A 202,245-nucleotide genomic window follows, 5' to 3' on the forward strand; every position below is an offset into this window, starting at 1 on the left:
GTCCCGGTCCCGGGGTGCCGGTCCCGGTGCCGGGGTGCCGAGTACTCGTGCCGGTGCCGGTGCCAGTGCCGGGGTGCCGATGCCGGTGCCGGCGCAGGGGTCGTGCTGGTGCTGGTGCTGGTGCCGGGCTCGTGCCGGTGCTGGTGCCGAGTGCTCGTGCCGGTGCCGAGTGCCGAGTGCTCGTGCCGGTGCTGGGTGCTGGTATCGGTGCCGGTCCCGGGGTGCCGGTGCCGGTGACGGGGTGCCGGTGACTGGGCGCCGAGTACTCGTACCGGGGCCGGGTGCCCGTGCCGGGGCCGGTGCCCGTGCCGGGGCCGGGTGCTCGTGCCGGTGCTGGGGCCGGGTGCTGGCCGGTGGCCGGTGCCACTGCCGGGTGCTCGGTGCCGCCGCTCACCTCGGCCCTTCCCCGAGCAGGGCCCCGCCGGGCACAGCTTGAAGGCCTGGGGCTCCGCCCCAGAGCGCGCCTCGAACGCCGGCGAGGCTGGAAATCTCTGCCCGCAGACGATCCTGCGCGCGCTCCCGCGGGGGGGGGGGGGGGGAAAAACCGTCAGTCCATGACGAACTCGCACCACACGCACTTGCCGCTCCCCCTCGGCTCCACCCCCCACACGTCCGCCAGCCGGTCCACCAGCATCAGGCCCCGCCCCGAGACCCCCGCCTCCCCCGCCTCCCGGCGCCTCGGCAGGGCGCTCGAGCGGTCTTCCACCTCCACGCGGAGGCGGCGCTGCGGGCCCTCCAGGACGCGGAGGGTCACGATCGCCGGGCCGTCCGTGTGCATCAGGGCGTTCACGATGAGCTCGTCCGCGACGAGCTCGATCTCGTCGGCCCGTTCGCGCGCGCCCCACGCGCGCACCGCCGCGCCGGTCATGTGCCGCGCGGCGACCAGCGCCTCGGGGTCGCCCGGGGCGACGTGCTGCTGCAGGCGGCCCCCGCCACCCGGGGTAGTCGGCGCGTGACGGCGCAGCAGGAGCAGCGCCATGTCGTCGTCGCCGCCGCGCTCGTCGATGGCCCCGCACAGCAGGTCCGCCAGCCGCTGCAGGTCCCCGGGGCCGCGCCGGACCAGTGAGGTCAGCAGCCGGATCCCGTCGTCGAGGTCGGCGCCGGGCTGTTCCACGAGGCCGTCCGTGCACAGCAGGAGCGTTTCTCCCGGGTCCAGCTCCACCGTGGTCACCGGGTATTCGAGCCGGCCGAACTCCACCGAGAGCCCGAGCGGCATCCCACCGCTCACCGGGAGCCGCCGGCAGTCCCCGTCCGCGGTGCGCAGCAGCGGGTCGATGTGGCCGGCCCGTACCAGCTGGAGCACACCCGTCGAGAGGTCGGCCTCCACGTACGTGCAGGTCGCGAAGCGGTCGGTGTCCAGTTCGTGCAGGAAGACGGAGGCCCTCGCCATCACCGTCCCCGGCGAGTGCCCCTCCGCCGCGTAGGCGCGCAGCACGATCCGGAGCTGGCCCATGACGGCGGCAGCGTGCGTGTCGTGGCCCTGGACGTCGCCGATGACCGCGCCGACCCGGCCGCCCGGCAGCGGGATGACGTCGTACCAGTCGCCGCCGATGTCCTGGCCCATCCGTGCGGAGCGGTAGCGGACCGCGATCTCTCCGCCCGGCACGGACGGGATCCGGCGCGGCAGCATCGCCTGCTGCAGTCCCTCCGCCAGGTCGTGCTCCTGCTCCAGCAGCATGGCCCGCTGCAGGCTCTGCGCGATGCTGCTGCCCAGCGCCACGAGCAGGTTGCGCTCGTCCTGGGTGAAGCCGTCCTTGTCCTGGTAGAGCAGGCCGATCGCGCCGATGGGCCTGGCCTGGGCGATCAGCGGCAGGTACGCGGCCGCCGAGATGTCCATGTACGAGATCTTCGCCCAGAGCCCGGGGTAGTCCTCGGCGAACTCCTGCGCCGAGTCGAGGAAGCGCGGCTGGAGCGAGCGGACGACCTCGCTCATCGGGTACTGCTCGTCGATGCGGGTGTACCGGGTGCCGGGGACGAAGCTGCCGTCGGGGCCTTCGGCGACGAGGTGGATCCGGCCGGCCTCGACCAGGCCCATCACCATGCCCATCGAGCCGAGGCGCTCCAGGCCATGGGCGTCGCCGAGGGCGTCGATGACGTCCTGGACGGTACGGGCGTGGGCGAGGGCGGCCGTGGTGGACTCCACCACCGAGGTCTGCCGGCGCCGTTCCTCGTCGAGTCCGAGCCGTTCCGCCGAGTGGCTGAGCTCCTCGGTGGCGTCCCGCACGATGCCGATGATCCGGTACGGGCGCCCGTCCGGGCCGCGCATCACGCGGCCCTGGGTGTGCGTCCAGCGCAGCCGTCCGTCGTGGCAGCGGATGCGGAAGTAGGCGCCGTAGCTGTCCACGCCGCTCTTGAGGGCGGAGGAGACCAGGGCGTCGAGCCGAGCCCCCTCGTCGGGCGGTACGCGCGGGGAGAGGGACTCGGGCCGGCCGTCGTACTCGTCCGGGGTCGTGTCGAAGACGTCCAGGGCGGCTTCGTCCATGTGCATGAGACCGGTGATCAGGTCCCAGTCGAAACTGCCCATGCGGTTGAGTGAGAGCGACCGGTCCGGGTGTGCGGGCCAGTCGTCCGGCAGCGATACGGCGGTCGGCACCGATCCACCATGACACACCCGCCGGTCAGGCGCTCTCCAGCGAGTAGCCGGGGTCCGAGGGCGGCGGCGTGAGGTTCGGGTCCCCGTTCGGGTCCCCGTTCGGGTCCCCGTTCGGGTCGCCGTTCGGGTCGCCGTTCGGGTTCCAGTACGGGTCCGTGTAGGGGTCCGCGTACGGGTCGGCGGGCGGACGGGCGAGGGGGTCGTCCGGGCCGTTCGGCGGCACCGAACCGTCGGGCTCCAGGGGAACGCCGGGCTCGGTCGGGAACTGCGGCGGCAGGTCGGACGGGCTGTCCAGGGGGCCGTCGGAAGGCGGCTGCTGCTGCGGGGGGACCGGTTTCGACGGGGCGGCCGGGTCCTGGGAGAGCGGTGGGCTCGGCGGGCAGTCAGCCGCCGGGGGCGCCGGGGTGGCGGGCGGGGAGGTCCTGGCCGCGCCGTTGCCGTCGGGGCCCGCGCACGGGTCGCCCGGGGCGGTGCCCGGCGGCGTGCCGCCGGGGCGGGTCGACGGACCGGACGGGATGCCGTCGGCGGGGTCGAACTGGGGCACCACCGGCGGGGTCCGGTCCTGGGCTCCGTCGTCCCCGTGCTTGCGTTCGAGCCAGGTGTTGTCCGCGATGTTGACGATCACCAGGCTGTTGATCACATGGACGGTGGGCTCGATGACGACGACCTGGTTCGGCTGGTAGCCGTTCCACGCGTCACCCTTGTGCACCGGGGCCCCCTTGGCGGCCCGCGGGGCACCCAGCGGGTTGCCGCACCCGCAGCGGACGCGGGGCATTCCGTGCTCGTCGACGAGGACGGCCGTGCCGGCCTGGAGGACGGACTGGTAGCCGTCGGCGCGGCCGTCGCGGAACCCGTGGTTGGTCACCCGGGTGTCGGCGCGGAGGACGACGGGAGTGAGGCCCCGCAGGAACTCGGGGAGCTTCGCCTGTTCGACGCCGGCCGCCTCGGCGAAGGCGCGGGCCTTGGGGCCGTCCTCCGTGAGGTGGCGGACCTGCTGTTCCACGTCGCAGCTGCCCAGCCGCTCGGTCCCTCCGTACAGGCCGGGGGTGTCGGCGCTGACGGTGCGGATACCGCGGCCCGTCGGATTGGGCAGCGGGGGCTGGACGGGGGCCGACTCGGCGGTGGCCGAGGAGCTGGTGAAGGGGTCGGGGCCGGCCGACGCCACGGGCTGGAGGTAGACCTCCTGGCTCTCGGGTCCGGCGTTCGCCGTGGCCTTGTCGTGTCCGCCACAGCCTGCGGCGAGCAGGCCGAGAGCGGCGAACAGGGCGGCGCCGGCCGGTGCGTGACGACGCGGCGCCTGACGAGGTGTCGGAGGTGTCGGTCCGTGCACGTGGATCTCCCTTGTCGCCCGGGTTGCTGACTCTTGTGTGACGCATGCCCGGGAGTGTCGCAACCGGAGCGCTGCTTGAACATGTTCAAGCAACCTCGTAAGGTCGTCACCGTGAGTTGAACGCGTTCAATGCGTCGGCCGCGCACATGGGGGGAGTCCAGGATGACGGTGCTGGTGAACATGATCGTCACCCTGGGCATGCTCTACGTGGTGCCCGCCGGCCTCCGCCTGATCGACCCGGCCGGACTGCGCCGGGCCGCCCGGATCTGGCCCCTGCCGGCCGCCGCCGGGGCCCTGTCCCTCTGGCTGCCGCGCGGGACGGCCGCCACGGCGCTGGCCGGACTCTATGCCGCCGCCTGCCTCGCCCTCGCGGCGCGTGCCCCGGCCCGGCTGCTGCGAAGCCGGCGCCTCCACCGCCCGTCCGAGGCCGCCGTGGCCACCGCCCTGGTCTCGCCCTCGATCGCCGGGGCCGCGCTGGTCGCCGAGCGCGCCGGGATCCGGCTCCTGGGCTTCGACCTCGACATCCTGGCCCTGACCGTTCCGCACTTCCACTTCGCCGGATTCACGGCCGCCCTGGTCGCCGGACTCGTCTGCCGAGCAGCGCGCACCGGCCCCCCGGACGGACTGTCGCGCGGGGCGGCGTACAGCGTCCCCGCCGGCACCCTGATGGTGCTGCTCGGCTACTTCGCCGACGACCGGGCCGAGCTGGTCGGCGCCGTGGTCCTGACCGCCGGCATGTGGGCCGTGGCCCTGCTGACCTGGCGGGAGATCCGGCCCGGGGTGGGCGACCGGACCACCCGGGCGCTGCTCTCGACCTCGGCGGCGGTACTTCCGGCGACCATGCTGCTCGCCCTGTGGTGGGCGGCGGGCGAGGCCACCGGCATCGTGCACCCCACCCTGACCTGGATGGCGGCCACCCACGGCCTGGGGAACGCCCTCGGCTTCGCCCTGTGCTCGCTGCTGGCCTGGCGCCGGCTGAGCTCGGACACCAACCCCGACCCCGACCCCGGACCCGGGTCCGGCCCCGGCCCACGACCCGCTCCGGGCATCCGCCCGACCGCACACCTGGAGGAGACCGCGCCATGACCCGCCTGATCAGCGACGGCCGGGAGACCGTCAGCTACCCCGACCGGGGCGCGACGGCCCGCCTGCCGCTGCCCGCCGGATATCACCACCTGCACCACCGCACCCGGGTCGGACACGGCAGGGCGGCCTTCGAGGCCGCCGGGACCGCGGTGACCACCTTCCGGGCCCACCGCACCTCGGGCATGCGGGTCCGGGCCGAGCACGGGGCCGTGCGCCCCGGCAGCCGGGTGGTCGTCGGGATAGGCCTCGGGCCGCTGCGGATCGACGCCCCGTGCGAGGTGATCTGGACGGCCTACGAGCCGGCCCGCGTGGGATTCGCCTACGGAACCCTCACCGGGCATCCGGAGTCCGGGGAGGAATCCTTCGTCGTGGAGATCGACGCCGACGGCACGGTGTGGTTCACGGTGACCGCCTTCAGCCGCCCGAGCAGCTGGTACACCCGGCTCGGGGGCCCGGTGGTCCCCTTCCTCCAGCTCCGTTACGCCCGCCGGCTGGGCCGGCACGTGCGCAGGCTGGCCGCGGACGCCTGACCCGTCCGATACTGGAGGCGATGGACTGGTTCACGGCGCCCGGCTACTGGCTGGCCCGGATGGTCTTCCAGCGGGCCCTGGCCGGCGTCTACGTCTTCGCCTTCGTCGGGGCCGCCCTGCAGTTCCGGGCCCTGATCGGGGCGCACGGCATGCTGCCCGTGCCGCGCTACGTGCGGTACGTGCCCTTCCGGCGCGCCCCCAGCCTGTTCCAACTGCGGTACTCCGACCGCCTCTTCGCCGGGTGCGCCTGGACCGGTGCCGCACTCGCCGGGGCCCTTGCCGCCGGGGCCGGGGACGAGGTGCCCCTGGCGGCGGCCATGGGGATGTGGGCCGTGCTGTGGCTGCTCTACCTCTCCATCGTGAACGTGGGGCAGACCTGGTACTCCTTCGGCTGGGAGTCGCTGCTGCTGGAGGTGGGCTTCCTCGCCGTCTTCCTCGGCAACGCGCGCGCCGGACCCCCGGTGCTGGTGCTGTGGCTGCTGCGGTGGGTGCTCTTCCGCGTGGAGTTCGGGGCCGGGCTGATCAAGATGCGCGGCGACTCCTGCTGGCGCAAGCTCACCTGCCTGTACTTCCACCACGAGACCCAGCCGATGCCGGGGCCGCTCAGCTGGTTCTTCCACCATCTGCCCAAACCACTCCACCGGGTCGAGTGCGCCGCCAACCACGTGACCCAACTGGTCGTGCCGGTCCTGCTCTTCACCCCGCAGCCGGTGGCCTCGTACGCGGCGGGGATCATCATCGCCACGCAGTTGTGGCTGGTCCTGTCGGGGAACTTCGCCTGGCTGAACTGGATCACGATCACGGTGGCGCTGGCCGCCGTGGACTTCACCGGGATCGCGGGGGCTCCCCCGGCCGCCGCCTCGCGGGAGGCGCCGCTCTGGTACGTGGTGGCCGTGTGCGCCGTCACCGCCCTGGTGCTGTTCCTCAGCCGTCACCCCGTGATCAACATGATCTCGCGCCGGCAGGTGATGAACCGCTCCTTCGACGCCCTGCATCTCGTCAACACCTACGGGGCCTTCGGCTCGGTCGGCCGGGTCCGGATGGAGGTGGCGGTCGAGGGCACGGCCGAGGGCGGCGCCCACCGGGCACCGCTGGAGGACGGCGCGTGGCGGGAGTACGGCTTCAAGGGCAAGCCGGGGGAACCGCACAGGCTGCCGCGCCAGTTCGCCCCCTACCACCTGCGCCTGGACTGGCTGATGTGGTTCGCGGCGATCTCCCCCGGCTACGCGGAGGACTGGTTCGGGGGGTTCGTGGAGCGGCTGCTGGCCGGTGACCGCGACACGCTGCGGCTGCTGCGCCACAATCCGTTCCCGGACGCCCCGCCGCGGTACGTCCGGGCGCGGCTCTACCGCTACCGCTACACGACCTGGCGGGAGCTGCGCGAGACGGGCGACTGGTGGCACCGCACGCTGGTGCGCGAGTACCTGCCGCCGACCCGCCTCGCACAGGCCGCCCGGGCGGAGCCCCGGTAGTGCGGGGCCCGGTGGCGCGGATCCCGCTGGTCCACAGCCGCGGTGGTTCAGAGGCCCAGCACGGCCGCCTCCCGCTCCGCCGATATGCCCTTCTGGGGCCGGTCCGGCCGGTGCGGGGCGACCCCGCCGAGCGACTGGAGCCATGCCCAGGTGTCGGCCACGGTCTCCTCCACGGGACGGCAGACGAGACCCGCCTCCAGCGCCTTGGTGACGTCGCCGCGGCACATGTAGTCGTGCAGCTCGCCCTCGGGAAGCCAGACGGGCAGCTCGATCCAGGGCTCGATGCCCGCCTTCTCGATGACGGCGGCGTCGGTCCAGCGCGGTTCGGCCTCCGCGCCGGTGGCGGCCACGCAGGCGTCGAGGAATCCGCCCATGGTGGTGTGGTCGGCCGGGGAGACCACGTTGAAGGCGCCGCCCAGCCCGGCCGCCCCCGCGTCGAGGGACCAGCGCGCGAGGTCGCGGACGTCGATGTACTGGAGCGGCTGTCCGGGGTGTCCGGGCGCCAGGAAGGGGCCGCCGCGGGCGATCCGGTTCAGCCACCAGGGCAGCCGGCCGACGTTCTCGTAGGGGCCGAGGATCAGCCCGGCGCGCACCAGCAGCGCACGGTCGCCGAAGGCGTCCAGGGCGGCGAGCTCACCGCCCCGCTTGTCCTCGGCGTAGGCGGTCTCCTCCGCGTCGGGCGAGCCCTCGACCACCGGCCCGTCCTCGGCGAGACCGGCCGGCGCGGGGTAGGCGTACACGGAACGGCTGGATATGTAGACGTACCCCCCGGCCCGGCCGCGCAACAGGCGGGCACTGTCCCGCACGGCGGTGGGGGCGCCGCTCCAGGTGTCGACGACGAGGTCCCACTCCCCCTCGGCGAGGGCTTCCAGACCGCCGGGGGCGGTGCGGTCCCCGCGCACGGCGATGGTGCCCGGCGGGGGCGCATGGTGTCCCCGGTGGAAGACGGTCACCTCCCAGCCCCGGGCGAGGGCGTCCTCGGTGATCGCGCGTCCGACGAATTCGGTACCACCCAGCATCAGGAGTTTCATGTTGGCAGCCTGCCCGGGCGGCGGCGGTGGCGGAACCCTTGATCGCCCTCAGCGATGACGCTCACGGCGTACGGATTCGCGGAACTCCACGGCACGCTCGGACGGTCGCGCCGCACGCCGGTCCGGGCCGGTGCGGTCCGAGCCGGTGCCATGCGGTGCGGTGCGGTCCGCTCGCGTGCGGTCCGGTCCGGCGCCGGCAAGGGCAGCGCCCCCGGCGCCACAGGGCACGGGGGCGCTTGGTGCTGCTTCGTGTCAGTCGATGCCGGGCAGAATGTGCGATTCCGCCAGATCGTCCTCGTACCCCGCCAGTCGGATCGGGGCGGATCGCGCCCACACTTCGAGGCTTCCGAGCTCGTCGGACCGGGTCTTGCGGCGCGAGGCCGGCCGCTCCAGCAACTCCGGTTCGGGCTTCGTCTTTTCAGTCACCGCGCACTCCTTCGTGTCGCGTAACCCGGCGGGCTGAACCGCGCCGGGCAGGGAGGGAATGGGTTCCGGACGCGGTGGCGCCTTTATGGAGCGCGGCCCGGATAGGGGCCGTCTTGATGCCCCAGAGTACACATATGAGCGGACCCCCGCTCGATGGAAAGGCAAAATCCGCTCCGTCCACCCAGTTTCGCCGCGAGTTCAGCAAGTCGTAGGACGGCGGGTCCCGGGCGGGTGCTCTGCTCGATGCCGGGTGTACGCGGTACTACGGAGAGGAGCGGCAGTGGCCAGGTCCGGGGTGTCGGAGTCCGAAGTCCCTTGTGTCACAAGCGTGGTGGAGCTCATGGACCTTCTGCACGCATGCCGCGGCGGCCGGGGGCTCGGCACCGCCGCCCTGCTCCGCCGCTCCCATCCCTCCGACAAGGAACTCCAGGTCGCGGGCTTGGTACAGGAGATCGGAACGCTGCTCTGTCCGGGTGACCGGGCGTTTCGCGCCGACCTCGCCGCAGCGGCGGTCCGGCCCCTCCTGGGCGAACGGGTGGCCCTGCTCGTCGCTCTCGCAGGCGATCCCGGGAGCGATCCGGCGGAGGGGAGCCGCCGGACGGGAGTGACGGAGGAGACCCGGGAGGCGGTCGCGACCCTGCGCCAGGCCCGGGACGCCGCGACGGCGGCCGGCCTCGACGCGGGGGTGCTGGAGGACTGGCAGCCCGTGCTGGAGCTGGTCGCGGCCGGGGCCTACCGGCCCGTACGGCCCGCCCGCCCGGCGCGGCCCCTGAACGTCGACGACCCCCTCGGCTCGCCGAGGGGGTCGATCGCGGGGATCCGGTGAGCCGGTCCTCCCGGAAGGCCGGGGCGGACTACCAGTTCGCGGGGGCGTAGTCCTTCAGGAAGACGCCGAACAGGTCCTCGCCCGCCTCGCCGCGCACGACCGGGTCGTAGACGCGGGCGGCGCCGTCCACCAGGTCGAGGGGAGCGTGGAAGCCCTCCTCGGCGAGGCGCAGCTTGTCGAAGTGCGGGCGCTCGTCGGTGATCCAGCCGGTGTCGACCGAGGTCATGAGGATGCGGTCGGTCTGGAACATCTCCTGGCCGCTGGTCCGCGTCACCATGTTCATGGCGGCCTTGGCGGCGTTGGTGTTCGGGTGGCCCGCGCCCTTGTAGCCGCGGCTGAAGACGCCCTCCATCGCCGAGACGTTGACCACGTACGCACGCCCGCTGGCCGCCTTGCGGGCCGCCTCGGCCATCGACGGACGCAACGCGCTGATCAGGATGAACGGCGACGTGTAGTTGCACAGCTGGGTCTCGAGCAGCTCGACCGGGGAGATCTGGTCGATGGTCTGCACCCAGGTGTTCGTCTCGACCACGTCCGGCAGCAGGCCGCCCGCGTCGATGGCGGTGCCGGCGATGTGCCGCTCCAGGCTGGCGTTGCCGGCGACCAGGGCGAGGTCGGCGACCTTCTGCGCCTCGAGCCCGCTCACGCCGACGGGGAGCGCCGCCAGACCGTCGACCGCGCCCGAGTTGAAGGCGCCGATGACGTGGTGGGCGGGGAGCTCGCCGGCCGGCAGCGGGGCGGTCTCCCCTTCGACCAGTGCCGCGTACGCGGTGGGCAGGCGGCGCACCGTCTGCGTCGCGTTGTTGATCAGGATGTCCAGCGGGCCGGCCGCGGCCACCTGGTCGGCGAGCGCCACGGCCTGGGCCGGGTCGCGCAGGTCGATGCCGACGACCTCCAGGCGGTGCAGCCAGTCCGCGGAGTCCTCCATCGCCTTGAAGCGGCGGATGGCGTCCTTGGGGAAGCGGGTGGTGATCGTGGTGTGGGCGCCGTCGCGCAGCAGCCGCAGCGCGATGTACATGCCGATCTTGGCGCGGCCGCCGGTGAGCAGCGCGCGCTTGCCGGAGAGGTCGGCGCGGGCCTCCCGCTTGGCGCGGTTCTCGAGGGCGCAGTCCGGGCAGAGCTGGTGGTAGAAGTAGTCGACCTCGACGTACCGCGTCTTGCAGATGTAACAGGAGCGCGGGCGCTGGAGTATCCCGGCGATCCGGCCGGCCTCGGTGACCGAGGAGGGCAGGATGCCCTCGGTCTCGTCGTCGATGCGCTCGGCGGAGCCGGTCGCGGTCGCCTCGGTGACGGCCTTGTCGTTGGCGGTCTTGGCGGCGCGGCGCTCCTGGCGGCGGCGCTGCTTGACCGTCCGGTAGATACCGGCGGTGGCGCGGCGTACGGTGATGGCGTCCGGGTGGTCGACGTCGATCTTGTCGAGCTCGTCGAGCACGCTGAGGCAGACGGCGAGGCGCTCGGGGTCGATGCCGGGCCCGTACGCCTGCGCGTGCTCGTTGGTTTCGTCGGTCACCGTCATGGCCGCTGCCCGTTCCTTGATCACTCGTCCGCATCCGCCTGCTGCGGAAGTCCCAAAAGGGAAACTGTACGGATCCGATGCGGCCGGAACCAAACCCGTCTCCCGCACCTCACGTACCGCGACCGGACCGTCGCCGAGCGCATCGCGCGCGGTGCTCCGCGCGCCTGCCGGCCGGGTCTGATCGAGTACTCCTGTACTACGTCCGGAGTACGACTCGTGACGTCGGGCATTGTGGACTTCATGAGTGCACTGGCGCTGTCGGTCCTGCTCTGCCTCGTGTCCGCCGTCGCGTACGCGGGTGGCGCGATCGTCCAGGAACGGGTCGCGGTGAGCACGCCGGACCGCCCCTACGCACCACTGCGCCGTGCCGCGTGGTGGGCGGCGGTGGGGCTCAACGGCCTCGGCGCCCTGCTGCACGTGGCGGCCCTCGCCTACGGTCCGCTCAGCCTCGTCCAGCCGCTCGGTGCCCTCACCATCGTCTTCGCCCTGCCGATGGCGGCCGTCCTCGTGGGGCGCCGCGCGGGTGCGGCGGCCTGGCGCGGGGCGGTGCTGGCCACGGTGGGCCTGGCCGGGCTGCTGGCCCTGACGGGCGGGAACGGGCGCGCCGAGGGGGCGCCGACGGACTCCGAGTCGGGTCTGCTGCTCATCGTGACCGCGTCGGCGGTGGCCGTGCTGTTCCTGGCGGCGCACCGGATGCACCGGACGGTGCTGCGCGCCGTGCTGCTGGCCACCGCCGCGGGAACCGCCTTCGGCATGGCCTCGGTGTTCACCAAGTCCGTGGCCGACTCCGCCCGCCTGGGGGCGCTGGGTGCGCCGGGCGGGCTGTGGCCGGAGCTCGCCGCGATCGCGGTGCTGGCGGCGGGCGGCCTGCTGCTCTCGCAGGCCGCCTACCGGGGCGCCGGCCTGACCGCGCCGCTGGCCACGGTGACCGTGGTCAATCCGGTGGTCGCGGCGACGGTCGGCATCACGCTGTTCGGCGAGGGCTTCCGCTTCGGGGCCCTGGGTACGACGGCGGCGCTGGTCAGCGCGGTGACGGCGGCCGCGGGCCTGATCCTGCTGACCACCGTGCCCCCGCACGCGCGCGGGTCAGATGTCGACCCCGTGCGAGCGGAGGTACTTGAGGGGGTCGATGTCGGAGCCGTAGCCGGCTCCCGTGCGCATCTCGAAGTGGAGGTGGGGGCCGGTGGTGTTGCCCGTCGAGCCGGAGCGGCCGATGCGCTGGCCGCCGGAGACCTGCTGGCCGGCCTTGACGCCGAGCGCGGAGAGGTGGGCGTACTGCGAGTACCTGCCGTCGGTGTGCCGGATGACGACCTGGTAGCCGTACGCCCCGGCCCAGCCGGCGGAGACGACCTGGCCGGGCCCGACGGACTTGACGGACGTACCGGTCGCCACCGGGAAGTCGACGCCCGTGTGGTAGCCGCTGGACCACGAGGATCCCGCCACGTGGTAGCGCGTGCCGATGGCGGCGTCGACGGGGGCGGTGAACCCGCCGGCGGCGGGCTGCTGCTGCGCTGACTCCGGCTTCGCGGCGGGCTTCTCGACCGGCTTCTCGGTGGGCTTCGCGGCCGCCGGCTCAACCGGTTTCACGGGTTCCGCGGTGCGCGGCGGCTTCTCGGGGTTCTGCGGCGGTGGCGCGGCCGGCGCCGGGGCGGCGGTCACGCGGAGGGTGAGGCGCTGCCCCGGGAAGATCAGGTCCGGGTTGCCGCCCACGGTGGCCCGGTTGGTCTCGTACAGCGCCTGCCAGCCGCCCTCGACGTGCTGTTCGGTGGCGATCGCGGAGAGCGAGTCGCCGGGCGCGACGACGTACGGGTTCGGCAGGACGGAGGTCCCGGTGGGGCGCGGAGCCGTGCCCTGCGCCGGGACCGACGTGGTCTGCCGGGTCTGGGTCTGGTTCTGGGTCTGGTTCTGCGTCTGCTTCTGCGGCGGCGGGGACTGCTGCGGCCTTCCCTGAGGGGTCACCGCGGGTGCCTGCCCGCCTCGGGACAGCCCGGCGGCCTTCCCGCAGTTCGGCCAGGCGCCCGGCCCCTGACCCTTCAGCACCTTCTCGGCCACCGCGATCTGCTGGTCCTTGGTGGCCAGGTCCGCGCGGGGCGCGTAGGCGGTGCCGCCGAAGGCCCGCCAGGTGCTCTGGCTGAACTGGAGGCCGCCGTAGTAACCGTTGCCGGTGTTGATGTGCCAGTTGTTCGTCGACTCGCAGGCGGCGACCTTGTTCCAGGTGTCCACCGAGGCGGCGTGCGCGGATCCGGCGCCGATGAAGGGGAGCGCGATGCCGGCTCCGCCTGCGGTGACGACGAGCGAAGCGCGGTTGATGCTGCTCGGCTGATACCGGCGGTGCCGGCCCCGTACACCCATGGGAGCCCCCATCGAAGACATCAGGAACCCCACAACCTAACCATCCGACCAGGGCATGACAAGGGGCGCAACAGGGCGCACTCCAGCGGGATTTGACCCCTCCACGACGAGTTGGAGATCCATCCGGCCCGGCACCGGGGTAGCGTCGGTGTTCCCCGCACACCGACGCACGCAGGAGCGCAACGATGAGCACGAGCACAGCCCAGATCGGCGTCACCGGGCTCGCGGTCATGGGCAGCAACCTCGCCCGCAACTTCGCCCGCAACGGCTTCACCGTGGCCGTCCACAACCGCACCGCCTCGAAGACCCGGGCCCTGGTCGAGGAGTTCGGGCACGAGGGCACCTTCGTGGCGGCCGAGTCGGCCAAGGAGTTCGTCGACGCGCTGGAGCGCCCCCGCCGCCTCGTCATCATGGTGAAGGCCGGCGACCCGACGGACGCCGTGATCCGCGAGTTCGCCCCGCTGCTGGAGGAGGGCGACGTCATCATCGACGGCGGCAACGCCCACTTCGAGGACACCCGCCGCCGCGAGAAGGAGCTGCGCGAGCAGGGCATCCACTTCGTGGGCGTGGGCATCTCGGGCGGCGAGGAGGGCGCGCTGCTCGGCCCGAGCATCATGCCCGGCGGCTCGAAGGAGTCGTACGCCTCCCTGGGCCCGCTCCTGGAGAAGATCTCCGCGAAGGCCGCCGACGGCACGCCCTGCACCTCCCACGTGGGGCCCGACGGCGCCGGACACTTCGTCAAGATGGTGCACAACGGCATCGAGTACGCCGACATGCAGCTGATCGCCGAGGCCTACCACCTGCTGCGCGAGGTGGCCGGCTACTCCCCCTCCGAGATCGCGGAGACCTTCCGCACCTGGAACCGGGGGCGCCTGGACTCGTACCTGATCGAGATCACCGCGGAGGTCCTCGCACACACGGACGCCGCGACCGGCCGTCCGTACGTGGACGTCGTGGCCGACGCCGCCGAGCAGAAGGGCACCGGTCGCTGGACCGTGCAGATCGCCTTGGACCTGGGCGTTCCGGTGTCGGGCATCGCCGAGGCGGTCTTCGCCCGCTCCGTCTCGGGCCACGCGGACCTGCGCGCGGCCTCCCGCGGGCTGCCGGGGCCGGCCGCCGCCCCGCTGTCACCCGAGGAGGCGGACGCCTTCGCGGCCCAGGTGGAACAGGCCCTGTACGCGTCGAAGATCGTCTCGTACACGCAGGGCTTCCACCAGATCCGGGCCGGCAGCGACGAGTACGGCTGGGACGTGGACCTCGGCGCGGTGGCCTCGCTGTGGCGCGGCGGCTGCATCATCCGGGCCGCGTTCCTGGACCGGATCCGGGCGGCGTACGACGCCCGGCCCGACCTGCCGAGCCTGCTGGCGGACGCGGAATTCGCGGGCGAGATCGGCGCGGCGCAGCAGGACTGGCGGGCCGTTCTGGTGGCGGCCGTGCGGCACGGCATCCCGGTGCCCGCGTTCTCCGCCTCCCTGGCGTACTACGACGCGCTGCGGGCGGAGCGGCTCCCGGCCGCGCTCACCCAGGGGCAGCGCGACTTCTTCGGGGCGCACACGTACCGGCGCACCGACCGCGCGGGCTCGTTCCACACGCTCTGGAGCGGCGACCGCTCCGAGGTCCGGACCGACTGAGCCCTCAGCTCCAGGGCCCGGGCTGCGGTACCGGCGCGGGCCCCGGCGGCGGGGGCACCGGATCCGGCTCCGGGACGGGTCCGGGCACGGGGGGCACCGGGCGCGGGATCGGCCCGGGGTCCGGGAAGGGATTGGGGTCGGGCGCCGGCTCGGGCTCCGGGACCGGCGGCTGCGTCGCTTCAGGCTTTCGTAGCATTCGCACCATACGGACCACCTTCCCGCGAAGCCGCGAGGAATGCCCCTAGGGCGCCGCCACCTGGCGCAGCCCTTCGGCCAGACCGGCGGCCGGGCTGGACAGGACGGGGATCCGCGTGGCGACGAGGTCCGCGGCCCCGGCCATGGAAACCTGGGCCAGCACGATGACGTCGGCACCGGTGACGGCGTCGGCGGCCGCCGCCACCCGTGCGAGGGAGCCGGCCACGTCGCCGGCCGCGAAGCGCTCCCAGGCCCCGTCGACCACGTGCGTACGGATCGTCACGGTCCGTACGCCCGCCTCCTCCGCCAGCAGCTCCGCCGTCGGGGCGAGGGTCGACTCGACGGTGGCAAGTACGGCGATCCGCGCACCCGCGCGCACCGCCGCGGCCGCCATGGGCCGGTCCACCCGCAGCACCGGCGCGCGGAGCACCGGAGCGAGGGATTCCGCGGTCGCCCCGATCGTGGAGCAGGTGACGAGCACGGGCGCGGGTCCGGCTACGGCTCCGGCTCCGGCTCCGGCGAGTACGTCCAGCACGGCCGTGGCCACGGCGCCGGGCCCCTCGGCTCGGGCGCGCTCCAGCAGCTCCGGAACCACCAGGTGGCGCAGGACGGCCCCCGGGTGGTGGCGGTCGCGCAGCGCGTCGAAGACGGGGACGTGTGCGGCCGAGGTGTGCAGCAGGAGCAGCCCGGGGGCCGTCGCGGCGGTCACCGCAGCTCCGAGTCCGCGGCCGGCCGCGCCCTCGCCGCCGCCACGACTCCGGCCGGCGCCTGGGGCGTCCGGTCGGGGTGTTCGGCGGCCCAGCGGGCCGCGTACGGGCAGAGCGGCACCACGGGCACCCCTTCGGCGGCTGCGATTCCGTAGAAGCTCTTCACCGGCCCCCCGGCGATGCCCCGGCCCTCGTGGTCCGGCTCGACGATGGTGTGCACCGCCACGAGCGCGTGCGGCTCGATCGCCACGACCCCCCGCTCCCGTCAGACGGCCACGGCGTGGGGGCTGCGCTCCTGGTCCGTGCCCGGCACCGGGGCGGAGGGATCCGCACCCAGCTCGATGATCCGGTTGTCCGCGTCGACGTGCACGACACGGGGCTTGAGCGCCCGCGCCTCGGCGTCCTCGACCTGCGCGTAGCTGATGAGGATGACCAGGTCCCCGGGGTGCACGAGGTGCGCGGCGGCCCCGTTGATCCCGATGACCCCGGACCCGCGCTCACCCTCGATGACGTAGGTCTCCAGCCGCGCGCCGTTGGTGATGTCCACGATGTGCACGAGCTCACCGGGCAGCAGGTCGGCCGCGTCGAGCAGATCGGCATCGACGGTCACGGAACCGACGTAGTGCAGGTCGGCCTGCGTGACGGTGGCCCGGTGGATCTTGGACTTGAACATGGTCCGAAACATGGCGATACTCCCGAAAGGTCTGCTCCCTGCCCACTTCTCGCAGGTCAAGGGCGATGCCCGGAGCCTACAACGGTTCGCATGTCCGGTCAGCTCTCCTCACGTCCGGCAGGACTCGTGCTGGACCGATTGCCGACTGTTCCAGCGCCGGCGTCGATGACGGTCAGGCCGGCCGCCCCGAGGGCGAGAATCGCCCGGCGGATGCCTCGGTCGAGGCCAGTCGATGGTCACGAACGAGGAGCGGGGGCGGCCTGGGGGCTCAGGCGCCCTGGCGTTCCTCTGATGAGCCGTTGCCGAACGTCAGCCGAGTCCGGGGACGGTGGACACCAGCAGGTCGATGAGCTTGATGCCGACGAAGGGCAGGATCAGGCCGCCGAGGCCGTAGACGCCGAGGTTGCGGCGCAGCAGGTCGTGTGCGGAGGCCGGCCTGTAGCGGACGCCGCGCAGGGCGAGCGGGATGAGGGCGACGATGATCAGCGCGTTGAAGATGATCGCCGAGGTGATGGCGGAGGTGGGGCTGCTCAGGCCCATGATGTTGAGCGCTTCGAGGCCCGGGTAGGCCGAGGCGAACATGGCCGGGATGATCGCGAAGTACTTGGCGACGTCGTTGGTGATGGAGAAGGTGGTCAGGGCTCCACGGGTGATGAGGAGCTGCTTGCCGATCTCGACGATCTCGATGAGCTTGGTGGGGTTGGAGTCCAGGTCCACCATGTTCCCGGCCTCCTTGGCGGCCGAGGTGCCCGTGTTCATCGCCACGCCGACGTCGGCCTGCGCGAGGGCGGGCGCGTCGTTGGTGCCGTCACCCGTCATCGCGACCAGCCTGCCGCCCGCCTGCTCCCGCTTGATCAGTTCGAGCTTGTCCTCGGGGGTGGCCTCGGCGAGGTATTCGTCGACGCCCGCCTCTGCGGCGATGGCGCGGGCCGTCAGCTCGTTGTCGCCGGTCACCATGACCGTACGGATCCCCATGGCGCGCAACTCCGCGAACCGCTCCCGGATGCCGTCCTTGACGACGTCCTTGAGGTGGATGATGCCGAGGACCCGCGGCCCGTCCCAGTCGTGGACCGCCACCAGCAGAGGGGTCCCACCGGATTGTGAGACCTGGGCGGACCAGGTGGCGGCCTCTGCCTGCACGGTCCCGCCGCGCATCGCCACCCAGTCCATGACCTCCCCCACCGCGCCCTTGCGGATGGCGCATCCCGCGCCGTTGTCCCAGCTCAGGTTGATCCCGCTCATCCGGGTGCGGGCGCTGAACTCGGTGAAGCGGGGGTTGCTGAGGTCCTCGGCGGCGGCCGGCTGGAGCCCGTACTGCTGGGCCAGGGCCACGACGGACCGGCCTTCCGGGGTCTCGTCGGCGAGCGACGACAGCTGGGCGGCGTCCGCGAGCTTGATGTGGTCCATGCCGGGGAGCGGGATGAAGGCGGCGGCCTCGCGGTTGCCGTGGGTGATGGTGCCGGTCTTGTCGAGGAGCAGGGTGTTGACATCGCCGGCGGCCTCGACGGCGCGGCCGCTCATCGCGATGACGTTGCGCTGGACGAGGCGGTCCATGCCCGCGATGCCGATCGCGGAGAGCAGGGCGCCGATCGTGGTGGGGATGAGGGTGACGAGGAGCGCGACCAGCACGGTCGTCGACTGGACAGCGCCTGCGTACGCGGCCATCGGCTGGATGCTGACCACGATCAGGACGAAGATGACGGTCAGGGCGGCCAGCAGGATGTTCAGCGCGACCTCGTTCGGGGTCTTCTGCCGGGACGCGCCCTCGACCAGCGCGATCATCCGGTCGATGAAGCTGTTCCCGGAGCGCGAGGTGACCCGCACGACGATCGAATCCGACAGCACGGTCGTGCCCCCGGTGACACCGGACCGGTCGCCGCCCGACTCCCGGAGCACGGGGGCCGATTCACCGGTGACGGCCGACTCGTCCACCATCGCCGCACCGTCGACCACGTCGCCGTCGGCCGGAATCAGCTCCCCCGCCTCGACGAGCACGAAGTCGAAGGGCTGGAGTTCGGCCGGGGTCACCACCTCGGTCTCGGCGCTGCGCAGGTTCGTCCCGTACGTCCAGTGCTTCAGCCGCAGCGCGACCGTGTCCGTGCGGGCCTTGCGCAGCGACTCGGCCTGGGCGCGGCCACGGCCTTCGGCGACGGCTTCGGCGAGGTTGGCGAACAGGACCGTCAGCCACAGCCAGACGCTGATCACCCAGGTGAAGACCGACGGGTGGATGAGTGCGGAGAGGGTGGTCACGGCGGATCCGACCGCGACGACGAACAGCACCGGCTTCCTGACCAGTTCGCGCGGGTGGAGCTTGGCGACGGCCTCCCGGGCCGAGGTGGCGAGGAGCTCGGGCTCCAGTACGTTCACCTGGCCGGAGCGTTTCCGGGACGGCCTGTTGACCGGGGTCCGCGGAGGGGTGCCGAGATCCGGTGGAACGTGCTGCGCGGCGGCGGGAGCATGAAGCGACCTTCTGGTGAGTTCGGCTGGGCACCCCCCCTGCCGGCGAGGTCGGGCGAGGACTGGGTGCGGGTGAGGGGTGTCGCCGCCGGGGACCGTCTCGCACGGACCCCCTCGGCCGTCGTGTGAGCAGTCGAGATCCCCGGCGGCGCAACAGGCAGGAAACTACTGCCCGTTCCGGAGAAATTCCGCATGTGGACGGGGGAATTGGCACCTTTTTGACGGCGGCGGACAGGACGCGTCAAGGCGCCGCCAAGGGCACGTCAATGTGCGTCGGAGGTGATGCGGAAGCGCAGTCGGCAGATGACGGCGTCGGTGTCGCGGCGTACCGCGTGGGCGACGACGGAGCCACGCTGGTTCTGCAGCATCCGCTGCCACAGGTGGGCGGGTTCGGTCTCCGGAATGAGGACGGTGACCTGGGCGTCAGGGTGTGCCCGCGTCAGCTCGCGCACGTACGCCGACACCGGGCGGCCGAGCGAACGCGTGTCCGAGGAGACTTCGATCAGCTCCACGCCGGGCTCCCACAGCTCCCAGTCCCGGCGCAGGGCTTCGGCCGCCTGCCGTTCCTCCGGACCGGGGTGCGTGACGGTCAGGGCGAGGACCTCGCCGCCGAGCGAGCGGGCGGCGGTGAGGGCCTGGCAGGTCAGTCGGGACAGCCCTGAGACGGGCACGACGACCAGCGAGCGGGAGCGCCGGGGCGGCTGCGGGATGCGGCCGAGTTCCAGGCGTTCGCCGATCTGCGCGTAGGCGCGGTGGATCTTCTCGAAGGCGAGGACGATCAGCGGCAGGGCGAGCACGATCAGCCAGGCTCCCTCGGTGAACCTGGTGGCGGTCACGACGATCGCCGAGACTCCGGTGAGCAGTGCGCCGAAGCCGTTGAGGGCGGCCTTGGCCTGCCGGCCCCGGGCCCGTTCGCCGTACCAGTGCCGGACCATGCCGACCTGGCAGATGGTGAAGCCGACGAAGACGCCGATGGCGAAGAGCGGGACGAGGGTGTTGGTGTCGCCTCCGGAGAACACCAGCAGGACGGCGGACACGAGGGCCAGCCACACCACGCCGTGGCGGTGTACCTGGCGGTCCGCCTTGAGGGCGAAGACGTGCGGCAGGTGGTTGTCCCGGGCCAGCAGGCCCATCAGCACCGGCAGCCCGCCGAAGGAGGTGTTCGCGGCCAGGGCCAGCAGCACCGTCGTGGCGAACTGGGCGACGTAGAAGGCAGCGTTGTGGCCGAAGGAGGCGTCCGCGAGCTGGGCGAGGACGGTGACGCCCTCGACGGGCTGGAGGTGGAAGCGGCCGATCAGGACCGACAGGCCGATCAGCATCACGCCGAGCAGGGCGCCGAGGGCCACCTCGGTGCGCTGGGCACGGCGGGCGGCCGGGGCCCGGAAGGACGGCACGGCGTTGGCGACCGCTTCGACGCCTGTCAGGGCGGAGCAGCCGGCCGCGAAGGCCTTCAGCAGCAGCAGCGCGCCGACCGTGGTGGCCCCTTCCCCCAGGGCGGGGGCGTGCCCGACGGCCGAGGCGGTTCTCACCGGCCCGTCACGGAACAGTCCGACCACGACCATGGCCAGGACCGACCCCACGAACACGGCGGTCGGTACGAGGAACGCCTTGGCGGAGTCGACGACCCCACGCAGGTTCACCGCCGTGACCAGCACCAGGACCCCGAGGCAGATCCACACCCGCTCCCCGTACAGCTCCGGGAAGGCCGAGGTCAGAGCGGCCACGCCGGCGGTCACCGAGACGGCCACGTTCAGCACGTAGTCGAGGATCAGTGAGGCCGCGGCCACCAGGCTGGTGCGTCGGCCGAGGTGTTTCCTGGCGACGGCGTACGAACCTCCGCCGTCCGGGAACGCCGCTATCACCTGCCGGTACGACGCCACCAGCACGGCGAGGAGTGCGGCGATCGCGAGCGTGACGGGGAGGGTGAACCCAAGGCCGTGGGCACCGGCTGCCGCCAGGACCAGCACGATCGACTCCGGCCCGTAGGCGACGGAGGCCAGCGCGTCGAGCGACAGCGCGGCCAGCCCTTGGAGGGCGGTCAGCCGGTGCGGGTCCGGCGCCTCGGGAGGCGTCCGTGCGCCGGGATCAGGAGGCTCCTGCGTGCCCGGCGCCTGTCCTGCCGCAGCCGTCTTTCCGCTGTGTATGGCCATCTTCGCTGTTCCTCCGATTGGACAAGGTGAGGACAGCGTCGGGACGGCATGCCCGCATGGCCCGTGCTCTTGGCGGAATCCATACGGCCGCCGCCCCACTCTTCACGCGCTCCTGACGCCGGGGCCGCGGAGTCGTATGAGGTGCGTCAAGACCTCGCCAGGGTGCATGGCTCCTGACTCGACCGGGGGCACGCTGGATGTGCGCGACACACGTCGACGGAATCAAGGGAGTACGTCTCGCAGTTGGCCGTACGTGCGCGCCGGCTCCAGACGGTCGTGGTCACCGACGCCGCGCAGCTGGCGAGTCTCCAGGGAACCGCTCGGCTGGTCGAGGACGGCAGCTCGCCGGAAGCGGTGGTCGAATACGTGCGCCGGGAGCTCGTCGGCCTGCTGGGGCTGCGCGGCTGCCGTTTCGAGTACGGCAGGCTCCTCGGAAACCGGCCGCGCCTGGAGCACGACGGCGGACTGTGGCTGCGGGGCGGCGGCGGCCGCGTCACCGGGTACGCCGACTGGCCGGACGGGGAGACCGAACTGCGGGTCGTCGGCGGCGGCCACTACTGCGGCCGCTTCCTCCTCGATCCGCTCCCGAGCCGCCCGCTGCCCCCCGAAGAGGCCCGCTTGGTGGCCCCTGGCTGCGCAGGCCGGTGCCGCCCTGGACACGGCCGGCCTGTCCCACCAGGGCTGACCGGCGGCGCACGGCCTCAGGGCCGCACACGTCAGCAGGGCGTCAAGAGTTCCCCCGCGTCCGTATGGACCCCGTCAAGGCGTCTTAACGCCGGGCTGAAGACACGGTTATCTCGTCATCGGCCATCTGGCCGATTCATTACTTCCCACTTCACTCAGGAGCTCGCGATGGCCGATCTGGCCTTCGTCGTCACCACGGTCGCGGTGTTCGCGCTGGTGGCTCTCATCGCCAAGGGGGTGACCAAGCTGTGAACGCCGAGAACATCGTCGGCCTCCTCGTGGCCGTCGCCCTGCTGGGCTACCTCGTCCTCGCCCTCGTCAAGCCGGAGAGGTTCTAGCCACCGATGAGTCCCGTTCTCGCTGGTGTGCTCCAGCTCCTCGCGCTGATCGCCGCCCTCGCGCTGGCCTACCGCCCCCTGGGCGACTACATGGCCCGCGTCTACTCCTCCGAGAAGCACTACAAGCCGGAGAAGTGGATCTACAAGGCGATCGGCGCCAACCCGTCGGCCGAGATGCGCTGGCCCGCCTACCTGCGCGGCGTCCTCGCCTTCTCCGCGGTGAGCGTCCTGTTCCTGTACGCGTTGCAGCGCCTGCAGGGCGTCCTGCCCGGCTCGCTCGGCTTCCAGGCCATCGACCCGGACCAGGCCTTCAACACGGCCGCGTCCTTCGTGGCCAACACCAACTGGCAGTCGTACTCCGGCGAGCAGGCCATGGGCCACGTCGTACAGACCGGCGGCCTGGCCGTGCAGAACTTCGTCTCCGCGGCCGTCGGCATGGCCGTCGCCGTGGCCCTCGTACGGGGCTTCGCGCGCTCCCGCACCGGTGAGCTGGGCAACTTCTGGGCCGACCTGGTGCGGGGTGTCTTCCGCGTCCTGCTGCCGCTCTCCGTGATCGGCGCGATCGTCCTCGTGGCCTGCGGCGCGATCCAGAACTTCGCCGGGATCCACGAGGTCGGTCAGTTCATGGGTGGCACGCAGCAGTGGAACGGCGGCGCGGTCGCCTCGCAGGAGGTCATCAAGGAGCTGGGTACGAACGGCGGCGGCTACTTCAACGCCAACTCCGCCCACCCCTTCGAGAACCCCACCCCCTTCTCCAACCTCTTCGAGATCTTCCTGATCCTCGTCATCCCGTTCGCGCTGACCCGCACCTTCGGCCGCATGGTCGGAAACCTGCGCCAGGGTTACGCGATCCTCGCGGCGATGGCGACGATCTGGCTCGGTTTCACCGCGCTGATGATGTGGACGGAGTTCGCGCACCACGGCCCGGTCTTCGAGGTGGCCGGCGGCGCGATGGAGGGCAAGGAGACCCGGTTCGGCGTCGGCGCCTCCGCGATCTTCTCGGTCGCCACCACGCTGACCTCGACCGGTGCGGTCAACTCCTTCCACTCCTCCTACACCGGTCTCGGCGGCGGGATCCAGCTGCTGGGCATGCAGCTCGGCGAGATCGCGCCCGGCGGTGTCGGCTCCGGCCTCTACGGCATGCTGATCATGGCGATCATCGCGGTGTTCATCGCCGGCCTGATGGTCGGCCGCACCCCCGAGTACCTGGGCAAGAAGATCGGCACCCGCGAGATCAAGTTCGCCGCCTGCTACATCCTCATCACGCCCGCCCTGGTCCTGGGCTTCACCGCCGCCGCGATGGCCATGCCGACCCCTCCGCACTCGATGCTGAACTCGGGCGCGCACGGCTTCTCGGAGGTCCTGTACGCCTACACCTCGGGCGCCAACAACAACGGCTCCGCCTTCGCAGGCCTGAACGCCGACACCCAGTGGTTCAACTCGACCATCGGCATCGCCATGCTGCTCGGCCGTTTCCTGCCCATGGTGTTCGTCCTCGCGCTGGCCGGATCGCTGGCCGAGCAGAAGCCCGTCCCCGAAACCGCGGGCACGCTGCGCACCGACAAGCCGCTCTACACGGGCCTGCTCGTCGGCACGATCCTCATCGTCACCGGACTGACCTACTTCCCCGCCCTCGCGCTGGGACCGCTCGCCGAAGGGCTCGCCTCATGAGCACCGCCACTCCGACCCGTGCTCCGCACGAGGACCTGCCCACCGGCCACAAGCCGCCGGCCGGCCGCGTTGGCGGCGGCCTGTTCGACCCCAAGCAGCTGCTGAAGTCCTTCCCGGACGCGGTGCGCAAGCTCGACCCCCGGATCATGATCAAGTCGCCGGTCATGTTCGTCGTCCTGATCGGTTCGGTGGTCACCACCGTCCTGGCGATCAAGGACCCCACGGACTGGTTCGGCTGGGCGATCACCGCCTGGCTGTGGCTGACCACGATCTTCGCCAACCTCGCCGAGGCCGTCGCCGAGGGCCGCGGCAAGGCCCAGGCCGACACCCTGCGCAAGGCCAAGACCGACTCCGTCGCCCGGCGGCTGACCAAGGACGGTACGGGCGAGGAACAGGTCCCCGGCACCGACCTCAAGATCGGCGACCTGGTGGTCTGCGAGGCGGGCGACACCATTCCCGGCGACGGCGACGTCGTCGAGGGCGTCGCCTCCGTCGACGAGTCGGCGATCACCGGCGAGTCCGCCCCGGTGATCCGTGAGTCCGGCGGTGACCGCTCGGCCGTGACCGGCGGCACGAAGGTGCTCTCCGACCGGATCGTCATCAAGATCACGACGAAGCCGGGCGAGACCTTCATCGACCGCATGATCGCCCTGGTCGAGGGCGCCGCCCGGCAGAAGACGCCGAACGAGATCGCGCTGAACATCCTGCTCGCCTCGCTGACGGTCGTCTTCCTGCTCGCGGTCGTCACACTGCAGCCGTTCGCGATCTACGCGGGAGCCGAGCAGTCGATGATCGTGCTCACGGCCCTGTTGGTCTGCCTGATCCCCACCACGATCGGCGCGCTGCTCTCCGCGATCGGCATCGCCGGTATGGACCGTCTCGTCCAGCGCAACGTCCTGGCCATGTCGGGCCGCGCCGTCGAGGCCGCGGGCGACGTGTCCACGCTGCTGCTCGACAAGACCGGCACCATCACCCTCGGCAACCGCCAGGCGTCGGAGTTCGTCCCCGTCAAGGGCACTACGGCGGCAGAGCTGGCGGACGCCGCCCAGCTGTCCTCCCTCGCGGACGAGACCCCCGAGGGCCGGTCCATCGTCGTCCTGGCGAAGGAGAAGTACGGGCTGCGCGAACGCCACCAGGGCGAGCTCGCGCACGCCGAGTGGATCGCGTTCACCGCCCAGACCCGTATGTCGGGTGTGGACGTGGACGGCAGGCAGACCCGCAAGGGCGCAGTCGGCTCGGTCATCGCCTGGGTCAAGGAGCAGGGCGGCGAGGTCTCCGACGACGCCGACCTCCTCGCGAACGAGATCTCGGAAGCCGGCGGCACACCGCTCCTCGTCGCGGTCGAGGACGAGAAGGGCGCCCGGATCCTGGGCGTCATCCACCTCAAGGACGTCGTCAAGGAGGGCATGCGGGAGCGGTTCGACGAGCTGCGCCGCATGGGCATCAAGACCGTCATGATCACGGGTGACAACCCGCTGACCGCCAAGGCCATCGCGGAAGAAGCCGGTGTGGACGACTTCCTCGCCGAGGCCACCCCCGAGGACAAGATGGCTCTCATCAAGCGGGAGCAGGCGGGCGGCAAGCTCGTCGCGATGACCGGCGACGGTACGAACGACGCCCCGGCCCTCGCGCAGGCCGACGTCGGTGTCGCGATGAACACGGGCACCTCGGCCGCAAAGGAGGCCGGGAACATGGTCGACCTGGACTCCAACCCCACCAAGCTCATCGAGATCGTCGAGATCGGCAAGCAGCTCCTCATCACCCGGGGCGCGCTCACCACCTTCTCCATCGCCAACGACGTCGCGAAGTACTTCGCGATCATCCCGGCCATGTTCGCGGTGGTCCACCCGGGCCTGGACAAGCTCAACATCATGGGCCTGTCCTCGCCGGAGTCGGCGATCCTCTCCGCGGTCATCTTCAACGCGCTGATCATCATCGCGCTCGTCCCGCTCGCCCTCAAGGGCGTGCAGTACAAGCCGACCAGCGCCGACAGGATGCTCCGCCGCAACATCGGGATCTACGGACTCGGCGGCCTCGTCGCCCCGTTCATCGGCATCAAGCTCATCGACCTGCTCATCTCCCTCATCCCCGGAATCGGCTAAGGCTATGAACAACTCTGTAGGCAACACCGCACGGTTGATCGGCGCCGGCCTGCGAGCCCTGCTCGTCCTCACGGTCATCTGCGGGGTCATCTACCCGCTCGCCGTGACGGGGATCGCCCAGGCCCTGTTCAACGACAAGGCCAACGGCTCCGAGATCAAGGACAAGAGCGGCCGGGTCGTCGGCTCCTCCCTCATCGGGCAGACCTACAACCTGCCGAAGAAGGACCCGAACGACGCCGAGGAGGCGGCGAAACCGGACCTCAAGTGGTTCCAGCCCCGCCCCTCCAACGGCCTCGGCAGCAACTCGGTCAACACCCAGTACTCGCTGATCCTCTCCGGCGCCACCAACCGCTCCGCCGACAACGGAGCCGTGAGCGGCCAGTGCACCGAGGCCGCGGAAGAGGGCACCCTCTGCGCCCAGGTCGTCGCCGCCAAGGACGCCGTCGTCGCCGACAACTCCACCGCCGGCTACCGGGTCAAGCCGGAGGACGTACCGGCCGACGCCGTCACCTCCTCCGGCTCCGGCCTCGACCCGAACATCTCCCCCGCCTACGCGAAGCTCCAGATCCACCGGGTCGCCGAGCAGAACGGGCTCGACGTCAAGCTGGTCGAGAAGCTGGTCGAGGACCACACCGAGGGTCGCACGCTCGGCTTCATGGGCGAGCCCCGCGTCAACGTCCTCGAGCTCAACACCGCCCTGAAGGCCCTGTCCAAGAGCTGAGGCCCGCATCCGCGCGGACTGCGAGCCGGCGGGGCACGGGGCTCCCCCAGCCACCGCTGGGAGGGCCCCCGGTGCGCCGCCGGCTCGCGCCGTGCCCCTGACGAACGGAAAGGCTGCACACCGATGACCCGGGTGCTGGTGGTGGAGGACGATCCTCAGCTCGTCCGCGCGCTCAAGATCAATCTCCAGGCACGCAATTTCGAGGTCGAAGAGGCTTCCGACGGCGGCTCGGCCCTGCGGCTCGCGGCCGCCCGCAAGCCGGACGTCATAGTGCTGGACCTGGGGCTGCCCGACATGGACGGCATCGACGTCATCAAGGGCGTCCGCGACTGGAGCAAGGTCCCCATCCTGGTCCTCTCCGCACGCCACACCTCGGAGGACAAGATCCGGGCCCTGGACGCGGGCGCGGACGACTACGTGACGAAGCCGTTCAGCATGGACGAGCTCCTCGCCCGCCTCCGGGCAGCCGCTCGGAGGCACGAGGCCCCGGCGGCATCTCAGCCCGACGAGGTCGCCGTGGTCACGACCGACGAGTTCACCGTTGACCTGGTCGCGAAGAAGGTGCGGCGGGGCGAGCGCACCGTACGCCTGACCCCGACCGAATGGCACCTGCTGGAGATCCTCATCACCCACCCGGGGCGTTTGATCACACAGGGCCGGCTCCTCCTGGAGGTCTGGGGACCGAGCTACGGCGATAACACCAACTACCTGCGTGTATACATGGCCCAGCTACGGCGCAAACTGGAGGCGGACCCCTCCCACCCGCGGTATCTGATCACCGAGCCCGGCATGGGCTACCGCTTCGAACCCTGATCACCCGCCCGATCCACGGCACGGCCCCCGTCGTCAGCAGAGAAGAAGAGTCGGAACATGGGACGCGGCAAGCTCCGCATCTACCTCGGCGCGGCGCCGGGCGTCGGCAAGACGTACGCAATGCTCTCCGAGGCGCACCGCCGGATCGAGCGGGGCACTGACTGCGTCGTCGGCTTCGTCGAGCACCACAAGCGCCCACGCACCGAGGTGATGCTGCACGGTCTCGAACTGATCGAGCGGCGCGAGATCGCGTACCGGGACAGCACCTTCACCGAGATGGACGTGGACGCGATCCTCGCTCGGCGCCCTGCGGTGGCGCTGGTGGACGAGCTCGCCCACACCAACGTGCCCGGCTCGCGCAACGCCAAGCGCTGGCAGGACGTGGAGGAACTGCTCCAGGCGGGCATCGACGTCGTCTCGACCGTCAACATCCAGCACCTGGAATCGCTGGGCGACGTGGTCGAGACGATCACCGGGGTCCGCCAGCGCGAGACGGTCCCCGACGAGGTGGCCCGGCGGGCCGACCAGATCGAGCTGGTCGACATGTCCCCGCAGGCCCTGCGCCGCCGCATGGCGCACGGGAACATCTACAAGCCCGACAAGGTCGACGCCGCCCTCTCCAACTACTTCCGGCCCGGCAACCTCACCGCCCTGCGCGAACTGGCCCTGCTCTGGGTGGCCGACCGCGTGGACGAGTACCTCCAGGAGTACCGGGGCGAGCACAACATCCGCTCCACCTGGCAGGCCCGCGAGCGCATCGTGGTCGGCCTCACCGGCGGCCCGGAGGGGCGCACGCTCATCCGCCGTGCCGCCCGCCTCGCCGAGAAGGGCGCGGGCGGCGAGGTCCTCGCCGTCTACATCGCGGCGAGCGACGGCCTCACCTCGGCCTCGCCCAAGGAACTCGCCGTCCAGCGCACCCTGGTCGAGGACCTCGGCGGCACCTTCCACCACGTCATAGGCGACAACATCCCCGACGCGCTCCTCGAGTTCGCCCGCGGGTGCAACGCCACCCAGATCGTGCTGGGCGTCAGCCGCCGCCGCTCGTGGCAGTCCGTGTTCAGCCCCGGCGTCAGTGCCACCGTCGCCCGCGAGTCCGGCCCCGACCTCGACGTCCACATCGTCACCCACGACGCGGCCGCCAAGGGCCGCGGGCTGCCCGTCGCCCGTGGCGCGCGGCTCGGCCGCTCCCGCCTCATCTGGGGCTGGATCACCGGCATCGCCGGCCCCGCCCTGCTCACGGTCCTGCTGAGCCAGGTCGTCCCCGAGCTCGGCCTGGCCAACGACATGCTGCTCTTCCTCACGTGCACGGTGGCCGCGGCACTGCTCGGCGGGCTGCTTCCGGCCCTGGCGTCGGCAGCCTTCGGATCCCTGCTCCTTAACTACTACTTCACCCCGCCGCTCCACGAGTTCACCATCTCCGACCCCTTGAACATCGTCGCCATCGCGATCTTCGTGGGAGTGGCCGTGTCGGTGGCCTCGGTGGTCGACCTGGCGGCCCGGCGCACCCACCAGGCGGCCCGGCTGCGCGCCGAATCCGAGATCCTCTCCTTCCTCGCGGGCAGCGTCCTGCGCGGCGAGAACTCCCTCGACGCCCTCCTCGAGCGACTGCGCGAGACCTTCGCCATGCAGTCGGTGGTCCTCCTGGAGCGCGCCGGCGAGGTCGACCCCTGGACCACGGCCGCATCCGTCGGCACCGGTCCTGTCAGCCGGCCCGAGGACGCCGACGTCGACCTGCCCATCGGCGACCACATGGCACTCGCCCTGACCGGCCGGGTCCTGCCCGCCGAGGACCGCCGCGTCCTCGGCGCGTTCGCCGCCCAGGCCGCCGTCGTCCTCGACCGCCAGCGCCTCGTCGACGAGGCCGAGAAGTCCCGCGAACTCGCCGAGGCCAACCGCATCCGCACCGCGCTGCTCGCCGCGGTCAGCCACGACCTGCGCACCCCGCTCGCCGGTATCAAGGCCTCCGTCAGCTCGCTGCGCTCCGACGACGTCGATTGGTCCGAGGACGACAAGGCCGAACTCCTCGAAGGCATCGAGGACGGCGCCGACCGGCTCGCCGCCCTGATCGGCAACCTCCTCGACATGTCGCGCCTCAACACCGGCACCGTCGTCCCGCTGATCCGCGAGACCGACCTCGACGAGGTCGTCCCCATGGCCCTGGGCGGCGTACCGGAGGACAGCGTCGAACTCGACATCCCCGAAACCCTCCCGATGATCGCCGTCGACCGCGGCCTGCTGGAGCGGGCCGTCGCCAACATCGTCGAGAACGCCGTCAAGTACAGCCCCGACGGCCAGCCCGTCAACGTCACGGCCAGCGCCCTGCACGAGCGCGTGGAGCTGCGCGTCGTCGACCGCGGCCCCGGCGTCCCGGACGAGGCCAAGGACCGGATCTTCGAACCCTTCCAGCGCCACGGCGACGCCCCACGCGGCGCCGGCGTCGGCCTCGGCCTCGCGGTCGCCCGCGGCTTCACGGAGGCCATTGGTGGCACGCTCACGGCCGAGGACACTCCCGGCGGGGGCCTCACCATGGTCATCACCCTCCCCACAGCGGGCGGCGCACCGCCGGTCACGGCGGATCTCCCGACCTCGGCGGTCACCTGAACCGGCTCGGGAACCAGCTGCGCAAAGACCGGATCGGCACGGTCACCCGCTGGGCACCAGAAGGCCGTCAAGGTCCCGTTCAGGATCTTGCCCCGGTCTTCCCGATGCGCTGGGATGGGGTCATGAACAGCGGTCCGCGCCACGACGATCGGCCACCGGATCAGGTGCAGCCGACGGCGCCCGCTGTCCGCCCGGCCCTCTGACATCGGCCGCGAAGGGCTCCGGCCGGGGTTCCGTACGCGCCCTCGCCTTCACCGCATGACCTGAGCCCTCGCCCCTGCCCCACGCCGGGGGTTTGTCCTGGCCGTCTCGTCCTCATCCTGTGACGCCGCTCATGGCACGGGGCTCACCCGGTCGTCACGGCGGGGCCCGAGTCCCGGGGTCATCGGGAACGGTCCGATCGGTTCCCCCTCCGCGGCCCGGGGCCCGGAGGCCGGGTGCCGTACGAGGGCGGCGACGATGTCGGATGCCGTCAGCAATCCGACCAGCATGCCGCCGCTGCCGAGCACCGGCAGGGCGTCGCAACCGTTCTCCGTCATGGCGAACGCTGCCTTGCGTACGCTTTCCCGCGCCCGGACCGCCACCCGCCGACGCCCCGACACCAAGGTGCCGACGTCCAGTGCCGAGAGCACGACGGCGGGCGCGGAGCACGCGACCGCGATGTCGCAGCGGTCGAGGAGTCCGGAGCACCGGCCGTCCGGCAGCAGGACGGGAAGGTGCGCGGCACCGGTCCTCTCGAGCAGCTCCCAGGCCATGAGCACGGTCTCGCGGGCGGCGATGGCCACCACGTCCGTTCGCATGACCTCCCCGACGGTCCAGGTCGTCACGGGCGCGTCGGGCCCGGCCGATGGGGGCTGCGCCCGCGTGTGTGTCGCCGATCCCATGCCAGACTCCCCTCGCCTCGTCGTGGGGTCTTGTCCCGGACATCCAGCATGGCCCTGAGCCGGGCCTCGTGCAGGTGCCGGTCGGGCCCCACAAGGGGACCAGGGGGCCCATGGCCCTCCGGCCGGCGACACCCGAAGGTGGAGGAGACGGTCGTGACGTCTGCCTCCGGCGCCACCGCCCCGGCACGCTCTGCCGCCTCGGCTACCGGCTCCGCGGCCATGTCAGGAGGGCTTGCCGTAGCCGCCTCCGCCCGGTGTCTCGATGACCAGCAGGTCGCCGGGCTGCACGGCGACGGAGTCGCATGCGGCCATTGGCGTGGTGGTGCCGTCGGCCCGCTCCACCCGGTTGGTGCCCAGCGCGCCGGGGTCACCGCCGGCCATGCCGTACGGCGGGATCCGGCGGTGACCGGACAGGGTGCTGACCGTCATGTGTTCCCGGAAGCGGATCTTGCGTACGGTGCCGTCGCCGCCCCGCCAGCGTCCCGCCCCGCCGCTGCCGGTACGAACGGAGAACTCCTGCACGAGGACGGGGAGGCGCAGTTCGAGGATTTCGGGATCGGTGAGGCGGGAGTTGGTCATGTGGGTCTGCACGGCTGACGTGCCGTCGAACCCCGGTCCGGCTCCGGACCCGGAGGCCACGGTTTCGTAGTACTGGTGCCGGTCGTTGCCGAAGGTCACGTTGTTCATGGTGCCGCTCCCCTCGGCCTGCGAGCCCAGGGCGGCGTAGAGGGCCCCGGTGATCGCCTGGGACGTCTCGACGTTCCCGGCCACTACGGCGGCGGGATGGACCGGTGCGAGCATGGACCCGGGCGGGACGATGATCCGCAGGGGCCTGAGGCAGCCGTCGTTGAGCGGGATGTCCTCGGCGAGCAGGGTACGGAAGACGTACAGCACGGCCGCGTTCACCACCGGGGTGGGCGCGTTGAAGTTGGTGCTCAACTGGGCCGATGTACCGGTGAAGTCGATCGTCGCCGACCGTTCCCTCCGGTCCACCGTCACCCGTACGGAGATCACCGCGCCGGAGTCCATCTCGTAGCGGAATTCGCCGTCGGTGAGGGTCACGACCGCTCTGCGGACGGCTTCCTCGGCGTTGTCCTGGACGTGACGCATGTACGCCCGCACCACGTCCAGCCCGAAGTGGTCGATCATCTTGCCGACCTCCTCGACGCCCTTGCGATTGGCCGCGATCTGGGCCCGCAGGTCGGCGAGGTTGGTCGCCGGCGCGCGCGACGGGTATCTCGCCCGGGCCAGGAGCGCCAGGGTCTCGGCCTCCCGCAGCCTGCCGCCCTCGACGAGCAGCCAGTTGTCGAAGAGGACGCCCTCCTCGTCGATCTCCCGGCTGTCGGCCGGCATGGACCCCGGCGTCAGACCGCCGATCTCGGCATGGTGGCCCCGTGAGGCGACGAAGAACAGGATCTCCGGGCCGGGCACTTCGCCGCGCTCGTCGAAGACCGGGGTCACCACGGTGATGTCCGGCAGGTGGGTGCCACCGTGGTACGGATCGTTGACCGCGTAGGCCTCGCCGGGCCGCATCGTCCCGGACCGGCGACGGACGACCTCCCTGACGGCGGTGCCCATGGAGCCCAGGTGCACGGGGATGTGGGGGGCGTTGGCGACCAGGTTGCCGCCGGGGTCGAACAGCGCGCAGGAGAAGTCCAGCCGTTCCTTGATGTTGACGGACTGCGCCGTCGAAGCCAGCCGTGCGCCCATCTGCTCGGCGATCGACACGAAGAGGCTGTTGAAGATCTCCAGCATGACGGGGTCGGCCTCGGTCTCCACGTCGGCCCCGGCCGGCACGGTGACGCGTTCGACGACCAGATGCCCGGTGCCGTTCACGGTGGCCCGCCAGCCGGAGTCCACGACCGTGGTCGCGTCGGTTTCGGTGATCACGGCCGGGCCGGTCACGACGGCGCCCGGGCGCAGGCGTTCCCGCTGCCGCAGGGACACCTCGCGCCACGCGCCGTCCGTGTAGAGGGGCACGGTGTCGGGGGGAACGTCGTCGTCGGCCGGGCCCCGCTCGGCGAGGTGGCTCAGGTCGGGTTGCGGGGTGAGACCCGTTGCTTCGACCGAGAGTGCTTCGACGATGACGGGGCGGTCCATGAGGAACGAGTACATCGCCCGGTGGCTCGCCTCGAAGGCCTCGGTCATGGCCGGGGCGTCGGCCAGTGCCACCGTGACCGCCGTGTCGGTGCCGTCGTAGCGCAGCCGTGCGGTCCGCGTGACCAGGATGCGTTCGGCAGGGACGTCCTCCGCGTGCAGCACGTCGCGTGCCGCGGCCTCCAGTTCGTCGGCGACCACGTGGATCCGCTGCGTGCTCGCCTCTTCCAGGGGCAGTTCGACCGACCGCTCGCGCACGGTGACGGTGTCGGCGAGACCGATGCCCAACGCGGAGAGCACCCCGGCCATGGGGGGTACGAGAACGGTGCGGATCCCCAGGGCATCGGCGACGGCGCACGCGTGCTGGCCGCCGGCCCCGCCGAAGGAGGTCAGTGCGTACCGCGTGACGTCGTGCCCCCGCTGCACGGAGATCCGCTTGACGGCGGCCGCCATGTTCGCCACCGCCACCTGCAGAAAGCCTTCGGCCACCTGCTCGGGCGATCGCCGGTCGCCGGTACGCGAGCGGATCTCCCCGGCGAGTTCGGCGAACCCCCGCCGTACGACGTGGCGGTCGATGGGCTGATGTCCGTCAGGCCCGAAGACGCTGGGGAACTGAACCGGCTGGATGCGGCCGAGCATCACGTTCGCGTCGGTCACCGTCAGCGGGCCCTGCGCGCGGTAGCACGCAGGTCCGGGGTCCGCCCCGGCGGAGTCGGGGCCGACGCGGTAGCGGCTGCCGTCGAAGTGCAGGATGGACCCGCCTCCCGCCGCGACGGTGTGGATGTCGAGCATGGGCGCCTGGAGACGGACTCCCGCCACCTGGGAGGTTGACACCCGCTCATAGGTTCCGGCGAAGTGGGACACGTCGGTGGAGGTACCGCCCATGTCGAAGCCGATGACCTTGTCGAATCCGGCCAGCTGCGACAGGCGCGCCATCCCGACGATGCCACCGGCCGGACCGGACAGGATGGCGTCCTTGCCCCGGAAGTGCCCCGCCTCGGCCAGACCGCCGTTGGACTGCATGAACATCAGCCGCACGCCTCCCGTCCGGTCCTCGACCTGCCGGACGTAGCGGCGCAGGACGGGGGAAAGACAGGCGTCGACGACCGCGGTGTCTCCCCGGGGCACCAGTTTCACGAGGGGGCTCACTTCGCTGGACAGCGAGATCTGGGGGAACCCGATGCGCTCGGCCAGCTCGCCGATCGCCCGCTCGTGCCCCGGATGCAGCGCGCTGTGCAGGCACACCACCGCGACCGCGCGGATGCCGTCGTCGTATGCGCGTCGCAGCTCGACGGCGAGGCCGTCCAGATCGGGCGGACTCAGCACCGTACCGTCACCGGTGATGCGTTCGGCGACCTCGATGACCCTCTCGTAAAGGGCCTCAGGAAGGAGGATCTGCCGGTCGAACAGGCGGGGGCGGTTCTGGTAACCGATGCGCAGGGCGTCGCGGAAGCCACGCGTGATGACCAGAGCGGTGCGCTCGCCGGTACGTTCCAGCAGGGCATTGGTGGCCACAGTGGTACCCATCCGCACGGCGTCGATCGCGGCACGGGGCATCTCCCCGCCCTGCTCCAGCCCCAGCAGCGTGCGGATCCCGGCAATGGCCGCGTCGCGATAGCGGGCCGGGTTTTCGGACAGGAGCTTGTGGGACAGGAGGCGACCGTCCGGTGTCCGGGCGACGATGTCGGTGAAGGTGCCACCCCGGTCGATCCAGAACTGCCAGCCGTGACCGGTGCCCGAAGACATCGCGCCTACTTCTTCGGGGTGAAGACGAGGAGCCGGTCGAGGAGCAGTGAGGAGAGGGCGGGGCGGGTGAGGGTGCCGGGTTGCATGTAGGCACGGGCCACGAATCGGAGGGTGCTCATGTCGACGGGCCGGTCGGTGCCGTACTGCGCGCAGAAGTCGGTGCTGGTGGGCGGGAGTGCGGTGACGTGCGGCCCGGCCGGTCCGTCGTCGCCTGCGCGGCTGAAGGTCCAGGCGTAGAGCTGGTCCGCGTGCGGCTGATCGTGGATGAAGTCGTCAGCGCTGCCCTGTAGTTCACGGTTGTTCTTGGCAGCCAGGGCCACGGCGGCCTCGGCGTCGGCGTAGAGGGTGGCGCTGGAGTAGGTCGCCTGGCCGGTGGCCGCGTGGTTCGTTCCGTACGCGACGACGAAGGAACCGTCCGGCAGACTGAAGTTCCGGGTGATCGGGTCGTCGGCGTCGTTGGAGCCGGATCTGGCCAGTTGGTGCTTGAACCTCTCCACCTGCCGGCCGGTGTCGGCCGGCGGGGAGGGATTCCCGCCGGCCGCGCCCTGGGATTCCGGGAGGGAGAGGGCACCGCGGGAGGGGGCTGGTGGCGTGGCTGCCATCGCGGTCGGTGCGACCAGGAGCAACGCGGTGGCCAGGGCCAGGAGAGCAGGACGCCGGCGCAGGGGAAACGTCGTCATGACAGACCCCTATCCGGCCCGCGTCCTCGCGCCCTGTGCACCACGCCGCAATCACCTCCTGCCCTCACTCATCCGGAACACCGCAGGAGGCGGCTGCGCGGTGCTGACGGTGTCGGCGCCGACGTGACCACCGCTCGGGTCTCGCGGTGCGCATGTCCTCCTCGACATTCCTCCCGTCCTGGGTGGCCTGCTGAGCGGGCAGGCCACCCAGGAAGCGCTCAGGCGGGCCCTGAAGCGTCGAGCTGTGCTTCCAGGGCCGCCAGCGTCCGGTAGCAGGGCAGTACCTGGGCGATGGAGGCGTTCGGCTCGCGGGCCTCGCGGATGGCGGCGACGAACTCGCGGTCCTGCAGTTCGATGCCGTCCATCGACACGTCGACCCCGCTCACGTCGATCGGCTCGTCCTTGCCGGTGACGAGGTCGTCGTAGCGGGCGATGTAGGTGCCGGTGTCGCCGATGTAGCGGAAGAAGGTGCCGAGCGGGCCGTCGTTGTTGAACGACAGGGACAGGGTGCAGATGGCGCCGTTCTGCGCGCGCAGCTGGATCGACAGGTCCATCGCGATGCCGAGTTCGGGGTGGATCGGGCCCTGGAGGGCGTTGGCCTGCACGATCGGGGAGCCGGTCTGGTAGGCGAACAGGTCGACGGTGTGCGCCGCGTGGTGCCACAGCAGGTGGTCGGTCCATGAGCGCGGCTGTCCGAGCGCGTTGAGGTTCGTGCGGCGGAAGAAGTACGTCTGCACGTCCATCTGCTGGATCCGGTAGTCCCCGGCCAGGACCCGGCGGCGCACCCACTGGTGGCTGGGGTTGAAGCGCCGGGTGTGTCCCACCATGGCGACCAGTCCGGTGCGCTGCTGGGCTTCCAGGCAGGCCTCGGCGTCGGCCAGGGAGGCGGCGAGGGGGATCTCCGTCTGGACGTGCTTGCCCGCCTCCAGGCAGGCCAGCGTCTGCTCGGCGTGCAGCGGGGTGGGCGTGGCGAGGACGACGGCGTCGATGTCGTCCATCGCCAGCACCTCGTCCAGGGAGGCGACGCCGCGGCCGACGCCCTGTTCCGCGGCGAACTTGCGGGCGGTTTCGAGGGTGCTGCTCACGACCGCGGCCACTTCGACGCCCTCGATCCGGCGCAGCGCGGCCGCGTGCTTGGCGCCGAAGGCGCCACCGCCGGCCAGGGCCACCCGGAGGGTTCGTCCGTCGCTCATGTCACTTCGCTCCTTCGGCGGGCGCCTGGGCCCGCGGGTGGTTGTCGAGTATGAGGTGGCCGACGGCGGTGTTGGACGCCGGCACGTGGTAGAAGCGGTGCTTGACCTCGATGTCGCCCGACCCGTCGACGTCGCTCATCGCCCCGCGGGCGATCAGCCACATCACCAGTTCGATGCCCTCCGAACCCGCTTCCTCGACGTACTCCAGGTGCGGCACCCGGGACAGGCCGACCGGGTCGGCGACGAGCCTGTCGAGGAAGGCGTTGTCCCACTCCCGGTTGATGAGTCCGGCGCGCGGGCCCTGGAGTTGGTGGCTCATGCCGCCGGTGCCCCACACCTGCACCTTCAGCGGCCTGTCGTACGACTCGACGGCCTTGCGCAGGGCCCGGCCGAGTGCGAAGCAGCGGGCGCCCGAGGGCACGGGGTACTGGACCACGTTGACGTGGAACGGGATCACCTTGCACGGCCACTTCTCGACGTCCCCGAACATCAGGGACAGCGGGACGGTCAGCCCGTGGTCGACGGTCATCTCGTTGGCGAGGGTGAGGTCGAAGTCGTCCCTGATGAGCGAGTGGGCGATGTGTGCGGCCAGATCGGGGTCTCCCTCGACGCCCGGGACGGGGCGGGGCCCGTACCCTTCGTCGGCGACGGGGAAGACGGCGCCGGTGCCGAGCACGAAGGTCGGGACCATCGACTGGTCGAAGGCGCTGGCGTGGTCGTTGTAGACCAGGAAGATCACGTCGGGAAGGTTCTCCCGCTCCCATCCCCTGGAGTACTCGTATCCCGCGAAGACCGGCTGCCAGTACGGCTCGTCGGTCTTGTCGTGGTCCATCGCCGCGCCGATCGCCGGGACGTGCGAGGTGAAGACCGCGCCGGTGATCGTGGCGTGCTCGGGCGGTGGTGCCGGGTCGGCGTGCGCCGCTTCGAGGACGGCGTGGTCGATGCGGTTGCCGTCGACGGGGCGGCCGCCGCGGACCATCATGTCGCGGTACTCCCGCTCGGTCATGCCGGTCATCGAGCCCGCCATCTGCTGGAACGAGAGGCCCAGCGTCGCACCCCACTTGGCGAGGAAGTAGATGTTGCCGCCCTCGCGCATCGCGGCGTTGAGGTCGCGGTCGAGCAGCGCCCGCTTCTGCTCCTCCCGCAGCGGCCACGCGTCCAGGTAGGCGCGCTCGTCGGCGAGGTAGAGGGCGCGGTTCTCCGCCGTCATCAGCGACATGCAGAACTGGTTGAGGTGGTAGCCCTTGGCGGACTGCTCGGCGTCGAAGACCGTGGTCCCCGGCACCAGTTTGTAGGTCTTGTCCAGCGACATGCCGGAACTCCGATCGTGGTGCGGGTCAGTCCGCTTGGGGCCAGTACAGACGGGTCGGGTTGTCGACGAGGAGCTTCTGCCGGAGCTCGGGCGTCGGCGCGATGTGCGGGACGAAGTCGACGAGCAGGCCATCGTCGGGCATGTGGCCGGTGAGGTTCGGGTGCGGCCAGTCGGTGCCCCACAGCACCCGGTCGGGGAACTCCTCGACGACGCGCCGCGCGAACGGAACGACATCGCGGTAGGGGCGCCGTTCGCCGTCGAGGGCGGGCGGGCCGCTCACCGACAGCCGCTCCGGGCAGGTCACCTTGCACCAGATGTCCGGCCGGGCGCGCAGGAAGTCCAGGAAGGCCTCGAACTCCGGACCGTGCGGGTCCCGGGTGACGTCGGGCCGGCCCATGTGGTCGACGACCAGCGGTACGGGGATGGAGAGGAGGAAGTCGCGCAGGTCTGCGAGGTCGGCGGCCTCGAAATAGACGACGACGTGCCATCCGTAGGGCGCGATCCGTTCGACGACGTCCCACAGGTCCTGGCGCGGAGCGGCGTCGACGAGCCGTTTGACGAAGTTGAACCGCACGCCGCGGACGCCCGCCTCGTGGAGCTCGCGCAGCTCCGGCTCCGGGATCCCGGGCCGTACGGTGGCGACCCCCCGGGCCGTGCCTCCCGAGGCGCGCAGGGCGTCGACCATCGCGCTGTTGTCGGCGCCGTGGCAGGTCGCCTGCACCACGACGTTACGGGTGACGCCCAACCGGTCGCGCAGGGCGACGAGTTGGTGTCGGGAGGCGTCGCACGGGGTGTACTTCCGCTCGGGGGCGTAGGGGAACTCCGCCCCGGGCCCGAAGACGTGGCAGTGCGCGTCGACGGCGCCCTCGGGCAGCCGGAACCGGGGCCGGCTGGGATCGGCGTACCAGTCCAGCCAGCCGGGGGTCTTCTCGTGGCTCGTCGTCATCGTCAGTCCTCGTACCGCAGCCCGAGCTCGGCCAGTGGGCCTCGCATGGCGTACATGTCCAGGCCGAGCTCGCCCGCGCGGAAGCGGGCGCGCTTGCTCTCCTCGGCCGCTTCGCGCCGGGCCGCGGCCCCGGCGACCTCGGCGGCCCGCTCACGGGGCACCACCACGACGCCGTCGCGGTCCGCCACGACCACGTCCCCGGGCCTGACCAGGGCGTTGGCGCAGACGACCGGGACGTTGACCGAGCCGAGCGTGGCCTTGACCGTGCCCTTGGCGTTGACCGCCCGGGCGAAGACGGGGAAGTCCATCTCCTCCAGGTCGGCCGCGTCGCGTACGCCGCCGTCGATGACCAGGCCCCGGCAGCCCCGGGCGCGGAAGGAGGTGGCGAGCAGGTCGCCGAAGAACCCGTCCTCGCTCTCGGTGGTACACGCCGCGACGACGACGTCCCCCTCCCTGATCTGCTCGGCGGCGACGTGGAGCATCCAGTTGTCGCCGGGTTGCAGCAGGACGGTCACCGCGGTCCCGCACAGGCGGGCGCCGGGGTAGACGGGGTTCACGTAGGGGCGCATCAGGCCGGTGCGGCCCATGGCCTCGTGGAGGGTCGCGACCCCGAACGCCGACAGTGCGGCGACGTCCTCGGGATCCGCGCGGGTGATCGAGGTGTGGACGACACCGATCTCGGTGTGTTCCATGCGTTCTCCTCCGGGAGTCAGTGGCTGGTGGCGGCGAGGCGGGCGGCGAGCCGGGGGTACACGCGCAGGGCGTTGCCCGAGTAGACGTCGGCCCGTTCGTCGTCGGTGAGGTGCGCGGTGGCCTCGACGTACCGCTTCGTGTCGTCGAAGTGGTGACCGGTGCGCGGATCGATGTCGCGGACGGCGCCGATCATCTCGCTGGCGAAGAGGACGGAGCGGCTGGGGACGACCCGGGTGAGCAGGTCGATGCCGGGCTGGTGGTACACGCAGGTGTCGAAGAAGACGTTGTCCAGCAGGGACTCGGGGTCCGGCCGGCCCAGCGCCATCGCCAGGCCTCGGAACCGGCCCCAGTGGTAGGGGACCGCTCCCCCGCCGTGCGGGATGACGAACCGCAGCGACGGGAAGTCGGCGAACAGGTCGCCCTGGACCAGCTGCATGAACGCCGTGGTGTCCGCGTTGAGGTAGTGGGCGCCGGTGGTGTGGAAGGCCGGGTTGCACGACGTACTCACGTGGATCATCGCGGGGATGTCGTACTCGGTCATCGCCTCGTAGAGCGGGTACCAGCTCCGGTCGGTCAGTGGCGGCGCGGTCCACTTGCCGCCCGACGGATCGGGGTTGAGGTTGACCGACACCGCGCCGAGCTCCTCGACCGCGCGGCGCAGCTCGGGCAGGCAGGTCGCGGGGGCGGCGCCCGGCGACTGCGGCAGCATCGCGCCCATCGCGAAACGGTCGGGGTAGAGCGTGCTGACGCGGTGGATCAGATCGTTGCAGATCCTCGCCCACACCGAGGAGACCTCGAAGTCGCCGATGTGGTGGGCCATGAAGCTGGCGCGCGGGGAGAAGACCGTCAGGTCGATGCCGCGTTCGTCCATGAGGCGCAGCTGGTTGCTCTCGACGGCGTGACGCAGGTCGTCGTCGGTGATGACCAGGTCGTCCGGATCGGGGGCATGCCCGGCGGCGCCGACCGCGGCCACCTGCCGGTCACGCCACTGCGCCAGCTGCGGCGGCGCGGTGGTGAAGTGACCGTGACAGTCGATGATCATGGGTGTCTCCTGCTGGTCGTCGGGGTCAGCCCAGGGAGCCGGCGGGCCAGCCGGTGTACTGCTCGGCGAGATAGGCGCGCCCGGCGCGGGTGCCGACCACGTTGTCGAGCTCGCCGAGCTGGCGCCGCAGGTCGAACGGCGCGCCGCCGGGCGGGGTGTGGAGCAGTCGGGTCATCCAGTGGGAGAAGTTCTGCGCCCTCCAGACCCGCTGCAGGGCGCGCGGCTGGTAGTCGTCCAGCGCGGCCTCGCCCTCGGTTCCGAGGGCCCGCACCAGGACGTCGGCGAGCACCTTCACGTCGTGCAGCGCGAGGTTGAGCCCGCGGGCGCCGGTCGGCGGCACCGTGTGCGCGGCGTCGCCCGCGAGTGCCATCGAGCCCCAGCGCATGGGCTCCTGCACGAACGAACGGAACCGCAGCACCGTCTTCTCCAGGATCGGCCCCTCTTCGAGGCGGAAGCCGTCCTCCCCGGCCACCCGGGCCTGGAGCGTCTCCCAGATCCGATCGTCCGGCCAGGCGTCGGCGGGCTCGTCGGGGTCGCACTGGAAGTACATCCGCTGAACGGTCTCGGTGCGCTGGCTGATCAGCGCGAAGCCGTGCGCGGAGTGGGCGTAGACCAGCTCGGGCGCGCTCATCGGCGCTTCGGCCATGATGCCGAACCACGCGAAGGGGTACTCCTTGCCGTAGCGCACCCGCCGGTCCTCGGGGACCAGGTTGCGGCACATGCTGCGCGATCCGTCCGCGCCGACCACGTACCGCGCCCGGATCTCGTGCCGGGCCCCGTCGGGCGCGGTGTACCGGACCCGCGGAGCGCCGGTGGTGATGTCGAGGACCTCGGTGTCCCGGACGCCGAAGTGGACCGTGCCGCCGTCGCGTTCCCGTGCGTCGGCCAGGTCGGTGAACACGTCGGTCTGCGGGTAGAGCCACACCGACTGTCCGACCAGTTCCTTGAAGTCGATGCGGTGGGGCCGGCCGTCGAACCGGATCTCCACGCCTTCGTGCTCGTGGCCCTCGCGCAGGATCCGGTCGGACACTCCGGTCTCGACCAGGTCCCGGGCCGCGTCGGCCTCGAGGATGCCGGCCCGTTGCGTCGTCTCGATCTCGCGCCGGGTGCGGGTGTCGACCACGATCGTCCCGACCCCCGCGCGCCCGAGCAGGTGCGCCAGCATCAAGCCGGCCGGGCCGGCACCGACCACGGCGACTGGAACCGAGGCAACGGTGTCGACGGCGATGTCTGTCATGGCATCTCCTGAGCAACTGCGAACGTTCCGAACACCCCGAACGTTGGCAGCCGGAGCCCCAGCCGGTCGCCGGTGTTTCCGTCAGGCGGAAGCCTGATCGAATGTCATGTCCACCAGCTGCACCGGCCGGTGACCGGTGATACGTTCGGCGACGACGAGCTCCGTGCCCTCGTGCACCGCCGACCGGGCCTTCCAGGCATCCCGGGGCGACCTCCCGGAGCCGCAGGCCGATGTGCCAGGACCCGTCCTGCGCAGGCTCCGGCACTCCCCGGTCCGCCAGTTCCACGACCACCTGGTGCGTGGTGCGTGGTGCTGAGGGTTGTGCTCATGCGGGCGGTCGCGCAGACGGCCGCAGAGTCCGTCCGCCCGCGCCCCTCACCGGCCGCCCCGCACCTCCGCCCCACACCAAGGAAACGATGTGAACCAAGAGATCTCCGGGCTTTCCTCGATGGCGACACGGCCGGTTCTGGCCGAGCTTTCCGAACACATCCGGCTCATCCACGGGATCGGGGTGCGTTTCGAGGCCGCCGGTGGAGTGGAGACCGCGCGGCGGGTGCGCGAGGGCGCCGAAGCCGACCTGCTCGTGCTCGCCGAGGGGGCGCTGGCCGAACTGGACAGGGCGGGGCACCTGCTCGCGGACACGGCACGCCCGCTGTGGGTCTCCTCGGTCGTCGCCGCCGTCCCGCAGGGAATGCCGGTTCCGGCACTCGGCTCGGAATCCGACCTGCGGGCCGCACTTCTGTCCGCGAAGAACGTCGCCTATTCCACGGGCCCCAGCGGTACGTCCCTGGTCGGTCTGATCAGCAGGCTGGGTCTCGCCGACGCGCTCGGGGACCGGCTCGTCCAGGCACCCCCCGGGGTGCCCGCCGGCAGCCTCCTGTCGTCCGGCCAGGCCGATCTGGCCTTTCAACAGCACAGCGAACTGATGGACTTGCCGGGCGTTGTCGTCATCGGTCCCCTTCCGGGCGACACCGCCATCAGCTCGGTGTTCGGCGGGGGCGTACTGGCCACCTCCACCCGGCCGCGCCTCGCCCGCGAGGTCCTCGGCCTCCTCGGCTCCGACGCGGCGTCGGGGATCGCTCGCTCCAGGGGCATGCGGGCGCTCGGAGAACGGGCGGGGTAGCGGGTAGGACGGCACGACGACCGCCCCGGCCGTAATCTCCGGCCGGGGAGGGACTTGGCCGCGCTGCCGGGTCAGCGGCCGGGCACGTCGTTCTCCACGTAATGGCTGACCCTCCGCCGGGGGTCCGGTGCGGCCGTCCCGGAAGAGGGCCGCGGAGTCGGCGTCCGTGACGGTCCCGGCCCACGGGTCATCGGGCCGCTGCTCGCCGCGGTCCCAACCGGTCTTGGCCTTCAGCCCGCCACGCACGGCGAGTTCGACGTGTCCGCGGGGGTGGCACTCGGTCGATCGTCGCCGCAAGGGCCTTCGGAGAGTCAGACTCCGAAGGCCGCGCCCCTGGCAGGCGCGTTCTCGTTCCCGGCGGGGAGCGCCGTGCGGCGCTGGGCGGGAGGTCCCATCCGTTGACACCGCCGTGGCCCTGCCGGACAGGACCTGCCACGGGGCGATGACGACCGCATCCGCGCCGACCGCGCCCATCGCTCGGCGCAGTTCGTACAGGCCGAGCCCGTCGGGGTCGCTCTCTCTGGCCGCCTGCCTGGAGTCGCCATCGGAGATCAGGACACGCAGGCCGGCGAGGGGACGGCCGACCGGGGCGGATGTCCTGTGCCCGGTACGCCCGGCGGCGTCCGGTCAGGTCGCGCCGCCCGGCGTCGCGGGAGTGGGGCGGGACGTCAGCTGTCGAAGCCGAGGCCGAGGCGGTCCAGGGTGCGCAGCCAGAGGTTGCGGCGGCCCTGGTTGAGGTCGGCCCGGGCCATGGACCACTTGGTGATGCCGATGCCGACGGACCGGACCGGCTCCGGCGGGAACGGCAGGGGCTTGCGGCGGACCATCTGCAGCTCGGTGCGCTCGGTGCGCTCGCCCGCCAAAAGGTCGAGCATCACCTCGGCGCCGAAGCGGCTGGCGCCGACTCCGAGGCCGGTGAACCCGGCGGCGTAGGAGACCTTCCCGTGGTGACTGGTGTCGAAGAACACGCAGAAGCGGGTGCTCGTGTCGATGGCGCCGCCCCAGGAGTGGGTGAACCGCACCCCTTCCAACTGCGGGAACGTCGTGAAGAAGTGACCGGCGAGGGTCGCGAAGGTCTCGGGCCGCCGGTCGTGTTCGGCGCGGACGCGGCCGCCGTAGCGGTACACGGCGTCGTACCCGCCCCACAGGATGCGGTTGTCGGCGGAGAGGCGGACGTAGTGGAACTGGTTCGCGCTGTCCGCGAAGCCCTGGCGCCGCGTCCAGCCCACGGAGGCGAGCTGCGCCTCGGTCAGCGGCTCGGTCATCAGCGCGTAGTCGTACACGGGGACGGTGTACGGGCGGTGGCGCCGGACCAGGGAGGGGTAGGCGTTGGTGGCGAGCGCGACGCGCCGGGCGGTGATCCGGCCGTAGGGGGTGCGGACGCCGATCGCGGATCCGTGCTCGTCGAGCGAGGTGGCGGGGGTGTGCTCGTGGATCCGGACACCCAGGGCGAGGCACGCGCTCTTGAGCCCCCAGGCGAGCCGGGCCGGGTTGACCATGGCGACGTCGTCCTTGTTCCACAGGCCGCCGAGGAAGGTCGGGGAGTCGATCTCCGCCCGGACGGCCCCGCCGTCGAGCAGGACCGGCTTGCCGCCATGGCGGGCCGCGGCCTCGGCCTCCTCCGCGAGGCCGGCGAGCTGGTACGGCTCGGTGGCCACGACGATGGAGCCGGTGCGCTCCCAGTCGCAGTCGATCCCGTGGCGGTGGACGGCGTCCTCGATGGCCTGGAGGTTCTCCCGGCCGAGCCGTTCCAGGAGGCCGATCTCCCCGGGCCAGCGCTGGAGGCCGTTGTGCAGGCCGTGGGTGAGGCTGGACTCGCAGAATCCCCCGTTCCGGCCGGAGGCGGCGCCGCCGGCCTCGTCCGCCTCGACGAGGACCACGTCGGCGGAGGGGTCGCGCTCCTTGGCGAGGAGTGCGGTCCACAGGCCGGTGTAGCCGCCGCCGACGACGAGGAGATCGCAGGTGGTGGCGCCCACGAGGGCGGGGGCGGCGTGCGGACGGCGGGGGTCGTCGAGCCAGAACGGGCGGGGCTCGGCGTCCCTGAGCGAGGTGAGGTGGTCCATGGGGTTCCTTCGGGTCGCGGAGGCGCCCGAGCGCACGGACCCTCCGAGGTGCCGACCATGAGACCCTTCGGCCCACAACAAGGTCAATGGTGTTGACATAAGCCCCCCCCGGGGCGCTCTACGCCTCCGCGCCCGGCTCCCAGCGGTCGAGGATCTCCTCCGCGATCCGCCGCGCCCCCGGCTCGAAACGCGCGGACAGCTCACGGAACATCGCCTCCGCGCGTGCGGCGGGCCAGTGCTCGGGCAGGTGCTCCGCCGGCAGGTGGGGGTCGCGGCGCACCAGGTCGAGCCAGTCGGTGTGCAGCAGCAGGAGGCGGCCCAGGTCGTCGCGCGCCTCGGCGGGCGCGGTACCTTCACCCCAGCGGGCCAGGAAGGACCGGTAGCCCTCGGCGATCGCGTCGACGTCGAAGGCGGTACGGAGCAGGGGCCCGGCCTCGGTGGGCGCGGCGGCCTCCCCGTGGAAGGCCCTGATACGGTCCCCGAGCCCGAGTTCATCGGCGATGGGCGCCACGTCGATGCGTCCGGGGGCGACCCACAGTCCGCTCTGCAGCGGGCCGAAGCCCGCCCAGACCAGCCGGGAGCGCAGGTCGTGCCGTTCGCGGCGCCAGGACTCGGGCAGGGAGAAGCCGACCAGGGTCCAGGTGCCGTCCCAGGCCCGGTTGACGGCGCCCGTCCGCTGGACGCGCTCCTCCCCGTCGGCGAGCACCTCGGCGGCACGGGCCGTGAGCGAGAAGTACATCCGGCGACCGCGCCGGTGCCGTTCGAGCAGGCCCCGGCCGACCATCCGCGTCAGGGTCGAGCGCACGGCGTCCTCACCCACCTCCACGCGGGCGAAGGCGTCGATCACGCTCGCCGAGGACAGGGCGGTGCCGGTGCCGAGGACGTGGATGCCGAAGAAGGTCAGCATCAGGGACTGGGGGCGGGCCGGGGCGCCGGGGGCGCCCGCGTCGGGCTCGGCTTCCGGCTGGCGCTTCGGATCGGGAGGGGTCACGGGGGACAGCGTAGGCGCGGGACCTGCCCCTCGGCACTTATGTTCGGCAGTTCATTGACCGCAGACAAAATTATGCCTAGCTTTGGCGCCGCCGGTGCGTGCCCAGGCCGCGGCTCCCCGCGTCCCGCACCCGGCTCACGGGAAGGACCCCCTCTCATGACCCACTTGGATCTCTCCGGCAAGGTGGCCGTCGTCACCGGCAGCGGCCGCGGCCTCGGCCTCGCCTACGCCCGCTCGCTCGCCGCCGCCGGCGCGGCCGTGGTGATCAACGACGTGGACGCCGACGCGGCCTACGCGGCCGTGAAGCAGATCACCGGGGCCGGCGGCCGCGCCGTCGCCGAGGTGGTGCCGGTCGGCTCCACGGAGGCCGCCGAGGCCCTGGTCGCCCGCGCGGTCGACAGCTACGGCCGGCTCGACGCCATGGTCACCAACGCCGGAGTCCTGCGGGACCGGGTGCTGTGGAAGATGACGGACGACGACTTCGACACCGTCGTCCAGGTGCACCTGCGCGGCACCTTCACCTGCGTCCGCGCCGCCGTCGAGCGGATGCGGGCCCAGGGCGAGGGCGGACGGATCGTGGTCGCCGGCTCCCCCGCCGGCCAGCGGGGCAACTTCGGCCAGACCAACTACGCCGCCGCGAAGGCAGGTATCGCCGCGATGGTGCGCACCTGGGCCATGGAGCTGGGCAGGGCCGGGATCACCGCGAACGCCGTCATCCCGGTCGCGGCGACCGCGATGACGCAGACCATCCCCGCTTTCGCCCCGCACGTCGAGGCGCTGGAGCAGGAGGGCACCGCCTTCCCCGACAGCCTCCGCAAGGGCGAGGGCTTCGGCACGCCCGAGGACGTCGCCGGGCTGATGTCCTTCCTCGCCTCGGACGCCTCCGCCGGGATCACCGGCCAGTGCATCGGCATCGGCGGCGACAAGCTCGCCCTGTGGTCGCACCCGCAGGAAGTGTCGGTCGCGTACGCCGACGGCGGCTGGAGCGCCGAAGCCATCGCGGCGGCCTGGCCGCTGACGGTGGGCCGTATCCCCCAGACCTTCGGCATCCCCGCCCCGCAGCTGTGAGGAGCACGACCGTGCTGAACCCCGACGAGCTCGTCGCCATCGACGTCCACACCCACGCGGAGGTCTCCTCGAAGGGCGGCGCCTCGCTCTCCGCCGAGCTCGACCAGGCCGCCGGCGCCTACTTCAAGGCCGAGCACCGCCACCCCACGCTGCCGGAGATCGCCGCGTACTACCGCGAACGCCGGATGGCGTGCGTGGTGTTCACCGTCGACGCGGAGTCGGCCACCGGCACCCCGCCGGTGCCGAACGAGGAGATCGCCGAGGCCGCCCTGGCCAACCCCGACGTGATCATCCCGTTCGCCGGGGTCGATCCGTACAAGGGCAAGGCAGCGGTCCGTCAGATCCGTTATCTCGTCGAGGAGTTCGGAGTACGCGGCTTCAAGTTCCACCCGAACATCCAGGCCTTCCACCCCAACGACCGGATGGCGTACCCGCTGTACGAGGCGATCGAGGAGGCCGGCGCCGTCGCGGTCTTCCACACCGGGCAGACCGGCATCGGCGCGGGCGCTCCCGGCGGCGGGGGCGTCCGGCTGAAGTACTCCAACCCCATGGACGTGGACGACATCGCAGCGGACTTCCCCGGCATGCGGATCATCCTCGCCCATCCGTCCTTCCCCTGGCAGGACGAGGCGCTCGCGGTGGCCACGCACAAGCCGCAGGTGTACATCGACCTCTCCGGGTGGTCCCCCAAGTACTTCCCGCCGCGCCTGGTCCAGTACGCCAACACCCTGCTGAAGGACAAGGTGCTCTTCGGCTCCGACTATCCGCTGCTCTCGCCCGACCGCTGGCTGGCCGACTTCGCCGAGCTCCCGATCAAGGACGAGGTCCGTCCGAAGATCCTCAAGGAGAACGCGGCGGCACTGCTCGGTCTCACCCGGACCGAGGGCTGACCGTGCGCAATCAGGGCATCGGCTCCTGGGCCGCCCGCCGCAGCCGGAAGACTCCCCGGCGCACCGCCCTCCTGTACGAGGGCCGCGCGGTCCGCTACGCCGAGCTCCACGACCGCTCGACCCGTCTCGCCCACGCCCTGCGCGACGCCGGAGTGGGGCGCGGGGACCGGGTCGCCTACCTCGGCCCCAACCATCCCGCCTATCTGGAGACGCTGTTCGCCACCGGACTGCTCGGTGCGGTCTTCGTTCCGCTCAACACCCGCCTCGCCGTGCCCGAGCTGCTGCACCAGCTGGACGACTCGGGCAGCCGGGTGCTGGTCCACGCCAGGACACCGGAGGAGCGGGTCGCCGAACTCGTGGCGGGTGCGGGGATCTCCACGCTCCTCGCCGTCGAGTCCGGACCGGGGCTGCCCTACGAGGAACTGCTCGCGACCGCGGCCGCGGAGCCGGTCGACGAGGAGGTGGGGCACGACGACGTATGCCTCATCATGTACACCTCGGGCACCACCGGCCGGTCCAAGGGCGCCGTCCTCACCCACGGCAACCTCGTCTGGAACAGCCTCAACGTGCTGGTCGACACCGACTTCGCCGGCGACGAGGTGGCCCTGGTCTCCGCGCCGCTGTTCCACACCGGCGCTCTGAACATGAGCTGTCTGCCCACCCTGCTGAAGGGGGGCACGGTCGTCCTGGAGCCCTCCTTCGACGCGGAGCGCAGCCTGCGGCTCATCCAGGAACACCGGGTGACCTGCATGTTCGGGGTGCCGACGATGTACGACGCGATCGCCGCCGCGCGCGGCTGGGCCGACGCGGACCTCTCCAGCCTGCGCACCCTGCTGTGCGGCGGCGCCCCGGTGCCGGGCCGCACGGCGCGCGCCTATCTGGACCGGGGCCTGGCCTTCGTCCAGGGGTACGGCATGACGGAGACCGCGCCGGGAGCCCTGGTCCTCGACCGGACCGACTCGCTGACGCACGCCGGTTCGGCCGGCGTGCCGCACTTCTTCACCGACGTACGGGTCCTTCGGCCGTCGGGCGAGGAGACCGCGCCCGGCGAGGAGGGCGAGGTGGTGGTCGCCGGGCCGAACGTCACTCCCGGCTACTGGAACCTGCCGGAGGCGACGGAGGCGGCGTTCCTCGACGGGGGCCGGTTCCGCTCCGGCGACGTGGCCACGGTCGACGCCGACGGCTACGTACGGCTCGTGGGCCGCCTGAAGGACATGATCATCTCGGGCGGGGAGAACGTCTACCCGGCCGAGATCGAGGACGCCCTGCTCGAACACCCCGAGGTGGCCGAGGCCGCCGTCATCGGCGTGCCCGACGCCAGGTGGGGCGAGGTCGGGCGGGCCGTCGTCGTACTGCGCACGGGATCCGCCCTCACCCCCGCGGAGCTGATCGCCCATCTGGAGGGCCGGCTCGCCCGCTACAAGATCCCCCGGAGCGTCGTCCTGGCTCCCGGACTCCCCCGCAACGCCACCGGAAAGCTGCTCAAGGACCCGATCCGGGCGCGCTACGGCACCGCCGGCTGAAACCGGTCCACCCCCATCACACTCCAGTCAAGGAGCACCACCATGTCCGTCACCGTCAACGGGATCGACGAGATCCGCAACCAGGCCGGAGCCGACCTCGGGCACAGCTCCTGGGTCGAGATCGCCCAGCCGCGGGTCGACACCTTCGCCGACGCCACCGACGACCACCAGTGGATCCATGTCGATCCGGAGCGCGCGGCCGCGGGTCCGTTCGGCGGCACCATCGCCCACGGCTACCTGACGCTCTCCCTGCTCATCCCGATGTGGAGCGAGCTGCTCGATGTCCAGGGCGTGTCGATGAAGGTCAACTACGGTCTGAACAAGGTGCGTTTCCCCGCTCCCGTGCGCGTCGGCTCGAAGATCCGCACACATGGCCGGGTGGCGTCCGTCGAGGACGTCAGGGGCGGCGTCGAGGTCGTCGCGGACCTGACCGTGGAGATCGACGGCAGCGACAAGCCGGCGTGCGTCGCCCAGGCGGTGTACCGCTTCTACGCCTGACGTACCGGAACCATCAGGGGGCGGCCGCGTGAAGCGGCCGTCCCCCGGCCCGCGTTGGGCGTGCGTCAGCCGCCGTCTCCCGCAGCCGGGTGGAGCGCCGCCACCGCGCCGAGCATCAGCTCCAGGGCGAAGGGGTATCCGCTGTCCCTCATGTCGGCGGCGAGCAGCGGGAAGGTCGCCGCGATGTTGGGGTGGGTCTGGGGCGAGAGCCTGCCGTACACCTCGTGCCAGACCTCCTCGTCCGACGCCCGGGCCGCATCCGGCAGGGCGCGTGCGGCGGCGTCCTGCGCGGCGAAGGCCAGCGCCTGGTCGACGAAGGCGTGGTAGATCCGCACGGCGAGGGCGTCCGGGAAACCCGCGGAGCGCAGGGTGCCGAGGATCGTCTCGACGGCCCGGGTCTCGTGGTGCCGCCCCGTCGTGCGGTGCGCCGTGAGGAGCGCCGCCTGGGGGTTGGACTGGTACTGGGCGTGGATGCGCAGCCCGATGGTGCGCAGGTCGGTACGCCAGTCGCCGGTGGCCGTCCAGCCCTCCTGCGCGCGGCCGATCAGCTCGTCGGAGAGGGCGAGGAGCAGGGCGTCGGTGTTGCGGAAGTAGCGGTAGAGGGCGCTGGGGTCCGCGCCGAGCGCCGCGCCGAGCCTGCGCGCCGAGAGCGCCGCCGCGCCGTGCTGCGCGACCAGGCGCAGGGCGGTGTCGATGATCAGCCGTTCCGAGAGCACGGCGCCCTGCTTGGTCGGCCGGCGGCGCCGGCGGCTGACTTCTGGAACCACTCGTTCGGACATGACCGGACCTTACGTCAACACCATTGACGTGTAAACGGTCGGCCCGCTTGCATGTCCCCGTTCCCCCCAACCGTCGCCTCTTGCACTGGAGCTCCGTATGGCCAAGGCCGATCTGGTCTTCACCCGCGGCCCCGTCTTCACCGTCGATCCGGCCCGTACCCGGGCGACCTCGCTCGCCGTCGTCGGCGACCGGATCGCGGCCGTCGGCCACGACGAGGTGCGGGAGCTGATCGGCCCCCGCACCGAGGTCGTCGACCTGACCGGGAAACTGCTGATCCCGGGGTTCCAGGACTCCCACATCCACGCCGTCTACGGCGGTACCGAGCTGGCCGAGTGCGATCTGACCGGTACGGTCGGCGTCGAGGAGTACCTGACCCGCATCCGCGCGTACGCCGACGCCCACCCGGACCACGCCTGGATCACCGGCGGCGGCTGGTCGATGGAGAGCTTCGACGGCGGGCTGCCCACCCGGCAGCTGCTCGACTCCGTGATTCCGGACCGGCCGGTGTTCCTCGTCAACCGGGACCACCACGGCGCCTGGGCCAACACGCGGGCCCTCGAACTCGCCGGGATCACGGCCGACACCCCCGATCCGGCCGACGGCCGCATCGAGCGGGAGCCGGACGGCCGCCCCAGTGGGGTGCTCCAGGAGGGAGCCACCGCACTGGTCTCCCGTCTCGTGCCCGCGGGCAGCCCCGCCGACCGGCTGGCCGGCCTGCTGCGGGCCCAGGAACTGCTGCACTCGCTCGGCATCACCGGCTGGCAGGACGCGCTGCTCGGCGTGTTCGGCGGCAAGCCCGATCCCTCGGACGCCTACGTCAGCGCCGCCCGGGACGGCTCGCTCACCGCCCGCGTGACCGGCGCGCTCTGGTGGGACCGGGACCGCGGCTCCGAGCAGATCGGGGAACTGGTCGCGCTGCGGGAGAAGCTCAGCCACGGCCGCTTCCGGGCCGGCTCCGTGAAGATCATGCAGGACGGCATCGCCGAGAACTTCACGGCCGCCATGACCTCCCCGTACCTCGACGGGTGCGGTTGTGCGACGGCCAACACCGGCCTCAGCTTCGTCGATCCCGTGGCGCTGCGCGGGTACGCGACCGAACTCGACGCGCTCGGCTTCCAGATCCACTTCCACGCCCTGGGCGACCGGGCCGTCCGCGAGGCCCTCGACGCCCTCGAAGCCGCCGTGGCCGCCAACGGCCCCCGCGGCAACCGCCACCACCTCGCACATCTCCAGGTCGTCCACCCCGAGGACCTGGCCCGCTTCGCGCGACTCGGCGCCATCGCCAACATCCAGCCGCTCTGGGCCGCGCACGAACCGCAGATGGACGCGCTGACCATCCCCTTCCTCGGCCCCGAGCGCGCCGCCTGGCAGTACCCCTTCGGCGATCTGCTGCGAGCCGGCGCCACCCTGGCGGCCGGCAGCGACTGGCCCGTCAGCAGCCCCGACCCCCTCGCGGGCATCCACGTGGCCGTCAACCGCAGGGACCCCGACGCCGACGCCGGTGACGACCGGGTCTTCCTGCCCGAACAGCGCCTCGACCTCGCGACCGCGCTGGCCGCCTACACGGCCGGCTCCGCCCATGTGAACGGCCTCGACGACGCGGGCAGCCTGCGCCCCGGCCATCTCGCCGACCTGGTCGTCCTGGATCGCGACATCTTCGCCGCGCCCCCGGAGGAGATCGCCGAGGCCAGGGTCGAGCGGACCTACGTCGGTGGCAGGCTCGTCCACTCCGCCTGAGGAGGACGCGCCTCCTCAGGCGGCCGTACCGCCCCGGGGTGCCGCACCGACGACGCCCGCACGTCGAGCCGGGTCTCCACGAGCACCCCGGCCGCCTCCCGGCGGCCGTCCTCCAGGACCGCCACGAGCAGTTCGATGCCGGCCACCGCGACCTCCTCGGGCCGCAGGCTCAGCGTCGTCACCGGCGGCTCGGTGTGCGCAGCGGTCACGTCCTCGCTCACGCAGACCAGGAGCAGGTCGCCGGGAACCCCGTAGCCCTGGCGGCGCGCCGCCTCCAGGACGAGGGGCGGGCTCGCCTCGGCCACGACGAAGAGGGCGTCGGGGCGCACCCGGTCCGGCCCCTCCGGGTCACCGGCCAGGGCGGTCTCGACCGCTCGTACGACCGGTCCGTTGCCCGGCTCCCGGGCGTACGCGACCCGCTCCGCCACGCCGTGCGCGGTGCACCAGTCGCGGTAGGCGGCGAGCACCTCCGTGTGGAACCGGGTCGTGCTGTCGGGCAGCACCATCGCGGGCCGCCGGGCCCCCTGCTCCAGGAGGTGGTCCAGGGTGCCGCACACGGCCGGTCCGGCCTCGACGTCCACCCAGTACGCGCCCGGCCGCCCCTCTGCGGAGCGGTCGGTGAACACCGGGATCCGAGCGGCGAGCAGGTCGTCGACGACCCGGTCGTCGGTGACGGGGTCGGCCACGACCACGGCGTCGAGCGGCAGGCCGGCCCACTCGCTCTGCAGGGAGCCGGCGGGCAGCAGCACCACGGCGTAGCCGCGCTTCAGCGCGGTCGCGGCCGTGGCTCCGGTGAGTCTGGCGAAGTAGGGCGATTCCAGGAAGGACCAAGGCGTCTCGGCGAGCTCCCCGACCATGTACCCGATCAGCCGGGCCCGCCCCGTGCGCAGCTGGCGCGCGGTGGCGTTGGGCCGGTAGCCCATGACGCGCGCGGTCTCGCGCGCCTTCTCCCGTACCTCGGGGGAGAGCCGTCCGGTGCCGTTGAGGGCGGCCGAGACGGTCGTCTTGGACAGTCCCGCCTCACGGGCCACGTCGATCAGCCGGACCCGCGGGGCGGGCCGCGGGGCGGCCCCGCCGTGCCCTGAAACATCGGTCATGGGGACGATGCTGCCACCCCCGTGACCTCTGCAAAACCGTTCCCGCAAAGTCTTGTGCGGGAACGTTCCCGCATCAATACTCGCTCCATCCCCCAGCGCCCGTCACTACACCCGTAAAGGGGTGGGTCTGCATGCGCATGCCCAGGACCATCACGCTTCTCGCCTGTACCGCCGCCCTCGCGGCCGCCTCCACCGCCTGCTCCGGCGCCACCACCCAGCAGTCCCCCGAGGGCGGCTACAAGATCACCGCGACCTCACCGCCCGCGCAGGGCGCTCTGGACTCCTTCACCTGGTCCCTGTACGCCGAGCCGTACACGCTCGACTACGCCCTCGCGTACGACTACCCGCCGAACACCGTGCTCGCCAACGTCTGCGAGCAGCTCCTGCGGGTCACGCCCGACATGAAGATCGAGCCCGGTCTCGCCGTCAAGTACGCGCAGCCCGATCCCCGGACGCTGGTCTACACCCTGCGGCCCGGCGTGAAGTTCCACGACGGGACGACGATGACCGCCGACGACGTGGTCGCGTCCCTCAGCCGCCACATGGCCCCGGAGACCGGATCCCCCTGGGGCTCGGCGTTCAAGAACGTCACCGCCATCGAGAAGACCGGGCCGCTGGAGGTGACGATGCGGCTCTCGCAGCCGGACGTCCTCCTGCACGAGCTCATGGCCGCCTCCCCCGGCACCGTCGAGAGCGCGGCCACCCTGGCCAAGGCCGGCAAGGACTACGGCACTCCCCGGGGCACGGTCAACTGCACCGGCCCGTTCGCCCTCGACCAGTGGGCCCAGGGCGAGAGCATCACCCTCAAGAAGAACGCCGACTACTGGGACCGTTCGCTCACCCCCAGGTCCGGCAGCGTGAAGTTCACGTTCATCGAGGACCCCGCCGCCCGTGCCAACGCGTTCCTCTCGGGCACCGCCGACGGCGGGTACATGGTGCCCTCCTCCTCCCTGGCGCAGCTGCGGGGCAGCGGCAAGGGATCGGTCCTCTTCGGCCCCAACACCGGCGCGTCGAACCTGGCCGTCCTCGACTTCCACGGGCCGCTCGGCGACCTCAAGGTCCGCAAGGCCCTGTCCATGGCGCTCGACCGGAAGAACATCGTCAAGGCCGCGGCCGGCGGCGTCGGCTTCCCCGCCAAGGCCCCCGCCGCGCGCGGCGCCTGGGCGCTGGCCCCGGAGAAGACCGCCACGCTCTACGACTCCCTGCCCGAGCCGGCGTACGACGTCAAGACCGCGAAGGAGCTCGTCCGGGAGGCGGGAGCGACCGGCCGCACGATCACCCTGGCGACCAGCACGCTCGCACCCGAGATCAGTGTCGTCGCCAACGCCGTGCAGGCCGCCGGGCGGCAGATCGGCCTCGACGTCCAGCTCAAGACCGTCGCCCCGGACGCGTACAGCAGCATCTTCGTCGACCCGAGCGCCCGCGCCGGACTCGACCTGGTCATCACCACCGGATACGACAACACACCCGACCCGCTGGAGTTCTACCAGTACCTGCGCACCGGGGACTTCGGGAACTACGGCAGCTGGTCGAACGCCGAGTACGACGCCGCCTTCGACAAGGCCAACGCGCAGCCGGATCCGGCCGAACGGGCGGACCTGACCGCCGAACTCCAGCGGATCGCGCTGCGCGAACTGCCGGTCATCCCGGTGTACGAGGCGCCCTACTCGGTCTTCCTCGGCGGTCAAGTGACCGGCGCGCCGACCGGGATCGCGCAGCTGTACTACCCGTGGGCCGCGACGATCGGGGCCGCGAAGCCATGACCCGCTACCTCGTCGGACGGCTCCTCGGCCTGGTGACGGTGCTGTTCGTGACCTCCCTCGTGGTCTTCGGCTCCATCCACCTGGCCCCCGGCGACCCGGTGTCGTTCCTGCTCCACGGCCGCCCCGCGACCCCCGAGGCGGTGGCGGCCCTGCGCTCCCAGTACCACCTGGACGATCCGCTGCCCCTGCAGTACGCGAAGTGGCTCGGCGGCGTCCTGGGCGGCGACTTCGGCCGCTCCGCACAGTTCCACCAGGACGTCACCGAGCTCATCGGCTCGCGGCTGCCCGGCACCGCCCTGCTCGTCGGGTACGCCGCCCTGCTGGTCGCCGTCCTCGGTGTGGCGGGCGGCGTCCTCGCGGCGCTGCGGCCCGGTGCGCTGGACCGCGTGGTGCTGATCGGCACCGGCGTGGCCACGGCGACCCCCTCGTTCGTCACCGCCATCGCGCTCGTGTCGCTCTTCTCGGTGCAGCTCGGCTGGTTCCCGGGGCCGGGCGGCACCCCCGTGGGCTTCTCGGACCGGCTGTACCACCTGACGCTGCCGGCCGTCGCCCTGGCGCTGACCTTCGCGGGTCTGCTCGCCCGGGTGACCCGCTCGGCGATGCTCGACGAACTCGGCCGCGAGCACGTCGAGGTGGCGCGGGCCCGCGGTGTGGCACCGGGGACGGTGGTCCGCAAGCACGTACTGCGCAACGCACTGGGTCCGGTCGTCACGGTCGGCGGCACGATGCTCGCCGGACTGCTCATCAGCACCTCGATCGTCGAGACCGCCTTCGACGTACCCGGGCTCGGTTCCCTGCTCGTGCAGTCGGTGGCGGCCAAGGACTTCGCCGTCGTCCAGGCGATCACGCTGCTCAGCGTGGCGGCCTTCGTCCTGGTCAACCTCGCCGTGGACCTGCTCGCCCCCCTCATCGACCCCCGGCTGTCCCTCCACGGGGAAGGCTCCTCATGACCCTCACCACACCCCCCGCGGCCTCCCCGGCCGGCGCGGCCCCCGCGCCGCTGCGCCGCCGGCCGGGCCTGCGCTTCCTGCGCCGGCTCGGCGGGGGCCCGCTGTTCACGGCCTCGGTGGCGGTGCTCGCCGTCCTGGTCCTGGTCGCGCTCCTCGCCCCCGTCCTGTCCCCGTACGACCCCGAGGTGCTCGACCTCTCCTCGCCGCTGGCCGGCACCACCGGCGACCACCTCCTCGGCACCGACCAGTCCGGGCGGGACGTCCTGTCCCGGCTGCTCCACGGAGCCCGCACCGGCCTGCTCGGGCCGCTGCTCGTCGTCGGGGTCTCCACCCTCCTCGGCACCCTGCTCGGCGTGGTGGCGGCCTGGCGCGGCGGCTGGGCGGACTCGGTGCTGTCCCGCTCGATGGACATGGTCTTCGCGCTGCCCGGTCTGCTGCTCGCGATCCTCCTCGTGTCCGTCGTCGGCTCCGGCATGACCGCGCCCGTGATCGCCATGGCGGTGGCCTACACCCCGTACGTGGGACGGCTGGTGCGCGGGATCGCGCGCCAGGAGAAGGCCCGCCCGTACATCGAGTCCTACCGCGTGCAGGGCTGGTCCGGCTGGAACGTCTGTCTGCGCCACCTGCTGCCGAACATCGCCCCGACCGTCTTCGCCCAGTCCGCGATGAACTTCGGGTACGCGCTGATGGACCTGGCCGCGCTCTCCTTCCTCGGCTTCGGCGTGCAACCGCCGACCGCCGACTGGGGAGCCATGATCAACGAAGGCCAGTCGGCCGTCCAGCAGGGGGCGATGCTGCCCGCCCTGGCCCCCTCGGCGTGCATCGTGCTCGCTGTGGTGGCGTTCGGCATCGTCGGCGAGGGGCTCGCCGACCGGATCGCGAGGCGGGAACGGTGAACGCCATGACCGAGAAGAACGCACCGGCCGGCGGGCCGCCCGTCCTGGAGATCGACGGGCTCGGCGTCCGCCTGGCGGGCGACCGGGCGGCCCGGCCGATCCTGGACGGGGTCAGCCTGCGGGTGCTGCCCGGCGAGACGGTGGGCCTCGTCGGCGAGTCCGGCTCCGGGAAGTCAGTGGCCTGCCGCAGCGTGCTCGGGCTGCTGCCCGCCGGCGCCCGTACCGAGGGCCGCGTCAGGGTCGCCGGCCGGGACGTGCTCACCATGAACCGGGCCGAGCGCACCGAACTGCGGACCCGGCAGGTCGCGATGGTCTTCCAGGACCCGCGCTCCTCCGTCAACCCCCTGCGCCGGATCGGCGACTTCCTCACCGAGGGACTGCGCGCCGCCGGAACCCCCGCCGCCGCGGCCACCGCCCGGGCCGAGGAACTCCTCCACGCGGTCGGCATCCGCGATCCGCGCGGCGCCCTGCGCCGCCGTCCGCACGAGTTCTCCGGCGGCATGCTCCAGCGTGTGGTCATCGCCGCGGCACTCGCCGCCGAACCCGCCCTGCTCGTGGCCGACGAGCCGACCACGGCCCTGGACGTCACGACCCAGGCGGAGATCATCGCGATCCTCACCCGGCTGCGGGCCGAGCGCGGCACGGGCCTGCTCTTCGTCACCCACGACCTCGAACTCGCCTCCGCCATCTGCGACCGCGTGTACGTGATGTACGCGGGCCGGATCGTCGAGACGCGGGCCACGGACGAGCTGTTCGAACGGCCGCGCCATCCGTACACGGCGGGGCTGCTCGCCTGCACCCCGCGCATCGAGCCGGGCTCGCCGGCCCCCCGGCCGATCCCCGGCCGCCCCGTCTCCCTCGCCGAGGCGCCACCGGGCTGTGCCTTCGCCGCGCGCTGCGTCCACGCGCTGCCGCGCTGCGCCGAGGAGACGCCCACACTTGCGCGGTACGGCGACGGGCTCGCCGCATGCCACCGCGCCGAAGAAGGGATCACACTGTGACCACCGCGACCCGGGAACTCGTCGTCGAGGGGCTGTGCAAGCGGTACGGGAACCACTCCGCCGTCGACGACGTGTCGTTCACCCTGGCGCCGGGAACCTCTCTCGCCCTCGTCGGGGAGTCCGGCAGCGGCAAGACCACGACGGTGCGCATGCTGGTCGGCCTGGAGCGCCCGGACGCCGGGACCGTACGCCTCGGCGGCCGGGACCGTTCGACGCCGGTCCGAGGGCGGGCCGAACGGCTGGCCCGGGCCCGGGAGATACAGATGGTCTTCCAGGACCCGTACCTCTCGCTGGATCCGCGGGTGACGGCCGCCGGATGCGTGGACGAGGTCCTGCGGCTGCACACGCGGCTCGACGCCGCCGGGCGCGCGGCCCGGGTCGCCGAGCTCCTGGACCAGGTCGGCCTCGGCGAACGCGAGGCCGCGGCCCTTCCGCGCCGCCTCTCCGGCGGGCAGCGCCAGCGCGTGGCCATCGCGCGTGCCCTCGCGGTGGAGCCCGGGGTCCTCGTCCTGGACGAGGCGGTCGCGGCGCTCGACGTCTCCATCCAGGCGCAGATCCTCGAACTGCTCTCCACGATCCGCCGCGAGTCCGGCATCGGCTACCTCTTCGTCACGCACGATCTGGCGGTGGTCCGGCACATCGCGGACGAGGTGCTGGTCCTCAAGGCCGGCAGGGTCGTGGAGTCGGGCCCGACCGGCCAGGTGCTGGACACGCCGCAGCACCCTTACACACGGCTGCTGCTCGACTCCGTACCCCGGCGCGGCTGGGACCCGGGGGCGGCGACGCCGGGGCGCCGGGCGCTCGGCTGACCGGCGTGGTCCGAGGCGTGCCGCGGTTCCGCCGCGGGAGCACACCGGGGGCCGCGCCGCCTCAGCGGTGCGCGGCCCCCGGCCCGCTTTCCGCAGGTCAAGGGCGGTGCCCGGGGGCCGCCGTGCTGCGCGCTGCCGACGGGCCCCAGAGGTTAGAAAATGGACTATGAGCAACTACCTGGGAGGGCTCCGGCGCCGGCTGCTCCGGTCGGCGGCGAGCCCTTCCGCTCCCCCTCGGCGCCCCGGCCCGCAAGGGCAGCGAGGGGTCGAGGAGGACGCCCCGCCCGCCAAGGGTGGGGCGCGGCGGGCGCAGCGGTTGTCCTCCCTGCTGAGTGTGCGCAGTGTGGCCGGTGAGGTGTTCCTCCTCCAGCTGGCCCTCGTGGTCCTGCTCGTCGCCGCCGTGGTCGTGGTGCTCGTGGTGCAGGGCCGCAGCGCCGCCATGAGCGATGCCCGGCACCGCACGCTCGCCGCCGCCGGGACGTTCGCCGAGTCCCCGGGGATCGCCGCCGCCCTGCGCAGCCCCCATCCCACCGCGCTCCTCCAGCCGAGCGCCGAGGCGGCCCGGAAGATCGCCGGGGTCGACGGCATCAACACGTACACGCTCGACGGGGTCACCATCACCCACAGCGACCCGCGGCAGCTCGGGAAGCACGTCGTCGGGCCCTTCTCCAAGGCGGCGGCCGGCACGTCGTTCACCGAGACGTTCAACGGGTCTCTGGGACAGTCCGTGGTCTCGGTGGTGCCCGTCAAGGACGCCCGGGGTGAGGTCATCGCCATCGTCTCGTCCCCGGTCACGGTCCAGAACGTCAAGAGCATGGTGAACCGGCAGCTGCCCGTCGTGCTCGGCAGCGCCGCCGCGGTGCTCGCGCTGTCCGCGGGCGGCACCGCCCTGGTGAGCCGCCGGCTGCTGCGCCGCACCCACGGCCTGGGGCCCGCCGAGATGACGAGGATGTACGAGCACCACGACGCGGTGCTGCACGCGGTCCGGGAGGGCGTGCTGATCGTCGGCGACGGCGGACGGCTGCTGCTGGCCAACGACGAGGCGCGGCGGCTGCTGGACCTGCCGGCGGACGCGGAGGGGCGTCCCGTCACGGGCCTGGGGCTGGAGGAGGGCGTCGCGGAGCGGCTGGCGTCGGGCCGGGCCGCGACCGACGAGGTGCACATGGCGGCCGACCGGCTGCTGGCGGTGAACATCCGGCCGACCGCCCCCTTCGGCACGACCGGGACGGTCGTGACGCTGCGGGACACCACCGAGTTGCGTGCGCTGTCCGGCCGGGCCGAGGTGGCCCGCGAGCGGCTCAAACTGCTCTACGACGCGGGGGTGCAGGTGGGGACGACGCTGAACGTGGAGCGCACGGCGCAGGAGTTGGCGGAGGTGGCGGTGCCGCGCTTCGCGGACGTGGTCACGGTCGACCTGCTGGACCCGGTGCTGCGCGGCGAGGAGCCGCCCGACGTGACCACCGAGATGCGCCGGACCGCCCGCGTCGGCCTGCGGGGCGACCACCCGCTCTACCCGGTCGGCCGGCTGATCCGGTTCGTACCGTCGAGCCCCATGGCCACCGGGCTGGCCGGGGGCCACGCCGTCCTGGAGGCGGACCTGCGCACCGCCCAGCGCTGGCGCACCCAGGACCCGGCCAACGCCCGGCGGATCCTGGACCGCGGCATCCACTCCCTGATCGCCGTACCGCTGCGCGCCCGGGGCGTCGCGCTGGGTATGGCCGGGTACTGGCGCGGACAGGACTCGCCGCCGTTCGACGAGGAGGACGTGTCCTTCGCCGAGGAGCTGACGGCCCGGGCCGCGCTGTCGGTCGACAACGCGCGGCGCTACACCCGCGAGCACGCCGTGGCCGACACCCTGCAGCGGAGCCTGCTGCCCCGGGGCGTACCGGAGCAGTCCGCCGTCGAGGTCGCGCACCGCTATCTGTCCGCCCAGGCGGGTGTGGGCGGGGACTGGTTCGACGTGATCCCGCTGCCGGGCGCCCGGGTGGCGCTGGTGGTCGGGGACGTCGTCGGTCACGGTCTGCACGCGGCCGCCACCATGGGCCGCCTGCGCACCGCCGTGTACAACTTCTCCATGCTCGACCTGCCGCCGGACGAGCTCCTGAACCATCTTGACGAGCTGGTCTCCCACATCGACACCGACGAGCAGGAGTGGCAGGGGATCACCGGGGCCACCTGCCTGTGTGCCGTCTACGACCCCGTCTCGGGGCGGGTGGCGGCCGCGACGGCCGGTCATCCGGGGCCCGCCCTGGTGCTCCCCGACGGCACGGTGTCCTTCCCCGAGGTGCCGGTCTCGCCGCCGCTGGGACTGGGCGCGGGTCTGCCCCGGGAGACCACGGAGCTGACGCTGCCCGAGGGCTCCACGCTGGCGCTCTTCACCGACGGGCTGATCGAGGGCCGCGACCGCGATCCGGACGCGGGGCTGGCCGCGCTGCGCGCCGCCCTGGCCGGACCGGCCCGCACCCCGGAGGAGACCTGCACGGTGGTGATCGACGCGGTGCTGCCCAGCCGGCCCAGTGACGACATCGCGCTGCTGGTGGCCCGCACCCGCCGGATGGACCCGGCCCGGATCGCCCGGTGGGACGTGCCGCCGGATCCCGCGGAGGTGTCGAAGGTGCGCAACGCCTGCGCCCGCCGGCTGTCGGAGTGGGGTCTCGACGACATCGCGTTCACCACGGAGCTCATCCTCAGCGAGCTGCTGACCAACGCCATCCGGTACGGGACGGAGCCGATCGGGGTGCGGCTGCTGTACGACCGCCACCTGATCTGCGAGGTCTCCGACGGGTCCAGCACCTCCCCGCACGTGCGCCGGGCCGAGGACACCGACGAGGGCGGCCGCGGCCTGTTCCTCGTGGCGCAGTTCGCCCAGCGCTGGGGCACGCGCTACACCCCTCGCGGCAAGATCATCTGGAGCGAGCAGGCCCTCCACGACGGGGCGGCGGCGATGACGGTCGGGGAGGACGCGTTGCTGGCCGGCTGGGACGACGAGCCCCTCTGAGGCCGCGGGCCGACCGCCTCCGCCGCGGGCCGCGACGGCTCCGGCCCGAGCCGGCCCGCCGGGCCTGGGAGGTTCCGCCGGGCCGGAGGGCTCCGCCCCCCGGGTGGCTCCCGGCGGGGCGGGGAGGCTTCTGGCCGGGTGGGGAGGGGCCGGGCGGGCGGGTTGTGGGGGAACGGCCGGCGGACACCGGCCGCTGGGACTGCGCCGCCCCGGCCACTGAACGTACGCTGGTTTCGACCGGTACGCGATCGCCCGCCATGGAGCCTTAGTGCCCGCACCTCGTCTCCGGACAGCAGCCGTCGCCGCCTCCCTGGCCTTCACGGCGGCGTCCCTCGGCGCCTGCGGGGACGAGTCCGTCTCCGCGCCCAGACCACCGTCGGTGGCCACCTCCGCCCCGGACGCCGGCGGCATGGCGGCGCTGACCGCGGCGGCGAAGAAGGAGGGCTCGCTCAACACGATCGCGCTGCCGGGCGACTGGGCCGGCTACGGCGCGCTCATCGACGGCTTCGAGAAGAAGTACGGGATCAAGGTCACGGTGGAGAACCCGGAGGGCTCCAGTCAGGACGAGATCAACGCCCTGAAGGAACACAGGCGCGGGGGCCTCGCACCCGACGTCGTCGACGTCGGCGACCCGTTCGCCCGGTTCGCGGCCCAGCAGGGCCTGCTCGCGCCGTACAAGGTCGCCGCGTGGGAGGACATCCCGAAGGACCAGAAGGACCGGAAGGCACGCTGGAGCAACAACTACGGCGGGTACGTCTCGATCGGCTGCGACGCCAAACGCGTCACGACCTGCCCCTCGACCTTCGACGACCTGCGCAAGCCCGAGTACAAGGGCAAGGTCGCCCTCAACGGCGACCCGACGAAGTCCGGCTCCGCCTTCGCCGGGGTGTGGGCGGCGGCCCTCGCGAACGGGGGGTCCTTCGACGACATCCAGCCCGGCATCGACTTCTTCGCCGAGCTCGCCAGGAGCGGCAACTTCATCCCGGTGGAGTCCACCCCGGCCACCATCGAGAACGGCACCACCCCGATCAGCATCGACTGGGACTTCCTGAACCTCGGGTACGCCGACGAATTCCGCGACAAGGGCGCGGACGTCGACTGGCGGACCGCGATCCCGTTCGACGGCAGCTTCGCCCAGTACTACGCCGGCGGGGTGAACAAGGACGCCCCGCACCCCGCGGCGGCGCGCCTGTGGCAGGAGTACGTCTTCAGCCCGGAGGGGCAGAACATCCGGCTGCGCGCCTACGCGCGCCCCGTGCTCATGGACGCCATGAAGGAGGACGGCACCCTCGACAGGGCAGCCGCGGAGAACCTGCCGACGGTGGAGGGCACGCCGGCGTTCCCGACGGTGGCCCAGCGGGAGAAGGCGAGGGAGACCGTCAACCGCAACTGGGACGAGGCCGTGAAGGGCTGAGCGCGTCCCGGCTGAGCGCGTCCCGGCTGGCGGGACCTCAGGTCGGGGGGGCCGCGGCCGTGCCCGCCGGCTCGGGGGCGTCGGGTGCGAGCAGCCCGTGCCGCTGGGCGAGGTAGCCGAGCTGGAACCGGCTCGTCGCGCCCAGCTGGCGCATGATGGCGGAGACATGGCGCTGGCAGGTGCGCACCGAGATGCCCAGGGCGCGGGCCGTGGCCCGGTCGTCCTCGCCCTGCACCAGGTGCTGCAGGATGGATCGTTTCGCCTGATCGGCGACGTCCTGGACGAAGGCCTTCTCGCGCGGCTTGGTGAGGTGCTCGCCCGCGGCCCACAGCAGTTCGAGCATGTCGGCGGCGAACGCGACCGGTTCGGGGCTGCGGACGAGCAGCGCGCCGCCCTTCGCGTCGTCGAGGGGCAGGACGAGCAGGGTCCGGTCGAAGACGGTGCAGCGGACCAGGCCGCCGGCCACCGTTCTGGCTTCGGCTCCGAGGTCCGCCAGTTCCGCCTCGTAGCGGACGGTCGGCGGGTCGAATCTGGCCGAGTGCTGGTACAGGGTGCGGACCCGCACTCCGCGTGCCAGCAGGTCCCGGTTGCGCTCGTGTGCGCGGCGCAGTTCGGCGGCCGGGCGGGGGCCGCCCGGCCGGGCGCCGAGCAGCTCCCGGCGGCACGCGGCGGCCTGGTGGTCGAGGATGCGCCGCAACTCGGCCGGAGATTCGATCCGTTCGAGCGGAGGTCCTTGGAGGGCGCGTCGGCGGGCGGCGTGCACGATGGCGAGCTCCGCCAGTTGCCCACGCATGTGCAGCAGGTCGAGCTGGGCGCCCTGCACCCGTTCCTCCCAGCGCTTCAGCAACTCCTCAGCCACTTCGGTGGGGTTGGCGGCCGCGAAGCAGTCGGCACCCATCTGCCGGACCAGGCCGTTGGCGAGGAGCCCTTCGAGGGCCCGCGCGAAGGCGTCGGGAGTTTCGCGGGCCAGTAATCGGCTTCTGCGCAGGGGGCCTTGTTCAGCGAGCTCACGGTAGAGGTCCATCTCCGCGGAGGTGAGCCCCCTGGGGCGGTCGCGGTCCTGCGGGCGCTGCCGTGTGACTGTTTCCATGTCGCCGCTCTCTCGTTCGCATCCGTCGCGATCGCGATGCTAGAAGAGTCCGATCCGCCACCGCGGAACCAGGAACGTGTATCGGACACGCTTCCGCCGGGCGTGGCGGAGGAGCGGCGCGGGCGCCAAATGCGCTCCTGTTGCGGGGATTTGCGGGAATCCGCGGCATCCTCCGCCGGACAGGAGCCCGCCGCGCCGTGCGCCGGGCCGCCGCCAGAAGAGGCCGGAACTTTCTGCAAGCGCTTGCTGTCGTCTTTCCGACAGTCCGCAACACGACGGTCGGACCCCGTTGGAGGCGGCGGTCGGCACCCCGATGCTGGACGGGGCGCACCGATCCCGGATGCGCCGCGCACGAAGGGCACCCCGCATGCATCGTCACGGCCGCACGGTCAGCCGTCCGCCGGATGGACCACCTCGACCCCCCGCTCCCGCAGCGCTTCGACCGCCGTGGAGTCGCCCGGGGCGTCCGTGACGACGAGGGCGATCTCCTCCATCGGGCAGATGCGGCCCAGCGCGGTGCGGCCGAGCTTGTCCGCGGTGGCCACGAGGATCACCCGCTGCGCAGCCGCCACCGCGGCGCGCTTCACCTGGACGTCGTCGAGGTTGTAGGCGGTGGCCCCCTGGACCGGGTCGACGCCGCAGCACCCCAGGACAAAGGTGTCGAAGCACAGGTCCCGGAAGGTCCGCACGGGGGTCTGGCCGTAGAAGGAGAGTTCCTCGGGGCGCACTTGGCCTCCGGGCATCACCAGCTGGACGCCGGAGTTCGCGGAGAGGGCGAAGGCGGCGTGCAGGGAGAGGGGGGTGACCGTGAACTGGCGGCCTGCCATGGCCTTGGCGACGGCCACGGCGGTGGTGCCGGTGTCGAGGGCCACGGTCTCGCCGTCGGTGAGCAGGTCGACGACGGCGCGCGCGAGCCGCTCCTTGGCCTGCACCCCGGACATGGCCCGGACCGCGTAGGGCGGCTCGACGCCGCCGGGCAGGCTGCTGACGGCGCCGCCGCGGACGCGGCGCAGCGCGCCCCGGGACTCCAGTACCTCCAGGTCCCGCCGGATGGTCATTTCGGACGCTCCCGTGGCCTGGGCCAGCTCGGCGACGGTCGCGCGGTTCTGCCGCACGAGCAGCCCCACGACGAACTTGTGCCTCTCCATCACGTTCATGTGTCTGCTTTTAGCACAGATGTGGCCGGGGGACGCCTTCAGTGAACGTTTCGCACATCTGATCTGTTGTAACGAACATTCATCCTGAGTACTCTGACCGAGTCAGTGTGCATTTTCCCCCGCCGTGAACATCACATCTGTTCGTTCGGCCAGCGACGATGAGGAGACCCATGTCCGCCACCCGTGAGGCCGACCCGCCGGACGCGGGAAGGCCGCTCCTCACCCCCGTCGCGATCACCGCCTCCTGCGTGGCGTTCGTGGTGATCGGCGCCCTGCAGGCGCTCTACGGGCCCGCGATCCCCGCCCTGCGGGAGGAGTACGGCATCAGCCCCGCCGTCGCCGGGCTCAGCCTCAGCGCCCATTTCGTCGGCGCGCTGGCGGGCGTGCTGATCTACCACCTGCTGCGGGGCCGCCTGGACAACCGGGCGCTGCTCGGCGGTTCGTACGTGCTCATGGCCGCGGGCGCGGCGGTCTTCGCCTTCTCGCCCAGCTGGACCCTGGCCCTCGCCGGGACGTTCGTCATCGGCCTGGGCTTCGGCGGCATCGACTACGGCCTCAACCAGCTCTTCGCCGTCGGCTTCGGGCGCCGCAGCACCGCCATGCTCAACCTGCTCAACGGGCACTTCGGCATCGGCGCCATCGCGGGCCCGGCCCTGATCGGCTGGCTCGGGGCGGAGAACTACCCCCAGATCTTCGTCGGGATCGGGGTCGTCAGCCTGCTGATCCTGGTCACCCTCGGCGGGGTGGCCGCCCGGGAGCCCCGGCCCGGGCCGGCCGAGGGCGCCCCGGCGGGCGGGGCCCGCGTGCTGCCGATCATCGCGGCGTTCATCGGGATCTACGTCCTGCACGTCGCCATCGAGACCGGCGTGGGCGGCTGGGAGCCCACCCACCTCGAAGCCGTCGGTTACGGCGCCGCCACCGCGGCCACGGCGACCTCCGCGTACTGGGCCGCCATGACCGTCGGCCGGTTCGTCGTCGCACCCCTCAGCCTGCGCTGGTCAGCCCCCTCGATCCTGATCGTCTGCTGCGCGGGCATGGCCGGTTTCCTGCTGCTGGCGACCGTTCCGGCGCTCGCCCCGTACGCGTACTTCGGTGTCGGCCTCATGATCGCGCCGATCTTCCCGACCTGCCTGCCCTGGCTGAACCGCGCCGTCCCCGGTGTGGCCGCGGCCGGCGCCTATGTGATCGCCGCCTCGATGATCGGCGGCGTGGCCTTCCCGCCGCTGCTGGGCGGCGTCATCGACACCATGGAGGTGAAGACGGTGCCCCTGGTGCTGTTCGTGCTCGCCGTGGTGTGCGGCGTCCTGAGCCTGTGGCTGCGACGGGGCGCCCCCGACCCCGGCGGGGTGGACGGCCCGCGCGCGTCGGGACGCAAGGATGCCGTCGCCACCCCGTGACGTGAACGACGTAAGGAACCGGAAGCATGAAAGCCGTTCTCTTCGACATGTTCGGAGTCATCGCCCGCGTCCAGTCCGCCGAATCCCGGGGCGTACTGGAACGCACGGCCGGCGGGGATCCCCGCCTCTTCTGGGAGGCGTACTGGTCCCACCGCGCCCGCTACGACCGGGGCGAGGTGGCGGGCCCCGGCTACTGGCAGCAGGTCTGCGCGCACCTGGGAGTCCCCCTGGACGACCGGCTGATCGCCGAACTGATCGCCGCCGACCTCGCGAGCTGGAGCGAGATCGACCGGAGCATGGTGGACCTCCTCGGCCTCCTCGCCGGGCGGGGGTTCGTCCTCGGCCTCCTGTCCAACATCCCCGAGGAGCTGGCCGCCCGCTTCGAGGCCACCCAGCCCTGGCTGGAGAGGTTCGCGGTCCGCGGCCTCTCCTGCCGGATCGGCGCCGCCAAGCCCGAGCCGGCCGCCTACCGGTGGTGCGTCGACGCACTCGGACTGCCGCCCGGGGAGATCCTGTTCGTCGACGACCGGGCCGACAACGTCGAGGCGGCCCGCGCACTCGGGCTCCGGGGACATCTGTTCACGTCCCCGGAGGAGCTGAAGGCCGTGCACTTCCGGCCATGACCGGCCGTGCGAGGAGATGCACATACGGAATTCCCCCCTTGTCAGAGCCTGTTGGAATGTGATCGGATGATCAAGAAGGCGCAGCCGCGAGATCCCCGTCCAGGACGGGTGAAGTATTCCGGGCCGCCGCCACCGGCATCGAGCCGCATCTCCATCCCATTCCGCACCGCGCATCCGCATTCCCGCCGGACGTGATCTTCCCTCACCGTCCACGACCGCGGTGCATTCCCGACCCGTGTGAGAGAGACCCATGGATACCAAAGACGTCACCGACCACATCTATTACCCCGTCAGCGAGTTCAAGATGGCGCGGGGTGAAGGTGTCTACCTCTACGACGAGGACGGGAACAGCTACCTCGACTGCGCTTCGGCCACGTTCAACCTGAGCCTGGGCTATTCGCACCCGGCCGTCGTCGCCGCCATGAAGGACCAGCTCGACAAGGTCGTCCACATCACCTCCTCGTACCAGAGCGACCCCGTCAACGGGCTCGTCGAGCGGCTGGTGGAGGTGTCCCCGGCCGGCCTGACCAAGGTGCACCCCAAGGTGTCGGGCGGTTCGGCCGCCAATGAGGGCGCCATCAAGATGGCCCAGTTAGCCACCGGGAAATCCGAGGTCATCACCCTGTTCCGCAGTCATGTGGGACAGACGATGATGATGACGTCGATGTCGGGGAACTCGTTCCGCCGAGAGCCTTTCCCCCATCTCTTCCCCGGCAGCCTCCAGGTGCCCGACCCGTACTGCTTCCGCTGCTTCTACGGGCAGCAGAAGGACAGTTGCGGAATGATGTGCGTGGACCGGCTGGAGGATTTCGTCGACTACGCGAGTTCCGGCCGCGTCGCCGCCGTCCTCATCGAGCCGATTTCCGGAAACGGCGGCAACATCGTGCCCCCGGACGGCTACATGCAGAAACTGCGGGCCTTCTGCGACGAGCAGAACATCGCCCTCATATTCGACGAGATCCAGACCGGCATCGGCCGCACCGGCCACATGTTCGCGGCCCAGTACTTCGACGTCGAGCCCGACGCCATCACCACCGCCAAGGGACTCGGCGGCTCGGGTGCGCAGGTCGCGGCGATCCTCACCAACGAGCGGCTCGCCGGCCTGCCGGCCAGCCACCACTCCTTCACCTACGGCGCCAACCTGCTGGCCGCCGCCGCGGCGAACGTCACCCTCGACATCGTGCGGCAGCCGGAGTTCCTCGCCAACGTCACCCGGACCGGCGACTTCATCATGGAGCGCCTCCACGACATGCAGCGCCGCTACCCGGCCATCGTGGACGTCCGCGGCGTCGGTCTCATGATCGGTTTCGAGATCGCCGAGGCGGACGGCAAGCCCGCCGTGAAGCTCACCAACCACCTGGCCGCCAAGGCCATGGACCACGGCCTGATCCTGCGCACCTCGCGCTACGGCTACGGCAACGTCCTCAAGATCCGGCCGCCGCTGATCCTCACCATGGAGCAGGCCGCGGAGATCTGCGACAAGCTGGAGAACCTCTTCCTGGCGGAGCTGGCCCGATGAAGGAGCTCCTCACCTCCCTCGGACAGCACGTCCGCTCCGAGCTGCTGGCCTACGAGGCCCACGGGCGCGAGCGCCGGGTCCACGGCGACTCGCCGGGCGGCGACGCCCAGTTCGACGTCGACGAGGTGGCCGAGAAAGCCGTACTGGACTACCTGCGCGCCCACGCCGACGTACCGACCGCCCTGTACACCGAGGACGGCTCGTACGTGGAGCTCGCGCCCGACCCGCAGGTCCTCCTCGTCGTCGACCCGATCGACGGGACCCGCCCCACCTCGGCCGGACTCGAGATGGGCATGGTGTCCATCGCGGCGGCCCCCTACGGCGACGGAGCCCCCACCCTCGCCGACGTCGACGCCGCCTGCCTGGTGGAGATCAAGAGCGGTGCGTGGCTCTACGGGGACGACAGCACGGGACTCGACAGCGGCGGCTTCGCCGCTCCCGTGCCGCGGCTGAGCCGGAACACCGACCTGACCCGCATGTTCTGGTCGATCGAGTTCAACGGCCACCCGATGGACCTGATGACCGAGGCGTACGGTCACCTCGTCGACCGGTCGGCGAACACCGGTGGCATCTTCGTCTTCAACAGCAGCACCTTCTCCATCTCCCGCATCATCACCGGGCAGCTCGACGCGTACGCCGACATCGGCAACCGCGTCCTGCGCGACCACCCGGACACGGAAGAGGCCTTCCTTCGGGTCGGCCGCGGCTCGATCCTGCACCTCTTCCCCTACGACATCGCGGCCGTGGTGTACCTGGCCCGGCTGGCCGGCGTCGTCATCACCGACGCCTACGGCGACGACCTCGGCAGCACCTCCCTGGTGGACCTCGGCCCGCTGAACCAGAAGTCCTGCATCGCCGCGGCGACGCCCGAACTCCACAAGCAGCTCCTCGAATCCATCCGCTGGGACCTCGGCCGCGCCGCCGTCGCGTCCGCGAAGGAGGCATCGTGAAGGCCCTGACGCTCACCGCCGACCGCACGCTCGCCCTGGTCGACCGCCCCAAGCCCGAGCCCCTGGCCGCCGACGACGTCGTCATCCGCGTCACCCAGAGCGGCATCTGCGGCACCGACCGCAGCGTGCTCGTCGGCAAGTTCCCCGCCGAGACCGGCGTGGTGATGGGCCACGAGGCCGTCGGCGTCGTCGACGCCACCGGCCCCGGCGTCACCCGTTTCGCGGTCGGCGACCGGGTCATCGTCAACCCCACCCTGTACTGCGGCACCTGCTCCACCTGCCTCGAAGGGCACTGGAACTTCTGCCGGCGCAAGGAGGGCACCGAGGTCGGGCTGGACTACGACGGCTCCTTCGCCGAGTTCATCCGCCTCCCCGAGCTCTTCTGCCACGCGGTTCCCGACGGCATGAGCTTCGACCGCGCCGTCGTCGTCGAACCGCTCGCCTGCGCGCTCAACAACATCGAGGCCGGCCGGCTGGCGGCGGGCGAGACCGCCGTGGTCGTCGGCGCCGGCCCGATGGGCGTCGTCACCGCCATGGCCGCCCAGCTCCACGGGGCCACCGTGCTCCTCGTCGAGCCCGACCCGGTCCGGCGGCGGCTCGCGCAGGAGGTGTTCGAGGCGCCCGAGTTCGCGGGCCGCGTCAGCCTCCACACCCCGGACGACCCCGGACTCGCCGCACGCGGCGACCTGGTCGTCGACTCCGTGGGCAACCTCCTGGAGCAGAGCATCCGCTACGCCGCCGTGCGCGGCCGGGTCGTCGTGATGGGCTTCAACAGCAACGCCTCCGCCACCGTCCGCCCGCTCACCCTCCTCCAGCGCGGGCTGCAGATCATCGGCGCCGGCGACTACAACAGCATGATCTTCCCGAAGGCCGTGGAGCTGGCCCGCCGGCTGCCGCTGGAGCGCGTGGTCACCCACCGCTTCGCCCTCGCCGACCACGAGGAGGCGTTCAAGGCCCTGGCCGCCGTCCCGGGTGCCGGGTACGCCGCGCTGAAGGTCGTCCTCGTACCTCCGTACACCGGGGCGGACGCGTGAACCCGGCCCCGCGCACCCGGCTGGCCGGCGCACTGGTCCCCGGCACGGCCCGGCCGGTCGTCGTCGGCGAGTACCCGTACTACCGGGCCGACCCCGCCAACTGGGCGTCCAACCTGCGGGAACTGCGCGCCCTGGGCGTGGACGTGGTCTCCTGCTACCTGCCGTGGCGGTTCCACGAGACCGGTGAAGGCGAAGGCCGGTCCTTCGACTTCACCGGGAAGACCGACCCGCAGCGCGACGTGGTCGGCCTGCTGGAGCTGGCGGAGCGCGCCGGGCTGGGCGTGCTCCTCAAACCCGGCCCGTTCATCCACGCCGAGGTCCAGCTCGGCGGACTGCCCGACCGGCTGTGCGGCCCGGACCACACCCCGTACCGCGGCCTCGACGGCAGCGTCCTCACCTCGCAGGGAAAGCCGCTGCCCAGCCTCCTCGACCCGGCGGTGCGGGCCGCGACGGAGGTCTGGCTGAAGGCCGTCGCCGACGAGGTCGTCGCCCCGGCCGCCGCCCCCGGCGGCCCCGTGGTCGCCCTCCAGCTCGGCAACGAGGGCACCGTCGGCGACGCCCACCTCCCCGTGGACGCGCAGGACGCCTCACCGGCCGCCCGCGAGGCCTTCGCCCGCTGGCTGGCCGGACGCGGCCTGCACGACGAGGCCGGGCGGACCGGCGAGGACGTCACCGGGTGGACCGGTGACCGGCGCCGGCTGTGGTCGCAGTGGTCCGGACACGCCATCGTCGACGTGTGGGACTGGATCTCCGGGCTCTTCCCGGCGGGCCCGGTACGGCTGGCCAACGTGCCCCTGACCGCGACCGCCGCGCCGCGCGCCGCCCTCGACGCCTGGGCGGCCCGGCAGCGCGCCGTCCAGGGCTCGGCGCACCTGACCGGGCACACCGAGTGGGTCGGCAACCCGGCCCGCGACACCGGCGCCTTCGGCTCCCACCTGACCGGGATCCTGCTCGGCGGCACCGACGTGATCGAGGCCAACTGGGGGTTCACCTGGACCGATCCGGCCTTCGCCGAGCCCGCCACCCCCGTCTTCAACGCCCTGCTGGCCCTCTTGCTGGGCTCAACGACCGTCAGCGTCTACACCGCCTGCGCCACGGGCAGCTGGGGCGCCCTGGTGGACATGGACCCCGACGGGCTGCGCTCCGAAGGCGTCGATCCGGCCCTCCACGCACCGCCGTACAGCCCCGGCGCGCCGCTCGCCGAGTCCGGCGCCCACCAGGCCAACGCGGCCGGCCTGCGCCTGCTCGCCGCGTTCCTCGACCGCTTCGGCGAGGTGCTGCTCGCCAGCACCCCGGACCACGACGCGGTGGTCCTCGTCGACCGGACCCTGCCGGAGGCGGGCGCCTGGCAGCGCACCGGCCGTACCGTCCTCGCGGAACTCGCCGACGCCGTCCACGGGGAGCTGGCCCGCTCCGGCCGGCTGATCGCCCCGGCCTGGCTGGACACGCCTCCCGGGCCGGACGGGGACGGTACGGAGCTCCCCGTCGCCGTACTGCGCGCCGGCCTCCCGGGCGGCTGCGACGGCCCCGGTGTGCTGACGCTGCCCGCCGGGGAGCCCGCGGACGGGGCGGTCGCCGCCTTCGTGGCCTCGTTCGCCGCGGCGCTGCCGGTCCCGGACGCGCCGCGCCCGGCGACGGCCCGCGGCAGGGCGCGCGTCCTGAGCCGCTCCGGGCCCGCGGGCGTCCGTATCGTCGGCGCCTTCAACCCGACCGGCGGCGAGGACCGGGTCACCGGCGACGGCTGGGCCCTGGACCTGCCCGCCGGAACCGCCGCCGTGACCGTCAGCCGCGACGGCGCACTCCTGGGCTGGCTGGCCACCCCCGAGCCGCCGTCCACCACCCCCGTCACCCTCACCTGGGGCGGCGGACAGGCCGACGCGGCACGCGTGCGGGCCTCCTGAGGACGCGGGCGGCGGAAGGACGCACCTGACAGCGCGCCTTCCGCCGCCCGCCCACAGCTGCTACGGGGCTTCGGCCCGGCCCTGCCGGTCAGTCGGTGAAGGAGCCGTGGCGGCCGGCGCCGCCCGCGAACCGGTCGGCGCCGGACCGCGTCTCGCCCGCGGTGAGCGGGACGAGGCCGTGGCGGTGTTCGGCGGCCAGGGCCTCCCGCTCCCCCAGCCCGTGCTGTTCCCGTACGGAGAGCCGGTCGTGCCGCAGGCACAGCTGCGGGAAGGCGGCGATCTCGCGGGCGAGCCGCTCCGCCGCGCCGCGGGCCTCCCCGGGCGGTACGAGACGGTTGACGAGGCCGATCCCGTGGGCCTCGGCGGCGGTCACGGGGCGGCCGGTGAGGATCAGGTCCATCGCCCGGCTCTCGCCGATCAGGCGCGGCAGCCGGACGGTACCGCCGTCGATCAGCGGGACGCCCCAGCGGCGGCAGAACACGCCGAACGTGGCGTCCTCCTCCGCCACGCGCAGGTCGCACCAGAGGGCCAGTTCGAGCCCGCCCGCCACGGCGTGGCCGCTGATCGCGGCGATCACGGGTTTGGTCAGGCTCATCCACGTGGGACCCATGGGGCCGTCGCCGTCCGCCTCCACCCGGTTGCCGCGGTCGGTGCCGACGGCCTTGAGGTCGGCACCGGCGCAGAACGTGCCGCCCTCCCCCCACAGCACGGCGACGGACGCGTCCTCGTCCGCCTCGAACTCACGGAAGGCGTCGGCGAGCAGGGCCGCCGTCGGGCCGTCGACCGCGTTGCGGACCCCGGGACGGCTCAGGATCACGGTGCGGACGGGGCCGTCGCGTTCGATCCGGACGGCAGGGGGTTCGGGGGTCGTGGCCACGGCGGAACTCCAGGGTCCGGGGATGCGGTCGGATGCGGGGCAGGGCAGGGCAGGGCAGGGCAGAGCGTGTCTACCCCCGCGCGGTCTCCTCCGCCAGCCCGGTGACCTCCTGTACGTGCCTCAGGCTCGGGGCGGCGAGTACGTCGTTCAGCCGCTGGAACGTCTGGCGCGCGGCGACCGCGTTCCAGTCGGCGGGCAGCAGTTCGGCGGGCAGGCCGGGGTCGAGGTAGGGCAGCCGGCGCCACTGGGTGAGCATCGGGACGTAGTGGCGGAAGGCCTCGGCGCCGTCGACGGCGCCCTGCTCGGCCAGCGTTCCGGCGACGGGTCCGTACGCCTCCGTGAACCCGGCGTACTGCTCCTGGATCGCCGGGAAGTCCCACCACGAGCTGACCGTGCCGGGCAGGTCGCTGAAGGCGGCGTAGTCCGCGGCGAACAGGTGCACGTAGTCGCTCAGCCCGCGCCGGACGAGCATGTCGCGGGCGTCGCCGAGGAGCCGGCCGGGGGCCAGCCACACACCCGGGGCGATGTTCCCGAAGCCGAGCCAGGTCAGCCGGGTGCGCAGCTGGTAGCGGTACGAGCGCTCGGACTCCGGGACGGAGAAGACGGCCATGGCCCAGCCGTCGCTCAGCTTCGCCGGCTCCAGGCTGCCGAAGATCCGCCGGTCGCCCTCGTCGAAGACGGGCTGTGCGGCGGGGCTGAGCCGGTAGCCGGTGGCGCCGCGGCGCTCCGGTTCCAGTACGCCCTTCTTCTTGAGGCGGGAGATCGCCGAGCGGGCCGCCGGGCCGTCGACGTCCAGTTCGGACATCAGGGTGATCAGGTCGGCGACGGAGATCCACCCGCCGAGGCGCCGCAGGAACGCTCCGTAGACCGTGTTGATCAATGAACTGGGCCGAATCGGAGTGTCCGCCATGATCGCCTTCCGTCGTGTGCGGTCGCGATCCTACCGAGCCGGGCCGTTGGGGCCCCGTCCAGGTGCCGGTACGGCTCGGCGGGCGGCGGCGCGGCGGCCGCGCCGGCGGTCAGGCGTGGGCCCCGGACAGGAGGTGGCCCGCGCCGGGGGCCACCGCCGGGAGGCCGAGGGTGCGCAGCATCTGGTGCGCCGTGCACACGGCCGCCGAGACGACGGGCTTGCCGAGGAGCTGTTCGGCCTCGTCGATGGCGCCCAGGGAGGGCATCTGCACGCAGGCGGAGAGTACGACGGCGTCGGCGTCGGCGTGGTCCAGCGCCGCGGCGAGGCCGGGGAGGCGGGCGGGGTCGTGCGCGGCGACGTCCAGGTTGTCCGGGATCTCCAGGGCGGTGTGGTCGAGGACCTCGATCCCCTCGTGGGTGAGGTAGTCGACGACGGTCTTCGTCAGGGGCCGCATGTACGGGGCGATCAGCACGATCTTCTTCGCCCCGAGGGTCCCCAGTCCGTGCACGAGCGCTCCGGCGCTGGTGACGACCGGGGCGGGGGCCCCGTTCTCCACGGTGCGCAGGTGCAGCCGCTCCTCGGAGGTGCGGTGGTAGCCGAGCCCCATGCTCATGATGGCCACCAGGCAGGCGTAGCCGAGGACGTCCACGTGCGCGTCGGAGAGTTCGACGGCGCACCGGTCGGAGTCGGCGTCCATGGCCTTCAGCTGCTCCGGGGTCACATGGGTCATGCGCATCCGGCTGGAGTGGAAGGTGAAGCGTTCGGGTGCGAGGGACTCGCGGGCCCGCAGGATGGCCGGGACCTCGGTCTCCATGGTGACGTTGGAGCTCGGCACGATCTGGCCGATGCGGTAGGTACGGGAGGACATTCTCGCTCCTCAGCGGGCGTCGACGACGGGGTTGGTCAGGGTGCCGATGCCTTCGACGGTGGCCTCGACGGTGTCGCCGGGGACGAGGAACTCCGGCGGGACCATGCCCGCTCCGACGCCGGCGGGCGATCCGGTGGCGATGACGTCGCCCGGTTCCAGGGTGACACCGGAGGAGATGTCGGCGATGAGGCGGGCGATGGGGAAGAGCATGTGCCGGGTGTTCGACTTCTGCTTGGTGACGCCGTTGACGCGCAGCGAGAGGTCGAGGTCCATCGGGTCCGGGATGTCGTCGGCGGTGACGACTTCGGGGCCGAAGGGCGCGTAGGAGTCCTGGCCCTTGGAGAAGAACCACTGGCCGGAACGGCGCTGGTCGCGGGCGCTGATGTCGTTGACGATGCTGTAGCCGAAGACGTGGCCGTACGCGTCCTCCTCGCGCACGCGGAACGCGGTGCGGCCGATGACCACGGCCAGTTCGCACTCCCAGTCCAGCTGGGCGGTGAGGCCGCCGTTGTGCAGGATCGGCTGGCCGGGGCCGGTGACGGCGGTGGCGGGCTTGCTGAAGAGCACCGGCCGCGTGGGCCTCTCCTTGTCGGTGTCCAGGCTGCGGCTGGACTCCTCCACGTGTTCGACGTAGTTCAGCCCGACGCCGATGATCTTGCCGGGGCGCAGCGGGGCGCGCAGCGACACCTCCTCGGTCCGGTGCACGGCGTCGGCGGGCCAGGCCGCCGGGCCGCCCGCGAGCAGTTCGCGCGCGGCGTCCCGGGCGGGGGCGCCGGCCCTGATGAACGACAGCAGGTCCAGCGGGAGCCGCACGCCCGCCCGGCTCGCCAGGACGGCGAGGTCGACCACGCGGTCGTCGATCCGGGCCCCGAGGCGGGGGGGTCCGTCGGGGGCGGTGTGGGTGTAGGTGACCAGTCGCATGGCTGCTCCTTGGGTTTGGGGGGAGGGAGAGGGGGTGCCCCGCCGCACCGGAGCCGGTGTCAGGGCCGGCAGGGCCTCCGGTGCGGCGGGGCGGCTCAGGCGGCGGGCTGGTGACCGCCGTTGTCCGGGTACGCCTCTTCCCGGAAGAAGCCCAGGGAGCGCATCACGGGGAAGTCGTTGAAGGAGAACAGGCAGGCGTCCTCGGACGGGTCGGGGTTGTGGTGCTCGTGCCAGGCCCAGGAGGGGACGCAGAAGATGTCGCCCTGCTTCCATGCGAAGCGCTGCCCGGCGATCACGGAGACGCCGCGCCCCTTGGCGGCGGTGTAGACGACCGAGCCGGTGTGGCGGTGCGCGAGCGTGGCCTGGCCGGGGCGCAGGAGCTGCAAGTGGGCGCCCATGGTGGGCATGACGGGCCCGCCGGTGAGGGGGTTGGTGTACTCGGCGATCACGCCGTCGTACGGAGAGCCCTCGGTGGCCTTCGCGAGCTTGCGGAGGGCTTCGTAGGTGGGCTCCCACGGGAAGGCGAGGAGCGGCGAGTACGGCCGGGTCCACTTCTCCGTGCCGTACGGGAGCAGGTTGCCGCCGTAGGTCAGGACGGAGGAGTTGATCACCTTTCCGGGGGTCTGGTACAGCTCGGGGTGGACCTCGTAGAAGCCGGCGTCCAGCGCGTTGACCAGGGGTATGTCGAGTCCGTCCTGCCAGATCACGGGGGCGTCCCCGGATTCGTTGCCGTGCTCGTGCCAGGTCCCGTTCGGCGTGATGGCGAAGTCACCCGGCGCCACCTTCAGCTTCTGCCCGTCCACGACGGTCCAGGCGCCGGTGCCCTCGTGCACGAAGCGCAGGGCGGCCGCCTGGTGCCGGTGGGCGGTCATGGCCTCGCCGGGTCCCATGATCTGCAGGCCGGTGTAGAGCAGGCCCACGGCGGCGCTGACGTCCCTGCGGCCGGGGTTGACGAGCATGACCACGCGCCGGCCGGCGTCGTCGGCCCTGACGAGCGGCAGGGCCTTGTGGACGAGCGGCCGCAGGTCCTCGTAACGCCACAGCACCGGAACCGACTCGGGCTGCGGGTACCAGGGCTCGATGTCGTTGGCGACGGTCCACAGGGCGCCCGCTTCGAGCTCGGCGAGTTCCTCGTAGTAGGCGGTGAGTTCGGGGCTCGTCGACACCCGGGCGCGGCCCGGTCGGCTGTCGTCGTACTCGGTGGTCATGAGTCCTCCTCGAGGGGGCCGAGTGCCTCGGTGGGCAGGGGTGGCGTGGTGCTGCGCGCGGTGTCGGTCGCGAAGGTCACCGGGGTGCGGGGGCGGTCGTCGACGTGGAGCCGGAAGACGTCGAAGCGGTTGTAGTGGCCGACGATGTCGTGCATCTGCTTGGGCTGGACGCAGCGGGCGAGGTCGATCTCGGCGTAGACGATGCCCTCGTCGTCGACGAGCGGTGCGGTGACGGGGCGGCCGTCGGGGCCGAAGATCCCGGAGAGGGCGCTGCGGGGGCGGGTGAACTGCGCGCGCAGTTCCTCGTCGTCCCCGGCGAGCATGTCCACGATCTCCGGGGAGACGGTGGAGCAGGCCACCACGGAGAAGACCTTGCCCTCGAAGCTGTGGGCCGCGGTGCGGACCGCGATGGCGTCGGCCATGTCGTAGTCGGCGGGGGCGACGGGCAGGGCGATGTAGCAGGACGCGTGGACGAGTTCGCCCTGCGCGAGGAGGGTGAAGCGGGCCAGGGTGTTGGTGTTCTCGCCGCAGGCCAGGGCGCCGAGCGGGCCGACGGGCGTGGGGTGCACCTTCAGCGAGCTGCCGTCGCCGCCGGTCCAGGTGAGCTTCTCGGCCCAGGTGGGCACCAGCTTGCGGTGCACGCCGAGGAGTTCCCCGTCGGGTCCGATGGTGAGCAGGGTGTTGTAGAGGACGCCGAGGCTGTACGGGCTGCGCTCGTTGACCCCGATGACGAGGACGACGCCGTGCCGGCGGGCGGCCCCGCGGAGCCGGTCGACGTGCGGGCCGGGTAGGTCGACGGCGGAACGCTGGAGGCGCTCGAACCAGGGTGAGCCCTGGACGGGGTTCATCGTCCAGTTCCAGTAGGGGTAGCCGGGGACGAACACCTCGGGGAACACGACGAGTCCGGCTCCGGCCGCGGCGGCCTCGGCGATCAGCCCGATCGCCTTGTCGACGGTGGCCGCGGGGTCGAGGTACACGGGGGCGGCCTGCACGGCCGCGGCGGTGAAGCGGGGCAGATGGTCCATCGGGTCTCCAGTCAGCGGGCGGCTGCGGCGGCGGCCGGAACGGGCGGTACCCAGCGCTGGTGCACGGGCGGCGCGGCCTCGCGGAGCAGCTGGAGCCGGGGCGGGACCCGGTCCGTACGGGCGCCCGGCGGGCGGCCGCTGCCCGCCTTCCAGGAGGCCGGCCAGGGCGCAGCCGGGCCGCTGTAGCCCTGGGCGGCCGCGGCGTGCAGGGCCCACAGGGGGTCGTGGAGGTGGGCGCGGCCCACGGCGCACAGGTCGGCCCGGCCGGCCAGGACGATCGAGTTCACGTCGTCGTAGGTGGATATGGCGCCGACGGCGATGGTGGGGACGCCGGTGGCGTTGCGGATCAGGTCCGCGTACGGGGTCTGGTAGCTGCGGCCGTACCGGGGGCGCTCGTGCGGGACGACCTCGCCGGTGGACACGTCGACCGCGTCGGCTCCGGCCTCTGCCAGGGCCCGGGCGATCTCCACCGCGTCGGCCTCACTGGTGCCGCCCTCGGCCCAGTCCGCGGCGGACATCCGGACCACGAGCGCCTTGCCCTCGGGCCAGACGGCGCGCACCGCGCGCAGCACCTCCAGGGGGAAGCGCAGCCGGCCGGCGAGGCCGCCGCCGTATCCGTCCGTACGCGTGTTGGTCAGCGGGGAGAGGAAGCCGGACATCAGGTGGCCGTGGCCGTACTGCAGTTCCAGGGCGTCGAAACCGGCGCGGTGGGCGCGTTCGGCCGCGGCCACGAAGTCGCGGGCGATGTCGTCCATGTCCTGGCGGGTCGCCTCGCGCGGAACGCCGGCGAGTTCGCTCCAGGGCAGCGGGGAGGCGGCGACGAGCGGCCACCCCGCGGCTCCGAGCGGCGCGGCCCTGCCGTCCGGCCGGGGCACGGCGGTCGCGGCGCGGCGGCCGGCGTGGGTGAGCTGGATGCCCAGGCAGGTGTCCGACTGGCCGTGGACGAATGCGGCGATCCGCCGCCAGGCGGCCTCCTGGCCGTCCGTGTACAGGCCGGGGCAGCCCGGGGTGGCGCGGCCGTCGGCGCTCACCGCCGTCATCCCGGCGAAGACCAGGGCGGCGCCGCCGAGCGCCTGGGTGCTCAGGTGGACGAGTTCGAAGTCGCCGGGGACTCCCTCCCGCGCCGTGTACAGGGCGGTGGGCGGTACGACGACGCGGTTGCGCAGGTGCAGGCCGCCCAGCCGGAACGGCCGGAACATCGGCGGCACGGCTCCGGGGACGGTGTCCGCGCCGCCGGCCCGGATGGCCGGGGGCGCGCTCAGCCCGGCGTGCCAGGAGTCGACCGCGTCGGTGAACCGCTCGTCCCGCACGCGCAGGTTGTCGTAGGTGACGCGGCGGCTGCGGGTGAGGAGGTTGAAGGCGAACTGTCTCGGGTCCTGCCCGGTGTAGCGGCCGATGTTCTCGAACCATTCGAGACTGGCCTGGGCGGCGCGCTGGGTGGATTCGACGACCGGCCGGCGTTCGCCCTCGTACGCGGTGAGCGCCGACGGCACGTCGGGGTGTTCGTGCAGGCATGCGACCAGGGCGAGCGCGTCCTCCATGGCGAGCTTGGTGCCGGAGCCGATGGAGAAGTGCGCGGTGTGGGCCGCGTCGCCGAGCAGGACGACGTTCCCGTGGCTCCAGGAGGCGTTGCGGACGGTCGTGAACCGGATCCACTTCGAGGCGTTGGGGATCAGGCGGCGGCCTTCGAGGTGGCCGGCCAGGATCTCCTCGCACCGCCGGACGCTCGCCCAGTCGCTCTCGCCGCGGCCGAACTCCCGGTCCGCGAAGGCCTCGAAGCCCGCCCGCCGCCAGTCCTCCTCCGCCATCTCGACGATGAAGGTGCTGCGCTCGCCGTCGTAGGGATAGGCGTGGACCTGGATGCTGCCGAAGTCCCCCTTCTCCACGATGAAGGTGAAGGCCTCGAAGACGCGGTCGGTGGAGAGCCACATGTAGCGGCAGTGCCGCTCGTCCAGTTCCGTCCGGAAGCTGTCCCGGTACGTCTCGCGGGCCGTGGAGCGGATCCCGTCGGCGGCGACCACCAGGTCGTAGCCGGCGGAGAGTTCCTCCACGGGCGGCGCCCCGGTCCCGTAGTGGACGGTCACCCCGAGGTCCGCGCAGCGCGTCTGCAGGATCTCCCGCAGCCGGTTGCGGTCGAGGGCGGCGAAGCCGTGGCCGCCGGAGACGTGGACCTCGCCGCCGTAGCGGACGTCGATGTCGCTCCAGCGGGCGAACTCCGCGGACATGGCTGCGAACACGGCCGGATCGGCCTGGGCGATGCCGTCGAGCGTTTCGTCGGAGAAGACGACGCCGAATCCGAACGCGTCGTCGCGGGCGTTGCGCTCCCACACCGTGATGTCCCACTCCGGGGAGAGCTGTTGGGCCAGGGCCGCGAAGTACAGCCCGCCGGGCCCCCCTCCGATGACTGCTACGCGCACGGTGTTCCTCCTGGTGGTTCCGGGCAAGAGAATATGTCGTCGATTTGGCGAGCGTCAAGGATTCGACACATCAGGTGAAGAGTTCGGGCGCCTGGGGCCCGGACTTGGTGAGGACCTCGCGGACGTCATCGGGCCAGGCCGCGGAGCCCGTGGCCCGTGCGGCCGAGTGCGCGATGACCATCCGGCCGCTCGCGGCCGCGCCCTCCCCCTCCCCCTCGCCCCGGACGGTGAAGGCGTAGTGGAGGGAGCTGGTACCGACCTCGGTGACCCTCAGTTCGGTGCGGACGGTGTCGCCGAACCACAGCCGGGCCCGGTAATCGGCCTCGAAGTGGACCCGGGGCGTGCTGCCGAAGAGGTGCGACAGCCCGAGCCTGCGCAGCAGGACGGCCTCGGCCGCCTCGACCCAGCGCACGACGGTGGAGTGGTGGTAGTGGCCGGCCGCGTCGGTGTCCTGCCACTCGACGCGCCGCTCGACGACGATGCTCGGCAGGTTCCGCACGAGGGCCTCGGGGCAGCCGGCGGCGCAGTCGTCCGCCGGGGCCGGTGCCGCGTCCGGGGCCTGCCGCCGGGCGCTCGCGGTCCCGGTCCGCCTGCCCAGCTCGGCCCGCCTGCCCAGCTCGGCCCGTCTGCGCAGCTCGGCCCGCTGGAGCTTGCCGTTGCCCGTGCGCGGGAGCTCGGTCACGAACTCGACGGCGCGCGGGTACTTGTAGGGCGCGATGGTCCGCTTCACGTGGTCCTGGAGCTCCTTGACCGAGGCTGCGTCCGGCGCGACCCCGGGGCGCAGGACCACGTACGCCTTGACGAGCATGCCGCGCTCCTCGTCCGGGGCTCCGACGACGCCGCACTCCTCGACGTGCGGATGGGAGGCGAGCGCCTTCTCGACCTCGGGGCCGGCGATGTTGTAGCCGGAGGAGACGATCATGTCGTCGCTGCGGGCCACGTACCAGAAGTAGCCGTCGGCATCGCGGACGTAGGTGTCGCCGGTGATGTTCCAGCCGTTCCTGACGTACGCGGTCTGCCGCGGGTCCTCCATGTACCGGCAGCCCGTGGGGCCGGTGACGGCGAGGAGGCCCGGCTGCCCGTCGGGGACGGGCTCGCCCTGCTCGTCGACCACACGGGCCCGGTAGCCGGGGACGGGCCTGCCCGTGGAGCCGGGGCGTATGTCGCCGTCGGAGGCCGAGATGAACACGTGGAGCATCTCGGTGGCGCCGATCCCGTCGATGATGCGCAGGCCGGTGGCCGCGTGGAACTCCTCCCACACCGCCGCCGGCAACGCCTCCCCCGCCGACACGCAGCGCCGCAGCCCGGCCAGCCGGCCCGCCTCGCCAGCCGCCATGATCGCGCGGTAGGCCGTGGGCGCGGTGAAGAGCACGGTGACCCCGTGCTCCTCCACGAGTTCGGCCAGCCGCTGCGGGGAGGCCTGCTCGACGAGCAGCGTGGAGGCACCCACCGCGAGGGGGAAGACCACCAGCCCGCCGAGCCCGAAGGTGAAGGCCAGCGGCGGGGTGCCGGTGAACACGTCGTCCCGGCGGGGCCGCAGGACGTGCCGCGAGAAGGTGTCCGCGTTGGCCAGCACGTCCCGGTGGAAGTGCAGGGTCGCCTTGGGCCGACCGGTCGTACCGGAGGTGAACGCGATCAGGGCCACGTCGTCGGCGGCGGTGGCCACGGCGGCGAACCGCCCGTCCTTGGCCGCGCAGCGCGCCACCAGATCGGCCCCGCCCGCCCCGCCGTAGGCCAGCACGGCCGGCCCGGAGTCCGCCCCGTCCACGGCGGCGGCGAGTCCGTCCAGGTAACGGTGGTCGCACACCGCGAGGGCGGGCCTGGCGATGCCGGTCAGTTCGGCGAGCTCGGCGGCCCGCAGCAACGGCATGGTGGTGACGGCCACGCAGCCGGCCTTCAGCACGCCCAGCCAAGTGGCCACCAGCCAGGGGTTGTTGGGGCCGCGCAGCAGGACCCGGTTGCCGGGCACGAGGCCGAAGTCCTCGGTGAGCACCTGCGCGACCTGGTTGACGCGGTGCAGCAGGTCGCCATAGGTCCACCGCTCGGTGGGGTCAGCAGGCAGGGCCGGTCGGGACCCCAGCGCCGGACCGCTTCGTCCAGCAGTCGCTCGGCGCAGTTGAGCCGGTCCGGGTAGCGCAACTCCGGCAGGTCGAAGTGCAGTTCGGGCCAGAGGGGGAAGGGCGGGAGCCGGTCGCGACAGAACGTGTCGACGTGCGCGGACGGGGAGAGCTCCATGGGGCGGCACCTCATCTCGGGGCAGCGGGGAGAGTGGAGCAAGTATCTCGCCAAAATTGCGACCGTCAAGAAGACGCGATATTTGATTTCGATAACGTGGCGTCATACGTATGACTACCTGCATCGCGGGGAGTCCCGGGTCGGCGGAACCGGCTCCGCCGGCCGGGGACGACGGCTTCCGGGCCGCCGCCCCCGTCCGGCGGCCGGGTCAGCCCGGCCGCAGGCCGTGGCCGTAGGGAGGAGAGCGGGTCACCCGAGTCGTTCGGCACGTCCTCGCGTCCCGCCAGGACGCTCTCCATCGAGCGGGGCAGTTCGAAGGGCAGCCGCCCCTCGGCCGAAGAGCACGTCGAGCGGCGCTCGGTCCGAGGCGCCGAAGTTCTGGAAGAGGAGACCCGCCTTCTCCTCCGGCGTCATGCGCCCGAGGAGGTCCCGCTTGCGCTCGGCGGCGCGGGGAGGCGGGGGTCTTCGCAGGGTTCCATGACGCCGTTGCCGTTGAGATCACGGAACCGCGTGCCGTCCGGAGCGGTCAGGATGCGCGGCCGGGGGGCCGGAGTGTCTGCCATCGAATGCTCCTAGAAGCTTCACTTCAAGAGTCGTAAGACTCGGAGATTACACGTGTAACCACAGAAGGAACAGAGCTGTCGGGCAGACGGGCGCGTCGGGTGGCGGATCCCGGGCCGCCGCTCAGATCTGGGGGCCGCCGATGGCCTGCTCCGTCCAGATCGTCTTGCCCGTGCCGGTGAACCGGCTGCCCCAGCGGTCGGCGAGCTGGGCGACGAGGAAGAGGCCGCGCCCGCCCTCGTCCGTCTCCCGCGCCCGGCGCAGCCGGGGCTGGGTGCTGCTGGGGTCGGAGACCTCGCAGACGAGTACCCGGTCGCGGATCAGCCGGAGCCCGACCGGTCCGCCCGCGTAGCGGATGGCGTTCGTCACGAGTTCGCTGGCGACGAGTTCCGTCACGAAGCCCAGCTCGTCCAACTCCCACTCGGACAGCTGTCGTAGCACCAGCTCACGGGCGCGGGCCACGAGCGACAGATCGGCTTCGAGCTCCCACTCGGCGACCCGGGCGGACGGGAGCGCGTGGGTGCGGGCGAGCAGCAGGGCGACGTCGTCGGCGGGTTCGCCGGGGAGCACTCCGTCGAAGACGCCCTGGCTGACCTCCTCCAGGGGCCGGGTGCGGTCGGCGCCCGCGAGCGTGGCCCGCAGCCGCTCCAGCCCCTCCTCGATGTCGCCGCCGCGGCTGCCCACGAGCCCGTTCGTGAAGAAGGCCAGCAGGCTGCCGGGCTCCACCGCGAACTCGGTGACCTCGAAGGGCACTCCGCCCACGCCGAGCGGCGGCCCCGGCGCCATGCCGACGAAGACCGGCTCTCCGGCAGGCGGCAGGAGGGCGGGGGGCGGATGTCCGGCCGTGGCGACGGTGCACCTCTTCGTCACCGGGTCGTAGACGGCGTACAGGCAGGTCGCTCCGAGGACCGCCCGCTCCGAGGGCGAGGCGCCGCTGGTGTGCTCGTCGGAGAAGCCGAGCACCAGGTCGTCGAGGTGCGTGAGCAGTTCGCCCGGGTCGAGGTCGAGGTCGGCCAGGGTCTGCACCGCGGTCCGCAGTCTCGCCATGGCCGCGGTGGCGTCGAGGCCGTGCCCGACGACGTCGCCGACGACGAACGCCACGCGCAGGGACGGCAGGGGGATCACGTCGAACCAGTCCCCGCCGACGCCCACGCCGCCGCCCGCCGGCTGGTAGATCCCGGCGGAGTCGGCGGCGGGCGTGTTGACGGCGGAGGTCGGCAGCAGGCTGCGCTGCAGGGCCACGGCCGACCGGTGCTCCTTGGTGTAGCGGCGGGCGTTGTCCACGCCGATCGCCGCCCTGGAGACGACGTCCAGGAGGAGGGCGGCGTCCTCTTCCGCGAACGCGGACGGGAGTTGGGCGCGCCAGACCGTCACGCATCCGAGGACCAGCCCCCGTGCGTAGAGCGGCACCGCCACGGAGGAGTGCGCCCCGCCGGGGATGAAGAGCGGCAGGGTCGCGGGGTCCACTCCGAGGGCCGTGCGGAGCACGGACACGTCGGAGACCAGTACGGCCAGCCCGTCCATGAAGGGAGCCATCAGGTCGTTGTCGGGGACCGGAGGGACGGCCTCCCCGACGGGCAGGAGGTCCTCCGCGGAGATCCCCGGGCTCTGCGCGGCGGCGGCCCGGCGCAGCCGGACGTCACCGCCGGAGTCGAGGTACGGCGGTTCGTCGCCGACCAGTACCGGTTCGGCGAGGTCCACGGTGGCCAGGTCGGCGAAGTCGGGGACGAGCAGGTTCACCAGGGTCTCGGCCATCCCCGTGACGTCGAGGGAGGTTCCGATGGTCGCGATCGCGGCCTGGGCCAGCGCCGCCCGGCGCCGCTCCGCGTCCCGCTCGGCGGTCTCCGCCCTGGTCGCGGCGGGGGTCAACAGCACCAGCCACCGCGCGCGGGGGACGGCGTGGTCCGCGGCCCGCACCCCGAGGCCGACCAGCTCGAACGCCGGTCCGGCACGGCGGCCGGCCGGGCCCGCGCCGGGTGGGGTCACGGGGCGCCCGTTCGGGGCCGTGGGTGATCCCCCGCCCGGGAGCAGTGCCAGCAGCGGGACGCAGACCCGGCCGGGCGTGCAGTCCAGCAGACTCGCGGCCGCTTCGGAACAGGCCACGACCACGCCCGCGTCGTCCAGCACGACCGCTGCCGTGCCGCCGGCGGGCGCCGGGGCCGGGCCCGGGCCGCCGTGCTCCGTTTCGCGCATGTCGCCTCCACGCGGCGTGACATCCAGTATCGCCCGCGAGGGGTCGCCCGGCGACCGGGCGGCCGGTGCCAAGTTCAGGGGGCGCGGCGGACGCGGGCCAGGACGAGGACGGTGTCGTCGGTCGGCGGGATGGGCAGCAGGTTCGCGAGGATGCGGTCCGCCACGGCCTCCAACGTTCCCGCTGGTCCGGCGAGTTCGGCGCGCAGGGCGTCCAGACCGGTGTCGATGTCCCGGCCGCGTGCCTCGATGAGGCCGTCGGTGTAGAGGGCGAGGGTCGCGTCGGCGGGGAGCTCGATCTCGGTCGTGCGGAAGGGGAAGCCGCCGACGCCGAGCGGTACGCCCGCGTCCGCGCCGATGGTCTCCACCGTGCCGTCGGGGCGCAGCAGCAGGGGTGGGGGGTGGCCGGCGCCGGCGATGCGGGCGTGGCCGTTCGTCGGGTCGTAGACGATGTACAGGCAGGTCGCGAGCTCGATCCCGGCCACCTGGGCGCAGGCGTCGAGCTCGGCCAGCAGCTCGGCGGGGTCGTCGACGTGTCCGGCCAGGGCGTCGGCGGTGATGCGGAGGCGGCCCATGGAGGCAGCGGCCGACACCCCGTGCCCCATCACGTCGCCCACGACGAGGGCGACCCGGCCGTCGGGCAGGCTGGTCACGTCGTACCAGTCGCCGCCGACCTCGGTGATCCGGCTTCCGGGGACGTACCGGTGCGCCACGTCCATGTGCGGTCCGGTCTCCAGGGCGCGGGGCAGCAGGGCCCGCTGGAGGGTGAGGGCGATGTCCTGGACACGGCTGTACAGGCGGGCGTTGTCCAGGCAGATCGCGGCGCGCGAGGCGAGTTCGCCGGCGAGGAGCACGTCCTCCCGGGTGAAGGCCGGCCGCTCAGCGGAGCGGCCGAACATGGCGATCCCCTGGACGGTGTCCCGGGCGATGAGCGGGGCGACGAGCACGCAGGCCACCCCGCTCTCGGCCATGATCCGGGTGCGCGACTCGGTGAGGACGGTCCGGGCCAGGAACTCGGAGTTCACCTCGGCGGAGATGGCGCGGCCGGTGCTCAGCATGTCGTGGATGACGGAGCCCGGCGGATAGCGCACCTTGCCCACCCCGCTCACGAGTTCCACGGCGGGCGGGGGAAGGATCGTCCCGGAGGCGATCCTGCGGGTGATCAGCGGCAGGTCCGGGTCGAAGTCCTCGGACTCGTCCATCCATTCCACGATCTCGACCACCGCGCCGTCGCAGAAGCCGGGCATCGACGCGTCGACCAGTTCCTGTGCCGTGAGGTTCACGTCGAGGGTGGTCCCGATGCGCGTGGAGGCCCCGTCGAGCAGGGCGAGGCGGTGGCGGCTGGCGGTGGCTTCCAGGATGGCCCGTTCCCGGTCGGTGACGTCCACCATCAGCCCGCCGACGCCGGGGCGGGAGCCGACGGCCTGGCTGAGGGGGAAGAAGCTGACCGAGCGGACCTGGTCGCGGTCCGGATGTCCTCGCGGGCGCGTTCCCACCAGGGCGCCGACGACCGGATCCCCGCCCTGGGCGACGGCGCGGAGCATGCGCTGGTACTCGCCGCCGTCGGACATGATCATGATTTCGTCCATGCGCCGGCCGAGGTGCGCCTCGATGGAGAGGCCGTCCATGTCGGCGAGCGCCTGGTTGAGGTGGACGTACCGCAGGTCCGGGTCGAGCATGACCAGGCCGATGGGGCAGTTCTCGAAGAGGGCGTCGAGGAAGGCGAGGTTGGTCTTGACCCGGTCGAGTTCGTCGCTGCGGCTCGCCAGGACCATCACCACGGAAGGGCCTCCGGCCGCAGTCACGGCGAAGGCCCGGAAGCCGCAGGGGAAGCCGCGGCCGTCCTGGTGCCGGGCCTGGAGCCTGCCCCTCCAGTAACCCTGGCTCCGGCCGCGCCGCGCCAGCCGGGTGCAGTCCTCCGAGGAGCCGTGGGTCCCGTCGGCGAAGAGGACGGCGCCGGGCTTCGCCAGGACGTCGATGGGGTCGTAGCCGAAGAGTTCCCGCGCGCCGGGCCCCCAGTGGCAGACCCGGTCGTCGTCGTCGAGGCCGAAGACGGCGACGGGCACGCGTTCGAGCAGCGTCCCCGGTTCGGACCGGAGCGGACCGTGAGCCTGCGCGCCCCCCGGCCGAGCCGATGGCACGAGACGTCCCCTTCCACCCGCTGATCTGTCCATCCATTATGCGAAGACCTCAGGAGTTGCGCGGCGGGAAGTGCGCCGGGCCGGCCCCGGCCGGCCGGCTCGGGCCGTGGTTACCGAGCGGGGCCCACGGCCGCGGCCGGCCGCCGTGCGGCGATCTCGCGCAGCTCCTCCTCCGTGAGGGCGATCCCGAACACCTCCCGCAGCGTCGCGTCCAGGGCCTCGGGGGCGATCTCCTCGGTGGTGCTCGTCCCGTCGGGGCGGGTGGTGACGAGCTTCAGGTCGTCCAGGCTGTGGTGGACGGCCGGGCTCATGCGCTGCGCGAAGAGGCGGCGCACGAAGGGGGAGCGCTCGTGCGTGCCCACGAAGTGGCTGCCGACGACGTAGTCGATCGGGTACTGGGCGGTGAGGGTGAAGGTGTGGCGGTCGATCCAGGGGGTCCGGGCACGCTCGGGGTCGTCGTCCGGTCCGGCCGGGCCGGGGGCCGTCTGGTACAGCCACCACTGGTCGATGCCGTGGGCGCCGGGCCTCCGTTCCAGCCGGTGCCGCCAGCCGTCGTACGCGACGTGGGCGCCGTCGGCGAGTTCGACCGGGCCGAGGGGACCGGCCCCGAAACCCACGTCGCACAGCCACTCGCGGTCGTCGTCGCAGGCGGTCACGGCGAGCAGGCCGTGCGTGGCGGGGAGGACCTTGGGCGCGCCGAGGCTGACCCGCCCGATCATGCCGGTGACGTGGAAACCGAGCCGTTCGGCGGCGGCGGCGAAGAGGAGGACGTGCTCGAAGCAGTAGCCGCCGCGGCGGTCGCGGACGAGGCGGGCCTCGATGGAGGGCAGGTCGAGCGGCAGGTCCCGGCCGAGGAGGGCGTGGACGTTCTCGAAGGGGATGCCGGTGGTGTGGGCGCGCTGGAGGCCGTGCAGGACGGCGACGGTGGGCTCGCGGGGGCCGTCGTACCCGATCCGGGCCAGATACGCGTCGAGGTCGAGCAGTTCGCCGGACCACCGGTCGGGCCGGTGATCGGTCGGGCTGGGGTCGGGCACGGGGAGGAAGTCCGCGGGCCGGTCCTCCGGGCGCGCCCCGGGGGCCGGGTGGTCGGTGGTGGGGGCGGCGGTCGGTGCGCCCCCGGTCTCTGCTGGCCGGATGTTCATGATCCAAGCCTGCAACCTCCACCTACCTGGAGGTCAAGCCGGAATGCGGTCCTTCCGAACACAGGCGCGGGCCGAGCCGCGAGCACAGGGCCCGGGCGGTGGACCGTACCTCGTCGTCCATGGGGCCGCCCGCGACGACGTCGAGCACGGCGAGGGCGAGGTCGGCCTCCGCGCGGGTGAGGAGGGGCAGGCGTTCGGGTTCGGCCGGGGAGTCGATCTCCTCGGCCACGATGCTGGTGTACAGGTCGTCGAGCGTCACGTCGGGGGAAACGCGCAGGCCGGAGCCTGGTCACGCGGCCCGGGCAAGACTTTGCCGCCCGATGACGATCCGGCGGGATCCGCGGGATCCGCGGGATCCGCCGAGCCGGGCCCGGGCGGCCGGCGCACGCGCACTGCTGATCTCCCGGAACTGGTGCACGCTGGTGGAATGTCCGAGCGGGACGGGCAGGCGTCGCGGCTGCGGGCCGTGGAAGAGGCCCTGGAGCGGATCGGGACGTCCTGCGACGAGCGGGAGACCTGCCGGGAGCTGGCCGCCTTCCTGGTCCGCACGCTGTGCGACGCCGCGGCGGTGGAGCTGTCCGGCAGCGGTGCGGGGCACGAGCGCGTCGCCGCGCAGGGCGCGACCGGGCTGCTGGAGGGCCCGGCCCCCACGCCGGACGAGGGGCGGCCCGTGATGCGGTCCCGGGAGGGGCACGCCGCCGGTGCGGCCGGGCACGTGGTCCGGGTGCCGCTGGCCGCCCGCGGCGAGGTCCACGGGAGGGTGCTGGCGGCCCGGGCGAACGCGGGCTTCGGGGCGGACGAGCTGGCGACGCTGCGCGTCGCGGCGCGGCTCGCGGGCATCCACATCGGACACGCCCGGCGGCTGGCGGCCGCCGAGCGGACGGCGGTCGACCTTCAGCTGGCGCTGGTGGCCGAGCCGGGCCGGCCGCACCCGAACCTGGAGATCGCCAGCCGCTACCTGCCCCTCGGCGGGCGCGCCCTCGTCGGCGGCGACTGGTTCGAAGCGGTCCGGCTGCACTTCGGCCGCACCCTGCTGGTGGTCGGGGACGTCATGGGGCACGGCCTGGACGCCGCCGTCGACATGAACGCGTACCGCGCCGTCCTGCGCGAGATCGCCGCCACCGACCTGGCCCCGCACCGGGTGCTGCGCCAGCTGGACGCGCTGTCCGCGGCGGACGGGACCCGCCGCCCCGCGACCTGTCTCGTCGTCCGGGTCGACCCGGCGCGCGGCACGGCCGTGTTCGCCAGTGCCGGGCACCTGCCGCCCGCCATGTTCACCGGCGGTGGTACGGGTGAGCTGCTGGACGTCCCCGTCGGTCCGCCGCTCGGCACCGGCGTCGGGGGGTACGAGGCCCTCGCCCGCCCGATCGGCCCCGAGCAGACCCTGCTGCTGTACACGGACGGCCTGGTGGAACGACGTGGCGAGGACATCGACGCCTCGCTGGCCCGGCTCACCGCGCTCCGCATGAGCGCGGGTGCGCGGCCCCTGGACGTGGTGGACACCGTCTGCGACGGGCTCGACGCCCTGCACGCCGAGGACGACGTCGCGGTCGTAGCCGCCCGCCCGCGCCCCCGGCAGCCCCACGACGCCGACGGCTAGGCCACCGGCAGCGGCGGCAGGGACGGCTCGTAGAGCCATGCCCTGAACAGGTCGTCCAGCGGCTCGTCCGCGTAGCGGGCCGCATGGGCGGTGAAGCCGGCCGTGGTCACCGCTCCGCCCCGGTGCACGGACGCCCAGTCGCGCAGCATGCGGAAGAAGGCGCCGTCGCCCAGGGCGACGCGGACCGCGTGCACGGCGAGGCCTCCGCGCTCGTACAGCCGGTCGTCGAACATCAGCTTGCGGCCCGGGTCGGCCAGCTTCAGGTCCTGCGGCTCCGAGGCCAGCAGCCGGTGCGCGACGGACGCCAGCTCCTGCGCGCTGCGGCCTCCGGAGCGCTCCGACCAGAGCCATTCGGCGTACTTGGCGAAGCCTTCGTTCAGCCAGATGTGCCGCCAGTCGGCGATGCTCACGCTGTTGCCGAACCACTGGTGCGCGAGCTCGTGCGCGATGAGGCGCTCCGAGCCGCGTGCCCCGTCCACGTGGTTGACGCCGAACAGGGAGAGCCCCTGGGCCTCCACCGGGACGTCGAGCTCCTCCTCGGCGACGACCACCGCGTACTCGCCGAAGGGATAGGGCCCGAAGAGTTCCCCGAAGAGCTGCATCATGGCGGGCTGCCGGGCGAAGTCCCGGGAGAACCGCGGCAGCAGGTGCGCCGGCACGTACGCGCTCTGCGGGACCCCGCCGAGTCCCGGGTCGCCGAGCAGCACCGTCTGGTACATGCCGATGGCCAGGCCGACCAGGTAGCTGGAGGTCGGCGCGGACTGCTCGTACACCCAGGTCGTCGTGCTGGCCTTCGTGGTGCGGGTGAGCAGCCGGCCGCCGGCGACCACCGTGTAGGCGGAGGGGATGTTGACCGAGATCAGGTACGAGGCCTTGTCGGCGGGCCGGTCGTTGCACGGGTACCAGGAGGGTGCGCCGACGGGCTGGCTCGCCACGAGCGCGCCGTCGGTCAGCTCCTCCCAGCCGAGGCCGCCCCAGGGGCTGCGCACGGGCTTGGGGTTGCCCGACCAGTGCACTTCCACGGTGAAGGCGGCGCCCGCGGGGACCTGCTTGGCCGGCCGGACGCGGAGCTTCCCGCCCCGGTGGGTGTAGTGCGGGGCCCGGCCGTTCACCAGGACGCGGCCTATGCGGAAGTCCGCCAGGTTCAGGTGGAACTCGGTGAGCGGCGCCCGCCCGGCGATCGCGCTGAGCCGGGCCGTCCCGGCCAGCCGGTTGGGGCCGGGCCGGTATTCCAGGGCTAGTTCGTACCGGTGCACGCGGTAACGGGCATCGCCGTTGGCCGGGAAGTACGGGTCCGCTACCGCTGTCTGCTGGCCGCTCACTGCCGGTTCCGCTCCCTGCGCTGTGCTCGTACGGCGTGCTGGTGCGGGCCGCCCGGTCAGGAGCGCCACGCCTCGATCGGATTGCCCAGCCAGCGGGTGTCGGCGGGGACCGATTCCCCGGCCATCACGAGCGATGCGGGCCCCAGCGTGCTGCGGGCCCCGACCGTGCTCCCGGGCAGGACGATGCCGCCCGGGCCCAGGGTGGCGCCCTCGCGGAGAACCACAGTATCCGTCCTCAAGATCCGGTCGTGGAAGAGGTGGGTCTGCAACACACAGCCCCGGTTCACCCCGGCCGCGTCGCCCAGCGTGACCAGGTCCGTCTCGGGCAGCCAGTAGCTCTCGCACCACACGCCCCGGCCGATCCGGGCCCCCAGGGCGCGCAGCCACAGGCCCAGCAGCGGGGTGCCGGGGACCGATCCGACCAGCCACGGCACGGCCAGCACCTCGACGAAGGTGTCGGCGAGTTCGTTGCGCCAGACGAAGCCGCTCCACAGCGGGTGCTCCCCCGTGCGGTGCCGGCCGACCAGGAGCCATTTCGCGGCCACCGAGACCAGGCAGGCGGCCAGGCCGGCGGCGAGCAGGACGGCCCCGGACAGCAGCGCGGTCCCCCACCGGCCCGGCCCGGCGGTGACCAGGGCGCAGAGCGCCGCCGCGGTGAGCACGGCCAGCGCGGCCGAGCAGAAGACCGGCACCAGGCGGCACAGTTCGACGAGTCCGCGCGCCCACAGCAGGCGTGCGGGCGGGTCGTAGGTCCGGCTCCGGTCGGCCTCGGCCGTGGAGCGGGGCAGTCTGACCGGGGGCAGGCCCAGGTAGGAGCTGCCCTTCTTGGCCTTCTTCGGGGTGGCGGACAGGACGCCGACCAGCCCGTCGTCGGGCACGGTCCGGCCGGGGGCGGTCATTCCGGAGTTGCCGAGGAAGGCGCGGCGGCCGATCTCGGAGTGTCCGATCCGCATCCAGCCGCCGCCCAGCTCGTAGGGGGCGGTCAGCGTGTCGTCGGCGAGGAAGGCGCCCTCGCCGACGGTGGTGAGGCTCGGCAGGGCGAGCACGGTGGAGACCTCCGCGCCGCGGCCGATCTTCATGCCGAGCAGCCGCAGCCACACCGGGGTGATCAGCCCCGCGTACAGCGGGAAGAGCGTCTCCCGGGACAGGTCCATCAGCTGGGTGACGGTCCAGGCCTGCCAGCCGACCCTGCTGTGCGTGGGGTGGCTTCCCGTGCGCAGGCCGAGGCTGAGCAGGCGTACGGAGACCAGCAGGAGCAGCGCGTAGGCGAATCCGTAGGCCAGCGCGCCCGGCACCACGGCGGTCAGCGCGCCCCGGGTCGCGTCGGCGAGCCCGGCGCCGGAGGGGACGAACCGGCTCGCGACGAGCAGGGCGGGCAGTGCGGCGAGCAGGGGCAGGGCGGTGAGGCCGAGGCCGGTCAGCCCGTACATGGCCCGCCAGGCAAGCCCCCGCGGGGGGCGTTCCCCGGGCCAGTTGTGCTTGGCCCGGCCCAGTTTGACGGCGGGCGCGCCGGCCCAGCGCTGGCCGGTGGGGACCTGTCCGGCGACGGCGGAACCGGGGGCCACCTCGGCCCGCTTGCCGACCCGGGCGCCGGGGAAGAGCAGGCTGCGGGTGCCGACCACGGCGCCCGCGCCGACCTTGACGGGGCCGATCACGAGGCGGTCCCCGTCCAGCCAGTACCCGGAGAGGTCCACCTCGGACTCCACGGCGCAGCCGCGGCCGAGCCTGAGCATGCCGGTCACCGGGGGCAGCGAGTGCAGGTCCACCTCGGGGCCGACCTTCGCTCCGAGCGCCCGCGAGTAACGTTCCAGCCAGGAACCGGTGAGCGACGTGGCGCCGGCGTACTCGGCGAGCCGCTCGGCCGTCCACAGCCGCAGGTGGACGCTGCCGCCGCGCGGGTGGCGTCCGGCCTTCACCCCGCGCAGCAGCAGGCGCGCGCCGCCGGCCGCGACGGCGAGCCGGCCGGGCGGGCTGAACAGCAGCACGGCTCCCGCGGCGACGAGCCACCAGGAGGCGGTCGGCGCCCACGGGTAGGGCCCGAGCAGGTGCAGTACGTTGCCCAGCGCCAGCAGCGCCACCGTCCAGCGCAGGCCGACCACGGTGAACAGCGGGAGCAGCAGCAGCGACTGCACCACTTGGGCGCGGCGCGGCACCGGGGCGACGGTGCGGGCGGCGCCGTCCTCCTGTACGGACTTCTCCAGGCGGCGGGCCAGCTTGCGCAGCACGGGCTGCTGGTAGATGTCGAGTACGGCGGCGCTCGGGTAGCGGGTGCGCAGCCTGGTGGTGAGCTGCGCGGCGGCGAGGCTGCCGCCGCCGATGGCGAAGAAGTCGTCGGTGCCGCTGGTGACGGCCACCCCGAGGGTCTCGCTCCACTGCTCGGCGAGCCAGGCCTCGGTGCCGTACAGCTGCTCGGCGGGGCCGGTGGTCTCCAGGTCGGGCAGCGGCCAGGGCAGCGCGTCGCGGTCCACCTTGCCGGACGTACGGGTGGGCAGTTCCGCGACGGGCGCGAGCAGCGGGACGAGGGCCGCGGGCAGCTCGGCGCGCAGCCGCTCCACCGCGTCGGCGCGGTCCCAGCCGTCCTGGGTGACCAGGTAGCCGACCAGCAGCTGGTTGCCGCTGCGGGCGGTGCGCACGGCCGCGGCCGCGCCGGCGACGCCGGGCAGGGCCTGGAGCGCCGCGTCCACCTCGCCGAGCTCGATGCGGCGGCCGCCGAGCTTGATCTGCTCGTCGCCCCGGCCGAGGAAGACCAGGCCCTCGGGTTCGGCCCGGACGAGGTCCCCGCTGCGGTAGGCGCGGTCCCATCCGAGGGATTCCAGCGGGGCGTACTTCTCGGCGTCCTTCTCGGGATCGAGGTAGCGGGCCAGGCCGACGCCGCCGATCACGAGCTGGCCGCTGCCGCCCATGGGCACGGGCTCGCCCGATTCGTCGACCACGACCAGTTCCCAGCCGTTCAGCGGGAGCCCGATGCGGATGGGCTCCTCGCCGGTCAGGAGCGAGGCGCAGGCGACGACGGTCGCCTCGGTGGGGCCGTACGTGTTCCAGACCTCGCGGCCCTCGGTGACGAGGCGCTGGGTCAGTTCGGGCGGGCAGGCCTCGCCGCCGAAGATCAGCAGCCGGACCTCGCCGAGGTCCTCGGGCTCCCAGAGCGCGGCCAGGGTGGGGACGGTGGAGACCACGGTGATCTCCTGCTCCACCAGCCAGGGGCCGAGGTCGGCGCCGCTGCGCACCTGGGAGCGGGGGACGGGGACCAGGCAGGCGCCGTAGCGCCAGGCCAGCCACATCTCCTCGCAGGAGGCGTCGAAGGCGACGGACAGTCCGGCCATGACGCGGTCGCCGGGGCCGATCGGCTCCTCGGTGAGGAACAGCGCGGCCTCGGCGTCCACGAAGGCGGCGGCGGAACGGTGGGTGACGGCGACGCCCTTGGGCTTGCCGGTGGATCCGGAGGTGAAGATGATCCACGCGTCGTCCTCGGGGCCGGGCCGCGCGACGATCCGGCCCCCGGCGGGACCGGTGGGACGCGTGGGACGGGTGGGAGCGCTGGTGCCTGCCGGGCCGACGACGTCGATGCGCCGTCCGGCGCCCATCACGGCCTGCACCCCGGCCTCGCCGAAGACCAGGTCGGCCCGCTCGTCCGGGTCCTCGGCGTCGACGGGGACGTACGCGGCGCCCGCCGCCAGCACCGCGAGGATCGCCACGTACAGCTCGTTGGTGCCGGACGGCACGCGGACGCCGACCCGGTCGCCGAGCCCGACCCCGGCCGCCGCGAGGGCGACCCGCAGGCGCTCGACCTCGACGGCGAGCGCGCGGTAGGTCAGCTGGGCCGTGCCGTCGTCGAGGGCGGGCTCTTCGGGGTGGTCCCGCACAGAGGCCTCGAAGATGTCCACGAGGGTGCGCTTCGGGGCGGCCGGCCCGGCGAAGAACCGGGCAGATTTGCCGGACTCCTCCCGGTTCTCCCCGTCGTTCTCCCTGTCACCGAGCGAAACGAACGCACCGCTGTGAGGTGTGGCTGCCATCGGCCCTCGCGTCTCGTTCCCGGAAACGTCCGGGTCGCCGGTGGAGACCGGGTCTGCCCGGGTTGTTCCGATCCAGCGCCAAACAGCCCGCCATTTTAGTCCGTCGTCACGGAAATCCTGGCCGAACACCTTGCGCATGGCCGGGAAAGGACGGTAATGGCCGCGGCGTACGGCGGTCAGCCGAGCGTGGGGACGGCTCCGCCCTCGGCCCGGCCGATCTCCACACCGGGCGGCCGGTCCGCCCAGTCGGCGGTGATCTCGGCGAGCCGGGCCGCGTCCGGCGGGTTGCGTCCGAGGCCGACCGCCAGGCGTGCCCCGTCCGGGAGGGTCTCGAACGGCCGCGGCCACGCCTCGGCGTCGGCCGTTCCCGCCCGCGTCAGGGCCGCCAGCAGTCCGGGAAGCCGTTCCCGTACGAGGTCCAGGTGCGCGCCGGGTCCCCCGCCCGGCCCAATGCGCACGGTCAGGACGGCCCAGGCGGCGTGCTGCCGGTGCGACGGGGGTGTGCCCGGGGCGCCGGGGGCCGGCTCCTCCCAGCGCACGTCGCCCGTGCCGAGGGCGACGGTGGCGCGGCGGCGCATCGGCTCGGCGCCGCGCCGCGAGAGCACCACGAGCTCGTCGACCCGCACCGGCGTGCTGCCCAGCCGTGCGGCGCACTCCGCGGCCAGCCGGCGCGGGTCCCGGGTCCGGCCGAGGGAGAGGTGCGGGGTGAAGCGGGGGGCGCGGCCCCGGCAGAGCGGGAAGTGCTCCACCAGGGCGCGTTCGAGCGCGGTCCAGGGGGCCGGGCCGGCCGCGGCGGGGTCCAGCCAGACGGTCGCACCGGCCCGGTGCCGGAAACTGCGCACCCCGCTGAGCCGCGCGCCGAACGGCTCGCACTCGGCCGCCGCGGCCCCCAGCGGCCCGGCGGCCGCCTCGAACTCCGACTCCGGGACGAAGCCGAAGAGGAGGTTCACGTGCGGGGGCCACCGGCGGATCTGCGGATCGTGTTCCTCGCGGATGCCCTGGATCACGGGCCACAGCTCCGCCGGGGGCAGCCAGGCCACGGCGGTCCTCGGCGTACTGCCGGCCCCGAGGACGTCCGCCGCTCCCGGCGGGTGCCGCACTACGCCGGGGGCGCGGGGGCGGGACGCGTGGTGCCGGGGAGGCAGGTCACCGCCGGGTTGAAGGTCTCGTACGTCCCGAGGGGGTTCTTCTTCCAGAGCCACAGGTGCAGGGCGTAGTGGACCGGCTGGCCGGGGAAGTTGCCGCGGTGCGGGCCCGTGAAGGGCTTGCCGAACATGGCGGGGCGGTCGTCGGCCGTGGCCGGGTCCTGGTCGCGGTCGTAGACCACCCACTGGACGCCGACGAGGCGCTTGCCCCCGTGTCCGTCGTCCTCGTAGTACAGCGCGGCGGGTCTGGCCGGGTCGACGGAGTTGTCGTAGGCGTGGTTGAAGTGCGGGTAGCCGAGTGCGCCGGCACCGCTGCGGTTGGCGACGCAGTACTTGTCCGGCACGTAGCCGGCCCGCACCGCCTCGGAGTGCCGCTGGTAGCGGGCGGTCGCCCGGTAGACGGCGGCGCGTGCCGCGGCGGCCAGGGCGGCGTCCGCGTCGGAGACGGCGGAAGCGGCGGCGGAAGCGCCGGGGGCGGCGGCGTGGGCGGCGGGTGCCGGCAGGGCGAGCGAGGCGGCTGTCGTGAGCACCAGGGCGAGGCTTCGGAGCATGCGCGGACTCCTTGGAACGCTGGCCGAACGAACGGGTCGGGTGGACTGGATGCATGTCCCCTGCCGCCCGGGCGTGCCACACCGCCGGACCGGACGGCTGACGGCCGATCGGCCGACCGCCGGGCGCGCACCCTCGCGGGCCACCGCGCACGAGGGGCCCGCGTCCCGGGCGGACAAGACCACTCGAACGGGACCGCCGACGTTTCGCCCGCCGTCCCCGCAGGGAACCGGTGTGTCGCCGAAACGCGAGTGTGACGGAAGGTGCGGAGCATGGCGCAGGAGAAGACGGCACCGGCGGGTGGCGACGGCCTCGAGGAGATCGTGGCGGCCGTGGCCGCCGGGGCTCCGGGATACCGGACGTGTCCGCATCCCGCCTACGCGGCTCTGCGCGAGCAGGCGCCGGTGTGCAGGCTGACGCCTCCGCACGGGATCGACACGTACCTCATCACCCGCTACGACGACGCCCGGGACGCCCTGTCGGACCCGCGGTTCAGCAAGGACATGCACGGCGCGCTCGACACCTACCACGCGGTGTACGGCAGCGTCTTCGACGCCCTGGACGACAACGTGCTGTTCGCCGACCCGCCCCGGCACACCCGGCTGCGGCGGAGCCTGCGGACGGCGTTCACGCCCCGCCGGGTGGAGGAGATGCGGGCGGGGATCACCGCGATCGCCGAGCGGCTCCTCGACGCGTGCGAGGGCACCGAACCGGTCGACCTGATGTCGCGGTTCGCGTTCCCGCTGCCCATCGCGGTCCTGTGCGAGCTGATCGGCATCCCCGACGGCGAACGCGCCGAGATCACCGAACAGTTCTCGATCGTGGCTCGCTCCCGGTTCGACCCCCGGCTGAAGGCCGAGCTGCTGGCGGCCGAGGAGTGGCTGCGCGGCCGCTTCTCGCGGCTGATCGCGCACACGCGCGAGCACCCTTCGGACTGCTTCCTGAGCGACCTGATCCGGGCGGAGGAGGGGCTGGACGAGACGGAGCTCCTGTCCTCCCTGTGGGTCGTCTTCTTCGCCGGGCACAAGACGACCGCGTTCCAGATCGGCAACACCGTCCTCAACCTGCTGCTGCGTCCCGATCAGCTGGAGCGGCTCCGGGCGGACCCGCTGCTGATCCCGCAGGCGGTGGAGGAGAGCGTCCGCTTCGAGGGATCGGTGGAGACGTCGACCTTCCGGTACGCGGCCGAGGACGCCGAGGTCCGGGGAACGCGGATCCCCGCGGGATCACTGGTGCAGATCGCCATCTCCTCCGCGAACCGGGACCCGGAGAAGTTCGACCGTCCGGACGTCATGGACGTGACGCGCGAGGGCCTCCAGAGCACGCACCTCGGCTTCGGCCACGGCACGCACTACTGCCTGGGCGCGCCGCTGGCCCGGCTCGAACTCGAAGTCGCGCTCTCCGCCCTCCTGCGGCGTTTCCCCGGGATGCGGCTGTGCGACGCGCAGGAGGGCGGGGCCGCGTGGATCAAGGGCCCGATGGCGGCGTTCCGGGGTCTCCAGCACCTCCGGCTCGTCCTGGGCCCGTCCCGGGTCGTGCGGGAATTCGCGTCGGTACCCGCGGCAGGAACCTGATCCAGAATCCAGACCCATACGGACGGACGGCGGACCGGTATGACCGACATTGTGAGTACCTCCGAACTGCATCTGCCGGGACCGGCGGCGGACGGGCCCGGGGCCGCGGCCGGCCACGCGGTGCAGGCGAAGATCGACATGCACCATCACTTCTGCGCGCCGGAATGGCGCGAGTGGGCCGAGCGCCACGGGCTGGTCGACCCGCGCAAGCTGCCGCCGTGGGCCCGGTTCGACGCCGAGGACTCGATCCGCTTCATGGACCGCGTGGGCATCGCGACGGCGGTGCTCAAGCCCATGCTTCCGGCGAGGTACCACTCGACGGCGCAGCTGCGCGAGGCCGTCAACATCACGCTCCTGTCCATGCTGGAGGTGGCGAACTCGCATCCCGGGCGGTTCGCCTTCTACGCCCCCCTCTTCCTGGAGGACGCCGAGGCCTCGTCCTGGGCCGTGCGCCGCGGACTGGGCCAGTTCGGGGCGGTCGGGGTGAACGTGACGGCCAACCACGCGGGCGTGTACCTCGGCGATCCCTCCTACGACCGGGTGTTCCACGAGCTGGACGACTGCGGCGCCGTGGTGGACACCCATCCGCACAACCTGCCCGGGAGCCGGCCCGGCGCGGCGGCCGTCCCCGGCATCCCGAACTTCATGTGCGACTTCCTGCTGGACACCACCCGCGCCGCCGTGAACATGATCAGCCGCAGGACGCTGGACCGCTTCCCGAACATCAAGGTGATCCTTCCGCACGCCGGCGGGTTCCTGCCGTACATCGCGCCGCGGATCGAGGCCCTGGGACGGTTCTGCGACCCGCCGGTCGACGCCGGCGCCGTCCGCGACCACCTGCGCCGCTTCTACTACGACACCGCGGGGCCGATGGCGCCGGCGGCGGCCCTCCTCGGCCATGTGCCCGCCGAACACATCCTGTTCGGCACGGACTGGCCGGCCGCCCCCGCCGACACCGTGGTGGACCTCGCGCTGCCCGCCCTCGACGCGGACCCCGCGTTCACCCCGGAGCAGCTGACCGGGGTCTACCACGACAACGCGCTAAGCCTGATCCCCCAGCTGGCGACGGTCTGAGCCGTACGTCCGCAGCAGCAGCTCCGCGGCCACCGCCGCCCCGTCGGTGCGGAACGCGCCGGCCACGGCGGCGGCCCGGGCGGCCGTCTCCGGCGTCAGGGCCGAACGCAGGGCGGCCGACAGGGACTCGAAGGTCGGCACCGGACCGTCGTGCGCCGTGCCGATGCCCAACTCGGCGACCCGGGAGGCGAAATAGGGCTGGTCGCCGCCCTGGGGCACCAGCACCTGCGGCACTCCCGCCCAGGTGGCCGTCGTCGTGGTGCCCGCACCGCCGTGGTGGATGACGGCGGCCGCCCGGCGGAACAGCGCCTGGTGGTTGACCTCGCCGACGACGAAGCAGTCGTCCTGGTCGTCGACCCGGGCCAGGCGGGCCCAGCCGCGCGAGAGGACCGCACGGCGGCCCTGCGCGCGGATCGCCTCGACGGCCGCCCCGGCGACCTCCTCCGGATCGCGCACGGGGATGCTGCCGAAGCCCACGTACACCGGTGCCGGGCCGGCGCCCAGGAAGGCCACCAGGTCCGCGGGCAGCGGGCGCTCGTCGGGCAGCACCCATGCGCCGGTCTGCAGCACGTCGAGGTCGGCCGGCTGCCGCCACGGGGCCAGCACCGGGTCCGCGGCCAGCCACGGGCGGTCGGTGAAGACGTGGTCGCGCACGTCGTCCAGCGGCGGCAGGCCGACGGACGCCCGGTGGGTGTTGACCGCCTCGCCGAACACCTCCTGCGCGTCGCGCGCGTCCCGGTCCCACAGTTCGCGGTGGTCGGTGACGTCGGCGGGCAGCGGCCTGCCCGGCCGCGGGATGGGCGGGTGGTGCGGCGACGGCAGACTCACCGGCTGGTAGCTCGCGTACACGTACGGGATGCCGAGCTTCTCGGCGGCCGACCGCACACCGGCCACGGCCGGGACGAGCCCGGTCGCCACCAGTACGTCGAAGCCCTCGGCCACGGCCGTGACGTTCTCGTGGAACGCGGCGACCAGCTCGGCCGCCCGCCGGGGCACGCCGTCGGGCGTCGGCGGGGTCTTCCCCGTGACCAGGTCCCGCACCGACGCCCCGGTCGGCACCATCTCCACACCGACCCCGGCCAGTCTCTTCGCGAACTCCTCGTCCGGCGGTGCGCACACGAGCACCTCCGCCCCGCGTTCCCGCAGCCGCACCGCGAGCCCGACGAGCGGTTCGACGCCCCCTCGCGAGTCGTACGCCGACAGCACCACGCGCATTCCGAACTCCCCCGTTCAGATCGGTAACCTGGAAGCATGCAGGGTGATTTGATCACACTGTGCCTCGCCGGCGACGTCATGCTCGGGCGAGGCGTCGACCAGATCCTTCCGCACCCGGGAGACCCGGCGCTGGCGGAGGCGTACGTCCGCGACGCCCGCTCCTACGTCGAGCTGGCGGAGGCCGCGCACGGCCCGGTCCCCCGGCCGGCCGGCTTCTCCTGGCCCTGGGGCGACGCGCTGCCGGCCATCGAGCGGGCCGCGCCCGACGCCGTGGTGCTCAACCTGGAGACCGGCGTCACGCTGAGCGACGACTTCGCGCCGGGCAAGGCCGTCCACTACCGCATGAACCCCGCCAATCTGCCCTGTCTGGCCGCCGCCCGCCCCGACGTGTGCGTCCTGGCCAACAACCACGTCCTCGACTTCGGCCGGCGCGGTCTGGCGCAGACCCTCGACGTGCTGGCCGGTGCCGGCCTCGCCGTGGCGGGGGCGGGAGCCGACGCCGAGGCGGCCCGCCGGACGGCCACCGCCCCCCTGCGGGGCGGCGGGCGGGTACTGGTCCTGGCCTTCGGTATGCCGTCCAGCGGGATCCCACCGGACTGGGCCGCCACGGCGGAGCGCAGCGGGGTCGACTACGTGGCCGAGCCGTCCGAGGAGGCGGCGGCCTCGGTGGCCGCCCGGATCCGGCGGGAGAAACGGCCCGGCGACGTCGTCGTCGCCTCGGTCCACTGGGGTTCCAACTGGGGCTACGGCGTCCCCGGCGGCCAGACGCGTTTCGCGCACGCGCTCGTCGACGGCGGGGCGGACGTGGTGCACGGGCATTCCTCGCACCATCCCCGGCCGCTGGAGCTGTACCACGGCAGGCTGATCGCCTACGGCTGCGGCGACCTGATCAACGACTACGAGGGCATCACCGGCCACGAGCGCTACCGGGACGACCTGCGGCTCCTGTACTTCCCTTCGCTCGACCCGGACGGCGGCGCCCTGCGGGCCCTGCGGATCGCCCCCTTCCGGGCCCGGAGGATGCGGCTGCGCGAGCCCCCGCCGGAGGACTGCCGGTGGCTGCGGGACCTCCTCGGCCGGATCTCCCGCGGCTTCGCCGGGCCCCTCGTCCTCGACTCGGACGGCACCCTCACCGCCCCCGCCCGCGGATGGCCGCACGGGCCCCACCGGGGGGATTCTGGAACCAGTGGGACCGGAGTGTGAGGAGGCACGTCATGACACACGCCGAGGAATGGCAGGTGGGCGTCTATCTGACCGAGGAGGACGGCACGACCAAGGCGCGGGCCGTGCTGGACAACGGGAGGACCACGATGGTCGGGCGCGGGCAGGCGCGCTGCAATCCGACGGACGTGGAGGTCCCCGCGATCGGTGACGAGCTGGCCGCGAGCCGGGCGATGCGCGACCTGGCGGGTCAGCTGATGCGTGCCGCCGACAAGGACCTGGCCGCGGTGGGCGGCGTACCCGAGCCGCCGCGCACCGGCTACGGATGGCCCGAGGACACGGGCCCGGCCAAGTAGGGGAAACGCGGCCGGGCGGGCCGCGGGCTCACCCGCGCGACAGGCGTTCGACCTTCGCCGGTCCCGGGCTCAGCGGGCCGCCCGGCGGGCCGCCACGGCGTCGGCGAACTCCGCCAGGGTGGAGTCGCCGAACTCCGCCTCGTCGACCTTCACGCCCAGCCTGTCCTCCAGGGCGATGGCCAGCTCGACCACGAGGAGCGAGTCCTCCACCAGGAGGCGCATGGGCGCGTCCGCCCGCACCTCCTCGGCCGGTACTTCGAGCGTCTCGATGAGCAGTTCAGTGATCACGTCGATGACGGATTCCTGCGCGGAAATAGTCACGGCACCTCGCATGGAAAAGGGGAAGAGGATCTCGTGGTGGAATAACTACCACGCCGGCGAATTCCCGCAAAACCCTTGGCGGGGCCGGTTGTTGACGATCCGCCACAGGAGAGAGCGAGAGACCGCGATGCCCGAAAGCCTGACCGATTTCATCGAGGCGGCCGCGGTCGAATTCCGCGTGCTGGGGAGGCTGTTCGGCGAGGCGGGCGAGACCGCGTGGGACCGGACCCTGGACTGGCTCGTCGACGAATGGTTCCGGCTGGACGTCCTGGGGCTGGAGAACGTGCCGGCCGAAGGCCCGGCGGTGCTCGTGGCGAACCATTCCGGCGCCTGGGGGCTGGACGCCTTCGTGCTGCTGAAGGTCCTCACCCGCAGCGTGCGCCGCCCCCTGCACATTCCGGCGGCCCCGCTGACTTTCCGCTTTCCGGTGCTCGGCTCGTACGCGCGCAAGAAAGGCGCCTTCCCGATCGATCCGACCCTCGGACTGGAACACCTGAACGCGGGGGAACTCGTAGGAGTGTTTCCCGAGGGAATCGCCGGTCTGGAAAAGCCGCTGCACGAGCGGTACCGGCTGCGCCCCTTCAGTCCCGGGTTCGCTGTGACCGCGGTCCGTGCGGGCGCCCCCGTCGTACCGGTGGCGATCGTCGGCGCCGAGGAGGCGTGTCCCAAGCTCGGGGAGATCCCGGCCCTGGCGCGCCTCTTCGACCTGCCGTACTTCCCCCTCACCCCGGCGTTCCCGCTGCCCTCGAAGTGGCTCATCACCATCGGCGAGCCGATCGAGCCGCCCGCGCGGCCCTCGTCGCTCGCCGAGCGCACGGCCGCGGCCCGCACCCTGTGCGCCGAGGCCCAGGCCGCCGTGCAGGGCATGCTCGACCACGAGGTCGGCCGCCGCGAGACGCCGTTCTGGTAGGTCCGGCCCCGGAGCCCGGCCCACCGGTCCCGCGGGGGGACCGGTGGAGCCGGTGGAGCCGGGCCGGGGTCCTCAGCCCGCCAGCCGCTGCGCGGCCCGCCGTACGTCGGCCGCGGCCTTCGCGCACCGGTCGGCGTGCCCGAGGAGCACCATGCGGAAGTGCTCGCCGGTCCCGTCGCCGTTCCAGCCGGTGTGGCCGGCGCAGGCCGCGAGGCTCTCCGCGTGCCGTTCCAGCCGGTCCGCGCTGGCCTGCGCCAGCGCCGCGTACGAGGCGGGCGCGTAGCCGGGGGCGGCGACCGGCAGCGCCGTCGGCAGGCCGACCGTGACCCGGGCGTCGCCGGACCGGCCCGCGCGGTCGGTCAGGGCCACGAGCAGCCCCTCCGGCTCCAGGGTGCCGGGCAGCCGGTCCGGCCCGAACCGGGGGGAGATCAGCACCGGCCGGGCCCCGGCCAGGACGGCGCGTACGGTCTCCGTCGCGACCAGCTCCGCGAAGGGAGCCCACGCGCAGCCCGCGGGGGCGGTGCACAGCGCCCCCGGCCAGGGCGCCGGGCCGTCCGCGCCCGGTCCGTGCGGCAGCAGCCCGGGGGCGCAGAGGATCTCCGTCCCGGCATCCACCGCCAGGTCGTGCCAGACGAACGGTTCCCGCACCGGGTGGACGGCGGCGGCCACGGGCGGCCAGCGGCGCAGCGCCTCCGCCACCGCCCGCTCCGGGGAGTCCGCGGCTCCCGCGGCGTACAGGGCCAGGGCCTGGAGCGCGGTGACGGAGACGGCCCCGGACACCAGGGCGAGCGCGTGCGCCACGGAGGTGACCAGAGTGTCCGCCGCCTCGGCTCCGGGCGACAGCCGGCCCGCGAGCGACTCGGGGTCCGGGTCGGTCAGGTACGGCGCGAGCCGGCGGCCCAGGGCCGCGGTCCTGGCTTCGCCGGACCGGCCGCCGACGGCGGCCGTCGCCGCGGCGAGCGCCTCGCTGAGCAGGGTGTCCTCGGCGGCCGCGGCGCCCGCCACCACCCGCCGGGCCAGGCGGAGCGTCCCGGCCCGCCAGGCCTGCCAGTCGAGGGTGCCGTCCCCGCGCCGGGCCCCCGTGATCCCGTCCACCTCCTCGCGGACCGGGGCCCGCAGTGCGTCGGCGGGCGGGGTGGCCCCGCGGGCGCGGGACGCGTCGGGGGCGGCGTGCGGGGAGAGCCCGTAGCGGCGTCCCCCGGCGTCGAGTCCGCTCGCGGCGCCCAGGGCGCCCTGCTGCTCCGCGTGCGCGAGCAGGGCCGCGGCGTCGTCGGGGCGGAGCGGCACGAGGAAGGACCCGAACGGTGTGCGCAGCCGTACGGGCCGCCCGGACCGGGTGCGCTTCAGGTGCCCGAGCAGCGCGCGGGTCATCCCCTCGTGGGTGAGCGGGTCCAGGCCCAGGGCGCGGGCGGGCGCGTCCGCCCAGGGCAGCCGCCGGGCCAGTACGGCGGCGCTGAACAGGGCGTTCTCCAGCGGCCAGGCGGCCGCGGGGCCCCGCACCGCCGTCGTGGTGCGGGCCTCGCCGTCCTCGTGGCCGTCGTGGCCGTCGTGGGTGTCGCGGGTGTCGCGGGTGTCTTCGTCGGTCATCGGTCGTTCCCTCTCCCTCGCGGTCACTTGTCGCGCAGCATGTACGGCTGGTTGCCGGTGATCTCGCCCTCGTAGGCCCCGATCAGCCCGTTGACGCGTTCCCGGTGGTGGGCCATCGGGCCGCGCAGGCTGTCGGAGTAGGCCTGCGGGGCGTGCGACAGCGGGTAGTCGTACGACTCGTCGAGCCAGGACAGTTCGATCCAGTCGGCGGGGATGTCGTTGGGCGAAGCCGGTCCGCGCCCGTCCAGCGTCGGGATCACGTCGTGCTCGTTGACGAGGCTGATCACCCGGGTGGCGTGGTCGGCGGGCCGCTTGCTGTCGATCGGGGAGCCCACCGCGATCACGTGGGTGAGGCGGTAGGTCGAGGCGAACACCGGGTCCGAGGCCAGGTTCATCGCGGTCAGTCCGCCGAGGCTGTGGCCGATGATCATCAGTTCGGATCCGGCGGGCACGCCCGCCCGTTCCACGAGGTTGCGGACGGCGCGCGTGTAGGTGGTGTCGGTGCGCAGGCAGCCGTCGAACGCGCCGATCACGTCCTGGGGCGTGCTGTTGCTGAGCAGCGCGAAGCTGGTGCCGGGCAGCAGGAGCACGTGGCGTTCGGCCCCGTCGGCGCACCGGACGCGGCGCAGCAGGGCCAGTCCGTGGTTGCCGAGGGCGCCGATGTCGTTGATGTAGCTGACGACGTCGTTGCGGGAGGTGGCGAGGACCTTGGCCAGGATGGAGTCCGGCTCGGCCCGCTCGGCCCGTCCCGGGCCGGGGTTGAGGTACTTGATCAGCGAACTCGGCAGCCCCAGGAAGGGATCGGTGGTCGGAACCCCGCCGGCGAGGGTGACCCAGGAGAAGCCGTCGTTGACCGGGTTCTCGTCGAGCAGCCCGAGCAGGGCCAGGAGCTCCATCATGACGGGGCTCACGGTGGTCAGGGCGCGGGTGATGCCCAGCCGTTCGACGAGCCCGTGCAGGGCGCGCAGTGCCTCGATCCGGTTCCCGGCGACCATCGCGTCGGTCAGGCGCCGGGCCGCCGGCGCCGCCAGGTTCGGGTGCTCGGCGGCGGCCGCGCGGATCCGGAGGGCGAAGGCGTCCACGGCCATGGCCACCTTGGCGGGCCTGCGGTACGTCACGCTCCCGGCGAACCGGGCCAGTTCACCGACGAGGCCGCCGTTCGCCCCGAACCCGAGGCCGGCCGGGCTGGTCAGCGCCCTGGCACAGGAGAAGGCGGCGCCGAGCGCCCAGGCGGGGCGGCGCAGTGCCTCCAGTCCGAGGCGCCAGCTGCCGAGGGCGCCCGTCAGCTCCGCGCCGGCCTGCCGCGCCGTCAGCGCCGCGTCCGCCAGCAGCACGGACGCGGCGATCAGCAACTCGGCATCCGCCCGCGTGGGTTCCGGCGGGACCGCGGGCTCGTGCTTCGCCGCGGGCGCCTTCGGCTTCTGCCGCTCGGGAAGGCGCCGTGCCGCTTCGTCGACCACCTGAGGGGTCACGTCCCCACCTCTCCTCCGTGCGCTGATGTCTCTTGATCGCGCACGCATGGTGGCACCGAACGGGACCCGTGGATCGCCGCGGCGGCACCGCGCACCCGGGCGCTCCCGCGCGGGGCCGGTGGCGGGGCCGCGTACCCGTGGGGCAGCGGGCTGCCCGCGGCGACGGTGGCACCCGGTGGGCGGGCGGGGGTGAGCACGCCGTCCCCGTGTTGACACGGGACGCCGGGCGGTGTCCCGATGGCCCGCGGCGACGGCCGGTGCTTCACTGGGAGGCATGCCATTCGACCACTACGGCGTACTGGCGGGGACGCTGTCGCAGCACTTCCGCGACACGCCCGACGACGAGGGAGCGTGGTTCCACGTCAACCTCAGGGTGGACGCGCCGGACGGGCGGTACCGGTGCGCCGTGGACGTGGACAGCCACGACTCGCAGACGGGTGTGCGGTGGCGTGCGTTCACGGTGGACGCCTCCGTGCTCGGGCCGGTCACCGCACTGGCGCCGGGCTATCACGAGCTGGCGCGCTCCTCCTCGTCCGGGGCGCTCGACTACCTGCGCCATCCGGCCCTGCGGGACCGCCCGGCGTGGCCCGCCTGGCTGCCCCGGGCGCTGCGGGACCTCCTCGACCGCCGGGTGCGGCCGACACGGCCCTGGCAGTCCGGTTCCAATCTCGACGCGGCCCTCGCGCTGGAACAGATCCTGGTCGTCGGACGGCCGATCCTCGTGTTCGGCAAGCCCTTCGACGCCGGCCTCGGCATGCACGACATCCACCAGAACCAGGGCGACCCGTACGGCAGCGAGTGGTGGCCCCAGAACGGCATCTGGCAGGACGGCGCGACCCTGACCGGCCGGCCCGACGGCCGCTGGGACGTGTTCCTGAACCGGTTCTCCACCCAGACGGACCACACCGACTCCGACGGGCACCCCGTCTGGGGCTGTGCCACTGTTTCCTCATGACCGAAGGTTCGGCACCGTACATGCACCCGGCGCGGGTCACCGTCCTGGGGGTTCAGACCGGCAACCCGCCCTTCCGCATCGTGGAGGTCGACGGGGAGCTCGTCGGCAGGGCGACGTCCATGACGGACGTGCTGCTGCTCGCCGCGAAGTTCGGGATCACCATCCACGACCTGGACGACCCCGACGAGGTCCGGTGGGTCGCGGGCGGCAAGTTCACCTGGAACCCGCGCTGATCCCGCGGGGCACTCAGCCCTGGCGGGCCGGGGACGCGGCCCCGGGGGCCAGCAGGCGCGGGCTGCCGCTGCCGTCCGCGGGGACGGTCCACAGGTCCGTGCTCTCGGTGGATCCCTCGGCGGGCAGGGCGTAGGCGAGGGTCCGGTCGTCGAGCCAGGCGGCCTGGTCGTCCACGCTGCGCTTCTCCGCGAGCGGCTGTTCGCGCAGCGTCCTCAGGTCCAGGACGTGTTCGCGCCACAGCGATGCCCCTCGCTGCACCCGCTTCTTGTAGGCGACGCGGGTCTCGTCCGGGGACAGGGAGGGGCATTCGACGTTCTGCGCGAGGGTGGTGACGGTCCGCCCGGAGATCGAGCCCCTGACCAGGTGGGTCTGGCCGGCGGTGGCGAGGGTGGCGTAGAAGGTGTCGTCGTCCTTGGAGAAGGTCACGCCCCAGAGGTTCACGTCACCCGCGGTGTACTTCCTGCCGTCCATGAGGACGGTGAACTTCTCCAGGTCCGGTTCGAGCTGCCAGGTGCTGGTGTCCACGATGCTGGTGCGGGTGGAGAAGAACGCGGAACCGTAGGACTCCCCCGCGACGAAGACCGTCCACGCGGCGAACCGGCCGCTGGGAGAGACCCGGGCCCGGCTGGGGGTGCCCGCGAGGGGGAAGCCGTGGCGGGTCTTCAGGTCGGCGCCGACGATCAGTGCCTGGTTGTCCTGGGCGAGGGCGCCGGGTTCGGAGCGCAGGCACACGCCGGTGCCGGCCGCGGCGTGGAAGCGCCGGCAGTTCAGGCCGGAGGCGGTGCGTTCGCCGTCGGGGCCGTCGGCCGGGACGGAGGCGAGGGTGCCGTGGTGCGGGCCCGGGGCGGTGTTGAGGAGCAGGAGCGTGCCGGGGCGGCCGAGCGTGACCTGGCCGGCAGCGACGGCGGGACCGCCCGGCCGCGGCTGGTCGGCGCGGTCGGCGGCGCGCAGCACCATGGCGGTGGCGGCTCCCCCGAGGAGCAGCACCGTCACGGCGAGGACGAGCAGGCGGCGCTTGGGAGACAGCATCATCGGGGGGTCCTCACGGGCGTCGGGGTCGTGGCGGTACGAGGCGTGCCGCGCGGGTCGCGGTCGCGGTCGCGCAGTACGAAGCCGGCGACGGTCGCGCAGCACAGCAGTCCGGCCGCGGCGGCGGCGAGCGCCTGGCCGGGGCCCCAGAGGGACCAGGCACCGCCGAAGGCCAGCGAGCAGGCGACCCGGGCCAGGGCCTGGCCGGTGCCGACGAGGGCCAGACCGGTGCCCCGCAGTTCCCCGGGGACGGTGGCGGCGACGGCGGCGGGCAGGACGCCGTCGGTGGCCGCGTAGAAGACCCCGTGCAGGGCGAGGACCAGGTAGGGCAGGGCGGGCCAGGCGGGGGCCCAGAGGAGCAGTCCGTACCCGGTCAGGAGGAGGGCGTGCCCGGTGAGGAACACGGTGCGCCGCCCGATCCGGTCGGCCAGCGCCCCGGCCGGCACGGCCAGCAGGAGGAACACCGCGGCGGTGCCGAGCGGCAGCAGCGGGAACCAGCGCTCGTCGAGGCCGGTGCGGTCCTGGAGGAGCAGGTAGACGAAGGCGTCGCTGACGGTGGTCAGGCCCAGCAGGGCGGCGCAGAACGCGAGGGCGCGCAGCCGGGGCGCGCGCAGCAACGCGAGCGCCTCACGGAGGCCGACGCCGGCGTCGCCCACCGCGGGCAGGTTCCCCGCGGTACCCCCCTCGGCCGAGCCGGACCCCGCCGGGCGGGGCTGCGCGGGGAGGGCCTGTGCGGTGCCACCCTCCGCCGGGCCGGACTTCGCCGGCGCGGCCCCCGCCGGACGGGGCTGCGCGGGGAGGGTCCCCGCGGTACCCCCCTCGGCCGAGCCGGACCCCGCCGGGCCGGACTTCGCCGGCGCGGGCCCCGCCGGACGGGGCTGCGCGGGCAGGGTCCCCGCGGTACCCCCCTCGGCCGAGCCGGACCCCGCCGGGCCGAACCCCGCCGGCGCGGCCCCCGCCGGACGGGGCTGCGCGGGCAGGATCCCCGCCGTACCCCCCTCGGCCGGGCCGGACCCCGCCGGGCGGGGCTGGGTGGGGAGGGGCTGTGCGCTGCCGCCCTCCGCCGGGCGGGCCCTCGCGGAGTGCGCCCGGGCGGCGGGGCCCTCGGGTGGGACGGCCGCCGACAGGCGGGCCCGGGCGGAGCGGGTCCCGGCCGACCCGGCGGTCTGCGCGCTCCGGCCCGGGACGAAGAGGATCAGGACGACCACGCCGAGTACGGCCACGCACGCGCTGACGCCGAAGACCGCGTCGTAGCCGCCCACCGCCGCGCTCAGGATGAAGAAGGCGGCGAGGGGGCCGAGCAGGGCCCCCGTGGTGTCCATGGCCCGGTGGACGCCGAAGGCCCGGCCCTGTTGCCCCGCGGGGGTGGACAGGGAGATCAGCGCGTCGCGCGGGGCCGTGCGCAGGCCCTTGCCGGTGCGTTCCAGCGCGAGGACCACGCCGATCGGCCCGGCGCTGTGGACAAGCAGCAGCAGCGGTTTGCACACGGCGGACAGGCCGTAGCCGAGCCCGGCGATCAGCTTGTGGTTGCGGACCCGGTCGGCGAGGTGGCCGCCGGTGAGCTGCACGAGGGCGCTGACCCCGTTGTAGACGCCGTCGAGGGCGCCGAATCCCAGGGGGCTCAGGCCGAGCCCCGCGATCAGGTAGAGCGGCAGGACCGAGGTGACCATCTCGGAGGAGATGTCGGTGATCAGGCTGACCGTGCCCAGGGCGAGCACGGCCGAGGCCACCGCGGGGGTCCGTCCGGGGCCGGGGCCCGGTGCCGCCTTCGCCCCGGCAGGGGCGGAGCGGTCCGCGAGGTACATGCTCAGGCGCTCCCCTGCCGGCTGCTCTCGTCCCGGAGCCAGGTGGAGAAGTCCCCGTCCCGGATGGCCTTGCGGGACCCCCGGCGGGCGGCGAGGGCCGCCACCACGAACACCACGACCCCGGGCAGCAGCCCCGGCCGCTCCCGCAGGACGCCGAGGAGATCCGCCCTGCCGGTACGCGCGGACGGCGCCGAGTCCGAGTCCTGTGCGCGTTCCAGTTCGGCGGAGGAGGTTGAGGCGCGGACCTTCCGTTTGATCAGGTCGGACCAGGTGCGCGGGGGCCGGACCACGACCCGGGCCGCCTCGACCACGCGCCGCTCCCCCGGCCCGAAGGCCAGCGACGCGGCCAGGTCGTCCGCCATGAGCGGCGGCAGTGCGGCGATCCGCGCGTGCCCGGCCTCGGTCACGGCGATGACCCCCCGGCCGAACAGGCCCTCGCGGACGGCCGGGAGCCGCTGCCACACCCGGTAGTACGCCCGGACCGGCCAGGCGCAGCCGGTCAGCGGGATGTCCCGGCCGGGGGCGGCGGCCAGCAGTTCCGGATTCCCGTCGAGGGCGGCCGTCAGGGCCCGTACGTCGGCGGCCCCGAGGATGACGTCGGCGTCCACGTAGAGCCGGGGGAAGCCCCGCGCGTGCTCGTCGCCGACGCGGAGTGCCGTGTGCTTGGAGGGAGTCGGGATGTCGACGACCCGGACGCGCGGGCCTCGGGCGGCGGCGACCCGCGCGGTGTCGTCCGTGCAGCCGTTGCAGACGACGACGATGTCGCCCCCGCCGGGGCCTCTGTCAGCGGTATCGGCCAGGAGCGCGTCGAGGAGCCGGCCGATGACCACGCCCTCGTTGTGGGCCGGTATCACGATGCTGGTCACCCGCGCAGTATGCACGTTCGATCAGCGGACTCGGGTGATTCCCCCAACTCTCCCCAGGCGTACGCAAGGTGGTCTAGATTGAGCGCGCTGTAGCGGTTCGGTCGCCTGGGGGAACAAGCGGCCGGTCCGGGGGGCGGAAGCACGCGGTTTACGCAGCATCGGTTGTGGGGGGCCATCGCCGTTGAGCAGGTCACGCACGGGTCGCGCAGGCGTCCGGGCTGCCCTCGACGGCTCGTCCCCCCATCACACGCGTCCCGGCCATGAGATGTCGGCGCACCGTCAGGTGTGCGCGGAGGGAAGGGGAACGCTGTGAAGGACACCGCGAGGAACGCGGGGCGGGACGCCGTCGCCGCCGGCCGGGAGCCCGGGGCCGCGTTAGGCGTCGCCGTGGTCGGCGCGGGCTACTGGGGCCCCAATCTCGTCCGCAACTTCCAGTCCAGTCCGGGGTTCCGGTTGCGCTGGCTCTGCGATCTGGACGTGGACCGGGCGCGGCAGGTGCTCGGCGCGTACTCCACCGTGCAGGCGACCGCGGACTACGCGGCGGTCCTCGCGGACCCGGAGGTCGACGCGGTCGCGGTGGCCACCCCCGCCGGGACGCACGTGGACGTCGCGCTGGCCGCCCTGCGCGCCGGCAAGCACGTGCTCGTGGAGAAGCCCCTCGCCGCCACCTACGAGGACGGGCTGCAGCTCGTACGGGAGGCCGAGGAGCGCGGTCTGACCCTGATGTGCGACCACACGTACTGCTACACGCCGGCGGTGGCCCGGATCCGCGAGATGGTCCGCTCCGGGGAACTCGGCGACATCCAGTTCGTCGACTCGGTCCGGATCAACCTGGGGCTGGTCCAGAAGGACATCGACGTCCTGTGGGACCTGGCCCCGCACGACCTGTCGGTGCTCGACTTCATCCTCCCGGACCACGTCCAGCCCGTCGCGGTCGCCGCCCACGGGGCCGACCCGATCGGGGCCGGGCAGTCCTGCGTGGCCTATCTGACGCTCCAGCTCAGCACCGGCGCCATCGCCCACGTGCACGTCAACTGGCTCTCCCCGACGAAGGTCCGCACCACGATGGTCGGCGGGTCCAAGCGCACGCTGGTCTGGGACGACCTCAACCCCTCCCAGCGGGTCGCGGTCTTCGACCGCGGGGTGGACCTGACGGCGCCGCAGGAGATCGGCGTGGACGAGCGCCGCGACATGCTCGTCTCCTACCGGACCGGGGACATGGTGGCTCCCGCGATCGGCGAGAAGGAGGCCCTGCGCAGCATGGTCGAGGAGTTCGCCGACGCGATCAGGACGGGGCGCGCTCCGCTCACCGACGGCCGGGCCGGGCTCAAGGTGCTCGACATCCTCGAAGCGGCCTCACGGAGCCTGGAATTCCGTGGCGCGGTCGTCGGACTGCGCACCGGGCGCTGACCGTCGGCCCGGCCGCGGTCGGGCCGTTCGCACGACAGACGATGAACGATTCAGTGGGGGCGGGGCGTTGAGCAGCGTACGAGACAAGAGGATTCTGGTCACCGGAGGGGCGGGGACCATCGGTTCGCACGTGGTGGACCTCCTGGTGGAGAACGGGGCGCGCGAGGTCGTCGTACTCGACAACTTCGTCCGGGGGCGCACGGCCAACCTGGCCCGTGCCCTGCCGAGCGGTGTGGTGGAACTCGTCGAGGGCGACATCCGCGACGCGGCCGCCGTGCGCAAGGCCACGGACGGCGCGGACCTGGTGTTCCACCTCGCGGCGATCCGGATCACGCAGTGCGCGGAGGAGCCGCGGCTGGCGAACGAGGTGATGGTGGACGGCACGTTCAACGTGCTGGAGGCGGCCGCCGCGGCCGGGGTGGGCAAGGTGATCGCCTCGTCCTCGGCCTCGGTCTACGGGCTGGCCGAGACCTTCCCCACCACCGAGCGCCACCACCCGTACAACAACGACACCTTCTACGGCGCGGCGAAGGCCTTCAACGAGGGGATGCTGCGCAGCTTCCACTCCATGTACGGGCTGGACTACGTCGCGCTGCGCTACTTCAACGTCTACGGGCCCCGGATGGACATCCACGGCCTGTACACGGAGGTGCTGATCCGCTGGATGGAGCGGATCGCGGCGGGCGAGCCTCCGCTGATCCTGGGCGACGGCACCCAGACCATGGACTTCGTCGACGTCAGGGACATCGCGCGCGCCAACCTGCTGGCCGCCGAGTCCGACCTGACCGACGAGGTCTTCAACATCGCGAGCTCCACCGAGACCAGTCTGCTCCAGCTCGCGCAAGGCCTGCTGGAGGCGATGGACGCGGACGGGCTGGACCCGGAGCACGGGCCGGCCCGGGCGGTGAACGGGGTGACGCGGCGGCTCGCGGACACCTCGCGGGCCCGGGAGCGCCTCGGCTTCACTCCGGAGATCGACCTGCGCACCGGCCTGCGGGACCTGGTGGAGTGGTGGCGGGCCGAGCGGGCCGCCGATGCGGCCGCCTCCGGCGCGGGTGCGGACGGGGAGGCGGGCCGATGAGCGCGCCCGACCGGATCCCCGTCATGGTGCCGTGGCTGGGCGAGGAGGAGGCGAAGGCCGCCGCGGACGCGGTGCTCTCCGGCTGGGTCGCCCAGGGTCCGCGGGTCGCGGAGTTCGAGCGGGCCTTCGCAGAGCGCGTGGGCGCCGCGCACGGCATCGCGGTGAGTTCGTGCACCACCGCGCTGCATCTGGCGCTGGTCGCGCTGCAACTGGCGCCGGGCGACGAGGTGATCGTGCCCTCGCTGTCGTTCATCGCCACCGCCAACGCGGTGCGCTACGTGGGCGCGCGGCCGGTGTTCGCGGACGTGGAGGAGGCCACCGGCAACCTCACCCCGGCCACCGTCGACGCGGTGCGCACCCCACGCACCAAGGCGGTGCTCGCCGTGCACCAGGGCGGGGTTCCGGCCGATGTGCACGCGCTGCGCGCGGCCTGCGCCGACTGGGACCTCGCGCTGGTGGAGGACGCGGCCTGCGGGATCGGCGCGACCGTCGGCGGCAAGTCCGTGGGCCACGGGGCGCTGCTGGCGGCCTGGTCCTTCCACCCGCGCAAGGTGATCACCACCGGCGAGGGCGGCATGATCACCACGGACGACGCCGAGTGGGCGCAGCGGCTGCGGCGGCTGCGCGAGCACGGGATGAACGTGTCCGCGGCGGACCGGCACGCCAGCGGCAAGCCGATCGTCGAGAGCTACCTGGAAGTCGGCTGGAACTACCGGATGACCGACATCCAGGCCGCGGTCGGCCTGGTGCAGCTCGGCAGGCTGGACGAGATCGTGGCCCGGCGCCGGGAGCTGGCCGCCCGCTACACGCGGCTGCTGGCGGAGATCCCCGGCCTCACCCCGGTCCGGGATCCGGGGTACGGCGAGGGCAACTTCCAGTCGTACTGGGTGCTGCCGGCTGCGGACTTCCCGGTCGGGCGGGACGCGTTGCTGGCGGCGCTCGCGGAGGCCGGGATCTCGGCCCGGCGCGGGATCATGGCCTCGCACCTGGAGCCGGCGTACGCGGGCCACGGCGCCGCGCCGCTGCCGGTGACCGAGCGGATCAGCCGGGACTCGCTGATCCTGCCGCTGTTCCACACCATGACGGAGGCCCAGCAGGACCGGGTGGTGGCGGTGCTCCGCGAACAGGCGGCCGGATGAGCGGCGAAGGCCCGGCCGGACGGCCGGACACCGAGGACCTGGTGATCGTCGGCGCGGGCGGGTTCGCACGGGAGACCGCGCAGGCGGTACGGGACGTGGCCGCCGCGGACCTGGCGCGGGGCCGTCCTGCGCGCTGGCGGCTCGCCGGGCACCTCGACGACGACCCTGCGCTGTCGGGGCGGGAGGTGGACGGGGTTCCGGTGCTCGGCGGCTGCGAGGAGGTGCACCGGCTGGGCGACGCCCGGGTGGTGGTCTGCGTCGGCAGTCCGCGCGACTACGCGGTGCGGGCCCGGCTGGTGCGGCGTCTGGGGCTGCCGGCACAGCGGTACGCGACGGTGGTCCACCCCACGGCGGTGGTGTCGGACAGCTCGGTGCTCGGGGTGGGCACGGTGCTGCTGGCGCACACCGTGCTGACCGCGGCCGTCCGGGTCGGATCGCACGTGGCGGTGATGCCGCAGACCGTGCTCACCCATGACGACGTGGTCGGGGACTTCGCCACGCTCGCCTCGGGGGTGCGGCTGGGCGGTGGGGTGCGGCTGGGTCGCGGCGCCTATGTGGGTGCGGGATCGCTGGTCCGCGAGTACGTACGGGTCGGCGCCTGGTCGCTGACCGGTATGGGGAGCACGGTCCTGTCGGACGTGCCGCCCGGCGAGGTGTGGGCGGGCAGCCCGGCCCGCCGGCTGCGGGCCGCGGACGGTCCGGCCCTCGACGAACTGCGGGCCGATGGGGAGGGGACCGGCCTGAGGCCGGAGACACGGATGGGGAGTCACGTCGCATGAACCAGATACCGCTCGTCGACCTGAAGGCGGCGCACGCCGAGGTCGCGGACGAAGTGCGCGCCGGGTTCGACCGGGTGCTGGCGGGCACCGCCTTCATCGGCGGTGAGGAGGTCGCCGCGTTCGAGCGCGAGTACGCGGAGTTCGCCCGGGTGCGGCACTGCGTGGGCGTCGCCAACGGCACCGACGCCCTGGAACTGGCCCTGCGGGCGAGCGGGGTGGGCGTGGGCGACGAGGTGGTGCTGCCCGCCAACACCTTCATCGCCACCGCGGGGGCCGTCGCCCGGATCGGGGCCCGCCCGGTGCTGGTCGACTGCCTGCCCGACTCGCTGCTGATGGACCCGGGGGCCGCGCTGGCCGCGGTCGGGGCGGCCACCCGTGCGGTGGTCCCGGTCCACCTGTACGGGCAGTGCGCCGACACGGCCGCCCTGGCCGCCGAGCTGCCTGCGCACGTGCGTGTCGTCGAGGACGCCGCGCAGAGCCAGGGCGCGACCCGCGAGGGCCGCTCCCCCGGCAGCGGCGGGATCGCCGCGACCAGCTTCTACCCGGGCAAGAACCTGGGCGCCTACGGGGACGCGGGCGCGGTCGTCACCGACGACGAGGAGACGGCCGCCCTGGTGCGGGCGCTGGCCAACCACGGCGGCGTCGCCAAGTACCGCCACGACGTAGCCGGGTTCAACAGCCGTCTGGACGGTCTGCAGGCCGTGGTCCTGCGGGCGAAGCTGGCCCGGTTGGCGGACGGGAACGCGGCCCGCCGGGCCGCCGCCGCCCGGTACGACGCCCTGCTGGCGGAGCTCGTGGCGGCCGGCCGGATCACCCTGCCGGTCACGGCCCCGGGCAACGTCCACGTGTGGCACCTGTACGTCGTACGGGTCGCCGGGGCGGACCGGGACGCCGTCGTCGGCAAGCTCAACGCGGAGGGCATCGGGGCGGGTGTGCACTACCCGGCCCCCGTCCACCTGACCCCCGCCTTCCGTCACCTCGGTCACGGCCGCGGCGACTTCCCCCACGCCGAACGGGCCGCGGACGGGATGCTCTCCCTTCCGCTGTTCCCGCAGATCACCGCTGCCCAACAGCAGCGGGTCGTCGACGCGCTCGCTGGCGCGCTGCGCTGACGCAAGAAGAGGTACAGATGAACAGACGGAGAAGGCAACTCCGGTACGGTCTCCTCACCGTGGTCGCCGCCCTCGTGGCCACGGTCCTGCCGCCGTCCGCGGTGGCCACCGCGGCCGACCCGTGCGGGCCGGGGAGCAACGCGATCGTGTGCGAGAACTCCAAGCCGGGCACTCCCATGTCCGACTGGTTCGCGCCCAGCGCCTACGGCGACATCAAGGGGTTCCCGGCCCAGACCAGTGTCCAGGCCGGCGAGACCGTGCAGTTCAAGATCCAGTCGCCGACCGCGTACCACGTATCGGTCTACCGGCTCGGCCACTACGGGGGCAGCGGGGCCCGCCTGATGTCCACCGCCGCCCAGGCGGCGCAGACGTATCCGGCGAACTTCGCGCAGGGCGGCAGTCCCAAGAGCTGTGCGACCAAGGCCTCCACGGGTCTGGTCGACTGCGGGAACTGGCCGGTCACCGCGTCGTGGACCGTGCCGGCGGACGCCGTCTCCGGCCTGTACATCGCCAACTTCGACCAGGCGGACGGCAACGGCGTGATGCCCTACCCGTTCGTCGTCCGCAACGACTCCAGCCACTCCGACATCGTGGTGCAGACCAGCGACCAGACCTGGCAGGCGTACAACAACTACGGCGGCCAGGACCTGTACGACGGCGCCGGGCCCGCCCCCGACGGGCGTGCGTACGAGGTCAGTTACAACCGGCCGATGGACATCGGCGGGGAGAACGGGATCTACGGCTCCGAGTACCAGATGATCGCGTGGCTGGAGCGCAACGGGTACGACGTGAGCTACATGTCCGGGATCGACGTGTCGGCCCGGGGTGCCACCCAGCTGCAGAACCACAAGGTCTTCATGTCCTCGGGACACGACGAGTACTGGACCCAGGACCAGTTCACCAACGCGCTGAACGCGCGCCGGGCCGGGGTCAACCAGACGTACTTCAGCGGCAACGAGGTCTTCTGGAAGACCCGTCTCGCCCCGAGCATCGACGGCGCGAACACCGCCAACCGGACGCTGGTCTGCTACAAGGAGACCAAGCTGTCCTTCCCGGTTCCGAACGGCGTGCCCGACCCGAGCGGGATCTGGACGGGCACCTGGATGGACCCGGCGAGCGGCACCAACGGGCGGACCTACCAGCCGCAGAACCAGCTGACGGGCTCGCTGTTCAGCGTGAACGGCTACCGCGCCGACGCGATCACCGTGCCGGGCTCGTTCGCCAGGATGCGGCTGTGGCGCAACACCACCGTCGCGGCCCTGACCCCCTCCCAGACCGCCACGTTCCCGGTCGGCACCCTCGGCTACGAATGGGACAGCGACGTGGAGGACGGCTACCGGCCGCCCGGGCAGATCGCGATGTCGTCGACCACGGTGGACATCACCGACGGCAAGCTCCGGCTCGACTACGGCAACACCTACGGCAACGGCACCGCGACGCACAGCCTGCTCGCCTTCCGCGACCAGACCTCGCACGCCCTGGTGTTCGGGGCGGGCACGGTGCAGTGGTCCTGGGGCCTGACGAACATGCCCACGGGAAATCCGGACGATGCGGTGGTCACCGAGGACAAGCGGATGCAGCAGGCCACGGTGAACCTCTTCGCCGACATGGGCGTCCAGCCGAAGTCCCTGCAGAGCAACCTGGTCGCCGCGACGGCCTCGACGGACACCGCCGGCCCCTCCGTCACGGTGACCAGCCCGGCGGTGAACGCCACCGTGCCGGCCCTCAGGCCCGTGACGATCAAGGGCACGGCGAGTGACACCGGCGGCGGGGTGGTGGCCCGCGTGGAGGTCTCCACCGACGGCGGGACCACCTGGAAGGCGACCACGGGCCTCGGCTCGTGGACGTACACGTGGACCCCCACCGTCCCCGGCGCGGCCCAGATCAAGGTCCGCGCGGTCGACGACAGCGTGAACATGGGCGCCACCACCACGGTGCCGCTGACCGTCGGTCCGCAGCAGTGTCCCTGCACCGTCTGGCCGGCCGCGACCGTGCCGGGCACGGTCAACGCCGGTGACGGCGGTGCGGTCGAGCTCGGCGTGAAGATCCGCTCGTCGGTGCCCGGTTCCATCACCGGCGTCCGCTTCTACAAGTCCCCCGCCAACACCGGCACCCACACCGGCAGCCTGTGGAGCAGCACCGGCCAACGCCTGGCCACCGGTACCTTCACCAACGAGACGGCGTCCGGCTGGCAGCAGCTGAACTTCTCCTCCCCGGTGCCGATCAAGCCCAACACCACCTACATCGCCTCCTACTTCGCACCCCACGGCGGCTATTCCCACGACACCACCTTCGCCTCGTCCGACGCCGGTCTGGCCCCGTTCACCGCGCTGAAGAGCGGCACCGACGGCGGCAACGGCGTCTACCGCTACAGCGCCACGGGCGGCTTCCCGAACAACGCGTCCTCGGGCAGCAACTACTGGGTGGACGCGGTCCTGGACACGGCCACGGCCAGTACCACGCCGCCCAGCGTCACCGGCATCTCGCCGCAGTCCGCGGCGACGGGCACGGCGATCACGGCGTCGGTGTCGGCGACCTTCAGCGGGGCCATCGACGCGGACACGCTGGTGTTCACGCTGAAGGACTCGGGGGGCAACGCGGTGCCGGGCACCAAGACGCTGCCGGCGTCGAACAGCGCCACCTTCACGCCGGCGGGCGAGCTCGCGCTCAGTACCACCTACACGGCGTCCGTGCAGGCCTCCGACCTGTGGGGCAACGCCATGGCGGCGCCGGTGACGTGGAACTTCACCACCAGCACAACACCGCCGGCGGTCAACTGCCCGTGCACGCTGTGGACCGGCACGACGACTCCGAGCACCGCCAACGTGGGTGACGACACCAACTCGGTGGAGCTGGGCACCCGCTTCCAGTCGGCGGTGGACGGCTACATCACCGGCGTCACCTTCTACAAGGGCCCGAACAACACCGGCACCCACACGGGCAGCCTCTGGTCCGCCAACGGCACGCTGCTGGCCACCGGCACCTTCGGCAGCGAGACGCTGACCGGCTGGCAGCAGCTCAAGTTCGCCACCCCGGTGCCCATCACCGCGGGGACCTCGTACGTGGCCTCCTACCACGCGCCGAACGGCAACTACTCCGTGGACGGCGGCTACTTCACGGCGGCGCACCGCTCCTACCCGCTGGTCGCCCCGGCCGACGGCTCGGGCGGGGCCAACGGCCTGTACAAGTACGGCGCCTCCTCCGCCTTCCCGACCAGCACGTTCGGCTCGGTGAACTACTGGGTCGGCCCGGTCTTCACCACCACCCCGCCCGCAGCGCTCGCCGACCCCGCCTCCACCTCGGAGGTGTCCGGCCAGTGAGCACGGTCAGCGTGGTGATCCCCTGCTACAAGTACGGCCATTTCCTGGCCGACTGCGTCAAGAGCGTCCTGGACGAACAGGAGGGCGTCGACGTCCGGGTGCTCATCATCGACGACGCCTCGCCCGACGACTCGGCGGAGGTGGCACGAGCCCTGGCGGCGAAGGACCCGCGGATCGAGGTGCGGGTCCACGAGCGGAACCGGGGCCACATCGCCACCTACAACGAGGGACTGCTGGAGTGGGCCGACGGGGACTACGTCGCCCTGCTCTCGGCGGACGACCGGCTGGTCCCCGGGGCGCTGGTGCGCGCCGCCGCCCTGCTCGACGCGCACCCGGAGGCGGGCTTCGCCTACGGCAGGCCGTTGCGGTTCCGGCACGGCGGCCCGCTTCCCGCCGCCCGCACCCGGTCCACCGGGTCGGTGGTCTACCCGGGCCACTGGTGGCTGGAGCGCCGCTTCCGGGAGGGTACGGGGTGCATCACCTCGCCCGAGGTGGTGGTACGCACGAGTCTCCAGCGCAAGGTCGGGGGCTACGACCCGGAGCTCCCGCACGCCGGTGACATCGAGATGTGGATGCGGCTCGCCGCCCACGCCGACGTCGGCTACGTCAGCGGCGCCGACCAGGCGTTCTACCGCGTCCACGGCGACAACATGTCCACCACGGACTTCGGCGGCCAGCTCGACGACCTCCGCCAGCGCCTCGTCGCCTTCGACTCGGTGCTGGAGAAGTGCGGCGGGCTGCTGCCGGACGCCGAACGGCTGTCACGGGCGGCGCGCACCCGGCTCGCCCGGTACGCGCTGCGGCGCGCCTACCGGGCGTACGACCGGGGGCGCACCGGGGTCGTACCGGTGGACGAGCTGGTGGCGTTCGCCGCCGAGTGCCTGCCCGGCGGCTACACCGGGCTCGGCGAGTACCGGGCGCTGCGGCTGCGCCGCCGGATCGGGGCGCGGGTGATGCCGTACCTCCAGCCGCTCGTGCTGTCGGCCGTCGCCGACCGGGGGCGCGAGTGGCTGTGGTGGCGTTCCTGGAAGCGCCGAGGAATCTGATGCGCCGTCTGTTCCAGTCAGCTGCTCGCCCGTCGGGAACGGCGGGCGAGCAGCTGGTCGGTCCACAGGGCCGCCGGTACTCCGGTCACCAGGGCCAGCAGCGCCAGGCCGGCCAGGCCGCGGCTCCTGGTCCCGCTCTGGGCCACGGAGTTCGGCGGCACCAGGAGGGTGATGCTCATCCGTGCCCCCTCGGGTATGCCCTGCGCGGTCTGCAGGTCCGTCAGGTGCTTCGAGTAGACCTCGATGATCTTCTTGACGGTCGCGTCCGCGGCGGCCGGCGCCGGCTTCTCCGCCTGGATCTGCAGGCTGGGGATCAGGTAGCGCGGAGTGACGCTGGTGCCGCTGTTGCGCGGGATCAGCCGGTAGGTTCCCTCGACCCCCGCCGCACGCAGTTCCTCGGTTCCGGCGCTCGACTCCAGCTGCCGCACGGCCGCGTAGGAGACGGCGGCGAGCGGCGGCTGCAGGTTGACGAGCTGGTTCGGCTGGGTGCCGGTCATCGGTGGTTTCAGTACGACGATCGCCGAGCTCAGGTAGGTCGGGCTGGGGCGCAGCACCTGGAGGGCTCCCGCGGCCGCCAGCGCCAGCGCCACGACCAGGACGTACCAGCGCCGGAGCAGCGCTCGGACCAGCTCACCAGGCGACACACGATTCCTTCCGTTCCCCACGTCGTGATCGATCCTGTCAGGACACGTGTCGGCGCGCCATCAAATCCGGTAGCTCCCAGGGGTGTTCGTGACCATCGGTGAAATCCTCGCGGTGCTCCGGCGCCGCTGGTACGTGATGGTGCCGATGGCACTGATCGGGCTGCTCGCGGCCGGCCACCTGTACCGGTCGGTGCCGGTGTCCTACCAGTCGCAGAGTTCGGTGACGCTGACCGATTCCAAGGCGGTGTCCGAGCTGGCACCCGCGTTCGGCAATCCCATCGCCAACGCGGGCGGGACGCTGGTCGTGACCGCGGACGTGCTGATCAGGTCCCTGTCGGGGGCGGACGCGGCGCGGGACCTGCGGGGTCTCGGGGTGACGGACCCGTACACGGTCTCCTTCGCCGTGAACGCCTCGGGTCCGATGCTCACGCTGTCCGTCACCGGCACCGACCGGGAGAAGGTCCTGCGGGAGACGAAGATCCTCACCGAGTTCGCCGGGGAGCAGCTGGCCGCGCTCCAGACGGCGGCGAAGGTCGCGCCCGCGTACTTCGCGCAGACCACGCTGGTGGTGCAGCCGCAGATACCGCGTCCCCAGCTCAAGACGCGCTACCAGCAGGTGCTCAGCGTCCTCATCGTCTGCACCACGGCCGGGTTCGCGCTGTCCTTCCTGACCGAGACCGTGGTGGTGGCGGTGCGCCGCAGGCGCGCGGCCGGGTCCGGCGGCACGGTGCGCGCGTGGCGTGCCCGCAGGCGGGCGCGGGGCCGTCAGCTGGACGCGGTCACGCTGCTCACCGGCTATCTGGTGCTGGCCTTCTTCATCCCCTCGAACATGACGCTGCCGGGGATGGGCGGTGTGGGCACACCGGCCAACGTGTTCGCGCTGCTGGGCCTGTTCTGGTACCTGGCGGCGTGGATGACCGGCCGGATCCGGCCCGCTCCGGGGACCCGGCTGCCCCGGGTGGTGATGTGCCTGCTGGCGGTCGCGGTGCTGGCCGCCTACCTGTCGAACGCGACCCGGGGCGCCTCGCGCAAGGAGCTCCTCGGGGCGGACCGCGGGCTGATCGGGCTGCTGGTGTGGGTGTCCCTGGTGGTGCTGGTCTCCGCGGCGGTCCAGGACCGGGCGCGGCTCGACACGCTGCTGCGCCGGGCCGTGGTGATGGCGTCGGTGGTGGCCGCCATCGGCTACTACGACTTCTTCGCCGCCACGAACATCGCCGACCAGATCACCATCCCCGGCCTCTCTTCGAGCGTCCCGCAGCTCGCCGCCATGGACCGCGGCGCCTTCACCCGGCCGCGCTCCACGACGGCGCATCCGCTGGAGTTCGGCGGGATGCTCGCGCTGCTGCTGCCGTTCGCCATCCAGCAGGCCTTCGATCCGGTGCGGGCGCATCTGAAGTGGTGGCGGCGCTGGCTGCCGGTGGTGCTGGTGGGCGGCTCGCTGCCGCTGACGGTGTCGCGGACGTCGATCATCGGTGCGTTCATCGTGGTGCTGGTGATGGTGCCGCGGTGGAAGCCGCAGCGGCGGTGGACCGCGATCGGCCTGCTGCTGGGTTCGGTGGCCTGCTTCAAGGTCATCGTCCCCGGCCTGATCGGGACCATCACCACCCTGTTCGGGTCCTTCCTGGCCAACTCCGACAGCAGCACGCAGGCCCGTACGGTCAAGTACAGCGCGATCGTGCCCTATCTGGAGGGGCGGCCGCTGTTCGGGCAGGGGCTGGGGACCTTCATCCCGGAGCTCTACTTCTTCACCGACAACCAGTACATGCTGACGCTCGCCGAGATGGGCTTCCTCGGGCTGGCCGCCCTCCTGGCCCTGTTCCTGACCGGGATCCACCAGGGCGGCGCCATCCGCCGGCTCGCCCGTGACGAGTCCGACCGGGAGCTGGGGCAGGCGTTCTTCGCCTCCGCCCTCGTCGCCCTGGTCAGCAGCGCCACCTTCGACGCCCTCAGCTTCCCGATGTTCGCGGGGATGTTCTTCCTGACGATCGCCGCGGGGGGCAGTTACCTCGGCTTCATCCGGCGCGCGGCGCCGCAGCCACCGACCCTGGAGTCCTCATGCGGTTCGACAGCCCAGCCCCCCGCCGCGCGGCCGGCGGTTCCGGTCCCGTAGCGGTCGTCGTCGTCACCTGGAACAGTGCCGCGGTGCTCCCGGAGTTCCTCTCCTCCCTGCCGGAGGCCATGACGGGGCTCGACTGGCGGCTCGTCGTCGCCGACAACGATTCGGCCGACGACACCGTGGAGGTGATCCGCTCCCTGGCCCCGGACGCGACGGTCGTGCAGACCGGGCGCAACGCCGGGTACGCGGCCGGGGTGAACGCGGCCCTCGGTGCCGCCGCCGACGGGGAGGACGGGCTCGGGGCGGCGCTCGTCTGCAATCCGGACATCCGGATGCGGCCGGGCTGCGCCAAGCTGCTCGTGGACGGGCTGGGCGCGCCCGCGGGCGACGGGGACCGGGTCGGGATCAGCGTGCCGCTGCTGTACGAGGAGGACGGCCGCACCCTCGTGCACTCGCTGCGCCGTGAGTCGAGCGTGACCCGCGCACTCGGGGAGGCCGTCATCGGCAACCGCCGGGCGGGGCGCTTCCCCCGCCTGAGCGAGCTGGTCACCGACTCCGCCGCGTACGAGCGGGCGACGCGCGCGGACTGGGCGACGGGGGCGCTGATGGCCCTCTCCGCGGACTGCATCGCCGCCTGCGGCCCGTGGGACGAGTCGTTCTTCCTCTATTCCGAGGAGACGGAGTACTGCCTGCGGGCCCGGGACCGCGGTTTCGTGACCCGGCTGGAGCCGGCGGCCTCGGCCATCCACCTCGGCGGGGACTCGCAGGTCTCACCGCGCCTGTGGACCCTGCTGACGCTGAACCGGGTACGGCTCTACGAGCGCCGGCACGGCCCGGTGGCGACGGCGGCCTTCCGGGCCGCGGTCCTGCTGCGGGAGACCTCCCGGGCCGCGCTCGGGCGCCCGGCGGCGCGTGCGGCCGCGGCCGCACTCGTCCGGCCGGGCGCCCTGCGCGCGACGCCGGGGCCCTGACCGCCGGTGGTCAGCCGCCGCGGGGGCGGCAGACCATGGCGATGAAGTCGTGCCCGACTTCCGGGAGCGCCGCGTCCTCCGCGGCGAAGCACTCCTCCAGCAGGTCCAGCGTCTGCGGCTGCTGGTCCCGGAAGTTGTGCGCGATGCCCGAGAACGCGATGTGCAGCACCGTGCCCCCGTACGGCCGTTCCTCGACGACTTCGAAGTGGCGGCGCAGGCCCGGCAGCAGCGCGGCCGCGTCGACGGCCTCCGACGGGTCGTCCAGCACCATCGACAGCCTGCTGGGGCGTACGACGCGGTGCTTGATCCGGCCGTCGGCCAGGCGCCGCCGCTCCTCGGGGAGCCGGGCCAGCAGCGCGTTCGCCGCGTCCAGCTGGGCGTCGGTCCACTGGAAGCGGGTGGGGCCGACGAACTCGTCGATCACGAACGTCCCGCCGGGCTCGATCAGCCGGGACAGCCTCGGGAGGGTCTCGCCGAGGTTGTCGAAGTGGTGGAGGGACTGCAGGCCCAGCAGCACGTCGAAGCGCTCCCCGTCGCTGGTCATCCGGTTGACGTCGGTGACCCGGAAGCGCAGCACGTCGGCGAGGCCCTCCTCGGCGGCGGTCCGGGTGGCGAAGTCGATCCGCTGCTGCGCCACGTCCACGCCCTCCAGGAGGCCGAACGCGCCGGTCCTCGCCCACAGCAGTTCGTTCCCGCCGGTGCCGCACCCGAGGGAGAGGCCGCGCAGGTCGGTGCGCGGCGCGAAGTGCTCGGCGGCCACGTACTGGGGGAACGAGGTCTCCGCGTCCCCGGTCATCAGCAGGTTCCAGCGCTTGATGACCGCCGGGATCGCCCACCACTCGGTCAGCGACGGGTCGACCTGGGACCAGTGCTGGACCACGCGCGCGCCGCCGCGCACCCGCAGCTTGGCCAGGACAGGGTCGAGTTCCAGCCGGCGCACCTTGCGCAGCAGCCGGTCCGCGTCGTGCCGGTTGATCAGGTTGTTCAGCATGCGCGCTCCGTTCGTACGGCGGTCAGCGACTTCGTGACCCCGAGCACCCGCTCGCTGAGGAGCACCGACCGGGGAAACAGGTAGCTCATTTCGGTGCGGCCCAGCAGCTCGATGTTGACCACGGCGTTCATCGCCGACTCCGGGCTGTCGGGACGGCTGTGGACCAGCGGCCAGTGCCGTACCAGCCGGGTCCTGGCGGCCAGCGGCAGGAACTGGAATCCGGGCGCGACGAAGTGTGGTTCGACCGGGAAGTAGCGGTAGGGCGTCTGGATCCAGTGCAGCGGCGCCAGTCGCTCGACGGCGGCGACGAACCGGCGGCGCTGGCTGTGGCCGCCCACGTGCTCGATGGTCGAGTTGGAGAACACCAGGTCGTAGCCGCCGTGCCCGCTCAGTTCGGCGGCTACGGCGGGGTCGGTGACGTCGGCGGTCTCCGCGGTGATCCAGTCGGGAAGTTCGGCGGGGTGTTCCTCCAGGTTGATCAGGTGGACGTGCTTGGCGCGCACGGGTGCGCGCAGCCACATCTCGGCCGTTCCGCCCAGGTCCACGACGCGCATGTTCTCGATGCCGGGGAAGCAGCGCCGGAAACGCTCCCAGCGGGCGATGCGCAGTCGTTCGCCCAGGGAGCCGGGTGCGTCGACGAACTTGTTTCGGAGGGCCCGGGATCGGGGCATCGGATCAACCACCTGTGGTCGGAGCGGAAGAGAGGCGGGCTTCAACTGGACTGCTGCCATCGGGTGTAGAAGCTCGCCGGGTTCATGAGGTAGCGGACGGTGGGGTGCGGCAGGTGGCGCACCCGGTGCCGGCGGCCGTACCGGCGGATCAGCTCCCAGTCCTCCCGGGGCAGCACCTCCGGGGTCCGGCGCAGTCGGCTGAAGTGCAGGGAGCGGTTGCGGCGGGCGACGAAGGCGTTGGTGTCCAGGAAGGCCTCGCGGGCGGCGCGGCGCCGGTCCCAGGGCACGGACAGGACGTCCTGCTCGCTGCCGTCGGGCAGGACCCGGCGCAGCGCCGTGTAGACGGCGTCGGGGCCTCCGGCGGGCTCCAGGGCCGCCAGGGCCCGTTCCAGGTGGTCGGGTTCCCACAGGTTGTCGTCGTCCAGGAAGGCCACGTACCGCGAGCGGGTGAGGCGGATGCCCACGTTGCGCACGACGCCCGCGACACCGGTGTTGCGGGCGAGGGAGACGGCGAACAGCCGTGGGTCCTCGGGAAGTTCCGGGAGTCCGGCGCCGTCGTCGACCACGATCACGACCTGGTCCCGGACGGTCTGGTCCAGGGCCGAGCGCACGGCGGCTCGCAGCTGCTCGGGGCGCCGGTGGGTGGCGATGACGGTGGCGACCAGCGCCGAGGGCGGTGCGGCCAGGACGCGGGCCAGCCGCCGGGTCTCGGCGTCCTCGGTGCGCCGCAGGCGCAGTGCGCCGGGGGCCAGCAGGACCTTGTTCCTGGTCTCGAAGAGGACCAGCCAGCCGAACATCGCCTTGAGCAGCGTCCAGGGCGCCCGCGCGAGGCCGCGCACGAGGCCGCTCACGGGGCCGGCTCGGGTTCGATCGGGCGGCCGTCGGACATCCGGTTGTTCCGCCACACGTTGCCGGGGCCGCTGTGGTTCCAGTGGGCGACCACGCCGTATCCGCCGGCGGCCGGGTGGTACTCCGTCGAGAAGACGTTGTCGGTGACCTTGATGCCGGTGGCGCCGGTGCTGCCGCCGTAGAGGGCGTAGGCGCCGCCGGCGATCCAGTTGTTGTCGACGGTGACGTTGCGGACCACGCCGGTGTCCGCGAAGAGGCCGATGCTGCCCGAGGCGCCCTCCTTGAGGCCGGTCGGGTTCAGCAGGGTGTTGTGGCGGATGATCAGCTCCCCGGTGTTGCCGCCGCCGCTGATCACCGCGTTGGTGTGCTGCCACTCGCCGCCGAGGTTGACGAACGGGACGATGTCGTGGACGTAGTTGTCGTGCAGGTTGCCCTGCCCCATGGACAGGGCGTCGCCGAACACCGAGACGTCGCACCAGCCGACCTCGATGGAGCTGCCCCCCATGTTCGACACCGCGTAGTCCACGCCGCCGTTGTCCGGGCCCTTGCCCGGCACCGCCGTGATGGTGGAGTGCAGGACCCGCAGGCCGCTGAAGCCGGGCCGCAGGTTGATGCCCCACCAGCTGTCCGAAGTGATCTTGGAGTCGATGATCGTGACGTCGTTGGCGTAGATGTCCAGCGAGCCGGTGATGTCCCAGCCCCGGATGACGAGCCCGTTCTCGCGGACGGCCAGGTAGCCGGTCTTGTGGGGCGTGAGCGGGATCCGCGGACCGGTGGTGGAGGCGTCGGGGAAGCCGCAGGCGCTGAAGGAGGCGCAGGCGGCCTTGGCGGCGGGTGCGCCGGGGGGGCTTGTGGCGGCCGCCGTCGCGGTGGGCTTCGCCGGAGGGGCGGGGGAGGCGGCCGGGCTGCCCGTCGCCGGGCCGCCCGCGGAGGGCGCGGCGGAGCCCGGTGACGCCGGGGAGCCGCTCGCGGGGCAGGTGCGGGCGGAGTCGGGGCAGTCCGGCAGCGCGGACCGGTCCGGTCCGGAGCAGGCGACGCCCGTGACCGCAAGGAGGGTCAGGAGGAGCAGTCCCGCGAGCGGGTGTCGGCTGATGCGCCGTGGCATCGGGTTCACCTCGTGTCCGGTCGGGTGGGGCGGGCCGGTGCGGACGAACGGCGCCGGCCGTGGCGGGGGCCGTGGCGGGGGCCGTCACCGTGCGGCCGGTCGCCACGGGATCGGCCGCCGCGGGACCGGCCGCCGCGCAGGAAGCCGCGGGGCCTGTCGCCGCTGTCGGTGCCGCGCAGGAAGCCGCGGCCGGCCAGTACGCACAGCGTGTAGCCGGCCAGGGCGAGCGTGCCGGCTGCCGCGAGCGCGAGGGGGCCGTCGCCGAGCAGGCGCTCCACGCCCAGGATGGTCGCGGCCATCACGGCGCCGCCGAGGAAGGGCCACGCGCACGCCTTCGCGACCCAGCCGACGCCGATGCCGCCGCGGCTGAGGGCGTACAGGAACACGGGCACCACCAGGCCGCCGGCGACCAGGACATGGGCCTGGGAGGCTCCGACGATGCCGTTCAGCCGGGCGCCGGCGAGGAGCACCGGGACCAGGGCCAGCAGCCACAGGCCCTGCACCAGGAAGAGCGACCGGCGCTGCCCGACCGCGATCAGGCAGTCGTAGGCGAGTTCGCTGCCGATGCGGATCAGGCCGAGGGCCATCAGCCAGGGGAGGGCCGGCGCGGCGGCGGTCCACTGGCTCCCGTAGATCAGCTCGATGGCCGGCGCCGCGAAGCCGGCCAGCAGGACGCACAGCGGGACGGTGCCGGTGATCACCACGCCCAGGGCGCGGCTGAAGCCCTGGGCGAGCGCCTGCGGCGACTCGGCCAGGCGGGAGAAGCCGGCGAAGGCGACCCTCCGGGCGGCCTCGGAGATGATCCGCACGGGCCAGCCGGAGATGTTGAAGGCGAGGACGTAGAAGCCGAGGGCCACGTTGCCCACCGTCGCGCCGACCAGCATGGTGTCGACGTTGACCACCGCGAGGGCCAGCAGGCTCGCCCCCGCCAGCGGAAGCCCGAACCTCAGGAGCTCCCGGGCCTGCCCGCGGTCCCAGCCGTACTTCAGGGTGCCCGGTGCGGCCAGGCAGCAGCCGATCAGCGTCACGGTGTTCCCCGCCACGGCCCCCCAGGCGAAGCTCATCGCGCCCCGGCCCGCGAAGGCCAGCAGCAGCGTCACCGAGGTGCTGACCACGAAGTTGAGTCCGTCGATGACCATCCGCTTGCCCTGGGCGAACTCACGGGTGAGGAACTGGCCGGGCACCGCGGCCACCCCGCCGATCAGCACGCACAGGCACATCACCCGCAGGACGCCAACGGCGTCCGGCGAGCCGAGCAGGCCCGCCACCGTCGGCGCGGCCGCGAACAGCGCCACGTACAGCACGCCGCTGGAGAGGGTGCTGAGGGTGAGGACGGTCGGCGCGAACCGCCGCGGGTCCCCCTCCCAGCGCACGATGGCCAGGCTCACGCCCAGCTCGTTCGCGGACAGCAGGACCAGCAGCACGGTCTGCGCGACGCCGTACACGCCCCATTCCGCGGGGCCCAGCGCGAAGCGTGCCAGCACGATGCCGGTCGCGAAGTTGCCCAGGCGCAGGACCAGGGTGTTGATCAGGCTCCACCGGGCGGCCGAACGGACCTTCCGGCCGAGGGAGGGCGCGACGGCGGCTGCGGGCGGCGGCTGGACGGGGGCTCCGCCCGGCGCACCGGTCTCACTGTCCGGTGTGCGGACGGTGTCCATGGGTCGGCTCCTCGTCGAGCGGCTCGGCGGTGGTCGGCGCGGCCATGGCGGGCGTCGGCGCCGCGGGCCGCGCGGCCGCCGGCCCGTCCTGGCCGGACCGCGCCCAGGAGGGCGGCCGCCGGATGCCGAGCGTCCGTTCCACGGCCGGTTCCTCGCTCCGGGAGGCGGGGGCGGCCGGGAGCTCCTGCGGCTCGGGGGCCTGCGCCTCCGGCCCGTCCCCCTGGTCCTCGCCGGGATCGGGGCGGTGCCTGCCGGGGCCGCGCCGCTTGCGGGCCTCCACGAAGAAGGTGGCGACCAGGCTGAGTACGAAGCCCAGCGCGCACGCCATGACGAGGAACTGGATCCGGGACTTGGTCTGGGGCTCCGGCTCCTGGGGCGGCACGATCGTGGCCATCCTGATCATGGCCTCGGGCCGCACCGTCTGCTGGGCCTGGAACTCGTCCAGCCGCTTCTGGGCGTAGGCGGTGAGGATCTGGTCCGACTTGAGGACGGCCGCCCGGTCGGTTCCGGTGACGGTCAGCCACATGAAGGGGCCGAGGGCGTTGTCGGCGATCTTCGCCTCGTGCTTGCCGGTGAGGCCCATGGCCTTCAGGTCGGCGACGGCCCCGTCGGAGTTCAGGTTCCGCGCCAGGCCGTCGGCCATACCGGTGAGCGAGGTCTGGGTGCTCAGGAAGGGGTTGCCGTCGAAGGCCTCCGTGGCCTTCTTGGAGTTCAGCAGGGTCACCGTGCTCTGCGACTGGTACTCCACGGGGACGAGGAGGTGCACGGCGGCCGCCAGCGCCGCCGTGATCACCAGCCCGGGTATCAGTACGTACCAGCGCCTGCGCATGACCCGCCAGATTTCGGCGAGATCCAAGGTCTTCCCCTTCTCTGAACTGCGTGTCTACTGCGGGACGAGGTCGGTGGGCCGGGGCCGGGTGTGCCGGCTCCCGCCCTCCAGCAGGACCTCGGCGATGCGCTCGCTCGCCCGGCCGTCCCAGAGCTCGGGGCAGCGGGGCGCGGGCGGATCGTCGAGTACCCGGTTCACGGTGGCCACGACGCGTCCGGGGTCCGTGCCCGCGAGGACGTTGGTCCCCTGCTCGACCGTGACGGGGCGCTCGGTGTTCTCCCGCAGGGTCACGCAGGGCACACCCAGCGCGGTGGTCTCCTCCTGGACGCCTCCGGAGTCGGTGAGCACCAGGCGGGCGGCGTCCTGCAGGGCGATGAAGTCGAGGTATCCGGCAGCCGGTACGAGCGTGATGCCGCCGGGTACGCCCAGTTCGGCCAGCCGCTCGGCGGCCCTCGGGTGCACGGGCAGCAGCAGCGGGCAGCGGTCCGCGATCTCGCCCAGGGCCTTGAGCAGGCCCGCCAGGGCCGCGGGGTCGTCGACGTTGGCCGGCCGGTGCAGGGTGACGAGGCCGTATCCGCCCCGGGTCAGGCCGTGGCGGTCGAGTACGTCCGAGCGCCGGGCCCGCTCCAGGTTGGCGAGGAGGGTGTCGATCATGACGTTGCCGACGACGTGGATCTGGTCCTCCCGGTAGCCCTCGGCCCGTAGGTTGGCGGCGGCGTCGGGCGAGGGGGCCAGCAGGTAGTCGCTGAGCCGGTCGGTGGCGACCCGGTTGACCTCCTCGGGCATGGACCAGTCGCGGCTGCGCAGGCCCGCTTCCACGTGGGCCAGGAGCGGGCCGGCCTTCGCCGTCACCAGGGCGCAGGCCAGCGTGGAGTTGATGTCGCCGACCACCACCACGGCGTCCGGGGCGAGTTCGTCCACCAGCGGTTCGAACGCGGCCATCACCCGGCCGGTCTGCTCGGCGTGGGTGCCGGATCCGGCGCCGAGGTACCGGTCGGGCCGGCGGATGCCGAGGTCGCGGAAGAAGACGTCGTTCATGGACTCGTCGTAGTGCTGGCCGGTGTGGACCAGGATCACCTCGGCGCCGCGGCGCTCCAGTGCGTCCATCACCGGTTTGATCTTCATGTAGTTGGGTCGCGCTCCGGCGACGCAGATGATCCGCTTCGGGCTGCCCACGGCTCAGAGCACCTCCACGTTGGGTCCCGACAGCCGGTTGCGGCAGTCCAGTACGTACGAGGCGTGCTCGCCGATCAGCTTGTAGTCGAAGGAGTCGTGGTCGGTGAGCAGGACGACGACGTCGGCGTTGGCGATCTCCTTGCGGGTGGGTTCGACGCGGACCAGCCGCGCGTCCACCGCGATGCTCTCGACCACGTGCGGGTCGGCGGCCCGCACCTTGGCGCCCATGTCGACGAGGAGCTGGGAGATCCGCACCGCGGGCGATTCGCGGGCGTCGCCGGTGTTCTTCTTGTAGGCGAGGCCGAGCAGCAGGACCCGGGAGCCGTTGACGGACCGGCGTTTGGTGTTGAGGGCGTCGATGACGCGCCGTGCCACGTATTCGGGCATGTGGCTGTTGATGTCGTTGGCGAGTTCGACGAACCGGAAGTTCTGGCCGAGTTCGCGCTGGACCCGCCAGGACAGGTACGAGGGGTCGATGGGCAGGCAGTGGCCGCCGACGCCCGGGCCGGGGGTGAACTTCATGAAGCCGAAGGGCTTGCTGGAGGCCGCTTCGATGGCCTGCCACACATCGATGTCGAGGTGCCGGGCGAACATCGCGATCTCGTTGACCAGGGCGATGTTGACGTGCCGGAAGGTGTTCTCCAGCAGTTTGGCCAGCTCGGCCTCCTTGGGGGAGCTCACCGGCACGGTGGTGTCGACGAGTTCCCCGTAGAAGGCCTCGACGGCCTTGAGCGAGGCCGCGTCGACGCCCGAGACCACCTTGGGGGTCTGCTGGAAGCCCCAGACGGTGTTGCCGGGGTCGATGCGTTCGGGGCTGTAGCCGAGGTGGAAGTCGGCGCCCGCGGCGAGCCCGGAGCCGTCCTCCAGGATCGGGGCGAACAGCTCCTCGGTGGTGCCCGGATAGGTGGTGGACTCCAGGACGACCGTGGCGCCCGGGCGCAGGAAGCGGGCCAGCGTGCGGGCCGACTCCTCGATGTAGCGCAGGTCGGGCGTGCCTTCCCGGAGGGGGGTGGGGACGGTGACGACGGCGACGTCGAAACCGCCGCAGTCCCGGGCGAGTTCGCTGGGGCGGTAGGTGCCGCGCTCCAGTGCGCGGGCGATCCGTTCGGAGGTGACGTCCTCCACGAAGGACTCACCGGCGGCGAGGCTCTTGACCCGCCGGGAGTCCACGTCGTAACCGATCACCTGGTGGCCGACCTCGGCGGCCCGGATGGCGAGCGGGAGACCGACGTATCCCTGTCCCACGACGACGACGCGCATCAGTGACTCCTGTTCGCAAGGCCGGCAGGCGGTGTGCGGCGGACGAGTTCCCGGGCCGTCATGGCGAGGAAGGCGGCGTTGGTGGTGAAGTAGCGCTTGGCGAGCCGGCGGGGCTCCTGGAGGGTGCGGTAGAACCATTCGAGCCCCATCCGCTGCCAGACCAGCGGGGCCCGCTTGGTGATGCCGGCGAGGATGTCGAAGGAGCCGCCGACGCCGTGCACGACGTGGGCGCCGGTGCGCTTTCCGTATCCGGCGGTGAAGATCTCCTTCTTGGGCGACGTCATGCCGAGGAACAGCAGCCCGGCACGGCTGCCGGCGACGGCGTCGGCGATCGACTCCTGGTCGGAGTCGTCGAAGTAGCCGTTGCGGCTGCCGGCGACGTACAGCTTCGGGAACCGCTCGGCGATCTGCCGGAGCATCCGCTCCAGCACGTCCTGCCTGGCCCCGAGCAGGTAGACGGGGATGTCCGCCACCTCGGCCGCGGCGAGCAGCCGCATGAACAGGTCGATGCCCGCGACCCGTTCGGGCAGCCGGACGCCCAGGACCCGGCCGGCCCAGACCACGGCCTGGCCGTCGGCCAGGACGAGGTCGCAGCCGGACACGGCCTCGGCGAGGAGGGGGTCGCGCCGCATGTTGACGAGCTTCGCGGCGTTGACCATGCCGATCTCGATCTGCTCGCCGCGCCGCACGGCGTCCAGACAGCGCTGGACGGTCTCGTCCATGGTCAGGGGGTCGACTCCGACCCCGAACAGGAACTGTCGTCCGGTCATCTGGGCCCCCCGAGCCAAGCGAACAGCATCCAGCCGAACTCGTACGGACGGCACTCGCGGTCCACCGCGAGTGGCCGGAAGAGCCCGTCCAGGGGTGCGAGCCGGATGCGCGGGGCGACCCGGGTGGTCAGTCCGCGGGCGGCCCGGACCGCCTTCTTCGGGTCTCCGCGGTAGACCTTGCGCCAGGTGACGCCGAGCTCCTCGCGGATCATCGGCTCGCGCGGGGTGCCGGCGGGTCCCGCGATCTCGGGGACCTCCGTCATCCAGCGCAGCCCGCGGCGGATCTCCGCGCCGAAGTCCGTCCCGCCCGCCTCGGCCAGGTCGAAGAGGGCGGTCGGGGCCATCGCGTGCTGGTGGACGCTGTAGACGGGGTAGCCCTCGACGACCGTGCCGTGCCGGGCGTCGTAGTGCCACCACCACTGCCCGCCGTCGCCCTGCAGGGCGCAGATGCGGGCGGCGCAGGCGTCGGCGGCGGCGAGGGCCTCGCCGTCCCCGTCGCTCGCGTGCAGCCGGGCCAGGGCCTGGAGCGGATACGTCTGGTCGGCGAAGCAGGCCACGTGGGACCGGTAGCCGGGCACCAGCCCCGGCGCGGTGGCGTGCGGGAAGAGCGGGCTGTCCGCGGCCCTGGCCGCGAGCAGGCGGTCGCGGGCGGCCGGAATCCGGTCCTCCACGTCCACCGCGGCGCGGGCGGCCGCGAGGGCGGAGAGCACCCAGGCCGCCTCGACCGTGTACTGCGGCCGTCCCGGCACGTCCAGCGCGGCCACCCGGTCCAGGGCGTCGGCCAGCTTGGCGTGGCCGGTCTCGGCGGCCGCCCAGGCGATGAGCGCGGCGTCGCCGAGGTTGACCACCCCGGGCAGCCGCTGCACGAGCAGTCCCGTGAACTCCTCGGCGGTGCGCCCGCCGAAGAGGGCGCGCTGGCGCTCCTCGGGCAGGAACCGGGCCCCGAGCGCGGTGATCGCCGCGTACCGGGTGCTGGTCCCCCGCTGCTCCAGCCCGCGGGAGCCGTCGGGCGACACCCTGCCCACCCGGGTGAACACGAAGGTCTCCTCCCCGGCCAGGTACATCGCGGGCAGGCCCGACTCGGCCAGTGCGAGCAGCCGCCGCGCGAGGGCGTGCAGTGCCGGGTCGTCGTGAGCCAGTGCTCCTAATCGTTTGGTGGTCATCGGGTCCCCACCCCGACTTCCCGGGTGCTCCCCGCACCCCGCATGTCCGAGCCGCAACGCTCCAACACACCTATCCCCTCTGCTCGCTCGGCGGAGGGGGATCGTGCATGACGACGTCCCGGCCCGAGGCGTCGTGCGCCGTGGCCGGAACCGTCCGGCGGCTGCGTCTGGAACCCCCCAGCGATGCCGACGGACCGGGGCACGCGGATCGGCAGTGTCCCGTCGGGCGCGTTGGCGCCGCGCCCGGACATGACACTGCCCCGGTGCCTCGTCGTGTACAACCCCCCACTGAGCATGGCCTGTTGCCTGCTCAGATCCCGTTGTGCAGGGACACGGTATGCCCACGGATGTTCGTTGATTGTGGTTTTGAGGAAATGCCGTTGCCTCAAATTGCCGACATGTCGTCAGACGGACTCGGCCAGCGCGCCGTCCTTCTCCGCGTACAGCGCGCCGGTGCGCGGGCACTCCCAGACGCCCGGCTTCCCCTCGGCCTCCACCAGGCGGACTCCGGCCTTCCCCACCCAGCCGATCCTGCGGGCCGGCACCCCGGCCACGAGCGCGAAGTCGGCCACGTCCCGGGAGACCACGGCCCCGGCCGCGACCAGGGCCCAGCGTCCGATCCGCACCCCGGCCACACAGACGGACCGGGCCCCCAGCGAGGCGCCCTCGGCCACCACCACGCCGGCGGCCTCCCAGTCGCCGTCCCGCTTGAGCCTGCCGTCGGGGTCGACGGCGCGCGGGTAGAAGTCGTTGGTGAGCACGGCCGCCGGGCCGATGAACACGCCGTCGCCGAGTACGGCCGGCTCGTAGACGAGAGCGTGGTTCTGCAGCTTGACGTGGTCGCCGATGCGTACGCCGGGCCCGACGTAGGCCCCGCGCCCCACGATGCAGCCGCGCCCGAGCCTGGCCTGCTCCCGTATCTGTGCCAGATCCCAGATGGCGGTCCCCTCGCCGACCTCGGCCGTCTCGTCGACCTGGGCGGTGGGTTGTATGCGGACGCTCACGGTGCGCTCCCCTTACGTTCGCGAGGCCTGACGGAACCACGGACCTCCGTGCGGAGCATATGCGCCGCCGCTCCACCGCACCCGTGGATCAACCCACTGTTGTACAAAGCGACTTGCGGGCTCGGTGCGGGGCCGTCCGGACCGGTGCGCGGCTCGCCCCGGCCCCGACGTAGGGTTCTTGACCAGCGGATTCACCGGACGACCGAGCAAGGCGAGGGCAGTTCATGACATACCGACGCGCGGCGCTACCGGCACTGGCCGGAGGGCTGGTGATCACGGCGCTGCTCTGGTGGGCCGGGGCGAGCGCCCAGGCGCTGCACCTGCCGGGCACCAACGGCGTGTTCGGCGCCGGGGTCTCCGCCGAGCTCGACCGCTGGCTGGTCCCGTGGGCGTACGAGCCCACCCCGGCCCTGCCGCTCGGTGAGGCCGCGCAGCCGGGCGGGGCGGGCGGCGGCTACCGCTCCCTGTACACGACGGCCGCGCAGATACGCTTCGCCGCGCTCTTCGCCTTCTTCGTACCCGGCGCGCTGCTCCTGGTGCGCCGCCTGCCGCCCGTGCAGGGCCGGACGACGGCTTCGCTGCTCGCGGTGTGGGCCTGGGGGCTGGTGGCCGGGATGCTGGCCATGGCCGTGTCGGCGCCCTGGCTGATCGCCTCCCTGGGGCACGGCAGCTACCGGTTCCTGCCCCAGCTGTCGAGCGTGATCGCCTCGGGGCGGCAGATGCCGGTGGTGGCCGCCCTGGTGGCGGCGGCGGTGACCGTGCTCGTGGCGCGCGTGGCCAAGGGGTCCGGTCCGGTGCCGCAGAACATCGTCCCCGAGCGCGCCACCCGGCTGGCCGCCACGGTCGGCACGGCGGTGATCGCGGTGTCGCTGGTCGTCCTCTCGTACCAGCCGGTCGCGGCGGAGATCCAGATGTTCTCCCCGTTCGGCGGGCTCTTCTCCGAGCCGGGGGAACTCCTGCGCCAGTGGCTCCTGCTGGGCGGCTGGGACCTCCCGGCGGCCGGGGGCGTCGGCGGCTGGCTGCTGTACCGGGCGGCCGACGTGCTGCTGCTCGCCGTGGTGTGGGTCTCGCTGCGCCGGCTGCCCGTGCTGCTCACCCGCACCACCCTGCCGGCGATGGCGCTGGGTGCGGTGGGCGCGACGGTCCTGGGCCTGCTGGCGAGCCAGCTGCTGCGGATCGCGCTGGACGGCTCGGGCGCGCCGTACGGCGTGCCGGGGCTGTTCGCCGGTCTCGGCGGCGGCATTCCCGCCGCCCTGCTCTTCGGCCTGGCGGCGGGCGCCGCGGCCACCGTGGCGCTGCGCGGGGCGGTGGGCCGCGCCGAGGCCGCGGGGGTCGCGGGCGCCCGGCCGGCCCCGTCCGGGTCCTGAGGGGACCGGGCGTCAGCCCGCGGCGGCCCGCTCCAGGACTTCCAGCACCGTGTCCCGGAAGAGCGTCGTCTTGTAGCCGGTCTGCGGCAGGGGGCGGCAGCGGGTGAGGACCGTCGCGGCCGCCTCGGCGAGGAGTCCGGGGGTGGCCTCGCGCCCGGTCAGGGCGGCCTCCACCTCCGTCAGGCGCAGCGGGACGCGGGCCACGCCACCCGCGGCCACGGCGGCGTGGGTGACCGTGGCGCCGTCGAGGACGAGCCGGGCGGTGGCTTCGACGAGGGGCCACTCGGCGTGGGCCCGGCTGATGGACCGGTGGTGGGCGGCGCGTTCGCCCGGGAGGGGGGCGGGCAGCCGGACCGCGGTGAGGACGCGGTCGGGCGGCAGCAGGTGGTCCGCCTGGAAGAGCAGGTCGCCGTCCCCGTACAGGTCGGCGACGCCGCGCGGGGATTCGCCGTGGACCTCGGCCTCGGCGTCGTAGACGAGCAGGGCCGCCGCGAGGGTGGACGGGTGCGGGGTGATGCACGGCCCGTCGCCGCTGACCACGCCGAAGTGGTGGTCGCCCTGCTGGGCGGGGCAGTCGGCGCCGCCCTTCTGGAAGCAGCTGACGTGCGGGTTGCGGTAGTACCAGCAGCGGTTGCGCTGGAGCAGGTTGCCGCCCAGGGTCCCGGCGGCGCGGATCTGCGGGGTCGCCGCGGTCCCGGCCGCGAGTGCCAGGCCGGGCCAGCCGGCGCGCACCTGCGGATCGGCGGCGAGTTCGGCAAGGGTGGTCAGGGCGCCGATCCGCAGCCCTCCGCCGGGCAGCGGGGTGCAGCCGCGCAGGCCGGCCGCGCCGCCGAGGTCGGTGAACGGGCCCGGGGAGAGGCCGCTGCGCTGCCGGGCGGTGGTGTCGGTGCCGCCGGCGCGCAGCTCGCCGCCACGGGTGCGGACGGCGGCCGACAGGTCGGTGAGGGCGGGTTCGGTGGTCACGTACCCAGTCCTTCCAGGAGCCGGTCGGGGCGGATGGGCAGGTCGTACGGGCGCCAGCCGGTGGCGTCGTGGACCGCGTTGGCCAGGCACGCCGCGGTGGGCAGGGTCGCGATCTCACCGAGGCCGACTCCGCCGCCGGGGACGTGTTCGAAGCCCTCCTCGTGGAAGTGGACGGTGATCTCGGGGGTGTCGCCGATGCCGGGGAGGCGGTAGTCCTCCAGGTTGTCGGTCAGCACCCGCCCGGTGACGGGGTCGACGCGCCGCTCCTCGAACAGCGCGTAGCCGATGCCCTGGACCACGGCGCCCTCGCACTGGTTGCGGGCCAGCATGTCTTCGTGGATGCGGCCGGCGGCGATGCCGCTCCACAGCCGCAGCGGGCGGATCCGGCCGAGCCGGGTGTCCACCTCGACCTCGGCGACCTGGACCGATCCGGTGAAGCCCCGGCCGATCGCGACACCGCCCATGGTCATGCCGAAGGGGGTCACGAAGCCGCGGTGGTCGCGGGGGCGTCTGCCGGTGGCCCGTACGCCGTGCGCCGTGTCCAGCCGGGCGGCGACGTCGCCCCCGCCGAGCGCTTCGCGCAGCCGGGCGGCGGCCTCCGCGGCGGCGGGCGCCAGGGAGGGCGTGGTGCGGCTGCCTCCGGAGGTGGGGCCGTGGGCGGTGTCGCTGGCGCCGATCTCGGCGCGCACCCGCCCCAGGGGGAGGCCGAGTTCCTCGGCCACGACCCGGCGCAGGACGCTCCGTGCGCCGGTACCGATGTCCTGTACGGCGCAGCGGGCGACGACGGCGCCGTCCTCGACGGTGAGCTCGACCTCGGTGGCGGGGTCGAGGAAGTAGAGCCAGTTGGCGGCCGCGACGCCGACGCCCCGGCGGAAGCGTCCGGTGCCGCCCCGGGGGCCGGCCCAGAACGGCAGGGCCCGGGCGAGGTCGTAGAGGGCGTGCCTCTTGGGGTTGCCGTCCCAGCGGCGGCGCAGGGCGATCGGCTCCTCGCCGAGGCGGTGGGCCATCTCGTCGACTGCTTGCTCCAGGGCCCAGCACAGCGGGGGTCCGCCCGGGCCCCGGAAGGGGGCTCCCGGCGGCCGGTTCGTGACGACGTCGAAGTCGCGGAGCCGACGCGGGGCCTTGCCGTACATGAACCGGGCCTGGGCGGCCACGGAGGCGCCGACGGAGATCCCGCCGTCGCTGTCGGCGTCCATGGCCAGCGCGCTCAGGTCGCCGGCCTCGTCCGCGACCATCGCGACCCGGATGCGGGTGCCGGGCCGGTATCCGCCGTCGGTGAGCTCCTCGTCACGGTCGAGCACCACCCGTACGGGGGCGTCGTGCAGCCGGGCCAGCTCCACCGCGGCGACCACGTCGGTGGTCAGCCCCATCTTGCAGCCGAAGCCGCCGCCCACGTGGACGGCCTTCGCCACCACCCGTTCGACGGGCACGTCCCAGCGTTCGGCGGCCTCCTCGGCGACGTGCTTGAGGGACTGTGTGGACACCTCCAGGTGGAGGGTGCCGTCGACCCACTGGGCCAGGCAGGCGTGCGGTTCGAGCGGGGTGTGGGTCTGCGCGGCGGTGGTGAACTCGCCTTCGACGACCCGTTCGGGGTTCCGGCCGCGGGCCTCGGTGATGCGGCGCACGGCCGTGGCGGGGCGCTTGCTCATGGCGGAGGGGCCGCGCAGGTTGCCGCGCCAGCGGGCGGGCAGCAGCTGGGGGGTCTCGCCTGAACCGGGCGCCCGCTTGCGGGCCGCCTTGTCCTCGTGGACCACCGGGCCCTCCCCGGCCCGGGCCCGGCGTACGTCCAGGGCCGCCGGCAGCACCTCGTAGTCGACGGTGACCCGTGCCGCGGCCTCCCGGGCCGCCGACCGGGAGGCCGCCGCGACCGCCGCGACCGGCTGGCCGACGTACCGCACCACACCGTCGGGAGGCAGCAGCGGCACGAGCGGCACGCCCCCGGCCTCCAGGGACCGTACGCGGGCGTGCGCGTGGGGGGAGCGGATGATCACCCCCTCCAGCAGGCCCTCGGGGCGCAGGTCCGTGGTGTAGCGGGCCGAGCCGTCGATCTTCGCCGGGGCCTCGGCGCGCGGTACGGCCCGCTCCTCCCCGTCGGCCGGCTCGTCGTCGTACTCGCCCGCGCAGGCCGCGGCCACGGCGCTGTGGATCCCCTCGTACGCGCCGCACCGGCACAGGTGGCCCGCCAGCGCGTCCGCCACCGCCTCGCGTCCCGGCCGGGCGGTGCCGTGCTCGGCGCGCCAGCGGTCGTGGAACGCGGCCGCCTCGACGACGAACCCCGGGGTGCAGTAGCCGCACTGGAGGGCGTCCTCGCCGGCGAAGGCGCGGGTCACGGGATGGCCGGCCAGGCCCTCGACGGTGGTGATGCGGCGGCCTTCGAGTGCGACCGCCGGGGTCAGGCAGGACACCCGGGGCTCGCCGTCGACCTGGATCGTGCAGGCTCCGCACACGCCGCCCGCGCAGACCAGTTTGGTGCCGGTCAGTCCCAGCCGTTCGCGCACCACCTCGGCGGCGGCGGGGTCGTCGTGCACGTCCACCTCGCGCCGGGCGCCGTTGACCTCGAACTCCACGAGACGTACTCCTCAGCCGTGGGGTGGCGACCGCCGGGGCCCGCGCTCACCTTCACGTCCTTGATATCCCGCTTCCGGGGGCGGCGCAGTTCGGCGCGGGCCGCCCCTTGCGCGTCACGGGCCCGGGTCGCGGTGCGTCGGGGTGCCGTCGGGCACCGTGAGCGGCACGGGCGGCCGGGGCAGGCCGGTGGCGGCGGTGGTGAGGGGGTCTTCGGCCAGGACGGTGAGGTCGGCGCGGTTTCCGGCCGCGATCCGCCCGGCCCCGTGCTCCCCGCCCGCCGTACGGCCCGCGCCGACGGTCACGCCGTGGGCACGCGGGGCCGTCTGAACGGCGGGGCCACCGGGGCGTGTCCGGTGGCCCCGCCGGGCTCTGCGCTACGGGCCGGTCAGCCCAGCAGGCCCTTCATCCGGTCGATCTCGGCGGTCTGCGAGGTGATGATCGCGTCGGCCATGGCCTTGGCCTCCGGGAAGCCCCCGTCGGCCTTCTCGGTGCGGGCCATCGCCACCGCGCCGTCGTGGTGCTTGATCATCAGCTGCATGAAGGCGGTGTCGAAGGCCTTGCCGGACGCCTTCTTCAGCTGCTCCATCTCCTCGGCCGTCATCATTCCGCCCGTACCGCCCGTACCGCCCGTGCCGTGCGCGGAGTGGTCCATGGCGCCTTCGGCGGGCACCTGCTCGCCCCAGGAGGTCAGCCACCCGGAGAGGGTCCTGATCTCCGGGTCCTGGGCCTTCTTGATCTGCTCGGCGAGCTGCTTGACCTCGGCCGACTCGGCGCGGGAGGGGGCGAGCTCCGCCATCTCCACGGCCTGCCGGTGGTGCGGGATCATCCCCTGGGCGAAGGCCGTGTCGGCGGCGTTGTGCCGCCCCTGCGCGGCGGACGCCGAAGCGGGGGCGGAGGCCGGGGCCGACGGGCTCTGGGCGCCGTGGCCGCCGTGCCCGGCGGTGTCGTCCTTGTTCGCCCCGCAGGCGGCGAGGACGAGCGAGGCGGTGGCCACCGCCACGACGGCGGCGGTACGGCGGATGAGGGAACGGTTCGTGCTCATGGTGGTGCGACTCCTTGTGCGGGATCGGGGGTGCGACGGAGCGCGGCGGCCCGTGGGGGCGGCCGGCGCGGGTCGTCCTAGATCCGCAGGAGCTGCAGTTCGGCCAGGTCGGGCGGGGCCCGTCCGCTCCGCGCCGACGCCGTGGCGACGCCGTGGGGCGCCTCGGGCGCGGACACCGCGCCGTCGCGGGCGGCGGCCGGGGCGGGCGGTGCGTACGGGGTGCCGATGCCGGTCGCCGCGCAGGTGGCGTCGGCGTGGTGCGTGTGGTCCGGTCCGCCGGCGGTGTGGGAGCAGCCCTCGGCCGCACGCGCCGCGGGCCGGTGGCCGTCATGGTGGGCCGGGGCCATGACGGGGCCGGCGGCCGTCGCGTGCGCGCGCACGGAGGCGGGCGCGGGGCCCAGACCGTGCATGGCCAGCACACCGGCCAGCACCGCGAGCACGAGCAGCACGAGGCCGCGCCCTGGCGGGCGGCGGCGCGGCGGCTGCACGCGGGAGATCATGGAGGCATCGTACGGAACCATCCGCGCCGATGCCCCACCGGGGTATCCGTTCGGGTGCCGGCTTGCGCATCGGCCCCGGAGGGAGTTGCGTGGGTTCTGTCTCCCCTGGACGGGGGTGAGCCGAGGTGTTCTTCACCGATCGCGCCGACGCGGGTCGGCGGCTGGCCGCGGCGCTGCGGCATCTGGCGACGGAGGATCCCGTCGTCCTCGGGCTGCCCCGGGGCGGGGTTCCCGTGGCCTTCGAGGTGGCGCGGGAGCTCGGCGCCCCGCTCGATGTGATCGTGGTGCGCAAGCTCGGCGTCCCCTATCACCGGGAACTGGGCTTCGGGGCCATCGGCGAGGGCGGCGTACGCATCATCAGCGAGGACATCGTCCGCCAGGCCCGGGTGGCCCGTGAGGACGTCGAGGCGGTCGAGCGGGCCGCGCAGGAGGCGCTGGGACGGCAGGCGCACCACCTGCGCGAGGGCCGGCCGCGGCTTCCCCTCACCGGACGCACCGCGATCGTCGTGGACGACGGGATCGCGACGGGTGCCACGGCCGCCGCCGCCTGCGAGGTCGTGCGCGCGCAGGGCGCCTCCCGGGTGGTGCTCGCCGCTCCGGTGGCTCCGCCGGACGCGGTGGCGTGGCTGCGGACCGAGGCGGACGAGGTGGTGTGCCTGTCGACGCCGCGCGCCTTCCGGGCCGTCGGCGAGTGGTACCAGGACTTCTCGCAGACCGCCGACGAGGAGGTCGTCGCGCTGCTCGCCGAGGCCGCCGCGGGGACCGCGCCCGCCCCACGCACCACCGGGAGCAAAGTGCCGGTGGAGGTGGAGGTCGACGCGGGCGCGCTGCGGCTGGCCGGCGACCTCGTCCTGCCGGGGGGCACCGGCGGCGCCGGAGCGGTGGTGATGTTCGCGCACGGCTCCGGCAGCAGCCGGCACAGCCCCCGCAACCGCGCGGTGGCGCACGTGCTGAACCGGGCGGGCCTGGGCACCCTGCTCTTCGACCTGCTCACGCCCGCCGAGGAGTCCGACCGGTCGAACGTATTCGCCGTCGAGCCCCTGGCCCGGCGGCTGTCGGACGCGACGCGCTGGCTGCGGAGCGGGTACGCGCCCGCGTCCGTCGGCTACTTCGGCGCCAGTACGGGAGCCGCGGCGGCACTGGTGGCCGCGGCGGACCCGGCGGCGGACATCGGCGCGGTGGTCTCCCGCGGCGGCCGCCCCGACCTGGCGGGGCCCCGCCTGGGCGAGGTACGGGCCCCCACCCTGCTCGTCGTGGGCGGCCGCGACACGACGGTGCTGGAGCTGAACCGGCAGGCGCAGGCGGAGCTGCGCTGCGAGAACCGGCTCGACGTCGTCCCGGGCGCCACGCACCTCTTCGAGGAGCCGGGAACCCTCGACGAGGCCGCGGAACTGGCGCGGGAGTGGTTCACCCGCCACCTGAGCGCATAGCGGACCCGCGCCCGGACCGAACGGCGGCGAACGCAGGCGGTCGAACGCAGGCGGTCGAACGCAGGCGGTCGAACGCCGCAAGATAACAGCCTTTGCCGGACCCGCCCGAATGTTTATCCAAGGGTGATGGTCCACGCGCGGTGGCACCACGAGTGGCCTAGCGTCCCGTGACACCCACGGAGCGAGGAGGCACTGTGCTGTCACTGCGGTGGCGATCCATCAACAGCCTGTCGGTGGCCGCGCGGCACACGATCGCGAACGGCATCGTCATCACCGCCCTTGCCGTCACACTGATGGCGCTGCTGGTGCCCGTACAGGGCTTCGGCGACCGGGCCCCGGCCGGGGCGGCGGCCGCGCTGCCGGCGGCCGACGACGACGGCGCCGGGACCATGAGCACGGCGTACGGACCGTTGACCGCCGCGGACCGGGACTTCGTCCGCAAGGTCCGGCTGGCCGGGCTGTGGGAGCTTCCCGCGGGCCGCCAGGCCCAGCAGCGCGGGACGCGCCCCGCGGTGCGCACGGCCGGGGAGCATCTCGTCGAGGGCCACACCGAGCTGGACCAGCAGGTCATCCGCGTCGGTCAGGCCCTCGGTGTCGATCTGCCCAACCAGCCCAGCACACAGCAGCAGGAATGGCTGAGCCAGTTGACGCAGGCTCAAGGGGACGCCTACGAGCGGCTGTTCGTCCAGCTCTTGCGGCGCGCGCACGGGAAGGTCTTCGCGCTGCTGGCCGGGATACGGGCGCAGACCCGCAACTCCATGGTCCGCGCCCTGGCCACATCGGCCAACACCACGGTCCTGGACCACATCACGGTCCTGGAGGAGAGCGGTCTGGTCGACTTCGACGCGCTCTCGGACGCGGCCGCGGCCCCGGCGCCGGTTCCCTCTTCCCCCGCGCTGTCCTCCCCCGCTCCTCCGATCCCATCGAGGAAGAAGTGATCGCATGAGTCGACAGGGCCATGAACGCCGCCGCCCGTCGGGCAAACTGGCGGCCTTGATCTCCGTGCTGGTGCTGGGCGCCGGCGGGGTGGCCGCCGTCGCCGGCAACGCCTCCGCGGGCCAGGACGGCGGGCGGGCGCAGCAGTTGACGTCCACGATCGACTGCCCCGACGTCGGGGAACGGCTCACCAGCGTCCCCGACCAGGCGAAGGCCGAGGTCGACGAAAGCCTCGCCGAACTGGACGGACAGGTGGCCGACGCCTACCGGCGGCTCGCCGCGGGCGAGGCGCAGGCCACGGGGAAGGGGGAAGCACAGGGCGAGGCGCTCCTCGGCGAGCTCCGCGCGAAGCGCGGCACGACCATCGGCCGGATGGCCGACGCGATCGGCCGGTCCGCGGCCCGTCCGCAGGAGCTCACGGCCCTGAGCGGGTGCCGGATGGTGAAGGCGCCCGTGGAGGACACGGCGGCCGAGGGGCCCGACTTCGCCCGCAAGAGCGGTCCGGCGCGCAGCGACTTCGTGTCCATCACCAAGGTCCGGCCCAACGTACGCACTCCCGCGCCCTCGGCGGACGCCTCCAAGGGCTCCTTCAGCTCGCGGTGCGGCCGCAACGAGAACGAGCACTTCAACCCGGACAACGTGATCGTGGCGCCGGGCGTCTCCAACGGCGCCCACCACATGCACGACTACGTCGGCAACGTGTCCACGAACGCCTTCTCCACCAACAACAGCCTCGCCGCCGCCGGCACCACCTGCGGCAACGGCGACCAGTCCAGCTACTACTGGCCGGTGCTGCGGCTGCGCGACGGGAAGGCCGAGCAGGACGCGAAGGCTCCCGGCGGCGGCCAGGACGGCAACGTCGGCACCATCCTGCGCCCCAAGCAGGTCACCATCACCTTCCAGGGCAGTCCCGTCGGCAAGGTCACGGCCATGCCCCGGTTCCTGCGGATCATCACGGGCGACGCGAAGGCCTTCACCAACGGCACGGCCAACGCCAACGCCTCGTGGAGCTGCACCGGTTTCGAGGACCGCCAGCTGAAGGACAAGTACCCGGTCTGCCCCAAGGGCAGCGACGTGGTCCGCACCTTCACCTTCCAGAGCTGCTGGGACGGGCGGAACACCGACAGCGCCAACCACCGTACGCACATGGCCTTCACGGACCGGGCCGGCCGCTGCCCGAAGGGCTTCACCGCCGTGCCGCAGCTGGTCCAGCGCATCACGTACGGCGTCGCGCCGGGCGCCCGGTTCGCCGTGGACAGCTTCCCCGAGCAACTGCACAAGCCGGTGACCGACCACGGCGACTTCATCAACGTGATGTCGCCCGGGCTGATGGCCCGGGCCGTGGACTGCGTCAACTCCGGCCGCAGCTGCCGCTGAGCCCCCGCACCGGGCGCCCCCCTCCCCTACCGCCGCGCCCGGTCCGGGAAAAGGTGCCGGCCCGAAGCCTCAGGCTTCGGGCCGGCACCGCGTTTCCCCTCCTCTGACCGGGGTGTCCTACAGGCCGTTGACCCGGGCCATCCGGCCGACGACGACGGGGGTGAAGTCGGCCGTGACCACGCGCGCCGCCCTGCGGCTGACCCGCGAGTGCTGGCGGCGCACCTGGGCCATCAGCCGGCGGCTGCGCAGGGCCATCTCCAGTTCGAACCGGGTCCGGGGGTCCCGCAGTCCGGTGCCGAACAGCTTCTCCAGCTGGCGCATGCGGTACCGGACGGTCTGGGGGTGCACGCTGAGGGCCTTGGCGGCCTCGGGCGCCCCGCCGCCTTCCAGCCACGCCAGCAGGGTCACCTCCAGCCGCTCGCTCTGGCGGGGGGTCAGGTCCGCGAGCGGGCGCAGCCAGCGCGCGGCGAGCGCGTGGGCCAGGGGTTCGTCCTGGAGCAGCAGCAGGGTGGAGAGGTGGTCGTCCACGAAGACGGTCCGGGCTTCGAGGCCGCCGCGGACGGGGGTGAGGGCGAGCAGGCGCAGCGCCCAGCGCAGAGAGGAGGCGGCATCGCGCAGGGGTACGGAGTGGCCGACGGCGGCGCAGCGGCCGCGCAGCGCGAGTTCCAGGGGGGTGCGGGCGTCCGGGTCGGCGGTCGGGACCAGGAGGCACGGACGGCCCGCGAACACGCCGGCGAGGGCGTCGTCGTGCAGGGCCGCCAGCTGCTGCGTGTCGGCGGGGGTGGCGAGCGCGATGGCCCGTACGGCCGTGGGGAGGGGCCAGTCGGCGGCCTGGGCCAGCTCGGAGAGGGAACTCTCCGATGCGGCGCGGCCGTCGGTGAGGGCGTTGAAGAGGTCGTGCCGTGCCTGGTCGGCTACGCGTCCGTGCTCCGGTTCGGGCTCGGCTTCGACGGCGGGCACGGGCACGGGCACGCGTATCGGAACGGGACCGGCCCCGGGTATGGACGCGGGCGCGGGCGCGGCCCCGTGCAGGGGTTCCGCGTCGGTGCCGGGTTCCTGGTCGGTGCCGGGTTCCTGGTCGGTGCCGGCTTCCGCGTCGGCCTCGGCCGGGTCGCGGTAGCCGAGGGTGGTAAGGAGCGCCTCCTCCACCTTCTGTCTGAGCAGTTCGTCGTCAATGGCATCGTTGTCATCGACAAGGGCGGATAGTTCCGGATTGGCATGCAGAAGTTCCTCCACTATCTCGGCCGCCAGGGCGGGGAGCTCCCGGCGCAGGACACGGGTCCACTCGCCGCGCGGGCGGGACCAGATGCGGTTCAGAAGTTCGCACATCGTTACCTCGATCGTGCCGGTGAGGTCTTGACGAAGGGGAGTCTTCCGGTCTTGTTCGATGCGCCGGAGACGCGGTGCGAGAAATTATCACGGTTGGATAAATCCTGTGGAGGTGCTGCACAGGTCCACGATGCTTCTGCACTCCGACCCCAAGACCCGTCTGTCGGCTCGGAGTTCACAGGAGAACCGGATGCCCTTGCCCCAGCCGCACCTCCCCCGCTCGCACCGGGCGCGCCGCCGACATCCCGGCGCGCTCAGCGCCGGGGCCGCCGCCCTCGTATCGGCCGTCGTGGCGGCCCGCGCGGGCGTCCTGACGCACCTCTGGGAGTTCCTCGACTTCGGGGCGGGCGTCCTTTCGCTCGTCTCGCTCACCGCCACCGTCCTGTGGGGGCTGACGGCCACCGACCGGCTGCTGCTGGGGCCGGGTGCCCGGCTGCTCGCCCAGGGGGTGCACCGCGGCCTGGCCGTGGCGGGGCTCGGCTTCCTCGCCCTGCACATCTGGGTCAAGGTGGCGCAGGGCCGTACGAGTCCGGCCGCGGCGGCGGTCCCGTTCGCGGACGGCGACCGGCCGCTGGTGATCGGGCTCGGCACACTGGCCGGCTACCTCTTCGTGGCCGTCGCGGTGTCCGGCGGGGTGCGCAGCGCCTTCGCCACCAGGAGCCGCTCGCTGTGGTGGCGGGCGCTGCACGTCGGCGCCTACCCCGCCTGGGGCGCCTGCCTGGTGCACGGGCTGAAGGCGGGCCGTCCGGCGGCCGGGTGGGTGACGGCGGCGTACGCCCTGTGCCTGGCCGGTGTGGCCGGCGTGCTCGTGCTGCGCCTCAGGTCCACGCTGCGCGGGGCGACTCCCCCGCCGATCGTCCCGCCCGTCGGCTCCCGGGAGCCCTTCGGGGGCAGGACCACGCGCAGGACGTCACCGCGCCGCACCTCGGCGCGCCGGGCGTCCGTGCGCAGGACCGTCGTCGGGCCGCCCCGGGTGGAGCAGCTCGCGGGCCGGGAGCGGTGGCGGTGAACGCCGGGCCGCGCCCGGGCCTCGGCTGTGTGGGCGCCCCCAGGCTGCTGGCCGGGCTCGACCGGGCCGCACGGCTCGACCGGGAGGCCCATCTGGCCGTGCACGGCCCGCTCCCCCGCTGCCACCCGGACGAACTCGTCACCCTCGCCGACGACATCGACCTGCGGGGCCGGGGCGGGGCCGGCTTCCCCTTCGCGCGCAAGATGCGCGCGGTCATCCGGTCGGCGCGGGGGCGCAGCGACGGCCTCACCGCAGTCGTGGTCAACGGCAGTGAGGGTGAGCCCAGTTGCCTGAAGGACACCGCACTGCTGCTGCACGCCCCGCATCTGGTGCTCGACGGCGCCCTGTTGGCCGCCGCCGCGCTGGGCGCCGAGGAGGTGGCCGTGGCCGTGACCCGGGCGGACGTGGAGCAGTCGGTGCGGGAGGCCGTCGCCGAACGGGGCCCCGCGGGGCGCCGGGTGCGCGTGGCGCGGCTGCCCGAGCGGTTCGTGACGGGCGAGGGCACGGCCCTGGTGGACGGCCTGAACGGCGGGGCGACCCTGCCGTCCGGGCAGAAGGTGCGCACCAGCGAGCGCGGCCTGGGCGGCATGCCCACCCTGCTGTCGAACACGGAGACCTTCGCCCAGCTCGCCGTCGCCGCCCGGCTCGGCGCACCCGAGTACCGGACGGCCGGCCTGCCGTCCGAGCCGGGCACCGTACTGCTGACCGTCGCCGGTACCACGGTGGTCGAGACGCCCTCCGGGACCTCGCTCCCGTACGTCCTCCAGCTGTGCGGCACCGAGCCGGGTCAGGGCGTACTGGTCGGCGGGTACCACGGGAAGTGGCTGGACCCGGTGTCCGCGCGGGCCGCGCAGGTGTCCCGGCAGTCCCTGGCCGAGCTCGGCGCGCGGCTGGGGGCGGGCGCGGTGCTGCCGCTGCCCGAGGACACCTGCCCGGCCGGGGAGGTCGCGCGCGTCGCCCGGTGGATGGCCGGGGAGTCGGCGGGCCAGTGCGGGCCCTGCGTACGCGGTCTGCCCGCGCTTGCCGACGTACTGGACGACGCGGTGCGGGGCGGGGGCCGGGCGGCCCTGGAAGCGGTGGAGGCGCGGATGCGTTCGGTGCGGGGGCGGGGTGCGTGCAGCCATCCCGACGGGACCTCGCACTTCGTGGACTCGGCGCTGTCCGCGTTCCCGGACGAGTTCCGCGACCACGCGCTCGGCAGCGGCTGCGGGCGGCGGGTGCTGGGCGCGCTGCCGCTGCCCCGGGACGAGAGCCCGGAACGGCTGGTCGTGGACTGGACCCTGTGCCGGGGCCACGGGCTGTGCGTGGACGTGCTCCCCGATGTCGTGCGGCTCGACGCGGACGGCTACCCGGCGGAGGCCTCGATGGCGGTGCCGGGGCACCTGCGGCCGAAGGCGCTGCGGGCGGTACGGCGCTGCCCCGCCCTGGCGCTGCGCATCCAGGGCTGAGCCGGTTCTTGGCGTGATCGGACAAATTCCGGCCCGAATTCACTGCCGCCACCGCTTTCCCCGTATCAATGACGAAAGCACGGAAGCGAATCCGAAGGAGCAATTCATCGTGAAACGAATCCGACAGGGGATATACGCCGGGTCGGCCGCGGCGGTTCTGCTGCTGACGGCAGGGTGCGGATCCGGGGGCGAATACGCGAGTAAACCGGGCGGGGTCAAGCCGGTGTCCGACAGCCAGAAGATCGGGAACGCGTACGGCTCGGACGCCGACGGCTACGGCAGCGGCAGCGGGAGCGGGAGCGGGAGCAACCCCGCCGGTGATCCCGGCACCGTCACGACGCGCGGGGCGGGGCAGCTGAAGCTGCGGGACATCCCGGCCGTGGGCGCGGCCGTCACCGACGGGCAGGGCCTGACGCTCTACCGGTTCGACAAGGACACGGCGAAGCCTCCCCAGTCCAACTGCGACGGGGAGTGCGCCAAGGCCTGGCCCCCCGTGCCTGCGGACGAGGCCACGGCCGGGGAGGGGATCGAGACGGGCCTGCTCGGTTCCGTGATGCGGGCCGACGGCACCCGGCAGCTGACGCTCGCCGGCTGGCCCGTGTACCGCTACGCCAAGGACACGGCGCCGGGTGAGGCGCAGGGCGAGGGCGTCGCGGGGACGTGGCACGCGCTGGGGGCCGACGGGAAGCCCGCCGGCGCCCCGGTGGCCGGGACGAAGAAGGGCGGCGCGGAGCTCTCGGTCGCGCAGAACGCCGCACTCGGCGGAATCCTCGCGGACGCGGAGGGCCGCACCCTGTACCGCTTCGACAAGGACAGCGCCTGGCCGATGAAATTCGGCTGCCTGGATTCCTGCCTGGACACCTGGAAGCCGGCGAAACCGGTCGACAAGGCGAAGATTTCGGGAATCGCCGCGGAATTGGTGGGCTCGGTGAAACGCCCGGACGGTACGGAGCAATTGACGATCGACTGCTGGCCCGTCTATTCCTTCACCGGTGACAAGCAGCCGGGAGACGTCAACGGGCAGGGGAAGCAGGGCCTCTGGTTCGCCGTGACCGACAAGGGGAAGAAGGCGAAGCCATCCGCGTAGCAGGGGCCGCGGTGTCCGCCGGTGTCGCCGCGGCGGCGGGCGTCGCGCTGCTGTGCGGCGGCTGCGGCGCGCACCCCGGGGAGGCCCCCTCGCACGCCCCCGGGCCGACTGCCACGACGGCCCCCGCCACGCCCTCCCTCTCGATGGAGGAGATCGCCGCGGCCATCGGCTGCGCCGCCGAAGTGAGCGTGGAAGCGGAGGAGTTGCGGGAGGGCAGCTGCGAGACCGGGCAGGGTGCCTACCGCATGGCCACCTTCGCCGCCGACGAGGGGCTGCGCTCCTGGCTGGCCGAGGCCCGGATCTACGGCGGCAGCTACCTGGTGGGGAACCGGTGGCTGGTCACCGCCCAGCAGGACGGCGCGCTGGCCGCCCTGCGCGAGCGCCTCGGCGGCACCCTGGACACCGGCAGCTCCCATGCCCACCACTCCTAGGAAGCCGCGGCCGCGTCGCGGACCGGGCGATCCGTCCGTGCCGCGGCCCCCGATCCGGACCGGACCCTGCTCCCCTAGACGGTCCCGTCCGCCCCGGACCGCAGCGGTCGGCGGGCCAGGACGCCGCGCTCCCGTTCCGTCAGCTGGGGCCCGTCGAGCAGGGGCCGGCGCAGGCCGCGGGCCGCCGCGACGAGGACGTCGGGGGTTCCGAGGACCGCGGCGGGCTTCTTCATGGTCATCACGTCGGTCAGCGCCCGGACCACCAGGAAGTTGCCGATCGCGGTGCGGTTCAGGCGCTGGACGTAACGGGCCGCGAGCCGGTCGCCCAGGCCGGGGGCCTTGCCGACGGCGCCCGGGTAGAAGCGGTCCTGCCCCACGGCCAGCAGCCAGCCCGCGGAGGCCGGGCCGGCGATCGCCTTCTGGGCCTGCCGGGCGAACCCCGGTGCGCCGACCGGGGTCCGCGCCGCGGTGTCGCGCAGCGCCAGCGCGCCGAGCGCCGCGGCGGACATGCCGTGCCCGTAGACCGGGTTCAGGCTGGTCGCCGCGTCGCCGAGGACGACGAACCCCGAGGGCATGGCGGCCTTCTCGTAGTGGCGCTGCCGGTTGGCGGTCCGGCCGTAGACGGCCACCTCGCCGATCGGCTCGGCGCGGGCCAGGAAGTCGGCGGCCAGCGGGTGGCGCACCCCGCGGACGAACTCCTCGAAGAGCCGCCCGTCGGCGCTCGGCTCACCACCACGGGTGCCGGAGACGCTGACGTGCCACTGGCCGTCCTCGATGGGGATGATGGAGACGACCTGGCCGGGACGGCCCTGCCTCGGGTCCGCCTGGATGTTGATGACCGGCCAGTCCGAGGCGGCGCCTTCCGGCGCCCGGTAGCGGCGGCTGGCGTAGCGCACGCCGGCGTCCACGACGGTCTCCTCGACGGCGGGACCGCCGATCCCGGCGAGCCACTCCGGTGCCCTGGAGGCGCGGCCCGTCGCATCGATCACGAGGTCCGCGCCGACGGCCTCCTCCGCCCGGGCCCCGTCGAGGAGTCGGACGCCCGTCACCCGGGACGCGTCGCCGACCAGCCCGCCGACCCTGACGCCGGTACGGATCCGTACGTTCGGGTGGGCGGCCCGCAGTCCGGTGCGCACCCCCCAGTCGACGAGATCGCGGCTGGCGCCGATCAGGTAGTGCGTCTCGGTCCAGCGCCGGAACCAGCCCGCTGGGGAGTACGCGACCATCCCGCTGGGGATCGGGATCCGGTGGGCGCCGGCCGCCAGCCAGGTGGCGGTGGTGCCGGGGAGCAGTTCCTCGATGGCGTCGGCCCCGCCGGACCACAGCATGTGGGCGTGTGCGGCCTGCGGCAGCCTCGGCCTTGGGGAGGCGGTGTCGGGAAGCACGGTGTCCCGTTCGACGACGAGGACCTCCCCCACGTGCGGCGCCAGCGCCGCGGCGGCGAGGGTGCCCGCCAGTCCGCCGCCGAGGACGACGGCCCGGAGTCCGACGGAAGGGTTATCGGTCATCGTGCACCGCTCTCCAGTACGGCCGCCTCACGGGTGGCCCGGACGACGGCGGACCGCGACAGGGCCCGGGACAGGCGCACGAGGCCGAGGGTGCTGTTGGCGGAGGCCAGCAGCGGTCCGTCCCCGGCCCGCTCCGCGGGCGGTTCGTCCCGTCCGGTCCGCCCGGCGGTGTGCCTGGTCCACATGACCACGGCGTGGGCCAGCACGGCGGCGTCCGCGATGACGGCCGCCTCCTCCTCGGACGGGGCCGTCTTCAGCGCCTCGGCCAAGGACAGTGCGCGTACTTCGGGGCTGAGGAAGGGGTGGACGCTGAGGATCCCGTCGTAGATGTCGGATTCGATCTGTGTCACCCGCACGTCGATGGGTGTCGAGATTCCGCCGGCCGGGCCGGCGATGTGGCGGGTGGCCGCCCGCAGCTCGCGCCAGGCGGGCTGCAGCTGGTGGTAGCGGCGCCACATCCCGGCGTAGTCCACCAGGCGTTGGGAGAGCAGCGGGAGCACGAAGCCGATGCCGATGAGCAGGGCGGAGACGGCGGCGATCGGCGGGGCGACCGGCCAGCTCAGCCGGTCCAGGTCGTGTCCCGTCCAGCGGGCGCCGAGTGCGGTGAACTTGAGCGCGTCGTACACCAGGTTGAGGACGTAGCCGGTGACGATGAGCACCAGTCCGGCCCGCAGCGGGCCGTGCACCATGCGCGCCCAGCGGGCGCACAGCACGGTCATCGTGACGGCGGCGGTGGTGTGCGCCACCAGGTACAGGACGATCATCTCGCGGATGTACGGCGTGTTCGCGTAGTACGTGTCGAGGTCGACCAGCCGCTCCACCGGGGCGTCGCCCAGGAGGAAGAGGGCGTTGATCGCGGCGATGACGGCGACGGTGGCCCAGTTGCAGCGGCGGGACCACCGGGCGGCCCGCTCCCCGTCCCCGGGTCCGCTGCTCCAGCGGATGATGAGCACCAGGTTGGCACCGGAGAACGCGGTCAGGACCGTGTACACGACCGGTGCGGCCGCGTTCGGAATTCCCGTGAACCGGTTGACGGCGGCGATGGACGGGACCGCGGCGGTGGCGAAGACCCCGGCGGCCGCGAAGAGCAGCACGCACACGGAACGCAGCAGCTCGTCCTTGGGGTTGCGCCACAGCGGGGGCAGCTTCAGGAACCCGGCGAGCAGCAGCAGCGCCCCCGGGACGTAGAAGACGACGCCGTTGGGATCGTCCACGCGGGTGTGTCCCCCTCCAGCCGCCGCTCCCGGCGTCGCCGGCTCCCCGCCCGGACCCACCGCCCGGACTGCGAAACCTTAGATCAGAATGACGATCGATTCCACCGCTGAAACGATCGTTTGCTCTCGACTCGTCCGCTTGGTCCGGGTAGTTCGGGAGCGCCGCGGCCGGGCCGGGCCGGCCGATGCGCGGCCGTGTGCCGCCATCGCGCTCCGCGTGTCGGCCAGTTGTCCTGATTTCGGCTCGTTCGTGAGGAGCACGAGGTCCCGCCCTCCGGGATGATTCGCCCCGCCTCCGACTGCAACAAGGTGGTGGGGCGAACGACTTCACCCACCGCACCGAAGGGAAGGAACGGCCACGTGCGCATGAAACGCCTCGCACCGCTGCTCGTCTCCGCCGCTCTCCTCGCCGCCACCGCCCCCCTCCTCTCCGCGACCGGCGCCTCCGCCGCCCCGGGGCGGGAGTCCGGGCAGCAGAAGCCCGACTGGCACCGTTGCAGTCCGGAGCAGCCGGCCTCGTACGAGTGCGCGACGCTCAAGGTCCCGCTCGATCACCGGCGTCCGCAGGGGCGCACCATCGACCTCGCGATATCCCGCGTCAAGAGCGAGAACCCCGCGAAACGGCACGGCGTCCTGCTGATCAACCCGGGCGGCCCGGGCGGCAGCGGGCTCGACATGCCGCTGATGATGGCCGAGGGGATGCCCCAGGACGTACGCGACCGGTACGACCTGATCGGCTTCGACCCGCGCGGGGTCGGCGCCAGCAGTCCGGTCTCCTGCGGACTGACCGACGCCGAGCAGACCGTCGACCGGCCCTACCACCCCGAGGGCTTCGCCTCCGAGGTGGCATGGGCACGGACGGTCGCCGAGAAGTGCCGCGAGAAGGCCGGTGACGTGCTGCCCTACATCACCACCCGCAACACGGCCCGCGACATGGACGCGATCCGCGCGGCGCTGGGCGAGCGCACGCTCTCGTACGTGGGCTACTCGTACGGGACCTACCTCGGCGCGGTGTACTCGCAGATGTTCCCGCAGCGCACCGACCGTTTCGTCCTCGACAGCGGGGTGGACCCGCAGAAGATCTGGCGGGGCATGCTCCAGGAGTGGGCCACGCAGGCCGAGCCCGCCTTCGCCCGGTGGACGCGGTGGGCGGCGGAGCGTTCGGCCGAGTACGGGCTCGGCGACAGCCCGGAGGCGGTGTCCGCCACCTTCTGGGGGCTGGTGGCGCGCGCCGACCGGGAGCCTATCGACTTCGAGGGCACGAAGGTCACGGGCGACGTCATCCGGGCCGCGCGGGCGGTGTTCTTCTACCCGGCCCAGGCCAGCCCGCTGGTCGCGGCCCTCAAGGCGGCGGCCGAGGGCCGGCCGCTCCCGGCGGGCGTCTCGGCCCAGGAGGTGAAGCAGCTGCTCACGGGCGGGCGCGGCGCCGCCGGACCGGCCGCGGACAACGGCATCTCGGTGTTCTGGTCCGTGGTCTGCGGGGACACGGGCACCTGGCCGCGCTACCCGGAGCAGTACGAGCGGGACGCGGCGAGGGACAAGGTGAAGTACCCGCTGTACGGGGACTTCTCGTCCAACATCAAGCCGTGCGCCTTCTGGAACCGGCCCGTGGAGGCCGCCACGCCGATGCGGACGCGGGCGGACGTGCTGACCGTGCAGAACGAGTGGGACTCGCAGACCCCGCTGTCGAGCGGACAGGGCCTGCACCGGGCACTGAAGGGCTCGCGGATGGTGCTGGTGGAGGGTGGTGAGGGCCACGGCGTGTACCTGGCTGACCCGAACTCCTGCGCCAACGCGCACGTGAACGCGTACCTGACCTCGGGCCGGCTGCCCGAGCGGGACGTGACCTGCCAGAACCCGGCCCCGCGGCCGCCGGCCGCTAAGGCCCGGCCCGGGTCCCCGGTTCCGTCGGGTCCGCTTCCCTTCCCCGCCGGACCCGGCCGCTTCTGACCCGGCCCGTCCCGTACGGGCCCCGCTGCGCGGCGACCCGGCCGCCGCGCAGCGGGGTCAGCAGCGCCCCGCCGAGGATCACCAGGCACAGCGCGCCTCCGCCCAGGCTGACCGCGGGGACGCCGTGGCGGGCGGCCAGTGCCGTGAGCACGGCCGCGCCGACGGGACCCGAGGCGTTGTGCACCGTCCAGAAGGCGGAGGTGACCCGGCCCAGCAGGTGGTCCGGGGTGACCTCCTGACGCAGGGTCATGGTGCAGACCCCGCCGAGGGTGGTTCCGAACATGAACAGGGCGGACAGCGCGGCGATCACGGGAACGCTCCGGCTGATCCCGATGCCCGCGACCGACACCCCGATCAGGGCCAGCGCGGCGGGCCAGCAGACACCGATGCCGAGGACCCGGCGCAGCCGGCCGGCGGCGAGGGCCGCTGCGGCGGCCCCCGCGCCGCCCGCGGCGACGACGTACCCGAGGGTGACGGAGTCCCGGCCGAGGTCCTCCTCCACGTGGAAGACCAGCAGGTCGGTGGCGCCCATGGTGACGAAGGTCAGCAGGGTCAGCTGAAGGGTCAGCGGGCGCAGCAGCGCGTGGCTCCACAGGAAGCGGAAGCCCACGACGAACATCTCCCGGAGCACCTCTCCCCCGGCCACCGGGCGCTCCCCGGACGGCTCCGCCTGCTCGGGCGGCCGGTGGAAGCTCACCCAGCGCAGGCTGACGGCGGAGACCAGGAAGGTGGCCCCGTCGACCGCGAGCGCCCAGTCGGGGCCGACCCCGGCGGCGATGAACCCGGCCGCGGCCGGCCCGAGCAGGGTCCCCAGGGCGAAGGTGCTGAACAGCCGCCCGTTGGCGGTGGTGAGGTCCTCGGGGCGCACCAGCCGGGGCACCGCCGTCACGTACGCCACGTCGAAGAGGGTCCTGAGCACGCCGACGACCGCGGTCAGTGCGTACAGCACCCAGATCCGCGGTCCCGCCTGCCAGACCAGCGGCAGCGCGCCGAGCAGCGCCGCCCGCGTCAGATCGCAGACGATCATCAGCCGGCGGCGGTCCACCCGGTCCACCACGTAACCGGCGAACAGTCCCGTGCCGATGCCGGTGGCACCGGAGACGACGGTGATCAGGCCCATCTGGACGAGGGACCCGGTGGCGTCGAGGACGAGCAGCGGCAGCGCGAGCAGCGAGATGGAGCCGCCGAGGACGGAGAGCGCCTGGCCGAGCCAGAAGACGTTGAAGTTCCTGTTCCCCCGCACACCGGGACGGTAGGGGCAGGGATCCCGGCCTGTCACCCGGTTTTGGCCGCCGACACGGGGGGACGCGCTAGGGGGGGTGTTGCGGAAGTCCTGGGCGCCGTGCGGGACTTTCGCAACACCCCCTAGCCGAGCAGCGCGTAGACGGTGGACGCGGTGGCGGCCGGCTCGTCGGAGCCGTCGGGGGTCAGGGTGATGTCGGCGAAGGCCATCCGCTTGCCGAGCTTGGTGACCCGCACCCGGATGATCACGTCGGCGCCGACGACCGGGCGCTGGAAGCTGGTCGACTGCTGGACGGTGGTCATCGGCCCGTACGCCCCGCGCGCGGCGGAGATCGCGATGACGGTGGCGGTGTCGGCCGCGGCCATCATGGCCTGCCCGGAGAGGCCGCCGCCGTCCCGGGCCAGTTCGTCGGACCAGGGCAGCCGCAGCACGGCGTGCCGCTCGCCCGTCTCCTGGACGGTGAGACCGAGGGCGAGCACCCAGGGCGCGAAGTTGTCGGCGAGGATCTTGTCTGCGTCAGCGGGGGAGAACGTCACCGGGCGATTGTGGCGGCCCGGCCGGGCCGCCACAATCCCCTTTCGGCCGTGACCGGTCAGAGCGTGGCGGCCAGTTCCGTGCCCTGGCGGATGGCCCGCTTGGCGTCGAGCTCGGCGGCCACGTCGGCCCCGCCGATCAGGTGCGCCTCGACTCCGGCCGCGCGCAGCGCCTCGTACAGGTCGCGGCGCGGCTCCTGGCCGGTGCACAGGACGACCGTGTCGGCGGGTACGAGGTGCTGCTCGTCGCCGACCGTGATGTGCAGGCCCTCGTCGTCGATGCGGTCGTACGCGGCTCCGGCGACGGACACGACGCCGCGGTGCTTCATCTCGGCGCGGTGGATCCATCCGGTGGTGGTGCCGAGGCCGGCGCCGACCTTGGTGGTCTTGCGCTGCAGCAGGTGGACCCGGCGCGGCGGCGCGGGGCGCTCGGCCTTGGTGAGACCGCCGGGCCCGGCGTACGAGGTGTCCACGCCCCAGTGGCGGAAGTAGACGTCGGGGTCCTGGGAGGCGCCCTCGCCGCTGTCGGTGAGGTACTCGGCGACGTCGAAGCCGATGCCGCCGGCGCCGACCACGGCCACGCGCTCGCCGACGGGGGCGCCGTCGCGCAGCACGTCGAGGTAGCTGACCACCTTGGGGTGGTCCACGCCCTCGATCTCCGGGGTGCGGGGGGTGACTCCGGTGGCGACGACGACCTCGTCGTAGCCCTGGAGGGTCCCGACGTCGGCGCGGGTGTTCAGCCGGACCTCGACGCCGCTCTCGGCGAGCTGGGTGCCGAAGTAGCGGATGGTCTCCTCGAACTCCTCCTTGCCCGGGACGCGACGGGCGATGTCGAGCTGGCCGCCGATGTGGCCGGAGGCCTCGAAGAGGGTGACGGTGTGGCCGCGGCCGGCGGCCGAGACGGCGCAGGCGAGACCGGCGGGCCCGGCGCCGACGACCGCGACGCGCTTCTTCAGCTTCGTCGGGGAGAGCACGAGTTCGGTCTCGTGGCAGGCGCGCGGGTTGACCAGGCAGCTGGTGATCTTGCCGCTGAAGGTGTGGTCGAGGCAGGCCTGGTTGCAGCCGATGCAGGTGTTGATGGTCTCGGGGCGGCCGGCGGCGGCCTTGGCCACGAAGTCGGCGTCGGCCAGGAAGGGCCGGGCCAGCGACACCAGGTCGGCGCGACCGTCGGCGAGGAGTTCCTCGGCGATCTCGGGGGTGTTGATGCGGTTGCTGGTCACGAGGGGGACGGACACCGCGCCCATCAGCCGCTTGGTGACCCAGGTGTAGGCGCCGCGCGGGACGGAGGTGGCGATGGTGGGGATGCGGGCCTCGTGCCAGCCGATGCCGGTGTTGATGATGGTGGCGCCGGCCGCCTCGATCTCCTTGGCGAGGCGCACGACCTCTTCGAGGGTGGAGCCGCCGGGGATCAGGTCGAGCATGGAGAGGCGGTAGATGAGGATGAAGTCCTCGCCGACGGCCGCGCGGGTGCGGCGGACGATCTCCAGCGGGAAGCGCATGCGGTTCTCGTAGGCGCCGCCCCAGCGGTCGGTGCGCTTGTTGGTCGCGGCGGCGATGAACTCGTTGATCAGGTAGCCCTCGGAGCCCATGATCTCGACGCCGTCGTATCCGGCGAGCTTGGCGAGGCGGGCGGCCCGCACGAAGTCCTCGACCGTCCGCTCGACCTCCACGTCGGTGAGCTCGTTCGGGACGAAGGGGCTGATGGGGGCCTGGATCGGGCTCGGCGCGACCAGGTCCTCGTGGTAGGCGTAGCGCCCGAAGTGCAGGATCTGCATGGCGATCCGGCCGCCCTCGGCGTGCACGGCGTCGGTGATCACCCGGTGCTCGGCGGCCTCGTCCTCGGTGGTGAGGCGGGAGCCGCCCTCGAAGGGCCGGCCCGCGTCGTTGGGCGCGATGCCGCCGGTGACGATGAGACCGGCCCCGCCGCGGGCGCGCTCGGCGTAGAAGGCGGCGAGGCGCTCGAAACCGCCCTCGTGCTCTTCGAGGCCGGTGTGCATCGATCCCATGATCACGCGGTTCGGCAGGGTGGTGAAACCGAGGTCCAGGGGGCTCAGCAGGTGCGGGTACCGGCTCTGGGAACTCATGAGGGGGCGCCTCCTCGCGCGGGGGTGATGAACCTGTTCTAGCGAGGGGCGCCCTGTTTTGCAACTAAGTGCAAAACCACAGAGGGCCCACCTCCCCCGGATTCCCCGGGAGTGCGGGCCCCGCTGTGGCGGAGTTCACGCCTCCTGCATCGCCGAGATCCGGCGGACGAGGACAACGGCCGACACCGCCGCCACGGCGTAGAGCAGATCCGCCGCGGCACCGACCACCGCCGCATCGCGCAGCCCGGCCTCGGTCATGGCGCCATGCCGTCCATCTGCCGGCCCCCGCCGTGCCCGCGACGCCGCCCTCCGCGACCGCGTCGAGGGCCACGTACCCGGTTGCCCCGGGGCGGCTGCGCGGCGGGTGTGAGGCGGGTGTGGGTACTGTCGGCCGGATGGTGGAGCAGCGGAGCATCAGGGTGAACGGGGTCCGGCTGGCCTATCAGGTGGCCGGCCCGGCGGGCGGTGACCCGGTGGTCCTGCTGCCGGCGCTGGGCGGGACCGCGGACGACTGGGCCCCCGTACGGGACGCGCTCGCGCGGGAGCGCCGGGTGTACGCCCTCGACCTGCGGGGCCACGGCCGCAGCGAGTGGCCCGGCGCGTACTCGCCGGAGCTGATGCGCGACGACGTGCTGGGCTTCCTGGACGCCCTCGGGCTCGACCGCGTCGACCTGGTCGGCCACTCGATGGGCGGTGTGGTCGCCCACCTGGTCGCGCAGCACCGCCCGTGGCGGGTGGTCCGGCTGGTGCTGGAGGACGCCCCGGCGCCGCTCCCCCGCGAGCCGGTGGCCCCGGTGCGGCCCGAGGGGGAGCTCGCCTTCGACTGGGCGATGGTGCTCGCGGTACGGCCCCGGCTGGACCGGCCCGACCCGTCCTGGCTGGAGGGCCTGTCCCGGATCACGGCCCCCACCCTGGTGGTGGCGGGCGGCCCGGACAGCCACGTCCCGCAGGAGGGCATCACCGAGCTGGTCCGCCGGATCCCGGACGCCCGGCTCACCACGATCCCGGTCGGCCACCTCGTGCACGCCGCCGCCCCCGGGGAGTTCACCGCGGCGGTCACCACCTTCCTCGCCGACGTGCCGGACGGCGAGATCGCCCGGCGCTGGCTCGCCGAGGACGGCATCACGCAGACCGGGCACGACACCTGGTACGACGCCGAGCCGCCGGCCGAGGCCCTCACCCGCGAGGACCTGTGCAACGGGCTCGGATCCATGGCCTTCACCGACGAAGCGCTCGACCTCGCGGGCAGGCTGCGGGTGGCGCTCGGGCTGATGGACCTGCTCGGTGGTCACTTCCTGGTGACCCTGCAGGTCCACTCGGCCCACCTCGGGCCCGAGGGACCGCTGCCGGCGGATCTTCTCTGGGGCGGCTACCGCCGCAGGCTCGAAGCCGTCCGGGAGTACCCGGCGATCACCGAATCGCTCTGGTCCGACTGGTTCGAGGTCTGGCAGACCTCCGAGGAGGCCTTCGCCGAGGTGCTCGGGAACGACCGCGAGCTGCTGCTTCCCGGAGCCCCGGAGCCCCTGCTGCGCCGGGCCCGCCGGGTCCTGGAGATCTCGGGACCGGCGCCGTGGCAGGCCAAGGCCGCCGTTTACGAGGCGGCGCTGCGGGTCCCGGAGCTGCACCCGGCCGTCTTCCGGGGCCTGCTGACGAGCTATCACGACGTCTACGGGCAGCTCGAACCGGGGCCCGCGCTGGACCTGCTGGACCGCCTGCGGCTCCCGGCCGGCACCGAACACCTGGCCGCCCTGCGACAGGTGCTCGCCGCGGGCCATCGCAACCACTACCGCAGCCCCGGGGCCTGGAGGCAGACGGGGCCTCCGGGATCCCGGTTGTGCGAGCCGCGTTCGAACGTCTAGGTTTCCCCGGTAACGGCGTGTAGCTCAGCAGCCAGAGCACCGACCTGCACAGTCGGAGGGCGCAGGGGCGGAACCTGCCACGCCGGCCATGGACACCAGAGACCCCCTCGTGGACCTGCCGCCCGCCGAGGTCTTCGCCCACTGCCTCACGGACGAAGGCCTCGCCGGGCTGCGCTCCCTGCTGGACAGCGGACGGTACGAGGTGCGCGCGCCCGAGGAGGCCGCGCTCCTCGTCGTGGCGTGGCTGCTGCGCGCCGGGGAGGACGCCGCGGCGGCCGGACTCGTCGAGGAGCTGTGGCCCCACGCGCACGAGGTGCGGTTCGCGCCGCGGCCCGCGGAGCTGCCCTCCCCCGGCCCGGAAGCCGTGCACCGGCGCACGGTCGGCGAGGCCGCCGCCCTGCTGGCGCGCCGGGGGCCCGACGCGGGCGTCGAGGCGCAGCGCGAGGCGCTGACCGTGTGGCGGCCGTACGAGGACGAACTGCTCGCCCACTGGCGGCGCGAGGACACCCGCGGCCCGCAATGGACCGCGGACGGTGCGGCGCTGCTGGAGCGGTACCGGTCCCTCGCGGCCGTGCACACCCGCTGCACGAAACACCGGGACCCCAAGTCGAACGCGGCGATCCTGCGCGGGGCGCTGGAGGAGGCCCTCGCGGGGCGTGTGCCCGGGCCGCGGGCGGCCGGGCTGCTGCGGCACGCGGTCGACTCGATGACCGCCAAGCGCCAGAAGCGGCGCCTCCCGTACCGCGAGCGGCCCGCGCACCACGAGCTGGCGGCGCTGGTGATGCGCCGGCTCTCCGCACACCCCGTGGACCGGGGGCTGCCGCCGGAGGCCGTCGAGGCGCTCGTCGGCCCGGTGACCGTCGAGGAGTCCCGGTACAGCGGCCTGCCGGCCGGGGCCGTGATCCCGCACCGGGTGCGCGAGATCGCCGCGGGCGTCCTCGACGCTCCCCTGGAGGTCCTGCTGGAACGCGGGGCGATCCCCTCCGCCGAGGTGCTCGCCGAGCTGGCCTCCCAGGTGATCGCGGCGTACGAGGCACAGGGCTATGCCGACGCCTCGCTGCGCAGGCTGATCGCGGCCGCCCACCGGTCCTCCCGGTCCCGGTACAGGGGCTGCTGGATCCCCGCGTACCACGTGGCCGTGTCCGAACTGCCCTGGGTCCGGGCGGTCGACCGGTGGCACCGGCACGAGCCGGCGGCGCGGGCCCGCACGGCCCTCACCCGGCTGGCCGAGACCTCGCTGGCCGCGTTCCCCGGAACCGGACTGCCCGTCCTCCTCCTGTGCGAGCTGTCCCGGATCGCGGAGCGGGCGGAGCTGCCGACGGGGCTCCTGCTGGAGCCGTTCGCCAGCGACTTCAGCGGGGCGGCCTCGCCGGGCCTGCTGGACGCGGCCCGGCACGCCGCCGAGCTGCTGCGCGGCACCGTGTACGAGCGTTACTACGGCATCGACTTCGCCGCCGTGCGGGATCTGGCGGACAGCGGCGACCTGGAGGGTTTCGCCCGCCTGTGCGCCGACCGCGCCGGCCGCCCCGTGCTCGTGCCGCAGCCGGCCCACTGGCGGGCGCGACCCGCCCTGACCGGGGACCGGGCCGTCATGGAACAGGCCCGCGTCCTCACCACGTTCAACCTCGCCACGCTGGTCCGTGAGGCGGGCGTCAGCCCCGCGCCCGGCTGGGCGGCGCTGGCCCGGGCGGCCTTCACCGAGGCGACCGCCCCCGCGGCCACCGCCAAGCGGTCCGCCCGCGCCTGGCGGCACCTGCTGTTCCACCTCTCGCTGTGCGACCGGGCCGAGCAGACCCTCGTACTGGCCTGGATCGACGTGGAGGCCGCCCGGCTCCCCGCACGCGCGGCGGCCCTGGTCGCCATGCCGCTCGCCCGGCTCCGGCTCGCGGTCTGAGCCGTCGGAACCCTCAAGCCGCGGGAGTCGCCAGGTCCCCGGGGTCCGTGTTGGCCCCGCAGAGGACGACCGCGACGCGCTTGCCGGGCGGCTCGGCTTCGGTGCGCAGGGCCGCGAGGGCGGTGGCCGCGCCCGCCTCGACCACGATCCGGTGCTCCTCCCACAGGGCGCGCCGGGCTTCGGTGATGGCGCTGTCGGGGACGAGGACCGACCGTACGTTCTCCGCGCGCGCGGCCTCCAGCGCGTCGGCCGAGACCCGGGTCGCGCCGAGGGAGTCCGCGGCGACCGAGTCCACGGCCACGTCCACGGGGCGGCCCGCCTCCAGGGCCGCGTTCAGGGCGCGGCAGTCCTCCGGCTCGGCCGCGAGCACGCGTACGCCGTGTTCGCGGGCGGCGGTGGCCACCCCGGCGAACAGTCCGCCGCCGCCGACCGCGACGACCACGGTGTCCAGGCCGGGCAGGGCGGCGCGGATCTCGTCGAGCAGGGTGCCCGCTCCGGCCGCGATCAGCGGGTGGTCGTAGGCGTGGCTGCTCAGCGCCCCGCTGGTGGCGGCGAACTCCTCGCAGGCGGCGAGGGCTTCGGAGTACCGGTCGCCCACGAGCCGGACCTCGGCGCCGTACCCGCGCAGCCGGTCCACCTTCACGCGCGGGGCGTTGGCGGGCAGGAACACGGTCGCCTTCACGCCCTGGGCGCGGGCCGCCCAGGCGCAGGCCAGGCCCGCGTTGCCGCCTGAGGCGATGGTGACGCCCGCGGCCGGGAGGGTGCCCGCGGCGGCGTGCGCGGCGAAGAAGTTGCGGGCGCCGCGGGCCTTGAAGGAGCCGGTGTGCTGCAGGTGTTCCAGCGCGTACCAGACGCCGTCCGCGGCGGGGGCGACGGCGACGGGCCGGATCGCGCCGGCGATGCGGTCCGCGGCGGCGCGTACGGCGGCGTAGTCGAGCGGCTGCGTCGGTTCCATGGTCGGTCTCCCCATCAGACGGCGGGCGGCCCGGGCCGGGCGGGCCGGGCGGCTTCGATCAGCTGGCGCAGGGCGCCGTAGTACACCTCGTGGTCGGTGAGCGGGGGCAGCACGTCGGCCACCGCGCCCGTGAGCACCGGGAACCCGTCCGGGTCGAGCGCGGCCAGGGCCGCCCGCGAGGCGGCGGTGGCGGCCGCCGGGTCGCGGTGGTCCACGAATGCGGCGCTGCCGAGGGTGAGCAGGTACATGCGGCGGTAGACGGTCATCGCCTCGGCGGGGCTCATCCCGGCGGCCACGCTGTCGGCGAGTGCCGGTTCCACGAGCCGGGCCAGCAGCCGGCGGCCGAGCCAGGGGCGGCTGCCGCGCAGCACGAGCAGGCCGGGGTGGGCGACGAGCAGCCGGTAGAGGGCGCCGAAGCGCCGCTCGGCGGCCTCGGCCCAGTCCGTTCCGGCGGGGACCTCGGGGATCTGTCCGGCCAGGTGCTCGGTGCAGAGGTCGAGGAGTCCGGCGAGGTCGGTGCAGCGGCGCTGGACGGTGGCGTGGGAGACGTCGAGCCGCTCGGCGAGGGCGCGGAAACTGAGGTGTCCGGGCCCTTGTTCGTCAATGATCCGCAGGGCGGCGACGGCGATCGCCTCGGGTGTCGCGCGGTCCAGGGCGGCTGATCTCCTCGGCATGAGATACAGCGTATCGTACGCCGTATCAGGCGCTGCGCCTCCTCCGCGTCACGGATGGCCGGGCCCGCCTCCGCCACCTCCTTCGTGTGACAGCGTTTACGGCCATATTGCTGGTCATCGGGTCATAATCCGCGACTTGCGTTGACAGCGGGTAGCCGCCTCGCTGCACTGGGCGCACGACGCCCCCACGCCAAGGAGACTCCGTGCCGCTTCGCCTGCGTGCGACGCTCCCCTGCCTGACCGCGGCCGCCCTGTTCGCCCTCGCGCTCCCGCCCGCGCCCTCGTCGGCCGCCGTGGCCGAGCCGAACGCGACCTCGGACACCCCGCTCGCGCTCACCCCTCCGATGGGCTGGAACAACTGGGCGCACTACATGTGCGACATCGACGAGGCCGAGGTGGTCGCCAACGCCGACGCGCTGGTGACCTCCGGTCTCGCCGCCAAGGGCTACGACACGGTGACCGTGGACGACTGCTGGATGACCAGGAGCCGTGACGCGAACGGCGCCCTGGTCGTGGACGCGCAGAAGTTCCCGCACGGGATGGCCTGGCTGGGCGAACACCTGCACGCCAAGGGCCTGAAGTTCGGCATCTACCAGGACGCCGGCTCGCTGACCTGCGAGAAGTACCCGGGCAGCGGTGCTCCCCAGGGCGGTGGCGCGGACCACTACGTCCAGGACGCCCGGCAGTTCGCCTCCTGGAAGGTCGACTACGTCAAGATGGACGGCTGCAACCTCTGGGTGCCCGAGGGGAAGACGAAGGAACAGGCCTACCGGGACGCCTACACCGCGGTCGCCAAGGCCCTGCGCGCCAGCGGCCGGGACATGGTCCTCTCGGCCTCCGCACCCGCCTACTTCCAGCAGGGTGAATGGGGCGGGGCGGACTGGCACAGGGTCCTCGGCTGGGTCGGCGAGACCGGACAGCTGTGGCGCGAGGGGCGGGACGTCAAGGTCTACGACGCGGCCTCGCCCGCCACCTCCCGGTGGGGTTCGGTGATGGGCAACTACGGCTACAACCGCTGGCTGGGGCGGTACGCGGGCCCCGGCAACTGGAACGACCCCGACTTCCTGATCGCGGGCGCCCCCGGCCTCACCGCGGCCGAGAGCCGCAGCCAGGTCGCGCTGTGGGCCATGATGGCGGCCCCGTTCATCCTGTCCTCCGACGTCTCCCGGCTGACCCCCGAGGGGCTCACGGCCCTCGGCAACACCCGGATGATCGCGCTGGACCAGGACCCGATGGGCCGTCAGGGCGCGGTGGTCTCCTCGAACTCCACCTTCGAGATCCTGGTCCGGCCCCTGGCGAACGGCGACCGGGCGGTGGCCGTCCTCAACCGTTCGGCGGCGACCCGGAACATCAGCGTGCCGCTCGACGAGATCGGGCTGCCCGCGTGCTCGGCCGACGCGCAGGACCTGTGGAGCGGCGACCGCCGCGAAATCGCGGACACGCTGACCGGCAGACTGGCCGGGCACGACACCGCGGTCTGGCGGCTCACCCCGCACGACCGCTGCGCCGAGGCCGTGCCCACGGGTCAGATCGTCGGTGACGGCGCCAAGTGCGCCGACGGGGCGAACACCACGGGCGTCGGGGCGGTCGTACTGGCCGCCTGTACCGGCGCCCCCGACCAGCGGTGGTTCCTCGGAGCCGACGGGGACCTGCGGCTGGCCGGCGCCTGCCTGTCGGCGGGCGCGGCCGGCCTGGTGGAGCTCGTGGACTGCGCTCCCCCGCAGGCGCAGCAGCCGACCGGCCAGAGCTGGTCGCACCGCCGCGACGGGACCCTGGTGGACGAGGCCAGCGGAACGTGCCTGACGGCCCCGGCGCCCGTGACCGTGCCGGACGCCCCCGCCGGGCGGCTGCACCTGGCTCCCTGCGGCGACCACCGGGTCGACCAGGCCTGGTCCCTGCCGGTCTGACCGCCCCAGCGAACGGATGAGCAACCCGATGTCACGAAGCGGGCGCCGCCATTCCGCCCTCGCCGTCCTGCCGGCCGCGCTGCTGCTGGCGCTGACCTGCGCGGCCCCCGCGCCCGGGGCCACCGCGTCGGGCGCGGGCGCGCCCGCGCGTGCCGGCGTACGCGACGGCGCCCGGGCGGCGGCCGCCCACCCGGGCGGTCCGGGGGCACGGGCCGTCGACGCCGCCGACGCCGCGCGGGCCTCCCTGGAACGGCTGCTGCCGCGCCACGCGGCGCAGTTCACGCTCGTGGCCGACGCGGGCGCGGCCGCCGACACCTTCACCGTCTCCGGCGGCGCGGGCGCCGTCACGGTGCGCGGCCGCACCGGCGCCGCCCTGCTCACCGGGGTCGGCTGGTACCTCCAGCACGTCGCCGGGGCCGACATCGGCTGGCCGGGCGACAGCATCGGCATGCTGCCCGACGTACTGCCGGCGGTGCCCGCGCCGGTCACGCGCAGCGCGCTCGTGCCGCACCGGTACGCGCTCAACGACACCGACGACGGGTACTCCGGCCCGTACCGCTCCTTCGAGGAGCACCGCCGGCAGATCGACCTGCTCGCCCTGCACGGGGTCAACGAGGTGTTCGTGCAGGTCGGCGCGGAGTACGCGTACTACCGGGCGCTCCAGGGCTTCGGCTACTCGGCCGAGGAGCTGCGCCGGTGGATCCCGGGCCCCGGCCACCAGAGCTGGTGGCTGCTGCAGAACCTCAGCGGTTTCGGCGGGCCGGTCTCCGACCACCTGCTGCGGGAGCGCGCCGAGCTGGGCGGCCGGCTCGCGCAGCAGCTGCGGTCGCTGGGCATGACCCCGGTACTGCCCGGCTACTTCGGCACCGTGCCGCCGGAGTTCGCCACCCGCAATCCGGGTGCGGTCACGGTGGCGCAGGGCGACTGGGCGGGCTTCGAGCGTCCCGACTGGCTGGATCCCGCCTCGCCCGTCTTCGGGAAGCTGGCGGCCGCGTACTACGCGGCGCAGCGCACGGTGTTCGGGGACAGCACGATGTACCGGATGAGCCCCCTGCACGAGGGCGGCCGGACCGGGGACGTGGACGTGAAGGCGGCGGCGGGCGCCATCCAGCGGGCCCTGCACGCCGCCCATCCGGGCGCCGTGTGGGCGGTGCTGGGCTGGCAGGACGATCCGACGGCGGAGCTGCTCGCCGGGGTGGACACCTCGAAGCTGCTGATCCTGGACGGTCTGTCCGACCGGTACAACCGTCTGGACCGGGAGACCCGCTGGGGGCGCGTCCCCTACGCGATGGGCTCCATCTACAACTTCGGCGGGCACACCACGATCGGCGCCAACACCTCGGTGTGGCTGGAGCGGTTCGACGCCTGGCGGACGAAGGGCGACAGCGCGCTCGCGGGGATCGCCTACCTCCCGGAGGGCACCGGCACCAACCCGGCGGCCTTCGACCTCTTCACCGACCTGGCCTGGGAGCCCGGGCCGATCGACCAGCGCCGCTGGTTCGCCGGGTTCGCGGCCCGCCGCTACGGCCGGCCGGACGCGGAGGCGGCCGCCGCCTGGGAGGAGCTGCGCAAGGGCCCGTACAGCACCTCGTCGGGGCTGTGGTCGGAGTCCCAGGACAGCCTGTTCACCGCCCGGCCCTCGCTGACCGCGGTCGGCGCGGCGTACTGGAGCCCCAAGTCGATGCGCTATCCGGCCGGTTCGGTCCGCAGGGCACTGGACCACCTGCTCGGGGTGGATCCGGCGCTGCGGGGTTCCAGCGCCTACCGGTTCGACCTGGTGGACACGGCCCGGCAGGCCCTCGCCAATCACTCGCGGGTGCTGCTGCCGAAGATCAAGACGGCATACGAGGCCAAGGACCTGGCGCGGTTCCGCGAACTGACCGCGCAATGGGCGGACTGCGAACGGAAGCTGGACGCGCTCGTCGGCTCCGATCCGCACTTCCTGCTCGGCGACTGGCTCGGCAGGGCCCGCTCCTGGGGGGCCGACGAGGCCGAGCGTGACCGGTACGAGTACGACGCGCGCTCGATCCTCAGCGTGTGGGGCCCGCGCGGCACGAGCGAGGGCGGCTTCCTGCACGACTACGCGAACCGTGAATGGAGCGGCCTGGTCTCGGAGTTGTACGCCGGGCGGTGGAAGGTCTATTTCGACTCGCTGGAGGAGGCGCTGGTGCGCAAGGCCGCGCCCCGGGAGATCGACTGGCACGCCTACGAGGAGGAATGGGCCCGGCGCGGCACCCGGCACCCGGACCGGCCGAGTGGGGACCCGTACCGGCTGGCGGCCGGGATCGCGGCGGCGCTGCCGGCGGCGGTATCGAACTGACCACCCTCCCGGGGGAATCCCGCTACCCGTCCGGGGTACAGGACCGCAGGCCCCCCGCCGCCCGGAACCGCCCCGGAAATCATCGGGGGCATGACCGAGACCGCACAGCAGCCGCCGACGGCCCCGCAGCCGTCGGCCCGCGACCGATTAGGCGACTGTCCGTGGCCCGACGGGGTGGTGGAACTGCGCAAGCGCCGGGAGGCGCCGGACGCCTCGGAAGCGTGGGAAGCGCTTCGGAGGGCGACGACACCGGAGGAACCGAGTGAACGCGACGCACCCCCGCCCGACGACGGGCCCTAGACCCGGCCGGCAGCCGCTGGTCGGGGCCGTCACCGGGGTGGTGGCCGCCATCGCGGGACTGGCCGTCGCACAGCTCGCGGCCGCCGCGGTCCGGCCCGAGGCCGCCCCCGTCACCGCCGTCGGCGGGGCGCTGGTCGACCTGACGCCCGTGGGCCTGCGGGAGTGGGCGATCCGGCTGTTCGGCACCTCGGACAAGGCCGTGCTGGGCATCGGCATCGTCCTCGTCCTGGCCGCGGTGGCGGCCGGCACGGGGATGCTCGCCCTGCGGAGCCTGCCCGCCGGGATCGCGGTCACGGGCGGGATCGGGGTGCTGGGGGCGGTGGCCGCCCTCAGCCGTCCGGAGTCCTCCTGGAAGGACGCGCTGCCCTCGTTGGTGGGCGCACTGGCCTCGGCCGCCGTGCTGTACCTGCTGGTCACGGTGGCGACCCGGCCCCGGCCCGCCGGGACGCCGGCCGCCGGGGCGTGGTCGCCGGACCGGCGCGGATTCGGCCGGCTGGCCGCGGCGGTCGTGGTGGTCTCGGCCGGGGTCGGGTACGCCGGCCGGCGCCTCGGCGCGTACGGCTCGTCGGGGGCGACGGCCTCCCGGGCCGATCTCGTCCTGCCGCCGCCCGCGGTGCCGGCGCCGCCGGTCCCGGCCGGGGCGCAGCTGCCCGTCCCCGGGATCTCCCCCTTCATCACGCCCGACCGGGACTTCTACCGTGTGGACACCGCGCTGGTCGTACCGCGCGTGGACGCGGACGAGTGGCGGCTGACCGTCCACGGCGACGGGGTGACCCGGCCCCTCACGCTCGGTCTGCGGGAGCTGCTGGCCCGGCCGCTCGTCGAGCACGACATCACCCTGTGCTGCGTGTCCAACGAGGTCGGGGGCCCGTACGTGGGCAACGCCCGCTGGCTCGGCGTACGCCTGGCCGACCTGCTCCGCGAGGCGGGGGTCCGGCCGCCGTCCCGGGGCGGCCCGGCGGACCAGCTGGTGGCGCGCTCGGTGGACGGGATGACGATCGGCACTCCCGTGGAGACGGTGATGGACGGCCGGGCGGCGCTGCTGGCCGTGGGGATGAACGGACAGCCGCTGCCCTTCGCGCACGGGTTCCCCGTCCGGATGGTCGTACCGGGGCTGTACGGATACGTCTCCGCCTGCAAGTGGCTGACGGAGCTGCGGCTGACCACCTTCGCCGCGTACGACGCCTACTGGGTGCGCCGGTCCTGGGCGCAGCAGGCCCCGGTCAAGACGCAGTCGCGGATCGACACCCCGCGGCCGGGCGCGCGGGTGGATCCGGGCCGGGTGGCGGTGGCCGGGGTGGCGTGGGCGCAGCACCGGGGGATCCGGCGGGTGGAGGTACGGGTGGACGGCGGCGCGTGGCAGGAGGCGCGGCTCGGCGCGGCGGACGGGGCGGACACCTGGCGGCAGTGGGTGTGGCCGTGGGAGGCGACGGCGGGCCGGCACACCCTGGAGGTCCGGGCGACGGACGGCACGGGCGCCGTCCAGACCGGGGTGCGCACGGGGACCGTGCCCGACGGGGCGACGGGGTGGCACGCGGTCGGGGTGAGCGTCGGCGCGCTCGGCGCACCGGGCGCACTGGGCGCCTCCGACGGGCGGGGGGAGCAAGGGCCGTGGAGCTGACCGGTACCCCGTTCCTCGTCACGCTGGTCGTCGTGACGGTGCTGGCCGTGCTCGCCGCGCTGCTCCTGTGGAACCGGATCCCGGGACCGGGCTGGGTGCGGTGGCCGGCGCGGCTGCTGATGATCGGGCTGTGCCAGCTCACCGCGATCTGCGTGGTGGCCACCTGGATCAACGACGGTTACGGGCTCTACTCCTCCTGGGACGACCTGCTGGGTACCGGCGCGGGTCAGGACCCCGGCTCGATGACCGGCCCGCCGGTGGGGCGTGCCACGTTCACACCGGGCGGCGACGGTACCCGGACCACGTACTTCCGGGGCGCGCACTCGAAGCTCGCCGGGCAGGTGACGGTCTGGACTCCGCCGCAGTACGGCGCGCCGGGCGCGGACCGCACGCGTTTCCCGGTGCTGATGCTGCTGCACGGCTACCCGGGCACGCCCCGCACCTGGATCGACCCAGGGAAGATGCCGGGCGCGGTGAACGAGCTGGTGGACCTGGGCGCGGCGCACCCGTTCATCCTGGTCATCCCGGAGATCTACCCGGGCGGGGTGAACACGGACTGCAGCAACATCCCCGGCCGCAGGGTCGCCGACTGGCTGGCGAAGGACGTGCCGGACCTGGTCGCGCGGAAGTTCCGTACGCTGCCCGCCCCGCGCGGGTGGGGCCTGATGGGCGTCTCCACCGGGGCGTTCTGCGCGGCCAAACTGCCGCTCCAGTACCCGAAGGCGTTCCGGGCGGGAGCCGCCCTGGACCCGGATCCGCTGACGGGGGATCCGCAGGTGCTGCCCGATCCGGTGCTGCGGGAGCGCAACAGTCCGTTGTGGCTGGTCGAGCACGCCAAGAAGGCGGACGTCGGCCTGTTCCTGGCCACCTCCGCGCAGGACAAGGACAGCCCGCCGCGGCAACTGGCGGACTTCGCCAGGGCCGCGGCGGGCAGCGGGGTCCGGGTCAAGACCCTCGTCCGGCCGGCGGGCGGGCACAACTTCCGGACCTGGAGCGGGATGTACCCGGACGCGCTGGGGTGGCTCAGCACGGAGCTCAGCCCGCCGGACCGGGGACGTACCTCTACCCGATGAGGTCCTCGACGGTGGGGACGACGACGCCGAACACGTCCCCGATGGTGACCAGGGCCGCACTCTGGAGGGCGGCGGCCGACAGGGCGGTGCCGTCGGGGGTGGTGCCGTCGGGGGCGGCCAGGGAACGGGTGGCGGTGGCCTCGGCGACGACGGTGGGGCGGTAGCCGCGGTTGAAGGCGCCCTCGGCGGTGAAGGCGACGCACATGTGGGTCATGAATCCGGCGAGCACGAGGTCCTGGCCGGCGCCCAGCCCGCGCAGGGTCTCCTCCAGGCCGGTGCCGTGGAAGGCGTTGGGGAAGCTCTTGACGACGACCGGTTCCCCGTCGGCGGGGGCGACTTCGGGGCTGATGGCGCCGAGTCCGGAGTCGATGTCGTAGCCCGCGTCGGCCACGTGGACGACCGGGATGCCCGCGGCCCGGGCGGCGGCCAGTAGCCGGGCGCCGGCCGCGAGGGCCTCCTCGGCGCCTTCGAGGGCCATGACGCCCGTGCGGTAGGTGTTCTGGAAGTCGATCAGGACGAGGGTGGTGCCGTCGAGGCGGGGCGGCCGGCTGTCGAGGCCGATCACGTCGCGCAGGGTGGTGGAAACGGGCATGGCGAAGCACTCCTTGCCGGGTGGTGAGGGAAGAAGGGGGAACGGGTGGTGGAAGGGTTCAGCCGGTGGTGCGGAAGCGGCGGCGGTAGGCCGCCGGGGTGATGCCGATCTGCTTGCGCAGCGCCCGGTGGAGGGTTTCCACCGAGCCGAGCCCGCAGGCCGCGGCGACCTCGTCCAGCGGCTGGTCGGTGTGTTCGAGCAGACGGCGGGCCGCCTCGACCCGGGCGGCCTCGACGTAGGCGGCGGGGGTGGTGCCGGTCTCCTGGCGGAACACGCGGGCGAAGTGCCTCTCGCTCAGGCACATCCGCGCCGCGAGGGCCGCCGCGGACAGGTCGCCGTCCAGCTGGTCGGCGATGAACATCCGTAGTTCGTCGATGTCCCGGCGGGAGGCGGCGGGCCGGCTCAGCGGCACCGAGAACTGGCTCTGGCCGCCCTGCCGTCTGAGGTACATCACCAGCTGCCGGGCCACCGCCAGGGCCACCTCCTCCCCCAGGTCCTCGGCGACCAGCGCCAGCGCGAGGTCCATGCAGGCGCTGATCCCGGCCCCGGTCCAGATGTTCCCGGAGCGGACGAAGATCGGATCGGGGTCGACGGTCACCTCCGGGTGGTCGCAGGCCAGTTGGGCGGCGGTCGACCAGTGGGTGGTGGCCGTCCTGCCGTCGAGCAGACCGGCCGCGGCCAGCAGGTGCGCGCCCACGCACACCGACGCCACGCGGCGGGCCGTCGGTGCGGCGGTCCTCAGCCACGCCACCACTTCCGCGTCGATCCGGGCGACCGGGCCGCCGGGGCGCAGGTCCACCGCACCGGGCACGAGGAGCGTGTCCAGTACGCCGTCGACCTCGGCGAACGACAGGTCCGCGACCAGCCGCACCCCCGCCGACGTTGCCACCACCCCGGGCGCCGGGCCCGCGAGCTGCACCCGGTAGCCCGCCCGGCCACCGGTCTCGCGGTTGGCCAGCGCGAACACCTCGGCCGGGCCGGTGACGTCGAGGAGGTCGACGTCGGGGAAGACCGCGATGACGACGCGGCGGATCGTGGACATGCACCCATCGTCACAGCCGTCCCATGGGGCGGCAATGACGGTGTTCTGTCACATCTGGACACGGCCCATCGGCTGGGCGTGCAGCACCGGGACGTCACGGCTCCGTCCCTCTGACGGCAACCCGGCCCGGCAGAGCGGCTCTTGGGCCCCTGCCGCCCCCGGAGGGGGGTGCGTATGATCTTCGCTTTCTCCCAGAGCGAAGGCAGAAGAAACCCATGTCCCCCCATAACGTCCGCCGTCGGCACGCCGGTTGGATATCCGCCGTGGCAGCCGCGGTCCTCGCGGTGCCCCTGCTCGGCTCCCCCGCCCTCGCGGCGCCCGGTGATCCGGCGACCGCGTCCTCCTTCGACCTCAAGCCCGGCCCGGACCTGAGCGCCCAGGTCGCCGATCTCAAGGCGGCCCTCCCCACGCAGGGCGTCCAGGACCTCCTCGACCAGGGCAACCGGGTCGCGAAGACGGGCGCGTCCTGCACGACCGACCCGTTCGGCACGGGCGACGACGGCAAGGTCCTGGCCCCCGCCCGCACGCTCTGCTGGGACAGCGGCGACTCCGTCACGGAGGAATGGATACCCCAGGGCATCACCGGCGTCTCCGACGCCCAGGCCGACGAGCTCTGGGGCTCCCGCAAGCCCCTGGTCACCGCCTGGTACGACAAGGCGAGCGGCGCATTGTGCTCCTCCGACCCCGGGACCTGCTACGACAAGGGCGTACGCCTGTCGTTCCTTGACCCCGAGACCGCGGTCCCCGGCAACCCCGAGGGGCGCCGCTACCGCCACGTCCTGCTGGTGGAGCCGTACTACAACTCGTACGGGAACGCCTCCTACAAGGCGGTCGACATCCATGCCGGGGGCATCGCCTGGTACAAGTACTACCTCTACGTCGCGGACACGATGAACGGCCTCCGCGTCTTCGACATGCGCTCGATCCTGGACCTCAACCACGACCAGGACGCCTCCGTGGACGACACCACGCTCGACGGCCTGAAGAGCAACGTCCGGGACGAGACGAAGATCGGCCGGCAGAGCGGCGTCTACTACAGCCACACCTACCGTTACGTGATGCCCCAGGTGGCCTCGTACAAGTTCGTCAGCGCCCAGGGCAACACGCCGTCCGCGGCGACCTGTGTCGCGACGGGCGCCCCGAAGGCGTCCTACCTCTCGGTCGACCGCAGCAACACGGCCGCTCCCGCCCTGATCATGGGCGAGTACTGCAACTCCGACGCCACGCACGTCGAGAAGGGGCGGGTCGGGGCGCTGCCCGTGGACGACGCCACGGGGCTGCTCAGGTCGGCGGGCGGGGTGGTCGGCGCCACGGAGGCCTACTACCTGCCCCGCGACCTCACCCAGGGCGCGGCCCGCTACGCCGGCATGTACTACTTCAACCGCAGCTACCTCGCCAACAGCGGCAGCCTGCGCCGCGCCACCGTCTCCGGCGGCCGTCTGGTCGACTACGGCGCCAACATCACCAACGCGGTCGGCCCCGAGGACCTGTCCTTCGAGCACGGGCAGGGCGTGCCGGGTGGCGGCACGCAGTACCTGTGGTCGCTCACCGAGCACCGCATGGACACCGCGGACCCGTCCTGCACGGACACGGGTTCCCCGTGCGGCCGGGTGGTCTACGCCCACCGGGTGGACGACGTACTGGCCCGGCCGTAGCGTGCCGGGGCGCCGGGGCCGCCGACGGTGGCGGCCCCGGCCCCCGCCACCCCGCTACCGGTCCCGGGCAGGCCGGACCGGGAGCGACCGGACGTTGTTGCTGATGAAGCTGCTCTGGTACGGGAGTTCCGAGTCGGGGACCGCGAGGTCGAGGTCGGGGAAGCGGGTGAACAGCCGCTCCAGCGCGATCGTGGCCTCCAGCCGGGCGAGCGGGGCGCCCATGCAGTAGTGGGCTCCGTGGCCGAGGGAGAGGTGGCGGGCGGCCGTGGGGCGGGTGATGTCGAAGCGGTCGGCGTCCGCGCCGTGGAAGGCCTGGTCACGGCCGGCGGCGGTGTAGCCGGCGAGCACCGGGGTGCCCTGGGGGATGACCGTGCCGTCCACGGTCACGTCCCGGGTGGGATAGCGGAAGGGGAACCAGCTGACCGGCCCGTCCCAGCGCAGGGTCTCGTCCACGACGTCCGACCAGGTCGCCTTGCCGTCCAGCACGAGGGCGAGCTGATCGCGGTGGGCGCACAGGGCGCGGACGGCGTTGACGACGAGGTTCAGGGTGGTCTCGTGACCGGCGACCAGCATCAGCCGCATCGTGCCGACGAGTTCGGCCTCGCTGAGCCGGTCGCCGTCGCCGTCCCGCGCGGCGATCAGGGCGCTGGTGAGGTCCTCACCGGGCTGCTCCCGGCGGGCCGCGGCGATCGTGCCGATCAGCGCGACGAGTTCCTGGAGGGCGGCCATCTTCTCCGCCGGGCTGATGTCGGTCGCGATGATCACCGTGTTGGTGAGGTGGTGCAGCCGGCCCCGGTGCTCCTGGTCCACGCCGAGCAGTTCGCAGATGACGTTCATGGGGAGCGGCAGCGCGAAGTGCGTGTACAGGTCGGCGACCCCGTCGGGGGCTTCGGCGGCGGCCCGGCCGAGGTCGTCGAGGAGGCCGGCGGTCAGCTCCTCGATGCGCGGCCGCAGTCGCTCCACCTGGCGCGCGGTGAAGGCCTTGCCGACCAGGGAGCGGAGCCGGCGGTGGTCGGCGTCGTCGGCCGTGTGCATGCCCTGGGCGTTGGCGAAGACGCGCAGCGGCCAGTCCGCGGGGATGGTGCCGTCGTGCAGGGCGGGGAAGTGCCGGGCGTCCTTGGCCACGTCGGGGTGGGCGAGGAACTCCTTCAGTGCCTCGTGTCCCAGGACGACCGCCCCGGGCACGCCACCGGGGAGGACGACCTCCGCCACGGCGCCCTGCTCGGCGCGCAGCCGGGCGTTGAGCGCGTGCGGGCAGCCGCCGGCGGGGTCGATGACGTGCGGGACCGGTGAAATGTGGGAGGACAAGCCGACTCTCCTGACCTGATGACCGAAACTCGCTCAACAGTGCGGGGTGGACGTCGTGTTGTACAAGTCCGTCCCTGGGGCGTTTCAGAACCAGTTGACGGTCAGCGCGAAGGACGTGCCCGCGGTGGCTCCGGTGGAGTCGGTCGCGGTGGCGGTGACCGTGACGGTGCCGGTCGCCCAGGGCCTGCCGGTGATCCGTCCGGAGCCGGGGTCGAGGGTCAGCCCCCAGGGCAGGGCGTCGACCGCGTACGTGACGGGCGCCTTGCCGCCGGTGGTTGCGAGCCGGACTGTGCAGGACTGGCTGAACTTGCACGTCTGCGGACCGGGGCCGGTGAACCGCAGGTCACCCGGGCTCGGTGTCGGCGTCGGGGTCGGGGTCGGGGTCGGGGTCGGCGTGGGGGTGGGGGTCGGGGTGGGAGTCGGTGTGGGGGTCGGGGTAGAACCGCAGCCCGGCGTGGCCTCCGGCGGGAGCGACACCCGCCAGATCCGGGTGTCGTTCTCCGAACCGACGAGCAGGTTCGCGCAGTCGGCGTACGTCACCGTCTCGCCCTGCGACTGCGCCGGCAGGGCGACGTCCGCGAGCTTGGTCCCCGCGGTGTCGTACACGGTGGCGACGTCGGCCCCGACCGGGCCTCCGCTGCGCAGGGTGTACGAGGCCCCGGTCGGCGAGAACGCGCCGTCGGTGGCGAACACCGGGCCGGGCCGGACCGCGGTGAGCGTGTTGACCTGCCCGGTCACCGGCGGCAGTGGCGCCTGGTACAGCCGGCCCGGCGCTCCCACGGTCTTGCTGGCGATGTGGATGCGGCCGGTGAGCGGGTCGGCGAGGAGGGACTCGGCGTCGTGCTTTCCGTCGGCGTAGGCGAAGCGGTAGGTCACGGGCGTCACGGTGGCGTCGGCGAGCCGGTCGGGCTCGGCGAAGGAGTGCACCACGATCTCGGCGCGGCTGCTGAAGTTGTCGCCGATGTCGCCGACCAGGATGGCCGGGCCGCCCGTGGCGTCCTTGCCCATCGCCAGCCCCTCCCAGTCCGTGTTGCCGGCCCCGGCGAGCGTGAACGTGGCCGCGAGCCGGCCGGTGGAGGTGGTGCAGTCGACGGCGAAGACCTGGTTGGTGTTGCCGCTGTCGTTGACAACGTAGAGGACGCCCGGGTGCTTGCGGCTCGCGGCGAGCCCGCTCTCTTCGGCCAGGCCGCCGGGGAGGGTGCACTTCTTCTCCGGCGCCGGGGCGCCGGCGGCGGCCGTCGCGGCGGGCGGGGCGGACGCGGACGCGGTCGCGCCGCTCGTCCAGGCGACGGCGGGCAGAACGGTGGCGAGGGCCGCGGTCGCGAGGGCGGCGCAGGCCCGGCGGGGGGTGAGGAGTGGGGACATGCCCACAATGTGACGGCACATCAGTTGCTGGTACAGGCCTGACCGCCACCCGTTCGAGCATCGTTCAATGCTGCCGCGGCATGCCTCCTCAGCGGACCGGCTCCCGTACGGGCGCCTTGCGTCCGGCGTGCGCGATGAAGGCGCGGGCCGCGCGGCTCAGCGGCCGCCGGGCGTGCGCGATGCCCACCGGGCGCAGCAGGGGCGGGGTGAAGGAGCGCACTTCGGCGCGGCTGCCGAACGCCCTTAAGACCACGTCCCGGTACCAGATCAGCGAGCCCCGCCCGTCGGTCACGCCGGTCACCCAGCCGAGCCGTTCGTCGACCTCCAGGGAGGGAACGGGCCGGACGCCCAGGCAGCTGAACATGGCCTCCATCTCGGTGCGCCGCCCGGTCCCCGGGGTGGGGAGCACCATCGGCAGTCCGTCGAGCATCCGCAGCGGCACCGGGTCCGGCAGCCGGGACCCCGCCGGCGAGATCAGCACCACCTCCCGCTCCTGGATGAAGTGGGTGGAGAGCTCCTTGTCCACGGGCAGGTCGACCAGGGCCAGCTCGGCCCGGCCCTGGTTGAGCTCCTCCACCATCGCCTCCCGGCTGTCGTACTGCTGGAGCCGGACGTCGACGGCCGGATGCCGCTCGGCGAAGGCGGCGACCAGGTCCGCGGCCAGGTCGAGGGCCAGGGTCGGGGTGGAGACGAGGCTCAGCGAGGCCCCGGCGTCCTTGCCGTGCGGGGTCCCTATGTCGTCGATGGCCTCGACCGCGTTCAGCACGGTGCGGGCCAGCCGGACGACCCGGGCCCCCTCCGGCGTGAGGTCCACCCCCCTTCCCCTGCGTGCGAGGAGTTCGACGCCCAGGTCGCGTTCCATGGCCTGGACGGCCCGGGACAGGGCGGACTGGGCAACGAAGACCGAGGCCGCGGCGCCCGTGATGGACCGGCAGTCGGCGACGGCGACGAGGTAGCGGAGCTGCGCGAGTGTGGGGGTCATGGACGGACGGTAACGGCGTGGGGCTGTACCTGTAAGGGCTCGTCAGGTGAACAAGTTCCCCGTCCCGGCGTGGCGTTCATACCTGGTTCCGCGGGTTGGCATGCCGGTCCGGCATGCCCCCGGGGACGCCGGACGGGGGCGCACGTTCCGGGGCCGGCCCTGGCCCCGGCGGGCATCATCCCAGGCCACCGCCCCGGCGGGGCCGTGACGGAGGCCCGCCGCGGGTGTCCGCGGGAGCCGCCGCACGGGCCGCCGGTGCGAAGCCGGCGATTCCGCATGCCTGTTGACAGTGCGGGGAGGCCACCGCACGATGCATCGCGGCGTGAGGGTATTTGACCACTGTTCAAGCCCGCCTTGTCGGCGGCGGGCCGCCCGGCCGATGTGTGCGAGACGCCGCACCCCCTGTTTCCGCATGCCTCCGCACCCCCGGTTCCCCGGTCCCCCGATCCCCCGGTCCTTCAGCCCGGTACTGCGCCATGTCACACAGCACTCGAAGAGGAGCGCCCGTGATCCCCCAGTCCCCGCAGTCAGCCGCCACCCGTGACCTCGTCGTCGCGGTCACCCCCTTCGAGGAGCCGCACCCGCGGATCGTGGCCGCCGCCGAGCGCGCCGGGGCTCTCGGGCTGCTCGATCTCGGCCGGGACCCGGACGCCGCGCGGCGCGGGTTCGCGGAGCTGACCCGGCGGCTCGGCGGTGGCGCGGCCCGGCGGTACGGGGTGCGGGTGCCCGCGGGCTGCCGCGTCCAGCCCGGGGAACTGCCCGCCGCGGTGGACACGGTGCTGCTCGCGGACCCCGCGTACTACACCCCGGCGGAGGTGTCCGCATGGGCCTCGGCGGCGGGGCGGCCGCGGGTCTGGGCCGAGGTCACCGGTCCGGAGGAGGCCGGGCAGGCCGTGTCGGCAGGGGTCGGCGGACTCGTCGCCAAGGGGCACGAGGCCGGTGGCCGGGTGGGCGGGACCACCACCTTCGTCCTGCTCCAGCAGCTGCTCGGGGACCCGGGCGTCACCGTGCCCGTACGGGCCCTCGGCGGCATCGGCCCGCACACGGCCGCCGCGGCCGTCGCGGGCGGAGCCGCCGGGGTGCTGCTCGACGTACAACTCGCCCTGACCACCGAGGGGGAGGCCGGGTTGCCGGCGGAAGTCGCCTCGGCGCTGCGCGCGATGGACGGCTCCGAGACCCGGCTGGAGCGCGGCCACCGGGTGTTCGCGCGGCCCGACCTGCCCCGGCCCGAGGGGCCCGTGGCCGCGCTCCTCGGCGCCCGGGACCTGCGGGCGCAGCTGCTGCCCGTGGGCCAGGACGGGGCCTCGGCGGCCCGGCTGGCCGCGCGGTTCCGGACCACCGGGGGCGTGCTCCAGGCCGTACGGGGCGCGGTCGCCGAGCACCTGGCGGCGGCCGCGCGGGCCCGGCCGCTCGCCCGGCCGTTGTCCGTCGCGCAGGGTCCGATGACCCGGGTCAGCGACCGGGCGGCCTTCGCCGGGGCGGTGGCCGACGCGGGTGGCGTCCCGTACCTGGCGCTCGCGGTGATGGAGGGCCCGGACGTTCGCCGGCTCCTGGCCGAGAGCGCCGAGCGGCTCGGGGACCTCCCCTGGGGCGTCGGCCTGCTCGGCTTCGCCCCGGCGGAACTGCGGCGCGAGCAGCTCGCCGCCGTCGCCGAGGCCCGCCCGCCGTACGCGATCATCGCCGGCGGCACTCCGGCGCAGGCGGCCCCGCTGGAGGCGGCGGGGATCCGCACGCACCTGCACGTGCCGTCGCCGGGGCTGCTGGAGCGATACCTCGCCGAGGGCGCCCGGCGGTTCGTCTTCGAGGGGCTGGAGTGCGGGGGGCACGTGGGGCCCCGGGCGTCGTTCCCGCTGTGGGAGGAGCAGATCGAGCGGCTGCTGTCCTGCCCAGAACCGGAGGCGCTGGACCTGCTGTTCGCGGGCGGCGTCCACGACGAGCGCTCCGCGGCGATGGCGGCGGCGGCCGCGGCGCCGCTGGCGGAACGGGGGGCACGGGTGGGCGTGCTGATGGGTACGGCGTACCTGTTCACGGAGGAGGCGGTGGCGGCGGGAGCGGTCGTGCCGGGCTTCCAGCGGGCGGCGCTGGACTGCGAGCGCACGGTGCTGCTGCACACCGCCCCCGGCCACGCGACGCGCTGCGCGGCCACCCCGTACGCCGACACCTTCGAGGCGGCCCGCCGCCGCCTGGCGGAGAACGGCACCGAGCCGCGCCGCGCGTGGGAGGAACTGGAGTCCCTCAACCTGGGCCGCCTCCGCCTGGCCACCAAGGGCGTCCGCCGCTCCCCTGCCGTTTCCCCTGCGGGGGGCTCAGCCGAGTCCCTTGCCGGGGGCTCGGCGGACTCCCCGGCCGGGCACTCGGCGGCCTCCGCGGCCGGAAGCTCAGCGGGCTCCCCCGCCGGGGACTCAGCGGGCTCCCCCGCCGGGGGCTCGGTGGGAAGGGGCGGGTCGGCGGGCGGCGTCGCCGTGACCCGCGTTGCCGCCCGGGGCGGGGCGGGGGGTGGTTCAGCCGCTCCGGCGTTTGAGGAGCGGGGTCCGGGGCGGAGCCCCGGCGGCGCAGCCGCGCCCACGCCTCCCGGGCGGGCGGCAAAGGCCGGGGAGCCCGTGCCGGACGGGCGCCGGCTGGAGTCCGTCCCCGAGGAAGAGCAGTACGCCGAGGGGCTGTTCATGCTCGGGCAGGCCGCCGCGCTGCGGGACGGGACCACCACCGTGGCCGCGCTGCACGCGCAGGTGACCGAGGGCGCCACGGAGCTGCTGGCACGCCGGGCCCAGGACTTCGCCGCCCCCGCAGAGCCGCCGCCAGGGGAGCCGCTCGACGTCGCCGTCGTCGGCATGGCCTGCGCCTACCCCGGCGCCCCCGATCTCGCCGCCTACTGGGCCATGGTGCTCGCCGGGACGGACGCCGTGACAGAGGTGCCGGCCGAGCGCTGGGACCCGGAGCTGTACTACGACGCCGACCCGGCCCGGGCCGGCGAGCGCACCCCGTCGCGCTGGGGAGGGTTCCTCGGCCCGGTGCCCTTCGACGCCCTCGCGCACGGCATACCGCCCGCCTCCCTCGCCGGCATCGAGCCCGTACAGCTGCTGGCCCTGGAGATCTCCGCACGGGCACTCGCGGACGCCGGGTACGGCAGGGGCCGGGAGTTCGACCGCTCCCGGACCTCGGTGGTGTTCGGGGCGGAGGCCGGCACCGAGCTGGCCGGCGCGTACGGGCTGCGCGCCCTGCACCCCGCCTACCTCGGCGAGCTGCCGCCCGCGCTGGACGAGCAGCTGCCCCGCCTCACCGAGGACTCCTTCCCGGGGATCCTCGCCAACGTGATCGCCGGGCGGGTCGCCAACCGCCTCGACCTCGGTGGCGCCAACTGCACGGTCGACGCCGCCTGCGCGTCCTCGCTCGCCGCGCTCGACCTCGCCTGCCGCCAACTACGAGACGGGGACTCGGACATGGTGCTGTGCGGCGGCGCCGACGTGCACAACGGCATCAACGACTACCTGATGTTCTCCTCCGTCCGCGCCCTGTCCCCCGGTGGCCGCTGCCGGCCCTTCGACTCGGCCGCCGACGGGATCGCCCTCGGCGAGGGCGTCGGCGCGCTCCTCCTCAAGCGGCTCGCGGACGCGGAGCGGGACGGCGACCGCGTGTACGCCGTGATCAAGGCGGTCGGCGCCTCCAGCGACGGCCGGTCGCTCGGCCTGACCGCGCCCCGCCCCGAGGGCCAGCGCCGGGCGCTGGAGCGGGCCTACGCGCGCGCCGGGGTCACCCCGGACCAGGTGGGTCTGGTCGAGGCGCACGGCACCGGGACCGTGGTCGGCGACAGCACGGAACTGGCCGTGCTCAGCGAGGTGTTCACCGCAGCCGGGGCCGGGCCGGGCTCCTGCGCGCTGGGCTCGGTGAAGTCGCAGCTCGGGCACACCAAGTGCGCGGCGGGCCTGGCCGGGCTGATCAAGGCGGCCCGGGCGGTGCACGCGGGCGTGCGGCCGCCGACCCTGCACATCGACGCCCCGAACCCCGCCTGGGAGGCGGCGAGCAGCCCCTTCTTCTTCGACGACGAGGCCCGGCCGTGGGCGGAGCCCCCGGAGCGGCGCGTGGCCGGTGTGAGCGCGTTCGGGTTCGGGGGCACCAACTACCACGCGGTGCTGACCGGTTACGCGGGCGCCGAGGAACCCCGGCACGGGCTGGAGGAATGGCCCGCCGAGGTGTTCTTCTTCCGCGGGGAGGACCGGCGCGCCGCGGGCCGGGCGATGACGCGGCTCGCCGCCCGCCTGGAGGAGAACGACGCGGCCGGCCGGCCGTGGGCGCTGCGGGACCTGGCGGCGGAGGCCGCCGCCGGCGCCGGGCCGGTCCACGTGGCGGTCGTCGCCGCGGATCCGGACGAGCTGGCGGCCCGCCTGGAGCGGGCCCGCGTATTCGCTCCGGGCCCGGGGGTCCACGTACGGCAGGAGTCCGCTCAGCCGGGGCGGGTCGCGTTCCTCTTCCCCGGGCAGGGCAGTCAACGGCCGGGCATGCTGGGCGAGTTGTTCATGGCGTTCCCGGCGCTGCGCGGGCTGCTGGACCAGGGGCCGGAGCCGGTGGTGGCGGCGGTGTTCCCGCCGGCGGCGTTCACTGCCGAGGAGCGGGCGGCGCGGCGGGCCGCGGTCACGGACACCTGGGTGGCCCAGCCGGCGCTCGGGCTGGCGGGGGCGGCCGCACACCTGCTGCTCGGCGAACTCGGCGTCCGGCCGGACTGTGTGGCCGGGCATTCCTACGGGGAGCTCGCCGCGCTGTGGGCGGCCGGGGCGTACGACACGGAGAGCCTGCTGCGGCTCAGCGCCCGGCGCGCCGAGGCGATCCTCGCGGCGGCCGGGGCGGATCCGGGGTCGATGGCGGCGGTGCCGGCGGCGCCGGAGGAGGTACGGGAGATCGCGGAGCGCGCCGGATGCGTGGTGGCGAACCACAACGCCCCCCGGCAGTGCGTGATCTCGGGCCCGGCGGAGGCCGTCGCCGCGGCCGTGTCGGCGCTGGGCGAGGCCGGACTGGCGGCCCAGCCCCTGCCCGTCGCGTGCGCGTTCCACAGCGAGGTGGTGGCGGGGGCGGCGGACGCCCTCGCGGCCGAGCTGGCGACGACGGCGGTGTCCGGGTGCGACGTCGAGGTGTGGTCGAACGCGACGGCCGCGCCGTATCCGGCCTCCGCCGATGGGGTACGGGGCCTCCTGGCGAGCCAGCTCGCCCTGCCGGTCCGGTTCGTGGAGCAGGTGGAGGCGATGTACGCCGCCGGGGTGCGGACGTTCGTGGAGGCGGGCCCCGGCCGGGTGCTGTCCGGCCTGGTCGGCCGCATCCTCGGCGAGCGCCCGCACACGGTGGTGCCGCTGGACGTGCCGGGCGAGCACGGGCTGCTCCGGCTGGTCACGGCCCTGGCGGAACTCGCGGCGGCGGGCGTGGACGTCGCCCCCGAGGCCCTGTTCCGGGGCCGCACCGCCCCCCTCCCGGACCGCGCCCCGCGCCGCCCGGGCTGGCTGGTGGACGGCCACCTGGTCCGCACGTCCGACGGCACCCCCGTCGAGGGCGGCCTCCGGCCGGCGCGCCGCGTGCCGCCGGAGGTGCCGCAGGTGCCGGGGGCGCGAGGTGCGGTGGGGGACGGCGGGGCCGCGCCGGGCGCCGAGCGGCGTGAGGAGGCGGTCCTCGCGTACCTGCGGGCCTCACGGGAACTGGTGCGGGCACAGCGGGACGTCCTGCTGGGCTACCTGGGCGCGGGAGCGGCCCCGGCGGGGTCCTACCCGTGGGGTCCCGGGGCCGCGGCCCCCGGCAGGCCCGAACTGGACGACCTGTGGGGCGGGCCGGGCCCGGATACGGCGGAGGCGGGACGAAGCGGGTGGCCGCCGGCGGCGAACGGCCGGGCGGGAGGCGGTCCGTGGCCCGACGCGGCGGCGGACGCCGGCCTGGGCACGGCCCTCGCGGAGGGCGGCACCGGCTCGGCGAGCGGCGCGGCGCACGGCGGCGGTGACCGGTCCGCCGAGAACGTCATGGACGCCGTCCTCGAGATCGTGCACGCCCGGACCGGGTACCCGCGGGACATGCTCGACCCCGAGCTGGACCTGGAGGCGGACCTCTCGATCGACTCCATCAAGCGCGTCGAGATCATCGGCGCCCTCGCCGACCGCATCGGGCTCCCTCAGGGCGCCGACGGGAACGCCGAGGACGCGGTCGGGGAACTGTCCCGGATCAAGACCCTGCGCGGGATCGTGGACTGGGTCGTCTCCCACGCGGGCGAGCCCCCGGCAGCACCGGCGGCGGCGGGGGCCGGCCCGGAACCCGATCCGGCATCCCCGTCCCCGTCCCCGTCCGCATCCCCCTCCACGTCCGCCTCGCCGTCCGCGCCCACACCCGCACCCGCGCCCGCGCCCCTGAGCCGGCTCGTCGTCACGACCGTGACCCTGGACCCGGCCGACGGGCGGCCCGCGGAACTGCGCGGCCTGCGCATCGCAGTCGTCGAGGACGGGCAGGGCGTCTCGTCGGCCCTCGGCGCGGCCCTGGCGGCGCACGGCGCGCAGGTGATCCTGCTCCCCGGGGCGGCGGAAAGCGGTGCGGCCGCGGCCGCGTGCGACGGGGTGGTCGATCTGTCCGCGCTGCGGCCCGGGGCGGAGCCCGTGCTGCCCGCCGCCTTCCCGGCCCTCCGGCATGCCCTGACGGGCGGCGTCCGGCGGCTGCTCCTCGTCACCGCCCCCGGGACCCCCGGCACCGGCCTGCACGGCTTCGCCCGCAGCGCGGCGCTGGAGTACCCCGGCACGCTGGTCCGCGCGGTGGAGGTCCAGCCCAAGGAGGACCCCGACCGCATCGCCGCGCAGCTCGTGGACGAACTGGCCGACGGGGGCGGCGCGAACGGGTGCGCCTCGTACGCCTCCGTCGGGTACACCCCCGAGGGCGTACGGGTGACCCGCCGCCCCGTGCCGGTCCGCCTCTCCGAGGGGGACCGGCAGCCGCCGCTGGGCCCCGGCTCCGTCGTCCTGCTCACCGGCGGCGCCCGCGGCATCACCGCGCGCACCGCCCTCGCGCTGGCCCGCGCCACCGGCTGCCACGTCGAGCTGATCGGCCGTACCCCCGAACCGGCGCGCGCCGAGGACGGGTTCGACCAGGCCCACGACCGGGTCGCGCTCCGCGCCGCGCTGATCGCCACCGGGCTCCGCAAGCCGGCCGAGATCGAGGCGGCCGCCTCCCGGATCCTCGCCGGGCGCGAGATACGGGCCACCCTCGCCGGACTCGCCGGGGCGGCGGCCTCCGTCCGCTACCACTGCGCGGACGTCACCGACGCGGCCGCCGTACGGGCCGTGGTGGCCGACGTACGCGCCCGGCACGGCCGACTCGACGGGATCGTGCACGGAGCCGGGATCCTGCGGGACGCCCTGCTGCGTGACAAGCAACCGGCCGACTTCGAGGCGGTGTTCGCCACCAAGGTGGCCGGCGCCGTCCACCTGGCCGCGGCGGCCGCCGAGCACGGGCCGACGCCGCCGCCCCGCTTCCTCGCCCTGTTCGGCAGCGTCGCCGGCGTGTACGGCAACCGCGGCCAGTGCGACTACGCGGCGGCCAACGACGCCCTCGACGGTCTCGCGCACACCTGGGCGGAATCCTTCCCCGGCCGGGTGCTGGCCGTGGACTGGGGTCCCTGGGCCTCGGACGCGGGCGGGATGGTCACCCCGGAACTGGAGCGCGCGTACGAACGCCGCGGGATCCCGCTGATCGCACCGGAGGCCGGCACCGCCGCCTTCCTCGCCGAGCTCGCGCACGGGAGCGACGTACAAGTGGTGCTGATGGCCGGTGCGGGCGAGGAGGGCGGCCGCGATGAGTGAGCGCGGACCGCGCCCGTCCGACGCGGCGATCGTCGGGATGGGGGCCGTCTTCCCGGGGGCCGGCGACCTGGCCGCCTACCGGCGCAATCTGCTCGCCGGTACGGACTCCATCGGCGAAGTCCCGCCCGGGCGCTGGGATCCGGAGGTGTACTACGACCCGGCCGGCGCGACCGGCCCCGTCTCCGGCGACCGGTTCTACTGCCGGCGCGGTGGCTTCGTCGACGGACTCGCCGCCTTCGACCCGACCCGGTTCGGGATCATGCCGGCCGCCGTGGAGGGGGCCGAGCCGGACCAGATGCTGGCCCTGCACGCGACGGCCGAGGCCATCGCCGACGCGGGCGGCGAGGACCGGCTGCCGGCCGACCGCTCCCGTGTCGGGGTGGTGCTGGGACGCGGTGGCTTCATGGGGGTGGCCACCGCACGCCTCGACCAACGGGTGCGCACCGCCCACCAGTTGGCCCAGACGCTGCGGGAGCTCGCGCCGGAGCTGGGCGAGCGGCGGATCGCGCAGGTGCGGTCGGCGTTCCAGGAGGCGCTGGGCCCGGAGCGGCCCGACGCCTCGATCGGGCTGGTGCCCAGCTTCACCGCCGCCCGCACCGCGAACCGCCTGGACTTCCGGGGTCCCGCCTACACCCTGGACGCCGCCTGCGCCTCCTCGCTGCTGGCCGTGGACCAGGCAGTCGGGCTGCTGGCGGCGGGTCGCTGCGACGCGGTGGTGGCGGGCGCCGTCCACCACTGCCACATCGCGACGCTGTGGAGCGTGTTCACGCAGCTGCGGGCCCTCAGCCCGAGCGAGCGGATCCGGCCCTTCGACCGCAGGGCCGACGGGACCCTGCTGTCCGAGGGCACCGGGGTGGTGCTGCTGAAACGGCTGGCGGACGCGGAACGCGACGGCGACCGCGTGTACGCGGTCATCCGCGGCACCGGCGTGGCCGGGGACGGCCGGGCGGCGAGCCTGATGAGTCCGCTCGTGGCCGGTCAGGTACGGGCGCTGGAACGGGCCTGGCGGGAGGCCGGTCTGGATCCGCGGGCGCCGGGTGCGCTGGGGCTGCTGGAGGCGCACGGCACGGGCACCCCGGTCGGGGACGCGGCCGAACTGGACACCCTTGCGCGGGTGTTCGGCCCGCCCGAGCCGGGCGCCGGGGGGCCCGGGATCGGCTTCGGGTCGGTGAAGTCGAACCTGGGGCACACCATGCAGGCCTCCGGCATGGCCGGGCTGATCAAGGCGGCCCTGGCCGTGCACGACGGGGTGCTCCCGCCGACCCTGCACCTGGAGGAGCCGCACGCGGACCTCGTACGGACCCGGATGCGGCCGGTGACGGCGGCGGAGCCGTGGGAGCGCGGGCCCGCGCCGCGCCGCGCCGGGGTCAACGCGTTCGGGTTCGGCGGGATCAACGCGCACGTGGTGCTGGAGGAGGCTCCGGGGGCGGCCCGCCCGGCGCCGCCGACGCGGCGGTTCCTGCCGCTCGCCGGCGCGGCGGTGCCGGCGGTCGCGGCGGTGCCGGTGGTCGCGGCCCCCCGCGCCCGGGAGGACGTACTCCTGCTGGCCGCCGGCGACCCGGCCGAGCTGTCCGCACTGCTGGCCGCCGGGGCCCCGGTGTCGGGGGGCACCGGGCCCTGCCGGCTGGCGGTGGTCGGGCCGACGCCGCAGCGGCTGGCGCTGGCCGCGAAGGCGGTGGCACGCGGCCGGGCCTGGCGCGGCAGGGGGGACGTGTGGTTCGCGCCGGAGCCGCTGGGCGGCCGGACGGCCTTCCTCTTCCCGGGCCTGGAGCCGGAGTTCGCGCCGGTCGTGGACGACGTGGCGCAGCGGCTGGGCGCCGTCCGGCCCGCGCTGACCCGGGGTTCCACGCTCGTCGAACGGGCCCTGGACGCGATCGCGACGGGCCGGTTCTTCGCCGGGCTCATGCCGGGTCTCGGCATCGAGGCCGACGTACTGGCCGGGCACAGCCTGGGCGAGTGGGCGGCGATGGTGGCCGCCGGCATGTACCCGAAGGAGGCGGCCGACACCTTCCTCGGCTCGCTGAAGCCGGGGGACCTGCTGGTCCCGGACCTCGTGTACGCGGCGCTGGGCTGCGGAGCGCGGCGGGCGGAGGCGGCGCTGCACGGGCTGGACCGGGTGGTGGTGACCCACGACAACTGCCCGCACCAGTCGGTGATCTGCGGCGATCCGGAGCAAGTGGACCTGGCGGTGGGGCGGTTGCGCGCCGAAGGGGTGCTCGGTCAGGAACTGCCGTTCCGTTCGGGGTTCCACACCCCGATGTGGGAACCGTATCTGGGCCAGGTGCGGGCCGCGTTCGGGCGGCTGCCGCTGACGGGCGGGGCGTTGCCCGTCTGGTCGGCGACGACCTGCGCGCCCTTCCCCTCCGACCCGGGCGCGGTGCGGGAGCTGGTGGTCCGCCACCTGCTGGAGCCGGTGCGGTTCCGTGAGCTGACCCTGCGGCTGTACGAGGAGCAGGGCGTACGGTCCTTCGTCGCACTGGGGCCGGGCAGCCTGCCGGGCTTCGTGGAGGACACCCTGCGCGACCGCCCCCACCTTTCGGTGTCCGTCTCCTCCCCCCGGCTCGGCGGCGTGGCGGCCCTGCGGCGGGCCTGCGCCGCGCTGTGGGCCGAGGGCCATGCCCCTCGCTGGGACCGCCTCTCCCCTGCCGGGAGCCTCGTGGGCGGCGCGCCGGCGCCGGTCCCTCCGGGCGGGGGTGCCCCCCACGCGCCGGGCCGCACGGCCCCGGCCCCTGCGGGCTCCGCCGGCCCGGAAACGACGGCCGGCCCGCCGGCCTCCGCGGACGCCTCGGGCCCGGCCGCCGCCCACCTCGCCCCGCACAGGGGGTCCCTCCACCGCGCCGAGGCCCCCGGTGCGGAACCCGGCCCGAGCTCAGCCCAGGACCCGGGGCCGGGGCCGGGGTCGGGCCACGGCACCGGCCCGGCGGCAAGCCACGGCACGGACCCGGGTTCAGGGCACGGCACGAGCCCGGCTCTGGGCCACGGCGCGAGCCCGGCTTCGGGCCACGGCACGGGCTCAGGCGCGGGCACTGGGGCCGGGCGCGGGGCCGGGGCGGGGGCGAACGGGGCGGGCGACGGGTCCGGCGCCCGGCGCGGGCTCGGCGTGACCCTGGACCTCGGTTCGCCGCTGGTCCGGCTCGGGGAGGAGGCGCGGGCGGCCCTGCGCGGGCTCCTGGCTCCGGCCGCACGCCGCGTACCGGCGCCCGCCGGGCCGCGTCCCGCGCTGCTGTCCGCCCTGGACGCCGTACTCGCCGACACCGGCACCGCCGCCCGGAGCGTCGCCGAGACCTGGGCGGCCGTACGGGCCCCCGGCACTCCCGCGGGGAGAACCCGCCTCCGCCTCTCCCTCGCCGCGCTGCCCTGCGTACGGGACCACTGCGTGTACCTCCAGCCCGACGGCTGGCCGGAGGACTCCGACCGGTTCCCCGTCGTGCCCATGACGACCATGCTCGAACTGGCCGCCGATGCCGCGCTCCGCCACGCCCCGCCCGGCCTCGCCGTCGTCGGCCACGAGGACGTACGGGCCCTGCGCTGGCTCGCGGTCGAGCCGGCCGTGGACGTCGAGGTCACCGTCCGGGACGCCGGCCCCGGCCGGCTGCGCGTGACCCTCGGGGAGTACGCGAGCGTCGTCGTCCTGCTGGGTGCGCGGTACGGGGCGCCCCCCGCTCCGGACCCGGCACCCCTGCGCGCTCCGCGGCCCGCCCCCGTGAGCGCCGAGGCGCTGTACCGGGACCGGTGGATGTTCCACGGTCCGCGGTTCGCCGCCGTGCACGAGGTGCGGACCGTCGGCGAGGACGGCATCCAGGGGGTCCTGCGCGCGCTCCCCGATCCGGGCGCACTGCTCGACGCCGCCGGGCAGCTGTTCGGGCACTGGATGCAGCTGCGGCTGCCGGTGGACCGCCTCGTCTTCCCGGCGACCGTGGACCGGATCCGCTTCTACGGACCCCCGCCCGCCGGGAGGGAGCTCGTCGCCGCGACGGCCCGCATCCGCGAGGTCCGCGACCTCAGCGTCCGCGGCGACCTCGAACTGCGCCGGGCCGACGCCGCGGGCGACGCCACCGGCCCGGTGTGGGCGCGGATCGAGGGGTGGACGTACCGCCGCTTCGGCGCCGACGAGCGGGTCTGGCCGATGAAGTTCACCCCGGAGGTGTGCGGCATCGGCGAGCCCCGGCCCGAGGGCTGGTGCCTGGCCCGGCGGCGCTGGACCGACCCCGCTTCGCAGGAGCTGGTGATGCGCCGCTACCTCGGGGCCGCCGAACGGGCGGTGTACGAGGGGCTGCCGCCGCGCGCGAGGGGGCCGTGGCTGCTGGGCCGGATCGCGGCCAAGGACGCCCTGCGCGGTCTGCTGTGGGACGCGGGCGCGGGACCGGTGTTCCCCGTGGAGGTCCCGGTCGGCAACGACGCGGCGGGCCGCCCCCTCGCGCTGGGAGGGCGGGCCGGCGGGTTCCGGCTGTCTATCGCCCACAAGGACCGGATCGCGGTCGCCCTCGCCCATCCGTCCCGGGCCGTCGGCATCGACGTGGAGCCGGTGACCGCCGAGCCGGACGCGCTGGTCCGCATCGCGCTCTCCCCGGACGAACTCCGCCTGGCCGAACGGCTGGCCGGGCTGCCGGCCGCCCGCGGGGGCACCGGCCTGCCGGCCGCCGTGACCGCGCTGTGGTGCGCCAAGGAGGCCGCCGCGAAGGCGGAGGGCAGCGGGCTCGGCGGCCGGCCCCGCGAGTGGCGGGTGACCGGGGACAGCGGGGACCCGGATCCCGGCGCACTGCTGGTGCTCCCGCCCGGAGGCGGCGCGTACCCGGTCCGCACCACCCTGCTCGGCCTCCCGCCCCTCGACCACGTCGTCGCCTGGACCGCCGACCCGTCGGCCCCGCTCCCCGTCCCCTTCCAGCTCACGGAGACCCGTCATGGCACCTGACATCCTCGCCGAGATCACCTCCATGCTCGTGGAGATCGTCGGCGACGAGTACCTGCTCGCGGAGGAGGTCACCATGGAGACGACCTTCAACCAGGACCTCGCGCTGGAAAGCGTCGAGTTCGTCGCCCTCGCCGAGTTGCTGCACCACCGCTACGGCGCCGATGTGGACCTGATGGGGTTCCTGGCGGAGAAGGACATGGACGCCATCCTGGCGATGTCCGTCGGTGAACTGGTCACCCACATCGGCCGGATCACCCACGCCTCCCTCGCCCGCGCGTCGGCGGCCCAGGCCGTCACCCCGGCGCCCGCCGCCACACCGGCCACCGCCGCACCGGCCACCGCCGCTCCGGCCCCGGTCCTCTCTCCGGTAACGGCCGCCGCCCGGTCGGCCTCGGCCGGCTGAGCCCGCCATGGCCGTCGTCCTCGCGGACTCGCTCCGCTTCCACGTCCAGCGGCTCCCGGCCGACGCCGCGGCCGCCGCCCCCGGCCGGCCCGTCGTGGTGTTCCTGCACGGGCTGGTCGTCGACAACCTGTCCTCCTTCTACTGCCCGCTGGCCGTGCCGGTCACCCTGGCCGGGTACGAGACCGTCCTGTACGACCTGCGCGGGCACGGCCGCACCGAGCGGCCGCCCAGCGGCTACGACAGCCGCACGGCGGTGCGCGACCTGTTCGCTCTGCTCGGCGCCCTGGACCTCGGCGGGCGACCGGTCCACCTGGTCGGCAACAGCTACGGCGGCACCCTCGCGCTGCACGCCGCCCTCGCCCGGCCCGACCTCGTCGCGGGGCTCACGCTCCTCGAACCGCCGCTCAGCGGCGGCTGGGTGGAGAACATGGTGGACACCCTGTCGGCCGCCGCGCTGAGCCTGGAGGACAGCCCGGTCCCGACCGAGCTGCACGGCCTGCGCCTGCGCAAGGCCGCGAATCTGACGGCCATCGCCGACGCCCTCCTCAACCGCACCACGCTGATCGACGACATCGCCGGAAGCCGCGCCTTCACCCCGGCCGACTACGCCCTGCTGCGCTGTCCGGTGCTGATCGTGTGCGGCGAGCACTCCGAACTCGTCCCGGGGGCACGGGAACTGGTCCGCCACGCATCGGAGGTCGCCTCGATCGAGATCCTGCCGGGCCTGGGGCACGACGTGCTGAAGGAGAGCGGCGGGACGCTGCGCAAGGCCGTCCTGGCCCATCTCGACGCGACGGCGTCCGCGGCCGGTGCGGCGGGGGCGGAGGGTGCGGCCGGTGCGGAGAGGGCGGAGGGGCACCTCGCCCCGACGGGAGCTCTGGTCCCATGAGGGTGCTCTTCACCGTCCCCCCGCTCGCCGGGCACGTCAATCCGACCGTGGCCGTCGGGGCCGAACTGGCCGCCCGGGGACACGAGGTCGCCTGGACCGGGCCGGCCTCCGCACTGACCGGGCTGCTTCCGGCCCGGGCCCGGATCCTGCCGGCCGGCGAGGGGGACGACGGCCGGGAGATCGGTGGCGCCTACGCCTGTCTGCACGAACGCTGGCGCGATCTGCGCGGGGTCGGGGCGCTGCGCTTCCTCTGGGAGGAGGCCCTCGTCCCGCTCGCCCGGGCCATGGTCCCGGGGGTGACGCGGGCGGTGCACGCCTTCGCACCGGACCTGCTGGTCGCCGACCAGCAGGCCCTGGCCGGGCCGCTGGTCGCCCGGCGGCTCGGTGTCCCGTGGGCCACCTCGGCCAGTACCTCGGCCGAACTCACCCGGCCCTTCGCCGACTTCCCGAAGGTCGGGGAGTGGGTCGCGGGGAGGATCGACGGTCTGCTCGGCGAGTTCGGGGCCGGTGGGGAGGGCTGGGACCCGCGGTTCTCGGAGCGGCTGGTGCTGGTCTTCTCGACCCCTGAACTCGTGGGCCCGACCGCGGAGTTCCCATCGCACTTCGCGTTCGTGGGGCCCGCCTTCGGGGCCCGGCCCGCCTCTCCCGGCTTCCCGTGGCAGCGGCTGGACCCGGCGCGCAAACGCGTCCTGGTGTCGCTGGGCACCCTCAACCAGGAGGCGGGGGGCCGCTTCTACCGGTCGGTGCTGGGGGCCGCCGAACGGCTGGCCGCGGAGGTCCAGCTGGTCCTGGCCGCGCCCGCCTCCCTGATCGGGGATGCGCCGCGCCACCTCCTGCTCCGGGAGCGGGTCCCGCAGCTCGAGCTGCTGCCCCATCTGGACGCGGTGGTCTGCCACGGCGGCCACAACACCGTCTGCGAGTCCCTCGCGCACGGGCTGCCGCTCGTGGTCGCCCCGATCCGGGACGACCAGCCGATCGTGGCCCGGCAGGTCGTCGAGGCGGGGGCGGGGGTCCGGGTGCGGTTCGGCAGGACCCGGGCCGAGGAATTGCGCGACGCGCTCACGGCCGTGCTGGACGACCCCGGCCCCCGCCGGGCCGCCCGGCGGATCCAGGCCTCATTCGCCGCGGCGGGCGGGGCCGCCGCCGCGGCCGACCGGTTGGAGAAACTCCCATGACACCACCCCCGCTCCCCCGGAACCCCTGGCTCCCGGCGGTGCTGCTGGCCGCGCTCGGGGCGGGCACCGTGCGCACCCGTCGACGGTTGCGGGCGGTCCACGTGCTGCCCGTGGTCCCGCCGCCGGCCGCCGCCGTGCCGCGCCCCGCGGGCTGGCGGCTGCTGACCGCCCGGGGCGTGGAGCCCGACGGGGCCACCGTCCTCGCCGCCTGTGCCCACGCCGAGCGGGAGGGGCTGCGGGTGCTGGACCTGCTGCCGGCGGACCTGCCCGCCGAGCGGGCGCTCGGGCTGCTGCGGCTGGTGGACCCGGCGCGCTACCGGGAGGACCGGCTCGGCGAGGGGCGGGGCGCCGGGTTCGCGGTGCTCGTCGCGGAGGAGGTGCTGGCCCGGGCCGGGGTGGACGCGGCCGGGCCGTACGCGACCCCCGCGGAACTCCTCGCGCTCACCCGCCGTCTGAAGGAGTACGCGGCCGACGCGACGGGGCTCGCGATAGCCCCGGCGCTGAGCTGCGGACCGGCCGGGGAGGCGGGGGGAGCCGCCCGGGCCGCCGAGCTGCGGGCGCAGGGGCTGCCGCCGGGCGCCCTGGCCGCCGCGCAGCTGGGCGGGCTGGCGCTGCTCGCGGCCTCCGTCGTGCGCCACGGCCGCTGGGGTGCGGCCGCGGCCGGGCTGTACTGCCTGCAGCCGTACCTCGCGCTCCGGGGGCCGGGCTCCCCGCTGCGCCCGGCGGACCTGGCCCGGGCCACCGCCGCCCGGCCGCTCCGCTCCCTCGGAGCCGCCCTGCGTACGGCCCCGGCGGCGGCCCGCAGCCGGGAGGGAGCGGACACCGCCCGGGCCGCCGCGTACCGGGCCGAGCTCGCCGACGGCACCGGCCGGTTCCTGGAACCCCGCCGCACCGACTGCCCGTGGTGCGGCTCGCACCGGCTGTCCGTACGGGTGCGGGTGCCGGACCTGCTCCAGGGCAAGCCCGGCCGGTTCACCCTCGAACGGTGCGGGGACTGCGGACACGTCTTCCAGAATCCCCGTCTCAGCCCGCAGGGGCTGGAGTTCTACTACCGCGACTTCTACGACGGGCGCGGAGGCGAGGGCGCCGGCACGGTCTTCGGCAGGCTGGGCGCGGCCTACCGGAGCCGGGCCGAGATGCTCCGCCCGTACGCCGTCCCCTCGTCCTGGCTGGACGTGGGCACCGGGCACGGGCACTTCTGCAACGCGGCGCGGGCGGTGTGGCCGGACACCCGCTTCGACGGGCTGGACATGGGCGAGGGGGTCCGCGGGGCGGAGCTGCGGGGGTGGGTGGAGACCGGATACCAGGGCCAGTTCCCGGAGTTCGCGCCGAAGCTGGCCGGGCAGTACGAGGTCGTCAGCATGTACCACTACCTGGAGCACACGCGGGATCCGTTCGCCGAGCTGGACGCGGCGGCCGCGGTCCTGGCCCCCGGCGGGTTCCTGGCGGTCGAGCTGCCCGATCCGCAGTCGCGGATGGCGGGGCTGCTCGGTCCGGCGTGGCTGCCGTGGTTCCAGCCGCAGCACCAGCACCTGATCCCGGCGGCGAACCTGCGGGAGGCGTTGTCCGACCGGGGGTTGACGGTCCTGGCCGAGGAGCACGGTCCGGCCCACCAGGGCAACGACTTCTTCGGGGCGGTGGCCCTGACCGCGGCCCGGCTGGCCCCGGATCCCGACCGGCCGTGGGGACCGCCGCCGGCACCGGGCGCCCGGGCCCGCGCGAAGGCCGTACGGGTGGCCGCACTGCCGTTCTTCGCGGCTGCGGCGGCCCTCGACGCCCTGCGCACGACGGCCGCCCACCTTTCGGACGGCGGCAACGCCTACCGCCTCCTGGCCCGCAAGGACACCCGATGACCCACCCCACCCCGGGACTCCCGTCCCCTTCGACCCCGCCCGCCGCCCCCGGCCCGGAACCGGCCACCGCCCGCACGGGCGGCCCCGGCGCCCCGGCGCGCACGGGCGGTCCCGCGGCCCCGGCCCGCGCGGCCCGGGGCGCCCTGGGCCCCGGCTCGGCCACCGTCCGCACGGGCGGCCCCCGGGCCCGGGGCCGCACGGAGCCCGGCCGCACGGACCCGGGCGTCGCCCGCCCGGACGATCCCGCGGCCCCGGCCCCCCTTGCTCCGGGCGCCCACGGCCCGGCCACCGCCCGTACGGGCAGGCCAGGGGCCTCGGCCGGCGCCGTTCCGGGCCCGGCCGGCACGGACAAGGGCCGAACAGCCGGCCCCGCCGGAGGCGGCCTGGCCCGGAGGGCCACCGCCGACCCCCTGTTCCGGCTCGTCGCGTACGCGCTGGAAGCCGCGCACGGGCGGCGGCCCGACGCCGTGTGGAGTGCCCCGTACGCCTTCCACCTCGGCTCGCCCGGACTGGTCGCGGCGGCCGGGTGGCCCACCGCGGCCGCCGCGGCGCCGCGTACCGACGGGCTGGTGCGGCTCAGTTCCCTCGCTCACCCCGCCGACAGCTGTGACCTGCCGCTGACCCTGGCCGGCCCGCCGCCCGACGCCCCGGCGTGGGCGGTGCGGCCGTACGCGGTGCTGCGTGCCCTGGCCCGGGCCGGTCACGGCCGCGGCGGGACCGACCTGCACGTGCAGGGCTCGCTCACGGCCGCCGCCGGGCTGGCCACGGCGGAGCCCGCGGAGTGCGCGATCGCCCTGGCGGTGGCCGACGTGCACGGCGGCCGGGGCGAGGAGCCGGACCGCGCCCACCTGGCCCGGCTGCTGGCCGACGCCCTGCCGGACGGCGACGACACGCTGCGCCGGGCGGTGCTCTTCGCCCGGGCCGGGAAGGCCCTGCTGCTGGGCCCGGAGCCGGTTCGCACGCAGCGGTACGTCGACTTCGACCCGGCCGCCTCGGGCGCGCGCCTGGTGCTGCTGGCCGTGCGCGGCGACCCGGCGGACCGGCCGGCGGAACTGGCCCGGGCCGTGGCCCGGACCCGCGCCGCCGGGGCCCTGAGCGCCTGGCAGCCCGGGCAGCGGGAGGGGCGGAGCGTGCTGGTGCTGCTGCCCGAAGCACGGCTGGCGGCGGTACGGGCCGCGGTCGCGGAGGACTTCCGCGGCCGGGGACGGCCCGTACCGCGGTTCCTGAACATCGCGGTGGCCGGACCGGCCCGGCGCGAGGAGTAGCACCACACCCGAACACCACACCCGAGCACCACACCCGAGGAGGCACCACCATGTCCACCCACTCACCCGGAACGCCCGCGAGACGCGGGGCCCGGCGCTCCGCGTTCGCGGCCGCCCTCGGCGCCCTCGGCGCCCTCGGCCTGCTGGGCGCCCTCACCGTGGCGAGTTCCGAAGCCGCCGAGAGCGGTGCGGACTCCCGCACGGGCGCCACCGCCGCGGGCCTGCCCTCGTACGACCACGTGGTCGTCGTCGTGTACGAGAACAAGCAGTACGGCGAGATCATGGGCAGCTCGAACGCCCCGTACATCAACCAGCTGGCGAACGGTGGCGCGAGCCTGACCGGGATGAAGGCGCTGACCCACCCCAGCCAGCCGAACTACTTCAACCTCTTCTCCGGCGCCACCCAGGGCATCACCGGGGACGGCTGCTACACCCCTCAGTCGATGACGGCGGCCAACCTCGGCCAGGAGCTGATCGCGGCCGGCAAGACCTTCGCGACGTACAACGAGGACCTGCCGAGCGAGGGTTCCACGGCCTGCACCAGCGGCCAGTACGCGCAGAAGCACAACCCGTGGTTCGCCTTCAAGAACGTGCCCCTCAACACCGGCAGGACCTGGACGCAGTTCCCGCAGAACGACTTCGCGGCGCTGCCGGACCTGTCGTTCGTGGTCCCCAACCAGTGCAACGACATGCACTCGTGCTCGGTGAACACGGGCGACACGTGGACGAGGAACAACCTCGACGCCTACGCGCAGTGGGCCAAGGCCAACAACAGCCTGCTGGTGCTGACCTGGGACGAGGACAACTACCTCGGCTCGAACCAGATCGCCACCGTCTTCTACGGCGCGAACGTCAGGACGGGGACGTACTCCTCCGCCTTCAACCACCACCACCTGCTGCGCACCTTCGAGGACCTCTTCGGCTCGGCGACGCACGCGGGGAACGCGGCCAACGTGCAGCCGATCAGCGAGGTGTTCACCACCGGATCCACCCCGACGCCCACGCCCACCCCGACGCCCACCCCGACCCCGACGCCCACCCCGACTCCGACCCCCACCCCCACCACGGGTGATCTGAAGCTGGCCAACCCGGGTCCCCAGACCTGCAGGTTCAACCAGTCCTGCACCGTTCAGCTCACCGCCACCGGCGGCCGGGCCCCGGTCCGTTACGCGGCCACGGGTCTGCCCCTCGGCCTGACCGTCGACGCGGGCACGGGCCGGATCAGCGGCAGGCCGTGGTCCGTCGGCACCGTCCAGATCACGGCGACGGCAACCGACTCCACGGGCGCCACCGTGACCGCCGCGTTCCCGCTCACCGTCAACTGGTTCTGAATGTCCCCGCTCGCGTTCGGCGCCCTGGACGGATCCGCCAGGGCGCCACCGCGCCGCTGCGGCTCGCGGGCGGCGGGGTCGCCGTGTCCGCGGGCGGGGGCGGCGCGTGCCGTCGTAGGGTCGGAGCATGGTCCGTACGGAGCCGGCACGGCGCATGCTCGAAGGCAGGATCGCCCTGGTGGCCGGCGCGACGCGCGGCGCGGGCCGCGGCATCGCGGTCGAGCTGGGCGCGGCGGGCGCGACGGTGTACGCGTCGGGGCGCAGTACGCGCGGGCGGCGTTCGGAGTACGACCGGCCCGAGACGATCGAGGAGACCGCGGAGCTGGTGACGGCGGCGGGCGGGGTGGGGATCCCGGTGGTCGCCGACCATCTCGTCCCGGCGGAGGTGGAGGCGCTGGTCCGGCGGATCGACGCGGAACAGGGCCGCCTGCACGTCCTGGTCAACGACATCTGGGGCGGGGAGCGGCTCTTCGAGTGGGAGAGCCCGGTATGGGAGCACAACCTGGACAACGGCCTGCGGCTGCTGCGCCTCGCGGTGGAGACCCATGCCGTGACCAGTCACTTCGCGCTGCCGCTGCTGCTGCGCGAGCGGGGCGGGCTGGTGGTGGAGATGACGGACGGCACGGCGGACTACAACGCGAGCCGCTACCGCAACTCCTTCTTCTACGACATCGCCAAGTCCTCGGTGCTGCGCATGGCGTTCGCCCTCGGGCACGAGGTCGGCCCGCGCGGGGCCACGGCGGTGGCCCTGACGCCGGGCTGGATGCGGTCGGAGATGATGCTGGACGCCTTCGGCGTGACGGAGTCGAACTGGCGCGACGCGCTCGCCGAGGTCCCGCACTTCGCCATCTCGGAGACCCCGTCGTACGTCGGCCGCGCGGTGGCCGCCCTCGCCGCCGACCCGGACGTTGCCCGCTGGAACGGCCGCTCCCTCTCCAGCGGCGGGCTGGCCGGGGTGTACGGCTTCACCGACCTCGACGGCAGCCGCCCGGACGCCTGGCGCTACCTGACCGAGGTCCAGGACCGCAACCGCCCGGCGGACACCACGGGCTACCGCTAGGGGGTGTTGCGGAAGTCCTGTGCGGTGCCCGCGGTGTCCGGTGCGTGCTCTCGGCGTGCCGGGCGAAGGTCCTCGTACTGGACGTACTCGGGGCTTCGGCCGGTGCGGCGAGAGTGCGTGCCGGGCGCCGTGGGCGCCGTGCGGGACTTTCGCAACACCCCCTAGTCTTCTGAGTCAGGAATTCCATTCAGATGTGTAGGCTTGTTGGGTGGCACGAACTGGGCGGCCGAAGGCTGAGTTGACGTTGTCGGACGAA

At 73.6% G+C, this 202,245-nt stretch carries 155 protein-coding genes, 1 tRNA gene and 3 pseudogenes; 76 read left to right on the plus strand and 83 right to left on the minus strand.

Annotated elements, in window-relative coordinates; all coding sequences use genetic code 11:
- Window positions 1-547 precede the first annotated feature (547 nt).
- Together ACZ6Y1_RS02230 and ACZ6Y1_RS02235 are read right to left on the minus strand one after the other, a co-directional pair.
- A complete protein-coding gene (locus ACZ6Y1_RS02230; RefSeq protein ID WP_469621206.1) occupies window positions 548-2,611 on the minus strand; it encodes a SpoIIE family protein phosphatase in 2,064 nt (687 codons plus the stop codon).
- Between the two features lie 7 nt (window positions 2,612-2,618).
- Window positions 2,619-3,923, minus strand: coding sequence for a DUF6777 domain-containing protein (locus tag ACZ6Y1_RS02235; protein WP_469621209.1), 1,305 nt, complete (start codon window positions 3,921-3,923; stop codon window positions 2,619-2,621).
- Between the two features lie 162 nt (window positions 3,924-4,085).
- Here ACZ6Y1_RS02235 and ACZ6Y1_RS02240 point away from each other — a divergent pair, with 162 nt between their 5' ends.
- From ACZ6Y1_RS02240 to ACZ6Y1_RS02250, 3 genes are read left to right on the plus strand one after another with little or no spacing between them, the layout of a single operon-like run.
- Complete coding sequence (locus tag ACZ6Y1_RS02240; RefSeq protein WP_469621211.1) at window positions 4,086-5,009, plus strand: YndJ family protein; 924 nt, start codon at window positions 4,086-4,088, stop codon at window positions 5,007-5,009.
- Window positions 5,006-5,539, plus strand: a complete 534-nt coding sequence (locus ACZ6Y1_RS02245; RefSeq protein WP_469621213.1) for a DUF1990 family protein — start codon at window positions 5,006-5,008, stop codon at window positions 5,537-5,539. Before ACZ6Y1_RS02240 ends, ACZ6Y1_RS02245 begins: the two co-directional genes overlap by 4 nt.
- A 20-nt stretch (window positions 5,540-5,559) precedes the next feature.
- A complete protein-coding gene (locus ACZ6Y1_RS02250) occupies window positions 5,560-7,011 on the plus strand; it encodes a lipase maturation factor family protein (protein ID WP_469621216.1) in 1,452 nt (483 codons plus the stop codon).
- A gap of 47 nt (window positions 7,012-7,058) precedes the next feature.
- On the opposite strand, the gene ACZ6Y1_RS02255 is transcribed toward ACZ6Y1_RS02250, so the two are convergent.
- On the minus strand, window positions 7,059-8,042 hold the full coding sequence (locus ACZ6Y1_RS02255; protein ID WP_469621219.1) for an NAD-dependent epimerase/dehydratase family protein: 984 nt from the start codon (window positions 8,040-8,042) through the stop codon (window positions 7,059-7,061).
- 252 nt (window positions 8,043-8,294) lie between these two features.
- Window positions 8,295-8,468 carry a hypothetical protein gene (locus ACZ6Y1_RS02260; RefSeq protein ID WP_384589656.1) on the minus strand — a complete coding sequence of 58 codons (174 nt, stop codon included), beginning with the start codon at window positions 8,466-8,468 and terminating at the stop codon, window positions 8,295-8,297.
- A gap of 340 nt (window positions 8,469-8,808) precedes the next feature.
- On the opposite strand from ACZ6Y1_RS02260, the gene ACZ6Y1_RS02265 reads away from it, so the two are divergent.
- On the plus strand, window positions 8,809-9,294 hold the full coding sequence (locus tag ACZ6Y1_RS02265; protein WP_469621223.1) for a hypothetical protein: 486 nt from the start codon (window positions 8,809-8,811) through the stop codon (window positions 9,292-9,294).
- Window positions 9,295-9,322: 28 nt separating this feature from the next.
- Here ACZ6Y1_RS02265 and ACZ6Y1_RS02270 read toward each other — a convergent pair whose 3' ends face one another.
- Window positions 9,323-10,810 (minus strand): SDR family NAD(P)-dependent oxidoreductase, encoded by a 1,488-nt coding sequence (locus ACZ6Y1_RS02270; protein ID WP_469621226.1) that lies wholly within the window; start codon window positions 10,808-10,810, stop codon window positions 9,323-9,325.
- Window positions 10,811-11,050: 240 nt separating this feature from the next.
- On the opposite strand from ACZ6Y1_RS02270, the pseudogene ACZ6Y1_RS02275 reads away from it, so the two are divergent.
- Window positions 11,051-11,875 (plus strand): annotated as a pseudogene (locus ACZ6Y1_RS02275) (DMT family transporter); the annotation flags it as partial.
- A gap of 21 nt (window positions 11,876-11,896) precedes the next feature.
- Here ACZ6Y1_RS02275 and ACZ6Y1_RS02280 read toward each other — a convergent pair.
- Window positions 11,897-13,162 (minus strand): transglycosylase family protein, encoded by a 1,266-nt coding sequence (locus ACZ6Y1_RS02280; RefSeq protein ID WP_469621229.1) that lies wholly within the window; start codon window positions 13,160-13,162, stop codon window positions 11,897-11,899.
- A gap of 185 nt (window positions 13,163-13,347) precedes the next feature.
- Between ACZ6Y1_RS02280 and gndA the strand changes: the two genes are divergently transcribed.
- A complete protein-coding gene (gene gndA / locus ACZ6Y1_RS02285) occupies window positions 13,348-14,793 on the plus strand; it encodes an NADP-dependent phosphogluconate dehydrogenase (protein ID WP_469621232.1) in 1,446 nt (481 codons plus the stop codon).
- 241 nt (window positions 14,794-15,034) lie between these two features.
- On the opposite strand, the gene ACZ6Y1_RS02290 is transcribed toward gndA, so the two are convergent.
- The 5 genes from ACZ6Y1_RS02290 to ACZ6Y1_RS02310 form a co-directional block, all read right to left on the minus strand.
- Window positions 15,035-15,697 carry an aspartate/glutamate racemase family protein gene (locus ACZ6Y1_RS02290; protein WP_469621235.1) on the minus strand — a complete coding sequence of 221 codons (663 nt, stop codon included), beginning with the start codon at window positions 15,695-15,697 and terminating at the stop codon, window positions 15,035-15,037.
- Window positions 15,694-15,945: a GNAT family N-acetyltransferase gene (locus ACZ6Y1_RS02295; RefSeq protein WP_469621238.1), complete on the minus strand. Its 252-nt coding sequence runs from the start codon at window positions 15,943-15,945 to the stop codon at window positions 15,694-15,696. Before ACZ6Y1_RS02295 ends, ACZ6Y1_RS02290 begins: the two co-directional genes overlap by 4 nt.
- Window positions 15,946-15,960: 15 nt before the next feature.
- Window positions 15,961-16,380 (minus strand): aspartate 1-decarboxylase, encoded by a 420-nt coding sequence (gene panD, locus ACZ6Y1_RS02300; RefSeq protein WP_112447214.1) that lies wholly within the window; start codon window positions 16,378-16,380, stop codon window positions 15,961-15,963.
- A gap of 297 nt (window positions 16,381-16,677) precedes the next feature.
- The gene (gene kdpB / locus ACZ6Y1_RS02305) at window positions 16,678-18,735 is read right to left on the minus strand and encodes a potassium-transporting ATPase subunit KdpB (RefSeq protein WP_469621241.1); all 2,058 of its coding nucleotides are present in this window, start codon (window positions 18,733-18,735) and stop codon (window positions 16,678-16,680) included.
- Between the two features lie 353 nt (window positions 18,736-19,088).
- The gene (locus ACZ6Y1_RS02310) at window positions 19,089-20,975 is read right to left on the minus strand and encodes an APC family permease (RefSeq protein ID WP_469621245.1); all 1,887 of its coding nucleotides are present in this window, start codon (window positions 20,973-20,975) and stop codon (window positions 19,089-19,091) included.
- Window positions 20,976-21,218: 243 nt separating this feature from the next.
- On the opposite strand from ACZ6Y1_RS02310, the gene ACZ6Y1_RS02315 reads away from it, so the two are divergent.
- The 7 genes from ACZ6Y1_RS02315 to ACZ6Y1_RS02345 all read left to right on the plus strand — a co-directional run bounded on the left by ACZ6Y1_RS02315 (window position 21,219) and on the right by ACZ6Y1_RS02345 (window position 29,905).
- Window positions 21,219-21,911 (plus strand): hypothetical protein, encoded by a 693-nt coding sequence (locus tag ACZ6Y1_RS02315; RefSeq protein ID WP_469621247.1) that lies wholly within the window; start codon window positions 21,219-21,221, stop codon window positions 21,909-21,911.
- Window positions 21,908-21,997 (plus strand): K(+)-transporting ATPase subunit F, encoded by a 90-nt coding sequence (gene kdpF, locus ACZ6Y1_RS02320; RefSeq protein ID WP_125594429.1) that lies wholly within the window; start codon window positions 21,908-21,910, stop codon window positions 21,995-21,997. The genes ACZ6Y1_RS02315 and kdpF overlap by 4 nt, the downstream gene beginning before the upstream one ends.
- 6 nt (window positions 21,998-22,003) lie before the next feature.
- Window positions 22,004-23,668, plus strand: a complete 1,665-nt coding sequence (kdpA, locus tag ACZ6Y1_RS02325) for a potassium-transporting ATPase subunit KdpA (RefSeq protein ID WP_469621249.1) — start codon at window positions 22,004-22,006, stop codon at window positions 23,666-23,668.
- Window positions 23,665-25,770: a potassium-transporting ATPase subunit KdpB gene (gene kdpB / locus ACZ6Y1_RS02330; protein WP_469621251.1), complete on the plus strand. Its 2,106-nt coding sequence runs from the start codon at window positions 23,665-23,667 to the stop codon at window positions 25,768-25,770. Before kdpA ends, kdpB (ACZ6Y1_RS02330) begins: the two co-directional genes overlap by 4 nt.
- 4 nt (window positions 25,771-25,774) lie before the next feature.
- Window positions 25,775-26,491: a potassium-transporting ATPase subunit C gene (locus tag ACZ6Y1_RS02335; protein WP_469621253.1), complete on the plus strand. Its 717-nt coding sequence runs from the start codon at window positions 25,775-25,777 to the stop codon at window positions 26,489-26,491.
- Between the two features lie 123 nt (window positions 26,492-26,614).
- Complete coding sequence (locus tag ACZ6Y1_RS02340) at window positions 26,615-27,304, plus strand: response regulator (RefSeq protein WP_469621256.1); 690 nt, start codon at window positions 26,615-26,617, stop codon at window positions 27,302-27,304.
- A 57-nt stretch (window positions 27,305-27,361) separates the two neighbouring features.
- Window positions 27,362-29,905, plus strand: coding sequence for an ATP-binding protein (locus tag ACZ6Y1_RS02345; protein ID WP_469621258.1), 2,544 nt, complete (start codon window positions 27,362-27,364; stop codon window positions 29,903-29,905).
- Between the two features lie 332 nt (window positions 29,906-30,237).
- Here ACZ6Y1_RS02345 and ACZ6Y1_RS02350 read toward each other — a convergent pair whose 3' ends face one another.
- The 9 genes from ACZ6Y1_RS02350 to ACZ6Y1_RS02390 form a co-directional block, all read right to left on the minus strand.
- On the minus strand, window positions 30,238-30,789 hold the full coding sequence (locus ACZ6Y1_RS02350) for a CBS domain-containing protein (RefSeq protein ID WP_469621261.1): 552 nt from the start codon (window positions 30,787-30,789) through the stop codon (window positions 30,238-30,240).
- Window positions 30,790-31,011: 222 nt separating this feature from the next.
- Window positions 31,012-34,632, minus strand: a complete 3,621-nt coding sequence (locus tag ACZ6Y1_RS02355) for a hydantoinase B/oxoprolinase family protein (RefSeq protein WP_469621264.1) — start codon at window positions 34,630-34,632, stop codon at window positions 31,012-31,014.
- 5 nt (window positions 34,633-34,637) lie between these two features.
- Entirely contained in the window at window positions 34,638-35,312 is a 675-nt protein-coding gene (locus ACZ6Y1_RS02360; protein WP_469621266.1) for a hypothetical protein, read from the minus strand.
- 218 nt (window positions 35,313-35,530) lie between these two features.
- Window positions 35,531-36,505, minus strand: a complete 975-nt coding sequence (locus ACZ6Y1_RS02365) for a Gfo/Idh/MocA family oxidoreductase (protein WP_469621270.1) — start codon at window positions 36,503-36,505, stop codon at window positions 35,531-35,533.
- Between the two features lies 1 nt (window position 36,506).
- Window positions 36,507-37,817 carry a protocatechuate 4,5-dioxygenase subunit alpha gene (gene ligA, locus ACZ6Y1_RS02370; RefSeq protein WP_469621273.1) on the minus strand — a complete coding sequence of 437 codons (1,311 nt, stop codon included), beginning with the start codon at window positions 37,815-37,817 and terminating at the stop codon, window positions 36,507-36,509.
- A gap of 25 nt (window positions 37,818-37,842) precedes the next feature.
- The gene (locus ACZ6Y1_RS02375; protein WP_469621276.1) at window positions 37,843-38,763 is read right to left on the minus strand and encodes an amidohydrolase family protein; all 921 of its coding nucleotides are present in this window, start codon (window positions 38,761-38,763) and stop codon (window positions 37,843-37,845) included.
- A gap of 2 nt (window positions 38,764-38,765) precedes the next feature.
- Window positions 38,766-39,455, minus strand: a complete 690-nt coding sequence (gene ligK, locus ACZ6Y1_RS02380; protein ID WP_469621279.1) for a 4-carboxy-4-hydroxy-2-oxoadipate aldolase/oxaloacetate decarboxylase — start codon at window positions 39,453-39,455, stop codon at window positions 38,766-38,768.
- A gap of 17 nt (window positions 39,456-39,472) precedes the next feature.
- The gene (locus ACZ6Y1_RS02385) at window positions 39,473-40,498 is read right to left on the minus strand and encodes an amidohydrolase family protein (protein ID WP_469621282.1); all 1,026 of its coding nucleotides are present in this window, start codon (window positions 40,496-40,498) and stop codon (window positions 39,473-39,475) included.
- A 25-nt stretch (window positions 40,499-40,523) separates the two neighbouring features.
- Complete coding sequence (locus ACZ6Y1_RS02390) at window positions 40,524-41,735, minus strand: 4-hydroxybenzoate 3-monooxygenase (RefSeq protein ID WP_469621286.1); 1,212 nt, start codon at window positions 41,733-41,735, stop codon at window positions 40,524-40,526.
- Window positions 41,736-42,153: 418 nt separating this feature from the next.
- Between ACZ6Y1_RS02390 and ACZ6Y1_RS02395 the strand changes: the two genes are divergently transcribed.
- Window positions 42,154-42,858: a substrate-binding domain-containing protein gene (locus tag ACZ6Y1_RS02395; protein ID WP_469621289.1), complete on the plus strand. Its 705-nt coding sequence runs from the start codon at window positions 42,154-42,156 to the stop codon at window positions 42,856-42,858.
- A 668-nt stretch (window positions 42,859-43,526) separates the two neighbouring features.
- Here ACZ6Y1_RS02395 and ACZ6Y1_RS02400 read toward each other — a convergent pair.
- Window positions 43,527-44,921, minus strand: a complete 1,395-nt coding sequence (locus ACZ6Y1_RS02400) for an NAD(P)/FAD-dependent oxidoreductase (RefSeq protein ID WP_469621292.1) — start codon at window positions 44,919-44,921, stop codon at window positions 43,527-43,529.
- Window positions 44,922-45,039: 118 nt separating this feature from the next.
- Window positions 45,040-45,912 (minus strand): PaaX family transcriptional regulator, encoded by an 873-nt coding sequence (locus tag ACZ6Y1_RS02405; protein ID WP_469621296.1) that lies wholly within the window; start codon window positions 45,910-45,912, stop codon window positions 45,040-45,042.
- Between the two features lie 156 nt (window positions 45,913-46,068).
- Between ACZ6Y1_RS02405 and ACZ6Y1_RS02410 the strand changes: the two genes are divergently transcribed.
- The 4 genes from ACZ6Y1_RS02410 to ACZ6Y1_RS02425 are packed head-to-tail and all read left to right on the plus strand — an operon-like array spanning window position 46,069 to window position 49,891.
- Window positions 46,069-46,980, plus strand: coding sequence for an SDR family NAD(P)-dependent oxidoreductase (locus ACZ6Y1_RS02410; protein WP_469621299.1), 912 nt, complete (start codon window positions 46,069-46,071; stop codon window positions 46,978-46,980).
- A gap of 14 nt (window positions 46,981-46,994) precedes the next feature.
- A complete protein-coding gene (locus tag ACZ6Y1_RS02415) occupies window positions 46,995-47,870 on the plus strand; it encodes an amidohydrolase family protein (RefSeq protein WP_469621736.1) in 876 nt (291 codons plus the stop codon).
- A gap of 2 nt (window positions 47,871-47,872) precedes the next feature.
- Window positions 47,873-49,393, plus strand: a complete 1,521-nt coding sequence (locus ACZ6Y1_RS02420) for an acyl-CoA synthetase (RefSeq protein ID WP_469621302.1) — start codon at window positions 47,873-47,875, stop codon at window positions 49,391-49,393.
- Window positions 49,394-49,435: 42 nt separating this feature from the next.
- Entirely contained in the window at window positions 49,436-49,891 is a 456-nt protein-coding gene (locus ACZ6Y1_RS02425) for a MaoC family dehydratase (RefSeq protein ID WP_469621305.1), read from the plus strand.
- A gap of 65 nt (window positions 49,892-49,956) precedes the next feature.
- Here the strand turns inward: ACZ6Y1_RS02425 and ACZ6Y1_RS02430 are convergent, their stop codons facing one another.
- Window positions 49,957-50,670, minus strand: coding sequence for a TetR/AcrR family transcriptional regulator (locus tag ACZ6Y1_RS02430; protein WP_469621307.1), 714 nt, complete (start codon window positions 50,668-50,670; stop codon window positions 49,957-49,959).
- Window positions 50,671-50,767: 97 nt separating this feature from the next.
- On the opposite strand from ACZ6Y1_RS02430, the gene ACZ6Y1_RS02435 reads away from it, so the two are divergent.
- Window positions 50,768-52,408: an amidohydrolase gene (locus ACZ6Y1_RS02435; protein ID WP_469621309.1), complete on the plus strand. Its 1,641-nt coding sequence runs from the start codon at window positions 50,768-50,770 to the stop codon at window positions 52,406-52,408.
- On the opposite strand, the gene ACZ6Y1_RS02440 is transcribed toward ACZ6Y1_RS02435, so the two are convergent.
- A complete protein-coding gene (locus ACZ6Y1_RS02440) occupies window positions 52,375-53,505 on the minus strand; it encodes a LacI family DNA-binding transcriptional regulator (protein ID WP_469621312.1) in 1,131 nt (376 codons plus the stop codon). The two genes, ACZ6Y1_RS02435 and ACZ6Y1_RS02440, sit on opposite strands and share 34 nt — an antisense overlap.
- Before the next feature lie 131 nt (window positions 53,506-53,636).
- Here ACZ6Y1_RS02440 and ACZ6Y1_RS02445 point away from each other — a divergent pair, with 131 nt between their 5' ends.
- From ACZ6Y1_RS02445 to ACZ6Y1_RS02475, 7 genes are all read left to right on the plus strand, one after another.
- Window positions 53,637-55,268: an ABC transporter substrate-binding protein gene (locus ACZ6Y1_RS02445; RefSeq protein ID WP_469621315.1), complete on the plus strand. Its 1,632-nt coding sequence runs from the start codon at window positions 53,637-53,639 to the stop codon at window positions 55,266-55,268.
- A complete protein-coding gene (locus ACZ6Y1_RS02450) occupies window positions 55,265-56,218 on the plus strand; it encodes an ABC transporter permease (RefSeq protein ID WP_469621317.1) in 954 nt (317 codons plus the stop codon). The genes ACZ6Y1_RS02445 and ACZ6Y1_RS02450 overlap by 4 nt, the downstream gene beginning before the upstream one ends.
- Window positions 56,215-57,114 (plus strand): ABC transporter permease, encoded by a 900-nt coding sequence (locus tag ACZ6Y1_RS02455; RefSeq protein WP_469621320.1) that lies wholly within the window; start codon window positions 56,215-56,217, stop codon window positions 57,112-57,114. Before ACZ6Y1_RS02450 ends, ACZ6Y1_RS02455 begins: the two co-directional genes overlap by 4 nt.
- 5 nt (window positions 57,115-57,119) lie before the next feature.
- The gene (locus tag ACZ6Y1_RS02460) at window positions 57,120-58,115 is read left to right on the plus strand and encodes an ABC transporter ATP-binding protein (RefSeq protein WP_469621323.1); all 996 of its coding nucleotides are present in this window, start codon (window positions 57,120-57,122) and stop codon (window positions 58,113-58,115) included.
- Entirely contained in the window at window positions 58,082-58,924 is an 843-nt protein-coding gene (locus ACZ6Y1_RS02465; RefSeq protein WP_469621326.1) for an ABC transporter ATP-binding protein, read from the plus strand. Before ACZ6Y1_RS02460 ends, ACZ6Y1_RS02465 begins: the two co-directional genes overlap by 34 nt.
- A 166-nt stretch (window positions 58,925-59,090) precedes the next feature.
- Window positions 59,091-61,922, plus strand: coding sequence for a SpoIIE family protein phosphatase (locus ACZ6Y1_RS02470; RefSeq protein WP_469621331.1), 2,832 nt, complete (start codon window positions 59,091-59,093; stop codon window positions 61,920-61,922).
- Window positions 61,923-62,190: 268 nt separating this feature from the next.
- Window positions 62,191-63,336, plus strand: a complete 1,146-nt coding sequence (locus tag ACZ6Y1_RS02475; RefSeq protein ID WP_469621336.1) for an ABC transporter substrate-binding protein — start codon at window positions 62,191-62,193, stop codon at window positions 63,334-63,336.
- A gap of 37 nt (window positions 63,337-63,373) precedes the next feature.
- On the opposite strand, the gene ACZ6Y1_RS02480 is transcribed toward ACZ6Y1_RS02475, so the two are convergent.
- Both ACZ6Y1_RS02480 and ACZ6Y1_RS02485 read right to left on the minus strand, forming a co-directional pair.
- A complete protein-coding gene (locus ACZ6Y1_RS02480) occupies window positions 63,374-64,426 on the minus strand; it encodes a helix-turn-helix transcriptional regulator (RefSeq protein WP_469621339.1) in 1,053 nt (350 codons plus the stop codon).
- A 389-nt stretch (window positions 64,427-64,815) separates the two neighbouring features.
- Window positions 64,816-65,583 (minus strand): DeoR/GlpR family DNA-binding transcription regulator, encoded by a 768-nt coding sequence (locus ACZ6Y1_RS02485; protein ID WP_469621345.1) that lies wholly within the window; start codon window positions 65,581-65,583, stop codon window positions 64,816-64,818.
- A 170-nt stretch (window positions 65,584-65,753) separates the two neighbouring features.
- On the opposite strand from ACZ6Y1_RS02485, the gene ACZ6Y1_RS02490 reads away from it, so the two are divergent.
- The 6 genes from ACZ6Y1_RS02490 (at window position 65,754) to ACZ6Y1_RS02515 (ending at window position 73,007) form a co-directional block, all read left to right on the plus strand.
- The gene (locus ACZ6Y1_RS02490) at window positions 65,754-66,980 is read left to right on the plus strand and encodes an MFS transporter (RefSeq protein WP_469621348.1); all 1,227 of its coding nucleotides are present in this window, start codon (window positions 65,754-65,756) and stop codon (window positions 66,978-66,980) included.
- 26 nt (window positions 66,981-67,006) lie between these two features.
- Window positions 67,007-67,603 (plus strand): HAD family hydrolase, encoded by a 597-nt coding sequence (locus ACZ6Y1_RS02495; RefSeq protein WP_469621352.1) that lies wholly within the window; start codon window positions 67,007-67,009, stop codon window positions 67,601-67,603.
- Window positions 67,604-67,853: 250 nt separating this feature from the next.
- Window positions 67,854-69,122, plus strand: a complete 1,269-nt coding sequence (locus ACZ6Y1_RS02500) for an aspartate aminotransferase family protein (protein ID WP_469621357.1) — start codon at window positions 67,854-67,856, stop codon at window positions 69,120-69,122.
- Window positions 69,119-70,072, plus strand: a complete 954-nt coding sequence (locus ACZ6Y1_RS02505) for an inositol monophosphatase family protein (RefSeq protein ID WP_469621360.1) — start codon at window positions 69,119-69,121, stop codon at window positions 70,070-70,072. Before ACZ6Y1_RS02500 ends, ACZ6Y1_RS02505 begins: the two co-directional genes overlap by 4 nt.
- On the plus strand, window positions 70,069-71,106 hold the full coding sequence (locus ACZ6Y1_RS02510) for a zinc-dependent alcohol dehydrogenase (protein ID WP_469621363.1): 1,038 nt from the start codon (window positions 70,069-70,071) through the stop codon (window positions 71,104-71,106). Before ACZ6Y1_RS02505 ends, ACZ6Y1_RS02510 begins: the two co-directional genes overlap by 4 nt.
- Window positions 71,103-73,007 carry a beta-galactosidase gene (locus tag ACZ6Y1_RS02515; RefSeq protein WP_469621366.1) on the plus strand — a complete coding sequence of 635 codons (1,905 nt, stop codon included), beginning with the start codon at window positions 71,103-71,105 and terminating at the stop codon, window positions 73,005-73,007. Before ACZ6Y1_RS02510 ends, ACZ6Y1_RS02515 begins: the two co-directional genes overlap by 4 nt.
- A gap of 88 nt (window positions 73,008-73,095) precedes the next feature.
- Here ACZ6Y1_RS02515 and ACZ6Y1_RS02520 read toward each other — a convergent pair whose 3' ends face one another.
- The 14 genes and pseudogenes from ACZ6Y1_RS02520 to ACZ6Y1_RS02585 form a co-directional block, all read right to left on the minus strand.
- Window positions 73,096-73,884 (minus strand): crotonase/enoyl-CoA hydratase family protein, encoded by a 789-nt coding sequence (locus ACZ6Y1_RS02520; RefSeq protein WP_469621370.1) that lies wholly within the window; start codon window positions 73,882-73,884, stop codon window positions 73,096-73,098.
- A 70-nt stretch (window positions 73,885-73,954) separates the two neighbouring features.
- On the minus strand, window positions 73,955-74,794 hold the full coding sequence (locus tag ACZ6Y1_RS02525) for a PaaX family transcriptional regulator (RefSeq protein WP_469621373.1): 840 nt from the start codon (window positions 74,792-74,794) through the stop codon (window positions 73,955-73,957).
- A 109-nt stretch (window positions 74,795-74,903) separates the two neighbouring features.
- Window positions 74,904-75,662 carry a maleate cis-trans isomerase family protein gene (locus tag ACZ6Y1_RS02530; protein ID WP_469621377.1) on the minus strand — a complete coding sequence of 253 codons (759 nt, stop codon included), beginning with the start codon at window positions 75,660-75,662 and terminating at the stop codon, window positions 74,904-74,906.
- 9 nt (window positions 75,663-75,671) lie between these two features.
- Entirely contained in the window at window positions 75,672-76,583 is a 912-nt protein-coding gene (locus ACZ6Y1_RS02535) for a fumarylacetoacetate hydrolase family protein (protein ID WP_469621380.1), read from the minus strand.
- A 95-nt stretch (window positions 76,584-76,678) separates the two neighbouring features.
- On the minus strand, window positions 76,679-77,791 hold the full coding sequence (locus ACZ6Y1_RS02540) for a cupin domain-containing protein (protein WP_469621382.1): 1,113 nt from the start codon (window positions 77,789-77,791) through the stop codon (window positions 76,679-76,681).
- Entirely contained in the window at window positions 77,788-78,816 is a 1,029-nt protein-coding gene (locus ACZ6Y1_RS02545) for a carbon-nitrogen hydrolase family protein (RefSeq protein WP_469621386.1), read from the minus strand. The genes ACZ6Y1_RS02540 and ACZ6Y1_RS02545 overlap by 4 nt, the downstream gene beginning before the upstream one ends.
- 11 nt (window positions 78,817-78,827) lie before the next feature.
- A complete protein-coding gene (locus ACZ6Y1_RS02550; RefSeq protein WP_469621389.1) occupies window positions 78,828-81,233 on the minus strand; it encodes an oxidoreductase in 2,406 nt (801 codons plus the stop codon).
- A gap of 70 nt (window positions 81,234-81,303) precedes the next feature.
- Window positions 81,304-81,732 (minus strand): acyl-CoA thioesterase, encoded by a 429-nt coding sequence (locus ACZ6Y1_RS02555; RefSeq protein ID WP_469621740.1) that lies wholly within the window; start codon window positions 81,730-81,732, stop codon window positions 81,304-81,306.
- A 129-nt stretch (window positions 81,733-81,861) separates the two neighbouring features.
- Window positions 81,862-83,468: pseudogene (locus ACZ6Y1_RS02560) on the minus strand (benzoate-CoA ligase family protein); the annotation flags it as partial.
- A 410-nt stretch (window positions 83,469-83,878) separates the two neighbouring features.
- Window positions 83,879-84,031 (minus strand): hypothetical protein, encoded by a 153-nt coding sequence (locus tag ACZ6Y1_RS02565; RefSeq protein ID WP_469621392.1) that lies wholly within the window; start codon window positions 84,029-84,031, stop codon window positions 83,879-83,881.
- Window positions 84,032-84,152: 121 nt separating this feature from the next.
- A complete protein-coding gene (locus ACZ6Y1_RS02570) occupies window positions 84,153-86,222 on the minus strand; it encodes an ATP-binding SpoIIE family protein phosphatase (RefSeq protein ID WP_469621395.1) in 2,070 nt (689 codons plus the stop codon).
- 74 nt (window positions 86,223-86,296) lie between these two features.
- Entirely contained in the window at window positions 86,297-88,360 is a 2,064-nt protein-coding gene (locus ACZ6Y1_RS02575; protein WP_469621398.1) for a SpoIIE family protein phosphatase, read from the minus strand.
- Between the two features lie 110 nt (window positions 88,361-88,470).
- Window positions 88,471-89,502 (minus strand): arylamine N-acetyltransferase family protein, encoded by a 1,032-nt coding sequence (locus ACZ6Y1_RS02580; protein WP_469621401.1) that lies wholly within the window; start codon window positions 89,500-89,502, stop codon window positions 88,471-88,473.
- A gap of 22 nt (window positions 89,503-89,524) precedes the next feature.
- Window positions 89,525-89,761, minus strand: a complete 237-nt coding sequence (locus tag ACZ6Y1_RS02585) for a hypothetical protein (protein WP_469621404.1) — start codon at window positions 89,759-89,761, stop codon at window positions 89,525-89,527.
- Between the two features lie 168 nt (window positions 89,762-89,929).
- Between ACZ6Y1_RS02585 and ACZ6Y1_RS02590 the strand changes: the two genes are divergently transcribed.
- On the plus strand, window positions 89,930-91,102 hold the full coding sequence (locus ACZ6Y1_RS02590; protein WP_469621407.1) for a PP2C family protein-serine/threonine phosphatase: 1,173 nt from the start codon (window positions 89,930-89,932) through the stop codon (window positions 91,100-91,102).
- On the opposite strand, the gene ACZ6Y1_RS02595 is transcribed toward ACZ6Y1_RS02590, so the two are convergent.
- The 4 genes from ACZ6Y1_RS02595 to ACZ6Y1_RS02610 all read right to left on the minus strand — a co-directional run bounded on the left by ACZ6Y1_RS02595 (window position 91,099) and on the right by ACZ6Y1_RS02610 (window position 98,133).
- A complete protein-coding gene (locus ACZ6Y1_RS02595) occupies window positions 91,099-92,424 on the minus strand; it encodes a M1 family metallopeptidase (protein WP_469621410.1) in 1,326 nt (441 codons plus the stop codon). The two genes, ACZ6Y1_RS02590 and ACZ6Y1_RS02595, sit on opposite strands and share 4 nt — an antisense overlap.
- Before the next feature lie 56 nt (window positions 92,425-92,480).
- Window positions 92,481-96,437: a Pls/PosA family non-ribosomal peptide synthetase gene (locus tag ACZ6Y1_RS02600; RefSeq protein ID WP_469621414.1), complete on the minus strand. Its 3,957-nt coding sequence runs from the start codon at window positions 96,435-96,437 to the stop codon at window positions 92,481-92,483.
- Between the two features lie 176 nt (window positions 96,438-96,613).
- Window positions 96,614-97,477 carry a 2'-5' RNA ligase family protein gene (locus ACZ6Y1_RS02605; protein ID WP_469621419.1) on the minus strand — a complete coding sequence of 288 codons (864 nt, stop codon included), beginning with the start codon at window positions 97,475-97,477 and terminating at the stop codon, window positions 96,614-96,616.
- Window positions 97,478-97,536: 59 nt separating this feature from the next.
- Window positions 97,537-98,133: a hypothetical protein gene (locus tag ACZ6Y1_RS02610; protein ID WP_469621422.1), complete on the minus strand. Its 597-nt coding sequence runs from the start codon at window positions 98,131-98,133 to the stop codon at window positions 97,537-97,539.
- Between the two features lie 270 nt (window positions 98,134-98,403).
- Here ACZ6Y1_RS02610 and ACZ6Y1_RS02615 point away from each other — a divergent pair, with 270 nt between their 5' ends.
- Window positions 98,404-99,705, plus strand: a complete 1,302-nt coding sequence (locus ACZ6Y1_RS02615) for a cytochrome P450 family protein (RefSeq protein ID WP_469621425.1) — start codon at window positions 98,404-98,406, stop codon at window positions 99,703-99,705.
- A 51-nt stretch (window positions 99,706-99,756) separates the two neighbouring features.
- Window positions 99,757-100,779 (plus strand): amidohydrolase family protein, encoded by a 1,023-nt coding sequence (locus ACZ6Y1_RS02620; RefSeq protein ID WP_469621429.1) that lies wholly within the window; start codon window positions 99,757-99,759, stop codon window positions 100,777-100,779.
- Here the strand turns inward: ACZ6Y1_RS02620 and ACZ6Y1_RS02625 are convergent.
- Window positions 100,747-101,994, minus strand: a complete 1,248-nt coding sequence (locus ACZ6Y1_RS02625) for a glycosyltransferase (RefSeq protein ID WP_469621432.1) — start codon at window positions 101,992-101,994, stop codon at window positions 100,747-100,749. The two genes, ACZ6Y1_RS02620 and ACZ6Y1_RS02625, sit on opposite strands and share 33 nt — an antisense overlap.
- A 36-nt stretch (window positions 101,995-102,030) precedes the next feature.
- Here ACZ6Y1_RS02625 and ACZ6Y1_RS02630 point away from each other — a divergent pair, with 36 nt between their 5' ends.
- Both ACZ6Y1_RS02630 and ACZ6Y1_RS02635 read left to right on the plus strand, forming a co-directional pair.
- The gene (locus tag ACZ6Y1_RS02630; protein WP_469621437.1) at window positions 102,031-103,197 is read left to right on the plus strand and encodes a CapA family protein; all 1,167 of its coding nucleotides are present in this window, start codon (window positions 102,031-102,033) and stop codon (window positions 103,195-103,197) included.
- An 11-nt stretch (window positions 103,198-103,208) separates the two neighbouring features.
- Window positions 103,209-103,511: a DUF1876 domain-containing protein gene (locus tag ACZ6Y1_RS02635; RefSeq protein ID WP_469621440.1), complete on the plus strand. Its 303-nt coding sequence runs from the start codon at window positions 103,209-103,211 to the stop codon at window positions 103,509-103,511.
- Window positions 103,512-103,580: 69 nt separating this feature from the next.
- On the opposite strand, the gene ACZ6Y1_RS02640 is transcribed toward ACZ6Y1_RS02635, so the two are convergent.
- On the minus strand, window positions 103,581-103,832 hold the full coding sequence (locus ACZ6Y1_RS02640; RefSeq protein WP_469621442.1) for an acyl carrier protein: 252 nt from the start codon (window positions 103,830-103,832) through the stop codon (window positions 103,581-103,583).
- A 127-nt stretch (window positions 103,833-103,959) separates the two neighbouring features.
- On the opposite strand from ACZ6Y1_RS02640, the gene ACZ6Y1_RS02645 reads away from it, so the two are divergent.
- Window positions 103,960-104,742, plus strand: coding sequence for a lysophospholipid acyltransferase family protein (locus ACZ6Y1_RS02645; protein ID WP_469621446.1), 783 nt, complete (start codon window positions 103,960-103,962; stop codon window positions 104,740-104,742).
- A 72-nt stretch (window positions 104,743-104,814) separates the two neighbouring features.
- On the opposite strand, the gene ACZ6Y1_RS02650 is transcribed toward ACZ6Y1_RS02645, so the two are convergent.
- On the minus strand, window positions 104,815-106,329 hold the full coding sequence (locus tag ACZ6Y1_RS02650) for a cytochrome P450 family protein (protein WP_469621449.1): 1,515 nt from the start codon (window positions 106,327-106,329) through the stop codon (window positions 104,815-104,817).
- A gap of 23 nt (window positions 106,330-106,352) precedes the next feature.
- Complete coding sequence (locus tag ACZ6Y1_RS02655) at window positions 106,353-107,801, minus strand: alpha/beta hydrolase family protein (RefSeq protein WP_469621452.1); 1,449 nt, start codon at window positions 107,799-107,801, stop codon at window positions 106,353-106,355.
- Window positions 107,802-108,075: 274 nt separating this feature from the next.
- Between ACZ6Y1_RS02655 and ACZ6Y1_RS02660 the strand changes: the two genes are divergently transcribed.
- Both ACZ6Y1_RS02660 and ACZ6Y1_RS02665 read left to right on the plus strand, forming a co-directional pair.
- Window positions 108,076-108,756, plus strand: a complete 681-nt coding sequence (locus ACZ6Y1_RS02660) for a DUF2278 family protein (RefSeq protein WP_469621454.1) — start codon at window positions 108,076-108,078, stop codon at window positions 108,754-108,756.
- Window positions 108,753-108,989 (plus strand): hypothetical protein, encoded by a 237-nt coding sequence (locus tag ACZ6Y1_RS02665; protein WP_469621457.1) that lies wholly within the window; start codon window positions 108,753-108,755, stop codon window positions 108,987-108,989. Before ACZ6Y1_RS02660 ends, ACZ6Y1_RS02665 begins: the two co-directional genes overlap by 4 nt.
- A gap of 13 nt (window positions 108,990-109,002) precedes the next feature.
- Here ACZ6Y1_RS02665 and ACZ6Y1_RS02670 read toward each other — a convergent pair whose 3' ends face one another.
- The 4 genes and pseudogenes from ACZ6Y1_RS02670 to ACZ6Y1_RS02685 form a co-directional block, all read right to left on the minus strand.
- Complete coding sequence (locus ACZ6Y1_RS02670) at window positions 109,003-110,016, minus strand: TolB family protein (RefSeq protein ID WP_469621743.1); 1,014 nt, start codon at window positions 110,014-110,016, stop codon at window positions 109,003-109,005.
- Window positions 110,017-110,018: 2 nt separating this feature from the next.
- Entirely contained in the window at window positions 110,019-110,675 is a 657-nt protein-coding gene (locus ACZ6Y1_RS02675) for an MFS transporter (RefSeq protein ID WP_469621746.1), read from the minus strand.
- Between the two features lie 483 nt (window positions 110,676-111,158).
- Window positions 111,159-111,824, minus strand: a pseudogene (locus tag ACZ6Y1_RS02680) (MFS transporter); the annotation flags it as partial.
- Window positions 111,825-111,826: 2 nt separating this feature from the next.
- Window positions 111,827-112,690 (minus strand): glycosyltransferase, encoded by an 864-nt coding sequence (locus ACZ6Y1_RS02685; protein ID WP_469621458.1) that lies wholly within the window; start codon window positions 112,688-112,690, stop codon window positions 111,827-111,829.
- A 309-nt stretch (window positions 112,691-112,999) separates the two neighbouring features.
- Between ACZ6Y1_RS02685 and ACZ6Y1_RS02690 the strand changes: the two genes are divergently transcribed.
- The 7 genes from ACZ6Y1_RS02690 (at window position 113,000) to ACZ6Y1_RS02720 (ending at window position 122,577) form a co-directional block, all read left to right on the plus strand.
- Window positions 113,000-114,100 (plus strand): Gfo/Idh/MocA family protein, encoded by a 1,101-nt coding sequence (locus tag ACZ6Y1_RS02690; protein WP_469621461.1) that lies wholly within the window; start codon window positions 113,000-113,002, stop codon window positions 114,098-114,100.
- A 67-nt stretch (window positions 114,101-114,167) separates the two neighbouring features.
- Window positions 114,168-115,181, plus strand: coding sequence for an SDR family NAD(P)-dependent oxidoreductase (locus ACZ6Y1_RS02695; protein ID WP_469621465.1), 1,014 nt, complete (start codon window positions 114,168-114,170; stop codon window positions 115,179-115,181).
- Window positions 115,178-116,320, plus strand: coding sequence for a DegT/DnrJ/EryC1/StrS family aminotransferase (locus ACZ6Y1_RS02700; protein ID WP_469621468.1), 1,143 nt, complete (start codon window positions 115,178-115,180; stop codon window positions 116,318-116,320). The genes ACZ6Y1_RS02695 and ACZ6Y1_RS02700 overlap by 4 nt, the downstream gene beginning before the upstream one ends.
- Window positions 116,317-117,099, plus strand: a complete 783-nt coding sequence (locus ACZ6Y1_RS02705) for a NeuD/PglB/VioB family sugar acetyltransferase (protein WP_469621471.1) — start codon at window positions 116,317-116,319, stop codon at window positions 117,097-117,099. The genes ACZ6Y1_RS02700 and ACZ6Y1_RS02705 overlap by 4 nt, the downstream gene beginning before the upstream one ends.
- Complete coding sequence (locus ACZ6Y1_RS02710; protein ID WP_469621475.1) at window positions 117,096-118,211, plus strand: DegT/DnrJ/EryC1/StrS family aminotransferase; 1,116 nt, start codon at window positions 117,096-117,098, stop codon at window positions 118,209-118,211. Before ACZ6Y1_RS02705 ends, ACZ6Y1_RS02710 begins: the two co-directional genes overlap by 4 nt.
- A gap of 17 nt (window positions 118,212-118,228) precedes the next feature.
- Window positions 118,229-121,531 carry a DUF4082 domain-containing protein gene (locus ACZ6Y1_RS02715; RefSeq protein ID WP_469621479.1) on the plus strand — a complete coding sequence of 1,101 codons (3,303 nt, stop codon included), beginning with the start codon at window positions 118,229-118,231 and terminating at the stop codon, window positions 121,529-121,531.
- A complete protein-coding gene (locus ACZ6Y1_RS02720; RefSeq protein ID WP_469621482.1) occupies window positions 121,528-122,577 on the plus strand; it encodes a glycosyltransferase family 2 protein in 1,050 nt (349 codons plus the stop codon). Before ACZ6Y1_RS02715 ends, ACZ6Y1_RS02720 begins: the two co-directional genes overlap by 4 nt.
- A 17-nt stretch (window positions 122,578-122,594) precedes the next feature.
- On the opposite strand, the gene ACZ6Y1_RS02725 is transcribed toward ACZ6Y1_RS02720, so the two are convergent.
- Complete coding sequence (locus tag ACZ6Y1_RS02725) at window positions 122,595-123,221, minus strand: hypothetical protein (RefSeq protein WP_469621485.1); 627 nt, start codon at window positions 123,219-123,221, stop codon at window positions 122,595-122,597.
- Between the two features lie 88 nt (window positions 123,222-123,309).
- Between ACZ6Y1_RS02725 and ACZ6Y1_RS02730 the strand changes: the two genes are divergently transcribed.
- On the plus strand, window positions 123,310-125,331 hold the full coding sequence (locus ACZ6Y1_RS02730; protein ID WP_469621490.1) for an O-antigen ligase family protein: 2,022 nt from the start codon (window positions 123,310-123,312) through the stop codon (window positions 125,329-125,331).
- On the plus strand, window positions 125,277-126,248 hold the full coding sequence (locus tag ACZ6Y1_RS02735) for a glycosyltransferase family 2 protein (RefSeq protein WP_469621494.1): 972 nt from the start codon (window positions 125,277-125,279) through the stop codon (window positions 126,246-126,248). Before ACZ6Y1_RS02730 ends, ACZ6Y1_RS02735 begins: the two co-directional genes overlap by 55 nt.
- Before the next feature lie 10 nt (window positions 126,249-126,258).
- Here the strand turns inward: ACZ6Y1_RS02735 and ACZ6Y1_RS02740 are convergent, their stop codons facing one another.
- The 11 genes from ACZ6Y1_RS02740 to ACZ6Y1_RS02790 all read right to left on the minus strand — a co-directional run bounded on the left by ACZ6Y1_RS02740 (window position 126,259) and on the right by ACZ6Y1_RS02790 (window position 137,724).
- The gene (locus tag ACZ6Y1_RS02740) at window positions 126,259-127,239 is read right to left on the minus strand and encodes a class I SAM-dependent methyltransferase (protein WP_469621499.1); all 981 of its coding nucleotides are present in this window, start codon (window positions 127,237-127,239) and stop codon (window positions 126,259-126,261) included.
- On the minus strand, window positions 127,233-127,910 hold the full coding sequence (locus ACZ6Y1_RS02745; RefSeq protein WP_469621502.1) for a class I SAM-dependent methyltransferase: 678 nt from the start codon (window positions 127,908-127,910) through the stop codon (window positions 127,233-127,235). Before ACZ6Y1_RS02745 ends, ACZ6Y1_RS02740 begins: the two co-directional genes overlap by 7 nt.
- Before the next feature lie 41 nt (window positions 127,911-127,951).
- The gene (locus ACZ6Y1_RS02750; RefSeq protein ID WP_469621505.1) at window positions 127,952-128,761 is read right to left on the minus strand and encodes a glycosyltransferase family 2 protein; all 810 of its coding nucleotides are present in this window, start codon (window positions 128,759-128,761) and stop codon (window positions 127,952-127,954) included.
- Window positions 128,758-129,864 (minus strand): right-handed parallel beta-helix repeat-containing protein, encoded by a 1,107-nt coding sequence (locus ACZ6Y1_RS02755; RefSeq protein WP_469621508.1) that lies wholly within the window; start codon window positions 129,862-129,864, stop codon window positions 128,758-128,760. The genes ACZ6Y1_RS02750 and ACZ6Y1_RS02755 overlap by 4 nt, the downstream gene beginning before the upstream one ends.
- Window positions 129,865-129,869: 5 nt before the next feature.
- Window positions 129,870-131,522, minus strand: a complete 1,653-nt coding sequence (locus ACZ6Y1_RS02760; protein WP_469621511.1) for an oligosaccharide flippase family protein — start codon at window positions 131,520-131,522, stop codon at window positions 129,870-129,872.
- On the minus strand, window positions 131,494-132,378 hold the full coding sequence (locus ACZ6Y1_RS02765; RefSeq protein WP_469621514.1) for a Wzz/FepE/Etk N-terminal domain-containing protein: 885 nt from the start codon (window positions 132,376-132,378) through the stop codon (window positions 131,494-131,496). The genes ACZ6Y1_RS02760 and ACZ6Y1_RS02765 overlap by 29 nt, the downstream gene beginning before the upstream one ends.
- Window positions 132,379-132,405: 27 nt before the next feature.
- Complete coding sequence (gene wecB, locus ACZ6Y1_RS02770) at window positions 132,406-133,527, minus strand: non-hydrolyzing UDP-N-acetylglucosamine 2-epimerase (RefSeq protein WP_469621517.1); 1,122 nt, start codon at window positions 133,525-133,527, stop codon at window positions 132,406-132,408.
- Between the two features lie 3 nt (window positions 133,528-133,530).
- The gene (locus tag ACZ6Y1_RS02775) at window positions 133,531-134,787 is read right to left on the minus strand and encodes a nucleotide sugar dehydrogenase (RefSeq protein WP_469621520.1); all 1,257 of its coding nucleotides are present in this window, start codon (window positions 134,785-134,787) and stop codon (window positions 133,531-133,533) included.
- Window positions 134,787-135,557 (minus strand): WecB/TagA/CpsF family glycosyltransferase, encoded by a 771-nt coding sequence (locus ACZ6Y1_RS02780; protein WP_469621523.1) that lies wholly within the window; start codon window positions 135,555-135,557, stop codon window positions 134,787-134,789. Before ACZ6Y1_RS02780 ends, ACZ6Y1_RS02775 begins: the two co-directional genes overlap by 1 nt.
- Window positions 135,554-136,720 (minus strand): hypothetical protein, encoded by a 1,167-nt coding sequence (locus ACZ6Y1_RS02785; RefSeq protein ID WP_469621527.1) that lies wholly within the window; start codon window positions 136,718-136,720, stop codon window positions 135,554-135,556. The genes ACZ6Y1_RS02780 and ACZ6Y1_RS02785 overlap by 4 nt, the downstream gene beginning before the upstream one ends.
- Window positions 136,721-137,124: 404 nt before the next feature.
- On the minus strand, window positions 137,125-137,724 hold the full coding sequence (locus ACZ6Y1_RS02790) for an acyltransferase (RefSeq protein ID WP_469621530.1): 600 nt from the start codon (window positions 137,722-137,724) through the stop codon (window positions 137,125-137,127).
- 224 nt (window positions 137,725-137,948) lie between these two features.
- Between ACZ6Y1_RS02790 and ACZ6Y1_RS02795 the strand changes: the two genes are divergently transcribed.
- Complete coding sequence (locus tag ACZ6Y1_RS02795; RefSeq protein WP_469621532.1) at window positions 137,949-139,091, plus strand: hypothetical protein; 1,143 nt, start codon at window positions 137,949-137,951, stop codon at window positions 139,089-139,091.
- 12 nt (window positions 139,092-139,103) lie between these two features.
- Here ACZ6Y1_RS02795 and ACZ6Y1_RS02800 read toward each other — a convergent pair whose 3' ends face one another.
- The 5 genes from ACZ6Y1_RS02800 to ACZ6Y1_RS02820 all read right to left on the minus strand — a co-directional run bounded on the left by ACZ6Y1_RS02800 (window position 139,104) and on the right by ACZ6Y1_RS02820 (window position 144,164).
- Entirely contained in the window at window positions 139,104-140,054 is a 951-nt protein-coding gene (locus ACZ6Y1_RS02800; protein WP_469621534.1) for an FAD binding domain-containing protein, read from the minus strand.
- Window positions 140,051-142,621, minus strand: a complete 2,571-nt coding sequence (locus ACZ6Y1_RS02805; protein WP_469621538.1) for a molybdopterin-dependent oxidoreductase — start codon at window positions 142,619-142,621, stop codon at window positions 140,051-140,053. The genes ACZ6Y1_RS02800 and ACZ6Y1_RS02805 overlap by 4 nt, the downstream gene beginning before the upstream one ends.
- 114 nt (window positions 142,622-142,735) lie before the next feature.
- Window positions 142,736-142,924: a hypothetical protein gene (locus ACZ6Y1_RS02810; protein WP_469621541.1), complete on the minus strand. Its 189-nt coding sequence runs from the start codon at window positions 142,922-142,924 to the stop codon at window positions 142,736-142,738.
- Between the two features lie 83 nt (window positions 142,925-143,007).
- Window positions 143,008-143,664: a DUF305 domain-containing protein gene (locus tag ACZ6Y1_RS02815; protein WP_469621544.1), complete on the minus strand. Its 657-nt coding sequence runs from the start codon at window positions 143,662-143,664 to the stop codon at window positions 143,008-143,010.
- Between the two features lie 77 nt (window positions 143,665-143,741).
- Window positions 143,742-144,164: a DUF6153 family protein gene (locus tag ACZ6Y1_RS02820; RefSeq protein WP_469621546.1), complete on the minus strand. Its 423-nt coding sequence runs from the start codon at window positions 144,162-144,164 to the stop codon at window positions 143,742-143,744.
- Between the two features lie 125 nt (window positions 144,165-144,289).
- On the opposite strand from ACZ6Y1_RS02820, the gene ACZ6Y1_RS02825 reads away from it, so the two are divergent.
- The 3 genes from ACZ6Y1_RS02825 (at window position 144,290) to ACZ6Y1_RS02835 (ending at window position 147,907) form a co-directional block, all read left to right on the plus strand.
- Window positions 144,290-145,594: a phosphoribosyltransferase gene (locus ACZ6Y1_RS02825; RefSeq protein WP_469621549.1), complete on the plus strand. Its 1,305-nt coding sequence runs from the start codon at window positions 144,290-144,292 to the stop codon at window positions 145,592-145,594.
- Between the two features lie 194 nt (window positions 145,595-145,788).
- Window positions 145,789-146,532: a DUF4142 domain-containing protein gene (locus ACZ6Y1_RS02830; protein WP_469621555.1), complete on the plus strand. Its 744-nt coding sequence runs from the start codon at window positions 145,789-145,791 to the stop codon at window positions 146,530-146,532.
- A 4-nt stretch (window positions 146,533-146,536) separates the two neighbouring features.
- The gene (locus ACZ6Y1_RS02835) at window positions 146,537-147,907 is read left to right on the plus strand and encodes a DUF1996 domain-containing protein (protein WP_469621558.1); all 1,371 of its coding nucleotides are present in this window, start codon (window positions 146,537-146,539) and stop codon (window positions 147,905-147,907) included.
- A 117-nt stretch (window positions 147,908-148,024) separates the two neighbouring features.
- Here ACZ6Y1_RS02835 and ACZ6Y1_RS02840 read toward each other — a convergent pair whose 3' ends face one another.
- On the minus strand, window positions 148,025-149,236 hold the full coding sequence (locus ACZ6Y1_RS02840) for a PucR family transcriptional regulator (protein WP_469621562.1): 1,212 nt from the start codon (window positions 149,234-149,236) through the stop codon (window positions 148,025-148,027).
- Window positions 149,237-149,426: 190 nt separating this feature from the next.
- Here ACZ6Y1_RS02840 and ACZ6Y1_RS02845 point away from each other — a divergent pair, with 190 nt between their 5' ends.
- The 4 genes from ACZ6Y1_RS02845 to ACZ6Y1_RS02860 all read left to right on the plus strand — a co-directional run bounded on the left by ACZ6Y1_RS02845 (window position 149,427) and on the right by ACZ6Y1_RS02860 (window position 153,211).
- Entirely contained in the window at window positions 149,427-150,245 is an 819-nt protein-coding gene (locus ACZ6Y1_RS02845; RefSeq protein ID WP_469621564.1) for a hypothetical protein, read from the plus strand.
- The gene (locus ACZ6Y1_RS02850; RefSeq protein WP_469621567.1) at window positions 150,242-151,693 is read left to right on the plus strand and encodes an NADH-ubiquinone oxidoreductase-F iron-sulfur binding region domain-containing protein; all 1,452 of its coding nucleotides are present in this window, start codon (window positions 150,242-150,244) and stop codon (window positions 151,691-151,693) included. The genes ACZ6Y1_RS02845 and ACZ6Y1_RS02850 overlap by 4 nt, the downstream gene beginning before the upstream one ends.
- A gap of 109 nt (window positions 151,694-151,802) precedes the next feature.
- Window positions 151,803-152,780: an SCO0930 family lipoprotein gene (locus ACZ6Y1_RS02855; RefSeq protein ID WP_469621571.1), complete on the plus strand. Its 978-nt coding sequence runs from the start codon at window positions 151,803-151,805 to the stop codon at window positions 152,778-152,780.
- 11 nt (window positions 152,781-152,791) lie between these two features.
- Complete coding sequence (locus tag ACZ6Y1_RS02860) at window positions 152,792-153,211, plus strand: hypothetical protein (protein ID WP_469621574.1); 420 nt, start codon at window positions 152,792-152,794, stop codon at window positions 153,209-153,211.
- 74 nt (window positions 153,212-153,285) lie between these two features.
- Here the strand turns inward: ACZ6Y1_RS02860 and ACZ6Y1_RS02865 are convergent, their stop codons facing one another.
- Together ACZ6Y1_RS02865 and ACZ6Y1_RS02870 are read right to left on the minus strand one after the other, a co-directional pair.
- Window positions 153,286-154,719, minus strand: coding sequence for an NAD(P)/FAD-dependent oxidoreductase (locus ACZ6Y1_RS02865; protein ID WP_469621577.1), 1,434 nt, complete (start codon window positions 154,717-154,719; stop codon window positions 153,286-153,288).
- Entirely contained in the window at window positions 154,716-155,933 is a 1,218-nt protein-coding gene (locus ACZ6Y1_RS02870) for an MAB_1171c family putative transporter (protein ID WP_469621581.1), read from the minus strand. The genes ACZ6Y1_RS02865 and ACZ6Y1_RS02870 overlap by 4 nt, the downstream gene beginning before the upstream one ends.
- 366 nt (window positions 155,934-156,299) lie before the next feature.
- On the opposite strand from ACZ6Y1_RS02870, the gene ACZ6Y1_RS02875 reads away from it, so the two are divergent.
- Window positions 156,300-157,883: an alpha/beta hydrolase gene (locus ACZ6Y1_RS02875; protein ID WP_469621749.1), complete on the plus strand. Its 1,584-nt coding sequence runs from the start codon at window positions 156,300-156,302 to the stop codon at window positions 157,881-157,883.
- Here ACZ6Y1_RS02875 and ACZ6Y1_RS02880 read toward each other — a convergent pair.
- From ACZ6Y1_RS02880 to ACZ6Y1_RS02895, 4 genes are all read right to left on the minus strand, one after another.
- Window positions 157,813-159,126, minus strand: coding sequence for an MFS transporter (locus tag ACZ6Y1_RS02880; RefSeq protein ID WP_469621585.1), 1,314 nt, complete (start codon window positions 159,124-159,126; stop codon window positions 157,813-157,815). The genes ACZ6Y1_RS02875 and ACZ6Y1_RS02880 overlap by 71 nt on opposite strands.
- Window positions 159,127-159,248: 122 nt before the next feature.
- Window positions 159,249-159,662, minus strand: coding sequence for a PaaI family thioesterase (locus ACZ6Y1_RS02885; RefSeq protein ID WP_469621587.1), 414 nt, complete (start codon window positions 159,660-159,662; stop codon window positions 159,249-159,251).
- Window positions 159,663-159,718: 56 nt separating this feature from the next.
- Complete coding sequence (locus ACZ6Y1_RS02890) at window positions 159,719-161,743, minus strand: oxidoreductase (RefSeq protein WP_469621590.1); 2,025 nt, start codon at window positions 161,741-161,743, stop codon at window positions 159,719-159,721.
- 135 nt (window positions 161,744-161,878) lie between these two features.
- Entirely contained in the window at window positions 161,879-162,001 is a 123-nt protein-coding gene (locus ACZ6Y1_RS02895; protein ID WP_469621594.1) for a hypothetical protein, read from the minus strand.
- 137 nt (window positions 162,002-162,138) lie between these two features.
- Between ACZ6Y1_RS02895 and ACZ6Y1_RS02900 the strand changes: the two genes are divergently transcribed.
- The 3 genes from ACZ6Y1_RS02900 to ACZ6Y1_RS02910 all read left to right on the plus strand — a co-directional run bounded on the left by ACZ6Y1_RS02900 (window position 162,139) and on the right by ACZ6Y1_RS02910 (window position 165,496).
- The gene (locus ACZ6Y1_RS02900; RefSeq protein WP_469621597.1) at window positions 162,139-163,602 is read left to right on the plus strand and encodes an alpha/beta fold hydrolase; all 1,464 of its coding nucleotides are present in this window, start codon (window positions 162,139-162,141) and stop codon (window positions 163,600-163,602) included.
- A gap of 13 nt (window positions 163,603-163,615) precedes the next feature.
- Window positions 163,616-163,691, plus strand: a tRNA-Cys gene (locus tag ACZ6Y1_RS02905).
- A complete protein-coding gene (locus ACZ6Y1_RS02910) occupies window positions 163,691-165,496 on the plus strand; it encodes a hypothetical protein (RefSeq protein WP_469621602.1) in 1,806 nt (601 codons plus the stop codon). The genes ACZ6Y1_RS02905 and ACZ6Y1_RS02910 overlap by 1 nt, the downstream gene beginning before the upstream one ends.
- A gap of 13 nt (window positions 165,497-165,509) precedes the next feature.
- Here ACZ6Y1_RS02910 and ACZ6Y1_RS02915 read toward each other — a convergent pair whose 3' ends face one another.
- The gene (locus ACZ6Y1_RS02915) at window positions 165,510-166,451 is read right to left on the minus strand and encodes a serine/threonine dehydratase (RefSeq protein ID WP_469621605.1); all 942 of its coding nucleotides are present in this window, start codon (window positions 166,449-166,451) and stop codon (window positions 165,510-165,512) included.
- 14 nt (window positions 166,452-166,465) lie between these two features.
- Entirely contained in the window at window positions 166,466-167,125 is a 660-nt protein-coding gene (locus tag ACZ6Y1_RS02920) for a TetR/AcrR family transcriptional regulator (RefSeq protein WP_469621611.1), read from the minus strand.
- A gap of 203 nt (window positions 167,126-167,328) precedes the next feature.
- Here ACZ6Y1_RS02920 and ACZ6Y1_RS02925 point away from each other — a divergent pair, with 203 nt between their 5' ends.
- From ACZ6Y1_RS02925 to ACZ6Y1_RS02945, 5 genes are all read left to right on the plus strand, one after another.
- Entirely contained in the window at window positions 167,329-169,032 is a 1,704-nt protein-coding gene (locus ACZ6Y1_RS02925) for a ricin-type beta-trefoil lectin domain protein (protein WP_469621613.1), read from the plus strand.
- Window positions 169,033-169,060: 28 nt separating this feature from the next.
- The gene (locus ACZ6Y1_RS02930; RefSeq protein WP_469621615.1) at window positions 169,061-171,352 is read left to right on the plus strand and encodes an alpha-N-acetylglucosaminidase; all 2,292 of its coding nucleotides are present in this window, start codon (window positions 169,061-169,063) and stop codon (window positions 171,350-171,352) included.
- 90 nt (window positions 171,353-171,442) lie between these two features.
- Window positions 171,443-171,652, plus strand: coding sequence for a hypothetical protein (locus tag ACZ6Y1_RS02935; RefSeq protein WP_469621617.1), 210 nt, complete (start codon window positions 171,443-171,445; stop codon window positions 171,650-171,652).
- A 16-nt stretch (window positions 171,653-171,668) separates the two neighbouring features.
- A complete protein-coding gene (locus ACZ6Y1_RS02940; protein WP_469621752.1) occupies window positions 171,669-173,273 on the plus strand; it encodes a molybdopterin-dependent oxidoreductase in 1,605 nt (534 codons plus the stop codon).
- Window positions 173,264-174,346: an alpha/beta hydrolase gene (locus tag ACZ6Y1_RS02945; RefSeq protein WP_469621619.1), complete on the plus strand. Its 1,083-nt coding sequence runs from the start codon at window positions 173,264-173,266 to the stop codon at window positions 174,344-174,346. The genes ACZ6Y1_RS02940 and ACZ6Y1_RS02945 overlap by 10 nt, the downstream gene beginning before the upstream one ends.
- Here the strand turns inward: ACZ6Y1_RS02945 and ACZ6Y1_RS02950 are convergent.
- Entirely contained in the window at window positions 174,336-174,938 is a 603-nt protein-coding gene (locus ACZ6Y1_RS02950) for an isochorismatase family protein (protein WP_469621622.1), read from the minus strand. The two genes, ACZ6Y1_RS02945 and ACZ6Y1_RS02950, sit on opposite strands and share 11 nt — an antisense overlap.
- A 58-nt stretch (window positions 174,939-174,996) precedes the next feature.
- The gene (locus ACZ6Y1_RS02955) at window positions 174,997-175,980 is read right to left on the minus strand and encodes a GlxA family transcriptional regulator (RefSeq protein ID WP_469621626.1); all 984 of its coding nucleotides are present in this window, start codon (window positions 175,978-175,980) and stop codon (window positions 174,997-174,999) included.
- Between the two features lie 263 nt (window positions 175,981-176,243).
- On the opposite strand from ACZ6Y1_RS02955, the gene ACZ6Y1_RS02960 reads away from it, so the two are divergent.
- Entirely contained in the window at window positions 176,244-177,635 is a 1,392-nt protein-coding gene (locus ACZ6Y1_RS02960; RefSeq protein ID WP_469621630.1) for a hypothetical protein, read from the plus strand.
- Window positions 177,636-177,689: 54 nt separating this feature from the next.
- Here the strand turns inward: ACZ6Y1_RS02960 and ACZ6Y1_RS02965 are convergent, their stop codons facing one another.
- The 3 genes from ACZ6Y1_RS02965 to ACZ6Y1_RS02975 form a co-directional block, all read right to left on the minus strand.
- On the minus strand, window positions 177,690-178,943 hold the full coding sequence (locus tag ACZ6Y1_RS02965) for a cytochrome P450 family protein (RefSeq protein ID WP_469621632.1): 1,254 nt from the start codon (window positions 178,941-178,943) through the stop codon (window positions 177,690-177,692).
- Between the two features lie 84 nt (window positions 178,944-179,027).
- Window positions 179,028-180,308, minus strand: coding sequence for a putative Ig domain-containing protein (locus tag ACZ6Y1_RS02970; protein ID WP_469621635.1), 1,281 nt, complete (start codon window positions 180,306-180,308; stop codon window positions 179,028-179,030).
- 88 nt (window positions 180,309-180,396) lie between these two features.
- Complete coding sequence (locus tag ACZ6Y1_RS02975) at window positions 180,397-181,290, minus strand: LysR family transcriptional regulator (RefSeq protein ID WP_469621638.1); 894 nt, start codon at window positions 181,288-181,290, stop codon at window positions 180,397-180,399.
- A gap of 506 nt (window positions 181,291-181,796) precedes the next feature.
- On the opposite strand from ACZ6Y1_RS02975, the gene ACZ6Y1_RS02980 reads away from it, so the two are divergent.
- From ACZ6Y1_RS02980 to ACZ6Y1_RS03020, 9 genes are all read left to right on the plus strand, one after another.
- Complete coding sequence (locus tag ACZ6Y1_RS02980; RefSeq protein ID WP_469621641.1) at window positions 181,797-189,101, plus strand: SDR family NAD(P)-dependent oxidoreductase; 7,305 nt, start codon at window positions 181,797-181,799, stop codon at window positions 189,099-189,101.
- The gene (locus ACZ6Y1_RS02985) at window positions 189,094-194,013 is read left to right on the plus strand and encodes a type I polyketide synthase (protein ID WP_469621644.1); all 4,920 of its coding nucleotides are present in this window, start codon (window positions 189,094-189,096) and stop codon (window positions 194,011-194,013) included. The genes ACZ6Y1_RS02980 and ACZ6Y1_RS02985 overlap by 8 nt, the downstream gene beginning before the upstream one ends.
- A complete protein-coding gene (locus ACZ6Y1_RS02990; RefSeq protein WP_469621649.1) occupies window positions 194,003-194,416 on the plus strand; it encodes an acyl carrier protein in 414 nt (137 codons plus the stop codon). The genes ACZ6Y1_RS02985 and ACZ6Y1_RS02990 overlap by 11 nt, the downstream gene beginning before the upstream one ends.
- Window positions 194,417-194,423: 7 nt before the next feature.
- Entirely contained in the window at window positions 194,424-195,305 is an 882-nt protein-coding gene (locus ACZ6Y1_RS02995; protein WP_469621652.1) for an alpha/beta fold hydrolase, read from the plus strand.
- Window positions 195,302-196,480, plus strand: coding sequence for a glycosyltransferase (locus ACZ6Y1_RS03000; RefSeq protein WP_469621655.1), 1,179 nt, complete (start codon window positions 195,302-195,304; stop codon window positions 196,478-196,480). The genes ACZ6Y1_RS02995 and ACZ6Y1_RS03000 overlap by 4 nt, the downstream gene beginning before the upstream one ends.
- Window positions 196,477-198,333, plus strand: coding sequence for a methyltransferase domain-containing protein (locus ACZ6Y1_RS03005; protein ID WP_469621658.1), 1,857 nt, complete (start codon window positions 196,477-196,479; stop codon window positions 198,331-198,333). Before ACZ6Y1_RS03000 ends, ACZ6Y1_RS03005 begins: the two co-directional genes overlap by 4 nt.
- Window positions 198,330-199,598 (plus strand): hypothetical protein, encoded by a 1,269-nt coding sequence (locus ACZ6Y1_RS03010; RefSeq protein WP_469621661.1) that lies wholly within the window; start codon window positions 198,330-198,332, stop codon window positions 199,596-199,598. Before ACZ6Y1_RS03005 ends, ACZ6Y1_RS03010 begins: the two co-directional genes overlap by 4 nt.
- Window positions 199,599-199,648: 50 nt before the next feature.
- The gene (locus ACZ6Y1_RS03015) at window positions 199,649-200,929 is read left to right on the plus strand and encodes an alkaline phosphatase family protein (protein WP_469621663.1); all 1,281 of its coding nucleotides are present in this window, start codon (window positions 199,649-199,651) and stop codon (window positions 200,927-200,929) included.
- A gap of 127 nt (window positions 200,930-201,056) precedes the next feature.
- On the plus strand, window positions 201,057-201,989 hold the full coding sequence (locus tag ACZ6Y1_RS03020; protein WP_469621667.1) for an SDR family oxidoreductase: 933 nt from the start codon (window positions 201,057-201,059) through the stop codon (window positions 201,987-201,989).
- Window positions 201,990-202,245 lie beyond the last annotated feature (256 nt).

It is taken from the genome of Streptomyces sp. NPDC053432 (genome assembly GCF_055585365.1).

Bases quoted from the DNA above. Each gene is read 5' to 3' on its own strand.
- ACZ6Y1_RS02650 (WP_469621449.1), bottom strand. From the start codon at position 106,329: ATGACCGACGAAGACACCCGCGACACCCGCGACACCCACGACGGCCAC.
- ACZ6Y1_RS02630 (WP_469621437.1), top strand. From the start codon at position 102,031: ATGCAGGGTGATTTGATCACACTGTGCCTCGCCGGCGACGTCATGCTC.
- ACZ6Y1_RS03000 (WP_469621655.1), top strand. From the start codon at position 195,302: ATGAGGGTGCTCTTCACCGTCCCCCCGCTCGCCGGGCACGTCAATCCG.
- ACZ6Y1_RS02775 (WP_469621520.1), bottom strand. From the start codon at position 134,787: ATGCGCGTCGTCGTCGTGGGACAGGGATACGTCGGTCTCCCGCTCGCC.
- ACZ6Y1_RS02340 (WP_469621256.1), top strand. From the start codon at position 26,615: ATGACCCGGGTGCTGGTGGTGGAGGACGATCCTCAGCTCGTCCGCGCG.
- ACZ6Y1_RS02865 (WP_469621577.1), bottom strand. From the start codon at position 154,719: ATGACCGATAACCCTTCCGTCGGACTCCGGGCCGTCGTCCTCGGCGGC.
- ACZ6Y1_RS02590 (WP_469621407.1), top strand. From the start codon at position 89,930: ATGTCCGAGCGGGACGGGCAGGCGTCGCGGCTGCGGGCCGTGGAAGAG.
- ACZ6Y1_RS02360 (WP_469621266.1), bottom strand. From the start codon at position 35,312: ATGACGACGTTTCCCCTGCGCCGGCGTCCTGCTCTCCTGGCCCTGGCC.
- ACZ6Y1_RS02780 (WP_469621523.1), bottom strand. From the start codon at position 135,557: ATGACCGGACGACAGTTCCTGTTCGGGGTCGGAGTCGACCCCCTGACC.
- ACZ6Y1_RS02255 (WP_469621219.1), bottom strand. From the start codon at position 8,042: ATGAAACTCCTGATGCTGGGTGGTACCGAATTCGTCGGACGCGCGATC.
- ACZ6Y1_RS02900 (WP_469621597.1), top strand. From the start codon at position 162,139: ATGGTGGAGCAGCGGAGCATCAGGGTGAACGGGGTCCGGCTGGCCTAT.
- ACZ6Y1_RS02355 (WP_469621264.1), bottom strand. From the start codon at position 34,632: ATGTCTTCGGGCACCGGTCACGGCTGGCAGTTCTGGATCGACCGGGGT.
- ACZ6Y1_RS02540 (WP_469621382.1), bottom strand. From the start codon at position 77,791: ATGACCACCGAGTACGACGACAGCCGACCGGGCCGCGCCCGGGTGTCG.
- ACZ6Y1_RS02505 (WP_469621360.1), top strand. From the start codon at position 69,119: ATGAAGGAGCTCCTCACCTCCCTCGGACAGCACGTCCGCTCCGAGCTG.
- kdpA (WP_469621249.1), top strand. From the start codon at position 22,004: ATGAGTCCCGTTCTCGCTGGTGTGCTCCAGCTCCTCGCGCTGATCGCC.
- ACZ6Y1_RS02345 (WP_469621258.1), top strand. From the start codon at position 27,362: ATGGGACGCGGCAAGCTCCGCATCTACCTCGGCGCGGCGCCGGGCGTC.
- ACZ6Y1_RS02710 (WP_469621475.1), top strand. From the start codon at position 117,096: ATGAACCAGATACCGCTCGTCGACCTGAAGGCGGCGCACGCCGAGGTC.
- ACZ6Y1_RS02985 (WP_469621644.1), top strand. From the start codon at position 189,094: ATGAGTGAGCGCGGACCGCGCCCGTCCGACGCGGCGATCGTCGGGATG.
- ACZ6Y1_RS02375 (WP_469621276.1), bottom strand. From the start codon at position 38,763: ATGACGACGAGCCACGAGAAGACCCCCGGCTGGCTGGACTGGTACGCC.
- ACZ6Y1_RS02995 (WP_469621652.1), top strand. From the start codon at position 194,424: ATGGCCGTCGTCCTCGCGGACTCGCTCCGCTTCCACGTCCAGCGGCTC.
- ACZ6Y1_RS02955 (WP_469621626.1), bottom strand. From the start codon at position 175,980: ATGTCCACGATCCGCCGCGTCGTCATCGCGGTCTTCCCCGACGTCGAC.
- ACZ6Y1_RS02310 (WP_469621245.1), bottom strand. From the start codon at position 20,975: ATGGCCATACACAGCGGAAAGACGGCTGCGGCAGGACAGGCGCCGGGC.
- ACZ6Y1_RS02635 (WP_469621440.1), top strand. From the start codon at position 103,209: ATGACACACGCCGAGGAATGGCAGGTGGGCGTCTATCTGACCGAGGAG.
- ACZ6Y1_RS02450 (WP_469621317.1), top strand. From the start codon at position 55,265: ATGACCCGCTACCTCGTCGGACGGCTCCTCGGCCTGGTGACGGTGCTG.
- ACZ6Y1_RS02445 (WP_469621315.1), top strand. From the start codon at position 53,637: ATGCGCATGCCCAGGACCATCACGCTTCTCGCCTGTACCGCCGCCCTC.
- ACZ6Y1_RS02470 (WP_469621331.1), top strand. From the start codon at position 59,091: ATGAGCAACTACCTGGGAGGGCTCCGGCGCCGGCTGCTCCGGTCGGCG.
- panD (WP_112447214.1), bottom strand. From the start codon at position 16,380: ATGTTTCGGACCATGTTCAAGTCCAAGATCCACCGGGCCACCGTCACG.
- ACZ6Y1_RS02565 (WP_469621392.1), bottom strand. From the start codon at position 84,031: ATGGCAGACACTCCGGCCCCCCGGCCGCGCATCCTGACCGCTCCGGAC.
- ACZ6Y1_RS02240 (WP_469621211.1), top strand. From the start codon at position 4,086: ATGACGGTGCTGGTGAACATGATCGTCACCCTGGGCATGCTCTACGTG.
- ACZ6Y1_RS02430 (WP_469621307.1), bottom strand. From the start codon at position 50,670: ATGTCCGAACGAGTGGTTCCAGAAGTCAGCCGCCGGCGCCGCCGGCCG.
- ACZ6Y1_RS02530 (WP_469621377.1), bottom strand. From the start codon at position 75,662: ATGTCCTCCCGTACCTACCGCATCGGCCAGATCGTGCCGAGCTCCAAC.
- ACZ6Y1_RS02755 (WP_469621508.1), bottom strand. From the start codon at position 129,864: ATGCCACGGCGCATCAGCCGACACCCGCTCGCGGGACTGCTCCTCCTG.
- ACZ6Y1_RS02745 (WP_469621502.1), bottom strand. From the start codon at position 127,910: ATGCCCCGATCCCGGGCCCTCCGAAACAAGTTCGTCGACGCACCCGGC.
- ACZ6Y1_RS02735 (WP_469621494.1), top strand. From the start codon at position 125,277: ATGCGGTTCGACAGCCCAGCCCCCCGCCGCGCGGCCGGCGGTTCCGGT.
- ACZ6Y1_RS02660 (WP_469621454.1), top strand. From the start codon at position 108,076: ATGCCATTCGACCACTACGGCGTACTGGCGGGGACGCTGTCGCAGCAC.
- ACZ6Y1_RS02875 (WP_469621749.1), top strand. From the start codon at position 156,300: ATGAAACGCCTCGCACCGCTGCTCGTCTCCGCCGCTCTCCTCGCCGCC.
- ACZ6Y1_RS03020 (WP_469621667.1), top strand. From the start codon at position 201,057: ATGGTCCGTACGGAGCCGGCACGGCGCATGCTCGAAGGCAGGATCGCC.
- kdpB (WP_469621251.1), top strand. From the start codon at position 23,665: ATGAGCACCGCCACTCCGACCCGTGCTCCGCACGAGGACCTGCCCACC.
- ACZ6Y1_RS02815 (WP_469621544.1), bottom strand. From the start codon at position 143,664: ATGAGCACGAACCGTTCCCTCATCCGCCGTACCGCCGCCGTCGTGGCG.
- ACZ6Y1_RS02990 (WP_469621649.1), top strand. From the start codon at position 194,003: ATGGCACCTGACATCCTCGCCGAGATCACCTCCATGCTCGTGGAGATC.
- ACZ6Y1_RS02950 (WP_469621622.1), bottom strand. From the start codon at position 174,938: ATGCCCGTTTCCACCACCCTGCGCGACGTGATCGGCCTCGACAGCCGG.
- ACZ6Y1_RS02610 (WP_469621422.1), bottom strand. From the start codon at position 98,133: ATGCTCCGAAGCCTCGCCCTGGTGCTCACGACAGCCGCCTCGCTCGCC.
- ACZ6Y1_RS03005 (WP_469621658.1), top strand. From the start codon at position 196,477: ATGACACCACCCCCGCTCCCCCGGAACCCCTGGCTCCCGGCGGTGCTG.
- ACZ6Y1_RS02365 (WP_469621270.1), bottom strand. From the start codon at position 36,505: ATGAGCGACGGACGAACCCTCCGGGTGGCCCTGGCCGGCGGTGGCGCC.
- ACZ6Y1_RS02265 (WP_469621223.1), top strand. From the start codon at position 8,809: ATGGACCTTCTGCACGCATGCCGCGGCGGCCGGGGGCTCGGCACCGCC.
- ACZ6Y1_RS02400 (WP_469621292.1), bottom strand. From the start codon at position 44,921: ATGGACCACCTCACCTCGCTCAGGGACGCCGAGCCCCGCCCGTTCTGG.
- ACZ6Y1_RS02970 (WP_469621635.1), bottom strand. From the start codon at position 180,308: ATGTCCCCACTCCTCACCCCCCGCCGGGCCTGCGCCGCCCTCGCGACC.
- ACZ6Y1_RS02545 (WP_469621386.1), bottom strand. From the start codon at position 78,816: ATGGACCATCTGCCCCGCTTCACCGCCGCGGCCGTGCAGGCCGCCCCC.
- ACZ6Y1_RS02820 (WP_469621546.1), bottom strand. From the start codon at position 144,164: ATGATCTCCCGCGTGCAGCCGCCGCGCCGCCGCCCGCCAGGGCGCGGC.
- ACZ6Y1_RS02350 (WP_469621261.1), bottom strand. From the start codon at position 30,789: ATGGGATCGGCGACACACACGCGGGCGCAGCCCCCATCGGCCGGGCCC.
- ACZ6Y1_RS02250 (WP_469621216.1), top strand. From the start codon at position 5,560: ATGGACTGGTTCACGGCGCCCGGCTACTGGCTGGCCCGGATGGTCTTC.
- ACZ6Y1_RS02840 (WP_469621562.1), bottom strand. From the start codon at position 149,236: ATGTGCGAACTTCTGAACCGCATCTGGTCCCGCCCGCGCGGCGAGTGG.
- ACZ6Y1_RS02525 (WP_469621373.1), bottom strand. From the start codon at position 74,794: ATGGCGGACACTCCGATTCGGCCCAGTTCATTGATCAACACGGTCTAC.
- ACZ6Y1_RS02645 (WP_469621446.1), top strand. From the start codon at position 103,960: ATGCCCGAAAGCCTGACCGATTTCATCGAGGCGGCCGCGGTCGAATTC.
- ACZ6Y1_RS02845 (WP_469621564.1), top strand. From the start codon at position 149,427: ATGCCCTTGCCCCAGCCGCACCTCCCCCGCTCGCACCGGGCGCGCCGC.
- ACZ6Y1_RS02615 (WP_469621425.1), top strand. From the start codon at position 98,404: ATGGCGCAGGAGAAGACGGCACCGGCGGGTGGCGACGGCCTCGAGGAG.
- ACZ6Y1_RS02410 (WP_469621299.1), top strand. From the start codon at position 46,069: ATGACCCACTTGGATCTCTCCGGCAAGGTGGCCGTCGTCACCGGCAGC.
- ACZ6Y1_RS02665 (WP_469621457.1), top strand. From the start codon at position 108,753: ATGACCGAAGGTTCGGCACCGTACATGCACCCGGCGCGGGTCACCGTC.
- ACZ6Y1_RS02935 (WP_469621617.1), top strand. From the start codon at position 171,443: ATGACCGAGACCGCACAGCAGCCGCCGACGGCCCCGCAGCCGTCGGCC.
- ACZ6Y1_RS02390 (WP_469621286.1), bottom strand. From the start codon at position 41,735: ATGACAGACATCGCCGTCGACACCGTTGCCTCGGTTCCAGTCGCCGTG.
- ACZ6Y1_RS02425 (WP_469621305.1), top strand. From the start codon at position 49,436: ATGTCCGTCACCGTCAACGGGATCGACGAGATCCGCAACCAGGCCGGA.
- ACZ6Y1_RS02570 (WP_469621395.1), bottom strand. From the start codon at position 86,222: ATGCGCGAAACGGAGCACGGCGGCCCGGGCCCGGCCCCGGCGCCCGCC.
- ACZ6Y1_RS02700 (WP_469621468.1), top strand. From the start codon at position 115,178: ATGAGCGCGCCCGACCGGATCCCCGTCATGGTGCCGTGGCTGGGCGAG.
- ACZ6Y1_RS02440 (WP_469621312.1), bottom strand. From the start codon at position 53,505: ATGACCGATGTTTCAGGGCACGGCGGGGCCGCCCCGCGGCCCGCCCCG.
- ACZ6Y1_RS02485 (WP_469621345.1), bottom strand. From the start codon at position 65,583: ATGAACGTGATGGAGAGGCACAAGTTCGTCGTGGGGCTGCTCGTGCGG.
- ACZ6Y1_RS02460 (WP_469621323.1), top strand. From the start codon at position 57,120: ATGACCGAGAAGAACGCACCGGCCGGCGGGCCGCCCGTCCTGGAGATC.
- ACZ6Y1_RS02785 (WP_469621527.1), bottom strand. From the start codon at position 136,720: ATGACCACCAAACGATTAGGAGCACTGGCTCACGACGACCCGGCACTG.
- ACZ6Y1_RS02270 (WP_469621226.1), bottom strand. From the start codon at position 10,810: ATGACGGTGACCGACGAAACCAACGAGCACGCGCAGGCGTACGGGCCC.
- ACZ6Y1_RS03010 (WP_469621661.1), top strand. From the start codon at position 198,330: ATGACCCACCCCACCCCGGGACTCCCGTCCCCTTCGACCCCGCCCGCC.
- ACZ6Y1_RS02910 (WP_469621602.1), top strand. From the start codon at position 163,691: ATGGACACCAGAGACCCCCTCGTGGACCTGCCGCCCGCCGAGGTCTTC.
- ACZ6Y1_RS02490 (WP_469621348.1), top strand. From the start codon at position 65,754: ATGTCCGCCACCCGTGAGGCCGACCCGCCGGACGCGGGAAGGCCGCTC.
- ACZ6Y1_RS02480 (WP_469621339.1), bottom strand. From the start codon at position 64,426: ATGGAAACAGTCACACGGCAGCGCCCGCAGGACCGCGACCGCCCCAGG.
- ACZ6Y1_RS03015 (WP_469621663.1), top strand. From the start codon at position 199,649: ATGTCCACCCACTCACCCGGAACGCCCGCGAGACGCGGGGCCCGGCGC.
- ACZ6Y1_RS02335 (WP_469621253.1), top strand. From the start codon at position 25,775: ATGAACAACTCTGTAGGCAACACCGCACGGTTGATCGGCGCCGGCCTG.
- ACZ6Y1_RS02580 (WP_469621401.1), bottom strand. From the start codon at position 89,502: ATGAACATCCGGCCAGCAGAGACCGGGGGCGCACCGACCGCCGCCCCC.
- ACZ6Y1_RS02895 (WP_469621594.1), bottom strand. From the start codon at position 162,001: ATGACCGAGGCCGGGCTGCGCGATGCGGCGGTGGTCGGTGCCGCGGCG.
- ACZ6Y1_RS02495 (WP_469621352.1), top strand. From the start codon at position 67,007: ATGAAAGCCGTTCTCTTCGACATGTTCGGAGTCATCGCCCGCGTCCAG.
- ACZ6Y1_RS02600 (WP_469621414.1), bottom strand. From the start codon at position 96,437: ATGGCAGCCACACCTCACAGCGGTGCGTTCGTTTCGCTCGGTGACAGG.
- gndA (WP_469621232.1), top strand. From the start codon at position 13,348: ATGAGCACGAGCACAGCCCAGATCGGCGTCACCGGGCTCGCGGTCATG.
- ACZ6Y1_RS02915 (WP_469621605.1), bottom strand. From the start codon at position 166,451: ATGGAACCGACGCAGCCGCTCGACTACGCCGCCGTACGCGCCGCCGCG.
- ACZ6Y1_RS02385 (WP_469621282.1), bottom strand. From the start codon at position 40,498: ATGATCATCGACTGTCACGGTCACTTCACCACCGCGCCGCCGCAGCTG.
- ACZ6Y1_RS02760 (WP_469621511.1), bottom strand. From the start codon at position 131,522: ATGGACACCGTCCGCACACCGGACAGTGAGACCGGTGCGCCGGGCGGA.
- ACZ6Y1_RS02455 (WP_469621320.1), top strand. From the start codon at position 56,215: ATGACCCTCACCACACCCCCCGCGGCCTCCCCGGCCGGCGCGGCCCCC.
- ACZ6Y1_RS02500 (WP_469621357.1), top strand. From the start codon at position 67,854: ATGGATACCAAAGACGTCACCGACCACATCTATTACCCCGTCAGCGAG.
- ACZ6Y1_RS02920 (WP_469621611.1), bottom strand. From the start codon at position 167,125: ATGCCGAGGAGATCAGCCGCCCTGGACCGCGCGACACCCGAGGCGATC.
- ACZ6Y1_RS02245 (WP_469621213.1), top strand. From the start codon at position 5,006: ATGACCCGCCTGATCAGCGACGGCCGGGAGACCGTCAGCTACCCCGAC.
- ACZ6Y1_RS02535 (WP_469621380.1), bottom strand. From the start codon at position 76,583: ATGCGACTGGTCACCTACACCCACACCGCCCCCGACGGACCCCCCCGC.
- ACZ6Y1_RS02705 (WP_469621471.1), top strand. From the start codon at position 116,317: ATGAGCGGCGAAGGCCCGGCCGGACGGCCGGACACCGAGGACCTGGTG.
- ACZ6Y1_RS02625 (WP_469621432.1), bottom strand. From the start codon at position 101,994: ATGCGCGTGGTGCTGTCGGCGTACGACTCGCGAGGGGGCGTCGAACCG.
- ACZ6Y1_RS02715 (WP_469621479.1), top strand. From the start codon at position 118,229: ATGAACAGACGGAGAAGGCAACTCCGGTACGGTCTCCTCACCGTGGTC.
- ligA (WP_469621273.1), bottom strand. From the start codon at position 37,817: ATGTCGCTGGACAAGACCTACAAACTGGTGCCGGGGACCACGGTCTTC.
- ACZ6Y1_RS02835 (WP_469621558.1), top strand. From the start codon at position 146,537: ATGAGTCGACAGGGCCATGAACGCCGCCGCCCGTCGGGCAAACTGGCG.
- ligK (WP_469621279.1), bottom strand. From the start codon at position 39,455: ATGGAACACACCGAGATCGGTGTCGTCCACACCTCGATCACCCGCGCG.
- ACZ6Y1_RS02740 (WP_469621499.1), bottom strand. From the start codon at position 127,239: ATGCTGAACAACCTGATCAACCGGCACGACGCGGACCGGCTGCTGCGC.
- ACZ6Y1_RS02435 (WP_469621309.1), top strand. From the start codon at position 50,768: ATGGCCAAGGCCGATCTGGTCTTCACCCGCGGCCCCGTCTTCACCGTC.
- ACZ6Y1_RS02890 (WP_469621590.1), bottom strand. From the start codon at position 161,743: ATGAGTTCCCAGAGCCGGTACCCGCACCTGCTGAGCCCCCTGGACCTC.
- ACZ6Y1_RS02930 (WP_469621615.1), top strand. From the start codon at position 169,061: ATGTCACGAAGCGGGCGCCGCCATTCCGCCCTCGCCGTCCTGCCGGCC.
- ACZ6Y1_RS02465 (WP_469621326.1), top strand. From the start codon at position 58,082: ATGCCACCGCGCCGAAGAAGGGATCACACTGTGACCACCGCGACCCGG.
- ACZ6Y1_RS02975 (WP_469621638.1), bottom strand. From the start codon at position 181,290: ATGACCCCCACACTCGCGCAGCTCCGCTACCTCGTCGCCGTCGCCGAC.
- ACZ6Y1_RS02795 (WP_469621532.1), top strand. From the start codon at position 137,949: ATGACATACCGACGCGCGGCGCTACCGGCACTGGCCGGAGGGCTGGTG.
- ACZ6Y1_RS02280 (WP_469621229.1), bottom strand. From the start codon at position 13,162: ATGGGTGTACGGGGCCGGCACCGCCGGTATCAGCCGAGCAGCATCAAC.